Below are 226,949 nucleotides of genomic sequence, written 5' to 3'. Positions count from 1 at the left end.
ATAGCCAAGATCTTGAAGTCTACTATTAACACTAGAGGCTTTATTTGGATTAGATTCTGAAACGAGTTGAGAGGTAGTAACTTTTTTGCGTTTATCAAAGGGTGGCACCAACCAAGGTACATTGACTAGTTCTGGTGTGTAAATTCCAGTTGGGTGGCCCCATTCTCTAACTGGAATAGGAGAGCTCCGTTCACCCAGCATATTACCGTGGTCGGAGGTGATTACTGTCTTCCCGACTAGTTCGTCTAGTAAGTCTTTGACTTGGTTTAAACATATTCTCAAATTCTGCTCATAAGATTTATAAACAGAATGAGTATCAACTGAGATCTCCCCCAAATATATCTGTGTCCATGACCCGGCTTCTCCCGGTTTCAAAAACGCTTGAGAATTATCAAAGTCGCTAGGCTTGTCGCCAATAAATGGATAATGTGGTTGAATGTAATGTACTATAAATCTCTTTTCAGGAAACTCTTTACTCAACTTCATTGCTTCATTTGTAACGGTAGTCGGTAAAACCGTTTTTTTCTCACTATCCCAATTGTTCTCCCAGACATTTTCTACATGGAATATTTTGGAATTAATTTCATCACGGTGTCGATGGAGTTGTGGATTAGAATTTACATAAACAGTGTCAAGTAATTTTTTATTTTTGAAATTTCCACGCAGGAACTCTACAGTACTCGAACCTCGTGAAATTCTTGATTCAAGTTTTCCCGTAATTATATCTTTATTATTCTTTAACAGATTAAACCTACACGCGTCAAGTAAAATGAGATTATCCCAATCTTCCTCAAATATATCAATACCCTTATTATTGTATTCTCGTCGTCGAAATTGAGTATAATATGCCCTGTTGGCTTTTCTTGCCAGTAATTTTGGGTGGTGAGCTGTACGGGATAGTTCACTAACTAGGCTCATAGTAGCTCGATCTGATTTAGGATATTTTCAACATTTATACTTTTTCCACTAAGGGGTGTAGTTGATGGATAAAATGGTGTTCTGTGGTGTGAATCTCCGGAATCTGTCCGAGATGGTACACCGTACTCTGAGAGGATGATTGTTTCATCGAATCCATTAGAGCTAGCACTCTTAATTAGTTCATTACAATAACTTCCAATCCGATCATAAGCTTTTCTCACTTTTTCCATATCCCAGTTATTTTCGTAGTATACGTGTTGTATCGAGTCTATGTATTGGAAATGGATCATGAGTAAATCGTAGTCTCTCTTGAGTTCTTTTTCAAGTACTTTTTTTCTCCACTGAAAATTCTTCTCTATGAGCTTTTCGGATTCTTTTTCACCTAGTCCAGGATATTCGTTTGCCCTAATTGTATTACGAAAAATAAGCCATTGGATTTCTGGATTGTACGAAGGTAAAAATAAGGGCCTGGCACAAATATTTTGATCGAAGACAGTCGATGTTTCAATTTCACTTTCTATATACCTTCTTCGCCGGCAGAAGTCCCACCCTTTATTAGTATATATCTTTCTCCGGTACATCTCTCCCCACTCTGGAAGGATTTCTTCCACTTTTCGCACAAGTGGATTTGTATAGTGCATCGAACCTAGAATTCCGTGTTCTTGCGGTGGTTTACCTGTTATCATCGATGCTATAATTTCATCGGGTTCTGTCTTTTCACAAACACTAATGTCAATTGAGCCATGATAGTCCGTGGTTAGATCTTCCTCCAAACTGAATAGTTTAGAAAGACGATAATCTATTCCCCCAAATATTGGTATAAAATATTTTTTACTCATCGCCCACCAACATTTTGTACTCCGAAACGTATTCTGACACCATTCGTTCAGCATTAAACCTTTTTTTTGCCATCTCAAGACCTCTTTGTCCCATCGTGTAAGCCTCGTCGCTCTGGATAATATCAATCATTCTTTCACTCAGTATTGACACATTTGTACGAGGGATTAAATAACCTGTCTTACCGTCCTTTACTACATCATTATTTCCAGGTACATCTGATGCTATAATTGGTAAGCCCCCAGACATCGCTTCAAGTAATGAGATTGGTAACCCCTCATTACGAGAATACGACACATAGGTGTCTGCTAATCTCAGATACGGATTAATAGACTCAACAAACCCAAGAATTGAGACATTTGATGAAAGATTACATTCCTTAACACAACTTCGAAGTTTGTTCTCCAAGGGCCCACCACCAACAAGAATAAGATGTGCCTTAGGTTCAGATTTCACAACAGTTTCCATAGCTTTTATAATATCGATCTGTGATTTTTGTTTTACATATCTGCCAATATTCAAGAATACAAATTTATCTTCAAAATCCAATTTTTCCTTAACTTTTTTCATTGAAGATGATTTTATTAATTTATTTAGCTCTTCAATATCTATTCCATTGTTTATTGTTTTTATTTTTTTCATACTATATACGTGAGAATCCACCATCTCATTTTTAACACCCCTAGATACAGATACCGTCCGATTATCGGCGAATACTGTTGCTTTGTCAGCTGCCCTAATCACCGGATGGAATTGAGAAGGAATATTATGATACGTACTAATAATTCTGGAGTTAGATATGGTACCAGCAATCCGTCCAATCGAACGAGCATGTGGGAGATGCAGATGAATCAGATCATACTCATTTTGATTAAAATGTGAGATTACCCTAGGTATTACTCTAACATCTAATAACGAATTAGCATCAAATGACGTTACTTCAATTCCAAGTTCTTCAAGATCCTCTCTACGGTCATGATCTACCCCAAAGTAGCAAACATCATATTTGATGTTATCATTATTAGTCTTATTTATTATATCATAGACAATTCTTTCTGCTCCCGCATGAGCTAACGTATTTATAAAGTGGCAGACATCCATTTGTGATAAAAACTACTTATCCCGACATCGTATTAATATTTTGGCTCTGTGGTTTCGGTACACAGAGGCGGATTTCACGGATATCGGACGCTCCGACGGAGGTTGTAGACGGTGGCTTTCAGCAGCATCGCTCTTCTGTAGGAGATTGTTGATACTGCTGAGCTGCTGCTGTCGAGTCGAAGAGGACAAGGACACCGCGTCAGCGGTGTCCGACACGAATGATTCCGCTGGATGTGTTTGGGTCGGAATCGGTCGCAGCGGACCTGTTACAGCAGGTTCGCTGGCGTGACGGTGTTTCCTGTCCTCGCTGCCGTTCTGACCGAACGGTCAGAAACGGCAGCTATGGGCAGTTTCAGCGGTATCTGTGTAAGGATTGCGACCGCACGTTCAATGATAAGACCGGCACAATCTTCGCTCACTCGAAGATCGCACTCCGCAAATGGTTGTTCTCGATCTACGCGTTCTTGCGGTTTAACACCAGTCACTGGCAGTTACAGTGCGAAATAGAAGTCACCTACAAAACGATCCACAGGCGTGTCGAGCGCTTCGCCGAAGCGCTCGACGCGCCGTCACTCGATTTCCGTGGCCCAGTCGAAATTGATGAGTCTACGTCTCTGCCGGCTTGAAAGGCCGCGAGCGCGACCGCTGGTTGCGCTCTCGCGGCCTCTCTCGATGCGGACGCGGAACGTATGAGCAAGACAAACCGCCCGTGTTCGTCCTCGTGGATCGTGGCACTGAGCAACGGTACGTTGTGCCGGCGAAATCCGCAGACGAATCGACGATCCGGCTCCTGCTGGCTGACCGCCAGCAGGAGCCTCTCACGGTCTATACCGAGGGATTTTGCGCGTACGATCCGCTTGAAGAAGATGAGCAATTCGACCGCGAATACGTCGTTCACGGAGACGGTGAATCCGCCGACGACACGGTCCACGTGAACACCTGCGAGAGCCACGCGTCGCTGGCGCGACGGTGGCTCTCGCCGCATCGAGGCATCTCAAAAGATCGCCTCACACAGTATCTCCGAGCGTTTCAACTCAGACGAGAACTCTACCGCAAACCCGGACGACAAGCGCTCAAACACGCCGTCAAAGCGTCTCTCTGAAATCAACAATGTGCTAAACAAGAGCGTTCGGTGTTTAATCAGCGGTCTGATGCCGTTTTCGCGGAGTTCATCGTGGAAGGCTTTGGCGTCGTAGCCGCGATCAGCAGCGAGGCTCCGCAGGTCACCGGCGTTACGCCGGGCGACCTGCGGGCCAATCTTCGCATCGTGTTTCTTTGAGGTCGTCGAGTGGATGTCGGTGATGTACAGCGTCTCGACATCCACGAGAGCCGTGACTTTCAGCGCTCGAACGCGGTAGTTCGTGCGGTTAGCGTAGTGGCGGCTGGGCTGATCACGATCAAAGCCAGTCGAATCGATAGCAGCGTGGCCGGTGCGTTTCTCGGCTGACGCGCCGAGAAACGCACGCCACGTCCTGGTCGGAATCCGCTCAAACCACGTGCGAAGCACCGTGTAGTGTGGAAGTCTAGTGAGTCCGATCTCTTCAAGGACGCCGGGCATTTCTGAGAGCAAATCCACCGCAACGCGGTAGGATTTGCCCAACTCAATGCGGAGTGCATACACGGTGAGCATCGCCCACTCGGCCAACCCGCCTCCCCCGCTGGGGTCGGCGGGTTCGTCCGGATTAGCGACAACTGATTTAGCCTTAGCCACCGTAACACGCGTGAAGAGACGGATTTCGGATGTCACACCGATCTGTCTGTTCGCTTTCTACAGCAATAACGGAGTCGTAGCCCTCGCGTCTAGCGAAACTACAGAGCCAAGAAATTATAATATTATCTATGAAAGATAGTTATTAGCTGTCGATTGTTCCTTGATGGGAGTCTCCCATCAGATACTTGTTTTGAATCGATCGACCAAACTCCCACCCTGGCCGACCAAATAACGAAAGCACTAATGCAGCGATATATTCTAATTGAATGCCCTGTGCAAGTCGGTTAACTGAAAGAAGATGTCGAATAGAGTCTCCCGACCACATTTGTCGGTTATACTTGGTACTTGCTGCAAGGAGATGGGCGCGTATCATTGCTTCTTGTCGGGTTTTCTCATCGTATAATTCTTCATAATAATCGATCATCTCAAATCTTTCTTTGACGAGTACCTCTGACCCTCCAAGCGAGTTATCGCTATCTCCACGAAGTGTAAGGGGTTCTTCGATGAATTCAAACTCCGTTCTACGTGCCAATTCAATTTTCATTGCACCGTCGTCATTTGGGAGTTCAGCCGTTGGGATCACCTCTTTGAGTATGTCCCCGCGGATCAACATCGTTGAGGGGATACATGGTGCCATCGCGAAGCTTAGTGCCGTCTGGAGAACATCTCCGTGGACTTCATCGTCAGGAAGTACTGAATGACCGTTGTGCCATTCTAATCCCGAATACACGACACCAGCCTCAGATTCTCGTGCTTTATTAAGTTTAGCTTCAACCGCTCGCTTTTTGAGAGAGTCATCGTCATCAAGGAAATGGACATACTCAGATAAACAGGCGGAAACACCATCATCACGAGCTGAGGCAACGCCACGGTCGTGGTCCTGAGGAAGATACTTCACTTGGGGATACTCCTTTACCACAGGTTCGGCATATTCATTACCACTACCATCAACAACGATCACTTCTGCAGGTTTGTGCGATTGGTTGAGTGCACTTTCGATAGCCTCCCGAAGTGGACCATTTCGCTTGTACGTTGTTATAACTATGCTAACATCCATTTTTCAGATATACCGAAGATTCTCTGCGAAAGTACTTAATAGAACGGGTCTAGCCTCATTTTGAATCATTTCAATTCGGTACTGTCTAGTTTAGCACCTCCTCAGCTGGCGTTCGATCGTCGAGTGATTGATGCGGACGTTGATGGTTATAATAGTGTACGAACTACTCAAGCCATTCGCGGACGCTTGCCTGACTGCCCACCCACGAGTTATGGAAACGGTCAACTCGCATCTTGAGGGTGTGAAACCACTTTTCGATCAGGTTTCGGTCGGTGTAGTCAACCTGACCGTTCAATTTTAATCGAGAGAGGGCAGTCCGGTAGCCGAACTGATCGACGAGAAACGTGGCGTCAGAGAGATCGTGTTTCTCACGGAGACCAGCGAGGAACGCAGCCGCTGGATCGGTGCCATGTCGTCCGAATAGCTGGACATCGAGAATTAATTTTGTCTCGATGTCTATTGCAGCATATAGCCAAGACAGCTCACCGTTAATTTTGATAGCAGTTTCGTCAACAGCGACCCTTGACAGCTTCGCCGTCGGCGGGTCGCCAATGCTATCAGCAACTCGATGTACCCACTGAAAGATCGCTTGATGAGAGCGTTCAACACCAAAGAGTCGAAGAATCTCTTGTGTTTCTCTGAGAGAACAACCGGTCGCGTGGAGCCGGACGGCAAACGCCCTGACGGGCGTCGCCGTCCGCTCACGCTCCCAACATTCAAGATTCGTCGTCTCTAGCGTCTCAGTGAGCAGTTCTTGGTTGAGCATGAACACCTAAACTAAGAACTGCTCACTTCTCAAACTGTCTTAACTTGACAGTGCCACCCTTCCTATAATTCTATCCTGTCGACACATTTAGCCACAACCGGAGCGACCGATATGGCTTCCCGGATATTGATCCACCTTTATAGAGTAACAACCGTAGTTTCTGCCGACCAGATTCCCTAGTGGTAAACGACACATTCTCTTCCCAAGTCTCACCGTTGTTGATCCGGACCTGCTGTTGGTCAATCGTGTTATTGTCTAGCTCTGTCACTACTGTGTACGTCATGTCCTGTTGCTCGTGGTTCGTTACACCCACAATTACTGTTCCGGTCGTGTTAACCGACAGATTTCTTGGGTAATTGTCGGCGTCCCCTTCGGTACTAAGCACATAGAACTCCGAGTACGGATCGGCCGCAGACGGTGGATATGTCGAAATATACCCTATTCCCAGGATAGAAATCAATAAAGCGACGACTAATATCCAGGTCACTACGGTTTTTTTGGTGTCCATCCGATAACGGAACACAGTCGCCAGTTCCGAAACACTTTGCGATCGCTACGATGCAACGGTTACTTGTCTCATCCGTAGAGAACTGCTAATTGGACTTTCTTTTCAAAAAATCGAGTATTAGATGACATTTCGAGCTAATCACGACACATAATTATTCACTATAGGTAATATATCACCAATATATGTTTGATATTTGGATTAAAATTCTTGCGGATATTCCCATCGAAACAGTATTACTATCACAAACTGAGGGATGACACGATGCGTATTGCGTGTGTAACTAATGTTGTTTATCCATATATAACAGGCGGCGCCGAAAAGCGCATCCACGAGATCGGCACCCGCCTCGCCGATCGGGGCCACGAGGTCACCGTGTACGGCCGGCACTTCTGGGACGGGCCCACGGAGATCACTCACAAGGGGATGACACTCCGCGCGGTCGCGCCCGAAGCGGACCTCTACGCCGAGGACCGGCGCTCCATCACCGAGGCGATCGACTTCGCGGCCCGGGCGCTCCCGCCCCTCCGCAGGCGTCTCCGGAACGACGAACACGACGTGGTCGTCGCCAGCGTCTTCCCGTACTTCCCGGTCCTCTCGACGAAGCTCGCGAGCCTGCGGACGGACACGCCCCTCGTCACGACCTGGCACGAGGTGTGGGGCGACTACTGGGCGGAGTACCTCGGACGCCTCGCGCCCTTTGGAAAGGTCACCGAGCGCGTCACCGCGCTCACTCCCCAACACCCGACCGCGATCTCGGCGATCACGGCCGACCGCCTCGCCGCAATCGGGCCCGACCGCGAGGACATCGACATCGTCCCGAACGGGATCGACGTGGAGCAGGTCCGCGCCGCGCCGCTTCCCGATCGGGGCTACGACGTGCTCTTTGCGGGCCGGCTGATCGAGCACAAGAACGTCGACGTGCTCTTGGAAGCGTTCGACGCGGTCGCCGCCGAGCACGACGCCACGCTCGGGATCATCGGCGACGGCCCCGAGCGCGACCGGCTCAAAGCGAAGCGCGACGCGCTCGCTCACCCGGACCGCGTCGAGTTCCTTGGCTTCCTCGACGACTACGAGGATGTGCTCGGCCACATGCGCGCCGCTGACGTGTTCGCCTCGCCGAGCACCCGCGAGGGGTTCGGGATCACCTTCCTGGAGGCGATGGCCGCGGACTGTACCGTCATCGCGGCCGATCACCCGGAGTCGGCTGCCGACGAGGTCATCGCCGACGCGGGCTTTCTCGTTGAGCCCACGGTCGACGCGCTCACGGAGCGACTCGACGCCGCATTGGATGGTACACGTCCACCGACATCACCGGTGGAACACGCCCGCCAGTACGACTGGGACGCGATTGCCGAGCAAGCAGAAACAGCCTATCAGCGCGCCATCGACGGCGAGTGGTAAGCGAAGAGAGTCTCGGAAAACATCACAACTGCTCGTACTAAAATGGGGTCGGTATCCCCCGAAAGACTAAGCCGATATCACCCGTACGCCCCGGTATGCCCTCGATCGTGCGAGACAAGGCGATTCGCTCCAGTGAGCCGCGTCTGGAGGGAACGCGGATCACCGTCCGCGATCTCAAGCGGCGCGTGATCGATGCCGAGGAGGATCCACACGTCGTCGCCGGCGAGTACGGAATCTCGATGGGCGACCTCTTCGGCGCGCTCGCGCACTACTCCGAACACCGCGACGCGTTCGAGGACGATGAGCGGGAGGCCGAACGGATGCGTCGCGACGGCGGGCGACAGACGCGCAAACTCGTCGACGAACTCCGCGGCGAGAACGCGGGATCGACTGAGGACGCAGCGTAGTCGTGAGCCGAATTCTCGCCGACGTGAATGTGCCCGAAGAGTACGTCTCCTCACTCCGTGGTGACGTTCACGATGTCGTATACCCCCGGTAGATCTCTGTACTCGGTCCGGAAGTGACCGATGACGCGATCGTGGAGTACGCCGCATCTGAAGGGACAGCCATCAGATAGAAATACTTCAAAATAATGACAGAGGTGAGATTTCTTTTAAATAGGTTAGATCCTCACCAAGCTGTCGTTCTAGAGATATTGGTGTAGATCGACTGAATTTTGCGACACTATTATACACTAGTATCAGATGCCTCAAAGATGGCGTTAGAGTAGCTCTACAGAGACACCATCAGATTTTGTGAATAAAATTTCCAGATTTATCACTCTCACACTAATTTGTGTATCCAGCGAAACACCAGACGGGATTGGGCGTATCGTGCTGCGTCACGATATCAACAGGGGAAACGGGGGGTTGTTTTATAAGCAATCCGCCGCCGTATGGCGTACGCGGACTTACATGCGCAGTGTCAATCTCTGTAGGCTTGGCTGAATAAGGTATACGCGCGAATATAGTCGGCGACCGCCAACCCACCCGGCTGCTCTCACTCATGGACGACCACGTCGACGTCGCCGACAAGCGGGTCGCAGTGCTCGGCCTCGCGTTCAAACCGGGCACGGACGACATCCGCAACAGCCGCACAATCCCCGTCATCGAGGGACTCCAGGCACGCGGGGCTGAGATTGTCGCCTACGATCCGGTCGCGATCGAGACCCTGCGTGGGCGGTTCCCCGAGGTCGAGTACGTTGATACCCCCGAAGTAGCACTATCCGAGGCAGCTGCCGCCCTCGTCGTGACTGACTGGGCGGAGATAACGGTCCTCGACGACGAATTTGATGCCATGCGGACGCCCGTAGTCGTTGATGGCCGTCGGGCAATCGACCGCCGCGACGGGATCGTGTATGAGGGACTCACGTGGTGTCCGACCCACCGAACAAATCCGACGACGTACACGATCGATGGATCCCCGACGACGAGTGGCAGACCATCGTCGCGAACGTCCCGCTCGTCTCGGTCGATCTCCTGATTGAACACGATGAGGGCGTGCTCTTAGGGAAACGGGAGTATGAACCCGCGAAAGGCGAGTGGTTCGTGCCCGAAGGCACAGTATTCAAAAACGAACCACGCACTGACGCCGTCCACCGCGTTGCCGAGGTAGAACTCGGCCAACCCGTCTCATTGACGAGTGTCTCGACACGTACGAACACGTCTATGAGACAGCTGACGTTGACGGTGTCGACTCGAAACACTATCTCGCGACCGGCTACCGGTGTCATTTCGAATCCGACAATCCAGAGATGATGGCGACGACCAGCACAGCGGCTTCCAAGTCTTTCGACCGCCGTTCGAGAATCTCCACCTATACATCACACAGTATCTCGACGATCGCTAGCTCAAATTTTGTGATCAGTCTACGACATCTGGTTTCACAAGAACCCTCCTGAATCGATTTTTCGACCCACGCCAAATTTCCAGCCACTAGCCTCCGCGTGCCAACTCACAATCACGCAGCGACACCCCTACCGCTTCCGCTGTTTGTACCGCCATGTTCCGGTAATCACTTCGCGCTCTGTATAACTTCATCACCGATGAATCGATCGCGTCAACGCGAACACGAACACGGCGATCAGAAACGCTCCCAGAAAGCCTTCCACCGCACTCATGATTTGTGGCCCGAAGCCAGCATCAACCGGGCTCGCTCCCAAAATGAACGTGATGAACGACTGGAGACTCAAGAGGAGGTATCCAACCCCAAGCCGTCCTTCCACGGGCGGTGTCACCCCCAAGAGTCGATAACCACCGGCAAACAGGAAGATTGTCCCCACCGATGCGAGAATTGGACGCTGGGGACGCTCACCGTACCCGGTGATGAGTCCAAGCGTGCCGTTACTCACCCATCGATATCCGGCGAGCCATGCTGGCGTCGTCGACGTCGGCTGCCGTGTCCGAGTCGGCGAGAGCTGCCGAACAAGATCACCGATACTTCGAGCAGTACCGACGACCGGGGCGTACACAACCCATGGAACGATCTCGGCTTCTGTACGGAGCGCCGCCCAGCGCTGTCGGACAGTCGCTGCGTGCTGCTTGCGTCGTGAGCGCATTTCGTGAACAAAGAACTCGGATGCTGCCTTGTTGTGGCCTGCATCAGTCGCCCCACTTTTCGCTCGGAGATACGTCTCTTCTCGTTGAGCGTACTGCTCCACGCGATCGAGATCGGCTCCAGCTACCGTCCCCGGCCACTCCTCTGTAAGTCCGTCAAGCTGCCATGTCGGCTTCAGAACGTGGCTGTGGGCACTGAAGTCAAATCCGTCAAAAGCCGTTCGGTTGATATGAAGATACGCGAGTGGGTTTTCTGGTAACGACACCCCATCCGCGACAGTGAGTTCGACTGCACCAACAGTTGCATTGGCCAAATCAAAGTAGGCAGGTGGCGTTGACTGTTCGACAACCCCCGCTGTAAGGGTTGCCTTGCGCAGATCGATCACAGTTGTGGGTGCCTGTAGCCGGCGAAACCGTACTATCTCATCGAAAGTAGCCGATCGAAGTGTAACTGGCTCGTGGCATGTTGTCTCACAGAAGCGCACGACCCCCTGAAAAGATGGATGGGCAGCATCAACAGGCCCGCAAAATTCGGTCGCGAGACACTCCACCTTCCCACCGAATGTACTGTTCCACAGAATTACATCGCTCTCGAAGGTTGTATAATTGAAGATTGCCGCTGTTTTGTAGGTTCCCCGGAGCTGTGCGGTCCCCTGGATGGTCGCCCGCGTGAAGTCAGCTTTTCCTTCGACAGTCGCCCAGAGTTCAACCTGATCAGCGAAGACGGCACTATTGAACATCGCAATATCACGGAATTTGGCACCGTTGAATGTGACTGAGCTGTCGAACTGTACGTACTTACAGTCGACACTATTTTTGAATGTGGTACCTGAGAAATCAATATCCCCGTCGACGCTCACATAGCGATTCGCCGCCTCACCAGTCGTCGTGTCTGTTGACTCCTCAGAACAAAGCTCGGCTCCGAGCAGCGTCAGTGGCGGTCCAATCGTCGCATCAGCACACGTGACCGAGTTTTCGATTGTTGCCAGCCGAAAGTCGATTGGTCGAGTATCCGATTGAGAGATGAATACACCGCTGAGGTCTAGCACCGCGAGTTGAGCTCCGACGAAACAGGATTCACGTCCGGTATCAGGATCAAGAGCGTCTACCATTGCGTCAGTCACATCGCGCCGTGTGATTCCTGCCGCCGCAGTCTCTTCTGGCGAAAGGTGGAAACAACAGCGATCTTCCTGCTGAACGGCGTCGTGTGGACACGTCGACGGCAACCACGAGTGCTCGTCACGCCAGACAGTTGCGAGCTGAGATAGCGACAATTCGAGTTGATCAGCGCCACCCATCGTCAGTACCTCACCCACAGGAGTCACCGCAAGAGATTCCGGATCGGTATCAAGTCGCGCAGCAATCGTGTCGATCCGCTGGGTGATATCGCCGGTGATCGTTTTTCGGAGTGCAGTTTCGAGATCCCAGACTCGGCCAACGTGGCGTTCGATTCGCTCGTCCCACGTGGTGGACTCAAAAAATGTACATCGAGCGTCAGAGCCACCAGACCGAGAGTCCATTGCCCGTATCCAGACCGGATCGCCGCAAAAAGGTACCGCAGATCGGATGGTCGTGTGAAGCGTATGGTTTCAAGACCGTTTGGGATAGAATCCGACCATGGCATGCGGCCAAGTGAGGTTCCTCAGCGAACGGGAAGCATACGGATTCATCGAGCGAGACGGGTACGGCCAAGATGTGTTCCTCCATCGTGCTGACGTGGTTTCCGGATCGGTTTCACAAGGAGTTCGTGTCGAATTCGAAATCTCCTCGGCCGGGCGTGGTCCGCGTGCTCGTGAGGTACGCGTTCTTAACCAAGATTCAGCATAATACAAGGTAGAGCCGCCGACCTCAAGGAGCGAGCGAGTAGGTCGGAGAGGAACCCGACACAGCACTACACCAGCCACGTTCGACGGCGTTTGGATCGGGACGGCCGCCAGCTGGGTCCTCGAGGAGCTGATCGCACAGGACGACGGCTGAGACTAGCGGGACAGTCCCATCTCCCCTTGATGTGTAAGCTCTGTACAAACACCGACACGGTTCTCTCTCTCTATGTACAAAACGCACACATAGAATGAGCACGAGCGACGATCCGCGACGGGTCCATTTCCAGTCGCCGGCGTATCTCGTCGACCAGCTGGATGCGTACGGATCACCCTGATACGTGAGACGCACTCCCGGTCTCCCTTCATGCTGATCGGCCCAGGTCCTACTTGGCGACTCCAGACATATCGGCAATACTTTCTGACTTGTGTGGGCGGATTTCGGAGAGTTCGCTGATTTCCCCTGTTCACCCCGGCATTGATCATCATTCTAAATTCTATGTAGCGGCAAAATTTGGTTTCGCCAGCAACCCTCCCGAAATGTAGCCGACATGCCTCGGGTTTTGGGGCCGGGTGATCTGGTGTCGGGTAGTGAACAAGACACCCACTCGCCGAAACGCATTACAGCTACTCGGTGTCGGTTCCGTTGCGTCGCTCGCCGGCTGCTCCGCCGTTCTCGGTGGCAGCGACAGCGAGGACTCGATCCGTATCTCGGGCGGCGTCGGCCCGCTGCCCATGGTCCAGGTGTGGGCGGAGGAGTACCGACAGAGCAACGACGTCGCCATCGACATCTCGGGCGGCGGCACCGGCGTCGGCGTCTCCGACGTATTGAACGATCAGGTGGACGTCGCAATGATGGGCCGTGCGCCGACGCCGGAGGAGCGCGACCAAGGCCTCTTCGCGGTCCCGATGCTCCGCGACACCGTCGTCGGCACGGTCAACCCCGAGAACCCTGTTCTCGACGCGATCCAAGAACAGGGTCTCTCTCAGGCCGACCTAGAGGCCATCTTCACCCGTGAGGTCACGACGTGGGGGAAGTCGTCGACGCCGACTCCGACGCAGAAATTACTGTGTACGGGCGCTCTGACGCTTCTGCGGCGTACAAGAAGTGGGCGACGTTCATCGGGGAGTACACCCAAAGCGAGCTCGCCGACCAGACCGACGGGAACTTCGACGGCGACCAGCAGGTCGCACAGGCCATCGGCCAAGAGCCCACGGCCATCGCGTTCAACAACGTCAACTACATCTGGGATTTCGAGACGGGCGAGCTCTCGGGGAACGTCCGGCCGATCCCCCTCGACCTGAACGACAACGACACCCTCGACGAGAACGAGTCCTTCTACGGCTCTCGTGACGAGTTCCTCTCTGCGGTCGAGGACGGCACGTATCCGGCGCCGCCGGCCCGCGAGATGTTCCTCGCGTCGAAGAACGGGTTCGACGCCACCTCGAAGTCGTTCGTCGAGTGGGTTCTCACCGACGGCCAGTCGATGGTCCGGGACAACGGCTACGTGCCGTTGGAGCAGAGCCGCCTCGAAGAGGCTAACCAGAAGCTCGAAGACGGGGCCTGAGGGGGCCAGATGAGCAACGAGAGCAGCCGGCTGCGCCGACGGTTGGCCGTCGAGGGGGCGAGCAGCGTCTGGTTCCGCACCGCGGGCTATTTCGCGCTCCTCGTCTTCGTCCTCATCGGGGCGACGCTCGTCTGGAAGTCGCTGCCCGTCCTCTCGCAGTACTCCCTCGTCGAGCTGCTTACGTCTTCGACGTGGGACCCGGCGCAGAACCGCTTCGGCTTCATGCCCGCCATCGTCGGGACGCTCGCCGTCTCGGCCATCTCGATGGCCATTGGGGCGCCGATCGCGATCCTCACCGCCATCTACCTCGCCGAGTACGCCACCGATCCGTGGAAGACGATTATCTCCTCGTTCGTCGACGCGCTGGCGGCGATTCCGGGCGTCGTCTTCGGGTTGGTCGGCCTCATCGTCGTGGTGCCGTTCGTTCGGAACTACCTCGCGCCCGCGGTCGGTGCGGACAGTGCCGGTCAGGGGATCCTCACCGCGAGTCTGGTGATGGGTATCATCGTGACGCCGTTCATCGTTTCGCTGACCGTCGAGTCGCTCGAAGCGCTCCCGCGTGAACTCCGTGAGGCGACGCTCTCGCTGGGGGCGACGGAGTGGGAAGTGACGAAACACGTCCTCCTCCGGGCGGCAGGGCCGGGGATCCTCTCGGCGCTCCTGCTCGGCTTCGGACGCGTCTTCGGCGCGACGATCGTTCCAGCGATGCTCATCGGGGGCCAGACCGTCCTCCCGGAGAGCGTCTTTTCGCCCGGACAGACGCTCACGACGCTCATCGTTAACGACTTCGGCGAGCTGATGTCGCTCCCGCTGACTCAGTCCGCACTCATCTTCGTCGGCCTGCTGTTGCTCGTCGTCGTCTGGCTCTTCAACTTCGCCGCGATGCTGTTGCGGCGGCGACTCGAACAGAGGTGGCAGTACTAATGGACCGCTACACTGAACAACGCGTCGTCGACGGCCTCGTGCGTGCCGCGACGGCGATCGTGCTCGCCGTGCTGGCGCTGGTCGTCGGCGTGACGCTCGTCCGGGGCGGGAGCGCGCTGCTCGCCAATCCCGGGATCGTCGTCACGCCGCCCGGATCGACGTACATGCTCGACGGGACGGGCGGGTTCCTCCACGCAATTCTGGGGAGCGTGCTCATCGTTGGTCCCGCGACGGTCATCTCGACGGTGCTCGCGATTTCGACCGCGATATACCTCCAGTCGGACTACTCCAGCGAACGCTTCGCGGAGTACGCCAACCTCTTTTTGAACGTCCTCTGGGGGACACCGCCCATCGTCTACGGCGTGTTCGTGTTGACGATCATGATCGCGGCGGGCACGCGGGCGAGCCTGCTCGCTGGTATCCTTTCGATTACCATCTTCCAGTACCCCATCATCACCCGCTACACCGACGAAGCGCTGCGCTCGGTCTCGACCGAACTGAAAGAGACCACCTACGGGCTCGGGGCGACGCGATTCGAGACGGTCCGCGTCGCGATACGCGCGGCGTTTCCCGGCGTCGTCGCCGGCGTTATCATGGGCTTCGCCCGCGGAATCGGTGACGCCGCGACGGTCCTGTTTACCGCCGGCGGGAGCACCTCGATGCCCGGTGGCCTGCTCGAACCGGCGACGACGCTGCCGATCCTCATCTTCCAGCAGGCGACTTCCTTCAACGCGGAGGTCCGCTCGCATGCCTACGCGGCCTCGTTCGTGCTCATCGTGACCGTGTTAGCGCTCATCGGAATGTCGAAGCTGCTCGCCGGGCGGTTCGCCCGGTACACACCCGGAGGCCAAAGCGAATGACTGAGATAGACACCGCCATCGAAACCGACGACCTGCGCGTAACGTACACCGGCGACCAACCCGTCGAGGCGCTGAAGGGCGTCTCCGTCGGGTTTGCGGAGAACGAACTGACGACCATCATCGGTCCGTCGGGCTGTGGGAAGACGACGCTGTTGAAGTCACTCAACCGCCTTCACGACATCGAACCGAACGCCGAGGTGTCCGGTGACGTGTCCGTCGAGGGTGAGTCCATGTACAACACGGACCAACCCGTCCCCGAGATCCGGCGGAAAGTGGGGTACGTTCCCCAGACGCCGACGCCGCTGCCGATGTCGATCTACGACAACGTGGCCTACGGGGCGAAACTCCACGACGACTACTCGAAGGCGGAGCTGGACGAACTCGTCGAGACGAGCCTCCGAAAGGCGAATCTCTGGGATGAGGTCCACGACCGCCTCGACGCGCCGGGCGCGGGGCTCTCGGCCGGACAGATACAGCGGCTCTGCTTGGCTCGCTCGCTCGCCGTGGACCCGGATGTGCTGCTCTGTGATGAGGTCACCTCGGCGCTCGACCCGATTTCCGCGAAGGAGGTCGAGGACACGCTTGAAACGCTTAAATCGGAGTACAGTATTGTGATGGTAACTCACAGCATGGAGCAGTCGCAACGCATCGCAGACACCGTGGTGTTCCTCTACTTGGGGGAGCTCGTCGAGAAAGCCAGTATGGAGGCGTTCTTCGAGGACCCCGACGACGAGCGTACCGAGCGGTTCGTCGCCGGCGAGACGATCGTCGACACGCAGTAGTCGGCTCATCGACCGTGACCGGCGTCTCAGCTTCCGGCGCTGGAAACCCCTCCTCGCGGCGGGCGATTAGATGGGGGTGAAGAACGGTTTGTCCGCGACAGACTCCACAAGGTGTCTCAGCATATCGTGGAGTGGAGTCAGCAATTCGAGAAGCCGTGTATCGTCTTTTAAGACCTCAAAGAGATGCGCGACAGTATCGACTACGGTACGCGGATGAACCGACGCTTGTACCACCTCCCGTTCCGCGCCCTTCAGTTCAACTTCCTGTTGTACCTCGTGTACGCTCATCTGAAAGCGCTCTGGGTACTTGAGCAGCGTTTCACGGAACTCGGTGAGCGTTTCCACCGAACCGACGATCTGATACTCGCGTTCGAACCCCATGACGAGACGTTTGTGTGGCACACCGGTTGCGATGACATCCGAGATGACAGAGGGTTGTACCACTCAAGCGCTAGCCGGAAGACAATCGACCGGCGACGACTAGGATCAAATACTGATACAGAGCCCCCCGAGACGGGTCTTTATCCGTCCGATGGACCAAACTAAGGTATGAGCGACTCGGCGTCTCCAAGCGCCTCAGTCTCGCTGTCTAATCCGACTGACATTCCTACAGTCCTGAATCGGGCCGGCATCGATTACGTCGGTGTGCATGACCAGCGACTACTGGCTATCTATCACACCGGCATCTTCAATGTGGTAACCGAGCCGGAGCCGGTATCGAATGCGCACACACTCCAGATCGAATGCTGGGAAACACCACTCCGGTCTCGTGACGATGAGCGGTCACCCCAGGAGCTTCTTGAGGACTTTATCACCGTGTTTGATCCTGGGGATACACCGTGAATGGAGCGATGATGGTTGTCGGTGAGTATTGATTCCCAACATCGTTCTAGATGACAACACAGGGCCGGCTCTTTCCTTGCTGCTCACTCCCTTTCGTGGGATTCAGTTCAACGATGACAATGTCGCCGCGGCGTACCTGGACACTTGACTCCGGAATTCACTCGCTCCAGCCGGGTGCGTCACCGAGATGCCCGGTTGCTTCTGCGGATGCTTCTTCCATTTCTTCAGCCAACTCACGAGACCGCTCGGCTCTCTTTCGATATCCTTCAGCAAGCCGTTCTTCATCTGTCGGCGGTTTGAGTATGCTCTCGTCATCCACTTCGACGAATTCAATTTCGTCACCGCCTTTGATGCCACGACGGTCCCGCAGTTTCTTCGGAATCGGCACTGTCCCCGATCTCCGACTTTCCGTTTATGTTCGGACATACCTATTCATACTTTTTCATACTGCTGTAGATGTCTGTGGGTCCGCTCAGATACCAAGATCGCGGAACGTCCAGTCGTTCGGCAGGGTGGCGTCGAAGCCGGTCTCTGCGACGAGGTCACGGATGCGCTGTTCGACCGTGTTGTCCAGCTCGAACGTGTCGTCGAACTCCTCGTGCCAGTCGTAGTACCGTGGCATCCCCGGCCAGTAATCGTCCGTCTGTAGCCCGTAGACGCAGTCAAGCAGATAGCGACGATACGGCAGATCGTCACGGGCGGGACGCGAGAACGTCCCGTCGATCGATTCGTCTCTCACTAACGCTTCGAGCAGATCGACCGCCGCGTACTGGTCGGCGTGAAGTACCCCGCGCACGGTGGCGCGGGGCATCCGTGTTTAGTCCTGCACTGCTGACGCAACGGACTTTAATTCCTCTCGCGCTCCCTGTGACAGTTGCGCCGACGTTCCGTGTCGGTCAACACCCGAACCCAAAGCGAGTCCGTGAGAGTCGGTCGCTCCACCACGACCCGATGCCGTCCGTCTCACCTTCTTCACTCGTGGAAGGGTTTCGAGAGACGGCACATTCTCATTCTTCTGCTTGCTAAACCACTTCTGCACGACACACACCGCCGCCTTCCTATCAGCGTGGTCTTGGAACCCACACCGACGACATTTGAATCGCTTCTTCTGACGATTTGCTCGCTTCGTGTGCTGACACTCTGTTCTTGGACACTGTTGGCTCGTGTACTCGGGGTTAACATCGTCAGACGGAATCCCATCCCACGCAGCCTTGTACGACACCATCTCTTGGAGTGCAGCGAACGGCAGCGAGTGTAGGCGACGGTTCATCCGCGTTCCGTAGTCGATGGAGTCTCGCATGTCTTTGAGGTCTTCAAAGACGATAAGCGGGTTCGTGAACTGCGAGATCCATTCAACTACTCGGCGAGACACCTTGTGCAGGGAATCGTGAACGTAGTCGCGTTCTTCGGTCTGCACAACTGTCTCAAACGCGGTTTGCTTGGCTTTCTGCATCCGCTTGCGCTTAGTGAAGAACTCGTGACGCTGTTCTTTCACTGACGGATACTCAAACACCACGGAGTCTTTCACCGATCCACTCCGACTCATCGCAGCGAGCGCGATGCAGTCTTCGTTTACGTCCACACCGACAATTGTGTCTGCATCGTGCTTGTTGGCGACTCTGTGGTTCCCGTGTGTGACCGTGACGTGGAGTCGCCACTCATTGTGTTTGTGAACAACTTGAGCAGTACCAACTCGCCACTCTGCGTCGATAAACGCGGTTTGGAGTCGGTCAAAGTGAAGGGGGCTGCCACGAAGTTCGCCTTTGACGTGCGTCCCTCTTGTCGCAGTGATACGGAATCGAACCGTACCGTCGTCTTCGGGGAACAGACGGTAGCCTTCCCCGTGGTTCATCACGATCGGATACAACGTATCAATGTACGGATAGGGGCGACCCCACCCGTCATCTTTGTTGTCGTGATAGCGTTCGATTTCACCGAGTGCCTTGTCAACGATGAGTTGGCTGGTATTCTTGACGTGGTCGGCGTTGTCAACAACAGTCGATTTAATCTCGTCCCAATCCCAGCTGTGTCGATCGAGACGATTAGCTTCGTTGCGGAGGCGTCGGGCTTCGAGACAACCGGTTTGCAAGTCATCGCCACTCCCCGTGTGGATGTCTAGTCCGAACGACAAAGTTTGGGTGAGTTTGGACGACTGCACTGTATTTTGGTATGGTTTGATTCTTGTCAATAGTTCGTATTGTGGCGCGCTTCACCCACGGGCACGGTGGCCCGTGGTACTCGCGCTGCTCTCTTTATAGAACGCGTGTTCGAGCGTCGGAGTAACCGAGAAGATGTCCTCCGAGGCGCGAGCGTGGAGACGGTCGGCCACCGAGTGGTCGGGATGCCCGATTCCCCACCCGTACGCGTGGACCTCCTCCTGTGTGGTATCGGCTGTATCGCCGGCAGTGACTGCCCACGGTATCGAGGTATTCGAGCGCCGCAACTGGAATCGCCGACACGCCATCGGTCAACCGCGTGCGGATCAGATTCCGGCCCACAGCATTCGCGATCGTGGGCGTCACGAGCGGCAGTTCGTCGTCCGCGGTCGGGTCGTACGCATCGATGACCTCCTTGAGGAATTTCCAGCCCGCTGACCGCGCCGCCCCGTCAAGGGCGTCATTAACGCGCTCGTGGTACCGCCAGAACACGTCTCGGTATGTCTCGCCACCGTCGTCTTCCTCGAGCGTAGCTGAGAGCCCGGACTCGAACTCGACGAGTGTCTCGTGGACGGCGGCTCTGTCACCACCAGAAAAGCGGTTGAGTAGGGTGTCGAGCTCGGCGACGGATGCGTTTCGTTCGTCGGCCGGCGACGAACCTGCGGATTGAGACTGGTCGAGATCAGCCGAGGCGACGGGTGTCTTTGATTGGCCATCCTCACAGTCGTGGAGACGGAGACGGGTGAGTGTCTCGAACGACGCTCCGCAATCGTCGCACTCGTGAGGCATAGTCCTACTACAGGGATGTAGGCAAAATGCGTTCTTCTTTGGTCACGAATCCCAGCAGGGCCTCGCTAGCGACGATGCGGCTGGCCGCTGTCTTTTCGAAGCAGTGGTGTCTCTATTGGTAGATGAACTATTATAGTTTAGACTATTGTGCTCTGTTGAATCCGATGATGGCACGGGAATCACGATCTCTGAAGGCGGATTTATCGCTCTCTTCGTCGGCGATGAATTGGATTGTTCTATCCTGTAATCTCGATCTACTCGCTGTCTGCCAAGATTCCATCTTCAAATTCTCTCAGCAGCAGCTCTGAACCGAGTATAGAATACCCCGGTCCTGACGCCTTCTGCGGATTCAACAGAGCAGACTATTGTAGTCTGATTTCTAACTTACACGCGAGAAGCGCCAGTCGCTCGCTACCCGATCCTTAGCCGCCATCCAGCTGTTGAACTCACAACCAGATTATCGATATTTCTAGGCTGGAAAAGATATATATCGGTATCACTCGAACAACACCGTATGGCTGAAGACGAATCGAAGGCGGGATCATCACCACGCGACACGGAGGCCGCGGAACGGCAGTGGCGCGAGAATCGGACGACGTTCCAGCGGGTGTACGACATAATCTCCGGTGTGACCGAATACGAACGGGTCGATACGATCGCGGAGCGCGCAGCGTGCTCGGTGGACGGTGCCCGCAACGCACTCACGCAACTGACTGAGATGGGCATCGCGACACGGCGTGGCAACCGCCCGGTGGAGTTCCGACGGAACGACTCGTACTTCCGGTGGAAGCGGATCGAAACGCTTGCGGATGACCACTCACGTTCTGAACTCCGAGAGCGACTCAACGAGTTGATCGACGAAGACGCCGAGTTCCAAGACCGGTTTGCGGTGCCGGATCCAAACGCGGTTCCGTCCACACGACTCGCTGACGGCGATCACACAGCAGTCCACGAGTCGCTTGAGTCACTGTCGCGCTGGCGGACGGTTCGGTACGATATCGAACTCCTCCAAGACGCCATCACGCGAGTTGAGCGTCACCAGCATGGCGACGATCAGGCTGGAATCTCCGCGTGAGCGCGCCCCGTAGATGAGCGACGAACACGAGGACGCGCCGGAGAGTGGCCGACTCGATCGAACGACGCTGGAAACACTCGCACGACGGTCCGAAACGCATCCCTTAGTCGCGTCGTGGGCGTTCACCCCGGATCGGCTGTCTCCGCGCGCGCTCGAACTTACGCTCGATCCCTCGGCGTATCCCCCGTCTGTTGAGGCTGTCCGTCTCGATATCCACTGGTTCGTGACTGGCGATTATTATCTCCACTACGTAGAGACGCGCACGGAGACTCGCTACCAGTGTCGGTGGGATCGACACCCGAAAACGAATGCCCCACGAACGCATATTCATCCGCCGCCGGACGCTGGCGAGGCTGAACCCTCATCGGTTGGAACACACCACCTTGACGTGTTGTTCGAGGTGCTTGATTGGGTTTCTGAGCGTGTCTCGACGCTTCACGACGCCTCACGGCAGTCCAAGTGAAAGAGCAGACGTCGCCGTCCAAAAACAAGCGCAAGACCGTTCAGGAGTTGTTCGAGAACGCTCTCACAGTTGCTCGTCAGTGACCCACGACTGGAGTCGTGGGTCACTGACAGTTTCTCAGACTCATCTTCCAAGTTCACCACGTCGTCAGAGTCGCTGAGCGACAACCGACCCGACTGCGGATCGCAGCGTCTCTACGTCGATGCCACTCTGGTCAAGACGGACGTACTCCTCTCGGACGATCCTCTCGAAGACACGTGTCTGTACTTTGCCAGTCGTCACTGTGTTTCCTGCCGCTTCAACAGCTTCGACGGCTCGGTTGACCCGTGTGTCGGTCACGAGTTCGCTGGCAACCGCTGACGGCTCATCGTGAGCGAGTTGCTCAGTCGGTTGTTCACCAACAGTGAGTTCGGTCAAGAGTGCGCTCCCACTACTGCGGTTCTCAATACGGACCCCTGCGGCGGGTCCGTCATACCACGCAGAGTCAGGTATCTCGAACTGCTCGGGAGAAAAATCACGGACGTTCACCTCTTTTTGAAACGTGTTCACTGGCGTGAGACTGAGGCGCTCAAACACCTTGTCGGCCCTATCACTGGAGACGAATTGATCGTTGGGTTCGTTCCAGATGGCAAGGCCAAGAAACGACGGCAGTCGCTCCCACTCGTAGTCAACACCCACGTGACACGGCGCCACACCGAAGAAGACGTACGCTGATGGATTTTCGACAGCGCTGTGAAACGCGTCGCGGTCGAACTCGTCTCGAATGTGTCGAACAGCATGTTCGTATTCCGGTGGGATGTCATCGAGGACCCGCTCGCGGTCTCCGAAGATCAAAAGCCCAGACGACTCCATTGTGAACCGCACCCGCGGCCCAACAACGTGCTCACGAAGCCAGAGGTGTCCGCGCGACAGCAACGCTTCGGGGGCGTCTTCGAGCTGCGGTGGTGGCGGATGCGATTTCATGAAGGGATGTTAGTTCTTCTCACCGCGGAAGTAATATAGGTCCTTGCTGTCCTCCCGCGACCGCAGCGCCACTCAAGATAAGATCTCTGACCTCGATAGTTGCCCTTGCTGAGACGGACTGTCGCAAGTTTTCTGCGCAACAGCGGCGGGCCGGTTTTACACACCCTGTCAGGCGGCTCACCGTGAGTGGCTCCGGTGAGGGGCCCGCGGGGGCGTGAAGCGCTCGTTTACAATTCTTCACATCAACCCACTAACCTTCGATCGCGACACGACACACCCACCCCACCGGTTCCGCTGTTAGCACGGGGCGGACGCCGCTATCTCAGCACCACAGGAGAATCCTCACTCACGCCGACTCCAACAACGTCGACAACCCACTTCGAACCGCCGACACGGACTGTTCGAGTTGATGTTCGTTGTATTTCCCGCCGTCTTTTCCTCGATTATGTTCTGTCACACCCGTGATCCCTAACTGTGCCAACTCCCCCAGATAGTCACGGACTGACCGCTCCGAGACCGGACTCACCCCTTCTGAGCGAGCCACGGACCGGTACGTCTCGACGACTTCGCGTGTCCGAACCGGCGTGTCGCCACGTTCGTGGAGCCGTGTGAGCGCGTACAATACGAGCTTTCCATGTTGCGAGTAGTTCTGTATTCCCTCGATCACCTGGTCCGTTTGAACGCGCTCGCGGGCTTCTTGGACGTGGGTCTCGGTTACGACGTTGGACCCACTCTCGCGGGCGACATCGCCCGCCTCTAAGAGGAGATCCAAAGCCTTCCGTGCGTCACCAGAGTCTTTCGCTCCATATCGCAGCACACATCGCAATCACCCCGTCTTCGAGAACATTGTCTTGAAAGGCGACGCGTTCGCGTTGTTCGAGGACGAGGCGGAGCTCATCAGCATCGTACGCACTGAATGAAACCTCTTTTTCACAGAGCGACGATTGGACCTTCGAGGACAGCTGGGTCCGGAAGTCTAGGTCATTCGAGATCCCGATGACACCGAGCTTCGCCTCGCTAATGTCGCCGTTCGAGCGAGCCCGCGAGAGCTTGTACAGGAGCGAATCATCACCAATGTGATCGACTTCGTCGAGGACGATGAGTACTGTCCCCCCGTACGCATCGAGTTCGTCGAAGAGGAACTCGTACACGCTCGCTTGTGGATAACCTGTATTGGATATCTGTCGGCCCGGTTCACGGAGTTCGTTGACCAGCTTCACGGCGACCTGGTAGGACGTGTTCAGCCCGTCGCAGTTGACTTCAATCGTCGTGAGCTCCAACTCTGGGACGTCGGTCGCGTCCCGCTCAAGCGTACGAAGGAGATAGCGCGTGGCCGCAGTCTTGCCCACGCCACTCTTCCCATACAGAAAGACGTTCGACGGAGTCTCGTTGTTAATGACCGGCTGGAGGGCAGCGTGGTATCGAGTCAGTTCTTTATCACGCCCAACGAGACTGTCAGGGGTCCACTCTTCGAGGAGTGCTTCCCGATTCTCGAAGATTGCGTCGTTTGGTGTGAACGAGAAGTTTCCCATACTGGTGGGCCTCTCTAAGAAAATGTAAAACCACCACTTCTGTTGTTTCCGTTGTAACCACTTATTTATATACTATCCATCCCCGCTGCTTCCGCTGTTCGTATCAGGATGCCTCGCACATCTCACGTCTTGGGGCGCATCCAATTGAGCCACCGCTAGGGCACTGCTCCGTTCTAACAGCGGAAGCGATGGGGTGTGCGGGTGAACGCACCTCACTACCAGAAGGCTACTAACAGCGGAAGCAGTGGGGTGGGAGTCCAATCGGTATCAGAGACCATCATCTTGAGAGGCTCTCCCTGCTCGTTTTATTGGAAACCATTACACTCAGGCCAGCTATTGACCCGGTCGACCTTTGCCCGCGTGAACAGCGGAAGCGGTGGGGTGGGAGTGCTCTCTGGCGTCTTCGAGGTGCGCTCAACTGCGGGACGGTGAACATTCAGGTTTGGGCAGGCTATCGTGCTATTATTGTGTAAACGCTAGAATCAAGTTGTCTGCTCCGAGTCAAACTACTACGTAATTATGGAACCTTCTGAGACGCTCCAGACACTCTATACGGCACCTGTCGAGCAAGCTGACGGCACCTACCAGATTACAGTCCCAGACCGCGAGATCGCTAGCCGAACGCTGGCTGAAGGTGAAACGTACCGTATTGCGCTCATTTCGACAGCAACGTCACATACGGAGACTACAGCGCCTGATTCTGACCATGGAGTCGACCAGGATGAGCAACAGCAGAAAGCGGATAGCCCGCCTGTCACAGAAGGCGAACACCGAGACGTTGAAATCGAGCACCTTGGCGACCAGGGTGATGGGATCGCGAAGGTCGAACACGGCTATGTCGTGATCGTGCCCGACACAACGGTTGGAGACCGCGTCACCGTCGAGATCCAACAGGTACGCGAAAACGTGGCGTTTGCGGAGGTTGTGGATCGTCACCCGCCTAGCAGATAGCATCACCGGCTAGCAAACCGATGCGAGGCCAGCCAGAAAGCTTTCACAGGGGCACCCAAGATAGTACCTGTGTCGCTGGCCATCACTCACTTCGCGGTTGGAGGCATCTGTACGGCGCTCGTTGCGCTGTACCTCCTCCCACCAACGCGGTACGCGCGTACCCTTGTCCTCCTTGGCGGTGGCTGGGGTATGCTGCCGGACGTCCACTGGGTCGCTCCGCTGTATGCTGCCGAACTCAAAGCTCTCCATTCCTCAGTTTTCACGAATATCTTCTGGTTTCACCAGACGCTCGATGTCGTCGATCCAACCGATTCATACACGGTTGCGGCGCTCGCGCTCGGCGCGTTCATCCTCATCGTGAGCCTTGGCGACCATTGGGCGTATCGGACCGCTGAGCGCATCACGGCCCCCTCTGACTCCGGGCCCCTCACGACAGTCCGCTCGCTGAATACACTTGTGCGGACCGCCGGCCTCCTTGGGCTCATCTGTGGGGCCGGGATCCTCGTAGTGGGTACTCTCCACCCCGGCGTCGACGAGCTCCAAGGGTTGTATCTCGGTCTCGGAACGTCTCTGGCGAGCACCGGGGGATTCGCTCTTGCCGGTCAGCTCACCCTCGCGCCATGGGTGACCAATTGGTTCTCACCGACGGTGATGCGTGTCCTTGCCGGGATAGGCAGTCTTGTGCTCGCGGTCAGTGGCGGCACACTCGCTGCCAGCCCACTTCGATACGGCCTGACAGCACACTCTGTCGTCGTGAGCGGTATCGGCGCGCTACTACTGGTGCTGGCCGTCGTGTGTGCTCGCCTCCGGCTTCAGAGCTAATTAGTCGGAGGTGGCTCTGTTGAAATCTATTCCCATCTGAAACAGCCGGTCGATGAGAGTTACGTATTCAGCGCTTCTCCATCGTCACTCGTCTTCGTCGGTTCCAGACAACCACTTGAGCGCCCCCAACCCAAGGGCACCTATCCCATGAACCGCGGTGAACCCAGGTGTCTCCTCATTTGTCGACGTTTGTGACTCGGATTCATTCGTTGTATCCGAGGGAGCCTCTGTGGGTTCGCCAACGGATGAGCCGAGATCGATCGCACTATTGAAAGATCCCTCCTCGAACGCACGTTTGGCCTGTACAAGGCGACCAGATTCCTCGTCGTCGATTCGGGCTTGCGCCTCGATGATCGCAGTTAACGCGTCCTCCCGGTCAGAGTTCGACGGAGCAGTCACGACGATTTCTACGCTTGCAGGTGAGACGGCCAACGGCACGGTACCGTTCTCGTCCTCCTCGATCCGTTGGTACTCCCCGTCGACGAGCCGATACACAAGCCCGTCGGATGGAATCTCGAACTGCTGATTTGTCAGGTTAAGGTCAGTCTCCTCTACCTGCTCCGTCGGATTCGCCAAAACGACCGCAACCTCGTCATCGTCACTTCGAAACGCCTGTCCACGCGTTCGGGCGGTTACTGGTTCGCCACGCGGCGATGGGACCTCGACGCGTTCACTCTCGATCGATGGAGGTCGAAGCATCGTTCCTGAGACGAGGAACCTCTCGGCGTAGGTCGTCCTCGCTCGCCCAATTTCGCCGAGGAAGTCGACCAGATCCTCAAATAGCTCCGGTCTCCCAGGCTGACCCTCAAGTGTGAACTCCGGAACGCCACTCCAAAGCAGCATACGAGTGAGAATAAGTCGAATGTATGGTTCTTTTGCGGTTTGTCCCTGAATCGGGCCCTCTCCGTTCTGATGGTGAACGAGAAAGCGGTCACCGAGGCCGTACTGGAGCATAGGAACGGGCTCGGCTATCCCAGCTCCGGCGGAGCCACCATCTAATTCGGCCCGACAATCACGGGAGTTCACCATCGCCTGGTAGGGAAGCATGTAGTCGGAAGCGCCTTCACCGCCGAGGACCGCTCCTTCGTCGACGTCCGTAATCTCTTCGTGGACCCGCCGGAAGAGGGTTCTTACTGCGTTCGGGTACCACCGCCCCGGCCCGACCGGATGATCGTGGTCAGCACGGTGACATGCTAGCGTCGCCGACCACGGGAGTCCGTCGAGTTGTATTCCTCGAACCCCTAGTTGTGCTAACGTCGACGCGACATCAACAACACGGTCCTGAAGGGATGAAACGCTCAGATCGAGTTGATACAGTTTCTCACCTCGTTCCTCGTAGAATCGTTGGTTCCCATCCCCTCCAGCCATAATCCATGACTCGACCGTGTCTTGGTCCCGTCCAAAGGTATCGGACCCCTCCCAGAGGAAGGTCGGGTTGAAGAACGCAGTCGTCGGCACCCCGTTGTCCTCCAGGTTTCTAATCATCGCCGAGAGAGATTCAGATCCCTCATGCGGTGGGAGCCAGTCTCCGCCCCCGGGATATCCGTTCTTCTGCCAGCCGGTTTCGTGGTGGATGAGGGGGGCGTCGAGGTACTCGCGGTAGGCTACAGTGTGTTCGGCTGAGCTCTCAAACGAGGACGAGCCGGACTGCCCCCACTGCGGGCGCTGGTGGGTACGACTCCGATACATCAACTGGTGCTCGCGTAACCACTCGGGATTCCTGAATGGTTGTTCGGAGAGCCACCCATCACGATTCAGCCAGTCCACGTATCGATCGACAGCGTCGTACCAGTTACCTCTGAGGACACCGAAAGTCGTCTCGTACTCTGGTTCGATAGTTGATGCCTCCTGTGAGAACGTGTGAGCCGTACTGTACGAGAGTGTGCTTCCATCTGAACCCCACTCGAAGCGTTTCATCCGCCCTCCCGTATCGCGGGCATCGCAGTAGATACCAACTGTCGGACCGGTGTACGCAGAGAACTGCATTGTCGCGCTCCCGCTTGGGTATTCGGCCCCGACTGTCCCATCGACCTCCGTGACTGGGTCCCGATACAGCCGGCCGAGCCTCGTTGGGACGGCGAGCGCGTCTCTGCCGTCCCCAGAGAGTGGTGCGATTCCATCGACGAAAGGATAGTGGAACTCCCTTACCGACCACTCGCTCTCGTTTTCGATGCGTCCGTTCCACCTCGCAAACGGCTCGCCCTCGTTGAGTTCGACACGGATCGTGACGGTCGCATCCATCGTATCGACGATATCGTCGCCATCTTCACCCTGCGCTTTCACCTCCGGGGACTCCCACGTCAGTTCGACACCGACTCTGCCAGAAGACATGGTAGTAGAGATATCGGTGAGGGTCGCACGTCCAGTGTAGATCTCCGCATAGTCGTACTCATCCGTGTACAAGACCCCCTTCCAGACGTTTTCACTCCCCCCGTCGACGAGGAGGTCAGTTCCGCTTGGTGGATGGCGCATGTTGGTGATTCCACCTGTCTCTCGATCGAATTCGAGTTCAAATGATTCGTTGGCAAGTAGTGGATTCTCGTCTACCTGCCGAACCGTAGGCGGTGATCGGTCGACGCTAGCACCCCGGACCGTGTTGCCGAGCACTGTCACACCTATCCCGGCGAGAACGGAACGGCGCAGAAACGACGGATACCGAGAGTCTTCCATAGCAAATAGGTACAGCGATCTGTCATAAAACCACTTACCACACCACTCGTGAACGGATTCATAATCGTCTTACCGCGGGGAGGATGTCAATGGATTCACTCATGTTGGTTGAGTTTCACACTAGAGGTTCACTAATTCAACTACTACCTCATGGAATGGACTGCCCCAAGTTCTTCCGCTTAATTGTTGAGTAGCATATCTCGATCGTTACAGCTTTTAGGGGAATGAGGGTGAGCGTGTGACACCGCTCGGAACTGGAGCCTCTCTGCGAAGCCTGCTCCGCCCCTCCTATAGCAAATAACAGCCATCCATCTTATACTTCAGGCAGACTCTGGACTGAACTGGAATCAACGCTAGCAACCAGTAGTGGTATTTGTTGGCTACGCTCTCGTCTAGCGATCCGCACTAAGTCGCACTCCCATGCGGGAGCCGATAAGATAGTATCCGGAGCCGGTGGTCGACGGCAGCGACGCCAGCAAGATATGGCTGTCGTTCGTCTCACCCGGCCATGCGCCCGCTCAAATGTTGCGTTCCTCAAGAAGGGTATCGATAATTTCGACGAGATGGATCACTCCAGGATCAATGTCGTGATCCCCAGCAGTCGCGTAGTCCAGAAATGCGTCAATATCGTCGTGATCAAGCTTGCCGCTCGAGACAGCATCTACGATTGTCGTCTCCTCTGCCGTTACAATGGCGAGTACATCACGACACGGCTCTGGGCAATCACGTGTCCGATAGGAGCCGGAACCCATGTGATCCAAATTATAGCTAATCATCCATATAGATTCACCTATATTTCTGATATCTTACTGGAATCGTCGTGGAGAGAGGATGCTTCGTTGATCGCCTCTTACCTCTGAAGGGGTGCGATTACCTGAAGGTATATGGAAGGTTGTGCGTTTCCGTTCCCCTAGCGGTGTGTGATTTTTTCTCATCGTCGGCTTGGCTTAGCGTATTGGCTCGTCCAGCAGTGACCGGTCGGAGCTAGATACGCCATCCTAACGGACTGATGAGCTGGCCGCCGAGTTCACCGACCCGTCTCTCACACCGGTCCTTTGACGACCGTTCTGTTTCCAAATCTACATGCCGGTCGCTACTGTTGCTCACATATGGATCTGACAGATGCTACTGTACTCGTCACGGGCGGCGCAGGGTTAGTTGGCAGCCACCTCGCAGCAACACTTGACGACGCGGGTGCGACAGTCCGCGTTGTTGATGATCTATCGAAAGGCGAACGTGAGCGTGTCCCAGCCGACGTGGCGTTCACGCAAGGCGATATGACTGACTCCGATGATGTCGATGAGGTCATCACGTCCGATCTCGATATGGTGTTTCATCTCGCCGCGTACACCGACACAAACTTCGACGACGATCGGAAGCTGTTCGAGGAAAATACCGAGATGACGTACAACCTTCTCGAAGCGATGCGTGATGCGGATGTCGACCACTTCGCGTTTACGTCATCGTCGACGGTGTACGGTGAGGCGCCACGGCCAACTCCTGAAGATTACGCCCCACTCGAGCCAATCTCAATTTACGGGTCCTCAAAGCTCGCTGATGAAGCGCTCATCTCGACATATGCGCACTCGTATGGCATCCAGTCGTGGGTGTTCCGCTTTGCGAATATTGTCGGGCCGTACCAACGTGGAAACGTCGTCCCCGACTTCATCGAGAAACTCATCGACGATCCCACTGAACTCGAAATTCTCGGCGATGGCCGTCAAGAGAAGTCCTACATGTACGTTTCCGAGTGCGTTTCGGCCATAAAATACGTCGTTGAACATGCCGATGAGCCGTTCAACATCTACAACTTGGGGACAAAAACGACTACGTCTGTCACCGATATCGCGGATATCGTCAGCGATGAACTTGGTGTCGATCCTGACTACACCTACACGGGTGGGGATCGCGGCTGGACGGGTGACGTGCCGAAGATGCGACTCTCAATTGAGAAGCTCGCGGCACTCGGATGGGAACCGACACGATCGAGTGATGAGGCTGTACGACAGGGTGCTCGCGATCTGATCGGCGAAATCGTCAACTGACATCACCTGGGACTGAGCTAAAATGTATGACTATAAATAATGTAAATACTGAGAAAGAACTATACTGTATCATCTCTATCACTAACCCATGTCAGAGACCCCAGATGGGCCACGCTGTAAATGCGGACGACGGATCCCACGCGGACTCACGGCAGCAGCCCAGTGCGACCGGTGTCGAGACCAGCAGGGTAACCGCTAGCTACCGACATCGGATCTGAGAGCGTCGATCAGAGTGGCGTGCTCTCTTGGTGCGACACGTCTGGAGAGCGACGGCGCGACGACTGTGCGATCCTTTCACTATCGCAACCCTTTCACCGAACCGTTGAGCAACGATACGTATGGACGACAAACGTGTGCTCGTCACGGGCGGAGCTGGCTTTATCGGCTCGAATCTCGCGAACCACCTCGCTGACCACAACGACGTGATCGCCGTCGACGATTGCTACCTTGGAGACCCCGACAATCTTTCTGACGACGTCGAGTTCCTCAACGCCTCTGTCGTCGACGATGACTTCCCTACCGACGTCGATGTCGTGTACCACCTCGCGGCCCTCTCATCATACAAAATGCACGAAGACGACCCCGCACAGGGCGCTCGGGTCAATGTCGAGGGGTTCGTGAACACGATCGAACAGGCCCGACAGGATGGCTGTGACACCGTCGTCTACGCGACCACCTCGTCGATCTACGGCGATCGCACCGAACCATCACCGGAAACCATGCCAGTGAAAGCCCGCACCGGGTATGAAGCCTCCAAACTCGCCCGTGAGCGGTACGCAGAATACTACCACAACTTCCACGACATGACGCTGGCGGGCATGCGGTTTTTCTCGGTGTACCAGGGCTTTGGTGGGGCCGAGGAACACAAAGGCGAGTTCGCGAACACGGTCGCACAGTTCACCGATAAGATTGCGAACGGGGACCGCCCAGAGCTGTTCGGCGATGGCAGCCAGACGCGCGATTTTACCCACGTCGACGACGTCGTCCGCGCGTGTGAACTCGCCGCCGACCACGAACTTCAGGGAATCTACAACGTGGGCACCGAAGAGAGCTACTCGTTCAACGAGATGATTGAGTTGATCAACGACGAGCTTGGGACCAACGTCGAACCCAAATATATCGAAAACCCCCTGGACGAGTACGTCCACGACACGATGGCTGACTACTCAAAACTCCACAAAGCCACTGGCTGGGAGCCCAAAATTGCGTTCGAAGAAGGCGTGTCGCGGGTGTGTGAGCCGTATCAGTAACCACCTCGGGGTGGATTAGTTCTCCCGATCAGCTACCCTTATCCACGTCACTCACTATCCTACTCCCGTGCTTCCATTAGGCCACCTCGCTTTTGCGTATCTCTGGTACGCACTGTATGCGGCCAGCAGCACCCATCGGCTCCCCGCTCGTCTTGCGCTTCTTCCGCTTGCGTTCGGAAGCCAGTTTCCAGATCTGATTGATAAACCACTCGCCTACATTGGGGTCCTCACGTACGGTCGCTCACTCGCCCACTCGCTGTTCACGTTCGCTCTCTGTTCACTTGCCCTCTGGTGGATCACAACCCGGCTTCGTGGGCGTTGGAGTGCCGAGACGCTCGCTGAACGACTCCGAATCGTCACCCCCGCAGCGTTCGCGATCGGCTACGCCAGTCACCTCCTTGGCGACACCTACCGGTTCTTGCTCGCAGGCGATTTGTGGGCAGCACGTTTTCTGGTGTATCCGCTGTTTCCCGTCCCGGAGTCTCCAAGTGACGATATCGCGCCGTGGGTTCGGCTCTTCGAGATCTACCAAGAGATGGGAACACATCCTCAGATCTCTCTCATCGTTCTTGCGGTCATTGTGTTTGTGGGACTTCGCGTGCGTCAGTACCTGGCTTCCTCGCCGCGCTAATCCGGTGGAATCGCTGACTGATCGGAGTCTCCGCGAAATCACCGTTCAGCATTCTTTGGTCGGTGCGTAGTCGGCCGCTGCGCGCGTCGCTATCCGAGGCTATATCTAAACATATCGTGTCCATTTAACTAATGCTCGACAGTACTGAACTCAAAACATCGGGTATGGAGGCCAACTTGAGTTACTGCGGCGTGGATGCCACACCACGACCGCTCGGTTCTTGCTGCCCACGAGATCTCTGTTGTTCTCGTCACAAATACTATCATTACGGGTGTAGTGTGCCACGGTATGCCGAGCGATGTGTCTGTAGTACACGTTGACGACGATCCTGGGATTGTGGATCTGGCGGCGACGTATCTCGAGCGGCAGGATGACCGGATTACGGTGACCACAGCAACAACGGTCTCGGATGCGCTAGACCAGATAACAGCAACCACAGACTGCGTAGTGTCTGATTATGAGATGCCGGGGATGGACGGTATTGAACTCCTCAGTACAGTGCGCGCGGAGTATCCAGACCTCCCATTTATTCTGTTTACCGGCAAGGGAAGCGAAGAGATTGCGAGTGAAGCCATTTCTGCGGGCGTCACTGACTATCTCCAAAAAGGGCCCAACGTCGAACAGTACACACTACTGGCAAACCGGGTCCTGAACGCGGTGACACAACGTGAAGCAGAACAGCGGGTCGACACAGAGCGGCAGCGATTTCAATCGCTCTTCCATGAGCTGACACAGCCGGCGGTAGAGGTAGAATATGACCGTCAAGAGCCAATTGTTCAGGCAGTCAACGTCGCGTTCGAGAACGTGTTTGGGTATCCTGCCTCAGAGATTGTTGGCCACTCACTTGACGCAGCTATTGTTCCCAAGCATGACGGAGACACTGACTCACAACTCAACCACCTATTCCGCAACAGCGAGCAGCTTGACTCACAGGAAGTCACACGGCAAACGGATCGTGGTCCACGAGAGTTTCTTATCCAGATTGCCCCGCTTGATGACCAGTCGGGTGGGTTCGTCATTTACACGGATATCACTGAGCGGAAACAGCGTGAACAAAAACTCAGCGCGCTCCATGATGTTGCCGAAAAGTTGGCACAGAGTGAGACGAGTGATGCGGTCTGTGATCGGACAATAACCGCAAGCAAAGAGATTCTCTCGTTTGATCTGAGCGTGATTTCTCTCAAGGATGGTGACATGCTCAAACCAAAAGCGATCTCTGAAGAGGTTGCTCCAGACGGGTTGGCGGCAATGTCAATCTCGGAAGGAATCGTGGGGAAAACCTACCGCACAGACGAGTCGTATGTATTTGATGATCTCACGAGCGTTCCAGAGGCCAACCCGCAAGGGCCGTACAAATCAGCGATTAGTGTGCCTATCGGTGACCATGGCACGTTTCAAGCGGTGGCGACGACGCGCAACGCCTTTACCGAAAGTGACCTTGAACTCACAAAACTACTTATTCGGCACACGGAAAATGCGTTAGATCGGTTACACCGAGAACAGCAACTACACCAAAAGACAGAGCGGCTCAACCAGTTTACTAGTATGCTTAGCCACGATTTGCGGAATCCACTTAACGTCGCAACGGGGCATACTGAGCTTCTCCGCGACGAGTGTGACAGCGAGCATGTCGATAATATCGCACAGGCACAACACCGCATGGAAGAACTGATCGAGAATGTCCTCACACTTGCCCGGAATAGTGAGAAAGATCCTGGATTCGAGGATGTATCGATCGCCAGTGTCGCCGAACGGGGATGGCAAAGCGTGGAAACTACCGACGCAACATTGTCTGTTGAGTGTGAGGGTGTTGTTTCCGCAGACCCGAGTCAACTCCAGCAGCTGTTTGAGAACGTGTTCCGGAATGCGATTGAACACAGTAGTGGGTCGGTCACCGTAACTGTTGGAGCGCTCGATACTGGGTTTTATATCTCAGATACGGGACCAGGTATTCCAGAAGATGAGCGCAATGAGATTTTCACGACTGGATATTCGACGATAGCGAGTGGAACCGGACTTGGACTGGCAATCGTCTCTGAAATTGTCCAGACGCACGGTTGGAAAATTGAGGTCTGTGATAGCGAACACGGCGGCACACGATTTGAGATTACTGATGTTAATACTGTTATAGACCGATGAACTATACGTTGTAGCGGCTCAGTTGAACTCTCATTCTTCAGACTCATTATTGTCTGAAACACCCGATCGCTGAAGAGTGCGAATTCAGCAATAGGCCATACTAACAGGACCTGGCGGCTGGCCATCATCCAAGTGTACTATCCCCTGCTTCACTACAACGAATCCCGTCTGAAACTGCTGTAATTGTAACGAATCCCGTGTCAATACACTACTGACCAGAGTGCGAAATATGTACCCTGTATTGACCGCACCCGGATCAGAATGTATCATCTGTTGAGGATTTCAACAGAGCCGTTGTAGCAGTTCTACGGGGATGTTAAAAATACGAGCGCATACCCCCGTCTGTAGACCTGTCTCTTACCCATAAGTTCACGGAGCCCCCAAACAGACGTTTCAGACGCTGTCGGACCCAATCTACAATCGGAAGATCGAGGTGAGGAGTGATCCGGGCGATGATCTCGGCGGTGGGAGGGTTACTGAATGTGGTAAACGATATCAGCAAATTCGGTCCATAGGAGTGTTACATCTACAGATTTTCGAGGTTTCGGTCGGATTTATTGACTCGACTGCGACTTGATTTGTGGGTAAGAGACAGGTCTTCAGGCGCGGGAGGAGGTCAATGAGGGTAGCATCCCAATTACCGTTTGAGCAGTTTCAACGGATACCGAGTCAGGAGCGAACGTCGCTTGCTCGTACGCGGTGGTGAGCTGATACACTTGGTTGGATTCGGAGTGATCCGTAGTCTGCCACTGCTCATACAACTCCCAATGCGTCTGTGGTACGTCTGAGGCATCCCGTGTTGCGTGTGCTCTGAACGCGGCGTACGCAAGCTGGACGGCCGCATCTGGATCATCAGCATCAAGAGCAATCTGCGCACGATCGATGAGTGACATGTCACCCGTCGCTTCTCCGTCGTCACTTACCACGGTGGGTGACGGCTCCCCAATTTGTGTCTCTGCCGTTGTCGCGGTTGCTGACTGTGTCGCAGTCCCCGCTCCCCCGAGACGGCTGCGGAGTTGGGCCCAAACCGTCCCGTCTCGCCACCGACTCACGAGCAAGCTACCTCCAACTACCAGGATAAGTGTCCCTCCCACGAGTGCCGGGCGACGAAACGGACTTGTCGACGATACAGGCAGCGTCTGCTCTGCTGTACTGCCTTCGAGACTACTCCCGGTGGCAGCAAACTGAACGGTAAGTGTTTGGGCCTCTTCAGAGATGGCAGCCCGATCGATGGTCGTTTGGTACCGTCCAGTCGCGTCTGTCTCGACAGTTCCAACGGTAGTGTCCGCAAGTCTAAGCTGTAGTGACCGCTCCGCAAGCGGTTCGCCCTCGTCGGTTGTGAGTGTGCCAGCAACCGAAACGTTCTGCGCATCATTCTCGTTGTCAACCGTCTCAACTGAGAGTGTCGTTGGTCTCGAGGAGACGGTTAGTGGCACCGTTGTGTTCGATGGTGTAAGAATCAGGTCCTCGGTGGCAAGCCCAACGCGGAGTGTCGTCTCACCGGCCGGGATCCGCTCGGGCAATACTGTTTGGAGCGTAAAGCTGCCATTGGCTGTTGTCTCAGTTTGCGCCAGTTGCTCTCCGGCAACCTGGAGTGTGACCGGCAGTCCTGCGCGTGATTGTGTGTCCCCCTCAGTGATATTGGCATACCCAGAGACATTGACCGGATCTTCAAACCGAGCCTCTGTGGTCGCATTCGTCACCGTAACCGATGTAGCTGGTTGCCCATGGACAGAAATGTTCGTTGTGGCCGTACTCGATAAATACGGCGCTGCCGGATCCGGCGTGTATGTTGCTGTGAGCGCTGACGCATTTGGCGCCACGACAAGTGGCTGATACCTCGCTGTATACGTGCCATTTGCCTCAGTGCGAGTCGTGACTGTATCCTCACCAATCCCAACCTGGATCGTGGCATTTGCGATCGCCGTTCCATTAGCAGCCGTCAGCCGACCACTCACTGCTGTTGGCTCTGTGGCCGATAGGTTTGACTGCGCTGGCTGGACAGTCAGATTTGTTTCCGTAAATTCACGAGTTGCAACGGCGCCAGCTGCTTGAGTGAGACGTCGTTGACTCGTGTTGAGTGAGTCTTGTGCGGGATCAAAATTTAGATTGGATTGTGTTTCGAGTGTCTCGTACTGTTGGTTGAGTGTCGTCGAACTCTGATTCAGTTCGCTCGCATTCTCGACGATATTACGGGCGAGTGCCCGTGCCTCCGTATCATTGCCGTTCGCAACAGCCTGCTCATAGGCGGCGGCTGTTTGGTTGAGCTGCTGGGCCGACGCAATGATCTCACGCTGCTGTTCGCGCGTGAGATTAAATTGTGCCGCCGTCTCTTCTAGGTCAGTATCGTCTGCGACAGCGGAATACTGCTCTAATAAGACATCATACTCGTCGCCAAGGAGGGCCTGTCCAGTCTCATACTCCTCATCGCTGGTGGCGACGGCACTCGCGTTGAGCCGAGAGCTAAGCTGTCGAGCAAGGTACGCCCCAACTTGCTGGCTGTCGCCGCCTTCAGACACTTCTGTTGGGTTCTGATGTGACGGCGTAGTGTTTGCGTCCGTCGAATTGAGTGGCTCGGGAGCAGATGTCGTCGCACTCGCAGTAACCGCCAGTCCACTCACGAGAATGATCGTAGCCACGACGAGTGCGAAACGACGCATACGAGCCGACACAGTTGCCATTTAATGGCGACCATATTAAAAAGCGCGACGACAGTCGCTCAAAGAGAGAAAGAACACCAGCCATCCGGACCGATTCCAATTTTATCATACGCCACGTAGGTCACGGGGCCTGCCGTGAGCAAATCCCGCCACAGCTGAGAAGCCAAGTTTCAATTTCCTCCGCGCTGAGACAGAGATAATGGAGGTCACTGAGCAGTGGTGGACGCTTGCGAGCGCCGGCCTGCTGCTAGTCGGCCTTGGAGTCCTCGCAGACCAACTTGTGTTTCTCGCCGCCGCAGCGGGCCTTGGTGCGTGGCTACTTGGCGGGGCCATCACTGCCAGCCAGTCATTTAGCACACAGCAGCGACAGCTCTCTGTTGAGTACACACTTGACACCACGACGGTATTTGTCGATACAAAGACCGAACTCACGCTTCGTGTCTCCCGTCCTCCAGAGACGGCACAGGAACCACTCGTCATCGACGCCGAACTCCCTCCTGGCATCGCTGCTGAGACTGACTATCCTTCTGTCGCGCTCAAGGCCGGAGAGACAACTGGGACAACAACCTGTACGATTTCCCCTTCCGTTGTTGGCCAGTTCGAGTTCTCGCCCGTAGCAATCACGATCGGTGACCGATACCAGCTGTATACGGTGACACTTTCGCACACGGAGACACCTACGTTAACGGTCCAACCTCACACGCCAGAGCTCCATATCGGTCAAGGCGGGACCGGCGTCCAAAGTGCGTATGGGCAACATCGCTCAGATCGTCCCGGTCCTGGCGTGACAACCCGGGAGCTGCGTGAGTACGTTCCGGGCGATGACGTCCAACAGATCGACTGGAACGCAACGGCTCGTCTTGGGGAGACATACGTGCGTGAAACAGAGGGCGAAACAGACCGCCAAACGCTTCTCATCGTGGACCACCGCCACCGCATGGCTGCCGGGACCGACGGCGGGACAATGCTCGAGTACGCACGTGAGGTTGCTGGTGGGATCGCACAGACAGCCGCGGACTACGGCGACCCACTGGGTCTTCGTGCGGTCGGTCCAGCAAGGAATCACAGCCCAAATCGTCGCGGGAACAACGCCACAGACGTACACTCGGATTGAGTCCACACTATATAATCTCCAACTGACGGCCGAGACGAGCACAACAGGCACTCGGTCGGCACCCCAAGCACGCCGGCTTGCCACCCGGCTGGGAGGTGACACAAGCCCCTTTGGGACCGTCCTTGGCGCATACGTTGGAGATCAAAAACAGTACGTTCACCGTTTTCAGGATGACCCGCTTGTGAGTACCATCCGCCAAGCGCACTCAACCGGTGGGGGCGAAGGAATCATTGTGATCGTCACCAGCGATAAAGACCCAGTGAAGCTCCGTGAAGCAGTCAAGACAGCGATCCAGGGCGACAGCCGGATCTTAGTGTTTCTAACACCACACTGTCTGTTCGAGCCACCAGCACTCGCTGATCTTACCGAGCTGTATGATCGCTATCGCGAGTTCGAAGAGTTCCGGCGCGACCTCGAGCGGCACCCCCGAGTCAGTGCGTTCGAGGTGGCACCCGAATCACGCATCCAGCGTGTCCTTGCCCACCGCCGAACAGCAGGAGTGAGAACGCAATGACACAACAGGCATCGAAGCTACCGTACCCAAAAGAACCACCCTTCATCGATGTACGCGCTCGCGATTGGGGAAGCATCTTCGGGCTTGGGCTTGTTGCGGTCACGCTGGTGAGTCTGTCACCGTCGCTCCCGATTGCCTCACTAGTAGTTCTCGGCGTTGCGGGGGTCGTTACCTCGGCACCGCTTGCGTTCGTTCTCGGACAGCTCGCACTCATCCCCGTTTTGAGTGGACTCTCACCAGCTGTCGGCGTCGCACAACTTGGCCTCCTCGCTGTGTTAACAGAGCGAGCCCGGTCGTCACGTGATACGACCACCCTCATGGTGACCAGTCTCGGGTGGGTCGCTCTGATCGCCCTTGTAGTAGGAACAAGCGAGCAGGGGATGCTCATCACAGGGGGGCTGTTGGCTCTCGCTGTCGCGGGTAGCGTATACCTCACGTATCGGGTTACGCTCGTCCGTCTCGACCTTGTCACCCCTGCTGAGCCAGCAGATAACCCAGACTCGGAAACAAAAGGATGATTGGGAGTGGCATGAATCAGAGGATATCATAATGGCGCACTCTGGCGGTACTGAGTCCGCACACTCACCGGCATCTGATGAGTCTTCCTCCACAGCCGACACACCAGAAGCACTCCAGACCCGCGTGGCGGTGCTTGAAGCTGAAAACAGACAGCTCCGCGAGGAGTACGCCCGCGCCCGCCAGACGACGTACCGCCGGACTGCGGTGAGCCTGTTGGTCGTGGGCTTGCTCGGGATCGCTGGAGGCGTTGTGTTTCCCGATGCTCGTACTGTCCTGTTTGCGCTTGGTGGGACAGGAATCTTTGCCGGGGTGCTCACCTACTTTATCACGCCTGAACGCTTCATTTCTGCGGAGATTGGCGGGCGCATCTTTGAGGCAGCTCGTGCCGACCGTGAGGCGACGATTGATGAGTTAGGGCTCCGGGGCGAGCCAGTGTACGTCCCGGGAGATGCGGTCCGGCTATTTGTCCCACGAGACGTAGACGCGCCACTCCCCGAGTCAGTAACCGATCTTGATCTATTTGTCGTGCCTGAGGATCCAACCACAGGTGGCGTTGCGTTTCATCCGACCGGTGTGCCGCTATTCGAAGAGTTTTCCGACACCATGGACCAATCGCTCGGAACACGTCCACAGTCGGCTGCGCCAGTCATCGCTGATGCGCTAGTTGACGTGTTTGAACTCGCAGATAGCGTTGAGTCGGCGGTCGATACCGACACACAGCGTGTCACGTTTGAGATTAGTGGTGCCGGCTTAGGTGATCCGACAGCCATTGATCATCCGATTTCCTCATTTCTTGGCGTGAGCCTCGTTGAGACACTCGGCGAACCTGTTGAGGTCACGGTCACAGAAGATGACCCGCTTACCGTGACGTGTCGGTATGGTCACCGCGAGTGAGCAGGGGCCCGTCTCAAAACGCACCAACAACCCACGTTAGCTGATGTCGGCTGTTCTCTCTGTGAGTCCTCAGAGAGTTACTCACTCGGTACCGCTTGTTCGTCTGTCTCAGCAAACGTTGTGTCGGCGCTGGGGGGCGTCACATCAGCAAGCACCCCATCGATAATTTCGGAGACAGATTCGTCAGCGAGTTCGGCGTCAGTCGTCCGGATCACACGATGCTTGAGTACGGGTGCTGCGAGCGATTTGATATCATCTGGAATCACGTAGTCACGCCCCTGAATCGCAGCACGTGCCTTGCCAGCACTCAAGAAGGCAAGTGTGGCCCGTGGGGAGCCGCCGTGTTGTAACATCGGTGACGCTCGTGTTGCCGCCACGAGATCCAGAATGTACTCTTTGACCGGATCAGCAACGTAGACTTCGGTGACAGCGTCGCTTGCGCGCTGGAGTTCGTCCGGCTCGATGACCTGTTCAACCGCTGACGGACCAAGACCGGGTGCTGTATCAAAGCGGTCAAGCACTTTGCGTTCACCAGCCCGGTCGGGAATCTCAACGGTGTATTTCAGCTGGAAGCGGTCGCGCTGAGCTTCTGGGAGTTCGAACACGCCTTCCATTTCGATTGGGTTCTGTGTCGCAATGACCATGAACGGCGCTGGCAGCTCAAGGGTTTCACCGTCAATCGTAACCGTCGATTCCTCCATCGCTTCCAGCAGCGCACTCTGTGTTTTTGGTGTGGCCCGATTGATCTCGTCGGCCACAACCAGATTTGCGAACACAGGCCCCTTTTTCAGCTGGAATTCACCAGTTGCCTGTTGGTAGACGTTTGTCCCGACGACGTCAGCGGGCACCATATCGGGTGTCATCTGAATCCGACTATACGAAAGCCCAGATGCCCGCGCAAAGGCGTTAGCAATCGTCGTTTTTGCGACGCCGGGTACTCCCTCAAGCAAGAGGTGCCCATCAGTCAGTAGTGCGATCGTTAGCCCTTCAAGCACCTCCTCGTTGCCAACAATGACATCGCCAACTGCCTCACGGAGCGTCTCGTATAGCGCCTCGGGACTACTCATCTTGTTCGTCTCGTGACCGCTCAGATAAAACAGCTGTCATCACCTGCTGAAGCTGTGCCTCGTCAAGATCAAGTTCAGGATACTCTTCGTGAACTGTCGTCCGAAGTGTCTCTGTATCGAGATCGATTGTTTGTGTTCCTCCGGAGCGGTCCCATACCCAATGGGGAAGTCGCGACAGCACGCGCGCTGGGAGGAGTGTCTCGACAGCGCCATTCACTGTACCCTCACGGATGCGGCGCCACCCAAGCAGCCACAGACCGAGCGTGGCGACCCCCCCACTAACTTGTAGGAGTGGCGATGACCGAAGCAGCACCACCGCGCGCGCCAGCGGCGGCTGTGTGCCCGCGTGTGAGTAATCGAGAATCACTTGCCCGTGGGTGTCGACGAGTTGCGTCGCAAAGACGCGATTATCCGGCTGTGTCAGCATCGAATTGATAAAGATGCTGGGGTCGCTGATTGTGATGATCTGGCCTTCTTCGATGGGCTCGACAGCGACGACGGGATACGCACCAAGTTCATCGCCAGCCGAGAGATTCCCAGTCGCATTCCGATCAAGATAGGAGAGATCAGAACTCGTCACGATTGGGGTGGCATTCCCTGGTTCGACCGCAGTGGCTCCGTTGAGCGTGAGCTGTGAGACACCTCGGGTGTACGGCGTCGTCGTCACATTTGGGGCGAGCGGGAGCGACGGTCCGCGATAATATTCCTGTTCATCACGCAGTTGGGCTTGGTTGAACCGTGCGTCAGCCCCAATTGCCGCAAGGAGCGGATTGCTGTGTGGACCGAAGTCATCGGCGATGACAACGGTCCCACCCCGCTCGACGAACTCTCGGATGCGTTGTGATTCGTTGGCTGAATACGACTCTGTGGGCGCCAGAATAATCGCCACGGCGTCTGTCGCGTTCTCTGTCTCGTATGAAGTCGTGTCAAAGACGATCCGGCTGTCTAGACGCTCATCAATGAGCGTTCGGAACTCACTCGTTCCGTCCCACTGGGGATTATACGCTCCAAACGAGGCCGTAGAGGTGCCTGCGGCAAAAATAAGCGCGCCTGCGAGGAGCCCGATGAGGACGTACAGTACGAGTCGTGGAAGTGGTGGCGTTCGCATTTAGAACGTCCCCTCTGGTAGAATTTCGATAATACGCCGAATGACGATGTAGCTGAACCCCGCAAGTCCGGCAAGGATCACTGGCAGCAGTCGTTGCCGCCACCGCGGTGTGACATTGAATGGGGCCGTAAGCTCAACAACCACGAGTAGACCAATGAGTGACACGACAAAAAACAACTCGAGTTCTAACGCGTCGAGCGCAGTCAGTAGAAGAATCACGCTCACCATCCACGCAACGAGTGCATATACGAATCGTCGCCGTTTGTCGAGTGCCATTGAGTCGGGTATTCCAATACGCGTAGTGGAACGCTTTTAATATCCTTGTCTCGGCAGATCTCAGTTGGCTCGTCTGAATCGGTGGAACGCACTCCCAAGTACAACGGTCACTAGAATCAGTTGGACCGCGTACAGCGGCGTACTATCCTCTGTTCCATCTGCTAAATCTGTATCGTTGTTCGGTGAAATGGTCCCGTCACTATCATTTCCGGTCGCGTCCGAGCTATTATTGGTCGCAGAATCGTCTGTTCCGTTGTCTGTACCGTTTGTGGACGTCCCGGTCGAATCTCCACCTGTGTTGTCGGAGTCATCTGTACTGTTTGAGTCATCCGTACTGTCGGTGGTATCTGTGCTGTTCGATCCATCAGATGTGTTGGTAGAGTCGTCCGTACTGTTGGTGTCATCTGATGTGTTGTTCCCATCATCTGTGGACCCAGAAGAATCATCACCATCTTCACCATCGTCGTCCGACGATCCATTATCTGTATTGTCGTCTTCAGAGTCCTGTGTCTCAGCCACTGTAAGCGAGTGTGCGTCGCTCAATCCGATTAGTGACGGTCGACCATTCACCGTCTCTCCACCACGCACACGCACTTGGGCCTGATACTCACCCTCGTCAAGTGAGGGAAGTGTGCCCTCGTATTCGTTTGTCGCCGTCTTTTCGAGGGTAGTTGATAGCTCCTCGTTGTCATTCCACACAGTCAGGTTGACCTTCTCAACTGTCGTTGCTTCGAGTGTTGTCAGCGAAACATCTACGGGGGGGGTTTCAGACGGTGCCACATCGGCATTCGATGGGGAAGAACTGTTGATCTGTACTGAGGAGACATCGTGGGAAGCAATAACGACCGGCAACACTGATTTGACGAGTTGTTCGTTCGGGTCCCAGATATTAACCGCATAGCTGCCGGGCGATTCTGAAGAGACATGATGTTTAAATGGCGTCTCAGCCTCATCAGTCCTATTTAATATCTTAGCGTCCAGCGGCGAATCTGAATCTCGAAACTGAATTACGTATTGTTCGTCTGTATTCGGAACCGTGGCTGTCCCCGTGAGTACTTCATCGGGTTCAACTACCGCGGTCTGGCGTACTGTGAGTTCACCGTCGGTAAATTCATTTGAAACTGTTTGGGTAGGGGTAGTAACGGTTGAATCTGACTCAAGTGAGAACTCAGCAGGTGACTGACCAGCAACACCAATGGCCCCGACAGCGATACCAACGCACAAAAAAACAGCGAGGAGGGCATAACTGGTTTCCATGTCGTAGTTGGGTGGATAGAGCAGTATCAGTTTTGTGATCACACTGGTAGCAAGGCGAAAACTCACCCATTCCCGGATGAGCGGATCTCAGTGCCCCGGGAAACGGGAGTTCACGCTGTTCAGTATGGCGTACCTAATCCACGGAGGACCGACAGGTAGGAAAGATATAAACCGAATGCCAAAAATTATGACCTATGACACGTTCAGCTAGACAGATCATACTCGCCATTTTATTCAGCCTCATCATGATTAGTTCAGTGATGGGGCCGTTCGTCGGAGGAGCGTTCGCCGCATCGGCCGGAGACACGCAGACAACACCGGCCGCAGTTCAGGCCGGCGAACCAGTTACCACGCACGACGCTGAAACCGTAAATGTCACCGATGAACTCGCGGTCTGGGAACGGGCGCCACTCCGGCCCGCGGTTGTTGATCGGAGCAATGCGGTCACAGCAGTCAATAGCCAGAGGGTATTCTTACAGAAACAAGGCAATCCAGTTAGGATCGACACTACACAAGAGGGAGTATTCCAGAAAGGAAGTCAGGTTGATTTCGAGTTAGCGACCAAGACTTTGGCGGATACGTCCCAATTCTATGAAGATGAGTTCAAGGTACTCGTCACCCGAATTGATGCGGAGCGGGATACAACAGAGGTGTTCCTTGACGCTCAAAACGTCACCGTTGAAGAAGTCGAACGAGCCCTTGAGGACGTTGACGGCTACGATGACTTTAACCAAAGCGTTCAGGATCAGGACGAGGTACGGTTTGGGACGGTCCGTGACTTCTTTGAGGGAAGTGAGGAGTTTGAGCAGTTTGCCGATTCATTTGAAGCGAACCAGACGGTAACCACAGAGCGGTTTGAGGAAGCGCTCACCTCAGATGAGTTCTTGAATCTCACTGAGTTCAGCACGGCGTCTGGAGGCGAAATCTCTGCTAGCGGGGAGTCGACCGCGACCATTGATCTCGACGAGGCAGGGACATATCTCTTGATCGGGCACGTTGGCGGGGAAGTGTATGAAGACGGTGATGACCGGCCGTACTTCAACGACACAACTGCGCTCTCTGTCGATGCCGTTACTGCTCAAGAGTCGGCATCGACAATCGATGTTGCCACGACAGATGGAGAGGTTGAAGCAGGGAATAACGTCTCTGTAGATGCGACAGCCAACCTTGATGCTGAGGGGAACGTGTCACACACAGCCATTGTCATGGATGAGGACACGTTTAGTCAAAGTGAAAGTCGGATCGTCGTTGACGATGAATTCTCACGTGACCTCCGGGCGGAAGACGTTACTGTTAATTCTCAAATCGGGGAGATTCAGGGAGTTACAAATGTGGCGCCAAACGTAAGAATTTCTGGCACCAATATAGCGGCTGACCGCTTCTCAGGCACAGTGAGTACTGAAGACCAAGCGAACAGCTTCTTTGATATTCGCAACGCGCTTGTTGACGGGTTCGATATCCGCGATCAGGCTGGTGACGCAGCCGAGTTCAACGCAATTGAGGACAAAACGCTGAACGCCTCGATGACCGCCGTTGGAAACGCCACTGGCGACGAAACGATCGAGGTTGAGACGCTCGAAGGATGGGAGACTGGTGAGTACACGGTTCTCCATATCGCATCCGATCAGGAAGACGGCAACATCAGCACGAGTCGTACCACCATCGACATCGTCGATAGTATCGATACGGGTACCGGTCCAGGTCCCGGTCCCGGGCCATCGGACCCCAGCGATGACGATGATGACGATGATGGCGATGATGATCCCGAAGACGAGCCTGATGATGACGAGCCACCGGAGGTCGTTGAACCGGCACCCGAGGATCTCACGATTGTCGAGCGCGACGGCGGTGCGTCAGTCTCGGTTCGGAACATTCGGGCGAACACGCCGACCCGGTTCGGCGTCGGCCGGAGCGTGTCACGGAACGGCGCGTCGGTCCGGAACTTCACAGTGAACCTCAAACAGGATCGCGACGAATTCTCTGTGGATGTCTCAACGAGCGATGACCCGCCGGAGACCGCCCCGCCGGTTGAGACAGGGACCTCGTTCACGTATGTCGACGTGGACGCAGGGAACCTCACCGATGATGACTACAACAGTGTCGAGTGGGACTTCAGCGTCGACGTTGACCGGCTCGACGAAAACGACGTCGACCCGGAAGATGTCCAACTCCAACGGTACAACGAGACACAGGGTGCGTGGGAGCGCTTCGACACGACGCATCGCGGCAACGGTGAGTTCGTGGCTGAGGTGCCTGGCTTCTCCACGTTCGCCATTACGGCAGTTGAGCCCGCCTCGCTTTCGGTCACGGACGCCAGTCTCAGCGCAGACGAAGTCGAGGTCGATGAGACCTTTGACGTGGCAGCAACAGTCGAGAACACCGGTGACGAGAGTGGCGAAACCGAACTCGAAGTGCTCGTTGATGGAGATGTCGTTGAGACGCGGACCGTAACACTCGACGGGAACGAAACGGCAGAGGAAACCTTCGAAGTGAGTGTGGCCGAAGCAGGTGACTTTGAGGTCACCGTCAACGCTGTCAGCGCCGGTGATATCTCTGTTGTGAGTACTGATACAGGTGATGGAGACGGCACCGGCGACGGCACTGGCGACGGCACCGGCGACGGTGACGATGGTGGGAACCTCGGAATTGCCCTTGTGATCGTCCTGTTAGGCCTCCTGATTGCCGGCGGCTTCATCTACTATCGCAACGTTCAGGAGTAGCTGACACACTACTCTTTGACTGCCCTCCAGATGGCCACTCATCACAGTTTACCTCCGATCGTCTGCTCCGACGTGACGCGTCGGTATACAGGTTCCACAGAACGGTTCGGAACGAGTGGGACCACCGTGACGGCGCTTGATACTGTCTCGTGTGAAATCACACCTGGGTCGGTCGTCGGGGTTGCTGGGCCAAGCGGCAGCGGAAAATCCACACTGCTCCACTTACTCGCAGGACTCGATACGCCAACGGCTGGTGACATTCAGATCTACGGGACCGCACTCCAAGAGCTTTCTTCGCGAGAGCGTACGGCATTTCGCCGATCGAATATTGGGATGGTGTTCCAGCGATTTCATCTGTTACCCGCCCTCACTGCTGTCGAAAACGTCGCAGTGCCACTTGTCCAAGCCGGTGAGAGCCGTTCCAAACGTCGCAGCCGCGCCACAGAGCTGCTTGATGCGGTTGGACTCGAAGGCCGTCACAAACACCGTCCCGGCTCGTTAAGCGGCGGCGAACAACAGCGCGTCGCCATCGCGCGGGCGCTCGCTGCGGACCCAGCGGTTGTGATTGCCGATGAGCCAACCGGTGAACTCGATCGCGAAACCGGCGAACAGGTGCTTGATGTGTTGACTGACATTGCTGCGGATCGGGCTGTGGTGATTGCGTCACACGACGAGTATACCCTCTCTCGAACAGACCGCGTGATCAAACTGCGTGATGGACGCCGAGAGACGTGAGTAGCCGGCTCCGCCAACTGGCAGGGATTAGTGGCCTCGGTGTGCGACGCGTTGTTGGGCGCCTCCGAACAGGCGCACGCGGCCGCACAATTGTCTCAATCACCGGTGTCGCCCTTGCGGTCGCGCTGTTGGTCGTTGTCACGAGTTTGTCAGCGGGGCTCGCTGGTGGCGCAACCGTCCAGAGTGAGGATATCGACTATTGGATCGTCCCTGATGAATCGGGCGCAGGGAGCGTCCCACTCAACGCAGAGGGTGCCCAACTGAGCGAGGTCCATCGCATTACGGCCCAGTTACGCGCGGACTCGCGGATCGACTACGCGACTCCCGTTGCGATCACCCCAATTCAGCTCCGGCACCCAGCGACGGACGAGCGGACGTATGTCCTCGCCTTGGGCGTGATCCCCGAATCAGGGCGGCATGTTGCCGGACTTAATACGACACAACTAGCGGGCTCATACGTTCACCATGAAAACGGGTCGTACGATGGCCCGTGGACAGGACAGATGGTCATCTCACCAGCGGTCGCCACTGACCTCAACGTTACACCGACAGATGAGATCGCATTTGGTGGAAGCTCCCGGACTGGCACCGTCACCCACGTGACTGACACCAATCTTGACGCTGGAGTCGGTGAGGTTCCAGCAGTTGTTATGCCGCTTGCTGAACTCCAAACCCTCACCGGACAGACCAGTAGTGATACCGCCGATCAGATTCTGGTGAGCACGACAGATCCTAGCGTTCAATCACTGCTTACCGACATCTATCCGGGGACAAGCGTGGTCTCTCGCGCAGGGCTGACAGGCGCAGAGACGTCAACCACGAGCTTGCCGCTTGCGATGGCGTTGGCAGCAACAGTTGTTGCTGGTGGGATTGGGGTCGCGTTTGTCGCAACGATGATGGGCTTAGAGCTCACCGCGAGCCGCCAAGAGTTAGCCATTCTCGGCGCTGTCGGCTTCTCGACACGGGCTCGAGTCTTGGTTGTCATTACGGAGACGGTAACTGTCGCCGTGCTTGGCGGGCTGCTCGGCGTTGGCCTTGGGACTGTTGGGGTTGTTGGCTTAAACATCGTCATCGCAGAGTTCGTGGGTGTCACGACGCTGGCAACACTCTCACCCGGCATCATCCTCTATGCGCTGGCCGCAGCCGTTGCGGTGGGCGTGCTTGCTGTCCCGTATCCGCTGTACCTGGCTACACAGACAGACGTACTGGCAGCACTCACACGATAATGAAAACGCGACTCAGACAGATCTACGGGCAGATGTGGATTGCGTTTCGACAGCTCCGCTGGGATAAAACCCGAACTGTCCTCGCAGTTATTGGCATTGCGCTTGCTGTGCTCTCTGTCACGCTGCTCGCTGGTGTTGGGACCGGCGTCACGGAAACCGGGAATGAGTTATTCAACGAAGCTGACCGTGACCTGTGGGTCACCGGTGGTCCCATCAATCTCGCGCCCGGCTCAGTTGGTGGCTTCCAAAATCCAGTTCCAAACGCACACACAGTCGCCACACAGATCCAGCAACACGAAGACGTCCAAACAGCAGTCCCACTCGCATTCCAAGTGGTCTACGTCAGCACCGATGGCGAAGAGTTCGAGACGATTGTTGGCAGCGGGACACCGGGAGCGGGTGGTTCCGTACGCATTACCGCTGGCGAGGGGTTTACCGGTCCAAATACACACTACGCTGATGGCAATTACAGCGGAAATTTCACGCATCAAGCGCTTATCTCGCCTGAACTCGCCGCTCAGCAGAACTTGACTGTTGGGGATACTATCCACGTCGGTGGGACCATTGCGAGTGCTCGCGCCAACGAGTTCACAGTCGTCGGGATTTCCCCTACCTTCTCGAACTTCTTAGGGACATCTACAGTCACGTTACGGTTGAGCGAACTCCAGACGCTTACTGGCAATGCGTATGATGATAGCGCCACGCTGATCACCATCAGTACCGTCGACGGGGCCGATCGCGAGGCCGTCCGGGAAGACTTGGCCACTGCGTATCCCGAGTACACCTTCCGCACCAATCAAGAGCAGTTCGTCGAGGTGCTCCAACAGCAGGCGGTTGTGCTTGCTGCCGGCACGAGCCTTGTGGTGTTAGGCGTTGTTGCTGGCGGGATGCTCGCGTTGAATCTGCTCTTATCGTTAGTGTATATCCAGCGCGAACCGTTTGCTGTCCTTCGCGCCACCGGAGCAACCCGGGGTGGCATTGCTGGGATTGCGATCGTCCAGGCAGTCAGCATCGCCGTCGGTGGGTATCTACTGGGCGCCCTTTTGACTCCGCCACTTGCGGCTGGTCTCGACCAGCTTGCGTTTGCTGTGACCGGATTCGAGGGGCTCGTACAGGTGCCACGTTACGCCTACCTTGCCGGTGGGATTGTTGCTGGTGGGTTCGCACTGATTGGTGGACTTTTGGGTGTGTGGCGTGTTACTCGAGTGACGTCCGCTCGCGGCTTGATTAATTGATTTTGGTAGCATCCGGCATTTTGGGGTAGCAAGGACGAAGCAGGATGTCTCGCGGCTCCCATATAGAACCCAACAACAATGAGCCATCCGAGACCTTCCATTTCCGTAATTCAAATTTCCAGCAGGGGAACCTCACAGGTTCACTTGTAAATGGCATTCCAGTCCCAACGAGTATATAAACACTAATTTGATTAGGACAGTAATAGGAAGGTGAATGGACGATCTAACCGCGTTTCAACGAGATATCCTGTTCGTTATTGCGGGTCAGGAGAAGCCACATGGACTCAAAATAAAGGACGTGCTTGAAGACTACTACGAACGTGAAGTCAATCACGGACGCCTCTATCCGAACCTCGATGACCTTGTTGCGCAGGGGCTACTAAACAAGGGAGAAAAAGACAAACGAACCAACTGGTACACGCTATCATCACAGGGTGTCGACGTACTCAGGGACCGCCGCAACTGGGAAAATCAATTCGTCGAGCAACTCTTCTGAGGTGTCACATTGCCGGCTACTGAGGTACTCGTTTTGTCGTCTAGAGGCTCACGATGCGGAGTCGTCAAGTAAATACCTTAATTAACACACGTGTTGAATCATACTCACAAATAATGTTTGAGCGGGCGAAACAGTGGCTTCGCGATGTATATGTCGGCGAGATCAAGCAGTCACTTGATTTGACACCGGATCACGTCGCTGTGATCCAAGACGGAAACCGACGGTACGCCCGTGAAAATGGTCTTGATCCATCAGATGGGCATGCCCGTGGTGCAGAGACAACTGAAGACATGCTACATTGGTGTTCTGAGTTTGACATTTCTGAAGTCACCTTGTACACCTTCTCGACGGAGAATTTCGCACGACCAGATGAAGAGCTTATTGACCTCTTTGATCTCATTGAGGACCGACTATACTCGTTTGCGGATGCGGATCTCGTTCACGATAACGGAGTCTCAATACATGGGTTGGGTGAAATTCAACGACTTCCTGACCGCGTGGTTGATGCAGTTGCGTACGCTGAAGAACGTACCCAACAGTACGAGACACTCAAACTAAACATCGCCTTAGCGTACGGCGGTCGAAATGAGCTTTTGCGGACAGCACAGCGGCTCACACGAGAGGTTGCTGACGGCGAGTTGGAGCCAGACGCAATCACGGCAGAGACGATCGGCGAGCGGTTGTATCGGCAGCCCGTACAGGATGTCGATTTGGTAATACGGACTGGTGGAGACGAACGCACCTCGAATTTTCTCCCGTGGCACGCGAGCGGGAATGAGGCTGCCGTCTACTTCTGTACACCATACTGGCCAGAGTTCAGTAAAGTAGAATTTGCGCGGGCCATTCGGACATATGAAGCACGCGAACAGTCTTGGCAGGAGACCCAACTCCGCCGTGCTCTCTCGCTCGTTCGTGCGGTCAGACAAACGGAATACCAGCGACGAACGCAACTAATCCAGCGGCTTCGTGACCAGCTCTCACGAGAGACAGCAACACGATTTGTGAACACAGTTCGTACTGACACCGATACAACGACCGAAGATACGGAAGCACAACAAGCCCAATCTGTCCCGAACGATTGATCCGCATTGACCTCTGTTCGAATAATCTACAAAAGATCAGTCAGCGTTTTCGAGGTGGAGCCTCCGGCCTCAAGGAGCGAACGGAGTGAACGAGTCGGCCGGGGAGGAAACTGACCTGGGACGACACACCCACCAAACGGCAACTGAGACCCGGCGAACGAGCTATACGTTCGGCCTACGTACTGACCGAAACGACAGGGCGCGATTTACGAATGAACCTTCGATCGCTGGCCGGATCCAGTGTGACTGCGATTCTGGTCGTTCTCGTCGTGGCCATGCTCGTCGGCCAACAGCTCGGCCAGCCGATCGTCCTTGGGTTTGTACTGACCGGGAGCATGAACGCCCAACCAGCGGAAATGGCGCCTGGCGACGGTTTCATTGCGGTTCCGCCGGCGATCGCCGGAGATGTCGGCGAGGGCGATGTCGTGACCTTCGAGGCCCAAGAGCTCCAAGGAGGCGGGCTGACCACTCACCGGATCGTCGACGAGACCGACCAGGGGTATATCACGCGCGGGGACGCGAACCCCTTCACCGATCAGGATGGTCCTGAGCCCCCGGTTCAGGAGTCACAGATCGTCGCGGTTGGGCTTGAGTTCGGCGGTGAGGTGATCGTGATCCCGCGGATCGGACAGGTCGTCTTGGCCCTTCAGGCCGGATTTTCCGCTGCCGCGTCGGCACTTTCCGGGATCCCCGGGCTGGGTGGACTCGCTGAGGGGAACGTCGGCTCATCGATGGTTCTCGTCGGACTGCTGCTGCTCGCGTACAGTCTCGTCGCCGAGGGCGTCGGCGGGTCGAGCCGCCGGTCCGATCGCGGCGATCGCTCGCGTGACCGACGCAGCGAGATGAGTTCGGTCCTGGTTCTCGCGGTGATCCTCCTCCTCATTACCGTCCCGGCGACCGCAAGTATGGTCGTTCCGTCGGGAACGGACGACATCTCTATCGTGAGCTCGCAGACGCCGAGTTCGAGCTCGACCGTCATCGAGCGCGGCGGCTCGGTCGAGTACAGCTACAACTTTACCAACGACGGGCTCATCCCGCGGATCGCGACTGTCAACGCGGCCAGTACCGGCGTCGATGTCGCGAACAGCTCGCTCATCGCGAATCGGGGTGAGACTGCCTCAACGACAGTTACCATCCACGCGCCCGAAGAGACCGGCGCGTACGTCAGGTCGGTCTCCGAGTGGCAGTACATCCAGTTTCTCCCGGCGCCGGTCATCTTTTCGCTTCACGCGGTCCACCCGTTTGTCGCTGTTGCCGCCATCAATGCGGTGATCGTCGCGGTGGTTACTGCGGTGTACGTGTCCGCCGTCGGACTCAACCCGTTTCGGTTCCGCGATCGGGGACGTGAGCTATCGCTTTCTGACCGCGTCCGACGGGTGATACGGCGGTGGCGGTGACCGTCTCGTCCACGCGCACCGATCACGCGCCGATCGCCAGGCGGACGTTCCATCCGGTGAGTAGTAGTCCAATTGCGGTCGCGACCACCGGGGGCCAGTAGTACGAGAACCGTTCGCGCTGTCGCGCGCCCTGGACGCTGACTGAGATCAACACGAACAACACGAGCAGCTTCAACAGGAGGAACCCGGCTATCCCCCCGATTTCGAGCACTCCGTCGACGACCGGATTCGCCTCGACGAATCCAGGAACCGCCAACGTCGCGTACAGCGTGGAGACGACATCGCCGACCCCGTACGTGAGCGAGGCGAGAAACCAGAGTCCGTAGAACTCGCGGGACCGGGTCCGGTACAGCGGTCCGTCCGCGTCGAGGTCCGGCGAATCGCCAGCCGCTGTTCGCGACGCGATGTCCGCCTCGCTCCCGCCGTCTCCCTGGCCCGCATCCGGGTCGTCGATCGCCGCGAGCAGCGTGTCGATCTGCCGACGCCGGGCGGCGATCTCGCCGGTCAGCTCTCGGTAGCGCTCGTCGTCTGCCAACTTTGCGTCGTCTCGCCGCCGCTCCATTCCTCTTCGCCGCGCCACGAGCGAGAGGTACGTTTCGACCGCGCTCGACACGGCGCCGCGGTCGACGAGACGTACGACCGTCTCGCGGAGTTCAGTGCGTCCGAGCGGCCGTGGAACGTACTCGTCGATGTCGAGGTGGAACACATCGTTCCCGACGTGAACCCCCGAGAGAAGCCCGACCTGACAGTCGAGGTTGCGGGCGCGCAGCCGACCGAGAAGCTCCTCCGCCGACGGATCGGAAAGCTCGCCGTCGAGGAGGACCACGTCGATGTCGCCGTCCAGCGCGTCGAGCGCGCGTTCGCCGTCGGTAGAGGTTCGAACCGCGTACCCCTCCAGCCAGTCGGCGTACTCCTCCGCTTGCTCCCGGTCATCCTCGATTATCAGGACTGTCGCGTCGGTGTCGCGGGGCATTCGGTTCGTCTCCTGCCTTGCGTCGTTGTCGTCATAAGCGCGGGGGAACCGGCCGTGGAGCGGCACATCCCTACGAATTTCTGGCCGACTCGAACCCGACCTGCGGGAGCGAAAACTGCCAGTCGGCGTGATCAGCGTGAGAGACAGCACCCCGTTCCGAACGGGCCGCAGCTGAACGTCTCGATCGTGTCTGCCGCCGTCGAACCACCGGGGATCACGTAGTCCGGGTGTTCGACCTCCTCGCCAGTCTCAAGGATGGTGTCGGTATCCCTCTCGTCTCTTCTCCCGCCGCTCTGGCTGACGTACTCGTCGTCGATGATCTCGAACGCGAGGAGGGTGTCAGAATCGTCCGCGGTCTCCAGCGACACCGACCACTGCGCTTCTACAAAGATAGCAGGCAGAGTGCCCCGGGCCACCGTGCCTGGGGGTGAATACCGTCGGCTTACTGAGCAAATATGGATCTGCGACGCACGCGTCCCGCCGAAAAGGCGCGCTCTGACGGATGTCGTATAGTTAGCTACCGGCGTCAGTTATCCGAAGCCGCTTCTGCCGTGATGGTGAGGGTGTAATCCTCGTTATCGGGGAGATCGTTCTCGCTCGTCCCGCCGTCTATCAGGTCGATCTCGAGACCGAAACTGACCGCGCGTCCCGGCGGAAGCTCCGATGGAATATTGTTCTGATCCGTCAGGATGTTCGCCGCGCCGTTGTTGTCTCCCGGGTGGGCAACCATGTCTTCGCCGTCGTCGTCCGAATAGTCGACTGTGAACGAGAACGTGTCGGACACGGTGATTTCATCTGGTGCGTCGCTGAACTCGAGGCCGAGCGTGTCCACCGTTTGTGTCCCCTGGTTCGTCACCTGAACGAGGTTTCTAAGTGTCGTACGGGCGTTCCGGTTGAGCCCACTGGCGTCGTCGCTGTCGGTGAGGTCGATGGATATCGTTTCGTCCTCCTGTGTCACGTACTCGTTGTCCCCGTCGTCTCCACGGGTTGCTGGCGTGAGCCCCAAGAGCGCGTCCGCGTCGCCGGTCGTCTCGACGGAGACTGTCCGCTGTGCTTCCACCGTGTCGAACGCGCCGGTACCCAAGATGGCGCCGCCGCCCGCAACCAATCCGCCCAGTCCGATCAGGACGCTGCGTCTACTTGCCATATCTGTTCCTCTGTGGCTCTATCCACTTTGTATTGAGCCGCTTGAACCGTCGCAGGCCGATCCGAATCCCGGTATCGGAGTGCTTGAACCGCGTATCGCGGGGGCTGAACGGTCGGGTGACTTCCGGGATTTCGCGGTCGCCGCGGAAAGCCCGTCAATACAAAGCCGTCGAGCGACGAAGGGAGGATACGGGCGCGTTCCCGCGCCGAATCACAAGATGCCCACGCGACGACAGACTGCGCTCGGCCTCGGATCGATGGCGCTCGGCAGCGCCGTCGTCAGCTCTGCGTCCTTTCTCTCCAGCACGACCGCGGCGGCAGACCTCCGGGTCGTCGTCTCTTCGGAACTCTCGCTCACGCCCGGCCGCACGGGCGAGGAGTACGTCCAGACTGACGACGACGGCGAAGTCGAGGCGATCGTGATCGAGCAGCTGAACCAGCGGGCGATCTCGCAGTTCGAGGAGCTGGTCGAGGTGACGAACAACGGCGACGTGCCGTACGACCGGCTCGCCTTCTCGTTTTCCGCGGCAGGCGATGACCCCGACGCGTCGAGCGTTGCGGTCGCGGAGACGCTCCGGGTGGTCTCCGCCGACGAGCCGACGGAGACGGACGCGCAGGGATGGACGACGGTGCTCGCGGACTCCGGCGAGACGTTCGACGCCGGCGACGTAGTCACGTTCGGACTGGTCGTGAACCTAATCCCCGACGACGCGCCCGGCAACCTCGAAGAAATTCCCGAGCAGTCGAGCGTCACGCTGGAGATCGCCGCGATCGACGAAGAATAATCGGAGACTGATATTCCCGAATAGCGCCGGACGATCTATATGTGGTACCGTGGCCCGTGAACTCTCGTCATTTAGCACCATCCGGCCGCAGTCCGTCGATCAGATATGATCCTCACGACCTCTCAAGCCTGGCTTGAAGCCGAGGTTAGCTTCGCTTCGGGATTCAAGACTGCGCTTCGATCGTTTCAAGTAACCTAATACTAAGTGGGTTTCCTCTCATGTGACGTGTAGGTGGAAGCCATATGGTTAAACGACGCAGCATGGTAGTCGGCCTCGGAGCACTAGCAACTGGGAGCGGCGCGGTCTTCTCGTCGGCGTCGTTCTCGAACAGCGTGGCCTCGTCCTCGGACATGCGGGTCGTCGTTGAGGAACAACTCGCGGTCGAGCCGGGAATCATCTTCCGCGACGGGTCGAACGCCACCGACAGCTTCGATCCGGATAGCTCAACCCCTCCCGGCAGCACCAGCGTTTACGACAAGAGTAGTGACGACCTGTTCGGAGGCAACGACAGTGATGGGCTATCGGCCATTTCCCCCGATGACGTCCCAGCGGCGGCAGCGAACAATAGCGAGAACGGCAATTTAGAGCTACAAGTCGCCGTGCTCCTTGATGTGAACGGCGAGATCGGCGAAGATACGGTAGGACTCATCCAGGTTAACAACGAGACCAATGAGAGTCACGACGTCGCGATCCGGTTCTCCGAGTTCGGCAATGACGTTGACTCGTCAAGTGGGGAACCCGCAGCCGACGCACTTAGTGAAAAACAGGTCGTTGAAACGTACAAATTCTATGATTCGTCCGGTAATCAGATCTCCCCAGACGGAAGTTCAGCTGACGCCACCTCCGGAGTGCTGGACTCTCCAGATGGAACATCTCCATCGCAGACAGTAGCGAATACCGTGAATGTCTCTGCGGGTGCTACCGAGCAGATACACCTCGATTATGACACGGTGACGCACTCGGACGACATCGCGGCTGCGGCGGACATTTCCGGCAATCCGTTCAATGGGTCCAAGGATACCGTCAATCTGGTCGACAAGCTCAAGGTCGGTGTCGAGGACGGAAACGACGTCGCCTAACGAACACACCCCCTTCGGCGGTCTTCGACGGCGTCTCCGGACGCCGTCCACGCTCTCGAGAAGCGGCGCTGTCGCGGACCACCGGCCCCCATGAGATGAAATGACGGAAGGCGCTCATCGGTCTCGGCTCGCTTGCCGTTGAGAGCGGTGCGACCCTCTCCGCCGGAGCGTTCAGCAACTCCACCTCCTCGTCGGCGGACATGCGGGTCGTCGCGGCCGAAAACTTGGAGGTTCGGGCGGGCCAGGCGTTCAACGATGACGGAACGGTCCGAACCAGCGGCAACCCGAACTTCGACGGGGATCCGAGCAACTACGTCGAATACGACTCGAACTCGGCCTTCTTCGACCCCGGTCTTGGTATAGCCGACTTGCGGATATTGACATCAACAACCCTCCGCCCGCGACAGTCAGCCGTCGCGATCAAAACGTCAAAAGACGTCGAGATCCAAGTCGCGACGTACGTCGACACCACCGTGACATTCACCGACATTGTCCAGATCGAGAACGATGGTACCGATCCGGTGTAAGTGGATATCTGCTCTGTCAGGTTACCTTTGACACCGAAAGTCATTTCAGTTACATATCCGACCGGATAAAAGACTAAATATACACGTCAAGAATTAAGCGTGTGGTCAACCGACGTACAGCTCTTTCAACGACCTCAGTCTGCGTAACAAGCCTACTTACGGGGTGTCTAGACACGATAACGAGCGACGTCGACAGGAATGATGACGACAGCGGGGGAAACGGCGGTGAATCCAGACAAATTGTCAATATGTACGACGACGCGCTCATCGCCCGCAACGACGCCACGACGACTCGTGACACCGGCGTCAATCAGTTTAACGAACGAAACTTCTCCGACGCCACCGAGCCACTAGAGACCGCCCTTTCCGGCTACGAGGACGCCGAAGACGGCTTCGCTGAGGCCGCCGACCTCGCGACCGAAATCGAAGAAGAGACGGCGGCCGGAATCTGCGAAACCGCCGTCGATGAGGTCGCGCTTCAGGCGGACGCGACCGACGCCGCGCTCTCGGCCGCTCAAGCCGCCCAAGACAATGCCGACGCGGAGACGATCAACGGTCACATCGAGCGATTCCGATCGCTCCGTGAGGACGCCGCGGCGATCGATGTTGCGGACGCCGACACGGTCGCGAGCGCCCTCGGCTTGGAGTAGCTCTCACAGGAGAGTGCGCGGAATATCCGAATGATTATACTGGTTCGAACTAGTCACTCTGAAAGCATGTGTGGGAGCATGAGCCAACAGCCGGTGCGGGGACTACGTTCTGGAATCTGGCGTCCCGTCAATCCCCGAAGTGTCCGGGCGGAGGAGCGGTAATGTCGCAGCCGACACCAACCGCCGGAGTTCTTAGGCCGACGCGCACGCTACCGGAGGTGCCGTGACGTGCCTCTCAACGATCACCGGAAGTACACTCCCCCCGAAAAAGACGAGCTCTACGACCTGTTGAGCAACCACCGCCGGCGGTACGTGATCCACTTCTGTAAGCAGGCCGACGAGCCGCTTACCCTGTCGGATCTCGCCGAAATGGTAGCCGCGCGCGAGCAGGACAAATCCGTTGCCGAGCTCACCTCCGCCGAGCGCAAGCGGGTGTACACCTCGCTCCAGCAGACCCACCTCGACCGGCTGGCTGACGCTGGGATGATCGACTACGACAGAGACAAAATCAAACTCACTGAGGAGGCCAAGACGCTCGACGTCTATCTCGACGTTGTCCCCGAGGGATCGATCCCGTGGGGGATCTACTACTTGGGGGTCTCGCTCCTCTCCGTCGTCGTCCTCGGTGGCGTTTGGATTGGGTTCGTCCCCACGGAGACAGTTCCGGATATCGGGTGGGCGGCCATCGTCGTCGCGGTGTTCCTAGCCTCCTCTGTCGCACAAGTGATCCAGAACCGGCGATACCGCCTCGGCGACATCGACGAGCCGCCGTGAGCGCTCCACGGCCGCGGCACTGATATTCCCCAAATTGAGCCTGCTTCGCCGCCCATCGCCCGCGAAAGTACAGCAATACTATACGTCTACGGGACTAAGTATATATCCGAGAAACACCTGCCTGTCACAGACCTGTCCGCGAACGACGAGGCGATAGTGCTACTGTGTGGCCGGTAACATCGCGCAAACGGACGCGAAAGACAAGGGGAAAACATGGGACGAAAACGCCAACGCAGTCGGGGGGACGAGGCCGGCCGCGTGAGCCGCCGGGCTGTCCTCGGCGTGTTGGTAGTCGGCGCGGGCGGCGCTGCCGGCGTCCAGAGCACCGGCGCGTTCTCGTCGCTCACCGGTGACCGCCAGTTCAGCGTTGCCACCGCTGACGACGAAAACGCCCTGATTGGGATCGAGCCGGCCGCCCCTGCTGGCAAAGCGGACGAAACGGTACGGCTGTTCACGGTCACGAATCGGTTCGACGAAACGCTCGTCCTCGACCGCGTCGGCGTGCGCTCGTCCGGATCGCTCGGAATCGGACGGAGTGACCTCAATATCGACCAACGAACGCTCCCACCGGGCGAGGCGACGGACATCGCCGCGGAGCTTTCGTGTTCGGCGGACACCACCGACGATGTCGAGATCGCGATCCGCGCGGCGACGAGCGACCGCGATGAGTCGGTGGAACTGGTCCGGTCGACGTCGGTCACGTGTGAAGCCGCCGCGTCCTGTCTCACCGGCCCGGAGATCGAACTCGAAGCGGAAACGGTACCCTGTATCGATATCGACCTTCGGGGCGGCGGAGAAGTCGAGATTGAGGCCGAGGGAAGTACCGTCGACGGCGACGCCACGATCACGCTCGGCGGCGGCGGAGAGGTCTCTGTCGGCCTCGAAGGGAGCCGGATCCGCGGCGACCTCCGGATCGAGATCCGCGGTGGCGGGTCGGTCGACCTCTCGCTGGCGGACAGCGAGATCGACGGCGCGGTCCGGATCGACACGCCGGGTGGTGCCGAAGTCGAAGTCGAGATGGAGAATTCGACGATCGGCGGCGGCGTCTCCATGAACCTCGGTGGCGGGGGCACGGTCGGTCTCTCGCTGGAGGACAGCGAGATCGGCGACGACACCGAGATCACCACGGGCGGCGGCAGCGAAGTCGGCGTCGAGATGGAAGAGAGTGCGATCCGCGGCGACCTCGCCGTCGACTCCGGCGGCGGCAGTGAGGTTGAGGTCGAAACGGAAGACAGCGTGATCGAAGGGGACCATCCCTGAGTCCGACCCGGCGTGAGGCGTGGCCGTCCGTCGGGCGCGGCGTCCTCAGAAGTCGAACTCCTGGAACTCGTCCATAGTCATGTCGGCGTAGTTGACGAGCCAGTCGCTCGCGGGCGAGTCCGGTCGAACGTAGAGGTACGCGAAGTCGCCGTCGAGGACCGTGCTCACCCCGAGCTGCTCGTCTTTGATAACGCGCTTGTTGGTATCTATCGCGACGTCGACTAACCCCTCCAGATCGTCGACGAGGATCGTCGCCTCGTAGTCGCGTTCCGACGGGAACGTGCCGCGAGTTATCCACTCGGAGAACTCCTGTTCCTGCTGTCGGATCTCCATGATTTCGCGCTCTTCGGGCGATACGGTGGCGTACCCGCTCCGCTTAGCGAGGAACAGTCCGGCGGCGCCGCCGATCCCGAGCAAGGCGAGCAGGATCGACCCGATCCCCTCAGCCGTCCCCGGGTCCGCCGTTCGCTCGACTGTCTCCGTCTGCTGGCCCGATTCGTCGACAGTGTTCATCTCCAGCACGCGGAACGTCTGCGGGTTGACCGTCATCGGCATCGTGCTCTCGTAGGTCTCGCTCACCGACTGCCCCCCCAGCGTCCCCTCGACGGACGACGCCGCGACGATCCGGATCTCTATCGTTCCGGCGGCGCCGAGCTGCCGTTCGATCGTCCGGATCGTCTCGAACACGGATTCAATCTCTACGGCCGCATCGACGGTGTGATTGTCCTCGTTTGTGACCGCCTCGTCTCGGCCACTCGCCAGCGGCTCGGCGTACTGCCAGAGTACCGTGTCCCCCTCAACGCCGCGATACTGAAGCCGGACATCCGTGGTGGCGTTCACCGAACCGGTCTCGGCCGTGTGTTCGTACACGTACGTCACGTCGAGCTGTCTGGAGAGGTTCACGTAGTACACCGGTCGATCCCGGACGCGTTCTCCCTCCTCGAACACGAGGGAGTCGTTCGTGATCACCGCGCTGTGCTCGTAGGCCGTCGACTCGCTCCACTGCTCGACGACAACCTGGTCGCGCTCGATGTCCTGCGTTGTGTGGACCTGATAGCCCCACCACCCACCGACCGCGGCGAGGATGAGGAGCAAGGCGAGGAGGACGCCGGACCACTTTTCGAGGAATGCGCGGATCCGGAGTGACCGATCGATGTCGCTCACGGTGGTGTCTCAACCGGCGGTTCCCGCGGTATCTCTGGTCTTTCCAAAGTCATCTATTCCACGTACGTTCCGGTCGAGTCCATCGAGACGACTTCGTCGAACAGCGGTTTGAGCGTATTGATCGCCTGCGGATCGCCTTCGAGCGGGTCGGCGTGAAAGTGTGCCACTGCGTCCGTCTTGGTGAACGTACTGAGAAACACGTGGAGGAACCGGAACGCGTTTTTGACGTCTCTGTAGTTCAACAGAACGTTCAGGGAGTCGTAGCAGACGCGGATCTCGCGGTCGTCGGTCGACCATTCCTGCGTGGCCCTTGAGACGACGATTCCCAGCCGAGTGATGTCGTTCGGGTTGTTGACCTGCGTGACCTCGACCGCTCCGTCGGCGGCGGGGGGAACCGACTGCGCGTACCCGACGGCAATCACGTGGGTCCGGTGCCCCTCCGTCGCGATATCTTTCAGCCGCTCGCCGTCCATCGGCTGGTAGCGGACGAGCAGCACGTACGGGTCGAGATCGCCCTCGTGCCCGAACAACAGCTCGTGACAGCCGTCGCGAGTCTGCTCTGACCGGGATTCCGACTGGATCAGCACGTTCGTTCCGGGACCAAGTCGTCTCCCGTCGAGGGGCGACGCGTCCAGTTCTTCCGTGGCACCGGTCGGTGAAGGCTTGGATGATACAGTCCCATCCGATGGAGAACGAGCCGTCTCTGTTGTTGTGGAGTGCCCCCCCGTAGCCGAACTCTCGTTCCAGATTCGACCGCTGGTCTCGCCCGCTTGGTCGTCTAAGCTCGGTTCCGGCCCCACTTCGGCTGTGTCGGTTCTGATTTGATCCGTATCGTCCCACGGCGGGTCGCCGTCGGTCGGTGTGTCGTCCGTCTGTCTGTGGTCTGTCGGTTCGCCGTCCGCCGGTTCATCGTCCGTCAGTTTGTCGTCCGCCGGTTCATCGTCCGTCAGTTTGTCGTCCGCCGGTCCGTCGTCCGTCAGTTTGTCGTCCGCCGGTCCGTCGTCCGTCAGTTTATCGTCCGCCGGTCCGTCGTTCCACAGCCGACCGCCCCCATTCGGCCGTTCCGGGGGGTCGCTCGCGCGCGGCTCAGACGGATTTCGACCGGTCGCGTCCCCGGACTCGTCGTCGCCGATCCACTCCCAGCAGTCCGCATCGGTGTCCGGCTCGCTTATCCGACTGCTTGCGTCGTCGCCGGTGTCGGGCGACCCGCTCTCGTGACGTGAATCGGAGCTAGCCTCCGATCGTACGCCGAACTCGTCGGCGAACTCGGAGGCGATGTCGCTGAACCCGGTGGCGCGATCGGACCGTCTCTCGGAGCGTTCCCCGTCGGAACCGTCGGCTCCGGTCATTGTCGCTGGGACGTCCGGGGGCGAAGCCCGCTGCCTGTCGCGGGCGTGTATCGGCGGTCGTCTTCAGACGCAAACCGCCGCCGAAATCGACGAGAGAGCTGCGGCCATCGGTTCGCCTTGGTTAACGCAGAGAGACGGCCGTGGCGCTCTGACATCCTGATACTATTTGTCAGACTGGTTGTTTCATATTATAAAACTATCGCAACGGATGGGGTCGAAGTCGGGTGCCCTGGGTCTCTGTGACCGCGGACGCTTCCAACCGACATTCGGCGGTACTTTGTTCGCAACGGTCCTCGGTTCGCACGAGCCAAGCTCAACACCCAAGTATTAAACGGACAAATTCCGTAGTGTACGGGTGTAATGGGCACTCGGGACAGCGAAAACGACACCGCGGTCGACGCCGACACCTTCCAGCAGTGGGTGAGACACACCGCGGAGTCCCGAGGAATGACAGAACACGAGCTCTTGAATCAACTCGTCTCCGCGTTCTGGGCCCTTGACGAGATGGGTGACATCGGTCTCAATTCTGTGTCTGACTCTGATAACGCTGAGCCGGGCAACGAGTGGGGCCGAGAGACGTTCCGAGACAGAATCGGATGGCGACGAAGCGCCATCCGGGCCAGAGCCCGCTGCCGGAGATGAGACGCCGCCGCCGGACTCACCGGAGTCGCAGACGTCGGAACAGCTCGATCCGGACGACCTTGACCCCAGAGACGATCTCAGCCCAACCGAGGTCGAACTCACCAGGCGGGTCGCGGAGCTGCGACGGCAGATCGCCGACCTCTCGCTCGATGTCGAACAGCAGCGGTCCAGACAAGAGGAGTTCACCGACCGCCTCTCGGACGACGTGACCCGGCTCCACAGCGAGATCCAGTCGCTGGAATCTCGCGTAGACCAAGAGAACACCGAGGTGGCGGACCGAATCGACGCCGTCGAAGCGAACCTCGAAGATGTCGAGGAGACGCAGACCGAGTTCGAGGCGTGGATAGACGAGGAATTCGATCAGATCGAGGCCCTCTTCGAGCAGGTCCTCGGCACAGTCCGCGAGTTCGACAACCGGATCGAAGAGCTTTCGACTGCCGTCAACACCGTTTCCGACGCCGAGCGGAATCGCGAGGCGCTCAATACGCTCCGAAAACAGGCGATCCGGAAGGGGATCGACACCGGACGGTGCGGGAACTGCGGCATGACCGTCGACCTGTCGATGCTGTCGGAGCCGTTGTGTCCCTCGTGCGATGAACAGTTCTGGAACGTCGAAGACGCAGCCCAGTGGAACCCGTTTTCGAAACCGACACTCCGGACCGACGGTCGGCCGTCCAGGTCGCCCAACCGCGAGTGACCCTCCGCTGCCGGCGTGATATTTCGCCGTAAGAGACTGTCAAAACAGCTTTGCGGTCTCGATACCGGCCAGTAGCTTGGTGACGTTGTACATCGACACGGCCGCGAACAGCGCGGACGGAACGCCGTATCCCACCAGCCGGACCACCGATGCGAGGTGGGCGTCCGATCGGCGCGCACACACGGTGATGGAGGCGACTTCGGTGACCAGCGCGATCACGGCGATGACCGCGAAGGACGTAACCAGGAGTCCGTTGGCGACCCCCATTCGGTGGAACAGGTGCGCGGCCACGGCGTTCGCCTCGTAGATCCCGGGAACGTACACGAGTCCGACCCCCGTTGTGGCCGCGTCGGCCGTCTTCGTCGCGGTCAGTAGCGCGATCCCCGACACGGAGAGGAGGCTCCGTCTCGCGTTTCCGCTCTGCCGGGGACCCGCGGTCCGTCGCGACCGCCCGTGTAGCCGTCGTTCCCGCTCCTCAGGTCGATATTCTCGATGTTCGCGCTGTCTCTGATCACGGACGGGCCTCTGTTCGTCTCGGGTCCGGCCTGACCGATCCGCACGCCGCGACATAGTGACGTTCTATCAATAGTTTCAAAATATATAAACATGTGTGGTAGCCAGACTCACATCGGTTGCGGGACTCGCGAGTTTGACTCCGGGATGTCCGGCTCGGGCCGGAACGGGATTCACCTACTGTCCGCGACCCCCTCGCGCCACGAGTACGTCGGCTCCCAGCCGAGCAGCCGCTCCGCCTTCGAGCAGTCGAAGACCGACTCGTCGCCGTCGAGGTCGCACTCGGCGGGGAGGTCGCCGTGGACCGCCTCGATCGTCGCGGCGGTGTCGCGGCCGAGGAAGTTCTCCGCGGCGACGATCAACACCGCCTCGTGGCCCTCGACCGAGGCGTCGGGGTCCATCGCGGCCTCGATCGCCGCGACCACGTCGCGCACGTCGACGGACGACCAGCAGTTGCCGCTCGGGTCGGCAGTCGCGGGGTCGAACGTCTCGCGCGCCTCGCGGCGCCGCTCGTCGCCGGGGTACGTGACCCACGAGAGGCGCAGCGAGACGGCGGCGACCCCGTGTCGGCGGGCGGCGGCGGCCGCGGTCTCCTCGCCGACTACCTTCGAGAGACCGTAGGGGTCCTCGGGTTCCGTCGGCGTCTCCTCGTCGATCGGGAGCCGGTCTGGCAGCCAGTCGTCGTCGGCGAAGACGGTGCCGTAGAGGCTCTCGCTCGACGCCCAGACGATCCGTGCGCCCGCGGCGCCGGCGGCGTCGAAGACGTTGTACGCGCTCTCGACGTTGTTCGCGAACACCCGCGAGCCGGCGTGGTCCTCGGGGTGCGGTATCGCGGCGAGGTGGACGACCGCGTCGGGCGCAGCCGCCTCGACCACCTGCCGCGTCTCGCCGTAGTCGGTGAGGTCTGCCGCCACGTAGTCGATGTCGTCGCGCCGCTCGCCGGTCGAGGGCGTTCGGCGGTCGACGGCGACCACCTCCCGACCCGCGTCGGCGAGCGCGTCGACCGTCCACGCGCCGACGCCGCCGGCGCTCCCGGTGACCAGTACGGTGTCCATGTCTCTGCGAGCGCGTTCGGGTGAAAAAGCCCCGGCGATCCGGTTGCGACGATCCGCGCGCCTGCGACGATCCGCGCCTCCGTCCGTGCGTTTCGATGCCTACGCCGAGGCCTCGTAGCCGGCGTCCTCGATGGCGGCCACGACGGCGTCGACGTCCACGTCGCCCTCGACGGTCGCGGTGCCCGCCTCGTGGTCGGCGCTGGCCGACTCGACGCCCGGAAGCTCCCCGAGCGCGTCGGTCACGTTGTCCTCACAGCCCGTACACGACATGCCGTCAACGTCTATCGTCGTCATGCGTACTCGTTGGCGTCGCGGATACAACTGCCTTTCCGTCGCCCCCGCGGGCGACCGGTTTCTTGGACGCGCTCGGTTTCGCCGTCCTCGGGTCGGAGTCCTTCCGCCCGGACGCCTTTTTGCCGCGCCGACCGAACGCCCGCCCATGCGCACCCTCGACGAGACGGACCGGGAGATCATTCGGCTGCTGTTGGCCGACGCGCGGCGCCCGTACAGCGACATCGCCGAGCGCGTGGACCTGTCGGCGCCCGCGGTGTCGGACCGGGTCGACCGCCTCCGCGAGGTGGGCGTGATAGAGGGGTTCACGCTCCGGATCGACGGCGATGCGCTCTCCGACGGGCTGCGGGTCCTCGCGACGCTCGCCGTCGCGCCCGCGGACGCCGAGCGCGTCCACGAGGCGGTTGCGGGCCACGAGCGCGTCGAGCACGCGTTCCTCACCGCCGACGGCGAGGTGACGGTCGTCGCGCGCGTCGAGGAGGGGACCGCCCGCGACCTCGTCGACGACGCGGTCGGGTTAGACGCCGTGCGCGACCTGTCGGTGCGACCGCTCGACGCTCACGAGTGGTCGCCCGCGGTCGGCGACGCGGACCTCGCTATCGAGTGCGTCGAGTGCGGGAACACCGTCACCGCCGAGGGGGAGTCGGCTCGCATCGACGGGACGCTGTACCACTTCTGTTGCGGCTCCTGCCGGGAGAACTTCGAGGCGCGGTTCGACCGGATCGAGGAAGGGGCGTAGCCGGGGGTGCCGGGTCTCGTCGCGGAGAGTAACGTACTTGAGTGCCCGCCGGTTAGCCGAACTCGCAGTCCCGTGGTGTAGTGGCCAATCATAATGGCCTTTGGAGCCATTGACGGCGGTTCGAATCCGCCCGGGACTATCCGCTGACCGAACCGACGGCCGCTCGTTCCACGGGTGGTTCCGCGAGCCTCTCCACTCTCCGACAGTCGGCGCCTCCACCGTCGAGTCCGAGCTACCTATGTCATTTTTTACCATGCGGATCGTGGACATCTCATGGACATCTCCGAATACCGGGAGTCGATCGCCACGAAGCGGCGCAAACACGGCTTCGAGGCGGTCGACGAGCGGACGGACGCGTTCGACCGCCTGTGGGCGACCCGCGAGACGGACGACACGCTGGGCGACGTGGCGGTGTTGGCGACGCTGGTCGAGGGCGAAGCGGTCGGTCCGGAGGCGCTCGCCGAGACCGCGGCCTCGTTCCGCGACGTGCTCGCCGACAGGGTCGATCCCCGACCGGGGCGCGCCGACGGCGGCGAGGCGCCGACGCCGATCGGCTACGTGACGTTCGCGACCCCGGACCCCGACCCGTCGCTGCTCGACGCGATGTCCGGGTTCACGGTCGCGAAGCGCCGGACGAACGTGTTCCCACTCGTCTACGACGCCGAGACGGAGCGCCTCCACCGCCACGAGATACCGCGGCTGAAGGGCCGCGGCATCTACCGCCGACAGGCGAACGACGCCGAACGCCTCTTTGACGTATAAATAGTTGATTGCGGATCGGGAGTGAGTGCCGCCAACGTGGCGGCCGCTTGTTTATAAATGATCGACGATGGATCGGCGGTGAACACCGCCAAAGCCCCAGCCGCTCGGCTGTACGTGATCCGTAACTCCGCGGTGAACGCCTCCAAAGCCCCAGCCGCGAGGACTCGATGCGCTCGCTGCGGTCCTCAGTCGCTCGCTTCGCTCGCTCCCTGCGGTCCTTGTGTCGCGCGTCTTCGTCCTCGCGGCAGCGAGGCGCTACGCGCCTCTGGCAGCCGGCGGCGAAGCCGTCGGCGACTGCCCCTTTGAGTCCCGCCCGACCGCGACCGCACAGCACCTCACACCTCCCCAGCTTCGTCGCGGCCGCTTAAAAGCGGCCGCGACTCCCTCGCGCCCGGTGGGCGCTCGAAGGCACGCGCCACCGCATCGGTTTCACTCTCTATTGCGTGGATCGCTCGCTACAGGCTTTAAAAGTAGAAGAACGAACCGCTCGCGCGCCGCTCAGACGAGCCGCGCCGCTCAGACGAGCCGCGCCGCGATGCGCGCCGCGCCGTCCGCGGCCGCGGTCGCGGGCTCGTCGGGCGAGACCACCTCGACGTCGCGGTCGAGTTCGTCGCTGAGCCGCTTCTCGAACTCCTCGGTCAGTCCGGGGATCCACGCCATGCCGCCGGTGATGGCGAGGGGGCGCCCGAGCGCCAGCTGGTAGGGCTTCATGTGGTCGTTCGCGAGCTCGGGGAGGAACTCGTTCGCGACGACGTCGACCGCCTCGTCGATGTAGCGGTCGATCGGCTCCTGAACGCCGCGGTCGACGGTGAACTCGTGGCTCCCGCCGCCCGGCTGCTGGACCACGTCGGTGAACGGCTCGAAGTCGTACACGTCGCCGTGCTGCTCTTTGTACTCTCGGGCCGTCGTCCGGTCGATGTGGACCCGTCCCTGGGTCTCCTCCTCGACGGCGGCGACGATCCGGCGGTCGACCTCGTTGCCCGTCACCGAGCCGGTCGAGAACGGCGAGAGCTGCTCGCCGCGCCGGTAGGCGCACGCCTCCATCGTCGTCGAGCCGAGGTTCACCGAGACGAACACCTCGTCGATCGCGTCGAGGTCGTCGCCGTAGGCGGGGATCGCCCCGCACAGCGACTCGGGGTAGCTCCGCGTCTCGACCTCGCCGATGGAGGAGCCTTCGATCACCGACTTGAGGTTCTCGACGCCCGCCTCGTTGTCGATGGTCGGCACCGCGTAGACGACCGCGCTGTCCTCGGGCACGTCGTGGGCGTCCACGACTGCCTCGAAGAAGCGCTCCGCGTCCGCGACGCTGTCGTCGTCCTCGGGGAGTCCCGAGCGCAGCATGAAGCGCACGCGGTCGGGGTACTCGACCGCGGCCTCCTCGCCGAACAGCACCTTCTCCTCGCCGGTGATGGCGTCCTCGTAGGTCGCCAGGCAGGTCAGCACCGAGTGGCGCTCGCGGCCGCCCCGTCCGTCGGGGACGTCGAGCACCGTCCGGGTGCTGCCCAGTTTCACGCCGACCGCTGCCGATTCGTCCGATTCGTTGATGTCCGTGGATTCGTCGTCGCTCATTGGTCACTCGCACACGAAGCGATCCGGACGATGGAGACGAGGCTGATCCGGTGGTCCGCGGGCGTGAACGGTCGGTCGCGCGTCGGGGCGTCGAACCCCTCCAGGCGGCGCGTCAGCGCCGCGACCGCGTCGTCGTCGACCCAGTCGAGTTCGGCGTAGTAGGACAGCGCGTCCCGGCTCCGCACGTGGCCACCGACGTCGACGAGGTAGCCGAGCCACTCGCCGATCTCGCGTTCCGCCGCGGGCGACGCCGGGATCGCCGTCAGATACGGTCGATCCGCGCTGTCGCCCCCGTTCAACCGCTCACCACGCTGACGCTGGAGCAGCTCCGTGAACGCCGCCGAGCGCGCCGCCTGCTCGGCTCGGTTCCGGTTCGGCTGCCGGAGCGCCCGCTCCCGAGGCGCCCCGTCCGCGCCGTCTCGCGGCGCGTCCGCGATCCGGCGCAGCTCCCGTACGTCGTATCGTCGTGGATTCAGACTCATGTTCCGTCCGTCGTTCGCGTCCGTACCCGAACCTCACGGCGGGGTCATATGATAGTTGGCCTTCAATTATCAGCGGTGAGAAACAACCGGTGGGGGACCGTCCGCGTTACCGATCGTCCGCCTCCGCCCACGGGAGCGGCTCGGTACACCAGTGACAGAAGTCGAGGTCGGCGTCGGTCTCCTGGCCGCAGTTGGGACACGTCACTTCGAGCGTCTCGCCGTCCTTCCCGCTGATGGCCGCGCTCGGGGGAATTTGGTCGCCTCCCGGGGCGTCGTCACCGTCCGCGCTCGCGGCGCGGCGCCGCATCGCCTCGGCGGCGGCGTCGGCCCGCTCGCGCTCCGCGATGTCCGCCCGCCCGACGAGGAACGCGTCGAGCGCCGACAGCGCGAACAGAAGTGCGACGGGGAGCGCCACGTCGGTCGGGATCGCCGCCGACACCGCCGCGGGGTCGGCGAACGGGTTGACCGGCTCGACGTCGTACAGCGCGAACAGCGCGACGCCGCCGCCGACGATCGTCAGGTGCCACAGCAGCGCCCGTCCCCACCGGCGCAGCGTGAGGTGGCCCAGCCCCGGGAGCACCAGCGCGAGCACGGCGGCGAGGACGGGACGCAACTGGCTTCGCATACGGCCCGAGTTCGGTCGGCCGGTATTTAGGCCTGCGGTGTCGTCCCGAGCGCGCGGGACCGCCCCACCGCGACGACGACCGCGCCCGCTTCCCGCCCGTTCCGTCCGGGATAACAACCGTTAATCGCGGCCCGCTCGTCGGCCACCCCATGAGCAGCCAGCGGGCGACCGCGTTCGTCCCGGGTCACGTCACCGCCTTCTTCAGCGCGCACCCCGCCGACGACCCGGTCGTCGCCGGATTGCGCGGCGCTGGCGTGACCCTCACCGACGGCATGACCGTCCGGGTGTCGGCGGGCGACGATCCCGGAAGTCCGGGGACCGGGTCCCGTACGATCGACGGGGAGACCGGATCGATCGGCGCGGTCGACGACGTGCTTGACGAACTGGGCGCCGCCGCGGCCGACGTCGCGGTCGAGACCGACCTCCCGATCGGCGCTGGCTTCGGCGTCTCCGGCGCGGCGGCGCTGGGGACCGCCCTCGCCGCGAACGCCGCGTTCGACCGCCGCCGCTCCGAGAACGAGCTGATTCGGATCGCCCACGCCGCGGAGGTCGCCCGCGGGACCGGTCTCGGCGACGTCGTCGCGCAGGCGCGCGGCGGGGTCCCCGTCCGACTCGAACCCGGCGCGCCGGGCGTCGGCGAACTCGACGGCGTTCCGGCGACCGCGCGCGTCGAGTACGTCACGTTCGGCGAACTGTCGACCGAGGAGGTGTTAGGCGGGGACACGGCGGCCCTCTCCGCGGCCGGGGAGGCGGCGCTCGATCAGCTCCGGGCGGACCCGCGGCTCCCGACGCTGATGGACGCGGCCCGCGAGTTCGCCAGCGAGGCTGACCTCCTCGTCCCCGAGGTCGCCGAGGCGGTCGACGCGGTCGACGCGGCCGGCGGCGAGGCCGCGATGGCGATGCTCGGCCGCACCGTCTTCGCGCTCGGGACCGGGCTCTCCGACGCGGGCTACGATCCCGAGAGTTGTCGGATCGACGCCGCCGGCGCGCGGCTCGTCGCCGAGCGCGGTCGGGAGTAAGGACTTTGCGCGTTCGGCCGGAGTGACGCGTATGGCCGAATCGCTCCGCTCGTTCTTCGACGAGCTCGAGGCGCCGGACCGGCACCTCGTCCTGTTGAACCGGTCGTCGCCGGACCCGGTCCGGAACCTGCTCGACTCGCTGCTCGACGGTCAGCCCGTCTCGGTCAGCGAGGGAGGCTCCGACTTTGCGGCGGACGACGACGTGGTCGCGCTCGTCGAGAACGGGTCGGTCGTCGCGCGCTCGCCCCTCGACGAACTACTCGAATCGGTGCTGCTCATCAACTCCGACCTGTACAAGACCGGCGGGATCGAACTCGACGAGGTCGCGCTCCCCGACGTGTTCGAAGGGCTGAACGAGGTCCCGTTTCGGGTCCGCGGATATCCCGCCTCGAACAAGGAGAAGCTCCTCCTCATCATCATCTCGCGCGTGATAGAGCGGATCGCGGCCGAACACGGGACGGGAACGCTTCGCGCCTCCTTCCAGCGGCTCTCGCGGATCGACGACGAGCGCGGCACCCGGTCGGTGTACGAGCGCGTCGCCGGGACCGGCGTCGACGTCCACGTGTACGGCGTCGGGGACGCGGATTCGCTCTCGGGGCTTCCGCTCACCGTCCACACCGGGACCTCCTACCCGTATCAGCGGTCGTGGTTCGTCGTGTTCACGCCGCCCGACGGCGGCGACGGCGACCACGTCGCGCTGCTCGCGCTCGAAGACGAGCCGAACGTCTGGGACGGCTTCTGGACGTTCCGCCCCAATCTCGTGACGCGGATCGAGCGGTACATCGCCGAGGAGGTCTGAGGTGGACGACAGTCTCCGACTCGTCTGTCCGCTCTCGACCGGTGTTTTCTTGGGTAATACTTATTTAGTATTACGGTAAAAGTAGAACTGGCGCATGCCTAGAGTTACCACGAAGGGGCAAGTCACTATCCCGAAAGAGATCCGTGACGCCCTCGGGATCGAACCCGGAGACGAGGTCGACTTCGAGCGCGTCGGGTCCGAGTATCGACTCCAGAAGCGGGCACCGACCACCGAGGACGGCGACGACCCGTTCGAGAAGCATCGTGGAAGCGCCGACAGCGACGAGACGATGCTGGAGCGGATGCGTCGACTTCGCGGCGAGTACCCGCGAGAGGCCGACGAAATGCCCGAAATTGCCGACCGTTCCGACGACGAAAAGACGGGTGCCGACTCGTGACGACGGCGGTCGACACGAACGCGTTCCTCGCGCTGCTGTACGACGACGAACACGCCGACGCCAGCGAGACGGCGCTCAGACGCGCGTATCGAGACGGGGCGATCGTCGCCGCGCCGGTCGTCTACGCCGAACTCGCGGCCGACGGCCGCTTCGATTCGGCCGCCGACCTCGATCACTTCCTCGCGGACTTCAGCGTCGACGTGGTCGATCCCTCGCGCGAAGCGCGCTTCGCCGCGGGCGATCGGTTCCGCGAATACGTTGACCGTCGCCCGGACGGGATCCAGTGTCCCGCGTGTGGCGAGAAACGGTCAATCGACTGCGAGGCGTGCGGTGAGTCGCTCTCGCCGCGCCAGCACGTCGCGGCCGACTTCCTCATCGGCGCGCACGCCGCCGTCGACTGCGACGGACTGGTCAGCTTCGACGAGGGATTTTACTCGACGTACTTCCCGTCGCTACGCGTGTTTCCGGACTGAGCCGTTCGGTCGCTCGGCTCGCCCGCGCCGAACGGGTTGCTGCCGGTCCCGACGAACAAAGCTTTACCGCGTCGCCCGCCTAGCTCCGGCAAATGGTACTCGACGACCTCGGCACGTCCCTGCGGAGCAGCCTCGACAAGCTCCAGGGGAAGTCCCGACTCTCCGAGAGCGACGTCGAGGAGATCGTCAAGGAGATCCAGCGCTCCCTCCTCTCCGCCGACGTCGACGTCTCCCTCGTGATGGAGCTGTCGGACTCGATCAAGTCCCGCGCGCTCGAAGAGGAGCCGCCGGGCGGCACGACCGCGAAAGACCACGTCCTCCGGATCGTCTACGAGGAGATGGTCGAACTGGTCGGCGACTCCACCGAACTCCCCCTCGAAAACCAAACGATCCTGCTCGCCGGGCTTCAGGGGTCCGGGAAGACCACCTCCGCGGCGAAGATGGCGTGGTGGTTCTCGAAGAAGGGACTCCGCCCCGCGGTGATCCAGACCGACACGTTCCGGCCGGGCGCGTACGACCAGGCCAAACAGATGTGCGAGCGCGCGGAGGTCGACTTCTACGGCAACCCCGACAACGACGACCCGGTCGACATCGCCCGGACGGGGCTGGAAGAGACCGAAGACGCCGACGTTCACATCGTCGACACGGCCGGACGCCACGCACTCGAAGACGACCTCATCGCCGAGATCGAGGAGATCGAGGGCGTCGTCGACCCCGACCGCTCGCTGCTCGTGCTCGACGCCGCGATCGGGCAGGGCGCGAAAGAGCAGGCCCGCCAGTTCGAGGAGTCGATCGGCATCGAGGGCGTGATGATCACCAAGCTCGACGGGACCGCGAAGGGTGGGGGCGCGCTGACCGCGGTCAACGAGACCGACTCCTCTATCGCCTTCCTCGGCACCGGCGAGACCGTTCAGGACATCGAGCGGTTCGAGCCGTCGGGGTTCATCTCCCGGCTGCTCGGGATGGGCGACCTGAAACAGCTCTCCGAGCGCGTCGAGCGCGCGATGGAGGAGACCCAAGAGGAAGACGAGGACTGGGACCCCGAGGACATGCTTCAGGGGGAGTTCACCCTGAAGGATATGAAACGCCAGATGGACGCGATGAACAAGATGGGCCCGCTCGATCAGGTGATGGACATGATCCCCGGGCTGGGCGGCGGGATGATGGACGAGCTGCCCGACGACGCGATGGACGTCACCCAAGACCGGATGCGCCGGTTCGAGCGCATCATGGACTCGATGACGGAAGAGGAGTTAGAGAATCCCCGCGTCGTCGGCCAGTCCCGCGTCGAGCGCATCGCCCGCGGCTCCGGAACCGACGAGGAGACGGTCCAGCAGCTCTTAGAGCAGCACTCGATGATGGAGGAGACGATCGGCCAGTTCCAGGGGATGGGCGAAGGCGACATCGCAGCGCATGATGAAGAAGATGGGCGGCGAGGGCGGCGGCGGTCTCGGCGACATGATGGGCGGCGGCAAGGGGCCGTTTTAAATGGTAGGCGCTGTCGAAACCCTCTCCCTCAGCCGGATTCCTGTCTGAACTAGTCGGTCGATGAGAACTGCGGACCGAGTGCCGCAGAAGCTGCCATGTGAATGTGATACTTTTGTTGGTCTATATCTGAAACGTGAGTAAGAACTTATTCTCAGAAAAACACCCGGGAATCCTCGCGCTTCAGCGCGGGGTGTATATCAATTCCGTCGGTTACGGCATCGCGGCGACGACACTAACGACGGCCACGGTGGTGAGTCCGACCAACACCACGATCGGATGATCTTCCATCCATCGACGGGTGGTTTCGGAACGGAGATTCGCGACACATAGTGCTGTGAACACGAACATCGACCCGGCCGTCACGAGATTGCCGGCGACGAGTTTCCATACCCCTACTACTAGTGTGCCGACCCCGACTATGAGGATCGACCTCATACGTTCCGAGTCCGATCCGATCTCGGTGCCGTCGTTGGACGCCTGTGATGATTTGGTCATGAGTCAAAACCGGCTCTCGGTCGGTTACTCGCAGGGCATCGCGATTAACCAGTTTTCGGTGTCACCGGTGATATCTTTTTCCTCGAAAACGTATGCGTATCTGAAACTACAACTTGAGTCAGCTTTAAATGTATTGATGAAATCCAACAGGGTACAACCACCAATAGTTGCGGCTATGCCTCCGCCGAGAGCCACGAGCGTCCCGCCTCCTGCGCCAACACCCGTCATGGTAACTGATACTGCGTTGCCCAGGGTTAGCGTGAGGCCGATGGTGTAGCAGGCACGGTCGAGATCGATCGTCTCGACGTAAGTGGCACCCAACTCGTTTGCACTGTCGACGAGATCCTGTGGCGGTTCCTTGTCGGGGGTCGGTGTGAACTCTACCGCATCGAACAGCGGCTCCGTCTGTTCGTAGGCTTCGTCCACGGTGTCGTTGAGCTCATCTTCGAGGAAATCGGCCGTTTCAGTAAATGTCTCTGCAGCGCCATCGATGATCTCTTGGCCACTATCGATAACTGATTGTGCGGCGTCACGAATATCGTCCCATCCGGGGAGAATTCCCTGAGGTGATAACTCACCGCCATCTTTTTCGCTCGGAGCGTAACTCCGGTACCCGTTCGGCTCGCTCTCGATAGTCTCGGCGTCGACGTATAGTGCCGCTAAATCGCGACCATTTTTACTCGCCGTGACGCGAACCTCAAGACCTCCCGTGTCAACGGAGGGAGCGTATGCTCCGATTCTCACAGAAATGTCATCGTCGGCTTTGTTCTCCGTCGGAACGCGTGCTACGAAACCGTCTCGGTCGACGCTGTCGTGTGTCGTTACCAACTCGAATACCTCTGCCTCTCCAAATTGAGGGGAAAAGTCACCGTCCGTGATCATTCCCTCGACTACGCCGTACTCCTTGGAATCCCGAAGCCGGTCTAAAAATTGTTTCTCGGCTTCACTATCGGTCTTCTTGACGGGTTCTTCATCTGTTTCCTCCGCTGCGACCGTGGTTGATCCGGCTACTGTAGCCGCCGTCCCTATTCCAAGACCACCGATCGTCTTGAGTATTTCTCGCTTCGTTGCGACACCGTTCCTACTCGGGGTCTACCCGTTATTAGAAGGCATAAATTCGAGAAAGAAACACAACAACTTAATTCTATGTGTGGTATTGAATGTTAATTGTTTAGACAATATCTATTAATACTATTCTAACCAAATAGTAAATAGGGCCTAAAAGAGTCTACTATGGACCATCGCGTCCCGGACGCTACTCGGACAGGCAACGAGCACCGAGTCCAGTCCCTACCGGCAGCCCCCGAGCGCTTCAGGCCCTTTATACGGGTGACCGGGCTACGCTCCGCCGATGAACCGCGACCGGATCGGCGAGTACGACGCCTTGATCCTCGTCTCGCTGATCTGGTTCCTCGGGAAGTTCGTCCGCTACCTCTTCCCGCCGCTGTTCGAGTCGATTCAGGGCGCCTACGGCGTGAGCAACGCCACCGTCGGGACCGCGTTCACCGGATTCATGGTCGTGTACGCCCTCCTCCAGTTCCCGAGCGGTGCGGTCGCGGACCGCCTCGGCCCGGTACGGGTGATCGTCGCGGGCGCGCTCGTCGCCGGCGCGGGGTCGCTCGCTATCGTCTTCGACGCCCCCTTCGCCGCCCTCGTCGCGGCGATGCTCGTCGTCGGCGCGGGGACGGGCGTCCACAAGACCGTCTCGGTGCGGCTGATCGCCCGCGTCTACCCCGCCCGCACCGGGCGGATGCTCGGCGCGCACGACACGCTCGGCGCGATGGGCGGGGTCGCTGCGCCCGCGGTCGTCGTCGCCGTCCTCTCGGCGCCGCCCGCGCTCGCGGCCATCCTCGCCCGCCTCCCCGGCGCCGACTGGCGCGCGCCGTTCCTCCTCACCGGCGCCCTCGCCGTCGGCCTCGCGGTCGCGACCGCGGTCCGGCTCTCCGGGTCGCCCGCGGCGACCGGGGGAGCGACGCCGACGGCGACGACTCGCCGGAGACGCGCGAGTACCTCCGGCTGTTCCGGAACCCGCGCTTCTCGGCGTTCGTGCTGGTGACCGTGGGGTTTTCGTTCGCGCACAACGGCCTGGTGGCGTTCCTCCCGCTGTACCTCTCGGAGGCCGCCGGGCTGGCGACGTCGACCGCCAACCTCCTCTACTCGCTCGTGTTCGCGGTGACGTTCGTCCAGCTCGCGACCGGCGACCTCTCCGACCGCATCGGGCGGTTCCCCGTGATGGTCGGCACGCTCGGGCTGGCGGCGGCGGCGCTCGCCGCGCTCGTCTCGCTCCCCGGTCTCGGCGGCGGCGCCGTCGCGGCCGCGGTCGTCGTCGCCGCGTTCGGTCTCGGCTCGCACGGCTTCCAGCCCGTGCGCAGCGCCTACCTGATGGAACTGCTCCCGGAGCGGCTCGCCGGTGGGGGGTTGGGCGTCGTCCGGACGCTGCTCATGGGCGCCGGCGCGCTCGCGCCGAGCGCGGTCGGGATCATCGCGGACGCGGTCGGGTTCCGGCCCGCGTTCGCGCTGCTCGCCGGGTCGATGGGACTTGCGGCGCTCGTCGCGGCCGGACTCTGGGTGACGGAGGGTTCCGCTCGCGGGGGAAGTTCCCCGTCGACCTAAGTGGGGCGCCGACGAACGGTGACCGATGAGCCGGAACGACGAGGTCGCGACGCGGCTGGAGGAGTTCGCCGACCTCCTCGAGGCGACGGGCGTCGAGTACAAGCCGACCGCCTATCGACGGGCGGCCGAGAACGTCCGCGAGCACCCCGCGCCGATCGAGGGGCTCGCGGCCGAGGGCGAGGACGCGGTCGCCGAAATCGACCGCGTCGGCGACGCCATCGCCGCGAAGATCGTCGAGTACGTCGAGACCGGCGGGATCGAGGAGCTCGACGACCTGCGCGAGGAGCTACCGGTTGACATGGCGGGGCTGACCGCGGTCGAGGGCGTCGGCCCGAAGACGGTCGGCTCGCTGTACGACGCGCTCGGAATCACCGACCTCGACGAGTTGGAGGCCGCCGCGGAGGCGGGCGAGATTCAGGAGGTCTCCGGATTCGGGGCCAAGACGGAACAGAACATCCTCGACAACGTCCCGTTCGCGCGGGAGGCTCGCGAGCGCACTCGCCTCGGAGACGCCCGCCCCGTCGCGGACGACGCGCTCGCGTACCTCGCGGACCTCGATTCGGTCAAATCGGCCGAGGTGTGCGGGTCGATCCGCCGGTGGAAACCGACGATCGGCGACGTCGACCTGCTCGTCGCCAGCGAGGAGCGCGACCCGATCGTCGAGGCGTTCACCGACTGGGACGCCGCGGACGCGACGATCGAGGCGGGCACCGGGAAGGCGAGCGTGCGCGCCGACGGCACCCGCGTCGACCTCCGGATCGTCGACCCCGACGAGTTCGGCGCCGCGCTCCAGTACTTCACCGGCTCGCGCGCGCACAACGTCGCGGTCCGCAACCGCGCGATCGACCGCGGGCTCAAGCTGAACGAGTACGGTCTCTTCGACGTGAGCGACATCGACGAGGAACCCTCCGGTGACGCCGCGGCCGACGACGACGCGGCCGACGCCGATTCGACGCGCGCCGGCGACCGGATCGCCGGCGAGGACGAGGACGAGGTCTACCGCGCGCTCGACATGGACCCGGTCCCGCCCGAGCTGCGCGAGGACCGCGGCGAGGTCGAGGCGGCCGCCGAGGGGCGACTCCCGTTCCTCGTCGAGCCGGGTGATCTCCGCGGGGATCTCCACACCCACTCCGACTGGTCCGACGGCGGCTTCTCGATCACCGAGATGGCCGCGGCCGCCGACGAGCGCGGGTACGACTACCACGTCGTCACCGACCACGCGACCGGGCCGGGGATGGTCGGCGGGGTCGGTCTCGACGAGTCCGACATCGAGGAGCAGGCCGCGGCGATCGCGGAGGCGGCCGACGAGGTCGACATCCCGATCTTCCACGGGATCGAGGCGAACATCGACGCCGACGGCGGCCTCTCGACCGACGACGAGACGCTCGCCGCCCTCGACCTGGTCGTCGCGTCGCCCCACGCCGCGCTCGGGCAGGACCGGGAGGAGGCCACCGAGCGCCTGATCCGGGCGGTCGAACACCCGCACGTCGATATCCTCGGCCACCCGACCGGCCGCCTCATCAACGAGCGCCCGGGACTCGACCCGGATATCGAAGCGATCGCGGCGGCCGCGTCGTCGTCCGGCACCGCCATCGAGGTGAACGCGAACCCCGCCCGGCTCGACGCCGACGGCGAGTTCGTCCGGGCCGCGGTAAAGGCGGGCGCGCCGATCGCCGTCAACACCGACGCGCACGCCCCCCGCGAACTCGACAACGCTCGATACGGGGTCCACACCGCGCGGCGGGGCTGGGCCGAGTCGTCGAACGTGCTCAACGCGCGCTCGCTCAACGGGCTTCGGTCGTTCGTCCTGTGACGGCGGGCCGACCTCGGACGCCGACCGCCCGAGCGTAACCGGTTTGCCCGCCCGCCGTCTACTCCCCGTCAATGGAACGCGAACGGGCCGTCGATTCGATTGGAGTCGCTCGTCGACCGCGTCGCGAGCGAGCCGATGCCGGTGCCCGTCCGCGAGGTGTGGGCGTTCGGCGACGTCGCGCTCGGACTCGACCCGGTCGACCGGCTCGACGTCTACCTCACGAAGGACGTGATCATGGGCGGCGACAGCGAGGCGGCCGCCGAGTTCGAGTCCGAGTACGGCGTGAAGGGCGTGGGGACCACGGTCGACGCCGCGTGGGCCGAGTCGAACCCGGACCGCGTGCGGACGAGCGACAACGGGTACGCGGCGCCCGAGAAGTGTCTCGCGGCCGAGTTGGTTGAGGACAGCGAGCCGATCCACCTCGAAGTGTGTAACGCGGGCTTCGAGGACAACGTCCGCCAGCGGCTGAAGGGGGCGCTCGCCCGCGACGCCTACGAGGAGGTGCTCGACCCCCGCGGGGTCTGTCTGTGGGTCGACGGCGAGCGCGACGAGGAGGCGTTCGACCGCCTCCGCGAGGCCTCCCTCGCGATGCCGACGCTGCCCGCCGCGCTCGGGATGCTCGGTGCCGACGAGGACGCCGCGAACGAGGCCGCCGACGTGCTCAAGCAGCGGCGCGCCGAGCAGGAGGGGGCGTCGGTGCGCGGCGACATGATCTGACTCGACTTCCGGTGGAGGGCGGCCGCGAGCGATTCAGTCGCTCCCGCTCCCGTCCCCGCCCCCGATCAGGAACTCCCCGTCCCGGTAGACTGTCTCTCCGTCGAACGCGATCCGGGCGTCCTCGCCCGCGCCACGGATTAGGTCCGCGTGGACCGCGCTCTCGTTTTCGTCCCGGTCCTCGGGCACGCACTCGGAGAGGGCGTCGCCGAGCGCGACGTGGACGGTGCCGGCCGCCTTCTCGTCGAAGAGAACGTTCCCGGTGACGCGGTCGACCCCCCTGTTGGTGCCGATTCCGAGTTCGCCGACGCGGCGGGCGCCGGCGTCCGTCTCGATCAGGTCTTCGACCACGTCCTCGCCGCGCTCGGCCGCGTAGTCGACGACTCGGCCCGCCTCGAACGCGAGGCGCACGCCCTCTGCCTCCCGGCCGCCGCGACGCAGCGGATGGTCGAACCGAATCTCCCCCTCCACGCCGTCGACCGCGGGGACGGTTGCCACCTCGCCGCCGGGCATGTTCTCCCGGCCGGCGTCGTTGTAGGTCCCCATCCCCGCCACGTCGAACCGGAGGTCGGCGTCGTCGCCGATGACCACCCGGACCTCGTCGGCCGCGGCCAGCCGGTCGGCGACCTGTTCCTGTCGCTCCCGGACCGCGGCCCAGTCGCGGTCGACGGCGTCGTACACGAGCGAGCGCCACGCCGCCGTGCTCAGGCCGGCGCGCTGCGCGTCCGCGGCCGTCGGATGCTGCGTGATAACCCACCGCGTGTCGAGCCGCTCGCGGAGCAGGGGTTCCTTGGCTCGGCTCGCGGCCTGCCTCGCCTCGCCGTCGACGTCGCTCGTCTCGCTGGCGTTGCGCGCGCCCTTTATCAGGATCACGACGTCCGTCGCCGCGAGCGCGGCGACGCGGTGCTCCTTCGGCCGGTAGTCGTCCGGGTCCATCTCGCGGGCGTACGCCCGGGTCGCGCGGGGGTTCCGCCAGACGGTCGTCGGGCGTGCGCCGCGCCGCCCGAGCGCCTCGTACAGCGCGACGACGAGGTCCTCGGCGGCGGTCGGCGCGCGGATCTCCACGTCGTCCTCGGAGGCGACGTCCGTACAGTGATCGACCAGTACGCGGGCGTGGCGACGGATTCGGTCGTCCATGTTCTTTGGGAGGCCCGCCCGGAACAAAACCGCGAGCCACGCCCCCGCGTCGGAAGTGGAACTGGAGCGGCGGGGCGACGACCGGAGCGAGACCGGGGGCGCACGCGCCGGCGCTTTCAGTCGTCGCCCGCGACCCGTCCGACGGTCACGTCGAACGGGACGTACTCGACGCGCTCGTACTCCTCGGCGCCCATCGCGTCGACGACCTTCCGTCCCATCTCGCGCCAGCGCCCGCGGAGGTCGTCGTAGGCGTCCTCGGAGGTCGCGGCCACCAGTTCGTCGCGGTGGTCGGCCAACCCCGCGCCGGAGGCCTTCCGCGCTGCTGACCGCAGCGCCGGCTCCGCGTACGGCGGCTCGGTCCGCTTCTCGTGGACGTACCGCCGCGTCCGTACGTCGACCAGCCCCGCCGCGTCGAACGCCTCGCGCACCCGGTCGCCGAGCGCCACGTCGGTGTCCACCCCGTCGACGTACGCCTCCCGGGCCTCGCGCTCCAGCCGCTCCTCGTCGTCGACCGTCGAACTCACCCGCACGTCGGCGTTGTCCGGCTCGACCGCGGCGACGAGGTCCCCGGAGACCCGGGCGAGTTCACGGACCGCCGCGGTCGGATCGGGGAGGTTGATAAGCAGGGCCTGACAGACCGCCAGGTCGACCGCGTCGTCGCGGAACGGGAGCCGGGTCGCGTCGCCCGCGAGGTAGCCGATCCGCGCGTCGGCGTCCGACTCCCGTTCCGCTTCGCGGGCGACCGAGAGGAGGTCCGGGTCGGCGTCGACGCCGATCACGGTCGCGTCCGCGTCTTCCCCGTCCGTTTCGGTCGCGTCGGTCTCCGCGGCCAACACCCTCGTCAGCTCACCGGTGCCGCAGCCGACGTCGAGGACGCGCTCGCGGCTCGACAGCTCGAGGTCCGCGAGCGCGTCGCGGCCGTCGTCCCACATCCCGCGGCGGGTGTGTTCGAGGTACTCGGCGGAGAAGCGTCGCACGCCCTCGCTTCGGCGCGGGTGGAAATAAACGTCCGGAGATCGGTCGTCGCGCTCGTGCCGGGTCGCGTTCCTCAGTCGCCGTCGTCGATATCCTCGTCAGCCTCGTCGCCGTCGTCGATATCCCCGTCCTCATTGTCGGATCCGAACCCCAGCAGGTCGGCGCCGAGGACGGCGGTCACGCCGGCGCAGTAGCCGACGAACGCGCTGCTCACGCCGATCGCGGCGAAACTCACCGTCACGTCGCCGATCGCCGGACTCCCCCCGTTGACGCCGGGGACGCCGACGACCGTCCCGAGGAGGACGAACCCGCCGAGGACGACCGCCGGCACGACGCCGACGGCCAGACACGCCGGTCCCCCGCAGCGCGCGTACGCCCCGGCGGCCGCCAACGGCCCGGGCGCGTAAAACACCAACAGCGGCAGGAGCCGGTCGGCCAGGGCGCTCGCCGTCGTCACGTCCGCCGACTCGGCGGCGAAGGCGGCGACGAGCGCGAGCGTCACGACCCCGGCGAACCCGACCACCAGCCCGACCGCCCGGTCGCGGCGGCGTCCGAACAGTAACGCCTTCGTGGTGGGCATATCCGTGGATCGATCACGGGGTTACTTAAATCCGCGTCGGACGGGTGGCGTCCTCGGGGAGAACAGAGACGGCGCCGCCGGGAATAAGAAGGCCTCAGTCCTGACGGAGCTCGCGAACCCGGTCGATGTTCCACGCGAAGCTCTTCCCGTCCTCGGTCGGCGTCTCCAAGGCGAGCGGCACGTCGGTCAGGTCGGGGTGGTTGAGGAACCGCTCCATCCCCGCCTCGCCGATGTGCCCCTCGCCGATGTGGGCGTGTTCGTCCTTGTTGGTGCCGCACTCGTGTTTCGAGTCGTTGAGGTGGACGTACTCCAGGTGTTCTAACCCGACCACGTCGTCGAACTCCCCGATCGTCTGATCGACCGCCTCGGGCGTCGAGAGGTCGTAGCCCGCCGCGAACGCGTGGGCGGTGTCGACGCAGACGTCGATGTCGGTCTCCGTGCGGTCGATGACCCCCGCGAGGTGTTCGAACTCGCCGCCGAGCTTCGTCCCCGCGCCCGCGTCGCTCTCGATCAGGATCGTCACGCCGTCGGGCACATCGAGTTCGTCGATCACCGACGCGGCGTTGTCGAGGCCGCCCTCGACGCCGGCGCCCGTGTGCGCGCCGAGATGGACGTTGACGTACGGGATTCCGAGCTTGTCGGCCGCGTCGACCTCCTTTTCGCATCGAGTCGAGCGACTTCTCGCGTAACCCCTCCTTCGGCGTACAGAGGTTCACGAGGTAGGAGGTGTGGATCACCCACGGTCCCTCCAGGTCGCGCTCAGTCCCCTCGCGGAACCGCTCGGCCTCGTCGTCGTCGATGTTCGGATCCTGCCACACCTGCGGCGAGTGGGTGAAGATCTGTCCGCAGTTACCGCCGACCTCGACCTGATTTCCCACGGCGTTGTCCACGCCGCCGGCGATGGAGACGTGCGCGCCGACCTTGAGACTCATACCGGACACTGGGGGGCGGCCGAAAAAGCCCCTTCGGAACCGGGCGAACTCCCGATCGCGCTTCCCGAAGTCCCCCTACGCCCCGTCGCGCCCGGGCCGCGTCCGGATCCACTCCTCGTCCCGGTACTTCTCCTCGACGAGCTCCGCGGCCCGCTCCAGCTCCGCGTCCGTCCACGACCCGTCCACCTCGACGGTCGCTTCGGGGGCCTCGCTCGCCCAGTCGGCAAGCGCCGACTCGACGGCCGCGACCGCGTCCGCGCGGTCGACGTCGACCAACTCGTCCATCCCGACGACGCGCTCGCCGAACGCCTCGGGTGTCACCGGCGGGTCGGCGAAGACGCCGAGGTGTCGCGCCGCGTCGACCGAAAACGACAGCGACCCGTGCTGGATCACCGCCTCGCGCTTCCGGTACTGCGCGTTGCCGGCGATCTTGCGGGACTGACCGCCGTCTGGTTCCGCCACCACGTCGTGTGCCGGGTGAAGCCCCCGGAGGTAGCAGGCGGGGCGGTACAGCTCCGGCACTGCCTCGTCGACGTAGTCGGCATCGATTCCGCGCCGGTCGAACGCGTCGAGGACGGGTTCACAGAGGAGGTGGTAGCAGTCGAGCAGTTCGCCCGGCACCGTCTCCGCGGGGACCGCGATCGAGTAGGCGATGTCGCCGCGCGCGTCGTGGTAGATCCCGCCGCCGCCGGTCTGCCGCCGGGTCACGTCGATCCCCTCGCGCTCGCAGAACGCCCAGCCGACCGTCTCGGGGTCCTGATGGCGGCCGAGCGTGAGACAGCTCGGCTCCCAGCGGTACGCCCGGAGTGTGGCGGGACCGCCCGCCGCGGCGGTCTCGGCGGCGACCTCGTCGAGCGCCATCTGTAGCGGACCGGGGCGGGTCTCCTCGCGGATCAGCCGCCAGTCGACGGCGGGCGCGGTCATACCGTCACCCTCGGCTCACCGGTTTATCCCGTCCTCGCCCTCGATGACGCTCCGGACCTCCTCGCGGGTCGTCACCGCGAGGTCGCCGTCGGTGGTGCGTTTCAGCGCCGCGGTCGCCGACCCCCACCGGAGGGCGGCGGGGAGGTCGCCGCCGCGGAGACGCTCCGCGATGAAGCCGGCGACGAACGCGTCGCCGGTGCCGATCGCGTCGAACGTCTCCGCCTCGAAGACTTCCTGCTCGTACACCGACCCGTCGTGGAGCGCGACCGACCCGTCGAGTCCGCGGGTGACGACGACCGTGTCGAACCCGAACTCCGTGGCCAGCCCGTGCGCGATCTCGACGGCGTTGCCCTCGCGGTCGAGCACCTCGCGCGCGTCACGCCGGGGGACGAACAGCGTGTCGACGTGCTCGAACAGGTCCTCGTACGCCGCCCGCGCCGTCTCCGGGTCCCAGAGCTTCGACCGGTAGTTCAGGTCGAACGAGCGGGTGGTCCCCGCGTCGCCGGCGGTTCGCAACAGCGAGGTCGTCGTCTCCGCGGCCGCCTCCGAGAGGGCGGGCGTGATCCCCGTCGTGTGGAACCACTTGGCCTCCTCGACCGCCCCCGCCGGGAGTTCCTCCGGCTGGACGGTCGTGATCGCCGCGTCGGCGCGGTCGTAGATCACGTTCGTCCCCCGCGGCGAGCCGCCGTGTTCGAGGTAGTAGGTCCCGACCCGGCTCGCGTCCGGGTCGGCCCACGCGACGGCCGGTCGAACGCCGTGGCTCCGCAGCTCGTTCACGATCCGGCGCCCGGGCGACGAGTCGGGGAGCTTCGAGAGCCAGCGGGTGTCGGCGCCGAGCCGCGCGGCCCCGACGGCGACGTTGCTCTCCGCACCGCCGGCCTGAACGGTCAGGTCGCGGGTCGTCTCCAGCCGCTCGCCGCGCGGCGGCGACAGCCGGAGCATCGTCTCGCCGAACGTGACGAGGTCTGTCATCGGGACCACCCCGCGGCGCGCGCGTCGAAGGGATTCATACCGGGTGCTACGGTCGGCCGACTATAAGAGGGGGTGATCCGGCGCCAAGCCTCACTCGCGATCGAGCGAGAACGTCACCGTCTCCGGCTACTCCGCGTCCTCGCGCGCTCGGTAGTCCGGGAGCGCGTCGTCTTCCGATCACCGCGCCGCGACCGCCGTCGACGAGCAGCGCGGCCCCCGTGACGAAGGCGGCGTCCTCGCTCGCGAGGAAGGAGACGGCGCCGGCGACGTCGGCCGGGGTGCCGATCCGCCCGGTCGGGTGGATCGACTCGACCTCCTCGAACCGCCCCGCCGGCAGCTCCTCGCGGGTCCGATCGATCTCCACCCAGCCGGGGACGACCGTGTTCACCCGGACGCGGGGACCGAAGTCGACCGCGAGCGACCGCGTCATCCCGTTGATACCCGCCTTCACCGCGTTGTACGGGAAGTGCGCGGGCATCGTCGCGTACGCGTGGTTCGACGAGACGTTCACGATCGCCCCGCGGTCCATGTGTTCGAGGGCGGCCCGCGCGGCGAGCCAGTACGCCCGGAAGTCCGTCTCGACGACGAACTTCCAGTCGTCCAGCGTCGCCTCGTCGGCGGCTGTCTCCGTCTGGACGCCGGCGTTATTCACGAGCACGTCGACCGAGCCGTAGCGCTCGGCGGCCGCCTCCGCCAGCGCGGCCACGTCGTCCGGGTCGCGCATGTCGGCGCGGACGAACGTCGCGTCGCCGGTCGGCGAGCCGTCGGTCGACTCGCCCTCGCCGTCCGACTCCGCGATCCGGTCGGCGACGGCCCTCCCCACCTCCTCGGAGCGCCCGCTGACCACGACGTTCGCCCCCTCGGCGGCCAACCGCTCCGCGACGCCGGCGCCGATCCCGCGGGTCGACCCCGTGACGATGGCGGTCTCGCCGGCGAACCGTCCGGGGACCGCGCCCTCGGTCGGCGACTCGGGACGGCGGGTCATCGGTTTCCCCCACGTCGTCCGGGCTGGCTCGGCATCCGGGTCACCACTCCGCGACGGAGCCGTCGTCGTGGCGCCAGACGGGGTTGTGCCAGTCGACGTTGCCGCGCTGTTCGCGGACGTGCTCCTCGTCGATCTCGATCCCCAGCCCGTCGCCGTCGGGGATGTCGACGAACCCGTCGCGGTACTCGAACACCGACGGGTCGGCGAGGTAGTCCAACACGTCGCTCGTCTCGTTGTAGTGGATGTCGAGCGACTGCTCCTGGATCAGCGCGTTCGGCGTACAGGCGTCGACTTGGAGACACGAGGCGAGCGCGATCGGCCCGAGCGGGCAGTGTGGCGCCACCGACACGTCGTACGCCTCGGCCATCGACGCGATCTTCTTCAGCTCGGTGATCCCGCCCGCGTGCGACACGTCCGGCTGGATCAGGTCGACGGCGTCGGTCTCGAACACCTCCTTGAAGTCCCACCGCGAGTACATCCGCTCGCCGGTCGCGATCGGGATCGTCGTCGACTCGCGGATCGCCGAGAGCGCGTCGTTGTGCTCCGGCAACACCGGCTCCTCGATGAACATCGGGTCGTACGGCTCCAGCGCCGCCGCGAGCCGCCGGACCATCGGCTTCGACACGCGCCCGTGGAAGTCGACGCCGATGTCGACCTCGTCGCCGACCGCCTCCCGCACGGCCGCGATCCGGTCGGCCGCGTCGGACACCGCGGACGGGTTGTCGATCGGTCGCAGCTCCGCGGTGGCGTTCATCTTCAGCGCCGAGAAGCCCGCGTCGACCTTCTCGCTCGCGGCCTCGCCGACGTCCGCCGGCCGGTCCCCGCCGATCCACTGGTACACGCGGATCCGGTCGCGCGCGCGACCGCCGAGCAGCTCGTGGACAGGCGCGCCGAACTGCTTCCCCTTGAGGTCCCACAGCGCCTGGTCGACGCCGGCGATGGCGCTCATCAGCACGGGACCGCCGCGGTAGAAGCCGCCGCGGTACATCGCCTGCCAGTGGTCTTCGATCCGCGTCGGGTCCTCGCCGAGGAGGTAGTTGTCGAGCAGCTCCTCGACGGCCGCGACGACCGTGTGGGAGCGTCCCTCCACGATCGGCTCCCCCAGCCGACGGTGCCGTCGCTCGTCGTCAGCTTCAGGAATAGCCAGCGCGGCGGTACTTCGAACAGCTCGTAGTCAGTTATGTACACCGTCTGTCACCTCGCGATCAGCGTGACGGTCGCGGACTCAACGGCTCTGGGACGGCTCACGCGGTTCTCTGGCCGCCGCCGGGAACCGGCCGGATCTAATTCGGTCGCCATACCCGTACTTACCCGTCCTTCTCTTAAATAGCGGGTGTACGAGCCGCCGCGTCGCCGCCCGCGACACGGGCCGATTTAATACCCCTCCGGGGGAGGTATCACCCATGCGAATCCACCGACTCGACCGGATCACGGACGGCGGCGTGATCGCGATCCTCCGCGGCGTGGAGCGGGACGACGCCGTGGCGGTCGCGGACGCCGTCGTCGACGCCGGCGTGACGGCGCTGGAGGTAACGGCGGACACGCCGGACGCGACCTCGTCGATCGAGGCGATATCGGACCGAGTCGACGACGCGCTGGTCGGCGCCGGGACCGTGCTCGACTCGGAGACGGCGCGCGCGGCGCAGCGCGCGGGCGCGGAGTTCCTCGTGACGCCAACGGTGAACCCCGACGTCGTCCGGACGGCGAACCGCTACGGCACGCCGATCGCGGTCGGCGCGTACACGCCGACCGAGGCGATCGAGGCCTATCAGGCCGGCGCCGACCTCGTCAAGGTGTTCCCCGCCAAGACCGGCGGTCCGGACCACGTCGCCGCGATCGGCGGCCCGCTCCCGCAGGTCCCGCTCGTCCCGACCGGCGGCGTCGGCCCGGCGAACGCCGGCGACTACATCCGGGCGGGCGCGGCCGCGGTCGGCGTCGGCAGCGGGATCGTCGACCGCGAGGCGATCGCCGACGGCGCGTTCGACGCGATCGAGTCGAACGCGCGGGCGGTCGTCGAAGCCGTCTCGGCGGCCCGGGAGTAACCGGTCGACCACGCCTCGCCGGGCGGGTAACGCTCTCCTGACCGATCTCCTCACCAGTGCGGCCTTGTACTCTGACGGTTCGAAGTTCCGTTCTCACTGTTACCGACGGATCCCGTCCCGAAGCCGGCGTCCGCCTCGAAACCGATCTCCGCTCCGAAACCGCGGCCGTACGCGGTTCATGATAATTTCCTATCGCGGTATACACTATATTCTCCGCTCCGGCGGACGCGCGTCCCTTTTACGAATCGCCGGAGTAGGGGCGCGTATGGTGCGAAACGTCGCCGGCGACATGGCGGGACTCGATCCCGAGGACTTCTATCTCCTCTCGGGCGTCGAGCAGGGGATGCGCTTCTCGGAGTGGGTCCGCCGCGACAAGCTCCCGGACTACGCCGACCTGACTCGCGAGGAGGTCGACTACCGGATCGACCGCTGCCTCGACCGCGAGCTGATCGAGCGGAAGACGATCCAGTACGAGGGGTACCAGCTCACCTTCGAGGGGTACGACGCTCTGGCGCTCCGGACGTTCGCGGAGCGCGAGACGATAGACGGCGTGGGGTCGCCGCTCGGACTCGGCAAGGAGGGCGACGTGTACGAGGCGCAGTCGTTCCGGCCGCTCGCCTTGAAGTACCACCGCGAGGGGTACACCAACTTCCGCGAGGTCAACCGCGACCGCGAGTACACCGCCGACCGCGACCACGTCTCGTGGCTGTACACCGCGCGCAAGGCCGCCGAACGCGAGTACGAGGCAATGGAGGAGCTGTACCCCGACGTGAGCGTGCCGCGACCGGTGGATCACAACCGCCACGCCATCGTGATGGAGAAGTTCGCGGGCGTCGAACTGTCGCGCGCGACGCTCGACCCCGAGCAGGCGGTCGGCGTTCTCGATCTGATTCTCCGCGAGCTCGCCACCGCCCACGAGATGGGCTGGGTCCACGCCGACGCCTCCGAACACAACGTCGCGGTCGCCGAAAGCGGGATCACGATCTTCGACTGGCCGCAGGCGGTGTCGGTTGACCACGAGAACGCCAGGGAGTTCCTCGAACGAGACGTCGAGAACCTCATGCGGTACTTCGCCCGGAAATACCCCCACGAGGTGCCCCGAGACGCCGATACCGACGGAATCGCGGCTGCTATCGCCCATGGCTCGTTCGAGAGCGTTCGGGCGTTCGGCGCCGAGTAAACCGAATATCGCGATACAAAATCTGATTTCGCCGGTGGTTCAGCGATCGATCTCCGATCGCCTCTTCAGGACCTTTCAACCGTCCTCGCGGTGTCTCGCTCACCTCGTCCGTTCGGTCCGATCTCTCCTCACCGCGGTTCGCGCGAGATCGTCGACACGCTACGAGTCTTTAGGTTCGCCTAACATTCGAAACCGCTTTAATCCTTTAGGGAAGCCTAAACCATATGGAACGAGACGCGGACCGACCCGCCGGGACGCGGCGCGACGCGATCAGGTACTGCGGCGCCGTCGCCGGTGCGGGGCTGCTCGCCGGGTGTAGCGGGACCGAGTCGACGCCGAGCGGGTCCGGATCGGGTGACGGAAACGGCTCGGCGGACGGCGGCGCCGGCGGGGACGACTCGTCAGGCGAGTCCGGGGGGGCGGACTCGTACGCGGCCGAGATGGCGCCGGTCGGCGAGGTGACGTTCGACGCGGTCCCGGAGAACGTCATGGCCTACAGCCTGTTGTACGCCGACCTCGCGGTGGCGCTCGGCCACGGCGACGCGGTCAACTCGCTCGGCTTCGACGCCGACGCGGGCGGCAACACGCTGGACGCCTACTACGCGGCCCTCGACGGCGTCTCATTCGACCGCGAGGGGCTCGAACAGCTCAACACGGGGTCGGGCGGCGGCATCTCCGTCGACCGCGAGCTCCTCTACGAGCTCGACTCCGACCTCCACCTCGCCGACCCCTGCCTGTTCGTCTCCTTCGACGGCTGGGACGAGGGCGACGTGGACGAGATCCGCGACAACGTCGGGCCGTGGTTCGGGAATATCTACAGCCGCCGACACTCCGAGCCGCCCGAGCCGTGTCGCGACCGCTACGAGTACTACACCCTCCCGGAGATCGGCGAGCGCGTCGCCGCCGCGTTCCGAGAGGAGGAGCGCTTCGCCGCGCTCGATTCGGTCCGGGAGGACTTGGTCGAGACGATCCGGAGCGACCTCCCGCCCGCCGAGGAGCGCCCGACGGTCGCGACGCTCCTCTACATGGACGGGACCTACTACCCGTCGCGGACCGACCAGCCCGGCTTCGCGAACGCGCACGTGCGCCCCTTCGATGTTCCCGACGCGTTCGCTGCTGAGGAGGTTACCTACGAGACGGCCTACGACCACGAGCAGCTGCTGGAGATCGACCCCGATGTCATCCTCCACCAGTACGGGATCGCCTCCTACTACGACGTCGGCGCCACCCGCGAGGAGCTGTCGGAGCATCAGGTCGCCGGCGAGCTCTCCGCGATAGCGAACGACCGCTTCTACCCCTCCGGCGACCCGGTTCAGGGACCGATCATGAACCTGTTCCAGCTGGAGATGACCGCGAAACAGCTGTTCCCGGAGCGGTTCGGGGAGTGGCCGGGCTACGAACACGGCGACGACTACCCCGATATCCCCGCCGACGAGCGGCTGTTCGACCGCGACGAGGTCGCCTCGATCGTCGTGGGAGGGGCGGAATGAGCGCCGCCGCCGACCGCGCTGCCGCCGACCGCGATGTCGCCGTGGTGGGTGGCGGCCCGGCCGGCTGCGCCGCCGCGGTGTTCGCGGCGCGCGCCGGACTCGACGTTGTCGTCTTCGACCGCGGGCGGTCGTCGCTCGTGCGCTGCGCGCACTTGGAGAACTACCCCGGCTTCCCGGCCGGGATCGACGTCGGAACGCTCTCGGACCTCATGCGCGCACAGGCGGAGCGGGCGGGCTGTGCGGTCGTTGAGGACCTCGTCGAGTCCGTCGAGCGCTCGGAGGCCGACGCGGACGAGCCTGAAACCGAGCGGTTCGTCGTCGGCCTACAGGAGGGCGAGTCGGTCACCGCTCGTCGGGTGATCGCGGCGACGCGCTACGACGGCGAGTACCTCCGCGGACTCGACGACGACGACGCGATGTTCGAGGTCCACGACCACGGCGGCGAGACGCACGAGCACTTCGACCGCGAGTACGCGGATCGCGACGGGACGACCCCCGTCGACGGGCTGTACGTCGCGTCCCCCTCGGAGGCCGACCGGCAGGCGATCACGGCCGCGGGCCGCGGCGCCCGGGTCGGCAAGCAGGTCGTCGCCGACGCCCGGGTCGACGACGGCTGGTGGCCGGCGGCGGCGGAGGGGGTCGACTGGGTCCGTCGCGAGGCGGAACTCGACGACGAGTGGGCCGACCGCGACCGGTGGGTCGAGTGGTTCGACGCGGAGCACGCGGACGGCCCGGTCGACCCCGACTCGGAGCGGTTCGCGCGCATCCGCGAGGCCGCGGTCGACGAGGCGCTGTCGGCGTACGTCGACGCGGACGAGGAGGCGGCCCGCGCCGCGGCCGGCCACCGCGCGCTCGCCGAGCGCCTCGACCCCGAGGCGGTCGTCGACGCCCACGGGACCGACGCGCTGCTCGACGCGATGGACGACGAGGCGATCGTCGCGTACGCGGCCGGTGACGGGTCGAACGCTGGAGGCGACACCGACGCCACCGACGACACCGACGCCGAGCCGGTCGACGGAGGGCGGCGATGAGCGGCGGGGAATCGACGACCGGCGGGGAGGGACGGACCGTCGGCGGCGGCTCTCCGGCTCGACGCCCGGCCGAAGGCGGTCGGCTCGGGTGGCTGTTCGACCCCCGGCTCGTGACGGTCGCGGTGGGAAGCCTCGTCCTGGTCGCCGTCGCGGGACTCGTCCAGGTGAGCTTCGGGGCGTACTCGATGACGGTCGGGCAGGCGTGGCGGGCCGTCCTCGACCCCGCCGTCCTGTTCGACCCGCGGTGGTTCCTCAACTTCCTCCTCGGCGAGGAGCTGATGCGAACGGTCACGGGGTTCCAGGGCGAGCTGCCGCAGCTCGCGCGCGAGACGCTCATCGTTTGGAACATCCGGCTGCCGCGGGTGCTCGTCGGCGTCGTCGTCGGGATGAACCTCGCCGTCTCGGGCGCCATCTTCCAGGCGGTGACGCGGAACGAGCTCGCCAGCCCGTTCATCCTCGGCGTCTCCTCCGGCGCGGGACTGATGATCCTGCTCACGCTCGTCGTGTTCGGGAGCCTCTCGGCGTTCCTGCCGCTGATCGCGGCGCTGGGGGGGTCGGTCGCGTTCCTGATCGTGTACGCCATCGCGTGGAAGAACGGGACCAGCCCCGTCCGGCTCGTGCTTGCGGGCGTCATCGTCGGGACCGTCTTCACCAGCCTCCAGACGGGGCTGTTCTTCTTCGCTGACGACATCAGCGTCGTCCAGTCGGCGATCCAGTGGACCACCGGCTCGCTGACGGGGACCGACTGGGAGCAGGTCCGGATGGCGCTCCCGTGGACGGTCGTGGCGGTGGTGCTCTCGCTCGCGGGGTCGCGGCAGCTGAACCTCCTCCTCCTCGGCGAGCAGACGGCGAAGTCGCTAGGGATGTCGATAGAGCGGGTGCGGTTCGCGCTCTCCGGCGTCGCCGTGCTGGCGGCGGCCGCCAGCATCGCGGTGGCGGGCATCGTCAGCTTCGTGGGACTCATCGTCCCCCACGTGGTCCGAAACCTCGTCGGCAGCGACTACAAGCGGGTGATCGTCGGCTGCCTGTTCGTCGGCCCGGCGCTGATGGTCGGCGCCGACGTGGGCGCGCGCCTCGGGATGAGCGTGCTGACCGGCGCGGACTCGCAGATACCGGTGGGGATCGTCACCGGGCTGGTCGGCGGACCGTACTTCCTGTACCTGATGCGGCGACAGCAGAACATGGGTGACCTCTGAATGTCCACAGAACACGCGGACGCGACGGAGTCGGGCGAATCGAGCGGCGCGAACGAGATGAACGGCGCGACCGAAGCGGACGGCCCGCAGGGAACGGCCGGCGCGGGCGGGCAACACGGAACGGGCGGCGCGGGAGCCGCGAGCGACCTCGACGGCGAGGACCTCGTGTTGGGCTACCCGACGGCCCCGGAGCCGGTGATCGACGGCGAGTCGATCGCGGCCGAGCCGGGCGCGGTCACCGCCCTCGTCGGCCCGAACGGCTCCGGGAAGAGCACCCTGCTGAAGGGACTGGCGAACCAGCTCGCGCCCGAGGGCGGCTCGGTGCTTCTGGACGGGCGCGACGTTCACTCGATGGACACGAAGGCGCTCGCGAAGAAGCTCGGCCTGCTTTCACAGGAGAGCACGTCGCCGGACAGCATCACCGTCGAGGATCTCGTGTACCACGGTCGCTACCCGCACCGCGGGTTCTTCGAACGGACGACCGCCGAGGACGCCCGCGCGGTCGAGCGCGCCATCGACCTGGCGGGCTGCGGCCACCTGCGCGACCGCGAGGTCGGCAGCTTAAGCGGCGGGCAAAAGCAGCTGGCGTGGATCGCGATGGTGCTGGCGCAGGACACCGACGTGCTCCTCCTCGACGAGCCGACGACGTTCCTCGATTTACACCACCAGATGGAGGTGATGGAGATCATCGAGGCGCTCCGCGACGAGAGCGAGGTCACCGTCGTCGTCGTCCTCCACGACATCGAACAGGCCGCGCGGCTCGCCGACCGGGTGGTCGCGCTCAAGGACGGCGAGATCCGGGCGCGCGGGCCGCCCGAGGAGGTCGTCACCGAGGACCTGCTCACCGACGTGTTCCGCGTCGACGCCGAGGTCGTCGACACCGACCGCGGCCCGCGGGTGACGCCGCTCCGGGCGCGACACGAGGAGTAGCCCGCACCGGCGCATCCGCGCGCCGACAGACCGGCGCGCTCGACTCATTTTAGGCTGGCCTAAAGATCGGAACGGTTATATTGTTTTAGGTCTGCCTAAAAGTATGCCCAACGGCGACGAGACACCCGACGGCCCGACTCGCAGAGCCTTCGCGAAGTACGGCGGTACGGTCGCGCTCGGCGGCCTGTTCGCCGGCTGTGCCGGGGGTGGTGGAAGCGGGGGTGTTTCAGGGAGCGGTAACGGCACAGGGAACGGTGACGGCGACGCGGAAGCCAACTCAACCGAATCGGGGACGGAGAGCGAAGAATCCGACGGACTCCCGTACACCGCTGCCATGGAACCCGTCGGTGAGGTGACCTTCGAGGCGGTCCCGGAACAGTGGGTCGCGTACGACGGCGGCTTCGCGGACATGGTTGTCGCGCTGGGGAAGGGTGACGGATTAGTCGGAATTGGCAACGCTGATCGGTACTACACGTACGTCTATGACGAGCTTCCCGGAGTCGACATCGATCGAAGCCCCATCGAAGCGCACCCGGATGTCAGAACGAAAGAGCAGTTCTACGAGCTCGATGCTGACATCCACCTGTACGATCCCCAGATGCTCATCAACTGGTTCGACTGGGGGGAAGACGACGTCGCGGAGATCCGCGATAACGTCGCCCCGTTCTTTGGTAACCTAATCTTCCGACGATCGGACGAATGGCACGATTACCGGTACTACACGCTGTACGAGGCGTTCGAACAGGTCGCGGCGGCGTTTGACGAGCGCGAGCGCTACGAGGCGTTCGCCGAGCTCCACGAGTCGTTCATCGCGGACGTACAATCTCGCCTTCCGGCGGCAGACGACCGGCCGAGCGTATTCCTGACGTTCGAGGGAACAAACGAGCCGGAGACGTTCTCGCCGTACCGACTGGTCGACAAGGGGACGAGCAAAAAGCAGTGGCTCGATCTGGGCGTGACCGACGCGCTCACCGGAACGAACATTGAGAACCTCAGCAGCACGAACCGCGGCGAACTCGACTACGAGAACATGCTCGAAGTGGATCCCGACGTCATCCTCGTCCGCGGGCACGAACGGAAATCGCCGACGGAGTTCCGCGACACCGTGCTCGCGTACATGGAGGATCACCCCGTCGGGAGCGAGCTCACGGCGGTCCAGAACGGACGCGTGTATCGCGGCGGCTACCTGAATCAGGGACCGATCCACAACCTCTTCTTGACCGAACGGGCCGCAAAGCAGCTGTATCCGGACGAGTTCGGCCCCGTCACCGGCGACGAGGAACTGTTCGACCGCCAGCGCGTCGCGGATATCATCAACGGAGAACTCTGACCATGGACACCAACGACACAGTTCGACACGAGATGCCGACACGGAGAGAGACGATCAAGTACGGCGGCGCGGTCACGCTCGGCGGCCTGCTCGCCGGCTGTACCGGGGGCGGCGACACCGGCTCGTCCGGCAACTCGACCGACGACGGCTCGACCGACGACGGCTCGACCGGCGGCGGCGACTCGGAGGAGTCCGCGGACGACGCCGGCGACGGGAGCTACACCGCGTCCATCTCGCCGGTGGGCGAGGTAACGTTCGAGTCGCCGCCGGAGACGGTGTTCACGCGGCTCACCCACCACGCGGACATGGCGTTCGCGCTCGGCCGGAGCGACGGGATCGCCGCGATCCAGCGCGCCGGACTACTACGACGCGCTCTGGAACCAGTACGTCGAGCGCCTGCCGGGCGTCTCGCTCGACTGGTCGGGACTCTACTCCTCGTGGGAGCCGGACAAGGAGAAGCTGTACGAGCTGGACAGCGACATCCACCTCGCGGACCCGGCGTGGGTGACGCAAGTCGAGGGGTGGGACCGGTCCGACATCGACGAGATCGCCGAGAACGTCTCGCCGTGGTTCGGGAACTCCCTCAGCGACCGACATCAGGAGCCCGCCGAAGAGTGGGCCGACGGCTACGAGTACTACGGGCTGTGGGAGCAGTTCGAGCGCGTCGCCGAGGCCTTCCAGGAGCGCGAGCGCTACGAGGCGCTCGCCGAGGTCCACCAGGGGCTCTTATCGACGATCGAAGCCGACCTGCCGCCGCAGGAAGAGCGCCCCAGCGCCATCATGGTCGCGGCCGCCGACATCGAGCAGATCTACGCGTACACCCTGAGCAACCCCGGGTTCCTCACGGCGCACACGCGCCCGCTCGGCCCACGCGACGCCTTCGAGGGAAGCATCGACTCCGGGACCGTCGTCGACTTCGAGACGATACTCGAAGCCGACCCCGACGTCATCCTCTACCTCGGCGGCATGGAGCCGGCGACGGACATGGCCGGGCGGCGGACCGCCTTCGAGGAGGACCCCGTCGGCTCGCAGGTCTCCGCGGTTCAGAACGACCGCATCCACCCGCAGGGCGCCCGGTATCAGGGACCGATCCTCAACCTCTTCCAGCTCGAGATGACCGCGAAGCAGCTCTACCCCGACGCCTTCGGCGAGTGGCCGCGCTACGAGGAGGGACCGTACCCGGAAATCCCGGACGGCGAGCGGCTGTTCGACCGGCAGCGGGTCGCGGACGTGATCAACGGGGACCTGTAGATGCGCGCCCGCGAGTGGGCCGTCGCGGCGACCTACGGCGACCCGACCGACTACGACGTGCCGGCGCTGCCGACGTGGCGCGTCGAGCGCGGCGAGGGCGGCGACATCGCGTTCGCGTCGGCCGACGGCGACGAGCCGTTCATCGCGGCCGCCAACCCGGTCCGAGTGCGCCGATGAGCGGAGCGTTCACAATTCCACGAATTCGCCCCATTTCGGGGTCGTAACCCCGCCAAACGCGGTTCTCCCGCCCGTGAGGACATCACCGTGATCGGAACCACGCTACTCGACATCGCGGACCACATCGAATCGCTCGCGGTCGCGGACGGCGAGTTCTCGCTCGTCTGCGCGCGGTACGGCGATCGACCGGTCCCCGCCGCGGGACTGCGGTTCGACAGCCGCGAGACGGCCCGCGCGGCGGCCCGTGCGACCGAACAGTACCGCGACGCGCTCCGCCGGTACGACCCCCAGCTCCCCTTCTACGACGTCGTCGTCAGACAGGAGTTCGTCGAGTCAGAGCCGGCGGGCGATCGGACCGCCGACGCGCCGCGTTTCGCCCCGGACAGCGCAGACCGACCGACGGACGAACTCGCCGACCGCGTCGTAGACGACGCCGCCGGACGTCCGCGAGACGGTTGTTCGCGGGACAGTCCCTCGCGAGGCGGTCGTTCGAGAGACGATGATCCCGGTGACGACGCGGGGTCGGCAATCCCTCGGCTTCCCGGCCGCCCGCCGGAACGCGGCCGGCGCCGCGCCCGCGTCGAGTTCTGCCACGCCGCGGCGGCGGCGACGTTCGAGGCGCTCTCCGCCGGTGGCCACGATCGCGCGGAGTCGGCCGTGATGGACGCGTACTTCGCGTTCGCGGAGCGGCTCGCCGACCCCGACGACCTCTGTCTGTGCCTGCTCGAAGCGATGGCGACGGCGCTCGAACGCCACCTCGACCCGGAGACGCAGGCGGCGGTGCTGTCCGCGGCCGCCGAGCGGCTCTCCGAGCCTCCCGAGTCTCCCGCCGCGGACCCGGTGACCGCCGCGTTCGACCGCCTCGCGTCGGTCGGTCTCGTCGACGGCTACGAGCGCGTCGACGGCGCTGGACCGGTCTCGGCGTCGAGGGCCTCGGCCGCGGACGGCGCGGCGGTCCGCGTCTCCGGCTACGCGCTGTCCCCGACCGACGGGCGGGTCCCGACGCTTCCGGTGGCGCTGGAGGTGTGTCGCCGCGACCCCCGCGGGCGGATCGCCGGGGTCGCGCTCCTCGCGGACGGCGACGATCCGACCGGTCCGGACTGGTGGTTCCGGGTCACCCCGGACGCCCCCGTTCGCGACGGCGGTCCGGTGAGCGCGCCGGTTCCGCCCGAGAACTGACGGCCGTCGGGGGAAGGCGCCACCGTCGCCGTCTCGGCTTCCCGCGTCGCCGCTCTTACTCGGCGTCCGGCTCGATCCGGACGAGGTCGGCCTCGATGTCCTCGACGAACGCGCCCTGCCCGCCGACGATGACCTCGCCGTCGTCGGTCTCGACGACGAGCGAGTGCTCGACCGGGAACTCGTTGTTCGTCGGCTCCACCATCCCCTGTCTCGTCTCGACGACGCGGCCGACGATTTCGGCCGGTTCGTCGTCGTCGGTCCACCGACCGCCGACGGTTACCCGGGGCGGGTCGCCGGCGCGGAGCTGGAGGGTCGCCTGGAGGACGGTGTGTCTGAAGTTCGTGTACTCGGCCGGGAGCGGCGCCGAATCGGCGACGAGAACCTCCGTCGCGGCGGGCCAGTAGTTCCCGAGGAACGAGCCGACGATCACCGGCGCGAGCTGCTCTTGGGCGAAGGCGATGGCCTGCCGGTCGGTCGTCGACCGGCGGAGGAGTTCGGGCGGGGCGACGACGCCGGCCGCGGAGTCGACGGTGAGGAGCGTCGGCATCGCCTCGCCCCAGCTCCGGACGACGTTGGCGACTCCCGACAGCGCGGGGTCATCCGCGTCGAGGTCCGCGTCGGCGTCGGAGACGACGAGTAAGACGAGCACGCCGCGGTCGACCGCGTCCGCGAGCGCGTCCCTGACCTCCGGGACCTGTCCGGCGGTGAGCGACAGCGTCACCTCCGACTCGGCGTCCGAGAGCAGCGAGCGAATTCGCTTGAGGACGGTGACCCGCGATTTGATCACCTCGAACTGCTCGGCCTGGCGCTCCACGCGGGAGTACCGCTCCGCCAGCCCGGGCCGCATCGCGTCCACGTCGGACCGGAGCCGCTCTATCACCTCGTCCGGCGGGTTCGCGCGGATCGTCGTCGGCACGACGTGGTCGTTCACCTCGACGAAGCCGCGCTCCGCCAGCGACTCGCTCACGCTGTAGACGTACCGCTTCGAGACGCCCGCCGCGTCGGCGACGGTGCTCGCCTTCGCCTCGCCGTGTTCGAGCAGACTGAGATAGGTGTCGACCTCCTTGTCGGAGAGTCCGAAGCGACGGAGGAGGTCGGTCAGCGTCCGGTCGTCCATACGAACGCCTCTTCCGAGCGACACTTATAAGGGTCGGTCCGCGAGCGTCCGCGGAGACGGCGCCCACTCGACCCCCTCGCCGCGCTCCCGGCCCGCGGTCACCGGAGGACGGCCACCGAATCGACCGCGACGCGGAGTTCGTCGCGCTCGGTGTCGCTGGCGGCGGCGCTCACGTCGTCGCCCTCACCCGCGTCGTCGCGGACGCGACCGTCTCCGAACGAATCCTCCCCGACCGCGCCGGGAACGGCGACGGTCGCCGGCGCCTCGCCGAAGTTGACGACGACGAGGAGCGGGTCGCTGGCTCCGCTCCCCGCCGACTCCGGCGGCGTCCGCTCGTAGGCGGTCACGCGCTCGGCGTCGCCCTCGACGACGTGGGCGTCGGCCGCGCGGCCGTCGAACGCGACGCCCCCTTCCCGGAGGAGCGGTTCGGTCTCGCGCAGCGCGGCCAACTCGCGGTGGAACTCGGTGAGTCCGTTGTCGCCGTCGTGCCACCGGATCGGACCGCGGTACGTCTCGTTGCCCCGTTCCTGTCCCGCGTAGATCATCGGCGCGCCCGGCAGCGTGAACGTCACGGCCGCGGCCGCGCGGAGGGCGTCTCGGCCGTACTCCGCGAGGTACCGGTCCTCGTCGTGGTTCTCGACGTAGCGCATCTGCGCGCCCGGGTCGTCGAAGCCGAGCCACTCGCCGCGGGCGAGCGCGGTCTCGACCGCGTCGGCCGGCTCCTCACCCGCGCCGACCGCGCGGAGCGTCCCGTACAGCGAGGTATCGTAGTGGCGGTGGAACTCCCCCTCGCTGTAGAACGGGTCGTGGGGCAGCGTCTCGTCGAGGAGGAGCACGTCGTCGGGGACGCGGTCGGCGACCTCCTTCCAGAAGCCGTGCGGGACGCCCCACGCCACGTCGGCGCGGAACCCGTCGACGACGCCGGCCCACTCGTCGACCACGTCGAGCAGCCACTCGCGGACCGCCGGGCTGTCGTAGTTGAGGTTCGGGATGCGCCCCCACTCGAAGTAGTAGTCCGGCATATCGCCGTCCCCGAGCTCGGCCCAGTCGATGCCGGTCACGTCGGCCGCGGAGTCGGTCCGTCGGTAGTGGTCGGCGTACGCGTCGACCCCGGCGGAGTGGAGCTGGAAGGCGGGATGGTCGCGGGAGGTGTGGTTGATCACCAGATCGAAGACGACGCGGATGCCGGCGTCGTGACACGCGTCGACGAGCGACTCGAACGACTCGCGAGAGCCGAGGTCCGCGGCGGTGTCGTAGTAGTCGGTGACGTGGTAGCCGTGGTCCGTCGGCGAGGCGAGGACGGGGGTGAGCCAGAGCGCGTCAACGCCGAGGTGGTCGAGGTACTCGACCCGGCGCTCGATCTCCCGGAACGTCGTCGGCAGCGTGTCGCCCGCGAACGAGCGGACGAAGACCTCGTAGATCGTCGGCGATTCGGCCCAGTCGGGCGTCGGGTTCGGGTCGCTCACCGCAACTGAGTCACTCGGTTTACTCCCGTCCGTTTCGATCCGCACCGTCTCCGCGGCCCCGTACCGCTCGCCGTGCGGAACCGCATGGATTCGGACAGAGTCGGGGAGGTCGTCGAGCGGGACAGAGAGGGTCCGCCCGTCCGCCCGCGACTCGATCGCCGCGACCGTCTCCGGGTCGGCGTCGCGGTCGTCGACGAGGAACGTCGCGTCGAGCGCGTCCGGGTCGCCGCCGCGCTCCACGTCGTCGACTGCGGGCGCGGCCTCGACCGCGGCGGTCAGGCGGAGCCGGTCGCTCGCGTCTGGGTCGTCGGTCTCGACGACCGTCGCGTCGAGCGAGAGGCGCGGTCGGCCGGGGCCGGGGACCTCGCAGTCGCCGTGGTACGCGACCGATCGGTCGTCGTTCGGAACGAAGCCGAAGCCGTGGCTACCCGGCGGCACGCGCACCGAAGCGACCCACTCGTCGCCGTCGCGCTCGGGGCGGTCGAGCGCGAGCCGGTTCTGGCCGAGCGGCCACAAAAGCGACACGCGGTCGACGTCCCCGTCGTCGACCGGGAGGTCGGCGGCCGGGACCCGGATCTCCGTCTCGCGGCGCTCGTCGGGGAAGACGCACACGCGCTGGCGGTGGACGCCGTCGGGCGCGTCGAGCGCGAGGACGTAGGTCCCGGGAGCGTCCGGGTCGAGATGGACCACCGGGTCGTCGTCGCGGCTCGTCTCGCCCGCGCGGAGCACAGCTGTCGGGGGAGCCGAACCGACCGCGGTCGCCGAACTCGGCGGCCCGGTCGCTTCGGGATCCGGACCGTCTCCGGCGGCGAGGTCGCTGTCGGCCGGCGCGTCGCGGACGGTCCACCGGTAGATCCCGTCCGGGTCGGGGGAGCGCGGCGCCAGCTCGACGGACTCGCCGACGCTCGTCGTTCGCGGGGGGCCGGGTTCGTACACGCTCGGTCCCTCGTCGCGGCGGGATTTGAGGGTTTCCGTTCGCGAAACACGTGAACAACAATTACACCAAAACTTCATATCGCACCGCGGCGTACGATCTCGCAATGCAACTCCGCGACGCGCTCGACGATTACAAGCGCCACGCCGGGGACGGGACGCACTTCCCCGGCGAGCGGCGCACCGTTTCCGGCCGGTTTTCGGGGGAGACGGCCGGCTCGTCCACGTCGGCGACGACGGCGAACTCCGCGATTTCGGCTACCCCCTCACCGGTCGGACCGGTCTCGTCCGATCCCGGATCGGTCTCGCCGTCGGCGACGAGGTCACCTGGCTCGACGAGGCGGACACGACGCAGCGGTACGTCGACGACACCGCGATGGTCGAAACCGTCCACGAGACGCCGCGCGCGACGGTGACCCGCCACGACGTCACGCTCGGCGACGCGCACCTCACCCGGGCGTCGGTCGAGTTCGGCGACGCAGACGCGGGCGAGGCGGACCCTGCCGACGGGGCGGACGCCGACCCCGCGGGCGCCTCGCTCGTCGTTTACGCCCGGTTCGCGCCCGACGGCCGCGACGACCGGGTGGGACAGCTCCGGTACGACGACGCCGTCGAGGTGTACCACGCCGACGAACACGACTTCCTCGCGAGCGCGACCGGCTTCGCGGACCTCCGCGGCCAGCTCCCGGCGACGTTCCCGGAACTGCTCGACGACGACCCGACGGACCTCCCGCGCGACCGCGACGGCGACCGGTACGAGGAGGAGCGGCTCTCCGGGGAGGTGATCGCCGACGTGCCGCTCTCGGACGGGGTCGCGACGGTCGCCACGCTCCTGACGGACCGAGCGGAGACCGACCGCGAGGCGGCCCGCGAGCGCCTCGACGCGCTCTTCTCCGACCTCGACGGCGTCGACGCGCTCGCGGACGCGGCCGCGGACGCGCTCCCGACCGTCCCCGAGTCGGCGCCCGCTCGCGAGTCCGTCGTCGCCGACCTGCGCGTCCTCTCCCTGCTCTCCGCCCCCTCCGGGCTTCGGATTGCGGGGCCGGACTTCGACCCGTACTACGAGCACTCCGGCGGCTACGGCTACACGTGGTTCCGCGACGACGCGGAGATATCCGGGTTCCTGCTCGGCGCGGCCGACGCGGTCGGCGTCGACCTCGACGACTGGCACGCCCGGTCCGCGCGGATGTACGTCGCCACGCAGCGCCCCGACGGCTCGTGGCCCCACCGGGTGTGGCCCCGCGACGGCGCGCTCGCGCCCGGGTGGGCGAACGCCCGCATCGAGGACGGGCCGGACGTGGACTACCAGGCCGACCAGACCGGCAGCGTCGTCGCGTACCTCGCGCAGGCTCGGGCCGCCGGCGTCGACGCGGACGGTCTCGACGGCACGCTGGTCGCCGCGCTCGCGGGCCTGGACCGGACGCTCGAACCCGACGGCCGCCCCGTCGTCTGTCAGAACGCGTGGGAGGACTCCGCCGGCCGGTTCACGCACACCGCCGCGACGTTCTTAGAAGCGTACAGCGAACTCGGCCGGCACGGCGAGGGGCTCGCCGTCGACGCGCTCGACGACTCCGACGCCGTGCCCGGCGCCGCTTCGCTCCCGGACGACCTCGCCGCGCACGCCCGCGACCGGGCCCGTGAGGTGTACGCGGCGCTCGACGACCTGTGGGTGCCCGAGCGTGGCTGTTACGCGCTCCGCGAGACGGTCGACGGCGGGATAGACGACCGGCTCGACTCCGCGACGCTGGCGCTCGCGGCCGCGCACCGCTCGTTCGACGCGGTCGGCGCAGTCGACGACGAGCGCCTCGACCGACTGGTCTCGCACGTCGAGACGGTCGTCGACGGGCTCTATCACGAGACCGACGAGATCACCGGGCTGACTCGCTACGAGGGCGACGGCTGGCGGCGGGCGGGACAGGTCTCCGAGAAGGTGTGGACGGTCTCGACCGCGTGGGGCGCGCATGCCTGCGCGGAGCTGGCGGCCCTGCTCGCGGCGCACGACGACCCGCGCGCGGGCGAGATGACGGCACGCGCCCGCGACCTGCTCGCGCACGTCTCGCCCGGCGGCTCCCTCTGCGAGCCGACGACGTACCTCCCCGAGCAGTTCTTCGACGACGGGACGCCCGACAGCGCGACCCCGCTCGGGTGGCCGCACGCCATCCGGCTGGCGACGGTCGCGCTGCTCGACGACGAACTGCCGCAGTTCGCCGACCGCGCTCCCGCGGACGACTGATTCCCCTGCGGTCGGCGCGTGCCGACGAGCGCCCAGCGGGCGCGAAGTCGCACGCGCGAGGGAGTCGGTGGTCCGGAGCAACGCGGAGGACCACCGACGAGGCTGGGGAGGTGTGAGGTGCTGTGCGGACGCGGTCGGGCGGGACTCAAAGGGGCAGTCGGCTCCGGGAAGACGGCCGATGGAAGCACCGCAGCGAACGGAGTGAGCGAGGAGCGCAGCGAGGCCCTCGACCGGAGCCGACTGGGGCTTTGGAAGCGTCCACCGTCGATCCGGTATCTTCTATTTATAAACAAACCGCTGAGGATCCGGAGGAGATCCCTGCGGCTCCGCTAGCAACGATCGATAAATAGCCACCAAATCCACAGCAAAATGCCTCTTACCGCCACTCCTCGCGGGGAATACAGTCCTCCTCCCGGACCGTGACCCACCGGGTGGTCCGCTCGTCCGGGTCGACGTCCGGCTCGAAGAACGTCACCTCGCCGCCGTCGTCGCCGTCGGTCCGTTTACAGACGAGCCCCGGCGACTCGTCGCGAACACGTGCCGATGACGTGGACGTGGACATACGTCACGGTTCGCGCCCGATCGGATAATAACTGTTGGTTTCGGGTGCGGAAAAATACACACTACAACTGTAGTTAGCGTCTCACCGGGACGCCGCGCTCAGCGCCGCACCGGGACGCCGCGCTCGTCGAGGTACGCCTTCGTCTCCTCGATGGAGTAGTCGCCGAAGTGGAAGATGGAGGCCGCGAGACCGGCGTCCGCGTTCGCCTCGGTGAACACCTCGTACATGTCCTCGGGAGAGCCGCAGCCGGAGGAGGCGATGAGCGGCGTCGAGACGGCCTCGCCGACCGCCTTCATCAGGGGAACGTCGTAGCCGTCCTTCGTCCCGTCCTTGTCGATGGAGTTGACGAACAGCTCGCCTGCGCCGCGCTCCTCGGCCTCCTTCGCCCACGAGACGGCGTCGATTCCGGTGCCCTCGCGGCCGCCCTTCTTCGTGCACTCGAACCACACCGTCTCGCCGTCCTCGTCCTCGTAGAAGTGGTCGCCCGCGTCGTCGTACCGCCGCCGCGCGTCCACGGAGATGACGATGCGACTGGCTGCCGAACGCGGCCGCGCCCTCCTCGATCAGCTCCGGACGCTCCAAGGCGCCGGTCGTGATCGACACCTTGTCCGCGCCGGCCCGGAGCGTCTCCTTGATGTCGGCCTTGGTGCGGATGCCGCCGCCGACGGTGAGGGGGATGAAACACTCGTCGGCGACCGCGTTGACCACGTCGAGCATCGTCTCGCGGCCGTCGGCGCTGGCGGTGATGTCGAGGAAGACGAACTCGTCGGCGCCGGCCGCGTTGTACTTCTTGGCCAGCTCGACCGGGTCGCCCGTGTACTCCAGGTTCTCGAAGTTGACGCCGGTGTACACCGCGGCGTCGCCCTCCTCGTCGAGGTCGACGTCGATACAGGGAATGATGCGCTTCGTGAGTCCCATTCGTTGTCGGAGCGTTGGCCGCGCCCTCGGTTAAAATGCGCGGGGCGCGCTCGTCGCGGTCCGCGGACGAACCCCTACTCGGCGTCGTCGACCTCGGTCAGCCCGTCGTCGCCTCCCTCACCTCTCCCGCCTCCCTCGGCTCCCTCGGCTCCGGTCCGCCGGTCGTACTTCGCGACGGCGCGGTCCGCGCGCGTCGAGATGCCGTTGGGGTTCCGCGCGGGGCTTCGGTCCCGCCGCCGCGCGACGAGTCCGTCGGAGGTCCCGCCGGTGAGACCCAAGAGCACGTCGCGGCCCGTCGCCGCCCACCGCGTCGGCGTCGACTCGCCGCGGACCACGTCCTCGGCCGCGCCGATGGCGTCGCCGAGCGCGTGCGACCCCGTCCGGAGGAGGACGCCGGGGCGCACGCCGTAGTTCTTCAGCAGCCGGTAGGCGAGTCCCCGGTACTTCCAGCCCCACTCGTGCGCGCACCGGCCGCCGTCGGCGGCGGTCGGGGTCGGAAGCTCCTTCCGCGCGGCGAGTTCCGGCCGCCACGTCACCTCGCGGTCCATGCGCGCGAGCCGGTGGGCGGCGTCGCGCGCGCCGCCGACCCGGAGGTACTCGTCGAAACCGTCGAGATCCCGGAGGGCGTCCCGTCTGAAGGCGACGTTGCCGCCCTCGAAGTAGGTGACGTCCCGACCCGCGATCCGATTGCGCTCCGGTTCGCTCGGACTGCGCTCCGGTTCGCTCGGATCGTCGCGCTCCGCGTCGTCCGTCGCGGTCGAATTACCGTCGGCCGTCCCGCTCGGCGGGATCGGCGTCACCGGTCCCGAGACCACGGGCGCCGCGTCGAGACCGGCCGCGACCGCCTCGCGCCACCCCGACTCGATCCGGTTGTCGTAGTCGACCAGCGCGACCGCGTCGCCCGTCGCCACCTCGATCCCGGCGTTGCGGGCGACGTTCACCGTGCGGTCGGAGATCTCGACCAGCACGTCCACGTCGTCGCGGTCGCGAACCATGCCGGTCGTGCCGTCGGCCGAGGGACCGTTGACCACGATCACCTCGGCGTCGGGCGCGTCGGCCGCCAGCGCGTCGAGGCAGGCGGCCAACCGGTCCCGACCGTTGAGCGTCGGGACGACGACCGAGAGATCCATACGACCCGCTATCGGGGCGAGGAGGTAAAAAGGACTGCGTGTGCGTCCGACCGGCCCGAATCGACGACGGCCCGAGTCGGCGCCGAGTCGACCGTGGCCGGCGACGACGGTGCGTGAGTCGCTCAGACCGTCAAGTAGTACACCTGTTTGCGCGCGTCCTTGAAGCTGTACCGCGAGTCGACGAGGCCCTCCTCTTCGAGGCGGTTGAGCGCGTAGCGGACGGTGCGGTCCGGCAGCAGCGACTCCTCGGCGAGACCGCCCTGCGAGAGGGGCGCGTCGCCCTCCAGCACTTTCGCGACGAGCTTGGCGCTCGGGGGTAGCTCGCGCAGGCGGTCGCGGTACTCGGTCTCCGACAGGCGGTCCTGGTCAGCGGTCTCCGCGGGACTGGTACTCATGTCTCACACGAATCCCACGGGTAGTGGTAAAGGTTGGCTACATATAGGGGAATCTGCCTGTGATAATATAATGTGTTAATATCACTCTTCGCCCGGCTCGTCGTCGACGATCCGTCCGGGACGTTTTCCGGCGGGCGTTCGTATCTCGCCGCGTGATACCCGAGTCCCACGTCGACATCCTCGAGGCCGAGTCGTACGCGCACTTCGCCACCGTCGGACCGGACGGCCTCCCCCACGTCACGCCGGTGTGGGTCGACCACGAGGACCGAGAGTACGTCCTCGTGAACACGCTCCGCGGGCGGCGCAAGGAGCGGAACGTCCGCGAGAACCCCAAGGTCGGCGTCAGCGTGCTCGACCCCGACGACGCGTACCGGTACGTCTCCGTCCGCGGCGAGGCCGAACTGACCGAGGAGGGCGCGCGCGAGCACATCGACGAACTCGCCCGCCGGTACTTCGGCGTCGACGAGTACCCCCACCACGACGAGGAGGAGGGAGCGCGGGTGATCGTCAAGATTCCGGCCGAGAACGTCGCCACGAGCGGGTGACCGTGGCGACGGTCGGCGTCGCTTCCAGCCGACCGCGTCGGGTCCGACGCCGGACCGCATCCAGTACGGTTTTGTCGGTCCGGCTTCCATCACGGACAACGTGAAGGGACAGGACTGGTACCAGGCCGACGAGGTCGCCGAAGAGTACGACGACGTCCGCTTTTCCGGCGGCGGACAGCTCATCGACCGCCGGGAGAAAGAGGCCGTCCTCTCTGCGTTGGGACCGATCGATCCGGGCCACCGCGTGCTGGAGGTCGCCTGCGGCACCGGTCGGTTCACGACGATGCTCGCCGATCAGGGCGCGGACGTCGTCGGACTCGACGTCTCCCGCGAAATGCTCGAACAGGCCCGCGAGAAGGTCGCCGCCGCCGGCTACGCGGACACGGTCGAGTTCCTCCGCGGCGACGCCTCGCGGCTCCCGTTCCCCGACGACCACTTCGACACGGTGGTCGCGATGCGCTTCTTCCACCTGATGGACGACCCGGTCCCGTTCGCGAAGGAGCTCCGCCGGGTCAGCCGCGATCAGGTGTTCTTCGACACGTTCAACAGCCGCAGCCTGCGGACGCTGTACACCTGGCTGCTCCCGATGGGGTCGCGGCTCTACTCCGAGCGCCAGGTCGCCGCCATGCTCGGCGAGGCGGGGCTCGCGCTCGCGAACGAGGAGCACGACTTCGTGTTACCGTACGGCTTCTACCGCGAACTCCCGGGGGCCGTCGCGAAGCCGTTCCGGGTCCTCGACGAGCTCGCGGGCGACACGATCCCGGGCGACTACGTCGCCTCGGTGTCGTACTGGGACACTCGGGTGGCGGACGAGGAGTGAACGCGGAGCGGCGCGTTCGCCGCTTTCAGACCGCTGCCCGCAGTTCGTCCCGTCGCTCTCAGACCGCCTCTTCGACGACTTCGCCGACGGCGAAGTTGGACTTCACTTCTGTCACTTCGATCTTCACGCGCTCTCCCACCTCGGTGTCCGGGACGATGATCACGTAGCCGCGCTCGACGCGAGCGATTCCGTCGCCCTGCTTGCCGAGGTCCTCGATCTCGACGTACCGCATCTCGCCCGGCTCGACCGGCGGCTGCGGGCCGTCGTCGCTCCGCGAGGCGGCGGTGTCGGGGTCGCCGGCCGCTTCCGGCGACCCGTCGCGGGCGACGAGCGCGACGCGGTACGTCTCGCCCGGCTCCAGCGATCCGGTGTCGATCTCTCGGCTGGGCACGTCGACGACGTACTCGCCGTCGTCGGTCTCGCGAACTTCCGCGCTGAACAGACAGAGGAGCTTCTCGGAGATTTCCATAGTAGACTCCATCGGATGCTGGTGGCCGGTTAGTATAGTTGTACCGCCGACGCAGTCAGGCGTCGCGTCGACCCGAGTCGCGGCGACTCTCCCCGTCACCCGAGGAACGCGTCGACCAGCGCCGCCTCGGCCTTGCGGAGGTGCGCGCCCGCGGTCGATGACGAGCAGCCGATCGACGCTGCGACGTCGTCCACCGATCCGGTCCGGGGGACCTCGTAGTAGCCGACGCGGTGCGCGGCCCGCAGCGCCTCCCGCTGGCGTTCCGTAAGCCGGACTCCGGCCAGCCGCCGACCGCCCCCGTACGACCCGATGCGGTCGATCTCGACGGCGATCGGGTTCGGTACCGCCGCGAGCGCGTCGCGAAGTTGGTCCGGCGGCCCGATCAGTCCGAACGACAGCCGGCCCGCCGGCCGGAACACGACCGGCGGGACCGAGAGGTACTCGGTGTCGACGAACGCGTCGAGGAACCGCTCCGTCGGCCCGCCCAACCGCTCGTACGCCTTGAGGTAGAACGGCGCCTCCCCGGGGACCGTCTCGAACCGATCGATCGCCTCGACCTCCCGCAGTCGGTCGAGGTACGGCTCGCGCGGGGCCGCGACCCGGAACAGCGTCGCGAGCGTCCCGTCGGGCAACCGCCGCCACGTCAGCAGCTCGCTCCGCCGGCCGTCGCCGCCGTCGAGGAAGTCGTGCGATCGGATGCCGGACCGCCGGCGGGAACTCGAACTCGACGTGGACGTAGCGCATAGGTCTCTCACGCGGTGCCGCACACTTTAATTTAAAATACACGGACCAGTCCGTGCCAAGGCTCAGTCCGTCGCGGTGCCGATCGATCCGTATGGGTGAGACGACGACTCGATCCGACGACGACTCCGATCCGTCGACGGAGCGCACCGCAGACGACCCCGACCCGCCGCGACCGCCGGCGCCCGGGGGTCTTCCCCTGCTCGGGAACGTTCACGAGCTGGCGAGCGACGCGCTCGGGTTCTACGAGCGCCGCGCCGCGACGCACGGCGGCGTCGTCCGGTACGACGTGTTCGGCACGGAGAGCTACCTCGTCACCGACCCCGAGGCGATCCGCCGGATCCTCGTCGACGACCACGACCGGTACGAGAAGGGCGCGATGCCGCGAGACCAGCTCGGCGGGCTCCTCGGAGACGGGCTGTTCCTCGCCGAAGGGGACGACTGGCGGGAGCAGCGGACGGCGATCCGCTCCGCGTTCTTCCGCGAGCAGGTGGCCGAGTACGGCGACCCGATGGTCGATCACGCGCGCCGCGCGGCGGCGTCGTGGGACGACGGCGATGTCGTCGACGTCCACGCCGCGGCGACGGACTACGCGTTCGACGTTCTCGCCGAGAGCCTGCTCGGGAGCGATGTCGAACGGGAGCGTGAGACAGTCCGCGCGGCCGCCGAGAGCGTCACCGAGCGGTTCGACACGCGGCGGTTGACCTCCTTCCTCCCGGAGTGGGTGCCGACCCCGACGAACCGGCGGTACCGGCGGCGGCTGGCGGCGCTTCGGTCGACGATCCGCGACCTCGTTGCGGAGCGCCGCGCGGCCGGCGCGCCGGCGAACCCCGGCGCCGCAGACGACCTCCTTGGGACGCTCGTCGCGGCCGCCGACCTGGGGGCGATGGACGACGACCGGCTCGTCGACAACGCGGTGACGTTCCTGTTCGCCGGCCACGAGACGAGCGCGCTCGGGCTCACGTACACGCTCTACTGCCTCGCTGACCGCCCCGCGTTCCAGCGGCGGGTCCGACGCGAAATCGCGGCGCTGGACGGTGATCCCGCCCCCGCTGACCTCCGGGAGTGCCCCGCGCTGACCGCGGCCGTCGACGAGGCGCTCCGCTTGTACCCGCCCGTTCACTCCTTCTTCCGCGAGCCGACCGAGCCGGTGACGCTCGGCGGCCACCGCGTCCCCGCGGGCGTCGTGTTGACGCTCTCGCCGTGGGCGGTCCACCGCGACGACCGGTGGTGGGACGATCCGACGACGTACCGCCCCGAGCGCTGGCTCCGCGACGGGGCGGCGGGGCCCGTCCACGGCGACGACGCTCCCGGACCGGCGGTCGGCGAGCGCCCGGAGTACGCGTACTTCCCGTTCGGGGGTGGGCCGCGCCACTGTATTGGGATGCGCTTCGCGAGACAGGAGCTTCGCCTCGCGACCGCGACGCTGCTCCGACGGCTGCGGCTGGAGCCGGTGACGGCCGACCTGTCCGTGCGGGCGAGCGCGAATACGCGGCCGGCCGGTCCCGTCCGGGTCCGGATCCGCGACCGGCCGGCCGACGCCGACGACGGTCCCCCCGCCGCTCGGTCGCCGGTCGGAGGCGAATAGCGGTTCGTCGCCCTCGATGACGCCGCCCGCCGCACTCGGAAATTCCCGCCTCCGGATCAAGGTCTTTGTCACGCCCGGTCGAATCGGCCCCTATGATCGCTCCGGAGTTCCGACGCGGCGCCGTCTTGCCACCGATCGTCACGCCGTTCGACGCCGACGGCGACGTGGACACCGACACGCTCGCGGACCACGTCGCGACGCTCGTCGAGGTCGGCCTCGACGGGATGGTCCCGTGCGGGACCACGGGCGAGTTCGCGAGCCTCACCGACGAGGAGCGTCGGACCGTGGTCGAGACCGTCGTCGACGCGGCCGACGGGCGGGTACCGGTGATCGTTGGGGCGGCCGACACCTCGGTCGCGGGGGTCCGCGGGCGCCTCGAAGCGGCCGACGCGGCCGGTGCGGACGCGGCGCTGGTCACCCTCCCATACTACCACAACTCGACGGCGCCGGCGGGGCAGCGGGCCTTCCTCGACGCGGTCGCCGACGACGCGCCGCTCCCGATCTACCTCTACGACATCCCGTCGACGGTCGGCGAGCCGATCGATCCCGACGTCCTCGCGGCCGTCGCCGAGCGCGACTCGGTCGTCGGGTTGAAGGACACCAGCGGCGACGTCTCGGCGGTCGACACCGCCGTCGACCGGACCCCCGACGAGTTCACCGTCTTCCAGGGCGTCGACGCGCTGTTATACCCGAGCGCGAGCCTCGGCGTCGACGGCGGGATCAACGCGCTCTCGCAGGTCATCCCGGAGGTCTTCGTCGCGCTCGGCGAGGCGATCCGCGACGGCGACGACGAGCGGGCGCTGGCGCTCCACCGCCGTGCGGTCGGCCCGCTGTTCGAACGCTGCGCCGACCACGGCTTCGCGCCCGCGACGAAGGTCGCGGCCGTCCACCGCGGGTTCATCCCGGACCCGGCCGTGCGCCCGCCGCTCACGCTCCCGGACGAGGACGCCCGCGAGGCGATCCGCGCCGACGTGGACGCGGCGCTGGACGCCGTCTGAGAAGGGCGGACAGTCGGACGCTCCCGGCTACTCCCCGCCGATCGGGGTTCCGTCGGCCTCCTTCGGACCCTCGGAGTCGAAGACGACGACGTCGCCGTCGGCCCGCTCGCGCGCGCCGGGATCGTAGCCGTCGCGGACGCCGATAGCCTCCTCCAGTTCCCGCACCGCGCGCTCCTTCAGCGCCTCCGCCAGCTCCTCGGCGTCATCGCGGGAGACCTCGCGGCCGAGCCCCTCGCACTCGTGGGCGCGGACGACGCCCGCCTCGTCGACCGCCTCGCCCATCGGCTGGCTCGTCCCCTCCAAGGCGACGCTGAACGGGTAGGTCTGACAGATGAGCGGCCGCGCGTCGTGGACCGTACACGCGCCCTGTCCGTCCGACTCCTCGTAGAAAGTGCAGTCGCCGCAGCCGTCGGTCGCGAGCGCCCACTCGAACGTCTCGCCGGTCGGATTGCCGTCCGCGTCGGCGTCGAGTCCGAACGGCATCGGTCTGGCGACGTCGCGCCAGTCGTACGCCTCGCCGAACGTCTCCTCGGCGGCGTCGGCGACGCGGCGGACCTCGTCCGGAAAGACAGTCGCGGTGTGTGGCTCGCGGTCGGCGTCGTCGTTCGCGCCGTCGCCGTGGCATCCGGAACCGCTCTCGTCGCTCTCGTCGCGTTCTCCGCCGTCGTCGTCCCTTCCGCTTCCCTCCTCCGCCGGCGCGCCGCCCGGTTCGTCCGGGGCGTAGCCCGTACAGCAGCCGCCACAGCGCGTGCCGACTCGAAGCCGATTGACTCGATGGCGTCCGCGAGTTCCGCGACGTCGAGGTCGCGGGCCGCGGTGAGTTCGGTTTCGAGCGACTCCATGCGATCCGATCGCGGCGCGGCGCGGTTAACGTCGTCCCTTCCGGGGTCGCGACGCGTTCGACCGGAGTCGACGCCACGCTCGGCCGTGAGCGGGCGAAGGAGCGAAGTACGCCCGTCACCTACCGAGCGGGCGTGAAGGAGTACGAGCGGAAACAGCTCTTAGAGCGGGTCAATCGAGAGTCCTCGACCGTCGGGGTCGAGATCCCGGAGTCGATCGAGATCCAGGGCGAGGCGATCGACCTGCGCTCGTTCGTCTTCGAGATCAAGCGGCGCGACTCGGTCCCGCCCGGCGAGCGCGACCGCGTCGAGCGCGCCAAGCGAAACCTCCGGCGCGAGCGGCTCGACCGGCTCGAACCCATCGAGGAGAACGAGGTGAGCCGCGAGGAGGGCGAGCGGCTGGCGGCGTCGATAATCGGCATCGACCGCGCGCTGGAGGCGCTGGAGGGACTCGACGCGCCCGACCCGGAGACGGAGGCGAAGCGGCAGGAGGCGGCCGACCAGAAGCGCTGGATGAACTTCTTACAGAAGGCGCTCGGGCGCGAGGACGCCGGCGGCGGGAGCGGCCGAACGCGGTTCTGACCGGTCCGCTCACGGGCAGCGTCCCCGCTACCATCGCTCGCGGTTGCGAGCGTCCGCGCGACTCAGTTCCCGGTGAAGTCGATCCGCGAGCCGCCGCCGTCGCCCTTCCCGGAGGAGGGACCGAGCCGGACGAACTCGTAGGCCTCGTCGTCGAGGTACACCGCGCCGTCCGCCACCGTCACGGCGACCGATTCGAGGACGGCGCCCTCGCAGGGACCGAAGTTACAGTAGCCGCCGTCGGCCTCGAACGTCGCGCCGTGCTTCTGACAGAACACCTCCCCGTTGCGGACGAACGCCCCGTCGTCCTTGTCGAGTCGGACGTCAGTCCAGTGCTGGCAGTAGTTCCGGAACGCGCGCACCTCGCCGGCGGCCCGCGTGAGGACCGCCTCGACCTCGGGGCTGCCGTCGTCGCTTTCCCCGAGGTCGCCCTCGCCCTCGTCGACCGTCTCGGGGTCGACCGGGCGCAGCGTCGCGAGCAGCGTGCTCTCTTCCGGCACCTCCTCGACGCCGGCGATCCGGCGGTGCTCGTCCATGTCCGAGGGAGACCGGCGACCGGCTTGAACGTTGTGCGTTCGCGCGTCGGGGACCGCCCTCGGCGCGGTATCGCCCGCCGATCCGGGTCAGACTCCGAGCCACTCGTCGTCGCGGACCTCGTAGCCGTGCTTCCGGCAGTACTTCGCTCCCTGCCGGCGCACGTCTCGCGACCCGGGGACCGACTCCGTCTCGCGGATCCGGTCGACGACCCAGTCGGCGACGGCGCGGACGCCCTCCTCGTCGTCGAGCTCGTCGGCGTCGCTCAGCGCGCGGAAGGTGCGCTCGAACGCCTCGTGTTGCGACCGCCCGAAGTCGACGTTTTCGAGCGCGGCCGCCGCCTCGACGACCCGCTTCATCGCGGCCGCGACCGCTGGCCGGCGGACCCGCTCGCGAACCGTCGCCGGCGCGTCGAACGCCTCCAGGTCCGCGTCGGGGACCAGGTCGGCGACGGTGTAGACCCGAGCCGCCGATTCGAGCTCGCGGTCACCGACGGCGGCGACGACCTCCCGCCCCGTCGCCGGGAACGTCAGCGGTTCGAGCGCCGCTTCGAGGGCCTCGGTCGCCGCGTCGTCGAACGCTGGCTCCGCCTCGTCACCGCGCTCCAACTCGGTCTCGACGTCGCGCTCGCGCTGCCGTCGGTCCTCGTCTGCGGCCTGTTTCTCTCGTCCGTCCTTGTCGTCTGCCATCCGTCGTTTAGGATCTCCTGATGGGATAACGCTGTGGGGGACCCCGATCCGAAGAATTGCTTTAGCGGCCCGCTTCCCCGGTCAAAGCCGCTCGCCGTCGTAGTGCGCCTCCTCGATCCGCCGGTCGAACAGCCGCGAGAGGAGCGTCGTGAGCGGGCCGGCGACACCCTCGCCGTCGCCGTCGGCCGCGATGCCGTCGACGGTCGCCACGGGTCGGAGCTCCCACGTCGAGTTCGTGAGGAACACCTCGTCGGCCTCGCGGACCGCGTCCGGCGCGAACGTCCCCTCCTTGACCGGGATCCCCTCCGACTCCGCGATGTCGATCACGGTCGCCCTGGTGACGCCCGGGAGGATCGGGCCGTCGAGCGACGGCGTCTTGAGGGCCGTCCCGTCGACGAAGAAGAGGTTCGAGGTCGCGCCCTCCGCGACGTGCCCGTCCGGGTCGAGCATCAGGGCCTCGTCGGCGCCGGTGACTCGGAGTTCGAGCCGGGCGAGGATTCCGTTGAGGTAGTTGTGCGTCTTCGCGGCGGCGGGGATCGCGCGGTCCGCGGGCTTGCGCGTCTTCGTCGTCTGGAGCGCGGCCGGGCCGTCGTGGATTGGATCGCTCCCGACGCCGCCGCGCGGGAGCGGCTTCGCGATCACGACGACGGTCGGGTTGACCTCGGGCTGCGGGTCGAGTGTGCCCGGCTGGACCCCCCGAGAGATTGAGAGCTTGACGTAGGCGTCCGCGAGGTCGTTCGCGGCGAGCGTCTCGTCGACCCGCCGTTTCAGCTCCGCGTCGGCGATCCCGTGGTCGAGTCCGAGCGTCTCGCAGGTGTCCGCGAGTCGGTCCGCGTGGGTCTTCCATCGGAAGAGGTCGCCGCCGTACGCGCGCATCGTCTCGAAGGCGGCGTCGCCGTAGGCGAACCCGCGGTCCTCGACGGAGACGGTCGCCTCCGCGGCGGGGACGAGGTCGCCGTCGACGTGGTACTGTAGCGGGTCGTCGCTGTCGGTCGACTCGGGCCCTTCGCCGGCGTCACTCACGGTCCTCACACACCTCCACGAAGTTCCTCACCAGCCGCTTCCCGCGGGGCGTGAGGATGCTCTCGGGGTGGAACTGGACGCCGACGTGGGGCTTCTCGCGGTGGCGCACGCCCATCACGACCTCGCGCTCCTCGGCGGTGCGGGCGGTCTCGACCAGCTCGTCGGGGAGGTCCTCGCGCTCGACGCAAAGCGAGTGGTACCGCCCGACGCGGAGCCGGTCGGGGAGGCCGGCGAAGACGCCCTCGCCGTCGTGGGTGATCGTCGAGGGCTTCCCATGGACGACCTCGGGCGCGTGGCCGACGCGGCTCCCGCGGCTCGCGCACAGCGCCTGGTGGCCGAGACAGACGCCGAACACGGGCCGATCGAGTTCGAAGACCGCGGTCGAGACCCCGGCGTCCGCCGGGGTTCCCGGCCCGGGCGAGACGACGACGCCGTCGGGGTCGAGCGCACGGATCCCCGCGAGGTCGACCGCGTCGTTCCGCCGGACCGTCACCGCGCCCGCGACCTCGCCGACGTACTGGACGAGGTTGTACGCGAACGAGTCGTAGTTGTCGACGACGAGGACCCGCGCGTCGGACTCGCCCGCGCCGGGACGCCAGCCCTCCTCCGCGGTCGCTTCCGCGTCGCCCGCCTCCTCGCCGGTCTCGGCCGAGCCGCCCGTCATCGCTCGACCGCCTCCTCGGTCGGCTCGTCGAGCGCGTCCTCGACCGGTTCGTCGACGGTCATCCCGCCGGCTGCGAGCGCCTCGTCGACCGCGCTTACCAGCGCGCGCGCCTTCGCGAGCGTCTCCTCGTACTCCGCGTCCGGGTCGGAGTCGTGGACGATTCCGGCCCCGACCCGGAGGTGGTACTCGGCGGCGTGGCGGACGAGCGTCCGGATGACGATGTTCAGGGTCGCGCGCCCGTCGAAGCCGGCCGCGAGCATCGACCCGGTGTACGGTCCCCGGCGCGTCGGCTCCAACTCGTCGATGATCTCCATCGTCCGCGGCTTCGGTGCGCCCGTGATCGTTCCGCCGGGGAAGCAGGCCGCGACCGCGTCCGCGAGGCCCACGTCCCGCCGCGCCTCGCCTTCGATCAGGCTCACGAGGCTGCATCACCTCGCTGTAGCGGTCGACGCGGCGGTACTCGCTCACCTCCACCGTGCCGAACCGCGACACCTTCCCGAGGTCGTTGCGCTCCAGATCGACCAGCATCGCGTGCTCGGCGCGCTCCTTCGCGTCGCCGGTCAACTCGGTCTCGAGATCCGCATCGCCGTCCGGCGTCTCCCCCCGGGGCGCGTCCCCGCGATGGGTTCCGTGACGAGGCGCGCGCCGCGCTCGGGGTCGTTGGTCGGCTCGCGCTCCAAGAGTAGTTCCGGACTCGCGCTCACGAGGTCGACGCCGCTCGGACGGTCGGTCTCGCCGGAGCCGCCGAACTCGATCAGCCCGGAGTACGGCGCCGGGTTCACCTCGCGGAGCGCGTCGTACGCGTCGACCGGGTGGACCGCGGCGGGCGCGGTCAGGCGCTGGGAGACGTTCGCCTGAAAGGTGTCGCCCTCGCGGACGTACTCCTTGGCCCGCCGGACCGCGTCGGCGTACCCCTCGCGGCCCACGTCGCTCTCGAAGGTCGCACTCTCGGCGGTCGGATCGGACGCCGCCTCGGCGTCCGGGCCGCCGCTCTCGATCCGACCTATCAGCGCCGCCGCGCGCGACCGTCCCTCGTCGAACAGCGCGTCGAGCGCGTCGCGGTCGGCGTCGGGGTCGTCGAGTCCGTCCGGCACGCGGGGGCAGGCGGTCACTCGGAGCGTGACGGTCTGGTCACCGGCGTCGGCGGCGCCGTCGGACGACCCGCCCGCGTCCACCGGACACTCCCAGGCCGCGATCCGGTCGAACAGGGCGACCTGAAGCCGCGGGAGTCCTCGGTCGTCGACCGCCCCCGGACCCTCGGGCGCCGCGGGCGGGAACTCCTCCAGTTCGCGGGCGGCGTCGTAGGAGAGCCAGCCGAACGCGCCGCACGGGTACGGCACGTCGCAGTCGCCGCGCGCCAGCCGTTCGCCGTCGAGGACGCCCTCCAGCGCCGAAAGCGAGGCGGAGGGGCGCCGGTAGTCGCCCGCGGTTTTCGATTCCGACTCGCCTTCGGCTCCCGATCTCCCCCGCTCACCGCCCGCGCCGGCGACCACCGCGTCGCCGGAGACGGTCAGTCGCTCGACCGGGTCGACGCCGAAGTACCCCCACCCGGACTGGCCGCCGGTCGTCTCGTAGAAGACGCCGCCGGGACCGTCCCGCGCCCGGCGGTAGGCCGCGAAGGGGTCGTCGACGGCGACCCGGAGCTCGACCGGGACCCGCGCGCCGTCCGGCGCCGCGGCGGCGACCGCGCGGAACCGGTCCCGGTCGGTGTGTACCGTTCGCCTCATGGAACCCTGTTCGGCGGGGGCGGTGAAACAGTTGCGGTCGTCGAAACCGGTCCGCCGATTCAGAACTCGCTCGCGCGGTCGATCCACGTCGCGGCGCGCTCCTCGCCGACGCTCGTCCCCTCGGCGATCGCGGCGGCGTCCGCGCCGGCGAGGTCGTCTATCGTCTCGATGCCGATCTCTGCGAGGCGCTCGGCGTACGCCGGTCCGATGCCCTTGATCTCCTCGACGCTCGGGCCGCGGTCGTCGTCGTCGACCGCGACGTTGTCCGCCTCGCTCCCCGCGGCCTCCGCCGGCTCCGCCGCATCGTCGGCTTCGGTCCCGGCGTCGTCGGCCGCGGCGGCCTCCTCGTCGACGAGCGACTCGGTCGAGGCGGCGGCCTCCGTCTCCGCGGCGACCGGATCGTCGTCCCCGTCCGCGAGGTCGTCGACGTCGGTCTCGCTCTCGTCCGATTCGCCCGCGATCGGCTCGCCGGCCTCGCTCTCGTCGGTCGGCTCGGCCTCGTCCGCTTCGGTCGTGGACGCCTCCGCGGCCGGTTCCGACTCGCGCTCGACGGTCACTTCCGTCTCGCCGGGCTCGCGTTCGGCCGAGCCGCTCCCGAATCCAAGCTTCTCTTTGAGCTTCTGGAGTAGAGCCATTGCCCGCGGCTACACGTGCGAGATATTTAAAAACCCTCTCCGCCGCAACGCCCGTCGATCCGTCTCGCCGGTTTATAAGTGGCACCGGACCGTTCCAAGGGTATGGACGTTCTCAACCCCGTCATGTGGTCGGTCCACGTCGGCTTCGCCGTCCTCTGGGTCGGTAGCGTGCTGTTCGTCACCCTCGCGGTCCTTCCGCCCGCGCTCCGCGGCGACATCGGCGGCGACGCGCTCGGCTCGGTCGTCGGCCGCCTGCGCTGGATCACCCGGATCGGCGCGGTCGCGTTCGTCGCGTCCGGCGGCCACATGGCCGGGACGCAGTACACGTTCGAGGCGCTGACGAGCACGCCCCGCGGCCACCTCGTGGTGACGATGCTGGGGCTGTGGTTCGTCGGGACCGGCCTCGTCGAGGTCGCCGGCTCGAAGCTGGCCGACGGACTCGACGCCGGCAAGCTCAGGGAGCCGGCCCGCGACGCCAAGCCGTTCCTCTACGGCGCGTCGGCCGTTTCTGTGGGGCTTATCGTCACGGCGGGACTGCTCGCCAGCCCGACGCTGTTTTAAAAGTAGTCGCCGCTGTTGGTGGTCTCTTTAAACGGCGTCGTAGAACTATTCGCAAGGGATTGATTTCTCCCGGATTTGGGTGAATCATCCGTTAAAACGAGCTTGCGTATTGTTAGACTCAGTACAGCCGCCTACTTGAACAACTGGGACAAAGCATATACTTAGCACCCGCCGTGTCTCATATATGAGACGCCGAGGGTTTCTCGCCGGTACCGGAATTACACTGGCTACCGTCGGTAGTGGGTGTCTCGGTGACACTTTTCCCGAGGCCTCGGCTACTGTTGAGATTGAATCAGTGACGGCCAATGACGATCCGGAGGATAAGGCGACGGTCACGGTAAACGACGACCACGCTACTGTGGAGGGTGCCTTTGGGGCGGACATTGACTGCGTCACGCTTGAGACTGCGGCGTTCGCCAGCAATGAGGGCGAGGTGATCGTTGAACTCACCACAGAGGCGACTGGTGACGATTGTGACGGCCCGGCGACGGTGGCATACACCGGCGAGATCACGGCGAACTTCACTATTAACGATTTGCTGTTGAACCACGTCTACGAGGAGGACGACCGTACGACGGTATTCTCGTATGAGCGGGGAGATTAATCGGGTCGGGTCGAAATAAACAACCGAAAAAGGGCTGGACAAACCTCGACCTACCTGTACTGAGCGATTCGTGAGTCCTCTGTACTGAGCGATTCACGGGTTGGTCAACGAGGTATGAGAATCGTTCTATGATATCCTCTCTTTTAGGGTATCGTTGACCGCACGGCGAACACTTCCAAAGCCCCAGCCGCGAGGACTCCTGCGCCTCGCTGCGGTCCTCGTCGCTCGCTTCGCTCGCTCCTGCGGTCCTTACGTCGGCGGAGTTCGTCCTCGCGACTGCCCCTTTGAGTCCCACCCAGCACCGCTCCGCACAGCACCTCACGCCTCCCCAGCCTCGTCAGTCGCCCTCGCTCCGCTTCGGGCGACTGACTCCCTCGCGGGCGGTTCGCGGCCGCCGGTGGCGGCCGCTCACCGGCGCGCCGCCGCGTCGTCCACTTATAAATAACATTTCCCGCCGTGTCACTCCAACTCCGCCCGCAGCGCCGCGTTCATCGCCTCGACCGGCGCGTCCTCGCCGGTCCAGATCTCGAACGCCTCGACCCCCTGGTACAGCAGCATCCACGCGCCGTCGACCGTCGTCGCGCCCGCAGCGGCGGCCTCCCGAAGCAGGCGCGTCTCGATCGGTGCGTACACCGCGTCGAGGACCGCGAGGTCGCCGTGGAGGTGTTCCGCGGGCACCGGCGTCTCCTCGGGCGCCTCCATCCCCACGCTCGTCGCGTTGACGAGCAGGTCGGCGGCCGCGACGCGCTCGCCCAGATCGTCGAGACCGCCGCCGGTCGCGCCTGGGACCGCCTCGGCCAGCTCGACCGCGCGCTCCGCGGTTCGGTTCGCGACGCGGACCGTCGCGCCCGCGTCGGCCAGCGCGAACGCGGCCGCCCGCCCCGCGCCGCCGGCGCCCACCACCAGCGCGTCGCGGCCGTCGACCGCCACGTCGTGGTGCGCGAGCGCCCGCGTCACCCCGGCCGCGTCGGTGTTGTGCCCCCGCGGCCGGTCGGTCTCGCCTGCTCTGACCGGCCCGTAATCGACCGTGTTGACCGCGCCGATGCGCTCGGCGAGCGGGGCGGCGTCGACCGCGCGCAGCGCGTCCTGCTTGAACGGCACCGTCACGTTGAGTCCCGCGACGCCGAGGTCGGCCGCGCCCTCGATGGCCGCGGCCGCGGCGTCGGCGTCCGGCTCGAAGGTCACGTACCGGGCGTCGAGTCCGAGCGCCTCGTAGCCCGCCTCGTGCGATCGGCGGCGACAGCGAGTGGCCGACCGGGTTCCCGATCAGTCCGTACACGTCCATGCCCGCTCACGCGGCCGCGACCGACAAAAGGCGGTCGGTCGGGCGCGTTCTCTCTCGCCGGTTCCGCCCGGACTCACTCCCGCCGCCCCTCGGCGTCCCGCTCCGCGTCGATGACGTCTTCGAGGGTCTCGGTGCCGACATCGCTGGCGACCTTGACGCCGACGAGCGACACGACGATGCCGCCGACGATGAACGCCGCGAGCTGCTGGACCGGCGTCATCGTCATCCCGTAGGCGGACAGCGGCTCGTGGATCGCCTCCTGCGCGAGGAAGTAGCCCGCGAAGCCGCGGACGACCAAGGCGACCGCGGCGATGACGAACGGGAGGTTGAGGTACGGCGTCCGGATCCCCTCGTCGCGGATCAGCTCGTCGAGCAGCCGCCCCACCGCCGCGGTCACGCCGGCGACCGCGAACCACGGGACCGCCGCGTAGGTGAACTCCACGACCTCGACGAGCCGCGGCGACCCGGAGGCCAGTTCCGAGGCCGCGAGGAAGCCGAAGAAGCCGCCGACGAGGGCGAGTCCCCCGGCGACGACGTACGTCACGACCGACACCTGCCCGGCGTACAGCGCCTCGCGGACCCGCTCGGGCATCCCCGCCACGAGCCGGTCGATCGCCAGCCCCTTGTACAGCAGCGCGGCGCCGAGCAGGCCGGCGACGCCCGCGATCGCCTCGCCGGCGGAAAACTGGGAGAACAGCACGGGCAACAACAGCAGCGCGACGCCGATGGGGACGAGCACCGTCGACCGCAGCTGTTCGTCGGCGAGGAACTGCTTGAGCAGGTAGTAGGTGGACTCGATGTCGCGGGCCTGCCGGACGACGACACGGTCGACCGAGTCGACGGGGATCCGCGACTCGACGACCGGGAGGACGCGCTCGTCCTCAGCGGAGTCGACGACGACGATCGCGGCCCGCGGCTCGTACCGCTCCACGAGGTCGTCGAGCTGGGCCGCGATCGAGCGGTCGGCGCCGACAGCGGTGTCGCTCTCGGCGGAGACGACCGCCACCACCGACTCCTCGCGCTCGTCCCGGAGGTCGCGCGCGACGCGCAGCGACTCCAGCAGGCAGTTCACGCTGGCGTCCTCGGGGTCGTCCAGCCCGGCGTCCGTGACCAGCGACCGGACGGCCTCCCAGCCGGCGACCGGCATCGGGACGTTGGTGGCGCGACCGATCGCCCCCGAGCGGTCGACGCAGATGACCAGCGTCGTCACGTGTCGACTCACACCGCGGCCGGACAAAAATCCTCCCCGTCGGCCGCCGCGTGCGGTTCGGCTCCCTCCCGCGGCCGGCGGCGCGTTGCTCGCCCGCCTATCGGAACTCCACGTCGATGTCGCCGCCCTCGTCGACGAAGGCGTCCGAGACGCCGCTCCCGGCGGCGAACGCGACGCGCTCGGCGCCGATGCCGAGCCGCTCCGCCAGCCCGCGCTCGGGCGTGAACTCCTTGACCTCCGGCTCCGCTCCGAGCAGGTCGGCGAGACGCGCCTCCACGTCGTCTTCGGTGCCGAGTTCGTCGACGAGCCCGATCTCCGCGGCGTCGTCGCCGAGGTACACGCGCGCTTCCGTCTCCCGGATCTCCTCGGGGTCCATGTCGCGGCCCTCGCTCACGGTCTCGACGAACTGCTCGTAGTAGCCGTCGATGATCCCCTGGAGGTACTCGCGTTCGTCCTCCTCGATCTCCTTCAGCGGGACGCCAGCGTCCTTGTACTCGCCGGCGGTGAACTGCTCGTAGGAGATTCCGAGCTTGTCCGCCAACCCCTTCGCGTTCGGCCGGGAGCCGACGACGCCGATGGAGCCGACGAGGCTCGCGTCGCGCGCCCACAGCTCGTCGCAGCCGCTCGCGATCCAGTAGCCGCCGGACGCACAGAGGTCCGTCGCGTACGCCACCGTCGGCCCGTCGAACTCGGAGGCGGCCCGCCGGATGTCGTCGCTCGGCACGACCTCGCCGCCGGGCGTGTTGAGCTCGACGAGCAGCGCCGCGACGTCCTCGTCCTCGTCAGCCGCCTCGATCTGCTCGACCACGTCGTCCGCGGTCGCGCCGCCCGGTCCCGACAGCGGCGAGGGTCGGCCCTGGTTCCGCCGGATCGGTCCCGACACGGTCACCTTCGCGGTGTTGTACTCGTCGGCGTCACCGAACCGGCCGCCGGTGAGCCGCGCGAGGGCCGCGCGGCCCGCGATCGTCGTCGCCGCGCCCACCGCGGCCGCCGCGAGCAACCCCTTCCGTCCGTTCGTCGGCGCATCGTCCATACCGACGGTTGGCGTCGCACGCGCTTATAAGCGGTGGCCGGCGCGGACCGTCGCCGCCGGTCTCGACTCGCTCGTCGCGGCCGCGACGCTGCCCGTCACGCTACTCGTCGCGAAAAACCGCAGAAAACCGCGTCGGAACCGATGGGTCGCCGGCTTACAGGAGGCCGGTCTTCTGGAGCTTCATCAGGTCCTCGGTGTCGAGCGTCTCGCCCTCCTTGAACTTCTGATAGATCTCCTCGGCCTCTTCCTTCTCCTCTTCGCGCTTCTCGGCGCGCTCGTCCTCCCGCTCTTCCTCCTCCTTCTTGTCCAGCTCGCGCAGGCGCTTCTGGACGCGGACGAAGTCCTCGTGGTGGCGGTCGGCCGCCTCCTGGGCCTCGACGAACAGCTCGTGCATCTCGTCGGCCTCGTCGCGGATGTCGTCGGCCTCGCGGTAGGCCTCGATCATCTGGTTGTGGTGCTCCTGGGCCTTGTCCGCAAGCTCCGTCACCTTCTGGTGGTGCTGGGACGCCTCGGAGCGGACCTCCTCGGCCTCCTCGACGAGCTCGTCGAGTTCGCTCGTGTCGTCGACCTTCTCCTTCTTCTCGGCGAGCTTCTCGCGTTTGTCGTCGATCTTCTCGATCAGCTCGCGCTCGTCTTCCGCGTCGAGGACCTCCGTCTGCTGACGGAACTCCAGGTCCTCGATCTCCTCTTCGAGCTCCTCGATGGACTTGCCGGAGCCGAGTTCGAGGTCCTGTTCGATCTCCTCGACCTCGTCGAACAGCTCGTTGGCCTCGGCGTTGAGCTCGTTGCGCTTGTCCTTGTGCTCCTGGACCTGCTCGTTGAGCTCGTCGCGCTTCTCGCGGTGTTCCTGGGCCTCGTCGACCTTCTCGCGCGTCTTCGCGTTGAGGTCGTCGCGCTTGGAGGCGCGCTCGGAGGCCATCTGGTTCAGCTCGTTGCGTCGGTCTCGCAGCTGACCGGCGCGTTTGATGAGCTGCCCCTTGGAGCCGTTCTCCAAGTCGTCCTCAGAAAGGTCCACGTTGTCCGCCTCGTCCATCGCTTCCACGTCGTACTGCTCGATGACTTCTTCTTTCGTTACCATTTGTTATCTCTCCATCACCGCTCCGGCGATAGCGGACGCTCGCTGTGGTGCGTCGGGCCGTCTGCAAGAACTCCCGTTCATTTCAGCGTGCGATTCCACCAGCGCCAGAGGCGTTCTGGTACCAGCAACTACCCCCGGGCGATACATAAATACTTCGGTGATTTCCGTGTACACCGGTGTCACGGCCCGTGTACCCCTCGATTTCGTGGTTACCGTTCACACGGAGGCGGCGTCCGGCTCGGCTCACGGCTCCCCGTCCCCTTCGACCTCGTACGAGAGGACGACCCCGTCGTCGAGCCGTTCCGTCTCCGTGAGCGTCAGGTCGGGAAACGCCTCGGTAAAGCCCGTCCCGTCCGCCAGCGTGGGGGCGTCGCGGCCGCCGATGACGAGCGAGCCGACGTAGACGTGGAGCTCGTCGACGACGCCGGCGTCGAAACACGAGAAGATCACCTCACCTCCCCCCTCGACCATCAGGCGGTCGACGCCGCGGTTGGTGAGCTTGTCGAGTCCCTCGGCGACGTCGACGCGCTCCTCGCCGGCGACGATCACCTCCGCACCGGCGTCAGCGAGCGCCGCCCGCCGCTCCCGGTCGGCCGCGGTCGAGACCAGGAGATACGTCGCCGCCGCGTCGTCGAGGATCCGGGCGTCGGTCGGCGTCCGGCCGGTGGAGTCGACCACGACGCGGGCGGGGTCGCCCGACCGCCCGTTCCGCAGCCGCTCGACGCGGCGGTCCTCCTCGTCGAGCGTGAGGTGGGGGTCGTCCGCGAGGACGGTCCCGACCCCGACGAGCACCGCGTCCGCGGCCGCCCTGACGCGATCGACCCGGTCGAAGTCCTCCGGGCCGGAGATCCGGAGCTGTTCCCGGCGGCGGGTGGCAAGCTTCCCGTCGACGCTCTGGGCCGCGTTGACGACCACGTGCATACGCGAGGGTCGTCCGGACGCGGAATGGTCGTTTCGGTCCCCATTCTCGTTCCGGTCCCCAATCCCGTTCCGGTCCCCAATCCCGTTCCGGTCCCCAATCCCGTTCCGGTCCCTCATCCGTGCGCCTCCCGTGACGACACCGGCGGAGGGAAAGTGATTTAGGCCGACCTAAACAACGGGCGATAACCGATGACGATCGCAAACGAAGGAACGGTCACGGCGGCGGGAGACGACGCCTACCGTGCTGGCGACGCGATCGACGCGGTGGCCTTCCTCGCCCGCTCGAAACACCGCGTTCGGGTGCTCGAACTGCTCGACGACGGGCCGCGAACCCGGGAGGAGATCGCCGCAAGGACGGACGCGACGCGCGTGACGCTCAGCCGTATCCTCGGCGATCTGGAGGACCGCGGCTGGATCGACCACGACCACGCGAACCGGTCGTACGCGCTGACCCGGTTCGGCCGGCTCGTGTTCGGGGACTTCTCCCGGCTGCTCGGAACCGTTTCGGTCGGCCGGACGCACCCCGACCTGGTGAACCGCCTGCCGACGGAGTGGTTCGGGTTCGACCCGCGGTGTCTCACCGACGCGGAGCGCGTCGCCGCCGAAGCGGCCGACCCCCTGGCGGCGGCCCGCGTCGTCGCGAACGCGATCCGCGAGGCCTCGTCCTGCCGGTCGCTGCTCGGGACGTTCATCGCGCTCCCCATGTACTCGGCCGAGGCGGCCGTTCGCGCGGGGGACGCCCTCGACGGGGCCGTCGTCTTCGACTCTAACGTCACCGCGACGATGCTCGACGACCCCGACCTCCGGTCCCGGTGGAAGCAACTCGAAGCGGCCGCCGACGGCCACTTCTACTACGGTACCGACGGGACAGTCCCCTGTAGCATCGACCTGATCGACGGGACGGCGTTCCTGACGATCGACCGCGAGGACGAGCGCGGCTTCGATATTCTCCGGACCGACCAACCCGCCGTCGTCGAGTGGGCGGAGGAGACGATCGCGCGTTACCGCGCCCGGGCGACCCCGCTCGCGCGGCTGGCCGACGGCACGGACCCCGAGTAGCCTGCTGACCGCGGACGAGTTCCCTTCTAATTCCGTCGATCTCCGCACGTCGCCGACCGTGAGCGACGCGAACGCGCCGATCGACGCCCGCTCGAAGGATTTCCGTGACCCCCTGGCGCGAAGGTCCGTTCGATCGTTCACGGCGTGAACGCGACGCCACGCCGCATTACGGTGAACGCGAGGAATCACTATCACTATTTAGGCCAACCTAAATCCGTATGCCACGAAGGCGTCAGCTGTTGGCTGGAACCGCTGGATTTGTTGCTGCCGGGTTCGCCGGCTGCCTGAACGAGACCGACGGATCGACCGCCGGCGGGACGAACGACTCCGCGGGAGGAGACGGCTCCGCTACCGAGGCGACGGACGACGACTCCTCCGGGGCGGACTCGAGCGGGACCGACCCCTACACGGTGGAGATCCACCCGCACGGCGAGTTTACCTTCGAGGAGGTGCCCGAGACGTACTCCGTCATCCCCAGCGTCTTCCTCGACATCGGGATGGCGCTCGGCAAACAGCCCGTCGCGGCGACGGATATGGCCCGCGCGCCCCGGAAGCTCTACGACATCCTCCCTGACGTCACCCTCGACGAGGAGGCGATCATGGCCCTCGCCGCCGCCTCCGAGTCCGGCTACGACAAGGAGAACTTCTACGCGGCCGACCCCGACGTCAACCTCATCGACCCCCGGTCGCTGGGTCGGTTCACCGACTGGGACGACGCCGACATCCAGGAGATCGAGGACACGACGGGTCCGTTCATCGCCTCCGAGATCCGCTTCGGCCCGACGCACCCGTTCGGCTACGAACAGGACACCTACTACGAGCTGTACGACGTGTTCGAGAAGGTCGCGACGGTGTTCCAGCGGCAGGAGCGCTACCAGCAGTGGGTGTCGCTCCACGACGAGTTCATGTCGAACATCGAGTCCGAGCTGCCGCCGGAGGAGGAACGCCCCTCGGTCATCCCGCTGTGGCGCGGCATTGATCCGACCGGCGGACAGTTCTACCCCTCGCCGATCCACCAGTACCAGAATCAGACCCTCCCGCTCTATCGGCTCAGGCTGGAGGACGGCTACGACGCCGACATCCCCGGCGGCGGCACCATCGGCTACGAAGAGCTGCTCGAACACGACCCCGACTACATCGCCGCCGTCGGTTCGTTGATCTCCAACACGCACGAGGAGTTCGTCTCGAACATCGTCGAGCCGTTCGAGAACGATCCCAACGGACAGGACCTCACCGCCGTCCAGGAGGGGAACATCATCCGGATCGGCGGTCAGTACCAGGGCCCCATCGTCGACATGTTCGCCACGGAGGCAGTCGCCAAGCAGATTTGGCCCGATCGCTTCGGAGAGTGGCCCGGTCCGGTCGAGGACGTCCCCGAGGAGGAGCAGCTGTTCGACCGCCAGCGCGTCAGCGACATCATCAACGGGAACTTCTAGCGAGATGACACAGGTACTCGACCGGCTCGCAAAGCTGCGCTCGGCGGGCGCCGACTGGTACGCCACCTCGAAGCTCGCAGTGATCGTCGCCGGCAGCCTCGCCGTGTTGCTGGCGTCGACGATACTCCAGGTGAGCTTCGGCGCGTACCCGCTGTCGCTGGGCGAGGCGTGGCGGACCGTCTTCGACGCGGGGGTACTGTTCAGCGGCGATATCTGGCGGTGGGCGTTCCTCGGCGCGTCGGTCCCGGAGTGGCTGACTCGCCAGCAGATCGTCGTGTGGAACCTGCGGCTGCCGCGCATCCTCGTCGGCGCGCTCGTCGGCGCGAACCTCGCGGTCTCCGGCGCGCTGTTCCAGATCATCACGCGCAACGAGCTCGCCAGCCCCTACATCCTCGGCGTCAGCGACGGCGCCGGACTGGTCGTGTTGCTCACGCTCACGTTCTTCTACGGACTCATGCCGGTCCTCCCGCTGTTCGCGGCGGTCGGCGGCGGGCTAGCGTTCCTGCTCGTGTACGCCATCGCGTGGAAGAACGGGACCAGCCCGGTTCGGCTGGTCCTCGCCGGCGTCGTGGTCGGGACCGTCTTCGGCTCCGTCCAGCGCGCGCTGTTCTTCTTCGTCGACGACCTCGGCGTCGCGATGGCCGCGCAGGCGTGGCTCTCCGGGACGCTGCTGAACGCGGGCTGGCAGGAGGTGCGGATCGCGCTCCCGTTCACCGTCGTCTCGATGGTGCTCGCGTTCGCGGTCACGCAGGAGCTGGACGTGCTGGCGCTCGGCGAGGACCGCGCGGACTCGCTGGGGATGCCCGTCGAGAAGGTCCGGTTCGGTATCGCCGGGATCGGCGTGCTCTCGACGGCCGCCGCAATCGCGGTCGCGGGTCTCATCGGCTTCGTCGGGCTCATCGTCCCGCACATGGTCCGGAACATCGTCGGCAGCGACGCGAAGCTGCTGTTGGCGGGCTGTCTGTTCCTCGGCCCGGCGCTCCTCGTCAGCGCGGATGTCGGCGCGCGGCTCGCGTTGAGTCCGGTCCAGCTGCCGGTGGGCGTTATCACCGGCATCGTCGGCGGCCCGTACTTCCTCTACCTGATGCGGAAGAAGACCAACCTGGGTGAAGTCTGATGAGCGACGGACAGCAATCGGAGATCGATCGGGAGTCGACCGCCGAGATCGGGAGCGAACGAGATCCGGTCGACGGCGCGGCCGAGATCGGGAGCGAACGAGATCCGGTCGACGGCGCGGCCGAGATCGGGGACGACCGACGACCGACGGACGGGACCGCCGAACGCGACGGGGCACCCCCGATCGGTCTCCGCGGGAGGAGGCGGCCGACTTCAGCGGGAGCGACCTGGTCTTGGGCTACCCCGGCCTGGACGACCCCGTCATCGACGGCGAGTCGATCGCGGTCCCGCCGGACGAGGTGACCGCCCTCATCGGCCCGAACGGGAGCGGGAAGAGCACGCTCCTGAAGGGGCTCGCGGACAAGATATCGCCCGACCCCGGCACCGTCCTCGTCGACGGTCGGCCAATCGACGCGTTCGGGTCGAAGGAGCTGGCGCGCACGCTGGGCCTGCTTTCACAGGAGAACGTCGTCCCCACCGGCATCTCGGTCGAGGACCTCGTCGAGCGCGGGCGCTACCCGTACACGGGATTCTTCGACTCGCTGTCGGACGAGGACCGCGAGGCCGTCGACGAGGCGATCCGGCTCGCGGGGATCGACCACCTCCGCGACCGCGACGTCGACAGCTTAAGCGGCGGCCAGAAACAGCTCGTCTGGATCGCGATGGCGATCGCGCAGGACACGGATGTCCTCCTGCTCGACGAGCCGACGACGTTCCTCGACCCGCAACACCAGCTGGAGGTGATCCGAGATCGTCGAGACGCTCCGCGACGAGAGCCGGATCACCGTCGTGCTCGTCCTCCACGACATCGCGCAGGCCGCGCGGTACGCCGACCACGTCGTCGCGCTCAAGGACGGCTCGACGCGCGCCCGCGGCCCGCCAGAGGAGGTGATCACGGAGCGGCTGCTCGCCGACGTGTTCGAGATCGACGCGGCGGTGCTGGACACCGAGTACGGGATTCAGGTCGTCCCGCAGAACCCCCTCGCTGACGACGCGGTCCCTCCGACCGGCGACCCCCGGACGCCCGATTAACGCGGGGTCGACACCGTTTTCTCGGCCACCGGCGACTCACGGGCTGTGTCCGACCCAACCGCGCACCACGTCGGGATCACCGTTTCCGACCTCGACCGTGCCGTCGAGTTCTACGTCGAGACGTTCGACCTCGACGTCGTCAGCGAGTTCTCCGTCGGCGGCGACGCCTTCGCCGAGGCGGTCGACGTCGAGGACGCGTCGGCCGAGTTCGCGCACCTCGACGCCGACGGCGTCCGCGTCGAACTCGTCGCGTACGACCCCGCCGAGGAAGCGGGCGACGGTCCCACGGCAGACGCTCCCGCCCTGAACCGCCCCGGCGCGACGCACCTCGGCCTCACCGTCGACGACGTGGAGGCGTTCTACGCCGACCTCGCGGACGATGTCGAGACGCTCAGCCCGCCGCGCACGACCGAGAGCGGGACGACGATCCTGTTCGTTCGCGACCCGGAGGGGAACCTGATCGAAGTGCTCGACGCCTGATCCGGTCGAACCATCCGCGACTCCGCGGCGACTACCGCTGGTTCGCCTCGCGCATCACGAGCAGCGTCACCGGGACGCTCGCTGCGACGAGTCCGTACGCGCCGCCGAGGATCGGTTCGACGCCGAACTCGGGAGCGAGCAGGTAGCCGGCGGCGAAGCCGATCGGATCGAACACGACCGCGAAGAGGGCGATCTGTGCCTGAAACGAGAGTGCCTCGAACCAGCGGGGAAGGAGAGACATTGCGGTCGGGTATCCGATGGTCAGTCAAATAAAACTTCGAGAAACCCCTCCGCCGCAGTTCACTGCCGTCCTATTCACTTCACCTTCGTGCCCGGCGCGGCGTCCTCGTAGGTCGTGAGGAGGTCGGCCTCCTCGCCGGCCGCGAGGACCATGCCGTTCGACTCGACGCCGAACAGCTCCGCCTTCTCCATGTTCGCGAGCACGATCACCTTTGTGTCGGGGAGTTCGTCGACGTCGTGGAGCTGCTTGAGTCCCGCCACGATCGTCCGGGTCTCCGCGCCGAGGTCGACGGTGAGCTTCACGAGGTCGTCGGCGCCCTCGATCCCCTCTGCCTCGTCGATCCGGCCGACGCGGACGTCCAGTTCCTGGAACTCGTCGAAGCTGATGCGGTCGTCGCTGAGGGGTTCGATGTCGGTCATGTCGGTGTCGTCGGCTTCGTCAGCGTCCGTTTCGCTTTCCTCGTCGTCCTCGTCGTCGCCCTCCGACTCGGCGACGCGCGCTTCGAGCTTCTCGTTCAAGGCCTCGACGCGCTCGTCTTCGATCTGCTCGAACAGCTCGGTCGGCTCGCTCAGGTCGCCGGCGGGACCCTCGCGGGCCGCCTCGACCGTCGCGTCGTGGACCGACCCCGGCTCGCCGAGCTGCTCCCAGAGGCGCTCGCTCTTCTCGGGCGCCAGCGGCTCGAAGAGGACGGCGATCGCCTTCGCGAGCGCGACGCAGTCGTAGATGACCTGCTCGGCCGCCTCCGGGTCCTCGTCGACGAGCTTCCACGGCTCGTTGCGCTGGATGTACTCGTTGCCGAACCGCGCGAGGTCGGTGACGGCGTCGCCCAGCGCCCGGACCGAGTAGTCGTTGACGGCGGCCGCGACGTCGTCGATCGCCTCGTCGATCCGCGCCGCCACGTCGTCGCTCGGGGCGTCGGCGTCGGGACCGTCCTCGTAGTTGCGGTGGGCGAACAGCAGCGAGCGGTAGAGGAAGTTGCCGACGGTCCCCACCAGCTCGGTGTTGACGCGCTCGGCGAACTTCTCCCACGAGAAGTCCACGTCCTGCTGGAACCCGCCGTTGGTCGCGAGGTAGTAGCGCAGCGGGTCGGGGTGGAACCCCTCCTCGAGGTACTCGTCGGCCCAGACCGCGCGGTCGCGGCTGGTCGAGAACCCCTTGCCGTCGAGGGTGACGAAGCCGCTCGCCATCACCGCGCGCGGCTCCGCGTGGTCGGTTGCCTCCAGCATCGCGGGCCAGAAGATCGTGTGGTGCTGGATGATGTCGCGGCCGATCACGTGGACGATCTCGCCGCCCTCGGGGTGGTCGTCGCTGACGCCCTCCTTCCAGGCCGCCTCCCAGTCGAACGCGTCGCTTCCGACGCGCTCGGAGTACTGCTTCGTCGAGGCGATGTACTCGATCGGGGCGTCGACCCAGACGTAGAGGACCAAATCCTGTTCGGCGGTTTCACCGCCTTTCCGAGGCGACTCCGTCGCCTCGCCGCCGGGGTAGTCGATCCCCCAGTCCATGTCGCGGGTGATACACCAGTCCTGAAGCCCCTGTTCGATCCACTCGCGGGGCTGGTTCCGGGCGTTCGAGGTGCCTTCGAGGCGGTCGAGAAAGCCCGAGAGGTACTCCGAGAACTCCGAGACCGCGAAGAACTTGTGGGTGCGCTCGCGGTACTCCGCGGGGTTGCCGGTGATCGTCGACTCGGGCTCTTCGACCTCGCCGGGTTCGAGGTGGCGCTGGCACCCCTCGTCGCACTCGTCGCCGCGAGCGTGCGCGCCGCAGTACGGGCAGGTCCCCTCGACGTAGCGGTCCGGGAGGTACTGGTCGTCGACGGGGTCGTACGCCACCATGATCTCCTTCTCGTAGAGATGGCCGGCCTCGTCGAGGTCGCGGACGAGCTGCTGGGTCAGCTCCGTGTTCGTCTCGTCGTGGGTGTGGCCGTAGTTGTCGAACTCGACGTTGAACTTCGGGAACGTCTCGGCGTATTGCTCGTGCCAGTCGAGCGCGAATTTTTCGGGGGAGACGCCCTCCTGCTCGGCGTTGACCGCGACCGGGGTGCCGTGCATGTCGGAGCCGGAGACGAACGCGGTCTCCTGGCCGAGTCGTTCGAGCGCGCGGCTGTACACGTCGCCGCCGACGTAGGTGCGGAGGTGACCGATGTGGAGGTCGCCGTTGGCGTACGGCAGTCCACAGGTCACCACCGCGGGACGGTCGGTGGGGAAGTCGTCGTGGCTCATGTGGTGTGTGTATCGAGTTGTCGTGGATACGGGCCTAAAGCCCGCTGGTTCGGGACCGGCGAGCGTCGCGGATCCGCGAGGATCGCGCGTCGCCGCTATCGAGGTCCGCGAGAGGTTCGACGGTCCGGGCGCTGCCGAGAGGCGACGGAATTCGCCGCGGCGTCGGCGCCGGCCGCGCTACCGGCCGTCGGCGACGCGACGGGTCCGCCCGCCGCTAGGAGAGGCGCATCCGCATACCGAAGCGCCCGCATCGGGTCACGTCCGTCGATCCGAACGGTCAGTGCTAAAACCTGTCGGCGTCGGCGGGAACGACCGGGCGTTAAAGCGGCGATCGACGGTTCGAACACCGTTATCACAGGGCGTAACCACGGGCGCCACTTTAAATACCGAACCGCCGTCCGTTCGACCGAACACGAATGGACTGGCAGACGACTCCGTACGCGCTTCTGCTTTTCCTCACGTCGCTGACAACGCTCGCGTTGGGTCTGTACGGCGTCGTCTCCGTCGACGAGGAGAACCGGACACCGACGGTCCTCGCCTTCGTCGCGGTGTGCGTCTCGGCGTCGGTATGGGCCGGCGCCTACGGCGTCCAGCTGGCCGCGCCGACGCTCGACGCGAAGCTCGCGGCGTACGGAGTGTTACACGTCGGCTCGACCCTTGTCGGTCCGGCGTGGCTCGCGTTCGCGGTGAGCTACGCCGGTCGCTCCGATCTCCTCACCCGAGTCTCCGTCGCGGCGATGGTCGCGATCCCGACCGCGCTGCTCGTCGCCTTCCTGACGAACCCTGCTTCGCTGGTGTTGACCGACGTGTCGCTTGTCACACGGGGAACGACGGCGCTGCTCGAGACTGAAAAAGGGCCGCTGTACCAGCTGAACCTCGCGTACACGTACCTGATCATGACCGCCGGCGTGGCGCTCATCCTCTCCGAGTCGCTCCGCTCCGGGCGGCGCGTCCGCCGGCAGGCCGGGCTGATGGTGGCAGGGGTGATCGTCCCGCTCGCGATGTACGTGCTTCACATCCTCTCGGTCGGGCCGTTCGGCGCGGTCGGCGAGGTGAACCTCACGCCCGTCTCGCTGGGGGTCTCGACCGTGCTGTTCGGGGTCGCGCTGTTCCGGTACCGGCTGTTGGACCTGACGCCGATCGCGTCGCGCGTCGTCCTGTCGCAGATCGGCGACGGGGTCGTCGTCCTCGACCGAAGCGGCTCGATCACCGACGTGAACTCCGCGACCGAACGGCTCTTCGGCGAGCGCGAACGGCTGCTCGGCACCCCGCTCTCGGAACACGTCCCGGAGTACGGCGGCCTCGACGGTCTCGACGCCGACGAGTCGGTCCTCGTGACGGTCGAGACGGACGAGCGGGGGACGGAGGCGCACCTCCAGCTGACCCGGTCCCCGCTCGACCGCGGCGGGACCCGGTACGGCTGGGTCGTTCTCCTCCGAGACGTGACGGAGCTCGAACGACAGCGTCTGGAGCTCGAACGCAAGAACGAGCGGCTGGACTCGTTCGCGTCGGTGGTCTCGCACGATCTCCGGAACCCGCTCTCGGTCATCGACGGCTACGCCGAACTCGCGCAGGACACCGGCGACCCCGAGCACCTCACCGTGATCCGGGACACGGTTTCGCGGATGAACGACTTCCTCGAGGACCTGCTCCAGCTCTCCCAGCACGGCGACACCGTGACCGATCTCCGGACGGTGTCGCTCGCGGCGGTCGTCGGAGACGCGGCGGAGTCGATCGAGGACCCAGACCTGACCGTCTCGATCGTCGGCGACGCGCGGCTGACCGCGGACCGCGCGCGGCTCCGACAGGCCCTCGACAACCTCTTTCGAAACGCGCGAAATCACGTGGACGGCCCGGTCTCGGTGACGGTCGGCCCGCTTCCCGACGGGTTCTACGTCGAGGACGATGGCCCCGGCATCCCGGAGACGGACCGCGAGCAGGTCTTCGATGTCGGATTCACGACGCGGGAGGAGGGGACGGGACTCGGGCTCTCGATCGTCCGCGACATCTTCGAGGCGCACGGCTGGTCGATCGCGGTGACGGGAGGATCGACGGGCGGCGCCCGGTTCGAGGTCACGGGCGTCGAGGTCGAGAGGGATGGTGAAGCGGAGACGGACACCGAGGCGGAGGCGGGAATTGAGGCCGAGACGGGCGAGTAGAGCGAGCGGACAGAAAACGGCGCTTGCCGCTCAGATCAGCCCGCGGACGATCCGCGTCGCGTCGGCCGCGGTGGGCGCGAGGACGTAGACGATCGGCTCGACGCCGACCGCGCCGGTCTGGTACAGCACGAGCGTCTCCGCGTCCCCGCTCGCCGGGAGGTCGGCGGCCGCGACCGCGTCGGCGACCGCCTCGCGGGTCGGTCGCTCGGCGTCGAACTCGACCGTCGGGTGGTCGGCGCCGAGGGTGTCGACCGTTTCGGGTTCGTACCGGAGGTTGACCGCGCCCCGGACGTCCGCGCCCGCCTCGCGCGCCGCGAGCAACACCGTCGCGACGTGTTCGCTCACGCCGAACTCCGGCTCGCCGGGGACCATCGCCCGGCCCTTCACGTCGACGAGCCGACCCGGGACCGCGGCGACATCGTCGACGGTGGCCGCGTCCGCGAGGCACTCCGCGACGTTCGCGCCGACGTTCGGGATGAGTCCGGCGAACCCCGAGGCGTTCGTCAGGGTCCGCAGTCCCCGTCGGACCGAGGTGAGGACGCGCTCGCGCTCGCGGAGGCCGCTGTCGGGGTCGTGGACCGAGAACTCCACGTCGGCGTCGGCGAGTGCGGGCATCGCCTCCTCGTGGAGATCGGCGAGCAGGTCGCCCTCCTCCAGCTGGCGGATCAACACCTCGATCTCGACGAGTGCGGCCACCGGGGTGAGGTCGCCGCTCGCCAGCCCCTCGCCGACGCGCTCGACGAGTTCGCGCACGCGCTCGTCGGCGACAATTCGGTCGTGTCTGGCCACGTCGCCGGCGGCGTACTTCGAGACCGCCGACTGCGAGATGCCGAGCGCGTCGGCGACCTCCAGCTGGGTGAACCCCCGTTCCCTGAGGTCCTCCGCGAGCATCGAGCGGACGGTCGGCAGGAACTCGTCGACGACGACCTCCTCGATGAACCTCATCAGTCTTCACCCCCCGAACGTCCCGCACGCCCGCCGCCGCTCTCGCCCGCGAACTCGGGGTCGTCGCCGATCCGGGAGGCCTGCGGCCCGTCCTGCCCCTGGTACTTGGAGCCGCGCTCGGCCCCGTACGGGCGCTCGGCGGGGCGTTTCAGCTCCGTGAAGGTGAGCTGCGACACGCGCATGCCCGGGGAGAGCGCCACCGGGGCGGTCCCGAGGTTCGAGAGTTCGAGGGTGATCTGCCCCTCGTAGCCCGGGTCGCACAGGCCCGCGGTCGCGTGGACGACGATGGCGAGCCGGCCGAGCGAGGAGCGCCCCTCGACGTGCGCGACCAGGTCGTCCGGGATCGAGACGCGCTCGACGGTCGTCCCGAGGACGAAGTCCCCGGGGTGGAGGATGAACTCGTCGCCCTCGGGGACGGTCGTCTCCGTGACGTACTCGCTCACCTCGCCCGCGTCGGTCGGGTGGATACAGGGGATGTTGGTGCGCTGGAACTCCAGGAACCGCTCGCCGAGCCGCAGGTCGACGCTCGCGGGCTGGACCTGCTGATCGACGTCGTCGAGCGGCTCGATCGCGAGGTCGCCCTCGGCGAGCCGGTCGAGGATGTCGGCGTCCGACAGGATCATACCGAGAGGGGGAGCGCCGGCGGGTTAAAAACTCCCGAATCCGCGGTCGCGGGCAATCCGTCGGCGTTTAGACCGCCGCGAGCAACAGCGCGATCGCGGCGAAGAACGTCGCCACGCCCGCCGCCGCCCCGCGACTGAGGTCGTGTTCGGCCTCCAGCCCGCCGACGACAACGACCCACTGGATCGCGATCCCGACCGCGGACGCGACCAGCAGCGGTCCCGTTGCGCCCGTGATCGCGGCGACGATGTCGCTCGTGAGCGCGTCGAACGTCGACCCCGCGATCGCCGCGTTCGAGAGCGCGTACCAGATCGCGGCGAGCCCGACGGCGAGCCGGAGCAGCTCGACGCCGATCGCCCACCCCGCGATCACGAAGGAGTCGCCGACGGAGCCGGAGCCGCCGGCGACGAGCGCCCCGACGTGGAGCGCGAGCGCGAACATGATCCACCAGAGCGGCACGCCCAGCAGGCCGTAGTGGATGTAGCCGCTCGCGGCGTCGCGCAGCTCCTCCCCCGCGTCGACCTCTATTTGCTTCGGCTCGTCGCACTGGTCAGCGAGCACGGAATCGGAGTCGTCCCCGAACGTCTCGCACGTCGACTCCGGGGGCCGATCGGGGTTATCGACGGTGATCTGCTGGTCGACTGTCGCGTCGAAGACCGCTCCGAGCGCGAGGATCCCGACGGTGGTGCCGATCGTGACGACGACCAGCATCGCGACCGCGACGGCCCCGGATCGAGGGGAGCCGAAGGCGTCGCGAACGCGGTCGAGGACGCTACCGGGCAGACTCGCGAGCGCGGCGAGCGGGGAGGGCATGACCGGACGGTCTCGGCCGACGGACAAGTGTTTTTTCGCTCGCGGGGGGACCGGAACCGGCGTTCCGCTCAGACGGCGTCATTCCCGTTCGAGTTCGGTCTCCGGATCGGCGTCGCGGTCGCTCGCGTCGGCGTCGCGGTCGCCGCCGCCCTCCGCGGTCTCGGCCTCGCTCGCGGCGGCCTTCCGGGCGCGGTCGGCGGCCAGTTCGCGGTCGATGTCGTCCTCGACGTACCCCATCGACTCGACGGTGACGACGTTGCCGCCGCCGGGGTCGACGACCATCACCTCCTCGCCCTCGTCGATCTCGCCGTCTATCGACCGGGCGGAGTAGTGGGGATTGAAGCCGCCGCCGGCGAGTTTCACCTCGCCGCCGGTGGGTGTCACCCGCTCCGTGACGGTCCCCGTCTTCCCCTTCAGCGAGTCGCTGTCGGTGGTCTGTTGTTGGCCCTTCCCGCCGTAGAGGTCGAACTCGTGGTAGCCGTAGAAGGCGGCGGCGCCGAACACGAGCGTCAGCACCGCCATGAAAAGCGTGAGGAGGGCGCCGGCGACGCCGAACGCGGTCAGTAGTAGCCCCCCGAGTCCCGCGCCGATGAGCGCGATGCCGACGACGATGAAGTTCGCTCCCGGCGCGAGCGCCTCGGCCATCGAGAGCAACAGCCCCGCTGTCAGGAGCAAAAGCGGGAGAGTGTCCGGAGAGAGGAGCCCGGACTGTACGAGCGCGTCCATATCCTGTCCTACGGCCGCGGCCTGATAAGTGATGGTGAGCGCGGCCGCGGCGTCCCTTGAGTCGTCGACGCTCGCCGGCGTGGATCGCCCCGGCCGGCGGTGCCCGCGTTCAGAACCCAACCAGCAGCACGCCGACGGTGAGCGCCACCCCGAGGACGACGAACGCCGCGTGTTCGAGCTCGACGTCGCCCGGCTCTATCGGCTCGTCCGCCGGCGTGGCGGTGTCTTCGGTGACGCCGTCCGGGCCGACGTCGTCGACCGAGAAGCGCCACTCGCTCTCGTCGTCCGCGGTCTCGTTGCCGGCGTCGTTGGCCCGACTCCTCTCGCCGGAGACCGAGGCGTCGTCGCCGGGGCGCGCGGTCTCGTCGCCGGCGTCGGCGCTCGAACTCCCGTCGCGGGCACCGTCGCCGGATTCGTCGCTCATGGACGCCCGTACGCGGTTCCGCGATAAATGGCTGGCGGGCGCGGTCGCCGTCCGCCGGGTGCGGGCGCCGTCTGGCGGGTGCGATCTCCGGCCGACAGGGGGTCTACCGCTTCCGGGCGGCGGCGATCACGTCGCCGTCGTACACGACGCCGCGCTCGCCGTCGACGGTCACCGTGGTCCCGTCCGCGACCGAGTCGGGTAGTCGGGCGCCGGAGACCATCGGGACGCCGAGTTCGCGGGCGACTACGGCGGGGTAGCCGGTCATCCCCTCGCGGGCGTCGATGACCCCGGCGATCCGGTCGAGGTCGCCGGAGAACTCCTCGTCGAAGTCGGGACCGAGCGCGACGACGGAGCCGTCCGGCAGCGCGTCGATGTCGCCGTCTTCGGTGCGGTGGACCGGCGCAGAGACGTGGCCGGCGACGACCGCCTTGCCGGTCACGAGCGTCTCGGCGGCGATGTGAACCTTCAGGGTGTTCGTCGTGTTCGTCCCCTCGAACTCGGTGAGCATTCCGGAGAGGACGACGAGGGTGTCCCCCGACTCGGCCCCGCCGCGGTCGAGCGCGGCGTCGACCGCGTTGTCGAGGATCCCCTCCATGTCGTGCGCGTACTCCGTCAGCACGGGGCGGACGCCCCACGAGAGCGCGAGCTGGCGGCGGACGCGGTCGTTCGGCGTCGTCGCAACGACCGGGACGCCCGGGCGGAACATGGCGGTCTTGCGCGCGGTGAAGCCGGACTCGGAGACCGCGACCACCGTCGAGGCGCCGATGTCGCGCGCGAGGTAGCGCGCCGAGCGCGCCAGCGCCTCCGTACGCGACCCCTCGTCCGCGGTCGGGACGCGCTGTTCGCGCGTCTCCGCGTACTCGTCGCTGGACTCGACCTGGCGGACGATCCGGTCCATCGTCTCGACGACGTTGACGGGGTCCTCGCCGATGGCGGTCTCGCCCGAGAGCATCACGGCGTCGGTGCCGTCGAGGACGGCGTTGGCCACGTCGGAGGCCTCCGCGCGGGTCGGCCGCCGCGAGGAGACCATCGAGTCGAGCATCTCCGTCGCGGTGATGACGGGGACGCCCTCGTTGACGCAGGTCCGGATGATCCGCTTCTGGATCACCGGCACGTCCTCCAGCGGGCACTCGACGCCGAGGTCGCCGCGGGCGACCATCACGCCGTCGGCGGCGTCGACGATCTCCTCAAGGTTCTCGACCGCGCCGGCGCGTTCGATCTTCGCGACGATCGGGATGTCGCCGCCGCCGCGGGCCTCCAGCTCGTCGGCGATCTTGTACACGTCGTCGCCATCGCGCACGAAGGAGGCGGCCACGAAGTCCGCGTCGGTCCGGGCCGCGAGGTCGAGTTCGGCCTCGTCCTCGGGGGTGATCAGGTCGACGTCGATGGCGACGCCCGGGAGATTCACGCCCTTCCGCGAGCTGAGCTTCCCGCCGGAGAGGACGGTCGCAACCACGGACTCGCCGTCGACGCGCTCGACGCGGCACTCGATCCGGCCGTCGTCGAGCAGGATCGTGTCGCCCGGCCCGGCGGCCGCGATGGAGTGGGTGAGACCGACGCGCTCGGGAGTGGCGTCGTCGCCCTCGACGAAGGTCACCTCGGACCCGGTCGCGAGCTGGATCGGTTCCTCCAGCTCGGCGGTCCGGACCTCAGGTCCCTTCAGGTCGACCATCACCGCGAGCGGGTCGTCGATCTCGTCGTCGACGGCGCGGGCGCGCTCGATTACGGTCTCTCGGTGGTCGGTCGTTCCGTGGCTGGCGTTGAGTCGGACGACGGACATCCCCGCGTCCGCGAGGCCGCGGATCGTGTCCCGGTCGTCCGAGGCGGGACCGATCGTACAGACGATCTTGGCGTTTCGCATATCGGCGGCTTCGGCGCATGGCCGGAAAAAGGCATCCGGTTGCGTCGCTCCCGAGTCAACGTTCGTGAACGAACGGTCGCGCCGCGGGTTTCGGATCCGGTGTGCGGCGACTGTTTATAAACAGACGAAGCGGTCGGCGCGTGCCTCCGAGTGGCCGCCGAAGGCGGCCGCGAGGAGCACGCGCGAGGGACGCGGTGAGCGACGGGCGACCGAAGGGAGCCCGGAGCGAACCGCGAGGCTGGGGAGGCGTGAGGCGCGGTCGCGGTGCTGTGCGGGGTGGGACTCAAAGGGGCAGTCACGAGGCGGGCGCAGGCGTTCACGAGAGCGAAGCTCTCGTGAGCCAATCAGAACGCGAAGCGTTCTGATGACGACGTAAGCACCGCAGCGAAGGAGCGGCAGCGACTGAGCGAGGAGCGTGGTTCGAGAGAGCTTCGCTCTCTCGTCATCGCCGGAAATCGGAGATTTCCGGCTAGCAGTCAGAACGCGACGCGTTCTGACGACATCACGAAAGGCGCTCCGCGCCTTTCGAACGACAGCGAGCGTGCGCCCGCCTCGCGACTGGGGCTTTGGCGGTCTCCCGGCCAACAGCAATCACGTATCACCGGGGGACTGGAGCTTTGGAGGGGAGGTTGCCGGCGCGTCACCGGTGACCTATATACGAGCGACTGCGGTTTTGCCCGTCCGGTAGATTTGTTTATCAGTCGTCGGCGGGGGCGGGCGCGCTGCCGGTCGAGAGGCTCACCTCGGGCGCGTCCACCTCCAGCTCGTCGAGGGCGGACTGCGCGGCGCGCTTGCCGGAAACGAGCATCGCGCCGAACGTCGGTCCCATCCGCGGGAGACCGTGTGCGGTCGCGACCGCCATGCCCGAGGCGATCAGGCCGTCGTGGACGACGCCGGTGTGCTCGACCACGGCGTCCTCGCTCTCGCCGACCCACATCGAGTCGTGGCCGGGCGAGTCGTGGCCGGGCGCGCCGTACTCGCCGTCGCCGGTCTGGTCCATGCCGGTGTTGTGCTCCTTCGCGTGCTCGATGCCGGGCGCCGAGAGGACGCCGCGCTCGTCGAGCTTGCTGATCGCGACCGCGTCGTGGCCGGTCGCGTCGATGACGAGGTCGGACTCGACCGCGATGGGGTCGACGCAGGTGATCTCGCGCGGGAGCGCGTGGACCGGCGTCCAGTTCATCACGATGCCGCCGACCCGGTGGTCCTCGCGGACGACGAGGTCGGTGAACTCGGTCATGTTCTGGACGCGCGCGCCGGCGTCGCAGGCCGCCTTGATCAGCCCGGAGCAGGCCTCGGGGCCGGGGGCGGTGTAGAGCCCGTCGACGTCCTCGACCGGATCGTAGTCCACGTCGAGGTCGTCGAGGATCTCCTGTGCGGGGTCTCTGACGGTCACGGTGTTCATCAGAAACCCGCCGAGCCAGAACCCGCCGCCGAGGTAGTTGTTCTTCTCGACGATCATCACCTTCACGCCGCGCTCGGCCAGCTCCTTCGCGGCCATCAGGCCGGAGGGACCGCCGCCGAGGATGATCACTTCCGAGTCGGTGAACTCGAGGAACCCGTCGGTCCACTCGGTGCCGATCGCTCTCGTTACGTCGGTCTCGCTCACGTCCGCGAAGCCGTTGAATCCGTCCATACAACTTAGTAGTATTACTTGGTTGTGAAATGTGTTGCGGTCGATACGCGGCCGTGTTTATAAGACGTGACGGTGAGACGGCGACGAACACCGCCAAATCCCCAGCCGCTCGGCGATACGTGGCCGACTGCGGATCGGTGGAAAACGCCTCCAAAGCCCCAGCCGTGAGGCGGGCGCACGCTCGTTGCGGTCCTCAGTCGGTCGCTGACGCTCCCTCCTTGCGGTCCTTACATCGCCTGCGCCCGCCTCACGGCTGCCCCTTTGAGTCCCACCCCGCACAGCACAGCAACCGCGCCTCACGCCTCCCCAACCTCGTCAGCCGGCGCGTAGCGCCGGCGACCTCGCGCGTGCGACTCGCGCCCTGCGGGCGCTCGTCGGCACGCGCCACCACTTCCATCACCCGTGTTCCATCGTCGCCGCGGGTGTTTCCGACCGCCGCAACTCGCAGCCTTTTTACCTGCGCTGGCGGTAGAAGTGGCTACTATGGCTGAGGACAAGGCTCGAAGCACCGGCAGCGCGGGCCGATTCGGCGCCCGCTACGGCCGAGTCGCCCGCAAGCGGGTCCAGGACATCGAAGCGGAGATGCGCAACGCGACCGTCGACGGCGACGACGTCACGCGCAAGGGTACCGGCATCTGGGTCAACGAGGAGACCGGCGAGACGTTCACGGGCGGCGCGTACCGTCCCGAGACGCCCGGCGGTCGCACCGTCCGCCGCTCCATCCGCGCCGCGCTCGCCGACGAGGAATAGGTCATGAGCTACAAGTGCTCCCGCTGTAAGCGCGACGTCACCCTCGACGAGTACGGCGGCGTGCGCTGCCCGTACTGCGGCCACCGCGTCCTCCTGAAGGAGCGCGGCGGCGACATCAAGGAAGTCGACGTCGAGTAACGCCGTCTTTCCCCTCCACCGGACCGTGACGGCGACGCGCGCACACGAGACGGTCCTATCCTTCACCTACCCCTCCGAGCGACGCGCCCGCGTCGTAGCCGACGCCCTCGGTCCCGAGGTCGGCGAGATCGACGACGCCCGCTCGACCGCGACCGTCGACCGCGAGGGCGACGCGGTCCGGGTCCGCGTGCTCGCCGACGACCTCGTGGCCCTCCGCGCCGGCGTCAACAGCTGGTCGCGCCTGGTCGGCGTCGCCGAGCGCGTCGGTGCGGGAGGCGAATAATTCCACCGCGTCACCGTCGATAACACCCGTCTCCGGGGCTGTCCCGCCCGGACCGCTCGTCGTCGGAGAAGTCGGGGGTTTTTCCGTCCGGGCCGCCTCGTTCCGCCCATGCAAGGGAACATGCCGCCCGAGGCACAGGAGAAGATAGAGGAACTGCAGGAGCTTCAGGAGACCGCACAGCAGGTCGCCGAGCAGCGGGAGCAGGCCCAGAGCGCGCTCAACGAGTCGAAGACCGCCCTCGACGCCCTCGAAGACGTCGACGAGGACGCGGGCATGTACCGAGAGATCGGCGAGGTCCTCGTCGAGACGGACTACGAGTCCGCCTACGACGACCTCGAGAACAAGGTCGACTCGCTCGAAGTCCGCGCCGAGCAGCTCGAAAAGCAGGAGGAGCGCGTCGAAGAGCAGTTCGACGAACTCCAGAGCGAGCTCCAGCAGATGCTCCAGGGCGGCGCGGGCGGCGGCGGCCCGATGGGACCGGGCGGCCCGGGCGCCGGCGGCGCGTAAGGCCGTGACCGACGACGGAACCGACGGTTCCGAGGCGGCCGCGGCGGACGCGGAGCCGAGCGACGACGAGGTCGTTCGCACCGCGGCCGAGGCGGCCGAAGGGATCGTGTTCAAACACTACGACCAGTCGACGGTCACGGACTTGGACGTCACCGTCACGTTCGAGGAGGGCGTCCTCGACGTCGACGTCTACCTCAACGCGCCCGAGGACGCCGAACCGGACCGGGAGGCGGTCGCGCAGGAGGCGGTCGAGACCGCGGGCGAGGCCGTCGACGAACTGTTCGAAGCGTAGGCGCTCGCCGCTCGATGCTTTTTGCTCCCCGTCGCTTTCCCGACCGCGACCCGTAGGTGTGCGGTTCGCGTGCGTTAGCGACTCGCCTTCACGCCGACTCGCAGATCGCGACGAAGTTCTCGAAGACCTCCTCGCCGCGCTCCGTGTGCGCGACCTCCGGGTGCCACTGGACGCCGTACAGCCCCGCGTCCGGGTCGGCCATCGCCTCGATGCCGCAGACGTCGGAGGTGGCGGTGCGGGCGAACCCGTCGGGAAGCTCCGTCACCTCGTCGGCGTGGGAGGCCCAGACGCGCGTCTCCGGCGCGAGCGAACCGACGAGCGGGTCCTTGTCGTCGACGATCTCGACGTCGACGTCGGCGTAGCCGCCGTAGTCGCCCTCGCCGACCGCGCCGTCGAGTTCGCTGGCGATCAGCTGCGATCCCGAGGCAGATCCCGAGCACGGGCACGTCGCCGTCGAGGTAGTCCGGGGCGTTGCCGACGCGGTCCATGTCCGGGCCGCCCGAGAGGACGATCCCGTCCGCCTCGACCTCGTCGGCCGGCGTCTCCGCCGAGATTATCTCGGTATCGACGCCGAGGTCGCGGAGCGCCCGCCGTTCGAGGTGCGTGAACTGGCCGTGGAGGTCGATAACGACGATCCGGGTCATGGCCCCGATTGACGGTTCCCGCACAAAAGCGCCTCGGAACGGCTGGCAGTATCGTGGTGGTTTCGACCGCTGAATTCGTTCAGTAGTACACGGATGTGGATCGATCAGAGGTCGAGTGGGCCGCGCTTCGTGAACTCCCGGAGCAGCACGGTCGCGTACGAGCCGCTCGGGAGCGCGAACCCGAACCGGGGGTCCCCGCCCTCGAACGTCACGTCGAGGTCAGTACGGAGGAGAATCGCCCGCCGGGTGCCGCGGGAGTCGAACTCTCCGGGGAGCGCGAAGTCGCCCGGCTCGACCCCGACGTCGGCGAGGACCTCGCGCTCGATCTCTCCGGGTTCGCCGTCGCCGAGTTCCGTCTCGGTGCCGACGAGCGGCGCGGTGACGAACGCTCGCCCGCGCTCGCAGTGCCGCGAGACGACGTCGACCCGGTCGGCGTCGACCCGCTGAAGCCGGTCGGTGTCCGGCGCGTACAGCTCCTCGGGCGCGTCGCCGTCGGCGAAACAGACCACGTCGCCCGCGACCGGACGGTCGAACGGGAGTCCCCGTCGCAGCCGCTCGCTGACGAACCGGTTGAAGCAGAACGACTGCGCGGCGTTGACGAACAGCCGCTGGAGGTTCGAGGGGACGGCCTCCAGCGCGTGCCACCAGTCGTCGTGGTCCGCCGGCGCGTCGGGGGCGACGCCGCGGTCCGCGAGCCGGTGGACCATCGAGCGCTCGAACCGGAGCTTGCCGGGGATCGCGTCGAGGCAGGCAGCCCAGTCGCCGTCGCCCGTGCCGTCAGCGGCGGAGCGTTCGGCCCCTCCGGCCGCGTCCGAGTCGGCGACGCCGTCCGCGACTGCGTCGTCCACCCCGAACGCGGCGTCGACGCGGTCGCGCGCGGCTCTGGTGTCGTCCGGCTCCGTCTCCGACGGATTGCCGGCGTACAGCCGGACCGCCTCGCGGGGGTCGTTCCGGGCGATCGCGAGTCCGACGACGTGCGTGACCGGTCGCCGGCTGCCGAACCGCTGCTGGCCGAAGTAGTTCGGGACGCCGACGGTCGCGCCGATCGGGAACTCCCGCTCGGCGGCGGGGAGGTCTCCCACGTCGTCGCCGCCCGCGAACCACCGGAGGTCACGAACCGCGGCGGCGACGCGCTCGGGGGCGTCCTCGACCGCGTCCGCGACCCGGATCTCGAAGGCGTTGCCGGCGAGGTCGCCGAACGAGAGGCTCCGCCCCGCCCGGCCGAGCGCCTCGACCTCGGCGCCGCGGATCTCGGGGAGGTCCTCGGCGTCGACCCCGCGGACCGTGAACAGCTGCGTGGTCACGGCGCGCTTGTCCTTCGTCCCCGCCCACGAGACGCGCTCGCGGCTGACACCGAGCGCGTCCGAGAGCCGGCGCGCGAAGTCGTTCGTGTCCCAGTCGCGGAGCGTCGCCCGGATCACCAGCTCGGGGTAGCTTCCGGTGTCGGCGTCGAGCGGCTCCGCATCGAACGCCTCCAGCTCCCGGACCCGGAAGTCCTCTGGCGACTCGCGGAGTCGCCCGCCGATCCCGTCGGCGTCGCTGACGTAGTACTCGATGCCGACCGCGCGCTCGGTCGGATGCGCCTCGCGGAGGGTGTGCTCGGGAGCCATTCAGTACAGCGAGAGGTCGCCGGTGACGCGGTCGACGCTGTCGTCGCGGGCCGGCCCGACCGCGAGCGCGGTGACGGTGCCGGGCTCCAGTTGGGTGTGGCCGGCGTCGCGGACGATCGCGTACGGGAGCCCCTCCTTGTCCGCCTTGTCGGCGAGTTCGAACAGCTGGCTCTCGGAGTCACCCTTGAGGACGACCTTCTTCTGTCCCTCGCCCTGCCACTTCTTCCGCGCTCGCTTGCCCGCGTCCTGGTAGGCCGACAGCGACGCGTGCGCGACCTGCGCGGCGAGCTTCCCCTCGCCCATCCCGATGTCCGTCCGGGCGACGATGGCCTGTTTCATGTCTCGTCTCACCGCGGCCGCGGGTTTAGCGCTTTGCTCTCGGTGGCCGTGCCGGCGGCTTGCGGGCACGAAGCGGCGAAAAGGACCTCCGAGAGCGACGGCGACCGCGCCACGGTCGATCAGTCGTTGGCGGGCGCCGCGCCGGTCCAAGAGGCCGGACCGAGACCGGGCGCCACGTCGGCGACCGTGCGCTCGTTGTCGACGACCCACCGCAGCAGGAGGAACGCGAAGAGATATTTCTCGTCGCGGTCGGGGTTGTCGCGGTCGGGTCGCGACGGTTCGCCGTTCCCACGCGGCGGGGTCGACCGCGATATTAAAACCGTTCAGGTCCCCAGATGCGGTATGTATCGCAGACGGTTCCTCCGGGAGGTCGGTGCCGTCGGGAGCGCGGCTGCGACCATCGGTCTCGCTGGGTGCGCCCGCGTCGGCGGTGAACCGGACCACGGCGACGGCGACGAACCGGATCACGACGTCGGCATGCTCGCCACCGCGTACCGACCGCGAGAGATAACGGTCTCCGTCGGCGAGACCGTCGTCTGGGAGAACACGAGCGCGCGCAGCCACACGGTCACTGCCTACGAGAACGCGATCCCGGACGAAGCCGAGTACTTCGCCTCTGGCGGGTACGACGGCGAGGTGGCGGCCCGCGAGGCCTGGGCGGGGGAGTTCGGGGGGCGGTTGGAGACCGGCGACCGCTACTCGCACACCTTTGCGGTCCCCGGCCGCTACGAGTACGTGTGTCTCCCCCACGAAAACGGGGGGATGATCGGAACCGTCGTCGTGGAGGAGTGAGTCGCGCGTGACCCGGTCCGACGCCTGCGCCCGACAAACCGCGGCCCGCACCGCTGATTCCGGCCGACGAAACCCCTTCCCGCCTGCGCGCCGAACGGGAGGTGACTGAACTCCATGGCCCTCTCGCCGCTCCTCGGGACCGACGCCCTGCTGTTCGTCGCGATCGGGCTGCTCGGCGGCGCCCACTGTATCGGCATGTGCGGCCCGCTCGTCACCGTCTACGCGAGCCGGATGGACGCCGAGGGCGGTCGGACCGACGGCGGCGGAGCGGGCGCCGCGCGCGCCTCGGACGCGGCGACCGGTCGCGAGGGGCACCTAACCACCTACGAGGTCCGCCAGCACGCGCTGTTCAACCTCGGACGCGCGGCGAGCTACGCGACGATCGGCACGGCCCTCGGCGCGCTCGGCGGCGCGGTCCTCGTCACGGCCGCGACCCTGACCGGCGCCGCGGAGGCCGTCCGCGGCGGGGTCGGACTCCTCGTCGGCGCGGCCGTCGTCCTCGTCGGGGTCCGGTACCTCCTCGGCGGCGCGACCGGCGGGGTCCACCTCCCCGGACTCGAACGCGTCACGGGGTGGCTCACGGGGTACGTCGACCGGCTCGCGAACGGTCCGGGAATCGTCGCGCTCGGCGCGGTTCACGGGCTGCTCCCCTGCCCGATCCTCTACCCGGCGTACCTGTACGCGTTCGCCAGCGGTTCGGCGGTCGCGGGCGGGGTCGCGCTCGGCGCGCTCGGACTCGGGACGATCCCCGCCGTCTTCGCCTACGGGACGCTGATCGAGAGCGTCGACCCCGTCCACCGCCGCCGGGTCCACCGGCTGCTCGGCGTCGCGTTCGTCGCGCTCGGGTACGTGCTGTTCGCGCACGGGCTGATGTCGATCGGGATCCACGTGCCGCACCCGAGCCTCCCGTTCTGGAACCCGCTCGACGCCGGTATGGGGGCGATGTGAGATGAGCGGGGGAACCGACGCGTCCCCGGGCGCGGGCGGCGACGCGTCCGAGGACCCGGGCGTCTGTACGCTCTGCGAGCTCCCGACCGAGGGCGTCGACGTGACCGACGACGACGGCAACCGGTTCTGCTGTACGGGGTGCCGCGACGTGTACGGCGCGCTCGGCGATGTCGACGTGGACGCCGACGCGGTCCGCGAGCGCCGGAAGGAGCGGGGAGACGACGGGAGCGACGCCGACGCCCTCGGAGCGGACGCGACGACCGCCGCCGAGGCCGAGGCCGACGCCGACCGCGAGGTCCCCGAAGGCCACGAGGCGACGTTTCTGGAGGTCGACGGGATGCGACTGCGCGACCTGCGAGGCGTTCATCGAGACGGTGGCGACCGACGCGGAGGGCGTCAGCGGCGCGAGCGCGAGCTACGTCACCGACACCGTACGGATCGACCACGACCCCGACGCCGTCACGATCGACGACCTCACGGACACCGTGAGCGGGCTGGGGTACAGCGCGTACGCCCGCGACGACGCCTTCTCGCGGCGGCAGGCGAACAATATGGCGACCGCGCGGCTCGCGGCGGGCGTCCTCGTCGGGATGGCCGTCATGCTACAGTACATCGTCTTAATCTACCCGACGTACTTCGCGTTCCCGTTCTACGACGAGCGGACCCTCACGTACCTCAACGAGGCGATGGCCTCGACCTCCGGGACGTACTTTTTCATCGTCATCGGCGTCCTGACGACCATCGTCTTATTTTTCACCGGGAAGCCGATCCTGCGGGGCGCGTACGTCAGCGCGAGGACGCGCTCGCCGAACATGGACCTCCTCGTCGCAATCGCGGCGGTGAGCGCGTACCTCTACAGCACGCTCGCCGTGATCTTCGTCGAGTCGCCCTCCATCTACTACGACGTGACCGTCGCGATCATCGTCATCGTCACGGTCGGCAACCACTACGAGGACTCGGTGAAAGAGCGCGCGACGGAACTCCTCTCCGAGGTCACCGCGGTCCAGGTCGAGGACGCGCGGCGGCTGACCACGGACGGCGAGACCGAGTCCGTCGCCGTCGAGGCGCTCGAACCGGGAGACCGTCTCCTCGTGCGCGCCGGCGAGCGGGTCCCGGTCGACGGCGAGGTCGTCGACGGTGACGCCGCGGTCGACGAGTCGGTCGTCACCGGCGAGTCGCTCCCGGTCCGGAAGGTCGCGGGCGACGCGGTCGTCGGCGGCTCCGTCGTCGCGGACGGCTCGCTCACGGTCGCGGTCGGCCCGGACGCGACCTCCAGCCTCGACCGCGTCGCGGAGCTGGTGTACGACCTCCAGAGCGGGAACCACGGCGTCCAGAAGCTCGCGGACCGGCTCGCGACCGTCTTCGTCCCGGCGGTCCTCGTCATCGCGGCCGTCGCGGCCGGGGCGTCGCTCGCGCTCGGCTCCGCGCCGACCGACGCGATGCTCGTCGGGCTGACGGTGCTCATCGTCTCGTGTCCCTGCGCGCTCGGGCTGGCGACCCCGCTCGCGGTCGCCGCCGGGATCCGCGACGCTCTCGAACGCAACATCGTCGTGTTCGACGACACCGTCTTCGAGCGGATCCGCGAGGCCGACACGGTCGTCTTCGACAAGACTGGGACGCTGACGACCGGCGAGATGCGACTGATCGACCGCGAGGTCGACGACGACCTGCTTCGGCTCGCGGCCGCGCTCGAATCGCGGTCCGCGCATCCGGTGGGGCAGGCGATCGCCGCGGCGCGCTCGGCGGCGGACGCGCTCGACGCCAACGCCGACCCCGACGAGGCGACCGACGACGGCGCGACGCCGGCGGTCGCCGACGGCGGCGCGGAGGCGGTCGACGCGCCGACCGACGAGGGGGACGGTCCCGCGGTCGAGTCCTTCGAGGGCCACGCCCGCGGCGTCTCCGGCGTCGTTGACGGCGTCGAGGTCGTCGTCGGCCACCCCGACCTGTTCGACGAGCGCGGCTGGACCGTCCCCGACGGGATCCGCGAGGCGGTCGCCGACGCGCGCGACGTGGGGCGCGTCCCGGTCGCGGTCGGCCGCGACGGCGCGGCGGAGGGGTTCGTCGTGGTCGGCGACGAGCTGCGAGAGGGCTGGGAGGAGACGGTGACGGCGCTCGACCGCTCCGGCGTCGAGGTGATCGTCCTCACCGGCGACGACGAGCGCGCCGCGACCGTCTTCGCCGAGCACGACGCGATATCGTCGGTGTTCGCCGGCGTGCCGCCGGAGGGGAAGGCCGAGGCTGTCGGGCGGCTGAAGGTGCGGGGCGTCACCGTGATGGTCGGCGACGGTACCAACGACGCGCCGGCGCTCGCCGCCGCCGACCTCGGCATCGCGCTCGGCGGCGGCACCGCGATGGCCGCCGACGCCGCCGACGTCGCCATCGTCGACGACGATCTCGGCTCCGTGGCGACCGTCTTCGAGCTCGCCCGGGCGGCGGGCCGGCGCGTGAAGGGGAACATCGGCTGGGCGTTCTGCTACAACGCGGTCGCCATCCCGCTCGCGGCGACCGGCCTCCTCAACCCCCTCTTCGCCGCGGTCGCGATGGGCGCGTCGAGCCTGCTCGTGGTGACCAACTCCTCGCGGGCGCTGCTCTCCGGGGACTGAGCCGCGGCGCTCGCGGCCGCGAAGTGCTGGGCGGCGGTCGAACTCGCCCGGTTCCGAGCTAACGGGCTGGGGTTCACGGTGTTGTTCTTCGGGTTCGGCACGACGGTGTCGGCGGCCGAGCTGGTGTTCGCGGTCGGCTCAGGCGGCGACATCTGGCCGCCGATCGGCGCGCTCGCGCTCGACACCGTGGTGATCGGGTACCTGTTCGCGGTTGCCGACGCGTTCGACTGAGTCGCCGCGAAGCGGTCGCGCCCGCCCCTACCGCAAACGACTTTCGGCTCACCCGAGTAGATACAGACGATGACAGACCAACAGCAGCAGCCCGCGACGCCGACCCGAAACGGGATACCCGTCCTCGGACTCGGCACGTGGGAGAACGACGACCCGGCGCAGTGTACCGAGTCGGTCGCGAACGCGCTCGACGCCGGTTACCGCCACATCGACACCGCCCAGATCTACGGTAACGAGGCCGCCGTCGGCAAGGGGATCGCACAGAGCGACGTCGACCGCGAGGACATCTTCCTCGCGACGAAGGTGTGGATCGACAACCTTGCGCCCGCGGACGTGGCCGCCTCGACCCGCGAGAGCTTAGAGAAGCTCGGCGTCGACGCGGTCGACCTCCTCTACGTCCACTGGCCGGCCGGGGAGTACGAGCCGGCGGAGACGCTGCCGGCGTTCGCCGAGCTGCGCGACGACGGCCTGATCGACCGGATCGGCGTCTCGAACTTCGAGCCGCACCACCTCGACGCCGCGACCGACGCGCTCGGCGAGGCACCGTTCGCGAACCAGGTCGAGATCGCACCCGCTGCTCCGGCAGGAGGAGCTCCGCGAGTACGCCGACGCCAACGACGTGGAGCTCGTCGCCTACTCGCCGCTCGCCCGCGGCAAGATTCTCGACGACCCGGCGATCGTCGACATCGCGGAGAAACACGGCGTCAGCGCGGCACAGGTGAGCCTCGCGTGGCTCCGCGAGACGGGCGTCACCGCCATCCCGAAGGCGACCGGGGTCGACCATATCCGCGACAACCTCGAGAGCCTCGGCCTCGATCTCGACGACGAGGATGTCGAGGCGATCGACTCGCTCGGTCGGACCGACCGCCAGCTCAACCCCGACTTCGGGCCGGACTGGTAGGCGAACGACGCTTCTTTTAAATAATCTGCGGCGGCGCGTGCCTGCGAGCGGGCCGGAGGCCCGCGAGACAGCACGCGCGAGGGAGTCGCGGCCGTTTTTAAACGGCCGCGACGAGGCTGGGGAGGCGTGAGGTGCGGTTGCTGTGCGGTGCGGGGGCGGGACTCAAAGGGGCAGTCGCGAGGCGGGCGCAGGCGAAGTAAGCACCGCAGGGAGCGAACGGAGTGAGCGACCGAGGAGCGCAGCGAGCGTGCGCCCGCCTCGCGGCTGGGGCTTTGGCGGTGTTCGCCGCCGATCCGCAGTCAACTGTTTATAAACGAGCGACTGGAGCTTTGAAGATGTCTGCCGCCGCTCCGCGGTCGACCGGTTATAACCAAACAGCCGCAACCGCTCGGATCGATTCAAAAACCCGACCGAACTCTTCGCCTCAGACGTGTTCGGCGAGGAAGTCGACGATCTCGCGGTACGCCTCGATCCGGTTGTCGAGTTTCGCGAAGCCGTGCCCCTCGTCGTCGAAGATCAGCTTGCGGACCGGAACCCCCTGTTCGCGCGCCTTCTCGACGATCTGTTCGGCTTCACCCACTGGAACCCGCGGGTCGTTCTCGCCGTGGAGGACGAAGAGGGGGGCCTCGATCCGGTCGATGTTGTTGATCGGGGAGACGGACTCGAGGAACTCGCGATCCTCGTCGAGCGAGCCGTACTCGGCCTCGCGCAGCGAGCGCCGCCAGTCGCCGGTGTTCTCCAAGAACGTGACGAAGTTCGCGATGCCGACGATGTCGATGCCCGCGGCCCACAGCTCCGGGTACTCTGTCAGCGACGCGAGCACCATGAAGCCGCCGTAGGAGCCGCCCATCGCGACGACGCGGTCCGGGTCGACCTCGGGGTGATCGTGGAGCCACCCGACGCCCTCGCGAATGTCTCTCACCGAGTCCATCCGGTTCTCTACGTCGTCGAGTCCGGAGTACGCCTTGCCGTACCCCGAGGAGCCGCGGACGTTCGGCTCGAAGACGGCGTACCCGTGGTTCAGCAGGTACTGCGTGACCGAGGCGAAGGAGGGGCGCCGCTGCGACTCCGGCCCGCCGTGGATGTCGACGACGACCGGGTAGCCCGACTCCGGCGGCTCCGTCTCCGGCACGGAGAAGAACGCCGGGATTTCTCGCCCGTCGAAGGTCGGGTAGTGGACGAGTTCGCGCTCGACGAACGTGTCCGGCGGGACGCCCGCGGTCGAGGCGCGCGTCCAGCGCTCCGCCTCGCCCGTGGTCGCGTCGACGACGTAGACGTTCGCGTTGTGCGTGCTCCCCGTCGCCGTCACCGCGAACCGGTCGCCCTGGGGACCGAAGCTCACGCCGCCCGCGACGCCGTCCGGCAGGTCGGGCTCCGGGAACTCGTCGATCCGGTCGGGCGCGACGAGCTCGCCGACCGTGAGTTCGGTGTAGCCGTCGACGTTCCGGGAGTAGACCACCCGCCGGGAGTCCTCGTCTATCGCGACGCCGTCGACGTTCCACTCGCCGCCGTCCGCGACGACGGCGAACTCGTCGGTCCCCAGGTCGAGCCGCTCCAAGCGCAGCGTGTCCGTGTCGCGGTCGGTGACGAGGTAGACCCCCTCGCCATCGGGACCCCACTCCGGGCCGGAGTACCGCACGTCGCCCTCGTGGGGCGTGTGGTGGGTCAGGTCGCCGCTCGCGAGGTCGAGGGTGTACACGTCGTGGTCGAATGAGGAGTGCGCCTCGTGGACGATCAGCCGGTCGTCGCTCGGCGACCAGCCGGCGACCGAGAGCCAGCCGTCCCCCTCGTACACGAGTTCGGCGTCGTCGCCCGTCTCGTCGCGGCCCTGGACGTACACGTCGAAGACGGCCTCGTCGCGGCGGTTCGACGCGAACGCGAACCGGTCGCCGGTCGAGTTCCAGCCGCCCCACCGGTGTTTCGCCTCGGGCATGTCGGTGAGGTCCGTGATCGCGCCCGACTCGTAGTCGAGCCGGTACAGCTGCGCGCGCTCGTTGCCGCCCTCGTCCATGCCGAAGACGGCCTCCGACCGCTCCGGCGAGGAGTCGACGAAGGAGACGGACTCCTCGAAGAACGTGTGCTGTTCGGGCCACGACTCCGGCTCGCGGACCGACCACACCTGGCCCGTGCCGGTCGTGTCGAGGAGGAAGGAGAGCCGGCCGTCGGGACCGAGGTCGGCGCCGCCCGCGTTCCGCACGTTGAGGTAGCGCTCGATGTCGTACTGTCGCATGCCACTCGGTTCCGCGCGCGCCGTGAAACCGTTTCGGGTGGCGGACCCCCCGATCTGGGCCGACGCTCCGCCCGGATGCCGTGTCTTTTTACCGGCGCCCCCCGTGCGGTCGGCGTATGCGCGTCGCGTTCGTCTCGCTTTTCGCCCCCGGACACGGGGAGACCCCAGCGCGAACGCGAACGCTCCGAACCGCCCGCCGACTCGCCGACCGCGGGCACGACGTGGTCTGGCTCTGCGCCCGCTGGTGGGGCGGCGACCACGACGCCTTCGACGACAAGGGGATCGAGTACCGCTCGGTCACCGCCGAGCCGACGCCGGTCGCGTTCGCCGCGAAGCTCCCGGTCGCGCTCCGGCGCGTCGGACCGGACGTCGTCCACGCGGTCAACAGCCCGCCGACGCCCGCGCTCGCCGCCACGGTCGGAGGGACGCTCTCGCGGACCCCGGTCGTCGTCGACTGGTGGCGCGACCACCCGGCCGACGCCCGCCGCTGGTATCGGCCCCTCGCGAGGCGCGCGGACGCGGTGACGGCTCCCTCCCGGACCACCAAGACCCGCGTCCGCGAACACGGGGCGGACGGGGGCGACGTGCGGGTGCTCCCTGAGAGCATCGACTTCGACGCCGTCGAGTCCGCGGCCGTCGACGACCGCTTCGACGCGGTGTACTCGCGGCGGCTCGACCGCCACGCCAACGTCGAGACGTTCCTCCTCGGCCTCGCGGAGCTGCGCGGCCGCGACTGGACCGCGGCGGTGATCGGCGACGGTCCCGAGCGTGGGCGGATCGAGGCGACCGCGAGCGACCTCCGGATCGACGACCGGGTGGAGTTCCTCGGCGACCTCCCGACCGAGGAACGAATCCCGATATTCAAGGGCACGCACGTCGCGGTCGCCACCGCGACGTGGGAGACGTTCGCGACCGATCTGCTGTGGGCGGTCGCGTGCGGCTGCGTCGCCCTCGTCGAGTACCAGGCGGATTCGAGCGCACACGAGCTCGTCGAGGGGCGCGAGCGCGGGCGGCTCGTCACGAGCCCGGCGGAGCTGGCCGACGAGTTCGTCGCGGTCGGCGACCTCGAGCGCCGCGCGGTCGACCGCGAGTTCGCCTCGTTCGACCACGAGGCGGTCATCGATCGCTACGTGGCGCTGTACGAGGAGCTCATCGGGGACGAGTAGAAAGGGACAACAGTCCGCGCGTCAGGGAATTCAGCGGGGCGACGGCGGCTCGCCGTCCGCTACGCCTGCTCCTGCTGCCTGATCGCACCGCCGTATTTCATGAAGACGAACGCCAGCCCCAGCGTGCTCACCATCGCGATGAACGTCGCGATGCCGAGCGCTCGGGCGGCGTCCGGGACGAACACCGCGTTCGAACTCCCACCGCCGACCTCGACGGTTTCGATGTCCTCGCCGACGGCGATGCCGCCGTGCGATCCCGGTGTTGGTGTGGGGTACGCAGTGGTAGTGGGTGATGCCGGCGTCCTCGCTCGAGGTCTCGTACTCGTAGGTGTTCCCCTCCTCGCCGACCGGATCGCCGCTATCGAGGCTGGCCGGACCGCCATCCTCGACCGTCTGGACGTTGTGGTCGCCGCCGTTCCCCGTCCACTCCCAGATGATCGTCGTCCCTTCGTCGACCCACACCAGCGTCGGATCGAACGCGAGGCCCTGGTCGCCGGCGCCGACCGAGATGGTCACTTCGTCTTGGCCGCGGGCGTCGGTGTACGAGCCCACGTTCCCTTCGGCGCTGCTCGGCCAGTCGGGTTCCACTTCCTGTGCAGCCGCCGTCCCCGCCGTCGCCGTCGCCGCGCCGGCGGCGGCCGCCGCACCGCCGGCCGTCCGCATGAACGCGCGCCGAGAGACGTCGTCCGAACTCATACAGCCCGGTTCGTGGTGGCCCGTAGTGAATATGTTGATCCGAACGCGGCGACGACGACGATTCTCGGCCGACCGTGACTCCGGCCGGCTGTGCGGTTGTTTTTAAAACGAACGGAGATTCCGCTGTCGACTATTTATAAGCGCTCCGCGACGCGGCGGTGGCCGGTGCCAAAGTCCCGGCCGCTCGGCGATACGCGGGTCTCGTGGTGAACACCACCAAAGCCCCAGCCGCGAGGTGGGCGCACGCTCGCTGCGCGCTTCGGTCGCTCACTTCGTTCGCTCCCTCCAGTGCTTGCGTCGCCTGTGCCCACCTCGCGGCTGCCCCTTTGAGTCCCGCCCGACCGCAACCGCACGGCACCTCACGCCTCCCCAGCCTCGTCAGTCGCCGTCGCTCCGCTCCGGCGACTGACTCCCTCGCGGGCGGTTCGCGGCCGCCGGTGGCGGCCGCTCACCGGCGCGCCACCGCATCGTCTATTTATAAGGAACAGTCGCCACTGCGGTCGCGTATTTAACTGAGACTTACCGCCGAATCCCGTCGAGGTCGTCGAGGAACGCCCGCAGCGTCGACCGCGTCACGTGCGGCATACACACCACGCGGAGCTCTCCGCTTCCGGTCCGAGACACCTTCCAGCCCGCGTCGCGGAGCGCCGCGAACTCCGACTCGGGGACGTCGGCCGCGACCAGCGGGAGCTCGGGGTCGACGGCGTCGTATCCGCGGTCCGCAAGTTCGGCGGCGAGCCAGTCGGCGTTGTCGGCTGCGCGCTCGGCGGCCTCGCGGTAGCCGTCGGGCCACAGCGCGTCCATCGCCGCGACGGCGCCCGCGACGCCCGCACCGCTCCGCGTTCCGGTCAAGGTCGCCTGCGACCGGGACTCCAGGTACGGCGTGTCGACCGCGAGCGCGTCGAGTGCGGCGTCTTCGCGGGCCAACAGGCCGCCCGCCGGCACCGGCGCCTGCCCGAACTTGTGGGGGTCGATCGTCAGCGTGTCGACCGGCGCGTCGGCGAACGACCAGTCGCGGTCGGTAAAGGGGAGAATGAACCCGCCCCACGCGGCGTCGACGTGGAACCGCGCCCCGCGCTCCTCAGCTATCGCCGCCAGCTCCGGGATCGGGTCGACCCGGCCGTACTCCGTGCTGCCGGCGACGCCGACGACGAGCGCGGTCGCGTCGTCGACCGCGGCCGCGACCGCGTCGGGGTCGGCCCGGTAGTCGTCGTCGAGGGGGACCGTCCGCAGCTCCACCCCGAGCAGCTCCGCCGCCTTGGTGAACGAGAAGTGCGCGCTCGCCGGCGCGACGACGTTGACCGCGCTCCCGCCGTGCCTGACGCCGCTCCCGGCGCGCCCGTCGTCGCTCCTGCCGTGGCGGTTCCGGGCCGACCGCACCGCCTGAACGTTCGCCTCGGTGCCGCCGGAGGTGACGTATCCCGCGGCGCGCTCCGGATCCGGGTGGTCCGCGAGCGTCGCGAGCCGCTCGACCGCGCGCGCCTCCAGGTCCGCCACCGCCTCGTAGGTGGCGGGGTCGCCCGGGTTCGTCGCGAGGAACCGCTCGGCGGCCGCGCGGGCGTCCGGGTGCGGCTCGGTCCGACATCGAAGAGAGCACCCGGTCGAACGACTGCGGCTCCGGTTCCGGCTGACGCATCTGCCCCCCTGTTGCCGGGGGCGGCTCTTACCCGTTCCGTTCTCGGCTCCGGCGGAGATAATTCCCCTGAGACGGACTCAACGCACCGAGTCGAGCAGCAGGCGCTGTTCCGTCCGCTTCACCTCGTGTTGGACGTCGCGGACCGCGTCGATGTTCGCGGAGATGGAGGAGATCCCCTTCTCGACGAGGAACTCGACCATCTCGGGCTTCGAGCCGGCCTGCCCGCAGATGCTGGTGTCGACGCCGAGCTCGCGGCACGTCTCGATCGTGTCGCCGATGAGGCGCAACACGGCCGGGTGGAGCTCGTCGAAGCGATCGGCGACGTGCTCGTTGTTGCGGTCGACCGCGAGCGTGTACTGCGTGAGGTCGTTGGTGCCGAAGGAGGCGAAGTCGATCCCCGCCTCGGCGAGCTCCTCGATCTGGAGCGCGCTGGCGGGCGTCTCGACCATCACGCCCCAGCGGTGCGTCTCGGGGTCGATCCCGGCCTCGCGCATGTGCCCCGCGATCCCCTCGACGTCGGCCGCGTCGTTGACCAGGGGGAACATCACCTCCAGGTTGTCGTACCCCATCTCGTAGAGGCGCGCGAACGCGGCCAGCTCCTGGCGGAACGGCTCCGGCTTGTCGAGGCTCCGGCGGATCCCGCGCCAGCCCAGCATCGGATTGGGTTCGACCGGCTCGCCGTCGCCCCCCTCCAGTTCGCGGAACTCGTCCGTCGGCGCGTCGATGGTCCGCACCCGAACCGGTCGGGGGTAGAACTCGTCGGCGACGCGCCGGACGCCCTCGATGAGCTCCTCCTGATACGCGCGGGCGCTGTGGTCGGCGATGTACTTCTCGGGGGTCTTCCCGAGCGACAGCACCATGTGTTCGATCCGGAGCAGGCCGACGCCGTCGGCGCCCGTCGCCGCGGCGCGTTCGGCCGCCTCCGGGATCGAGACGTTCACCTTCACCTCCGTCGCCGTCATCGGCTTGACGGGGGTCTCGGGACGCGCGGCCTCCACCGGCTCGAACTCCTCGCCGGACTCGGCCGACTCGTCTTCGCCCGCCCGGATCGTCCCCTTGTCGCCGTCGAGGGTGACGTGCTGGCCGTCTTCGAGCACGCGGGTCCCCTTACCGGTCCCGACGACCGCGGGGACGCCGAGCTCGCGGGAGATGATCGCCGCGTGGCTCGTCATCCCGCCCTCGTCGGTGACGATGCCGGCGGCGCGTTTCATCGCGGGTACCATGTCCGGCATCGTCATCTCCGTCACCATCACGTCGCCCTCCTGGACCTGATCGAGGTGATCGAGCTTGTGGACGATCCGGACGGCCCCGGAGACGACGCCCGGACTCGCGCCGAGTCCGTCGACGAGGACGTCCGCGTCGTCGTCGCCGTTCGTCGCGCCGTTCGCCCCCGTTCTGCCGTTCGGTCCGGTCCCCGCCGCCGCGCCGTCGCCGTCGCCGGTCGCCGCGTCGGTGCCTGCTCCGCCCGCGGCGTCCTCGCTCGCGCCTCCCTCGCCGCCGGCGTCCTCCTGTATCGTGGTGATCGGGCGCGACTGAAGCATGTATATCTCGCCGTCGAAGATGGCCCACTCGACGTCCTGCGGGGCGCCGTAGTGGTCCTCGACGCGCTCGCCGAGTTCGACGAGGTCATCGATCTCGGCGTCCGAGAGGACCCGCTCTGTCCGACGGTTCTCGCCCACGTCGACTTCGACCGTCTCGCCGGTCTCGGGGTCTTTCACCATCTCCACCTTCTTGTCCGCGACGGTGACCTCGTCGACCTCGCCCCGCCCGCGGTCGTACACGTAGTTGTCGGGGGAGACGGTGCCGGAGACGACCGCCTCGCCGAGCCCCCACGCGGCCTCGATGGTGACCTGCGGCTCGCCCGTCGAGGGGTGGCTGGTGAACATCACGCCGGACTTCTCGGCGTCGACCATCCGCTGGACGACGACCGCGATGTCGACCTCGGAGTGCGGGAACCCTCGCTGCTGCCGGTAGTAGATCGCGCGCTGGGTGAAAAGCGAGGCCCAACACTCCTTGACGCGCCGGAGGAGGTCGTCCTCGCGGACGTTGAGGAACGTCTCCTGCTGGCCGGCGAACGAGGAGTCGGGCAGGTCCTCGGCGGTGGCGGACGAGCGCACCGCGACGAACGCCGCCTCGCCGTCCTCGCCCATCGACCGGTACTGCGCGAGGATCTCCTCCCGTACCGACTCCGGGAGCGGCGTGTCGAGGATGAGCTCCTCCGCGCGCTCCTCGGCCTCGCGGAGCGCGGCGGAGTCCTCGGGGTCGACGTCGACCGCCTCGAACAGCTCGTCGTCGATCCCGGCCTCCTCGATGAAGGTGCGGTACGTGTCCGCGGTGACGGCGAACCCCGGCGGCACCGGGAGTCCCGCACCGATGAGTTCGCCGAGCGACGCGGCCTTCCCGCCGACGGTCCCGACGTCGTCGGCGTCGACGTCCTCCAGCAAGAGTACTGCCATTCGTGTACTCGGAGGATCCGCAAGGCGACCTATGAAGCTTCCGGCAAACGCAACGATGAATAAAACACAACTCGGTACCGAGTTGTGTCCGCGCTCCGCGACAGTCGCGGTTCACGCACGCCGTCTCGACCGCGGCGCGCGCTCGATCTGACGGGTTCAGTAGGGACTGCGCCGAGAACCGAGGTAGGGATCGCGACGAGGGAACCGTGAACACGAGCGAAACGGGGGCCGAAGCGTCGGGGACAGCGAACCGAACCGCGGTTCGTACCCTTCCGTAATAGACGGGTTCGCCTATACTTACTCCCCGTTTCTCGATCGGGATCTGTAACCCGTTACAACACTTGTAACACGTTCGTCCGACGGAGCGGACGTGATCCGACTACCCGCGGAGCCGCTCTCAGTCGTCGCGAACCGCTCTCAGTCGTCGCGGAGCCGCCGCCGTTCGCCTCGCAGCAGGCGCTCCCAGAGGCCGAACAGTCGGCTGTCGAGACCGTACGCCTCGTCGACCCGCCGGACCCACCGGTCGTCGGCGAACAGGTGGCGCTGGAACCGCCGCACGTCGGGCGAGAGCCGGTCGCGCTCGCCGCCGTAGTACGACAGCGACTCCTCGCGGGTCCGCGCGACGAGGTCGGTGGGCACCTCGATCCCGTCGGCGGCGGCGACGTGGTCGAACCACTCCAGGTGGAGTAGCGAGTCGGCGAGGAGGAACCGCTCGCGGAAGCCGGAGACCCGAGACAACGCCGGCGCGCCGTCGATTCGGACGTCGGTCGGGCGCGAGAAGCGCGGCGCGGTCGCGGTCACGGACGCCCGGTCTGTGACCGCGCTGACGACCCGTCGCAGTCGCCAGTCGGCGTACCGGACCGGCGCGATCAGCGCGAGTTCGTACCAGGTCGGGAGCCACTCGCAGTACGGCTCCGAGAACGCGGCGTCCGCGAGCAGCGTGGCGGCGACCGACCGGGCTTCGTCCGGCGTCAGTTCGTCGGGCGCCGTCCGGAGGCGACGGACGACTCGGTCGGAATCGAGGGTGTCGACCCCGGCGAATCCCATCCCCTCGGCGACGCCGGTCGTGTACGCGCGGCCGGCGGCGTACCAGTCCGCGAAGTCGGCGGACGTCGTCAGTCGCAGGAGTCGGAGGACAGTGATACCGATCGGATGGACTGCGGCGAGATAACCGTTCGGGCCGCGCTCGGCGGCTCCGGCGGCTTCGGCGTCACCGAGCGCGTCGATCGGTCAGCCGTCGCGCTCACTGGTCGCGTCGCCCCCACCGGTCCTGCGGGAGCGCCGTCGTCGAGTCCTCCCGCTGCGCTCGGCTCGTCGCGTTCCTCCGTCTAGTTCGAATCGTCGAGCGCGTCGTCGAGTCCCCACTCCGCGGCGCGGTCGCGGGCCTCCGACCGCGCCTGCTCGCGGATCGCGTCGATCCGGTCGTCGTCGTCGAGAAAGGCCGCGACCGCGTCGTCATCGTCGTTGGCGTCTCGCAGGCGTCCCTCGGGTGCCGCCTCGCGCGTCAGCTCCGCGAGGTCGGCGTCGTCGGCCAGTTCCGTCGCGGCCGCGTCGGGCGCGACGCGCAGCGCGTCCTCCTCGTGGGCCGCCGCCAGCCCGCTCGCGTCGACGGCGTACAGCTCGACGCGGTAGGGACCCGGAACCGCCAGCTCCGCGAGCGCGTCCGGTCCGCCGCTGTCCGTCACCGTGTTGTACGCCAGCACGGGAACGCCGTCGTCGAACGTGATCACGCCGCGGGCCTCGCCCGACAGCAGTAGCGTCTCCTGGGGAACGAGCGTCGCGTAGCCGGTGAGTTCGCGGTCGAGGGCGCGCGACAGCGTCGTCCCCACGTCCGAGACCACGCGCGAGCGCAGGAGGGTCCCCCGCGGGATGGTGAGCGTGGCCGGTTCCGCGGGCGACCCCTCCGATTCTCCGCTCATGGCGTGTCGGGGACGACCGCGCTGCGGAACCGGTCGGCGACCGCGTCGCCGTCGCCGTCGCGCACGTCGAGCCGGTCGGCGGCCCGTCGGAAGCGCGCGGCGGCCTCGCTCTCCGGCGCGTGCGCGAGGAGGGGCTTCCCCGCCCGGCGCGCCGCCCGGACCGCGTCGCTCTCGGGGACGTTCGCGAGGACGGGACCGCCGAAGTGGCGCTCCGCCTGTGCCGCCACGTCGTCGGACTCGTCCCGGACCTTATTGAACAGGACGCCGGCGGTCTCCGTGCCGTACGAGCGCGCGTACTCCTGGACCTTCAGCCCGTCCGAGAGGGCAGGGATGGTCGGCTCGACGACGACCACGACGCGATCCGCGAGTACGACAGGCAGCACGGCGGACTTCGAACCCAGCGCTGCCGGCGAGTCGAGCAGGAGCACGTCGGTGTCGCGCGCCAGCTCCGCCACCACGTCGCGGAGGCGCTCCGGCTCCGCGGCCTCGAAGCCAGCCAGCGAGGTGCCGCAGGGGACGACCGACAGCCCGAACCGCTCGTAGGTGGCCTCGCTCACGTCCGTCGCGGTGCCCCCGACGAGCAGGTCGTGGAGGGTGACCGCCGCGTCGTCGAGTCCGGCGTGAAAGAGGAGGTTCGCCATCCCCGTGTCGGCGTCCACGACCGTCACGTCGTGGTCGGCCGCGAGCGCCATCCCGAGGGCGAGCGTGCTCGTCGTCTTCCCCGTGCCGCCCTTCCCGCTGGCGACCGCGAACGCCTCGACCATGCGCCGACGTGTCGGGTCGCCGGGCTAAAAGCTGTCCATCGCTGGCGGGCGGGAATCGGTAGTGAACCGATGCGAGAAGTCGCTGCGGTGCGACGGTCACACCGACAGGACTGCGCCGTCTACGCGAACGGGAACACCGACGAGAAGATGAGCGTTGTCACCAGCCCCGACACCGCGATGAGGGTGGTCAGGACGGTCCAGGTCTTCAGGGTCTCCTCCTGCGTGAGCCCGCCGATCTCCTTGACGAGCCAGAAGCCGGAGTCGTTGTACCACGAGCAGATGTTTCCGCCCGCCCCGATGACCATGACGAGGTACGCGGGGTGAACGGAGAGCTGGCCGACGAGAGGGGCCATGATCCCCGCCGCGGTCAACATCGCGGCGGTCGCGGACCCCTGCGCGATGCGGACGACCGCCGCGATGAGCCACGCCGTCACCAGTAGCGGGATCCCGACCTCCTGGAGCGATCCGGCGATGTAATCGCCGATCCCGGAGGCGGCGAGCAGCGCGCCGAACGCGCCACCGGCGGCGGTGATCGCGGCGATGTTCCCGCCGCTTTTCAGCGCCTCGGTGAGCTCGTCGCTCCACTCGCTTTGCATCAGATCGTCGTGGCGATAGAAGGAAATCGACGCGACGACGGCGGCGAACATCAGCGCGACGTTCTTGTCGCCGAGGAAGCCGACGATCGGTTCCAGTATCGCGAGTACCGGGAACCACTGCTGGAACGTGTCGACCGCGGTGGCCGACCCGATGAGCGCGACCGCGACGATGATCGGCGCGAGCGACTCGAGGATACCGGGAAGCTCGCTGGTCGGCCGCTCGGCGACCGCTTCGAGCTCTTCCGTCGTCGTCGACATGGTGTCCCGCAGCGGGATGTCGAGGCGCGCGTTGATCCAGCGGCCGTAGCCGAGACCGGCGATGAGCACTGCCGGGATGGCGGTGATGATGCCGATGAGAATGGTCATCCCGAGGTCGCTCTCGACCTCCGCGGCGACGGCGAGCGGCCCGGGGGTCGGGGGGACGAACACGTGCGCGGCGGCCGCGCCCGTGCCAACCGTGACGATGAACAGAGTGTAGTCGCGGCCGACGCGAGCGCGCATCGACCGGGCGAGCGGCGCCATCAGGTAGAACACACTGTCGAAGAAGACCGGGATCGCCAGCACGGAACTGCTCCCGAGCAGCGCGATATCGGAGTTCGACTCGCCGAGCACGTTCTGGAACCCGCGGACGACGCGCTGTGCGGCCCCGCTTTCGAGCATCGCCTTCCCGATGACCGCCGCCATCAGGATCGGGATGCCGATCCCCGCCATGTTGTCACCGAACGCACCGGCGACCTCGGTGGCGGCCATCGTCGACGTGAAGTCGGGAACGAACACGGCGTTGACGAGCCCCACCGTGAACCCCGCAATGACGAGGCCGATGAACGCCGGGAAGTCGAGCCACACGAGCAGCGCGACCACCACGAGCAACCCCACGCCGAACGTCAACAGCGGGCTATGCGCGAATTCGACAGCCTGTAACGGTATCGGTCCCATACAACTCGGGACTTGCTGACTCCGGGGTTAAAAAATTATATATGATAAATAATTAAAACCAACATCTTTCATGACAGATTAATTTTTGATCGAGCGGGCACCGAATCGCCGCCATCCGGTGGCACTAAACCGGCGGGACGACTCCCACCGCCTATGGAGCGTGCGCTCGTCGCAATCGAACCGACTGACGGAACGAAGGAGTTCGCGCGCGAGGCCGGGACCCTCGCCGCGGGCGTCGACGCCGAGGTGGTCGTCGTCCACGTCACGACCGAAGACGAGTACACCGCCCGCCGACAGGCGATGGCGTCGATGCCGAGCGGGGCGGAGACGTACACCACGGACGACGCCAGCGAGGGGGCAGCGAAGTTCGCCCGCGACTTCGCCGAGGACGCCCTCGCCGACATCGACGTGGCGTACGAGACGGCGGGCTACGTCGGCGAGAAGGGCACGGTGTTGCTGGACGCGGCCGAGGAACACGACTGCGATCACGTGTTTCTCGCGGGCCGCGACCGGTCTCCCACGGGCAAGGCGCTGTTCGGGGACCCCACTCAGCGCGTGCTCCTCGAGTTCGACGGCCCGGTCACGGTCGTGACTGCCTGATCGGAGCGGGGGCGATCACGGCCGATCGCCGGCCGATCGGTCGTCTTCCAACTCCGCGACGCGCTCGCGGCTCTCGTCTCGCTCTCGGGTGAGCCCGTTGACGGCCGCTTCCAGATCGGCGATACGACTCGTGGGATCGAGGTACGCGTCGCCGGCGAACAGGCCGACGGCGAGACCGACGACCCCGCCGATGAGAAAGCCGACGAGGGACGTGACCACCATGAAGAGCGCGTCGGCGACATCCTCGGCGCTGACTGGGAGGGCGATCGGCATACGCCCGCTGGCGTGCGACTCCCCGAAAGGGTCTCACCAGTCGGTCCGACTCGCCGTCGCTCGGCCCACTGCTCGTGGACGACTCAACTTACCACCGCCCGCCTCACTCGTCGTGGATGAAGACGAGCCGCTTCGACTCCGTGTTGACCAGACAGAGGTCGATCCCGTCCCGGGTCGCGCCGATCTGCTGCCAGCCGTGGTCGCTGACGAACAGCGTCTGGAAGACGCCGCGGTCGCAGTCGGGGTTCGGGCAGCCGACGCCCGCCGCGTTCTTGTAGACGGTCGTCCCGCCGCCCGAACTCTGGCGCACCAGCCCGTCGGTCAGCGACCGGAACTCCTCGGCGGACATCGGACTCTCCGCGTCGTCGTCTCCCATGTGATCGCGTTTACGGCCGATCGTCTAAAAACCGACTGCCCGTGGCAACTGCTGACACGGATTCGACGCCGCCCCGTCGCCCGGCGTCTCAGTTCGCGTCCCGTTTCACCGTATCGGCGTAGGCGTCCGCGAGCCGCGTCGGTTCCGGAAGCTTGTACCCCGCGCAAAGCGCCGCGACGAGGTCGACGGCGGTCTCCGCCGACATCCGATGGCCGGGGCTGACGTACAGCGGGTTCACCCGCCTGCTGTTCGGGTACTGGCGCGACTGGAACGCGTGGCCGATGACGGTGCCCGCCTCGGCGGTCGTCACCCCGTCGTCGGCGCGGATCGGTGTCCGCCAGCCTTCGGGGCGCTCGTCGGTCGACTCGTCCGGCTCGCCACAGAGGAGGCTCTTCGCGACGCCGACGCTCGGCACGTCGCGGAGGACGCCGACGTGCGTCGCCAGCCCCGCCTCCCGGAAGTGGATCCGACCGGAGCCGTCGCATAGCAGCAGGTCGGGTTCAGCGTCGAGCGCGTCGAGCGCGGCGAGGATCGGTTCCCCCTCCCGGAACGCGAGCAGGCCGGGAATATAGGGGATCGACAGCGGCGTCGTCGCGCTCGCGTACTCGACCACGCTCCCGCCCCGGAGCGCGACCGCGGCCGAAACGGCGGCGTCGGGACGGTCCTCGCCGCGGTCGGTGAGGAACGCCTGATCGACGCCGACGACGGTCGGCGCGTCGGGACTGGCCACCGACTCTCCGTCCTCGGCGGTCCCCAACCGCTCCTGCGCGCCGTCGCGCGCCGGCGGGAGTCCGTCCGCGAGCGAGGCGGCCTCGTCGACCGCGACCGCGGCCGGGTCGAGCGCGCCGTCGTCGTCGAACGTCGCGGCCGCCGCGATGTCGCGCTGGAGGGTCTCCATCTCTCCGTGCGACAGCGACGGATCCGGTCGGAGGTCGGGCCGCGCGAGGTCCATCAGAACCGTCCGCCGGGACCGCCCGGCCCGCCGGGACCGCGCGGGCCGCGCGCGCCGCCCATCGAGACGCCGCCCGCGCCGCCCGTGGAGCGCGCCAGCCCCTCGTTGCGCTTGCCGAACGCGAGACCGATGGCGAAGCCGATCAGGTGCGCGAGGTGCGCGATGCCGCCGGCGCTGGCGGTTCCGCCCGCGAGGACGCTCTGGACGACGAGTATCGCCGAAATGAGCGCGATCCCCCACGTGAGGTACTTGATCTTCATCGGGATGACGAAGAACAGCAGCACCTCCATGTTGGGCCGCCAGACCGTGAGGACGCCTAAGATCGCGAAGCCGGCGCCGCTGGCCCCGAGGACGGCGGCCGACCCGCCGAGAGCGAGCGCGAAGAGGACGTGACCGAGACCGGCGAGCATCCCCGAGATGATAAAGAAGCCGACGAACTGCTTCCGCCCCACGGCGCGCTCGACGAGGGGGCCGAAGAACAGGATGACGATGGTGTTCCCGATGATGTGATACAGGAATCTCGGGGAGTGCGAGAACACTGATGTCACCCACGTCCAGACGTTGGCGAGCTCGTTCGACTGGAGCACGAACAGCGTGTAGTGGAGCGAGTCGCCCCCGACGAACAGCGCGACCCACTGCGCGAGGAACGTGGCCCACATCGCCGCGATCAGCGCGTACGTCGCGTTGTTGCGGAAGAAGCTCACCAGCCCACCGGAGCCGGTCGCGCGGTCGATCCGACGCTTGACTCGGCCGCCGACCCCCGCGGACGCGCCGCCGGAGCGGCCGCCGTCGCCCGCCGACCCGCCCTCGACGCTCTCGTCGAAGCCGCTGTCGAAGACGCCGCCGGGGTCGTCCCACTCGGCGAGACCCGGGCAGTCGTGGTTCTCGGGCAGTCGGTGTTCGGCACAGAACGTCTGGCCGCACCGCTTACACTGGTACGGGAGGTTCTCGTACTCCCCGCACACGTCGCACGTCGCCATTGGCGCCACTTACGGGGGCGGTCGTAAAGCGGTTTGGCTCTATACGTGGTTTATCCTGAGTCAGTCGGCGGCCCTGATGAGGGCCTATAAATCGTGTCTGATGGTATCGCCGTGAACACCGTCAAATCCCCAGCCGCTTGCTTATAAATGGGTGCTGGCGGCTCCGCGGTGAACGCCTCCAAAGCCCCAGCCGCTCGGCTGTACATGGGTGCCTGCTGATCGACGACGAATACCTTCCAAAGCCCCAGCCGCTCGGCTGTACATGGGTGCCTGCTGATCGACGACGAATACCTTCCAAAGCCCCAGCCGCTCGGCTGTACATGGGTGCCTGCTGATCGACGACGAATACCTTCCAAAGCCCCAGCCGCTCGGCTGTACATGGGTGCCTGCTGATCGACGACGAATACCTTCCAAAGCCCCAGCCGCTCGGCTGTACATGGGTGCCTGCTGATCGACGACGAATACCTTCCAAAGCCCCAGCCGTGAGGCGGGCGCACGCTCGTTGCGCTCCTCGGTCGCTCACTTCGTTCGCTCCCTGCGGTGCTTGCTTCGCCTGCGCCCGCCTCACGGCTGCCCCTTTGAGTCCCACCCGCCCGCACAGCAACCGCGCCTCACACCTCCCCAGCCTCGCGGTTCGCGCTCTCCGAGCGCTCACCGCGTCCCTCGCGCGTGCTGTCTCGCGGCCGCCGAGGGCGGCCGCTCGCAGGCACGCGCCGCCGCACCGCGTCGTCGTTTATAAACAGCCGCCGCAGTCGCGGTCATTCACTTATAAATAGTCACTCGCCGGTTCCGCCCTCTCGCAGCCCGTCGACGAGCTCTCGAAGCGTCGCGAGCGGGTACTGGCCGGGCGCGGTCGCGTTCGCGGGATCGACGGGCGCGTAGCCGATCTTCGAGCCGTAAACCGGCGTGACGGCGCGGGTGTGCCGCCCCGGCTCGCCCATACACATCGTCGCGACGCGGTGGCCCGCCGCGGTCGCCTCGTGGGTCGCCTCGATCATCGCGAGCGCGTCGGCCGGCGCGGTCGCGGTCGTCGCCAGCTTCCCCACGTCGCCCTCGCTCGCGGCCTCGGCGAGCAGGTCGACGAGCGCGGCCGGCTCCGGAGTGGACTCGAAGTCGTGGACCGACGCGACCACCTCGACCCCCGCCTCGCGCGCGGCGTCGCGCAACGCGGTCGCGTGCGACTCCTCCGCGGAGTCCGGGTGCGTCCCGCGCAGGGCCGCGAGTTCGACGTCGACCGCGGCGACCGCGTCGCGACCGACCGCGTCCGAGAGCGCGTCGTACCGCCCGAGCCCCTCCGCCTCGCCGCCCTCCCACGACGCCCGGTTCGTGACGACGAGCGGGAGGTCGCCGTCGTAGCTCGCCAGCTGGTCGAGCGGGGAGTTTGCGAGGTCCATCCGGAACTCCACCGCGTCGGCGTGCTCGCGCGCGCGCGACTCCTCGGTGAGGTCGGCCGTGCTCGCGGCGAGGACGAACTCCTCGAACATACCCGGCCGTTCCGCGCCCGGAGACTTAGCTGGTCGGGTTAGGACGGATGCGGGGTCGAGACGGGTCGGGGAAAAGCGCGTCCGCTTACGCGACGAGACCGTCCTCGGCCTCGAGCAGCTCGTGGTAGCGGTTCCGGATGGTGACCTCGCTGATGTCGGCGACCTCCGAGACCGCGGCCTGCGTCGTCTTCTCGTTCGTGAGAAGCGCGGCGGCGTAGACGGCGGCCGCGGCGAGACCCACCGGCGACTTGCCCGAGTGGACGCCCTTCTCCTTGGCGTTGCGCAGGAGGCTTTTCGCGCGCATCTCGGACTCCTCGGAGAGCTCCAGGTCGGAGGCGAACCGGGGGACGTACTGCTCGGGGTCGGCCGGCTTCACTTCGAGCTTCAGCTCGCGGACGACGTACCGGTACGTCCGGGCGATCTCGGCCTTCTCGACGCGGGAGACGTCGGCGATCTCGTCGAGGCTGCGCGGGACGCCGGCCATCCGGGCGGCGGCGTACACGCAGGAGGTGGAGACTCCCTCGATGGAGCGGCCGGGCAGCAGGTCCTCGTCGAGCGCGCGGCGGTAGATGACCGAGGCGGTCTCGCGGACGTTGTCCGGAAGGCCCTGCGCGGAGGCCATGCGGTCGATCTCGCCGAGCGCCTGCTTGAGGTTGCGCTCCTTGGAGTCGCGGGTGCGGAACCGCTCGTTCCACTTGCGGAGCCGCTGCATCTTCTGGCGCTGGCGCGCGCCGAGCGACCGGCCGTACGCGTCCTTGTCGCGCCAGTCGATGTTCGTCGACAGCCCCTTGTCGTGCATCGTGTTCGTGGTCGGCGCGCCGACGCGGCTCTTCTCGTCCTTCTCGCGGGAGTCGAACGCGCGCCACTCCGGCCCGCGGTCGACCGAGTCGGCCTCGACGACCAGTCCGCAGTCGCTGCAGACCGTCTCGCCGTGCTCCTCGTCGTTGATGACGTGACCCCCGCACTCCGGGCAGCTCAGCGTCTCGTCGGTGTCTTCCGATTCTTCCTCGTTCGTCTCCGTTCGGGAGCGACTCCCCCGTGTGTGTAGTCGTTCACTCATAGCTCGGTTGCCCCCGGAAACTGAAACTGCCCGAGAGCGATCTTAGTTTACCGTCGACGGAACACAACTTAAAACGACCGGAACGTGTCGCTCGAAACCCGACGAAAGGACACGATCTATCACGCGTTTTTGCCGATCTCCCGATCGGCCGCGACGCGCGGTCGACCGCACTCGACCGCACTCGACCGCACTCGACCGCCCGGTCGATTCCGCACGACTCCGTCCGCCCCTCGCCGGCGCGCCGCCAAGACCGAAACCGTTGACAGGGCCGCGGCCGGATCGAAGGCCATGTCTGCGCCCCGCGTCGTCTCGCTCGCCCCGAGCGCGACCGCGACGGTCGCCGCGCTCGACGCGGCCGACCGCCTCGTCGGCGTCACCGCCCACTGCGACCTCCCGGAAGACGCGGCCGCCGGGTCCGCACACGGGGTCGATTCACCGACCGTCGTCGGCGGCTGGCTGAACCCCGACCTCGACCGCGTCGCCGCCCTCGAACCCGACGTCGTCCTCACCAGCGACGCGCTCCAGAGCGACCTCGCCGACGCCTGCCGCGAGCACGGCCTCGACGTCGCACACCGCGAGCCGTCGACCCTCGACGACGCCGTCGACGGGTTCGCCGCCCGCGGGAGCGACGTGGGCCGACCGGAGGCGGGAGAGCGACTCGCGGCCGACGCCCGCGACCGACTCGACCGGATCGCCGAGGCGGTAGCCGACCGCCAGCGACCGACGGTGTACTGCGAGGAGTGGTCCGACCCGCCGATGGCGGCCGGCAACTGGGTCCCCGACGCGGTGCGCGCCGCGGGCGGGCGCTACCCGTTCGTCGACCCGGGCGAGCGCTCCCGCGAGGTCGACCCCGCCGCCGTCGAGCGGGCCGACCCCGATCACGTCGTCGTTCACATCTGCGGGCACGGCGACCGCGTCGACCCCGAAACCGTCGCCGGACGCGACTGGGCCGTCGACGCCCCCGTGAGCGTGATCGACGACGACCTGCTCAACCAGCCGAGCCCCGCCCTCCTCGACGGCGTCGAGCGCCTGGCGCGCTTGCTCCATCCCGAGGCGTTTTCGGCCGGCGGCCACGACGCCCGAACATGACGATCCTGCGAGTCGGCGTTGGCAGCGGGAACCCGGTGAAGCGGCGCGCGGTCGAACTGGCGCTCGGATCGGCGGCAGACGCCGACCTCCCCGGCGATCCGACCGGCGTCGCGGTCGAATCGGTCCCCGTCGACTCCGGCGTGAGCGAGCAGCCGACGGGCCACGCGGAGACGGTCGCGGGCGCGGAAAATCGGGCCGCGGCCGTCCTCGAAGTCGGATCGGAAGCCGACCGCACCGCGGCGTACGACCTCGGCGTCGGAATCGAGGGCGGCGTCGCGGAGTTCGACGGCACCGACGACCGCTACCTGATCATGTGGGCGGCGGTGACGGACGGCGACCGCGTCGGCCGCGCCGCGGGACCGAGCCTCGCGCTCCCGGCGGACGTCGCCGCCCGTATCGACGACGGGGCGGAACTCGGTCCCGTGATGGACGACCTCCTCGGGACCGAGGGGGTTGCGACGCGCGGCGGCGCGGCGGGCGCGCTCACGAACGGCCGCGTCGACCGCGCCGAGGCGCTCGCGGCCGCCGTGAGCGGCGCACTCGGGCCGTTCGCCTCGGCGCTGTACTGATCCGCTCGCGCCGCCGCCCGGGTTCGAAGACCGTACCTAAACGCGACGGTGGGGCGCCGCTCTCTCTCCTCGTCATCGGGAAAACCGCCAGACTGCGCCGTGTTAACTCCGTCTACCAACCGCCTTATGCGGGGTGCCGACCTGATACGCGTATGAGCACTGCCCAGCCGGACGCGGTCGCGGCCGAATCGACCGGTCTCTCCGCGAAACAGGCGCGCATCCTGCGGTACCTCCGCGAGAACGCCGCCGACCGGACGTACTTCAAGTCGCGGCTGATCGCCGACGACCTCGACCTCTCGGCGAAGGAGGTCGGCGCGAACATGGGCGCGGTCGCCGACGCGGCGATCGAGGTCGACGTCGAGAAGTGGGGCTACTCGTCGGGTACGACGTGGATGGTCACGGCCTGAACTCCGCCTCAGCGCCTAAAATCCGCTTCAGCGCGCAGAATCAGGGGTCGTACGCGACCAGCGATGCGGCGTCGTCGGCGAGCGCGACCGCCTCGGCGTCGAAGGAGTCCGCGTACCGGACGACGAGCGTGAGCAGCCGCTCCGGTTCGGTCAGCGTGTAGCCGTCGGTCCGGTCCAGCAGGCCGGCGCTCTCCAAGTCGGCGGCCGCTGCGCTTATCGTCGGCCGGGAGACGTCGAGCGCGCTCGCCAAGTCCGCCCCCGTCGCGTCCGGGTCGCGCAACAGCGCGAGGATCATCCCCGGGGCGTCTCCCGGCGGAGGTAGCCGAGCGCCCGTTTGTCGGTCTCGTCGAACCGGCCAGCCGGGAAGAACCGCCGGTAGTCGGCGTCTTTCACCGACTCGACCGTTCCTTCCTCTTCGAGCTTCCGGAGGTGGTACTGCGCCTCACCGGTCCCGAGCCGGAGGTCGTCGCGGAGCTTCGAGAAGTGCGCGCCGGGGGTCGTCGGCACGTAGCCGCGGATCGCCTCTCGCGTCTCGTTCTCGTCGTCGGCACCGACGTCGCCGCTCGCGGTCCCGACGAACGGCGCGGCGGCTCCGACAGCGGCGAACCGCCGGAGCGTCTCGCGCTTTCGGCCGTCGAACCCCTCTGTCACGGCCGTATTAGTCGACGCCTCGACAAAAACACTTCGCTCGGGGACCGGTTCACAGAGGAGATTCCGCCGCCTCGACGACGTTTCGAACCGCTCTACTCCTCTTTCTCTACTTCCGTGGCCGCCTCCTCGTCGTCCATCTCCTGGATGACCTCGTCGGCGGACCTGATGCTCGCGCCGGCGTCGCCCGACTTCACGGCCTCGGCCTCCTTCTCCAGCTCCTCGACGTTCATCTCCGCGGACTCCTCGATCTGGCCGAGGATCTCGTCGATGTCGTCGAGTCCGAGCATCTTCCGCGTGTCGTCGTCGAACTCCTTCCCGTCGAGTCCCTCCATCTCCTGGACGTCGGAGCCGGAGAGTGCCTTGCCGTAGCGGCCGACGAGGCTCGTCAGCTCCTGCGGGAGGACGAACGTCGTCGATTCGCCCTTGCCGATCTCTTCGAGGGTCTCCATGCCGCGCTCGATGATGGCGCGCTCGCCCATCGATTCCGCGGAGCGCGCGCGGAGGACGGTCGAGATGGCGTCCCCCTGCGCTTCGAGGATCTGGGACTGCTTTTCACCCTGCGCGCGGATGATGTTGGACTGCTTGTCACCTTCCGCCTGCTCGACCGCGGAGCGGCGTTCACCCTGCGCTTCGAGGATCATCGCGCGCCGGCGGCGCTCGGCGGAGGTCTGCTGTTCCATCGCCTGCTGGACGTCCTTCGAGGGGTTGACCTCGCGGACCTCGACGCTCTCGACGCGGATTCCCCACTCGTCGGTGGGTTCGTCCAGCTCCTTGCGGATCTTCGCGTTGATCTCCCTGGCGCTTGTTCAGCGTGTCGTCGAGTTCCATGTCGCCGAGGACGGCGCGGAGAGTGGTCTGGGCGAGGTTCGAGACGGCCTTCTTGTAGTCGTCGACCTCCAAGAAGGCCTTCTTGGCGTCCATCACCTTGATGTAGACGACCGCGTCCGCGGTCACCGGGGAGTTGTCGCGGGTGATCGCTTCCTGCCGGGGCACGTCCAGCGTCTGGGTCCGCATGTCGAACGGGTACGTCCGCGAGACGAACGGCGGGATGAGGTTGATACCCGGTTCGAGCAGCTTGCGGTACTCGCCGAAGACGGTGAGCGTCTTCTTCTCGTAGGCGTCGACGATCTCGAACGACTGCCAGAGCGTGACGACCACGAGCAGGAGCGCGAGCAGTCCGACGCTCACGAGCCCGAAGCCGAGTCCGGATTGGAGGGTGATCGGATCCATGCCCTTCGTTTAGACCATCGTACGCTTAATAGTTCGCCCGCCGGACCCCGAATCGTCTCGCCGTCCCTCGGTCGGCGCATGACGGAGCCGGACTTCCCGCCGGTATCGCGCCGCCCGGAGCCGTCGCTCGTTGAACCGGCGGATCACTGGCGCGCCGACCCTCGTGAGCGTGTTCTCCGGCAGGCCGTCCGTTGCGGCGTACGTCAGCTCCCTCCCGCTGCGGAACGGACGGCCCCGCTCGCGGTCGACGAGATAACAAGCCCTAAAACCCGTCTCGTCGACCGATACGGTATGCCTCTGCGGTTCGCTCGGCGGCTCGGGCTCGCGGACGCGGTGACCGTGGCCAACGCCGCCGTCGGCTTCCTCGCCGTCGTCGCCGCGACGGTCGACGTCGCGCTCGCGGCCCGGCTGATCCTCCTCGCCGCCGTCGCGGACGGACTCGACGGCGTCGTCGCCCGGCATCGCGGGTCGACGCCCGCCGGGCCGTACCTCGACTCGCTGGCGGACGTGGCCTCCTTCGGGGTCGCGCCCGCCGCGCTCGTCGCCGCGGTCGTGGGCGACGGGCGCTCGTTCGCGACGGAACCCGTCCTCGTCGCCGCCGGCGTCGGCGCGGGAGCGCTGTTCGTCGCCGCCGCGGTCGCCCGGCTCGGACTCTACACCGCCGACGAGGACGGGTCCCGCGAGACGGTCGGCGTCCCGACCACGCTGGCGGCGACGGTGCTCGCGGCCGCCGTCATCGCCGGGTACACCGCCCCGCTCCTCCTCGTCGCGGCGACGGCGACGTTCGCGCTGCTCATGGGGTCGACGGTCACGTATCCGGACCTCCACGCGCAGGACGCGCTCGTTATGGGTGTCGTCCAGGCGGCGGTGATCCTCACCCCCGCCGGCCACATGGCGACGGGGGCGCTCCCCGCGTGGATCGGCGAGGGGTTCGCGTTCGCGCTGCTGTTCCTCTCGTGTGGTTACCTCCTGCTTGGCCCGCGCTTCTACTGGGGCGACGGGATCCGCGCGCCGCCGGGCCTGCGGCGGTGACGCCGGAGTAGTGCGGAGAACGGATTCCGCCGGTAACGGATCGTTCGAAAAATCGCGGTGAAAATCGATCGGCGGTGTCGCGTCGACGGCGGGAGGGACCTTACAGCAGGTCGTCGAACTCCTTGTACCGGGTGATGTCGACGCCGTCCTCGGTGACGACGGCGACGTTGATCCCGTTGCCGGACGCGAGGTCGCGCTCGACGGCGGACTGGATCGCCTTCGCGGCGATGTTCTTCGCCTCATCGATGGTGACGTCGTCGTCGTACTCCTGTTCGAGGACGCCGAGCGCGTACTGCGACCCGGAGCCGGTGACGGTGTACTCCTCCTCGGTCGTGCCGCCGAGGGCGTCGATGGAGTAGATGTGCGAGCCCTCGTCGTCGACGCCGCCCAGGATCGGCTGGACGATGTAGAACGCGCCGGAGCGGAGGAGGTTCCCCGTCAGGGTCGACAGCGCCTCCATCGACATGTCCTTGCCGCGGCGGGCCTCGTAGAGGCTCGTCTCGGCGCGGAGCGTCGAGATGAGGTTCTGCGCCGCCGAGACGGAGCCGGCGATGGTCAAGGCGCCGCGCGGGTGGATTTCCTCGACCTTCTGGACGTCCTTCGAGGAGACCATGCCGCCGAGGGAGGCGCGCATGTCGGTCGCCATCACGACGCCGTCCTCGGCCTTGATGCCGACGGTCGTGGTCCCGGTCTTCATCTCGCCGTCGCCCTCCGCCTTCGCGGCGCGGCGCTCGCTGTGTTCGAACTCGCCGAGCTCCGGTCCGAAGACGGGCTGGTCGCGGCCCAGGTCCGCCGCCGGCCCGTCTGAGAGGTCGCCAGTCGGTGTTCGCATTACACACTCGTTCGCCCGGCGCGCAGATAAAGGCAACCCTTCGGGGGCCGCCGACCGGTTCCGACGAGCCTATCCGTCGCCGGGCCGCGACCGGCCGACCGCGACGGGGCACGCGGTGTCGAAGGCGGGCAGCGACGGGGGGACCGCAGTCGCGGTAACGCCGTCGCTCCGGGTCGGTTCGGCGTTCGTTGGCCGCGCAAAACAGCTACGACAGTCGGTCGTTCACTCCTCGTCGCTCTCGAACGCCTCGGTAGTGGTCTCGACGAGTCGGCCGATCGGGACGTTGACACCGAGACGCTGACGCGCGAAGACGGCCACCGGGAACAGCGAGATGCCGACGGCGACGGTCGCTTGGTGCAGCCCGAAGAGGGCCGCCGTTCGGATGCGGTCGAACATTGGACTTCTGCCCGACCCGAACGCGGGGATATATAAATATCTTCCGTGGCCGGTGCCGTTTCGAAACCGCCGCTGTCTTGCGGTTCTCTGTCTTAAATTAACGATTCTGAAATATATCCCGCCTCGCTGCGATCGACGCGTATCCCAAGCCGGTTGGACCGAATTCGTTTGTATAACTTATGAGAATCCACGGCGGCTCATGCGCCTCGCATCGATCCCTCCGCGACTCTCCCCTGCCCTTGGTCGACCGCGACGGACCGAACAGGATATAACCGACTGTGCGCCTATCGTGTCGCGTCGGAGAACGTCACGGACCAGATCCGGAACCCCTTCGGGATGCGTCCCGACTGTCCCTCGTTCGTCCCGGGCTACGGCGACGCCAACGCCGACTTCCACGTCGTCGGCGATCGGCCGGGCGTCCACGGCGGGACCGCGGCGGGCGTCCCCTTCACCGGGGAGTCGTGGTCGCCCGCGTTCCTGTCGGCGCTCTCGGGGGCCGGACTGATCGCGGGGGTCGCCGAGGGCGTCGCCCCCGACGGCATCGCGCGCGACGGCGACCCGACCGCAGTCGACCCGATCCGAACCGACCGAACGTTCCTCTCGTACCTCCACATGTGCGCGAGCGAAGAGCCGCCTGACGAGGACGCCTACGACGACATGGAGCGATTCTTCGACGCGGAACTCCGCGCCATCGCGGCCCACGTACTCCTCCCGGTAGGCGCGCGAGCGACCGAACACGTCCTCGAAACCTACACGGCGCGGGCCTGGAAGACGGAAATCGACATGGACGCGCTCCACGGCGAGGAGCTGCTCGGCGCCGGCTGGCTCGTCGTGCCGATCAAAGACCCCGCCGACTGGACCGACGGCGACGCCGACCGGCTCGTCGCCTCGCTGGAGGAGCTTCGGTCGACCGACTTCCGCCGCGAGAGCGACCTCGGTCGGTTCGTCGCCGGCAGCGACCCGTATCTGGTCCGCTGACGCGGTGGCCACCCCGTGAGCACCCGGAATCCGCCGGTTTTGCTCGGATAGACGTGAACTTTCCCCGGCAAAGCACGCCTCCGATGCGGCGATTCGGCAGTAATCGGACAGTTCTGCGGACGATCGTTTTCTGTCCCGGCTTCAACGGTGTCATATTTGTCGCTACTGCCCGTATTTTATACCTGTCCCGCCGATCCCTGAGCAGACGCCCGGTCGATCGGGCGTCGGCCGCAGGACTGGTACTCCACGCGGCGACTTGGTCAGTTCCGGCCTTCTACGGCCGGTTTTTCCTCGCTACACAGCGCCTCGACGTACTTCCCGACGTGGTCGTCCATCCGCCGCTTGTAGCCCGCCCGCCGCGCGAGCCGGTCGAGTTCGCGGGAGACGTACGTGCCGTACTGGACCGCCTTCTTGTCCGCGGTGGAGACCGACTCCGGCACGCGCCCGGCCGCGACCCGGCGCAGCGCGACCTTCCGCTCGTCGCCGTCGACGAGCAGGTCGTCTGGAAGCGCTAGCGCGGCGGCGACGACTCGGTCGTCGAGCAGCGGCGTCGCCGGTTCGACCCCGGCGGCGCGGAGCGCGAGGACGTCGCGTTCCAATTGACGGGGCAGCGTGCGGACGGTCTCGGTCCGCGCCCCGCGGACGGTGTCGGCGTCGATCCGGGGATCCTCGGCGGGGTCGACGACCTTGCTGTAGCCGCCGAACAGCTCGTCGGCGCCTTGCCCGACCGCGAGGCGGTCGAACCCGTCGGCCGCGGCCGCCTCGCCGGTCAGGTACAGCGGCACCGCGATTGCGACGTCCATCGGGTTCCGGCGGCCGGTCGCGGCCGCGACCGAGCGAACCGCGCGCGTGAGATCGTCGTGCGTGATCTCGACGACCCGCAGGTCGCGGCCCATCGCGTCCGCCGCGTCGCGCGCGGCCGCGACGTCGTGGCTCCCCTCGAAGCCGGCGACGTAGCAGGGGGCCTCGGGGACCGCGGCCGCGACTAGCCCGGAGTCGACGCCGCCGGAGAAGGCGACCGCGAGGTCGCCGCCGCCCTGCCCGCCCCCGCCCGCGGACCGAACCGAGGACGTGGAGATCGTCGAGCGCCCCGGTCACCGCGTCGTCGACCGCCGACAGCGCGACCTCTCGGTCCGCCGTCGGCTCGGAGTCGGAGAGCCGCCAGACGCGTTCGGTTCCGGCCGCCGAGACGACGCTGCCGGCCGGGACCGATTTCGGGTCGTCGCACGCGCCGCGGTCGAAGTCCCACGCGCTGGGGTCCGTCGGTCGCCGGTCGGTCTCCGGGTCGAGCGCGTCGCGCTCGACGAACAGCGGTTGGCGGCCGAGGGCGTCGCGGACGAGGACCGGACTCTCCCGGTCAGGCGGGTCGGTCAGGAAACCGGCGAAGCCGCAGCCGCCGGGAAGGGGGTCGCCGTCGCGAAGCGCGGCGCGGACGCGGTTCGGGGCGGCGCCTCGGAGAGCGGAGTCCGCGTCGTCGGGAGGCGTAGCCGGCGACATCGCGGTCACCGGAGCGAGTCGAGCGCGCGGAGCGCGCGGCGCTTGGCGCCCCCGCCGAACTGCTTGAGCGAGATCCGCCACGGGGTGCGCTTGCCCACGACGCTCGTCCGCCCGTCGGCGATCCCGTCGAGGATCGCGGCGGCGGAGCGCTCGTCGGCCCCGACCTCCGTCACCGCTTGACCGACCATCTCGGAGATGTGGGCGTCGCTGCCGGCGGTCATCGGGACGCCGTTGCGCACGGCGAACTTCTCGGCCTGTCGGTTCGAGCGCCCGGTGAACAGCCGGGAGTTGTACACCTCGATGGCGTCGGCGCTCGCCAGCTGTTCGTCGCTGATGTGGGCGGCGACGCCGTGGCGAGACTTCTGGAAGGGGTGGGGAACGACCGCGATCCCGCCCTGGTCGCGGATGCGGTCGAGCGTCTCGTCGAACGGGAGCCCGCTCTCGATCTGCTCTTCGATGCCGAACGCGAGGACGTGGCCGACCGCCGAGGTCACTTCCATGCCGACGACGCCGACCAGCCCGTAGTCGGGGGCCTTCTCGGCCGCCTCGATGCTGGCGTCGATCTCGTCGTGGTCGGTGACGGCGAGCGCGTCGAGCCCGACCGCGGCCGCCTGCTCCAAGAGGAGCTCGACCGGGTCGCGCCCGTCGTACGACAGCGCGGAGTGCGCGTGTAGCTCGACCGATAGCACGCGCTTCGGTTCGTGCGTGGTCATAAAAAGCGCCCCGGTCCGCGCGCCGATCCGACCCGGTCGGTGGTCGGTTACCCACCGCGTCGCTCCGTTCACACCGTGAACGTTCGTAACGTCGGAAATCGTTAACTCCCCGTTCGCCCAATTCGACTCATGGTCGCATCTCGGAGACAGCCACACTCGGCGGCGACGAGGGACCGAACTGACGGACGAACCCGGCGGGCGGTGAGCGTATGACCGACTCCGAAGCGGACGTTCTCATCGTCGGCGGCGGCGTGAGCGGGCTCTCGGCGGGGCTGTTCACGGCGAGACACGACCGCGAGACGCTGATCGTCGACGCGGGGAACCCGATCCTCCGGCGGAACGCTCACCTGGAGAACTTCCCCGGGTTCCCGGCCGGCGTCAACCCGCGACAGTTGCTGGACCTGTTGGCGGAGCAGGCCGATGACGCCGGCTGTAGCCGCGTTTCGGGGCGAGTGACCCGCGTCGACGCGGTCGACGACGGCTTCCGCGTCGAAACGGCGGACGGCGACGGCTATCGGGCGGAGTACGTCGTCGTCGCGACGAAAGGCGAGGTGGACTTCCTCGACCCGCTCGACGGCGTCGGGATCGTCGAGCGCGGAAAGACGTACGTCGACGCCGACGAGCGCGGACGGACGGGCGTGGACGGGCTGTACGCCGCCGGACGGGTCGCCGGGAAGCCTCATCAGGCGATCGTCTGCGCGGGCCACGGCGCCGAGGTCGCGGTCACGCTCCTCGAAGACGACGACCAGCCGTTCTACCACGACTGGACGGCGCCCGAGGGGTACTTTACCGACCGCGGCAGGGAGGTGCCGCCGGGCTGTGAGGAGATCGATCCCGCCGAACGCCGCCGTCGCGAGGACCGGTCGATCGCGGCGACCCGGGACCGGTTCGCGGACGTTCATCCGGACGACCAGCTGACGCACCCGTCCCTTCGGGAGGACTGACGTTATGTGGTGGTATCGCGCGAAACGGGTGTCAGAATGCCGCTGAGATGAACCGCACCGGCCGGTACCTACTCGCCATCGACGCGCTCACGCGCCGCGGCACGTCGCCGATCCGGACGAAGGCGGTCGCCGAGGAACTCGATCGGTCGCAGGCGGCCGTCACCGAGAAGTTCAAGCGCCTCGACGACACCGGGCTGGTCGCCTACGAGCCGTACAGGGGGGGTAACGCTCACCGAGGCGGTCCCGCCCGGCGGTCGTGTTCGCGGTCAGAACGCGGTCTCGCCGACCGTCTTCCGGTAGGTCGCTCGCCCGGTGTGGGTCGCGTCGTCCCACGACTCCACGTCGACGATGACCCGAGTGTTCACCGCGTCCGCCGGCGCGCCCTCGATCCGCAGCGTCGAGTCGCCGATTCGGGCGACGTGGTCGCCGTCCCCCTCACCGGTCACCATCACTTCGAGGGCGTCGCCCGCCGCGTAGTCCGGCGTCGACCCTCGGAACGACCAGCCCGCGAGGAACTTGTCGAAGACGCTCATGCGCGCGACACCTCCTCAGAGACGCGGTCGGGAATGTACTCCCGCCCGAAGCCGGTGATCGCGGCGAGGACGAATATCGCCACGAGGAACCAGCCGTGGAAGACGTACGGGACGACCTCGATCGGGTTGACGACCATCTCGGAGCCGTACTGGGCGCCGAGACCGTCGGGACCGACCATCACCTGGTACCCCACCAGCACGCCGCCCGCCCACGGGAAGATGTAGCCGAGCGCGGAGGTGTTGGCGTCTAAGATGTTCGCGCGCCGGTAGCCGTTGATGTTGAACTTCTCACCGATGCGGGCGATGTACGGGGCGATCGCGATCTCCGCCGCGGTGTTTATCGTGATCATCCCGTTGATCGTCGCGGTGCCGAGGACCATCGTCAACTCCGCCCGGCGGACGGTCGTCGCGACGGAGTTCAGCAGGAACTCCAAGATTGCCTCGAAGCCGCCGCCGCGGATCATGATCTGCGCCATCGACACGATCAAAAGCGTCAACACGATGAGCGGGAAGAAGCCGGTCGCGCCCGTATAAAGGCTCCCGCCCACGCCCGTGGTCTCGCCGACCGCGACGAACGGCAGCGCGGTGAACGTCCCGGCCTCGCTCACGGTGAACACGAGGATGTCGCTCACCGACGAGAGCCCGAACAGGAGGTTGAACGCGACGGCGACGACGATCCCCCACGAGATCGCCTCGACGATGTGGCGACCCGCGACCGCGGTCACGATCACGACGCCCATCGATATCAGGTGAACCAGCCCCGCCGCGTTCGTGTCGAGTTCGGCCGCGCCCTCGAGACTCGCGCCCGGCAGCACCGAGCCCATGACCAGATAGGCGACGAACGCGGGCACCGCCGCGAGGATCGCGTACTTGAACCGCGAGGCGACCACGCCGCCGATGTCGGCGTCCTGCGTCACCGCGCTCACGATGGTCGTGTCGCTGACGGGCGCGAGGTTGTCGCCGAAGACGGCTCCCGACAGGATCGCGGCGAACAGCAGCACCGGGTTCGCGCCGAGGAGGACGCCAGCCGGGAAAAAGAGGGTGACGAACGCGATAGTCGCGCCGTACCCCGTCCCGATCCCGGTCGCGAGCAGGCCACAGAGGACGAACGCGGCCGCCGGGAACGTCGCCCCGCCGACGTTCAGCGCGTCGGCGGCGAAGATGAGCCCGTTGACGAACCCGCCGACGTCTAGCGTATCGGCGAACATCCCGGCCCACAGCCACGCGACGATCGCCGTGGCGGCGACGCGCTGAGTCATCCCCTCGAAGATGGTGTCCGCGTACGCCTTCCAGCTCCCGCGAACGAAGAACATCCCGAGGATCGTCCCGATCAGCGCCCCGATCACCAGTCCGTCCGTACCACCGACTCTGAGGATTCCGCTCTGGAAGATGGCCCAGAGGATGAAGAAGGCGAGCGGGACCGTACTCATCCACTTCCCGCCGTAGAAGCTGATCCGCGGCTCGGTGTCCGTCTCCGCCTCCGCCCCGGCGCTGAGCCCCCCGTCCGTCGCGAGTTCACCGTCGTTCGAACTCCCGTCGTCGGACGCCCCGGGGTCTCCTCGATCGCCCCGACCGCCGCCGAGCGGGGCGCCGTCGGGTGGTTCATCGCCGGTCCGATCGATCGGGTCGCCGTCGGATTCGTCGGTCATATGTCTTTCCCACGCATCCGGTAACCCACGACCTACGTAAACCCTCGTGTCCCGCACCCGTCGGTGCGTCCGCCTCTCTCCCCCACTCGCGTCACTTCGACTTCTGCCCCCGCGGTCGTCTGAGAGAACCACAAGAACACGCTTAAGAACCCCGACGACGACCCCTCACACGGGAACAGCACAGCTGCGAGATCCGACGTGCCCAGGGTCTTTTCGCCCTCGGCTTGGGAATGTAGCAGTGCGCCGACGCCTCCGGCGTCGCGGTCGGGCGGTCCGCTCGCGCGGGCCGTTCGGTCGGATCGCTCGGTCCGCGAGCGGTCCGTAGCCGCGCCGCGCGGAGTCGCGGTCACGTTGCGGTTGTGCCGTTCCAATTTCAGACAATGGCACGAATCGGACACGCGCCGTCGCGGTTCGTCCGGTTCGGACAAGCCGGCGACGGACGAGACCCCGGAGTGGAGCGACGTCGACGCCGAGGACATCGAGTCCCGCGTCGTCGAACTGGCGGAGCAGGGCCACGACCCCAGCGTCATCGGCCTCAAGCTGCGCGACGAGGGAGTCAAGGGCGTCCCGATCCCGGACGTGAAGCTGGCGACCGGCAAGAAGCTCACCGAGATCCTCGAAGAGAACGACGCCGACGCCGACATCCCCGAGGACCTCCGTAACCTCATGTCGCAGGCGATCCGCCTGCGCGAGCACATGGAGGAGAACGGGCAGGACCACCAGAACAAGCGCGCGCTCCAGAACACGGAGTCGAAGATCCGCCGCCTCGCGAACTACTACCGCGGCGACGAGATCGACGAGGAGTTCACGTACACCTACGAGAACGCCGTCGAGTACCTCGAGGAGTAACGCGGCTTAACGCGGCGACAGACTACACGTCCACCCACCCATGACCGAAGCGACGTCCGCCACGCCCGCCCCCGACGCGCTCGCCGGCGTCCTCGCAGACGCGCCGTTCGTCCGGCTCGTCGCGACCGACGACGGCGACGCGCTGGCAGCCGCGGGGCTGCTCGCGCGAGCGCTCCGAGCGGCCGGCACGCCGTTTCAGGCGCGGATCGACCCGGATCCGGTCCCCGACGACGTCGACGGCGGCGTCGCGGTGGCCGTCGGCGTCGACCGCGGGCCGCACGCGATTCCCGGGACGGGACAGCCAGCCAGCACGGCGGCCTTCGCGGTCGCCCGCGCGCTCGGCGTCGAACCCGATCCGGTGGTCGCGCTGGCCGGCGTCGTCGCGGCCGGGTCGATCCCCGGTTCCGACGGCTCCGGCGACGCGCTCGACGCAGCGGAACGGGCCGGCCGCGTCGAGCGGCGGCCCGGCGTCGCGCTTCCGGTCTCCGGTGGAAACGCGGACGGCGACGAGACCGACGGCGACGAGACCGACGGCGCGGACGCCGCGCCCTCGCGCGCCGAGGCCCTCGCGGCCTCGACGCTCGCGGCGACGCGGTACTCCGGCGACCCCGAGGCGGCGCGCGACGCGCTCGCCCCGCTGGGACTGCCGGCCGACCCCGACGCCGACGACCGCCGGCGCTTCGCGTCACTGGTCGCGGTCGACGCGGTCGACGGCGACGACGCGAGCGAGCGCGCGGCCTCGGCGGTCGAGTGCGCGCTCCGCCCGTACGCGACCGACGGCCCGTTCGAGACGGTCGGCGGCTACGCCGACGTGCTCGACGCGCTCGCCCGGGAAGCACCCGGGACGGGCATCTCGCTCGCGCTCGCGAGCGACCCGGGCGCGTCCCTCCGGATGGCCGCGCTCGACGCGTGGCGCCGCCACGGACTGGCGGCCCACCGCGCGCTCGACGCCGCGACGGTCGGCCGGTACGACGGCTGCGTCGTCGCCCGCGTCGACGCCACCCCGGCGGTCCTGCCGACGGTCGCCCGGCTCGTCCGGGACTTCCGGTCGCCGGAGCCGGTCGCGGTCGCGCTCGACGAGAGCGCGGGCCGGCTCGCGGCCGCCGCGACCGGTGGGGGCCGCGCAGCGGGCGACGCGGCCGCCGACCCGATCGGACTCGGCGACGCCTGCCGGACCGCCGCCGGCGAGGTCGGCGGCGACGGCTGGGGGACCCCCGAACGCGGCGGGATCGCCGTCGAATCGGACGCGAACGACGGGAGCGACGCCGACGTCACGGCGGCGCTGGCCGCGCTCAGGGAGGCGATCTCGAGATGACGGAAGACGCCGCGCCGGCCGCCGCCGCCGCTCCGTCGCCCGCGAACGACGCCGACCGGACCGCGACGGTCCGGACCGAACACGCCGACGCCGCGACGGTCGCGGCCGCGCTCGGGCCGGACGAAACCGACTCGATGCGCACGCGCGTCGACGGCGACGTCGTCGCCTGTACCGTCGCGCGACCGACGACCGGGGGACTCCAGTCGACGCTGGACGACCATCTCGTGAACCTGCGCGTCGCCGACCGCGTCATCGAGTGCGGTCGAGCGCACGCCGACCGAGATTCGCCGCGGACCGACGCCGCGGACGCCGACACCGCCGCGGACGCCGACTCCACCGACACTCTCGACTCCGCAGACGAACCGCAGACGACCGACACCGACACACAATCCGACACATGAGCGAACGATCCGTATCCAAGAGCAGAGAACAGAAGCGCTGGTACAACGTGCTGGCGCCCGAACAGTTCGACCGACAGGAGCTCGGCGAGACCCTCGCCGAGGAGCCCCAGCAGGTCGTCGGCCGCACGATCACGACGACCCTCGATCAGCTGACGGGCGACTCCAACGCGAACAACACGAAGCTGACCTTCAAGATCACCGACGTGGGCAGCGACTCGGCGTACACCGAGTTCATCAAGTACGAGCTGACGCGCGATTACCTGCGCTCGCTCGTCCGCCGCGGCGCCTCGAAGGTCGAGGCGTCGATCACGGTGCTGACGACGGACGACTACCGCGTCCGCGTCCAGCCCGTCGCCCTGACGACGAAGAAGGCCGATCGCTCGCAGGAGAAGGCGATCCGCCGCGTGATGATCGACAAGGTCCACGCCGCCGCCGAGGAGCGCACCTTCGAGGCGTTCGTCGACGCGATCGTCGACGGGAACCTCTCGTCGGCCATCTACGGCGACGCCAAGGAGATCTACCCGCTGCGCCGCGTCGAGGTCCAGAAGCTGACCCTCGAAGCGCGCCCGTCCGAGGTCGCCGCCGAGGAGGAGACCGCCGTCGACGTCGACGCCGACGAAGTCGCGGTCGACGCCGACGAGTAACGACTCGTCCGACCGACGCGACCCGTTTTGCGTTTATCGACCGCGTAGCGGCCGGGCCGTCAAGCCGCATCGCGCGGTCCCGCAATCACCCGCATCGCGCGGTCCCGCCGTCAGACATCCGAGACAGAGAGCGTCATCTGCCGGCGATACGGCTCGAACCCCCGCTTCTCGTAGAACGCTGTCGCTCGCCCGTTATCGACGTCGACGTCCAGTTGGAGTTCGCCGCAGTCGCGTTCGCGGGCGTCGGCGGCCGCCCGCTCCAGCAGGCGGTCCGCGAGTCCGGAGCCGCGGTACGGTCCCGTCACGTAGATGTCCCCAATCACGAGCCGGTCGGGGCGGTCGAACACCTCCGGGCACTCGTCGATGCTCGTCGAGAGGAACGCCGCGAGGTCGCGGTCCGGGTCGGGAACCCCGACCGGCGCGGGGTCCTCGGGGTCGAGGCGTTCGGGGTCGGCGTCGCTGGGGTCGGCCTCCGGATCGACCGCGACGACCCACGTCCGACAGTCGTCGTTCTCGCGGAGCAGGTCGAGCCGGAACGCGGTCTCCGCCGCGATCAGTTCCTCGTCGGACCGGTCGGCGAGCGGCATACTCTTTCGGGTCGCGTGCGACTTGTCTGCGTCCGTCGATATCCGGGAGACGAAAGCTTGAAACGCCGCTCGCCCGACCTCTCGGGTATGGAACTGCGGGTCATCGAGAAGACCGACACGGAGCTCAACATCGAGATCGCGGGCGAGGACCACACGTTCATGAACGTGCTGAAGGGCGCCCTGCTGGAGTCGGAGGACGTCGCGGCCGCGACCTACGACGTGAACCCCGAGCAGTCGGGCGGCCAGACCGAGCCGGTCCTCACCGTCAAGTCAGAGGAGGAGGACCCGCTCGACGTGCTCGCGGACGCCGCCGAGTCGATCACCGAGCGCACGGACGCGCTGCGCGACGCGGTCCGCGCGGCCTGAGGCGGTCCCTCTTTCGTCCCGACCGGTCCCCGTCGCTTCTGCCCGAGCGGCTACTCCCTCCCGAGCGGCCGCGTCCTCGCCGCGCACTCGCCTCCGTGAGGGGCATACCTAAGTGCCGACTCCCGAAACGGACGGGTATGCCGCCGAGCGTACTCATGCTGGGATGGGGGTTCCCGCCGAACATCACCGGCGGGCTGGATGTCCACGTCGGGGAACTGTTCACCGGGCTGCGAGACGACCTCGGCGTCGACGTCACGCTGGTGTTGCCCGCGGAGTTCGCCCCCGACGACGAGCCGGGACTCGAACCGGTCGAGACCGGCGAGGGCGACGTGGCGGCGCGCGTCGGCCAGCTCTCCGACCGGTTCGCCGAGCTCGCGCCGGGCCACGACGTGGTCCACACGCACGACTGGTTCGGGTACGGTCCCGGCCGCGCCGCCGCCCGCGAGTCCGACGCCACCTGGGTCTCCTCGTTCCACTCGCTGGCGAGCGACCGCAACATCGACCCGCCGAGCCGGGAGGTCGAGACCGAGCGTCGGCTCGCGAACGCCGCCGACACGAACATCGCGGTCAGCGAGATCGTCCGCGAGGACATCCGGGATCTGTACGACGCCGACTCGCGGGTCGTGTACAACGGCTTCTCGACGCCGAAGTTCTCCGGGAAGGACGTTCGCGGCGACCTCGGCATCGACGGCGAGATGCTGTTCTTCGTCGGCCGCCACACCGACCAGAAGGGGATCTCGCACCTCCTGTACGCGATGAAGAAGCTCCGCGGCCGCGACGCGACGCTCGTCGTCGGCGGGTCGGGCCACCAGACCGAGCAGCTGAAGCGGTTCGTCGAGCTGATCGGCATCGAAGAGCGCGTCGAGTTCGTCGGCTACGTTCCCGAGGCGGAGCTGGGCGACTACTACGCGGCGTCGGACGCGTTCGTCTCGCCCTCGTACGCGGAGCCGTTCGGCATCACCATCACGGAGGCGCTGGAGGCGGGGACGCAGGTCGTCGCGACCCGCTCCGGCGTCGCCGAGGTGCTCCCCGACAACTGCCTCGTGGAGGTTGAGACGGACTCGGAGTCGATCGTCGACGGGATGATCGAGGCGCTCGACCGCGAGGAGCCGCCGGCGTACGAGCGCCGCGAGTGGGGCGCCGTCGCCGAGGACACGCTCGCCGTGTACGAAGACGTCGCCTGATTCGCCCCGATTCCACCCCTTGACGCCCGCCGCTCAGTTCTCTCCGGCCCGGTACACGTCGAACTCTGTCACCGGCTCCGGGTGCGTGACCCGGAAGCCGTCGGTGGTCTCCATCACGCCGCGAGTGCTGCCGGTCGCCCCGCCGTACGGGCTCTCCTCGCCGCCCGCGCCGGCGCCCTGGTACGGCGAGGTGTACGGCGACCCGCCGACTGGGTCGTCGAACCCCTCGGGCGGGAGGTAGATCCGCTCGCCGTCGTCCGATCGCACGACGACGGCGACGTCCCGCGTGCCGGTCACGTCGATGACCGTGCGGTCCGCCGTGATCCGCGAGTCGACCTCGATGTCGGTGTCGTCCATGTGGCCCCCTGTGGCCGGGAGCGGTTTAGCTGTGCCGGCGGGGTGCCGGGGGTCGCGTGGCGCCGGGGTTCGCGGGGTGCCGGGGGTCGCGTGGCGCCGGGGTTCGCGGGGTGCCGGGGATCGCATGGCGCCGGACCCGCGGCGCCCCGGCGAGAGCGGACCCGGTGCGGGTCGCCCGAGCGGTGGTGAATCCTTTTGTGCGGCCGCGCCGAACCTCGCTTCGATGGACGTCAACAGCCATGCCGAGGAGCTCGCCTCCGACCTCGGCGTCGACAAAGAGGAGGTCAAAGCCGACCTACAGAACTTACTGGAGTACAGCGTCCCCATCGACGAGGCGAAACAGAGCGTCCGCCGGAAACACGGCGGCGGTGGCGGCGGGTCCTCCCCCACGCCCGACGCCGTCGACGTCGGCGAGATCACAACGGACAACGACGGCGTGACCGTGACGGTCCGGGTGCTCACGCAGGGGACGCGCACGATCCGGTACCAGGGCGACGACCTCACGATCCGCGAAGGCGAGATCGCCGATGAGACCGGCGTCATCTCCTACACCGCGTGGCAGGACTTCGGCTTCGAGCCGGGCGACTCGCTGACGATCGGCAACGCCGGCGTCCGCGAGTGGGAGGGTGAGCCGGAGCTAAACCTCAACGATTCGACGACCGTCGCCATCGCCGACGAGGAGGTCGCGGTCGACCGCGAGGTCGGCGGCGACCGCAGCCTCGTCGACATCTCGGCGGGCGACCGCGGGCGCAACGTGGAGGTCCGCGTGCTGGAGGTCGACGAGAAGACCATCTCCGGGCGCGACGGCGAGACGGAGATCCTCGAAGGGGTCATCGGCGACGAGACCGCGAAGCTCCCGTTCACCGACTGGCAGCCCCGCTCCGAGATCGAGGCCGGCGCCGACCTCCGGATCGAGGACGTGTACGTGCGGGAGTTCCGCGGCGTCCCCTCGATCAACCTCACCGAGTTCTCGACGGTGACGCCGCTCCCCGACCCGGTCGAGGTCGCCGAGGACGCCCCCCGGCTCTCGGTCGCGGACGCCGTCGCCTCCGGCGGGATGTTCGACGTCGAGGTCGTCGGCAACGTCCTCGAGATCCGGGATGGCTCCGGACTCATCGAGCGCTGTCCGGAGTGCGGCCGCGTCGTCCAGAACGGCCAGTGCCGGAGCCACGGCGACGTGGACGGCGAGGACGACCTCCGCGTGAAGGCCATCCTCGATGACGGCACCGACACGGTCACCGTCGTCCTCGACGACGAGCTGACCGCCGAGGTGTACGGCGGCGACCTCGACGACGCACTCGACGCCGCGAAGGACGCGATGGACAAGGAGGTCGTCGCCGACGACATCGCCGACTCGCTCGTCGGGCGCGCGTACCGCGTCCGCGGGAATCTCTCGGTGGACGACTACGGCGCCACCCTCGACGCGGACGAGTTCGAACTCGCGGACGACGACCCGGCCGAGCACGCCAGCGCCGCGCTCGCGGAGGTGGGCGAATGAGCGACGACGGGCCGGGCGCCCGGGAGGTCGCCTACCGGCTGTTCGCCGCCGAGTTCGACGACGCCTCGCTGTCGTACTCCGAGAGCGACGAGGAGCGCGCCCCCAACTACGTCGTGACGCCGACCGGCGCGCGGGTGAACCGCCTGTTCGTCGCGGGCGTGCTCACCGAGGTCGAGCGCGTGAACGACGAGACGCGCCGCGGGCGCGTCGTCGACCCCTCCGGCGCGTTCGTCACCTACGCGGGCCAGTACCAGCCGGAGGCGCAGACGTTCCTCGAACGCGCCGAGCCGCCGGCGTTCGTCGCGCTCACGGGGAAGGCGCGCACCTTCGAACCCGAGGACTCCGACCGCGTGTTCACCTCCGTGCGCCCGGAGAGCCTCAACGAGGTCGACGCCGACACCCGCGACCGCTGGGTCGTCTCCGCCGCGGAGGCCACCCTCGACCGCCTCGCGGTGTTCGCGAAGGCGCTTGACTCCGACCTGCGGGGCGACGACCTCCGCGCCGGGCTGGAGGCGGGCGGCGCCCCGGCTCCGCTGGCGGCCGGGATCCCGAAGGCGCTCGACCACTACGGCACCACGGCGGCCTACGCCGAGGCGGTCCGCCGGCTCGCGGTCGACGCCCTCGAGATGATCGCGGGCGACCGCGACGAGGTCCGCGCCCTCGACGTCGCCCCCGACGAGGGGGAGGCGACCGAAATCGGTCCGCTCCCGGACACCGACGTGACGATCGAGGAACCGGCCGCCACGACCGGAAGCGACGAGGTCTCGGAGGAGGACCCCGTCTCCGAGTCGGCCGCGGACGCCGAAGCCTCAGTCGACGACTCGGCTGAGCCGGCGACGGACGACTCGGCCGACGCGGAAATCGACGAATCGGCCGAGCCGGCGACCGACGCGGAGATCGACGAATCGACCGAGCCGGAACCCGGTTCGCCCGGCGAGTCAGAACCCCTCTCCGACGCGGACGATTCGGACGAGACGACCGACGTCGCTGACGCCGCCGATACTCCCGACGACGGCGGTCTCGGCGACTTCGACGCGAGCGGGGACGGTGCGGACGCAACCGCCGACGACGCGGCCGCGACCACGGAAGACGACGCGGACGCGACCGCAGACGACGACGCGACCGCGGACCTCGATCCGGACGCCGACGCCGACGACATGTACCAGCTCGACGACGAAGAGCGCGAGGAGATCGAGTCCGAGTTCGGGACCGACTTCTCGACCGGGACCGAGGTCGACGAGCCGGGCGAGGCCGACATCGACGTGCCCGACCCCGAGGACCTCGCCGAGGAGTCTGTCGACGATTCCGCGGCGGCGGCGGACGACGCGGATGCGCCCGGTGCCGAAAGCGACGAGACCGACGCCACCGACTCCACGACCGATGACGACGCCGAGACTGGGGCCGAGACCGACACCGACGCCGACACCGAGGACGTCGACCTCGAAGCCGCGGCGGTCGCGGCGATGGCCGACCTCGACGACGGCGACGGGGCGCCCCGCGAGGCGGTCGTCGAACGCGTCGCGGACGAGCGCGGCGTCGAGCCGGGCGCGGTCGAGGACGCCATCCAGGACGCGCTGATGAGTGGGCAGTGTTACGAGCCGGGCGACGGACTGCTCAAGCCGATCTGATGGCGCGGGTCGAGCCGGTCGTCGGCGAGCCGGCGGCCGTGGCCGACCTCGGTGGGGAGCGCGCGCTGCTCGTCGCGGACGTCCACGCCGGCATCGAGGTCGGCCTGCGCTACGAGCGCGGCGTCGAACTGGACTCCCGCGCCGACGCGCGCCGCGAAGCACTCTGTGACCTCGTCGCCGAGACCGACGCCGACCGGCTCGTCGTCCTCGGCGACCTCGCGCACCGGATCGGCGCGCCCGACGGCGACGAGCGCGAGGAGCTGGAAACCCTGATCCGTGCCGTCACGGACCGAGTTCCGATGACGCTCGTCGAGGGGAACCACGACGCGGGCGTCGCGGCGGCGTTCGCCGCCGACCTCGACGTGATCGGTGCGGGCGGCGGCGTGCTTGGGGATACCGTCGCGGTCTGTCACGGCCACACGTGGCCGGACCCGGCGCTCCTCGACGCCGACGTGGTGTGTATGGGCCACGAACACCCCCAAGTGCGACTGGAGGACGCGGTCGGCGGCTCGCGCGTCGAGCGCGCGTGGCTCCGCGGGGAACTCGATCCCGCGGCGTTCGTACAAGACGGCGGAAACGAGGGGGACGACTCCGACCCGCCCGAGCTCGTCGTCTTCCCCGCATTCAACGAGCGGTCCGGGGGGACGTGGGTGAACGTCGAGGGGCAGTCGTTCCTCGCGCCGTACCTCCCCGAGGCGCTCCCGTCCGGGGACGCGTACCTGCTCGACGGGACGCGGCTCGGGGGCTTCCGGCGGGTGTGAACCGACGAAAACGAGTCTAACTACTCTTCGACCTACTCCTCGACCGGCCGGAACCGGAACCCGTCCCACTCCTGGCTCTCGGGCTCGCGGATGCCGGCGCCCGGCTCGCGCAGCTCGGCGGCGTAGACCGGCTCGACGCGGTCGCCGATGTCGACGGTGAACTGCTCGTCGTCGTCGCCGCCGCCGCTCCCGGTCTCGGCTATCTGCCCGAGCGCGCGGACCGGCGGCCCGTCGTACTCGTCGCCCATCTCGAACTCGACGATCGCGAGGGTGTTCGGCTCGCGGACGCCCGGCGGCGTCGCGGTCGAGGTTGTCCAGGTGACGACCCGCCCCTCGTACTCGCGGAGGTCGACCGTCCCGACTCGCTCGGCGCCGTTCGGGCTCACGGTGTGGGGCGGGTGGGTGACCGTCCCGTCCGCGTACTCCGCCGCTTCGAAGGTCGGTTCCTCGTCGCTCGGCCCCTCGCCGTCGCTTCCGGTCGCGTCGTCGTGCTCGTTGTCGCTCATTGGCTGCCCTCCAGGATGGTGGTGGTCACGCAGTTCCCGAACCCGCCGACGTTGCAGGCGAGACCCGTGTCGGCCTCGACCTGTCGCGGGCCGGCGTCGCCCGTGACTTGTTTGAATATCTCGTACACCTGTGCGACGCCGCTGGCGCCGAGCGGGTGGCCCTTCGATTTGAGACCGCCGGAGGTGTTGATCGGGAGGTCGCCGTCGCGGTCCGTGACTCCCTCCTCGACAGCCTTCCACCCCTCGCCCTTCTCGAAGAAGCCGAGGTCCTCGCTCTGGAGGAACTCCAGGATGGTGAACATGTCGTGGAGTTCGGCCACGTCGACGTCGTCCGGGTCGATTCCGGCCATCTCGTAGGCGATATCGGAGGAGTCGACGACGCCGCCCATCGTCGTCGGGTCCGCGCGCTCGTGGACGACGTGCGTGTCGGTCGCGCCGCCGATCCCCGAAATCACGGCGTAGTTGCCCTCGGGCGCGTACTCCTCGGCGACGGACTCGGGACAGAACACGAGCGCCGCGGAGCCGTCGGTGATCGGACAGAAGTCGTACAGCCGGAGCGGATCCGCGACGATCGGCGAGTCGAGGACGGTGTCGAGGTCGACCTCCTTTTGAAACTGGGCGTGGGGGTTGTCCACGCCGTTCGCGTGGTTCTTCACCGCGACCTTCCCGAGGCTCTCGCGGGGCGCGTCGTACTCGTCGAGGTACAGGCGCGCGGTGAGACCCGCAAAGGAGGGGAGCGTCACGCCCTGTTTGTACTCGATCGGGTGGGTGAGCGACGCGATCACGTCGGTCGCCTCCGCGGTCGTCCGGTGGGTCATCTTCTCGCCGCCGACGAGCATCGTGAGGTCGCTCGCGCGGGAGGCGACCGACTGCCACGCCGCGTACACCCCGGCGCCGCCCGACGAGGAGGTCTGGTCGATCCGCGCGGTGTAGGCCGGCTGGGCCGCCAGGTCGTGGGCGAGCGCGTTCGGGACGCCGGTCTGGCCCTCGAACTCGCCGCTGGCCATGTTCGAGACGTACAGGTGATCGAGGTCGTCGCCGTCGACGCCGGCGTCGTCGAGCGCGGCCGCGCCCGCCTCCGCCAGCAGCTCCCGCACCCAGGCGTCGCGCTGCCCGAACCGGGTCATCGACGCGCCGACGATCGCTACGCGTTCCATACGCGTGGGTCGACCGGGGTCACCTAAAACGTACCTCTCCGCGGTCGCCGGGAGTCGGTCGGCGGGCAGCCTCCTCGCTCCCGGTCGGTCTCACGGCTCCCGATCTCACTCCGCGCGTCGTCCGCCGTGCCCGGGGTAGTCACGCTCGAACCGCGACCCGATCTCCTCGCGGTCGAGCCGGATCACGACCGGTCGGCCGTGCGGGCAGGCGTAGGGGTTCTCGCAGTCGTCGAGCCGGTCGAGGAGGTCGACGACCCGCCCCTCGGTCAGCGAGGTGTTGCCCGTGACCGAGGGGTAACACGCGAGATCGGCGAGCAGCTCGTCGACGGCGTCCGCGACCGGTTCGTCGCCCGCGGCGGCGTCGTCGACCAGCGCGGACAGGACGTCGCGCAGGAGGTCGGGGTCGAGCGCGGCGTCGAAGACGGCCGGGACCGCCGTCACCGCGACCTCGCGCTCGCCCGCCCGCTCGGCTCTGAATCCGATCTCGGACAGGCCGTCGACGAACTCCTCGAACAGCGCCGCCTCGCGCGCGGTCAGCTCGATGCGGACCGGCTCAGCGAGCGCCTGCGCGTCCGCGCCGTCCGCGAAGACAGCCTTGAGCCGCTCGTAGTTCACCCGCTCGTCGGCCGCGTGCTGGTCGATCAACACGAGACCATCCGGCGCCTCCGCGACGACGTACGTCTCGTGAAGCTGGCCGAGTATCCGCAGCGAGGGCAGCGAGTCGAACTCGCGCTCGCTCTCCGTCGCCTCGCCGTCGAGGGTCCGCTGTCGCGTCGCGGGGTTCGTTCGGGGGGTCGAGCGCGTCGCGTCCGACGGCGTCGTGCCCGACTGTGTCGTGTCCGATCGTGCCGTGTCCGATCGCGCCGTATCCGACCGTGCTTCCCGCGTCTCGCGTTCCGCTGCCGCGTCGTCGGTGGGTTCCGTCTCGGTCGTCCCGGCGATGTCTCGACTCTCGCTTCCGGCGACGTCGTCGTTCGACGGCGGTTCCGCGCCGCGATCCGCGGAATCGTCCTGCCAGCTTCGGGGAGAGGGTCGAGCGGCGTCGCTCGCACCGTCGGTCGCGTCGTCGGTCACGCCGCTACCCAGATCGTCGACCGCCCACGCCGCGTCGTCGTCGGGGTCCAGTTCGGTCGGACTCGCCGACTCTTCGGCGTCGGTTTCGGTCGACAGTCCGCGGTTTTCGGGACTTCCGCCGGGCGTTTGCTCGGAATCGGACGACCCGTCCGACTCGGTCGCCGTCGTCGGTTCGCGTCCCTCGCGCGCGGCGCGTTCGTGGTCCGTGTCCGCGCCCCCGACGGCTTCGTCGTCGGGCGTCTCCGGAGTGACGGCGGTCTCGTCGGGCGCCGACTGGCCGCGGGGCGCCGTCGACCGGATCAGGCCGTGGTCGAGCAGGGCGTCCTCGACGGCCGCCTCGACCGCCGACCGGACCACCGGCTCCTCGTCGAAGCGCACCTCCAGCTTCCGGGGATGGACGTTCACGTCGACGTCGCCGGCCGGGACTTCGACGAAGAGGACCGCGAACGGGTAGCGGTCGGGCGCCAGCTGGCCGCCGTAGGCGTCGAGGGTCGCCTCGCGGAGCGCGCTCGCCGTGACGTACCGGCCGTTGACGTACGTCAAGAGGTAATCGCGGGTCGAGCGGGCGGTCTCTGGGTGCGAGACGAGACCCGTGACTCGCTTGACGGGGGAATCGTCGGCGTCGGCCGCCGTTTCGTCGGCGTTCGCCCCGTCGTCGGGCGTCCAGTCGACGTCGATCATCGACTCGGCGACCTCGCGGCCGTAGACGGCGAGGACCGCCGACCGGAGGTCGCCGTTCCCCTCGGTCGCGAACGTCTCGCGGCCGTCGTGCTCTAGGGAGACCGCCACGTCCGGATTCGCCAGCGCGTAGCCGGTCACGACGGTGTTCACGTGGTCGAATTCGGTGGCGGTCCGCTTGAGGAACTTCTCGCGGGCGGGGGTGTTATAGAAGAGGTCGTCGACCTCGACGGTCGTCCCCGCGGGACAGCCGGCGGGGCGTACCTCGCCCACCTCGCCGCCCTCGACGGAGATCTCCGCGCCGGCCTCGGCGTCCGGGGGTCGCGACCGCACCGTCAGTCGGGAGACGGCGCCGACGGTGTACAGCGCCTCGCCGCGGAAGCCGAGGGTGCCGACGCCGCGGTCGAGGTCCTCGATGTCACCGATCTTCGAGGTGGCGTGTTCGGCGACGGCCGCCTCCAGCTGGTCCGCGGGGATGCCCACGCCGTCGTCGCGGACGCGGATCCCCTCGGTGCCGCCGGAGTCGACCGAGACGGCGACGCGGCTCGCGCCCGCGTCGAGGCTGTTCTCGACCAGCTCCTTCACGACGCTCGCGGGGCGTTCGACGACCTCGCCGGCCGCGATCCGCTGGACGGTCCGCTCGTCCAACCGCTCGATGTTTGGCGGCTCCATTCGTACGCTCCGTCTGACGAGCGCGCACTTCAAGGCGTTGTCGCCCGCGGCGACGCGAGGTGGACGGGTTCTCGGAGAAGCCGTCATTTACGAGTAAAACCACGGGCGCGTGCCGACGAGCGGCCGGAGGCCGCGAGTCGCACGCGCGAGGGAGTCGGTCGCCCGAGCGAAGCGACGGGCGACCGACGAGGTTGGGGAGGCGTGAGGTGCGGTTGCGGTGCTGTGCGGGGTGGGACTCAAAGGGGCAGTCGGCTCCGGGAAGACGGCCGATGTAAGCACCGCAGCGAACGGAGTGAGCGAGGAGCGCAGCGAGGCCTTCGACCGGAGCCGACTGGGGCTTTGGCGGTCTTCACTGGGATAGCAGCCGTTTCCGATCGAGCAACAGCACCCGCTCTGTCCGTCCCCGATTCAGCGAAAAAGTGCGAACGATCGGTTCACACGGAGTCGTCTACGAGAGAGTATCCTCCTTAAGCGACCGCGGCCGCGATCTCCTCGTCGGTGAGGAACACGTCCTCGCCGGTCTCGGCGTCGAACAGGTGGAGGTCCGTCTCCTCGAAGACGACGCCGACCTCGTCGCCCGCCTCGGGCTTGACGTTCGCGGGCGCCCGCGCGAGGAAGTCGTCGTTCACGCTGAGGTGAACGTAGTTGTCGGAGCCGATCGGCTCGACGACCTCGACGGTCGCGGCCAGCGTCTCGTCGCCGGTCGGATTCTCGACGATCCCCATGTTCTCGGGACGGATTCCGAGCGTGTACGGGCCGCTTTCGAGGTCGTGGCCCGCGACGTAGTCGCGGCTGAGCGTGAACGCGAGTCCCGAGTCCTCGTCGCGAATCGTCGCGGTCGTCCCGTCGGTCTCCACGTCGACGTCGAGGAAGTTCATCGACGGCGAGCCGATGAAGCCGGCGACGAACTTGTTCACGGGGTTCTGGTACACCTCTGTCGGCTCGCCGACCTGCTGGAGCTCGCCGTCGTTCAGGATGGCGAGGCGGTCGCCCATCGTCATCGCCTCCTCCTGGTCGTGGGTGACGTACATCGCGGTGACGCCGAACTCCTTCTGTAGCTTCTGGATCTCCGCGCGCATCTCGGTGCGGAGCTTCGCGTCGAGGTTCGAGAGCGGCTCGTCGAAGAGGAACACCTCCGGCTCGCGGGCGATGGCCCGGCCGAGCGCGACGCGCTGCTTCTGCCCGCCGGAGAGCTCGTCGGGCTTGTCGTCGAGGAGGTCCTCGATGCCCATCATCTCCGCCATCTCTCGGACGCGCTCGTGGCGCTCCTCCGTCGTCATCTCGGTGCTCATCTTCAGCCCGAACGCCATGTTCTCGCGGACCGTCTTGTGCGGGTACAGGGCGTAGTTCTGGAACACCATCGCGACCGGGCGCTCCTTCGCGTGGATGTCGGTGACGTCCTCGTCGTCGAAGCTGACGGTCCCGGAGGTCGGCTCTTCGAGTCCCGCCACCATCCGGAGGGTGGTCGTCTTCCCGCACCCGGACGGGCCGACCACGGTCACGAACTCCCCGTCGTCGATCTCCAGATCCAGGTCGTCGACGGCGACGATGGTCCCCCTGTCGAACTCCTTCCGGAGCGTATCGAGCGTGACGCGTGCCATTTCCCTGAAGACTGGTCCGCTGGCATATGAGTTCTTTGCTGTTTTTCTGATATATGGTGAACTATCTCTTCTCAAATATCGCGTTCATCGGCAGCGACCGAAGCGACTGCCGAGCGACTCGATCGGTGGAGAGTTGATCCGGGTCGATCCGTATCAATCCGGATCGATCGGGATGTACCCCAAACACTAAATGTATGAAAATATAATTCATCATTTGTTCTAGCCACATGAACGAGAAACGTAGAACGCTGCTCAAGGCGATGGGGGGATCGACTGCGCTCGCGGGACTCGCGGGCTGTATCAGCACTGGTGGCGACGGCGGCGACGGAGGTGACGGTTCCGACGGTTCCGACGGAAGCGATGGCGGCGACGGTTCCGATGGCGGCGACGGTTCCGATGGCGGCGCCGGGAACTCCGGCTCCGCGCGGCTGTGGGCCGACCTCACCGACGCCGAAGACGAGGACATGGACGCGTACATCTCCGACTTCGAGGAGGAGTCGGGCTACACCATCAACAAGGAGGCGCCCGGCGGCGAGCTCGACCAGCAGCTCGAAACGGCGATTCCAGCCGGTGACGGCCCGGATTCGTGGATCTGGGCGCACGACTGGGTCGGTCGGTTCGCGGTCCGCGAGGACCCGCCGTTCCTGTACGACGCGAGCGACGACGTCGACGTCTCACTCGACAGCTACACCGAGACCGCACAGCAGGCGGCCCAGTTCGACGGCGGGCTCTACGGCCTGCCGTTCGCGTCCGAGACCGCCGCGCTGTACTACAACGCGGACATGGTCGAGGAGCCGCCGGAGACGCTGGAGGAGATGGTTTCGGTCATGGAGGAGCACCACGATCCTGAAAACGGCCAGTACGGGCTATCCTTCCCGGGTGTCGACCCGTACCAGGCGAGCGGATTCATTCAGGCGTACGGCGGCGACCTCTTCGACGAGGAGAACCTGGAGGTCACCGTCGACAGCGACGCGTGTAAACGGGGGATGGACGCGCTCGAAACCCTCTACGAGTACATGCCTGCCGACCCGGGCTACGAGTCGCAGATCGTCGCGTTCTCAGACGGGCTCGCGCCGTTCGCGATCAACGGTCCGTGGGAGCTCGGCAACCTCCAGAGCGAGGTCGACAACCTCGGCGTCACGACGCTGCCGACCGTCGACGGCAACAACCCGCGCTCGTACTCCGGCGTCCAGCTGTTCTACTTCAGTTCGATGCTGGCCGACGCGGACCAGTCGACGGTCGACGCCGCGACCGGACTCGCCGAGTGGTACACGACGAACCCGGAGATCATCCGGAACAACGCCGAGTCGCAGGGGTACATTCCGGTCCTCGGCGAGGTCGTCGAAAGCGGCGACGTCGCGGACGAGGTCCAGGCGTTCGCCCAGCAGGTGGAACACGGCGTCCCGATGCCGAGCCACCCCGACATGGACAGCGTCTGGACGCCCGTGACGGACGCGTTGGAGCGCGTCTTCAACGGCGACCAAGAGAGCGACGCCGCGCTCGACCAGGCCGCCTCCGAGATCCGGGAGGCGCTGTAGGCACCCTCCGGAGCGATGGCCTCTTCGCAACCCGGAACCGGCGTGAGCGGACTGGGTCGCCTGCGCTCGGCGCTGCCCTTCTCCAGTCGCGACTGGGGACTGCTGTTGGTCGCGCCCGGCGTCATCCTCTTTTCGAGCTTCATGCTGTACCCCATCTTCTATCTCTTCTACATCTCGCTCACCGACGCGACGTTCGCCGGGTCGGTGATCGGGGGCGGCGCCGAGCTGATCGGGCTGGAGAACTACGTCCAGCTGATCGGCGACTCGCAGTTCAAGACGTCGATGATCACGACGTGGCTGTTCGTCGCCGTCTCGCTCGTGATCAAGGTGTTCCTCGCGGTGGGGATCGCCCTCCTCTTGAACCACGCCCGCGTCGCGGGCAAGCGATACATGCGCGCGGCGGTGATCGTCCCGCTGGGGTTCCCCGGCATCTTCACGATCACCGTCTGGCGCGGGATGTTCAGCGACGCGCGCTACGGCGTGTTCAACACGATACTGGGACGATACAACGAGTTCATGTCCTCGCTGTCGGCGCCCGAGATACTCCTGTTCGACGTACCGATCGGCTTCCTCAGCGGCCGCTGGGAGGCGTTCTTCGCGTACGTCACCACGGAGGTGTGGCTGGCGTACCCGTTCATGGTGATCATCATCGTGAGCGCCTTACAGGACGTACCCCGGTCGCTCCACGAGGCGGCGATGGTCGACGGCGCGGGCGCGCTCCAGCGGTTCCGCACCGTCACCCTGCCCGCCATCAAGGGACCGGTGCTGTTCGCGTCGATCCTCACCGCCGCGACCTCCTTCCAGCAGTTCCTGATCCCGTGGGTGTTCAACCAGGGTGGACCGTCGCGACAGAACGAGCTGATCATCGTGTACGGCTACCGCGAGGCGATCACGTTCAATCAGTTCGGCTTATCGGCCGCGATCCTGATCGTCGGCATCGCGTTCGTCGGGCTGTTCATGTTCGTCGCCGTGCGCTACGGCGGTCTCGCAGAGGGGGTGGGTGACGAATGAATCCCCTCGCCTCCGCGGCCGCGATGGTCGTCTCCGCAGCCGCGCTGGTCCGCGCGAAGCTCGTCGCGTTCGCGACCGCGCCAAAGCGGTTCTCCGTGATGATCCGGCGAGCGGTTTACGACGTTCGCACGGGGAAGCGCACGTCGTGGGACGTGACGAAGAGCGTCCTGATGACCCTGTTCGGGCTCGCGATGGTGCTCGTGCTGCTGTTCCCGCTGTTCTGGATCACGAGCGCGTCGCTCGCGGAGGGGTCGCGGCTGTTCAACACGAGCGGCATCTTCCCGGACCCGTCGACGTACAACCTCGGCGCGTACCGGTGGGTGATCTTCGAGTCCGACTTCTTCTTCGTCGACGGCGACTGGGGGTACCCCCAGCTCGTCCTCGGCGGGAGCGGCGGGCTGGTGGGCTTCCAGTGGGCCGGCACCGAGACCGGTCCCGGCGCGCTGTTCAACAGCCTCTACATCGTCAGCGTGACGCTCGCGGCCGGCTTCGGGATGATCGTCCCGGCCGCGTACGCGTTCTCGCGCCGGCAGTTTGTGGGCCGCAAGCGGATCCTCTACGGCTACGTCCTCTTCACCCAGATCGGCGCCGGGCTGTCGATCGCGACGCTCGTGGCGCTGTACTCGCTGTTCAGCACCTACGGCCTGACGAACAACCTGTTCGTCCTCGGGCTGTTCTACGCCGCGTCGGCGATCCCGTTCAACACGTGGCTGCTGAAGACGTATATGGACAACATCCCCGTCTCCTACGAGGAGGCGGCGATGGTCGACGGCGCGAGCTTCCTCGACACGATCCGGGAGGTGATCCTCCCGCTGACGAAGCCGGGACTCGCGGTCGTCCTGATCTTCGTCTGGCTCGCCGGCTGGAACGAGTTCATCATCGCGCAGACGCTGCTCCGCCCCGAGAACTACCCGCTCTCGGTGGAGCTGTACAACATCGCGACCGAGGGCCGGTTCTCGACGCCGTGGACCCGCTTCGCGGCGTTCGCGAACCTGTTCGCGCTGCCGGTCGCGATCGTCTACTTCGCGGCCCAGCGATCCGTTGAGGACGGTCTCTCGTTCGGCGGGATGGAGGGATAGGCGGACCGCTCGCGGTCCGTCGTTCGTCCGTCTGCGTTTCTCGTTTCTGGCTCTGTTGAAACCCTCAGCAAGTGATATGTTCTGCTCCGATTGCGGTCAATACAGGAGAAGCACGTATCATTCAGTACAGGCGGCATATTTAGGTCGGTATTACTCAATTAAACGACTAATGACTGATTGGGAGCGAGTAAGACAAGAACTCAAAGAGGCGGGATATTCTGGATTTGAGTTCGATAGCGGCGATACAGCCGTGCCGGGATTGTCCGGTGAGTGGGTCTCCGGTAATATCCCACGTGAGGGAGGATTGAAACACGAGAACCAACCACTTAGGATACGGATTCTCGACGCGCTACCCGGGGGTGATACTGTGGAAACCGACCCGGAAAATGCCCCGGAAAGCATACGCAACATCGCCACTGAACACGGGTTGGAAGTCGTGATATTCAGCGTCTCTGCCGACGAGGCACGTATCGCACTTTGTGACCCCTCAAAACATGATTTGTAACGGTATGTTCGCACTCTTCACCGACCAGACGTTTCATGCGATGATATTTCTGGAGAATAGAACTTCAACAGAGCCTCGTTTCTCGTCTTCGCGGTCCGTTTTCGCCTGACGACCCGATCCGGATCGCGATCGATCGTCGGCACCGCTCCGTACAGCGCCGCCCCGCACAGCGCCTCACGCCTCCCCAGCCTCGGCGGCCGGCCCGGCGCGGCTCCGCCGCCGGCGACGCCACCGCGGAAGCGTTCGTAAAATAGCCGCAGTCGCCCGAAGACGTTCCCGCTCAGTCGTCCGCGCTCGGGACGGGTGGCGCACCCGTGAGCCGGTCGCGGTCGTGGGGCGCCTCGAAGTCGAGGTCGGGGCCGCGCGCGATGATCCCGGAGGGGGTCACGTCGGGGTGCGTGGTGTAGTAGTGCTCCTTGATGTGTGCCATGTTCACCGTCTCGGCGACGCCGTCGGTCTGGTAGAGGTCGCGCAGGTACGGCCAGAGGTTCTCGTACTGGTGGATGAACTGCCGGTTGCACATGAAGTGGGTGTGGTACACCTGATCGAAGCGGATCAGGGTGGTGAACATGCAGATGTCCGCCTCGGTGAGCGAGTCGCCCACGAGGTAGCGCTGGTCTGCGAGCCGGTCGTCGTAGCGGTCGAGGGCGTCGAACAGGTCGTCGATCGCCTCGTCGTAGGCGCTCTGTGAGGTGGCAAACCCGGCGCGGTAGACGCCGTTGTTGATCGGCTCGTAGATGTCGGTGATCACCTCGTCGACGTCCGCGACGGTCGCGTCGTCGTCCGCGTCGGGCAGCAGCGAGACACCGTTCCCGAGGTCGGCGAACGCGGTCGAGAGGGTGCGGAGGATCTCGCGCGACTCGTTGTTGACGATGGTCTCCTCGTCTTTGTCCCACAGCACGGGCACCGTCACCCGGCAGGTGGCGTCGGGGTCGGCCGCGACGTACAGCTCGCGGAGGTAGTCGCTGTCGTGGAGGTGGTCGCGCGTGCAGCCCTCCTTCTCGGGGCTGAACTGCCAGCCGTCCTCGTCGCGGTACGGGTCGACGACCGAGACGCTGATCGCGTCTTCCAGCCCGAGCAGCGACCGCGCGAGCAGCGTCCGGTGCGCCCACGGACAGGCGTACGAGACGTACAGGTGATACCGGCCGGCCTCCGGCTGGAAGCGCTCGTCCGGCTCGGCGTCGACGTGGTCGGGCACGTCGCTGCCCGCGACCCAGTTCCGGAACGTCGTCTCGCCGCGCTGGAACGCCCCCTCCTCGTCGGTCGTTTCGTAGGTGTCCGTGCGCCACTCGCCGTCGACGAGCTGATTCATACGCAGTAGTTGGGCTTCGGTCCCTATAACGTGGGCGGGGACACGCGTGTCACCCGTTTACGTTACATATACTGAGAGTTCCCGATCTCCCCGGTTACGATCGGTCGCGGACGGATCGACCGTGGCTGCCTCTGAATCCTCAGTCGCTCGCTTATATATCGTTGCCAGTAGATCGGCGATCGACACCTCCAAAGCCCCAGTCGCGAGGACTCGCGCGGCTCGCTGCGGTCCTCGCTCAGTCGCTGACGCTCCTTCCCTGCGGTCCTTGCGTCGCCGTGCTTCGCCCTCGCGACTGCCCCTTTGAGTCCCGCCCCGCACCGCACAGCGCCTCACGCCTCCCCAGCCTCGTCGGTGGTCCTCCGCGTTGCTCCGGACCACCGACTCCAGCGAGGGACCGAAGGTCCCTCTGGCAGCCGGCGCGTAGCGCCGGCGACCTCGCGCGTGCTGCTCGGCCGCAAGGCGGCCTCACAGGCACGCGCCACCGCATCTGTTTATAAACAAAACGCCGTCGTCCCGATGGCTTTTCGTCGTCGCTCGCGTGTCCCGATCCATGACCGAGGAAGTCGAGTCGGCGCCGTCGGTCGCTGTCGTCGGCGGCGGCGCGGTCGGCGTCACGGCGGCCTACGACCTCGCGGTCCGCGGCGCCGACGTGACGCTGTACGAGCGTGGCGAGCTGGCGGCCGAGAGTTCGGGGCGCGCGGCGGGCGTCCTCTACGACGCCTACGCCGAGGACGTCGACGCCGCGGTCGGCGCCCGCGCACTAGAACGGTTCCGCGCGTTCGACCGGTCGCTGCCGGGGTTCTCGTTTTCGCCCTGCCCGTACGTGATCGCGGTCCGCGAGGGCGACGCCGACGCCGACGCCGTCCCAGCGATGGTCGAGCGCATGCGCGACCACGGCCGCGAGGTGTCCCTCGTCGACCCCGACGAGCTCGGCGAGCGCTTCCCGTCGCTCCGGACCGACGACCTCGCCGTCGCGGCGGTCGCCGAGGGCGCGGGGTGGACCGACCCGCCGAGCTACGTCCGTGCGCTCGGCGAGCGGGCCGCCCGGGAGGGCGTCGCGGTCGAGACGGGGGCACCGGTCGCGCTCGGCCCGCGGACCGACGCGGGCCGAGAGATACGGGTTCGCAACGCCGGCGACGACGGGAACTCGGAGACCGAGACCCGCGCCTTCGACGCCGTCGTCGTCGCCATCGGGGCGCACACCCGGTCGCTGCTCGCGGACGCCGGCGTCGCGGTCCCGGTCGTCCCCTATCGCGTCCAAGCCCTCGTGGCTCGGGACACCTACGACGGGCCGATGACCTACGACGCCACCGCGGACGCGTACCTCCGCCCGCACCCGGACGGCCTGCTCGCGGGCGACGGCACGGAGCCGGTCCCGGCCAACCCCGACGACTACCGACGCGAGGCCGACGACTGGTTCCGCGAGGACATCGCTGCCGTCCTCGACGAGCGACTCGCCCGCGGCGACTCCCCCGACCGCGCCGATTACACTGACCGCACTGACCCCGATTCGGATGTCTCGCGGGCGTGGGCCGGACTCTGTACGGCGACCCCCGACGGCGACCCGCTCGTCGGACCGGTCGACGCGACCGGCGAGACGGGTCCCACGCTGTTCGTCGCCGCCGGCTGGCAGGGGCACGGGTTCATGCGCTCGCCGGCGATCGGCGAGGCGGTCGCCGAGGGCATGTTGGCGTCGCTCTCCGGGATCGCGTTCGACGCGCCCGACTCGCCGTGGATCGGCGCGTTCGACCCGACCCGGTTTGACGGGGACGAGGAGTTCGAGATCGCGGAGGGGATGTCGCTGTCGAACCGGACGGAGGGGGCGTAGACCGACAGGGAGAAACGAGAGGGAAACGGCGTCAGTCGTCTTCCTCGACCACGTCGACGTCGCTCGACCCCCCGCGCTTGGGGATCTCGACGTGGAGCGTGCCGTTTCGCGTGAGCGTCGCGTTCGCGCCATCGGGCGTCACGTCGGCGTCGCGCGGGAGGTCGACGCTGCCGGACAGCGAGACGCCGCGGCCGGGGAACACGAGGTCGTGGCCGTCGTAGAAGTCGCGGAAGCGTTCTAAGTTTACCTCGACGGTGTGATCGAGGAAGGTGACGTCGACGTCCTCGCCGCGGACGCCGGGGGCGTCGAAGACGACGAGGTAGGCGTCGTCGCTCTCGAGGAGGTCGGTGGAGAGCGGGCGGCGCTCCTGGACGCGGCCCCACCCGCGGCCGACGCGTTCGAGGGCGCTGCGGAGCGCGGACCGACCGGTCTCGACGAGTCCGCCCACGGCTCACACCTCGATTTCGACGAGGTCGCTCCCGCCGCAGTACGGACAGGAGAGGTCCTCGACCGCGTGGTCGTCGGGCACGTCGTACGTGTAGTGGTTCTCGAACATGTCCAGATCGCAGTCGTCGCTGACGCACTTGACCTCCATCGTCGATGGCATGTCCGATCGTAGTGTCGGCGAGGGCTTAAACGGCGTGGCGGCGGCGACGCTGGGGCGCGAAACGCGCCGCGCGGCGGTCAGATCCCAGCGCCGCGAAGCCGCTCGGGAACGACCGTTCGCTCCGCGAGCAACGCGACGAGGATCCCGACCGCGACTCCCGCCAAGAACCCGGGACCGTACGGGAAAAGCGCCGGGGCGAACGCGAGCGCAACGCCGAGCCAGACCGACGCGAGGAGGATCGCGGCGCCCGCGGCGAGGTACGTCAGCGTCTCGCGGCGATCCTCTGGGACTCGGTCACGCGCCAGCCACGCGATCGGTCCGAAGACGAGGGCGGTCCCGGCCGCCCACGCGGCCGCGACGCCCCACGGCCGCGGCTCGGTGGCGTAGAACTGTGCCGCGGCGAAGAGGAAGACGCCGCCGAACACGACGTATCGCACGACGCGCAGTCGGGTCGAAACCGTCTCGGAGGGCATACGATTCGATCCCGAGCGAGCTGACATAAATAATTCCCCGCCGCGTTCCGTGCTGTGCGTTCCGCCGCCGCGTTCCGTGCTGTGCGTTCCGTCGCCGCGTTCCGTCCGCGTGTCCGGCCCCCGACGTTCCGCACGCTTTTCCCGTCTCGGCCGACTACGGAGGGTAACATGACCGATTCGCCCGCGTCGGCCCGGGGGTCGCTCCCGGCCGACCCGAACGACCTCTCCGTCACCGTCGTCGACGGGTACGTCGACGAGCCGGCCCACTTCGGCGTCCCGCCGTACCTCTCGACGTACCCCCGGTACACGGCGGGCGCGCTCGTCGACGCGGGCGTCCCCGAGTCGCAGATCACCTACCACACCATCGACGAGCTGCGCGAGGACCGGTCGAAACACGCCGATGTCGCGGACGCGGACCTCATGGTCTACGTCGGCGGGATGACGGTGCCCGGGAAGTACGTCGGCGGCACCCCCGCGGAGCCGGACGAGGTGCGCGAGCTCGGCTGGACCGCCGACGGCGTGACGCTGCTCGGCGGGCCCGTTCGATTCGGGGTCGGCGAGGAGAACGCGGGCGCACAGGAGACGCAGCGCGACGACCTCGACTACGACTTCGTCGCGATGGGCGACGTCGAGGCCGCGGCTCACGACCTCGTCCGCGAGGGGCTTGAGGGATACGGCAACCGGATGCGGACGAACGAGGAGGTCGACCGCTGGGCGCGACAGGGGGCGTTCGTGGTCGAGCAGCACCCCAACCACCCCGACTACCTCATCTGCGAGATGGAGACCTCCCGCGGCTGCGCGTACCGCTGCTCGTTCTGTACGGAGCCGCTGTACGGCGACCCGGCGTTCCGCACGCCCGGCTCGGTCGTCGGCGAGGTCGACGCGCTCTCGGACCGCGGGGTCAGGCACTTCCGGCTCGGCCGGCAGGCCGACATCCTCGCGTTCGGCGGCGACGGCGAGGCGCCGAACCCGGACGCCCTCCGCGAGCTGTACGGCGGGATCCGCGAGGTCGCGCCCGACCTCCGGACGCTCCACCTCGACAACATGAACCCTGTGACGATCACGGACTACCCCGAGGCATCCCGCGAGGCGATCCGCGTCATCGCCGAGCACAACACGCCCGGCGACACGGCCGCGTTCGGCCTCGAATCCGCCGACCCCGTGGTTCAAGAGGAGAACAATCTGCTCGTCACCGCCGAGGAGTGTTTAGAGGCCGTCCGCGTCGTCAACGAGGAGGGCGGCTGGCGCCCGGGCGACGGTCCCGAGACGACGCCGGGCGACCCGACCCGCGTCACCGGTCCCTCGACCGGCCCGGACGCCTCGCCGCGACTGCCGAAGCTGCTCCCCGGGATCAACCTCGTCCACGGGCTGACCGGCGAGCGCCCCGAGACGTACGAGCACAACAAGGAGTTCCTCCAGACGGTGTACGACGAGGGGCTGATGCTCCGTCGGATCAACATCCGGCAGGTGATGGCGTTCGCCGGCACGGAGATGGCCGAGACGGGCGCCGACATCGCGCAGGAACACAAAGAGCAGTTTCAGGCGTACAAGCGGGAGGTGCGCGAGACCATCGACAACCCGATGCTCGACCGCGTCGTCCCGCCGGGGACCGTGTTGCCGGACCTTCACCTCGAGTACCACCAGGACGGGAAGACGTTCGGCCGCCAGCTCGGAACCTACGCGCTCCTCGTCGCGGTCCCGGGCGAGCGCGAGCTTGGGACCACCATCGACGTGGCGATCACCGACCACGGCTACCGCTCCGTGACGGGCGTCCCGTACCCGCTCGACGTCAACGCGGCCTCGATGGACGAGCTGACCGCGATCCCGGGAATCAACCGGAACACGGCCGGTGATATCGTGGTCGGCCGCCCGTACGAGTCGGTCGACGCGGTCGACGCCGGGGTCGCCGACCTCGGGGCGTACGCGGTCGCCGGCGACACCGACGTGCCGATCCCCGGCCGCGACCGCCCCGGTTCCGGACCCGGACCGGCCGCGCGGTCGTCGCTCGGCCGCGGGGACTGAGCGATGTCGGGCGACGACCCGGAGACCGGCGGCGGTCCGATTTCGAGCGACGAGCCCGCCGTCACCCGGATCGAAGTCCCCGTCGACACCCGCGCTCCCGGCGGGACCACGAACGCGTACCTCCTCGACGGCCTGCTCGTCGACCCGGCGGCCCGGACCGACGCGCTCGACGCGGCGGTCGCGGAGCGCGGCTCGGACGACGCGGCCGCCCCCGCCGTCGAGGCGATCGCGGTCACCCACGCGCACCCTGACCACGTCGGCGGGGTCGCTGAGTACGCGGCCCTGACGGACGCGACCGTCGTCGCCCGCGAGGGCCACGCGGACCGATTCGCCGCGGCGGCCGGAGTCGACCCCGACGAGACGGTCGCTCCGGGCGAGACGGTCGGCGACACCGCGGTCCGCGCGGTCGACACGCCCGGACACGCTCCCGATCACCTCGCGTTCGCGGTCGGCGGTGCCGCGACGCACTCCGCCCGTTCCGCGCTGTGTTGCGGCGACCTCGCCGTCGCCGAGGGGAGCGTCGCGGTCGCCGCGCCCGAGGGCGATCTGTCCGCCTACGTCGCGAGCCTCGAACGCGTCCGCGACGCCGGTTACGACCGGCTCCTTCCGGGGCACGGTCCGCCGATAGACGACCCGGCGGCGACCTGCGACCGGCTGATCGACCATCGGCTGGCCCGCGAGCGCGACGTGATCGCCGCGATCGACGGCGGGGCCACGGACCTCGACGCGGTCGTCAACGCGGCCTACGAGAAGGACCTCTCCGGCGTGCGGGACCTCGCGCGGGCGACGGTCGCCGCGCACGTCGAGAAGCTGGTCGGCGAGGGGCGGATCGACGAGGCGTGGCGCGCGCGACTGGCGGACGCCGGCTTCGACTGACTCCGCTCGGCTGCCGCGCTCGTCGTCCGCCGAACCGACTACGGCTCCGCCTCCAACTCCCCGACGACCTCGGACAGCGGCGTCTCCGTCACGTCGACGAATCGCCCGCCGGCGGCGACGATCCCGCCGTCCGTTTCGGGGTCGTCGCCGACGTGGACGAGCGCGGGCGTGGAGGTCCCGAGCGCCTCGGCCGCGGCCTCGAACGCGGAGGGGTGGGGCTTGCGCCAGCCGCAGCCGACGCTCGTCGTGACCGCGTCGAACTCGCCGCGGAGTCCCGCGCGGATCAGCGTCCGCGGGACCAGCTCCGGGACGGCGCAGTTCGAGAGCAGGCCGACCGGGCCGCGCTCGCCCGCCCCCCGGATCGCGTCGAGCGCGCCGTCGCGCCGCGTCACGTCCGGGTCGAACGCCGCGATCACGGCGTGTCTGGCGACGTTCTGATCCGCGTCGACGCCGCGGGAGTCGAGCGCGCGGGCGACGTGTGCGGGGAGGGGGACCTCCGCGCCCGCCGGCGCCTCGACGTGTTGCTCGCCGTACGCGACGTGCCAGTCGTCGGGGACCGCCACGTCGCGGGACTCCAGTTCGCGCGCGACCGCTTCCGCCGGATCGGACGGGTACTCGACGTCGACGAGGGTCCCGAAGAGATCGAATGTGACTGCCACGATACCACCGCTTAGGGACAAACCCGGATTGAAGCTGTCGGTCGGGGAGGTGCCCCCCGGCAGCGGTCACGCGTAGCGCATCGCGGTTACACTCCGAAGTGGAGCGTGAAGAGCCGGTAGAGACCGGTCACCCACGCGCACAGCCACAGCAGCATGAAGCCGGCGACGCCCGCGCGGAGCCGCTTGCGCCAGTGGCCCATGTCCTCGTGGATCTCGTCGATGTCGACGTCGAGGTCCTCGTACGCGTCGGCGTTCCGCTTCGCTTGGAAGATCCGCACGATCCCGGTGAGCGCGAACGCCAGCAGGGCGTACGCCTGGACGCCGAAGAAGGCGTGGAGGATCGCCATCCCCGTCAGCTGATCGAGGACGCGCGGGATCATCCACCCGACGAGGGGGACGGTCGTGAGCAGGAGTCCGGCGACGATGTACCGCAGGTGCCGCATCAACACGTTCCACGACACCGTCTCCGCGTCGATCATGATCCAGGCGCCGTAGAGGAGGAACGGGAGGCTCGTCGTCACGGACACCCCGGCGAGCGCCGCGATGACCGACTCGTCGACCATACTGCCGGTACGTGCTCGGGCGCGTAAAGCCCCGCGATCCGCGTCCGGTGACGCGGTCCCGGTGGCCGGGCGCGGACGAAAACAGTTAGCGTCAGGAGCACGTATCGCCGAAGCGATGGAGGACACCTCGACGCGGTCGGAGTCGGAGTCGCCGCCGGAGGAGTCTGAGGGCCCGGCGGACGACGCCGAGGACGCTTCCCGAGACGAGACCGACATCGAAGCCCTCCGCGAGCGCGTCGAGGCGGAGTACGACTTCGACGACTTCGGACCGTCGGACATGGCCCAGATGAGCGCGGAAGAGTGGGACGCCGCCTTCGATCCCGACACGTGGATCACCGGCGACCGGCTCCTCGACCGCGTCGACGCCGAGTTGAAGTCGCGCATCGCGACCCGCGACGTGTTCGGCGTCTTGGAGCGCGTCCGCGAGGACGGCGAAGAGAGGATCCTCGTCTACTCCGACGAGGGGTACGCGATCATCCACCCCACCGGCGAGGTGCGCGGGGAGGGGACGGTGCTTCGGGACATCGAGCCGGTCGTCGCGCTCGCGGCGATGGAGTCGTACGAGGTGCCCGAGCCGCCCGAGGACTGGTCGCTCCCGCACCCCGACAGCGTCCCGGACGGGTCGGGCGAGTTCGGCAACCTCGTGATACAGGCCGTCGCCGCGGTCCAGGTGCTCGCCGGGGTCGTCCTCCTCGTCGCGAGCGCCGTGGCCGACCTCGGGACCATCGTCGCGCCGACGATGGGCATCGTCTTCCTGCTCGTCGGCGTCTTCCTGTTCGCGATGGTGGCGAACGCGCGGCTCTCGGACCGGTTCCGATCGGAGGAGTATCGGGACCGACTGCGCGCGCTCCGCGAGGCCAAGGAGCGCCCCGAGTTCGTCCCCGTCGAGGACGGCGTCGTGACCGACGAGGGCGCCGCCGCGAGCGACCGCAACCGCGACGAGTAATCCGCCGATTTCGGCGGTCTCAGACCCCGAAACCTCCTCCGTGTTGGCGGTTTCAGTCGGTGGGTTTAAGCGAACCCCGTCCTGAGTGAGCCTGTATGAAAAGGCGGGACTTCGTGCGGACGGCCGGCGGCGCGACCGCCGCCGTCGCGGCCTCCGCCGGGGCGACCGGAACGGCGGCTGCACAGGAGGTACAGCCCGACTGGCCGAGCGGCGCCGAAGGGAACGTCGGGTCGTACCAAGACGCCCGCGGCCAAGACGAGGTGACCATCTCGGTCGGCGCCGGCAGCAGCGGCCTCGCGTTCGACTCGACGCTGGTGTGGGTCGACGAGGGGACGACCATCGTCTGGGAGTGGACGGGGAACGGCGGCGACCACAACGTCCAGACGGTCGAGGACGGCGGCCCGGCCGCCCTCGACAGCGGTAATCCCGTCGGCGAGGAGGGGAACACCTACGAGTACGAGACCTCCGGTGAGGACGCCGGCATCACCCACTACCACTGCGTACCCCACACCAACACCGGGATGCACGGCGGCATCGCCGTCGGCGAGGACGTCGCCACCGTCGAAACCGGCGGCGCCAACACCGGATGGCCGGAGGACATCGCCAAGGTCGGCGTCCCGCTCCACGCCCACTGGGTCGGTATCTCCGCGATTCTCGGCATCGGGATGACGTTCGTGTTCACGTTCTACATGCTAAAGTACGGCGAGTCAGCCCACACCGGCCACGGGGGTGCCAGATGAGCTCCGGCGGCTCCTCGTACGGCGACATCCACCGATACGAGCCGGCCCGCGAGAGCACCGCCGCCGCGATCGCGATCGTCCTCCTCACGATCATCGAGGTCGTCTTCGTCGCGCTGTTCACCTACGGCCTGATGTCCGCATGGGCGTCGACGGAGGCCGGGAATATGTACGTCGGCGCGCTCCTGGCGCTCATCTTCATCGACCTCGCGTTCATTTTACTCCTGTACCGGAAGGAGTTCCTTCCGGACGTGATGATCGTGAAGAAACGCCGCCGCAAGTGGGAGGACCTGTACGTCCGCGAGGAGGACAAGGAGGGCGACGGCATCGACACCGGCAACCTCGCGGAGACGCTGAAGCGGGCGGTGTATCCGTACTACAAGAAGTGATTCGACAATGAGCCTGAAAAAGCAAGACGACATGGACCACAACGCGTGGCTCAAGAGTCAGGACCTCACGCCCATCGAGACGGCGTTCCTGACCACGCTCATCTGGCTGGACAAGCGGCTCCGCATCGTCGACTACCTCGAGCTGCTGGAGACGATGTACTACCGCGCGAACCTCCAGATGCCGAAGAGCCACACCGAGCAGTACGACCTCGACAACAAGTTCTGGTACTGGTACCCGCTGTACTCGCTCGGGTCTCTCTCCATCATCGCGTACCTGCTCGCGGCGGTGTCCGGCGCGCTGCTCGGGTTCTACTACGCGCCGTCGACCGCTGGCGCGGCGGCGCAGGGCGATCCGACCGCCGCGTACGACTCGATGGTGATGATCATGCAAGACGTCCAGTTCGGCTTCATGCTCCGGTCGATCCACCGCTGGGCGGCGCAGTTCATGGTGGCGGCGGTGTTCCTCCACATGCTGCGGGTCTACTTCACCGGCGCGTACAAGGAGCCGCGCGAGGTCAACTGGATCCTCGGCGTCGTGCTCATCGCCCTGACGCTTCTGTTCGGCTTCTCCGGGTACGTCCTCCCGTGGAAGCAGCTGTCCTTCTGGGCGGCGCAGATCGGCGTCGAGCTGGCGCTCGCGACCCCGCTCATCGGCGAGTGGGCGGCCCAGCTGCTGTTCGGCGGCTTCACCCTCAGCCAGGCGACGCTCGTGAGAATGTACATCCTGCACGTGTTCGTGTTGCCGTTCGTGGTCACCGCGCTCATCGCGATCCACGTCGGCATCGTCTGGGTGCAGGGCATTGCGGAGCCGCACTAATCCAATGACCGACGACACCACACCCATGACCGACGGAGGCACCGACGACGAGGCGCGCACCGACGGCGGCCCGCCGGCGACGGTCCCGCCGGACGACGAGACGCCGACCTGGTCCGAGCGCAAGGAGCGCAGCCAGGGGCTCGCGCAGCTCACCTACCAGTACTTCGAGCGCTCCCGGCGTGAGGACGAGGACCTGCGCGCGGAGTCGACGTACGTCGAGCGCGACGTGCTGGGCTTCCCGACGTGGCCCCACGAGACGATCCGCAACCTCGCTATCACCTCCTTTTTCCTCGGGATCATCCTGCTCGTGGCCTCGATCCTGCCGTCGCACTTCGGCGACCCGGCGAACGCCGGCTCCACGCCGGCGATCATCCTGCCCGACTGGTACCTCTACTGGTCGTTCGGTCTGCTGAAGCTCAGTCCGATCAACCCCGAACTCGCGGTGTTGGGCAGTAACATCATCGTGTCCAACGAGCTGTACGGGCTCATCGCCCACGGCGCCATCTTCGGCGTCATCACGCTCGTTCCCTTCCTCAACAAGGGGAACGCGCGGCGCCCCGTCGAGGAGCCGGGCTGGGCCGCGCTCGGCGTGGCCGGGGTCATCCTGGCGATCACGCTGGCGGCGCTCGCCATCCAGAACTTCTTCCCGGTCCCGCTCGAGCTGCTGTTCTCGCTCGTGTTCATGCTCCCGATCGTGGGCGGCGTCATCACCTACGCGGTGTTGAAGACGATGCGCGAGGGGTACATGTACGACCTCAATCGCCGGTACTACATGCTGCGGCCGCCGAAGTAACGGTCAGAACCGCCGACCCGTTTCCCCGACCGCGTCGCGCTCGCGGCTCTCACAATCCCGCCGTTCCGACGCTCCGTGTCACCCATGTCATCCTCAACAGACGGCGACTCCTCGCAGGCGTTCGACGAGACCGGCGACCCGATCGCTGGCGACGACGACGCCGACCCCCGAAACGAGCCGACCGGCCCGCGGAAGGGACCGGGCGGTCGGGAGATCGTCGTTCCCTTCAGGCTGTACAAGGCTGTGACCGTCTTCTCGACGCTCGCCGCGGTAGTGACCTACTTCGTCGGGTTCACGCTCATCGACGCCGCGACGCTTCAGATCAGCTTCGTCCGGACGACCATCGTTTACCTGCTCGATAGCGCCGGCGTCATGCCGCCGGAAGACGTGCTCGTGGCGATACTCGCGATCACCGGCGTCGGATTCATCCTCCTCGGAACCGCCGTGTACGTGCTCGGGACCCGGTTCCGCGGACAAGGGATGGGAAAGTCTCAAGACGACCCCAGCGAAACGTGAGATAATGGCAGACGAGTTTATCAAGGGCTTCGCCCTGTTCGTGATCGGCGGTCTCGGGTGGATCACCTTCGGCGGCTGGTACCGGACCCCGTCGTACTACGAGGTGGTACAGCTCGTGAACCCGCCGGAAGGTGTGAATACGGCGTACGGCGAGGTCGGTCTGCTCGCGGGCGACATGTTCTTCTGGCTGATGGTCCTCGGCGCGTTGACGTTCTGGGTGCTCATCCCGGCCAGTCGGCAGCTCCGCGACTCCCTCAACGACGACGACGCGGCAGCGAACTGAACGCACGACTCCTCGTCTCGCTTTTCCTCGTCGCGGCTTCGCTCCCAGCGGCGCGGCGACGAACCGGGAGCTTTTCACCTCCGCTCGCCCCACCCTCGCGCATGAGCGAGCCGACGCGCCGCCTCGCGGTTCTCGGCGACGGCGAGCCGGCGGCGGCGATCCGATCGGCGGCGACCGCCGCGGGCGCGCGCCTCGCCGACCTCTCCGAGACCGACGGGATCGTCGCCGTCGGAGACGCCGCGCTGCGGGACGCGATGCGCGCGGTCGCAAGCGGGGACGCTCGTTCGGTTCCGGTCCTTCCGATCGGAGACGGTCGTCACGCGGTCGACCTCGACCTCGCGACCGACCGGATCGGCGGCGTCCTCGACGGTCTCGGCGGATTCGAGACGTCGTTCGACCGCTTCTCTCGCGTCGCACATCCGGTCCTCGCGGTCGACGGAGCGGAGGACGGCCCACGTCAGTTCGCGGCGGCGGACGTCGCGTTCGTGACGGCGGCGCCCGCCCGGATCTCCGAGTACGAAATCGCGTTCTCCGACGGGGAGTCGGCATCGGTGCGTGCGGACGGCGCCGCGGTCGCCACGCCGCTCGGCAGCGACGGGTACGCGGCGGCGGCCGGCGGGCCGGTGGTGTCGCCGGGGGGCGGTCTCGCGGTCGTCCCCGTCTCGCCGTTCACGACTCGTCCGGACACGTGGGTCGCGAGCGGCGGCGTCAGCGTCACGGTCGAGCGCGAGGAGGAGCCGGTCGCGCTGGTCGTCGACGGGACGCGACGGGGGACCGTCGAGCCGCACCGGTCGGTCCGGATCGAGACCGCGACGACGGTCGATCTCCTCTCACCGACGGCCGAGGACGGCTGAGTGCGGGCGCGGTGGGTTCCACACTCGCGGCGTCGTGCTCGTCTCGCGGGCGCGCCGATCGGAAACACTCTAATACGTCGTGAACGGAAATGGTGGATATGGACCCACTGCAGTTCCTCGTTCCCCTCGGCTGGCTGTCGGCCGTCGGGCCGGTGCTGCCGTACGCGATCTTCGTGATGACCGTCGCGAACCTCGCGACGCGGCACCTCGCGCACAAGCGGCACGTCGAACAGGGACAGGACGCCGACAGCGTGGAGGCGTACACGCCGCACGTGTTCACCAACGTCGGACTCGTCCTCCTGAGCTTCCTGTTCATCCTCGACTCGCCGGTGAGCGGGACGATCCTGTCGATACTCGTGCTCGCGATGTTCATCGCCGACTTCTTCGAGCTTGAGGCGCGCAACGTCGAGGCGCGCAACGACATGGAGATCGAGGCGCCGAAAAGCTCGATCGCCGCCTCACTCATCGTGTTGGTGTGGTCGTCGTACTACGCGCTGTTCTTCGTCATCGAAGGGTTCTGGAACCAGTTCGTCGTCGCCTGACGGACGCCGACCGCGGCTCTCCTTCCGCTCTCCGCTCAGAACGTCCAGTCGCCGGTGAGCTTCATCCCCGTCGCCTTCCCCTCGGCTTCGAGCGCCGCGGCGATCTCGTCGGTGTCCCGGCGCGGGATCGACGCGTCCGCCTCGGCGAGGTCGACGACGAGTTCGGTGAGGAGGATCGCCTGCTCCCTGAGGTTCCGCGACTCCAGTTTGTCGAGCGTGTCGGCGTGGGTGTGGCCCCAGCCGCGACCGCGCCCCTCGGTCTCGCCGGAGACCATGTACCCCGGAATGCCCCGCTTCACGAACGGCCAGTGGTCGCTGTGGGGAACGAGCTCCCCGCCCGTTGATATCGGGTGATCGAAGTGGTCGCTCACGCGCTCGGCGGCCTCGGCGAGCGCGTCGAAGTCGTGGTGATCGAGCCGGAGCGTCCGGCCGAACACGTTGCTGTCGACGTTGACGACGGCGCGGACCGCCTCTCGGTCGGCCGCCTCCGCGGCCACCGACGACCCGACGAGTCCGACCTCCTCGGCGCCGAACGCGGCGAACCGCACTCCGATATCGAGCTCGTCCTCCCTGGCCGCGAGCGCCCGCGCGACCTCGACGATCGTCGCCGTCCCCGCCCCGTTGTCCATCGCGCCCTCCGCGAGGTCGTGGGCGTCGACGTGCGAGGAGACGATCAGGTGCTCGTCGGTGTCGGGACCGAGTTCGGCGACCGCGTTCCCGCTCGTCGCCGTCGGCGTCTCGCAGTCGACCGCGACGGTCACGTTGTCGCCCTCGTTCCGCCGTGCGAGCCGGGCGCCGGTCTCCTTCGAGACGCCGACCGCCGGAATCGCCCCGATCGGCGCGTCCGCGGTCCCCACGCTCCCCGTCGGTGGGAGCGTTCCCTCGACGTGGTTGGCGAAGACGAAGGCGGCGGCGCCCGCGTCGACCGCGCGGTAGTACTTCTCGCGGCGGTGGACGAACCGGTCGACGGACTCCGGTGTGTCCGACGAGACCATCACGACCTTACCGTCGAGGTCGGTCTCGAAGTCCTCCGGGACGCCGTGTGCGAGGTCGACGAACTCCCCGGTCGCCTCGCCGCTCGGGCTTCGCGGCAGCGCGATACAGGCGTTCGGGCCGACCGCGAGCGGGTCGTCGGTCGCTGCGTCGCGGACCGCGCTGTCGCCGCGCTCCCAGCCCTGGATCTCGAACGCCTCTATCGCGGCGTTGCGCGCGCCGGCGTCGGCGAACGCGTCGCGGGTCAGCTCCAGCGCCTCGCGCTCGCCCGGCGAGCCGGCCATCCGGTCGCCGACGTCGACGAGGTCGAGGAGGTGGTTCCAGCCCGCGTCGCTCGTGAACGTCTCGCCGATCCAGTCGGTCATGGGTAGGGGTGTCGCGGCCGCCGCTCAAGCGTTTCGGTGGCGGCGGGCGCGGCCGGGATTGGGGGAGGGAGGGAGGGACGGGTCGCCGGGAGCACTCAGACCGGAACGGCCGGCAGGAGGACCGCGGCGGCCTCGGCGGCCGCGAACGTCGAGTCGTACAGGTGGTTGAGGAGGAGGTAGGTGACGACCCCCAGCGCGAGCGAGAGGATCCACGCGCTCGCCGCGATCCGGCCGACGCGCCGGTGGGGCGTCTCGGTCCGCAGCTCCTGTTCCGTGTGCGTGAGTCCGAGGACGACCGCGTAGAGGACGACGGGGACCGAAATCACGGAGAGGACGATGTGAATCGCGAGCATGACCAGGTACGCCGGGTACACCGGGTCCCACAGCGGGACCCACGCGTACGCCGAGTCCAGCACGAACTCCTTGGTGCCGCCGCCCGCGACCTTCGGGAGGTACATCCCGAGGAACAGGAGGATGAGACCGAACGAGGTCGTCATCGCCGCGGCGTGTTTCTTCACCTCGTCGTTGCGGATCCAGTACCAGCCGAGCGAGAGGGAGATCACGGTGACCGTGTTGACGGCGGCGATGGCGTGTGCGAGCAGATTGACGGTCCCCTGCGTGAGCGTCGGGAACAGCGCCTGGAACTCCGGCACGAGGAACACGCCGCCGACGGCGCCGTAGCCGACGACGGTGAGGAGGACGGTTATCTCTGTGGTCCGCGCTTTGGCCCGCTCACGAACGCTGGCGGTGGACATATCGGGAGGAGGGAACGGAGCGATAAGTCGGCTTCGGGTGCTCCCGTCGGTCGGGAGGTTTCCCCGCCTTCGTCCCGACCCCGGCGGGACGACTACCGATCGATGACGCCGGTCGCGGTCGCGACCTCGATCGCTGCCTCCTCGTTGATCCCGCCCTGGAGGATCGTGTAGCGGTCGCGGATCTCGTGGGCGCTCGTGAGGGCGGCGAGCAGCTCCGCGTCGTCGATCCCCAGTTCGCCCGCGGTCGTCGGGGCGTCGAGTTCGTCGAGGGCGTCGCGGATGGCGCTCCACCGCCCGTTCTCGCCGCTGTGGAGGTACTCGGTCATGATCGACGCGACGCCCACCTGGTGGCCGTGGAGCGCCTTGCCGGGGGCGATCCGGTCGAGCTGGTGGGAGATGAGGTGTTCCGCCCCGGACGCGGGCCGCGAGGAGTCGGCGATAGACATCGCGACGCCGGAGGAGACGAGCGCCTTCACGACGACCCACGCCGACTCCTCTAAGCCCGGGCGGATCATGTCGGCGTTCTCGACGAGCAGCTCCGCGGTCATCTCCGAGAGCGCGCCCGCGTACTCGCTGTACTCGACGTTCCGCAGGCGGCGGGCGAGCCGCCAGTCCTTCACCGCGGTGTAGTTGGAGATGATGTCCGCACACCCCGCGGTGGTGAGCCGCCACGGCGCGTCCGCGATCAGCGTCGTGTCCGCGACGACCGCGAGCGGCGGGTGGGCGGCGACCGAGTGGCGCGTGTCGCCCTCGGGGATCGAGGAGCGCCCCGAGACGATCCCGTCGTGAGAGGCGACGGTCGGGACGGAGACGAAGCCGACGTCGAGGTGGTCGGCGGCCATCTTCGCGATGTCGATCGGCTTCCCGCCACCGAGGGCGATCAGGTAGCCGGGGTCGACCGCCTCCGCGGTCTCGGTCAGCTTCTCGACGGCCGCGAACGAGGCCTCCTCGACGACGGCGGTCGCGGGGTCGTCGAACTGCGCCCGGACGCGGTCGCCGGCGATCTCGTTGGGCGTGGGGCTGGTCACGATCAGCGGCCGTCCCGTGAGGTAGAGGTCGCCGACCGCCTCCCCGAGGTCGTCGATGACGCCGTGTCCCACGAGGACGTTCCGCGGGAGCTTGATCCACGTCGTCTTTTCGAACATACGGGGCGGTCGCGCCGACGGGTCAAAGCCGTTGTCCATGTCGGCCGCGACCGATCGGGGCGGCGCGGCGGCGGGCGCGGGAGGTCGATCGGTCTCCCGATCGTTCGCTCGCCCCGCTACGCCCCGAGCGCCGCCAGCGTCGTCGCCGCGTCGTAGAGGAAGTAAACGCCGAAGCCGGCGAGCACGACCGCGGAGCCGACGGCGACGAGCGGCGCGAACGTCTCGATCCGGCGCTCCGCGGCGACGAGTCCGGTCGGGAACCCCACGATCCACGTCAACACGCCGAGGAAGAACCCGCCGATGAGCGTCGGCGAGCCGGTGGCGACCACGAGCGTCCCGGCGAGGTCGCTCCCGATTACGGGTAGCTCGGCCAGCACGTCGAGTTCGCCGGGGCGGAGGAGTCCGACGCCGATCGTCAGCCAGAACAGCACCTGGTACGGGTTCGTTAAGGCGAGCACCAGCGCCTTGCGGAACCCCTTCCCCTCTTCGACGACGGGGTCGTCGCCCGAGGTCGGGCGGAACGACTCCCGTGCGCCTCGGGCCGCCCCGACGGCGAAGTACAGCATCAAGACGCCACCGACAGCAACCATGGCGCCCTGTAACAGCGGGAACGACTCCACGACCGCGACGACGCCGACGTACGCGAGGACGAAGAAGATCGCGTCGGCGGTCGCGGCGCCGAGACCGGCCCGGAACCCGGCGACGCGACCGCGGAGGACCGACTCCTCGGCGATCACGGCGTTCATCGGACCCGGCGGGGCCGCGAGCGCCAGCCCGAAGACGACGCCCGCACCGAGCGTAACGAGAGTACTCACACCGCTCGAAACGCCCGTTTTCGTGAAAAACCCCGCGACAGAGAGGCGGTCAGTAGCGGTCGGTTCCGGGTCGCGTGCCCGAGATCGACGCATTGACGGACGGATCCGAACACCGGGGTCGGGACCGGTCCGGGACCGTGGCCCGCGGCTACGCGTCCTGGAGTTCGGCGTCGCGGAGCGCCTCGTTGAGGTCCTCGCGGACGCGCTCGCCGGTCTCGCGGTCCATCGCCGTGGTGACGATCCGGTTCTCCTGGACGCTGGAGCCGTCCCGCAGGAGGAGCCGAACGTTGCCGTTCGTTCCCGCGCGCGTCGCCTTCGCGCGGAGGCCGGTCCGCGACCCCGTCCCCCCGGCGTCGATGGGACCGGGAACGATCTTCTTGACGTGCGGGTGTTCCGCGACGGTCTGGACGGCCTTTCGGCCCTTGCGGTCGCCGATGAGCGTCGAGTGTGACCCGCCGATCTTCTCGCGCGGCGGCGTCTCGACCACCGCCAGCGACCGGTCGCCTCGCCGGTCGAGGACCCACGCGACGACCGGACTCACGTCCTCGTCGTCGCCGTCGCGCTCGCCGGACGCACCACCGCGGCCGCTCCCGCCCGCGCCGCCGTCGGGGACGCGGTAGAACTCGTGGTGGAGCTGCGCGCGCGTCTCGCGGAGGGGTTCGCGCTCCCCGGCGGCGTAGACTGTCTCGGGGCGCTTCCGCCGGATCTCGTCGGCGACGCGGCCGGCGAAGTTCCGCAGTTGGACCTCGCTCAGTCGCTCTCCCTCCTCCGGGCGCGTGGTGACCGTCGTCTCGCCGACGACCGTGTCCTCGTACAACAGCGTCAGGTGGGCGCGGTCGGTCTCGAACTCGGCGACGACCGCGTCGGCGTTGGCGGTGTTGCAGGTCAGACAGTAGTCCCCGGGCTTCTCGATCGGGGTGCCACACCGCCGGCAGTTCATACCGGTCGAACGGACGTACCGGGTAAAAGGGCGTCCGTTTGCCGTCCGATCGAAGCCTCCGGGTCGCGGACGGGGTCGTCGTCGGCGTCTCGGAGCGACCTCTTATTACCCTCGCCGGACTCCGTACCGGACATGAACGGAGATCGACGCCGCGACGCCGACGACGGTGCGGAGGCGGATGTCGATGACGCGGAGACCGTCGAGGCGGAGACCGTCGAGGCGGAGACCGTCGAGGCGGATGCCGACGTGGCGGCTGTCGGTGATGAGGAGACCGTCGAGGCGGCCGAACCGGAAACCGTCGAGGACCGGCTGGCGCGGCTGGTCCGCGACGGTCGATTCAACGCGCTCGCGGCGTGGGCGATGATCGCGGTCCTCGCCGGCGTGCTCCTCGAAAGCGCGCTCGACTCCGACCTGCTGTCGGCGGCGATCGCGATCGGACTCGGCGCGGTGGTGCTCGCGCCCACCGTCGCGGCCCGCGACTGGCGGGCGATGCTGCCGGCGGAGCTGGTCGGTCTCGCACTGTTGCCGATCCTCGTGCGCGCCCTCTTCGGCGGCGAACTCGGGACGTTCGCGACGTACGTCGCCATCGCGGCGCTGGCGCTCGTGATCGCCGTCGACCTCCAGATGTTCACCACGCTGCGGCTCACCCACTGGTTCGCGGTCGTCTTCGTCGTGATGGCGACGCTGGCGACCGCGGCGGTGTGGACGGTGCTGCGCTGGAACCTCGACCAGCGCGTCGGCACCGAGTTCCTGACGACGAACGACGCGCTGATGATCGAGTGGATCTACGTCACGCTGGCCGGACTCGCTGCGGGGCTGCTCTTCGACGGTTACTTCCGGCGGCGCGGACGCCGCCTCCGGCGCGTCATCCGGCGGGTGGTGCGCCGATGACGCTGCTCCCCCGCCCCTCGCTCAGATCCCAGCGGCGGCTCACGGGCGCGATGCAGGTCCTCCTCGTCGGTATCGTCGCGTACGGCTTCCTCGCGGGCGAGCAGAAGGCGATAAGCAACGGGATCATGGCGTTCCTCGTCACGCTGATTCCGGCGGCGCTGGAGCGTCGGTACGACCTCCCCTTGGACCCCTGGCTCGCGCTGTGGATCACGATGGCGGTGTTCCTCCACACGATCGGGTCGGCCGGATTCTACGCCCGGGTCGAGTGGTGGGACCACCTGACGCACGCGCTGTCGTCCTCGCTCGTCGCCGCGGTCGGGTACACGACGATGCGCGCGGTCGACCTCCACAGCGACGGGATCCGGATCCCGCCGCGGTTCGCGTTCGTCTTCATCGTCGTGGTCGTCCTCGCGTTCGGCGTGCTCTGGGAGCTGTTCGAGTTCGGTCTCGACATCGTCGCGACCGAGACGGGCATCGACATGCCGCTCGCGCAACACGGACTCGACGACACGATCCTCGATCTCATGTACAACACCGTCGGCGCGGTCCTGGTGGGCCTGTTCGGACAGGCGCACCTCACCGGGGTCGCGGAGACGGTCCGCAACCGGCTGCTCGGGAGCGCGGCCGAGTAAGGGGAGCACGGCCGAGTAGTGGGAGCGCGGCCGAGTAGAGCGAACGCGCGGCGGCGGCACCCCGGGCCGCTCAGTTCAGGCAGGCGGCGACGACCCGCAGCGCGGCCTCGCCCCGCACCTCGTTCGCGAGCAGGGGCACCCGCTTCACGTCGCGGGCGCGGAACAGGTCGGTCGCCTCCCGGAGCGCGTTCTGCTGGACCTCCCAGCGGCGCGCGCAGAACTCGCAGGTGTCCGGGTTCGGTTCCACGATCCAGTCGGGGTCGATCGCGGTCTCGTTCCCGCTCGTCACGTCACCGACGCCCTCCATCACCCGGTTGACGACGAGGGTGTTCACCGGAATCCCGAACTCGTCGAGGCGGCCGACGAGCCGCTCGGACTCGACGACGCTCATCTCCTCGGGGATCATCACGACGCGGAAGTCGGTCTTCGCGGGGTCGCGCAGGACGGCCCGCAGTCGCTCGATGCGCTCGCGCAGTTCTTCGAGGTCGGCGGAGGGGTCCGGCTCGTCGTCGCCCCCGCCGAACATCCCCTTGATCCCGTCCATCATCCCGGAGAAGCGCTGGCGGAGCTTCATCACGCGGCCGAGCATCGAGTCCATGATCTCCGGCAGCTGGAGCAGCCGGAGGGTGTGACCGGTCGGCGCGGTGTCGACGACGACGCGGTCGAACCGCGGGTCGTCGAGGTACTCCAACAGCTGGCGCATCGCCGCGGCCTCGTCGGCGCCGGGCATCGTGCCGCCGAGGAGGCCGCCGAGCCCCTCGTCGCCTCCCTCGCCCGCAGCTCCGGCGTCCCCGCCGTCGGGACCGCCGGCGCCGCCCATCGGTCCCTCGCCGCCCATCCCGCCCATCGCGTCGCCCATCTCGCCCAGCCCGCCGAGGGGGTCGCCGTCGGCGCCGAACATCCCCTCGTCGACCGCGGCGTCGGGGTCGATCTCGGCGGCGTACAGGGGAATATCCTCGCGGATGCGCGATGGCTCGGCGGGGATCTCCGTCTCGTAGGTGTCCGAAAGCGAGTGCGCGGGGTCCGTGGAGACGACGAGCGTCCGGACGCCGCCCGCGGCCGAGGCCAGCCCCGTCGCGGCCGCCATTGTCGTCTTTCCGACGCCGCCCTTCCCGCCGTACAGCACGTAGTCGGGCGCGTCGACGCCCGCCGGGAGGTCGGCGAGGTCCTCGTCGACGGTGAGGGATTCGTCGCCGTCGGCCGGCTCGACGGCGCTCTCGTCTTCGGGCTCGTCGACGCGGTCGACGGGCTCGACGTCGATGTCGTCCATACCGAACTGTCGTTCCGGCGGGCTTGTGTACCCGTCGGTCCCGAGAAGACATCGGCGCGGTTCCTGCGACGAACTCCCTCGAATTCACAGTCTTCTATTTATAAATGGTTGAGTACGGACGGACACCGAACACTCCCAAAGGCTCAGTCGCCGGCTTATATATAATTGACCGGAGATCGGCGGCGAACGGCTCCAAAGCCCCAGCCGCGAGGACTCGGTGTGCTCGCTGCGCTCCTCGTTCGCTCGCTTCGCTCACTCACTGCGGTGCTTGCGTCGCGCGCCGTCGTCCTCACGGCTGCCCCTTTGAGTCCCACCCACCCGCGACCGCACAGCACCTCACGCCTCCCCAGCCTCGTCGCGGCCGCTTAAAAGCGGCCGCGACTCCCTCGCGTGTGCGACTCACGCCCTTCGGGCGTTCGTCGGCACGCGCCACCGCACCGCCGTCTATTTATAAAGGACTTATTCGATCGCGCCGTCGCGCTCAACGTCCATCCCGAGGTCGGCCATCGCGTCGAAGAAATTGGGGAACGAGACGTCGACGTGTTCGGCGCCGCGGACGGTTGTCGTCCCTTCGGCGGCGAGCGCGGCGACGGACAGCGCCATCACGATCCGGTGGTCGTGACGGCCGTCGACGGTCGCGCCGCGCAGTTCGCTCTCGTCGCCGTGGACCGTGAGTACGTCGGGTTCCTCGGTCGTCTCGGCGCCGAGTTTCTCCAGTTCCTCGGCCATCGCGGAGACGCGGTCCGTCTCCTTGTAGCGGACGTGCTCGCAGTTCTCGATCCGGGTCTTCCCGTCCGCGACCGCGCCGAGCGCGGCAATAGTGGGGAGGAGGTCGGGCGTGTCGCCTACATCGACGGTGACGCCAGAGAGGTCGGCGCGCTCGACCGCGATTCTCGCCGGCCTCGCGGTCCCAGTCGACGGGCGCGCCCATGCGCTCGACGACCTCGACGATCGCGGCGTCACCCTGTGCGCTGGGTCGCGCGCCCTCGATCCGGACCGTCTCGCCGGGCGCGGCCGCGACCGCGCCCGCGCCGAGCAGGTACGAGATGGAGGAGAAGTCGCCGGGGACCGCGTACGTCCCCTCGCTCGGCGCGTACGTCTGTCCGCCCGGAACGGAGAATCCCGCGGCGCCCGCGGCGCCGTCGAGGGGCTCGCCGGACTCGTCGACCGGGGTCGCCTCGACGCCGAAGTCGGCGAGCAGTTCGAGCGTGATGTCGACGTACGGCGCCGACTTGAGGTCGGTCGTGAGGTCGACTTCGACCCCCTCGTCGGTGACTGCGCCGGCCATCAGCAGCGCCGTGACGTACTGCGAGGAGACGTCGCCCGGGATCGCGACCTCGCCGCCCGCGAGCGGGCCGGTGACGACGAGCGGCGCCTGCCCGTTCCCCCGCGTCGACTCCGCACGGACGCCGAGGTTGGCGAGCGCGTCGAGGAGCGGTCCCTGCGGGCGCGACCGCAGCGAGTCGTCGCCGGTGAGGACCGTCGCGCCGTCAGCGAGCGCGGCCGCCGCGGTGACGAGCCGCATCGTCGTCCCGGAGTTCGCGCAGTCGATCACGTCGTCGGGGACCTCGGGGCGGCCGTCGAACCCCTCGACCGCGAGCGCGTCGGCGTCACCGAGATCGGGAGCGTCGAGGTTCGACCCGGAACCACCGCCCTCCGCGGGCGCGACCGAGCCGCCGAACGCGGCGACGGCGCGGGCGGTCGCCCGCGTGTCGGCGGAGATCAGCGGCGACTCGACGGTCGCGCCGTCGCTGTACCCGGCGGCGAGCAGCGCGCGGTGAGTGTAGCTCTTCGACGGCGGTGCGCGCGCGGTCCCGCGGAGGGTCGAGCGCGTGACGTGGGCGTCCATACCCCACTCTGCCGGCCGCGGCGACAAGTCGGTACCGACCGCGGCACGATTACGATCGGTGCGCGTCGAGACGCAGATGCGCTCGCCGCGGCGCCGCGGCACACCCTTTATACCATCGGGAGCGTTAGCGTCGCGTATGCCCCAGTGTGAGATGTGCGGCGCCGAGGAGGCCTCGCTGACGACGACGAAGGTCGAAGGCGCCGAGCTGGAGCTTTGTAGCTCGTGTACGGACTTCGGCACCGAAGTCCGCGACGAGTCGACCAGCTCCGGCGGCG

At 66.3% G+C, this 226,949-nt stretch carries 201 protein-coding genes, 1 tRNA gene and 37 pseudogenes (2 of these 239 only partly in view); 121 read left to right on the top strand and 118 right to left on the bottom strand.

Features of this window, described 5'->3' with window-relative positions; all coding sequences use genetic code 11:
• The 3 genes in view from ACODNG_RS05720 to ACODNG_RS05710 are tightly spaced (each overlapping or abutting the next) and all read right to left on the bottom strand, a layout consistent with a single transcriptional unit that may run on beyond the window.
• Positions 1-918, bottom strand: partial view of a hypothetical protein gene (locus ACODNG_RS05720; protein ID WP_434522784.1) — the 5' portion only. Its footprint begins 9 nt before the window's first position; 918 of the gene's 927 nt are visible here — the first part of the coding sequence; its start codon is at positions 916-918; its stop codon lies beyond the left edge, outside the window.
• Complete coding sequence (locus ACODNG_RS05715; RefSeq protein ID WP_434522783.1) at positions 915-1,757, bottom strand: alkaline phosphatase family protein; 843 nt, start codon at positions 1,755-1,757, stop codon at positions 915-917. The genes ACODNG_RS05720 and ACODNG_RS05715 overlap by 4 nt, the downstream gene beginning before the upstream one ends.
• Complete coding sequence (locus ACODNG_RS05710) at positions 1,750-2,856, bottom strand: glycosyltransferase (protein WP_434522782.1); 1,107 nt, start codon at positions 2,854-2,856, stop codon at positions 1,750-1,752. The genes ACODNG_RS05715 and ACODNG_RS05710 overlap by 8 nt, the downstream gene beginning before the upstream one ends.
• Positions 2,857-3,074: 218 nt before the next feature.
• Between ACODNG_RS05710 and ACODNG_RS05705 the strand changes: the two are divergent.
• Positions 3,075-3,958: pseudogene (locus tag ACODNG_RS05705) on the top strand (IS1595 family transposase).
• A gap of 21 nt (positions 3,959-3,979) precedes the next feature.
• On the opposite strand, the pseudogene ACODNG_RS05700 reads toward ACODNG_RS05705, so the two are convergent.
• The 4 genes and pseudogenes from ACODNG_RS05700 to ACODNG_RS05685 form a co-directional block, all read right to left on the bottom strand.
• Positions 3,980-4,603, bottom strand: a pseudogene (locus ACODNG_RS05700) (IS5 family transposase); the annotation flags it as partial.
• 106 nt (positions 4,604-4,709) lie between these two features.
• Positions 4,710-5,624 (bottom strand): glycosyltransferase family 2 protein, encoded by a 915-nt coding sequence (locus ACODNG_RS05695; RefSeq protein ID WP_434522781.1) that lies wholly within the window; start codon positions 5,622-5,624, stop codon positions 4,710-4,712.
• Positions 5,625-5,709: 85 nt separating this feature from the next.
• Positions 5,710-6,390: pseudogene (locus tag ACODNG_RS05690) on the bottom strand (IS6 family transposase).
• Positions 6,391-6,460: 70 nt separating this feature from the next.
• Positions 6,461-6,913, bottom strand: a complete 453-nt coding sequence (locus ACODNG_RS05685) for a DUF1616 domain-containing protein (protein WP_434522780.1) — start codon at positions 6,911-6,913, stop codon at positions 6,461-6,463.
• Between the two features lie 246 nt (positions 6,914-7,159).
• Here ACODNG_RS05685 and ACODNG_RS05680 point away from each other — a divergent pair, with 246 nt between their 5' ends.
• From ACODNG_RS05680 to ACODNG_RS05665, 4 genes and pseudogenes are all read left to right on the top strand, one after another.
• A complete protein-coding gene (locus tag ACODNG_RS05680; RefSeq protein ID WP_434522779.1) occupies positions 7,160-8,299 on the top strand; it encodes a glycosyltransferase family 4 protein in 1,140 nt (379 codons plus the stop codon).
• A gap of 95 nt (positions 8,300-8,394) precedes the next feature.
• Positions 8,395-8,706 (top strand): DUF433 domain-containing protein, encoded by a 312-nt coding sequence (locus ACODNG_RS05675; protein ID WP_434522778.1) that lies wholly within the window; start codon positions 8,395-8,397, stop codon positions 8,704-8,706.
• A 562-nt stretch (positions 8,707-9,268) separates the two neighbouring features.
• Positions 9,269-9,673: pseudogene (locus ACODNG_RS05670) on the top strand (UDP binding domain-containing protein); the annotation flags it as partial.
• A pseudogene (locus tag ACODNG_RS05665) lies at positions 9,673-10,147 on the top strand (NUDIX domain-containing protein). The pseudogenes ACODNG_RS05670 and ACODNG_RS05665, both read left to right, overlap by 1 nt.
• Before the next feature lie 190 nt (positions 10,148-10,337).
• On the opposite strand, the gene ACODNG_RS05660 reads toward ACODNG_RS05665, so the two are convergent.
• Positions 10,338-12,374, bottom strand: a complete 2,037-nt coding sequence (locus ACODNG_RS05660; protein WP_434522777.1) for a hypothetical protein — start codon at positions 12,372-12,374, stop codon at positions 10,338-10,340.
• 97 nt (positions 12,375-12,471) lie between these two features.
• Here ACODNG_RS05660 and ACODNG_RS05655 point away from each other — a divergent pair, with 97 nt between their 5' ends.
• The 7 genes and pseudogenes from ACODNG_RS05655 to ACODNG_RS05625 all read left to right on the top strand — a co-directional run bounded on the left by ACODNG_RS05655 (position 12,472) and on the right by ACODNG_RS05625 (position 17,651).
• Complete coding sequence (locus ACODNG_RS05655) at positions 12,472-12,681, top strand: cold-shock protein (RefSeq protein ID WP_434522776.1); 210 nt, start codon at positions 12,472-12,474, stop codon at positions 12,679-12,681.
• A 728-nt stretch (positions 12,682-13,409) separates the two neighbouring features.
• Positions 13,410-14,242: pseudogene (locus tag ACODNG_RS05650) on the top strand (PstS family phosphate ABC transporter substrate-binding protein).
• A 9-nt stretch (positions 14,243-14,251) separates the two neighbouring features.
• Positions 14,252-15,166, top strand: coding sequence for a phosphate ABC transporter permease subunit PstC (gene pstC / locus ACODNG_RS05645; RefSeq protein WP_434522775.1), 915 nt, complete (start codon positions 14,252-14,254; stop codon positions 15,164-15,166).
• Positions 15,166-16,026: a PstA family ABC transporter permease gene (locus ACODNG_RS05640; protein ID WP_434522774.1), complete on the top strand. Its 861-nt coding sequence runs from the start codon at positions 15,166-15,168 to the stop codon at positions 16,024-16,026. Before pstC ends, ACODNG_RS05640 begins: the two co-directional genes overlap by 1 nt.
• Positions 16,023-16,808 carry a phosphate ABC transporter ATP-binding protein gene (locus ACODNG_RS05635; protein ID WP_434522773.1) on the top strand — a complete coding sequence of 262 codons (786 nt, stop codon included), beginning with the start codon at positions 16,023-16,025 and terminating at the stop codon, positions 16,806-16,808. Before ACODNG_RS05640 ends, ACODNG_RS05635 begins: the two co-directional genes overlap by 4 nt.
• A 66-nt stretch (positions 16,809-16,874) precedes the next feature.
• A pseudogene (locus tag ACODNG_RS05630) lies at positions 16,875-17,114 on the top strand (IS200/IS605 family accessory protein TnpB-related protein); the annotation flags it as partial.
• 243 nt (positions 17,115-17,357) lie between these two features.
• Positions 17,358-17,651 carry a hypothetical protein gene (locus tag ACODNG_RS05625; protein WP_434522772.1) on the top strand — a complete coding sequence of 98 codons (294 nt, stop codon included), beginning with the start codon at positions 17,358-17,360 and terminating at the stop codon, positions 17,649-17,651.
• 49 nt (positions 17,652-17,700) lie between these two features.
• On the opposite strand, the pseudogene ACODNG_RS05620 reads toward ACODNG_RS05625, so the two are convergent.
• The 5 genes and pseudogenes from ACODNG_RS05620 to ACODNG_RS05600 form a co-directional block, all read right to left on the bottom strand.
• Positions 17,701-17,808: pseudogene (locus ACODNG_RS05620) on the bottom strand (type II toxin-antitoxin system PemK/MazF family toxin); the annotation flags it as partial.
• Positions 17,809-18,077, bottom strand: a pseudogene (locus tag ACODNG_RS05615) (AbrB/MazE/SpoVT family DNA-binding domain-containing protein).
• A gap of 46 nt (positions 18,078-18,123) precedes the next feature.
• Positions 18,124-18,432: pseudogene (locus tag ACODNG_RS05610) on the bottom strand (hypothetical protein); the annotation flags it as partial.
• A 36-nt stretch (positions 18,433-18,468) separates the two neighbouring features.
• Entirely contained in the window at positions 18,469-19,809 is a 1,341-nt protein-coding gene (locus ACODNG_RS05605) for an RNA-guided endonuclease TnpB family protein (protein ID WP_434522771.1), read from the bottom strand.
• A gap of 78 nt (positions 19,810-19,887) precedes the next feature.
• Positions 19,888-20,596: pseudogene (locus ACODNG_RS05600) on the bottom strand (hypothetical protein); the annotation flags it as partial.
• Between the two features lie 514 nt (positions 20,597-21,110).
• Here ACODNG_RS05600 and ACODNG_RS05595 point away from each other — a divergent pair.
• Together ACODNG_RS05595 and ACODNG_RS05590 are read left to right on the top strand one after the other, a co-directional pair.
• Positions 21,111-21,671, top strand: a complete 561-nt coding sequence (locus ACODNG_RS05595; RefSeq protein ID WP_434522770.1) for a DUF7342 family protein — start codon at positions 21,111-21,113, stop codon at positions 21,669-21,671.
• A gap of 13 nt (positions 21,672-21,684) precedes the next feature.
• Positions 21,685-22,134 (top strand): hypothetical protein, encoded by a 450-nt coding sequence (locus tag ACODNG_RS05590; RefSeq protein WP_434522769.1) that lies wholly within the window; start codon positions 21,685-21,687, stop codon positions 22,132-22,134.
• A 147-nt stretch (positions 22,135-22,281) separates the two neighbouring features.
• On the opposite strand, the gene ACODNG_RS05585 is transcribed toward ACODNG_RS05590, so the two are convergent.
• A complete protein-coding gene (locus ACODNG_RS05585; RefSeq protein WP_434523060.1) occupies positions 22,282-22,986 on the bottom strand; it encodes a hypothetical protein in 705 nt (234 codons plus the stop codon).
• Between the two features lie 457 nt (positions 22,987-23,443).
• Positions 23,444-24,629 (bottom strand): annotated as a pseudogene (locus tag ACODNG_RS05580) (orc1/cdc6 family replication initiation protein).
• A 519-nt stretch (positions 24,630-25,148) separates the two neighbouring features.
• Here ACODNG_RS05580 and ACODNG_RS05575 point away from each other — a divergent pair.
• The gene (locus ACODNG_RS05575) at positions 25,149-25,580 is read left to right on the top strand and encodes a TRAM domain-containing protein (protein ID WP_434522768.1); all 432 of its coding nucleotides are present in this window, start codon (positions 25,149-25,151) and stop codon (positions 25,578-25,580) included.
• Between the two features lie 69 nt (positions 25,581-25,649).
• The gene (locus ACODNG_RS05570) at positions 25,650-26,402 is read left to right on the top strand and encodes a hypothetical protein (protein ID WP_434522767.1); all 753 of its coding nucleotides are present in this window, start codon (positions 25,650-25,652) and stop codon (positions 26,400-26,402) included.
• 84 nt (positions 26,403-26,486) lie between these two features.
• Here the strand turns inward: ACODNG_RS05570 and ACODNG_RS05565 are convergent, their stop codons facing one another.
• A complete protein-coding gene (locus ACODNG_RS05565; RefSeq protein WP_434522766.1) occupies positions 26,487-29,072 on the bottom strand; it encodes a DUF6259 domain-containing protein in 2,586 nt (861 codons plus the stop codon).
• A gap of 518 nt (positions 29,073-29,590) precedes the next feature.
• Positions 29,591-29,824 carry a hypothetical protein gene (locus ACODNG_RS05560; protein ID WP_434522765.1) on the bottom strand — a complete coding sequence of 78 codons (234 nt, stop codon included), beginning with the start codon at positions 29,822-29,824 and terminating at the stop codon, positions 29,591-29,593.
• A gap of 357 nt (positions 29,825-30,181) precedes the next feature.
• Here ACODNG_RS05560 and ACODNG_RS05555 point away from each other — a divergent pair, with 357 nt between their 5' ends.
• The 4 genes from ACODNG_RS05555 to ACODNG_RS05540 all read left to right on the top strand — a co-directional run bounded on the left by ACODNG_RS05555 (position 30,182) and on the right by ACODNG_RS05540 (position 35,137).
• Entirely contained in the window at positions 30,182-31,117 is a 936-nt protein-coding gene (locus tag ACODNG_RS05555; RefSeq protein WP_434522764.1) for an NAD-dependent epimerase/dehydratase family protein, read from the top strand.
• A 338-nt stretch (positions 31,118-31,455) separates the two neighbouring features.
• Entirely contained in the window at positions 31,456-32,367 is a 912-nt protein-coding gene (locus ACODNG_RS05550; RefSeq protein ID WP_434522763.1) for an NAD-dependent epimerase/dehydratase family protein, read from the top strand.
• A gap of 67 nt (positions 32,368-32,434) precedes the next feature.
• Complete coding sequence (locus ACODNG_RS05545; RefSeq protein ID WP_434522762.1) at positions 32,435-32,998, top strand: metal-dependent hydrolase; 564 nt, start codon at positions 32,435-32,437, stop codon at positions 32,996-32,998.
• Positions 32,999-33,193: 195 nt separating this feature from the next.
• Positions 33,194-35,137: an ATP-binding protein gene (locus tag ACODNG_RS05540; RefSeq protein ID WP_434522761.1), complete on the top strand. Its 1,944-nt coding sequence runs from the start codon at positions 33,194-33,196 to the stop codon at positions 35,135-35,137.
• A gap of 599 nt (positions 35,138-35,736) precedes the next feature.
• On the opposite strand, the gene ACODNG_RS05535 is transcribed toward ACODNG_RS05540, so the two are convergent.
• A complete protein-coding gene (locus ACODNG_RS05535) occupies positions 35,737-37,656 on the bottom strand; it encodes a hypothetical protein (protein ID WP_434522760.1) in 1,920 nt (639 codons plus the stop codon).
• Between the two features lie 340 nt (positions 37,657-37,996).
• On the opposite strand from ACODNG_RS05535, the gene ACODNG_RS05530 reads away from it, so the two are divergent.
• From ACODNG_RS05530 to ACODNG_RS05515, 4 genes are all read left to right on the top strand, one after another.
• On the top strand, positions 37,997-38,911 hold the full coding sequence (locus ACODNG_RS05530) for a DUF58 domain-containing protein (RefSeq protein ID WP_434522759.1): 915 nt from the start codon (positions 37,997-37,999) through the stop codon (positions 38,909-38,911).
• Between the two features lie 232 nt (positions 38,912-39,143).
• Positions 39,144-39,425, top strand: coding sequence for a hypothetical protein (locus tag ACODNG_RS05525; protein ID WP_434522758.1), 282 nt, complete (start codon positions 39,144-39,146; stop codon positions 39,423-39,425).
• Entirely contained in the window at positions 39,422-39,943 is a 522-nt protein-coding gene (locus tag ACODNG_RS05520; RefSeq protein ID WP_434522757.1) for a hypothetical protein, read from the top strand. The genes ACODNG_RS05525 and ACODNG_RS05520 overlap by 4 nt, the downstream gene beginning before the upstream one ends.
• 124 nt (positions 39,944-40,067) lie before the next feature.
• Entirely contained in the window at positions 40,068-40,838 is a 771-nt protein-coding gene (locus ACODNG_RS05515) for a hypothetical protein (RefSeq protein ID WP_434522756.1), read from the top strand.
• A 77-nt stretch (positions 40,839-40,915) separates the two neighbouring features.
• Here the strand turns inward: ACODNG_RS05515 and ACODNG_RS05510 are convergent, their stop codons facing one another.
• Genes ACODNG_RS05510 through ACODNG_RS05495 form a run of 4 tightly spaced genes read right to left on the bottom strand, consistent with a single transcriptional unit; the run spans position 40,916 to position 44,588 of the window.
• Complete coding sequence (locus ACODNG_RS05510; protein WP_434522755.1) at positions 40,916-41,905, bottom strand: AAA family ATPase; 990 nt, start codon at positions 41,903-41,905, stop codon at positions 40,916-40,918.
• Positions 41,898-43,013: a DUF4350 domain-containing protein gene (locus tag ACODNG_RS05505; protein ID WP_434522754.1), complete on the bottom strand. Its 1,116-nt coding sequence runs from the start codon at positions 43,011-43,013 to the stop codon at positions 41,898-41,900. The genes ACODNG_RS05510 and ACODNG_RS05505 overlap by 8 nt, the downstream gene beginning before the upstream one ends.
• Complete coding sequence (locus tag ACODNG_RS05500) at positions 43,014-43,289, bottom strand: hypothetical protein (RefSeq protein WP_434522753.1); 276 nt, start codon at positions 43,287-43,289, stop codon at positions 43,014-43,016.
• Positions 43,290-43,349: 60 nt separating this feature from the next.
• On the bottom strand, positions 43,350-44,588 hold the full coding sequence (locus tag ACODNG_RS05495; RefSeq protein WP_434522752.1) for a hypothetical protein: 1,239 nt from the start codon (positions 44,586-44,588) through the stop codon (positions 43,350-43,352).
• A gap of 152 nt (positions 44,589-44,740) precedes the next feature.
• Between ACODNG_RS05495 and ACODNG_RS05490 the strand changes: the two genes are divergently transcribed.
• From ACODNG_RS05490 to ACODNG_RS05460, 7 genes are all read left to right on the top strand, one after another.
• The gene (locus ACODNG_RS05490) at positions 44,741-47,266 is read left to right on the top strand and encodes a PGF-pre-PGF domain-containing protein (RefSeq protein ID WP_434522751.1); all 2,526 of its coding nucleotides are present in this window, start codon (positions 44,741-44,743) and stop codon (positions 47,264-47,266) included.
• Between the two features lie 30 nt (positions 47,267-47,296).
• Positions 47,297-48,001: an ABC transporter ATP-binding protein gene (locus tag ACODNG_RS05485; protein ID WP_434522750.1), complete on the top strand. Its 705-nt coding sequence runs from the start codon at positions 47,297-47,299 to the stop codon at positions 47,999-48,001.
• A gap of 503 nt (positions 48,002-48,504) precedes the next feature.
• The gene (locus ACODNG_RS05480; protein ID WP_434522749.1) at positions 48,505-49,227 is read left to right on the top strand and encodes an FtsX-like permease family protein; all 723 of its coding nucleotides are present in this window, start codon (positions 48,505-48,507) and stop codon (positions 49,225-49,227) included.
• Positions 49,227-50,462, top strand: coding sequence for an ABC transporter permease (locus tag ACODNG_RS05475; protein WP_434522748.1), 1,236 nt, complete (start codon positions 49,227-49,229; stop codon positions 50,460-50,462). Before ACODNG_RS05480 ends, ACODNG_RS05475 begins: the two co-directional genes overlap by 1 nt.
• Before the next feature lie 214 nt (positions 50,463-50,676).
• A complete protein-coding gene (locus ACODNG_RS05470) occupies positions 50,677-50,958 on the top strand; it encodes a PadR family transcriptional regulator (RefSeq protein WP_434522747.1) in 282 nt (93 codons plus the stop codon).
• A 113-nt stretch (positions 50,959-51,071) separates the two neighbouring features.
• Positions 51,072-52,040, top strand: coding sequence for a polyprenyl diphosphate synthase (gene uppS, locus ACODNG_RS05465; RefSeq protein WP_434522746.1), 969 nt, complete (start codon positions 51,072-51,074; stop codon positions 52,038-52,040).
• 242 nt (positions 52,041-52,282) lie between these two features.
• On the top strand, positions 52,283-53,437 hold the full coding sequence (locus ACODNG_RS05460; protein WP_434522745.1) for a signal peptidase I: 1,155 nt from the start codon (positions 52,283-52,285) through the stop codon (positions 53,435-53,437).
• Between the two features lie 22 nt (positions 53,438-53,459).
• Here the strand turns inward: ACODNG_RS05460 and ACODNG_RS05455 are convergent, their stop codons facing one another.
• The 3 genes from ACODNG_RS05455 to ACODNG_RS05445 form a co-directional block, all read right to left on the bottom strand.
• Positions 53,460-54,410: a HalX domain-containing protein gene (locus ACODNG_RS05455; RefSeq protein WP_434522744.1), complete on the bottom strand. Its 951-nt coding sequence runs from the start codon at positions 54,408-54,410 to the stop codon at positions 53,460-53,462.
• 131 nt (positions 54,411-54,541) lie between these two features.
• On the bottom strand, positions 54,542-54,826 hold the full coding sequence (locus ACODNG_RS05450; protein WP_434522743.1) for a hypothetical protein: 285 nt from the start codon (positions 54,824-54,826) through the stop codon (positions 54,542-54,544).
• A gap of 110 nt (positions 54,827-54,936) precedes the next feature.
• Positions 54,937-55,557, bottom strand: a complete 621-nt coding sequence (locus ACODNG_RS05445) for a hypothetical protein (RefSeq protein ID WP_434522742.1) — start codon at positions 55,555-55,557, stop codon at positions 54,937-54,939.
• A gap of 217 nt (positions 55,558-55,774) precedes the next feature.
• Here ACODNG_RS05445 and ACODNG_RS05440 point away from each other — a divergent pair, with 217 nt between their 5' ends.
• The 6 genes from ACODNG_RS05440 to ACODNG_RS05415 all read left to right on the top strand — a co-directional run bounded on the left by ACODNG_RS05440 (position 55,775) and on the right by ACODNG_RS05415 (position 60,631).
• A complete protein-coding gene (locus ACODNG_RS05440; RefSeq protein WP_434522741.1) occupies positions 55,775-56,341 on the top strand; it encodes a hypothetical protein in 567 nt (188 codons plus the stop codon).
• Between the two features lie 242 nt (positions 56,342-56,583).
• Positions 56,584-57,420: a hypothetical protein gene (locus tag ACODNG_RS05435; RefSeq protein WP_434522740.1), complete on the top strand. Its 837-nt coding sequence runs from the start codon at positions 56,584-56,586 to the stop codon at positions 57,418-57,420.
• A gap of 200 nt (positions 57,421-57,620) precedes the next feature.
• Positions 57,621-57,947: a hypothetical protein gene (locus ACODNG_RS05430; RefSeq protein ID WP_434522739.1), complete on the top strand. Its 327-nt coding sequence runs from the start codon at positions 57,621-57,623 to the stop codon at positions 57,945-57,947.
• A 248-nt stretch (positions 57,948-58,195) separates the two neighbouring features.
• Positions 58,196-58,597, top strand: a complete 402-nt coding sequence (locus ACODNG_RS05425; RefSeq protein WP_434522738.1) for a hypothetical protein — start codon at positions 58,196-58,198, stop codon at positions 58,595-58,597.
• A gap of 228 nt (positions 58,598-58,825) precedes the next feature.
• Positions 58,826-59,371, top strand: a complete 546-nt coding sequence (locus tag ACODNG_RS05420) for a DUF7344 domain-containing protein (protein ID WP_434522737.1) — start codon at positions 58,826-58,828, stop codon at positions 59,369-59,371.
• Positions 59,372-59,629: 258 nt separating this feature from the next.
• Positions 59,630-60,631 carry a hypothetical protein gene (locus ACODNG_RS05415; protein WP_434522736.1) on the top strand — a complete coding sequence of 334 codons (1,002 nt, stop codon included), beginning with the start codon at positions 59,630-59,632 and terminating at the stop codon, positions 60,629-60,631.
• 45 nt (positions 60,632-60,676) lie between these two features.
• On the opposite strand, the gene ACODNG_RS05410 is transcribed toward ACODNG_RS05415, so the two are convergent.
• Both ACODNG_RS05410 and ACODNG_RS05405 read right to left on the bottom strand, forming a co-directional pair.
• Positions 60,677-61,795: a DUF5305 domain-containing protein gene (locus ACODNG_RS05410; RefSeq protein ID WP_434522735.1), complete on the bottom strand. Its 1,119-nt coding sequence runs from the start codon at positions 61,793-61,795 to the stop codon at positions 60,677-60,679.
• Between the two features lie 53 nt (positions 61,796-61,848).
• Complete coding sequence (locus tag ACODNG_RS05405; protein ID WP_434522734.1) at positions 61,849-63,144, bottom strand: DUF7504 family protein; 1,296 nt, start codon at positions 63,142-63,144, stop codon at positions 61,849-61,851.
• 360 nt (positions 63,145-63,504) lie between these two features.
• On the opposite strand from ACODNG_RS05405, the gene ACODNG_RS05400 reads away from it, so the two are divergent.
• Positions 63,505-63,786, top strand: a complete 282-nt coding sequence (locus ACODNG_RS05400) for a hypothetical protein (RefSeq protein WP_434522733.1) — start codon at positions 63,505-63,507, stop codon at positions 63,784-63,786.
• A 16-nt stretch (positions 63,787-63,802) separates the two neighbouring features.
• On the opposite strand, the gene ACODNG_RS05395 is transcribed toward ACODNG_RS05400, so the two are convergent.
• Positions 63,803-64,006, bottom strand: a complete 204-nt coding sequence (locus tag ACODNG_RS05395; RefSeq protein WP_434522732.1) for a hypothetical protein — start codon at positions 64,004-64,006, stop codon at positions 63,803-63,805.
• On the opposite strand from ACODNG_RS05395, the gene ACODNG_RS05390 reads away from it, so the two are divergent.
• Positions 63,992-64,483: a hypothetical protein gene (locus tag ACODNG_RS05390; protein WP_434522731.1), complete on the top strand. Its 492-nt coding sequence runs from the start codon at positions 63,992-63,994 to the stop codon at positions 64,481-64,483. The two genes, ACODNG_RS05395 and ACODNG_RS05390, sit on opposite strands and share 15 nt — an antisense overlap.
• 39 nt (positions 64,484-64,522) lie before the next feature.
• On the opposite strand, the gene ACODNG_RS05385 is transcribed toward ACODNG_RS05390, so the two are convergent.
• The 3 genes from ACODNG_RS05385 to ACODNG_RS05375 form a co-directional block, all read right to left on the bottom strand.
• Complete coding sequence (locus tag ACODNG_RS05385) at positions 64,523-64,873, bottom strand: hypothetical protein (protein WP_434522730.1); 351 nt, start codon at positions 64,871-64,873, stop codon at positions 64,523-64,525.
• Between the two features lie 296 nt (positions 64,874-65,169).
• Positions 65,170-66,051, bottom strand: coding sequence for an NAD-dependent epimerase/dehydratase family protein (locus tag ACODNG_RS05380; protein ID WP_434522729.1), 882 nt, complete (start codon positions 66,049-66,051; stop codon positions 65,170-65,172).
• 99 nt (positions 66,052-66,150) lie between these two features.
• Positions 66,151-66,345: a heavy-metal-associated domain-containing protein gene (locus ACODNG_RS05375; RefSeq protein ID WP_007344879.1), complete on the bottom strand. Its 195-nt coding sequence runs from the start codon at positions 66,343-66,345 to the stop codon at positions 66,151-66,153.
• A gap of 145 nt (positions 66,346-66,490) precedes the next feature.
• On the opposite strand from ACODNG_RS05375, the gene ACODNG_RS05370 reads away from it, so the two are divergent.
• The 3 genes from ACODNG_RS05370 (at position 66,491) to ACODNG_RS05360 (ending at position 67,843) form a co-directional block, all read left to right on the top strand.
• Positions 66,491-67,081 carry an AsnC family transcriptional regulator gene (locus ACODNG_RS05370; RefSeq protein WP_434522728.1) on the top strand — a complete coding sequence of 197 codons (591 nt, stop codon included), beginning with the start codon at positions 66,491-66,493 and terminating at the stop codon, positions 67,079-67,081.
• Positions 67,082-67,147: 66 nt separating this feature from the next.
• Positions 67,148-67,220, top strand: a tRNA-Gln gene (locus tag ACODNG_RS05365).
• 134 nt (positions 67,221-67,354) lie between these two features.
• Entirely contained in the window at positions 67,355-67,843 is a 489-nt protein-coding gene (locus tag ACODNG_RS05360; RefSeq protein ID WP_434522727.1) for a hypothetical protein, read from the top strand.
• Between the two features lie 516 nt (positions 67,844-68,359).
• On the opposite strand, the gene ACODNG_RS05355 is transcribed toward ACODNG_RS05360, so the two are convergent.
• From ACODNG_RS05355 to ACODNG_RS05345, 3 genes are all read right to left on the bottom strand, one after another.
• Positions 68,360-69,412, bottom strand: coding sequence for a hypothetical protein (locus ACODNG_RS05355; RefSeq protein ID WP_434522726.1), 1,053 nt, complete (start codon positions 69,410-69,412; stop codon positions 68,360-68,362).
• Entirely contained in the window at positions 69,409-69,894 is a 486-nt protein-coding gene (locus tag ACODNG_RS05350) for a FlaD/FlaE family flagellar protein (RefSeq protein ID WP_434522725.1), read from the bottom strand. Before ACODNG_RS05350 ends, ACODNG_RS05355 begins: the two co-directional genes overlap by 4 nt.
• A gap of 106 nt (positions 69,895-70,000) precedes the next feature.
• Positions 70,001-70,519 (bottom strand): DUF7575 domain-containing protein, encoded by a 519-nt coding sequence (locus tag ACODNG_RS05345; RefSeq protein WP_434522724.1) that lies wholly within the window; start codon positions 70,517-70,519, stop codon positions 70,001-70,003.
• A 149-nt stretch (positions 70,520-70,668) separates the two neighbouring features.
• Here ACODNG_RS05345 and ACODNG_RS05340 point away from each other — a divergent pair, with 149 nt between their 5' ends.
• The 5 genes and pseudogenes from ACODNG_RS05340 to ACODNG_RS05320 all read left to right on the top strand — a co-directional run bounded on the left by ACODNG_RS05340 (position 70,669) and on the right by ACODNG_RS05320 (position 74,695).
• A complete protein-coding gene (locus tag ACODNG_RS05340; RefSeq protein ID WP_434522723.1) occupies positions 70,669-71,538 on the top strand; it encodes a pantoate kinase in 870 nt (289 codons plus the stop codon).
• Positions 71,539-71,569: 31 nt separating this feature from the next.
• A complete protein-coding gene (locus ACODNG_RS05335) occupies positions 71,570-72,337 on the top strand; it encodes a DICT sensory domain-containing protein (protein WP_434522722.1) in 768 nt (255 codons plus the stop codon).
• Positions 72,338-72,431: 94 nt separating this feature from the next.
• Positions 72,432-72,734: an AbrB/MazE/SpoVT family DNA-binding domain-containing protein gene (locus tag ACODNG_RS05330; RefSeq protein ID WP_434522721.1), complete on the top strand. Its 303-nt coding sequence runs from the start codon at positions 72,432-72,434 to the stop codon at positions 72,732-72,734.
• The gene (locus ACODNG_RS05325) at positions 72,731-73,207 is read left to right on the top strand and encodes a PIN domain-containing protein (RefSeq protein WP_434522720.1); all 477 of its coding nucleotides are present in this window, start codon (positions 72,731-72,733) and stop codon (positions 73,205-73,207) included. The genes ACODNG_RS05330 and ACODNG_RS05325 overlap by 4 nt, the downstream gene beginning before the upstream one ends.
• Positions 73,208-73,299: 92 nt before the next feature.
• Positions 73,300-74,695, top strand: a pseudogene (locus ACODNG_RS05320) (signal recognition particle protein Srp54).
• A 210-nt stretch (positions 74,696-74,905) separates the two neighbouring features.
• Here ACODNG_RS05320 and ACODNG_RS05315 read toward each other — a convergent pair.
• Positions 74,906-75,130, bottom strand: coding sequence for a hypothetical protein (locus ACODNG_RS05315; protein ID WP_434522719.1), 225 nt, complete (start codon positions 75,128-75,130; stop codon positions 74,906-74,908).
• 84 nt (positions 75,131-75,214) lie between these two features.
• Positions 75,215-76,072 (bottom strand): hypothetical protein, encoded by an 858-nt coding sequence (locus tag ACODNG_RS05310; protein ID WP_434522718.1) that lies wholly within the window; start codon positions 76,070-76,072, stop codon positions 75,215-75,217.
• 469 nt (positions 76,073-76,541) lie between these two features.
• Between ACODNG_RS05310 and ACODNG_RS05305 the strand changes: the two are divergent.
• The 3 genes and pseudogenes from ACODNG_RS05305 to ACODNG_RS05295 all read left to right on the top strand — a co-directional run bounded on the left by ACODNG_RS05305 (position 76,542) and on the right by ACODNG_RS05295 (position 80,333).
• Positions 76,542-77,803 (top strand): annotated as a pseudogene (locus ACODNG_RS05305) (MFS transporter).
• Positions 77,804-77,828: 25 nt separating this feature from the next.
• Entirely contained in the window at positions 77,829-79,616 is a 1,788-nt protein-coding gene (locus ACODNG_RS05300) for a helix-hairpin-helix domain-containing protein (protein ID WP_434522717.1), read from the top strand.
• 71 nt (positions 79,617-79,687) lie between these two features.
• A pseudogene (locus ACODNG_RS05295) lies at positions 79,688-80,333 on the top strand (DUF7095 family protein).
• A gap of 33 nt (positions 80,334-80,366) precedes the next feature.
• Here ACODNG_RS05295 and ACODNG_RS05290 read toward each other — a convergent pair.
• The 8 genes and pseudogenes from ACODNG_RS05290 to dgoD form a co-directional block, all read right to left on the bottom strand.
• Complete coding sequence (locus tag ACODNG_RS05290) at positions 80,367-81,467, bottom strand: aminopeptidase (RefSeq protein ID WP_434522716.1); 1,101 nt, start codon at positions 81,465-81,467, stop codon at positions 80,367-80,369.
• A gap of 116 nt (positions 81,468-81,583) precedes the next feature.
• Positions 81,584-82,444 carry a class I SAM-dependent methyltransferase gene (locus ACODNG_RS05285; RefSeq protein WP_434522715.1) on the bottom strand — a complete coding sequence of 287 codons (861 nt, stop codon included), beginning with the start codon at positions 82,442-82,444 and terminating at the stop codon, positions 81,584-81,586.
• A 71-nt stretch (positions 82,445-82,515) separates the two neighbouring features.
• Positions 82,516-83,022, bottom strand: coding sequence for a hypothetical protein (locus tag ACODNG_RS05280; protein WP_434522714.1), 507 nt, complete (start codon positions 83,020-83,022; stop codon positions 82,516-82,518).
• Between the two features lie 94 nt (positions 83,023-83,116).
• Positions 83,117-83,954: pseudogene (locus ACODNG_RS05275) on the bottom strand (deoxyribonuclease IV).
• A gap of 75 nt (positions 83,955-84,029) precedes the next feature.
• On the bottom strand, positions 84,030-84,878 hold the full coding sequence (locus tag ACODNG_RS05270) for a lipoate--protein ligase family protein (RefSeq protein WP_434522713.1): 849 nt from the start codon (positions 84,876-84,878) through the stop codon (positions 84,030-84,032).
• 15 nt (positions 84,879-84,893) lie between these two features.
• Complete coding sequence (kdgK1, locus tag ACODNG_RS05265) at positions 84,894-85,850, bottom strand: bifunctional 2-dehydro-3-deoxygluconokinase/2-dehydro-3-deoxygalactonokinase (protein ID WP_434522712.1); 957 nt, start codon at positions 85,848-85,850, stop codon at positions 84,894-84,896.
• Positions 85,851-85,976: 126 nt separating this feature from the next.
• Positions 85,977-86,835: pseudogene (locus ACODNG_RS05260) on the bottom strand (SDR family NAD(P)-dependent oxidoreductase).
• Between the two features lie 40 nt (positions 86,836-86,875).
• Positions 86,876-88,023 (bottom strand): annotated as a pseudogene (dgoD, locus tag ACODNG_RS05255) (galactonate dehydratase).
• Between the two features lie 215 nt (positions 88,024-88,238).
• Here dgoD and ACODNG_RS05250 point away from each other — a divergent pair.
• From ACODNG_RS05250 to ACODNG_RS05205, 10 genes and pseudogenes are all read left to right on the top strand, one after another.
• Positions 88,239-88,877 (top strand): bifunctional 4-hydroxy-2-oxoglutarate aldolase/2-dehydro-3-deoxy-phosphogluconate aldolase, encoded by a 639-nt coding sequence (locus ACODNG_RS05250; protein ID WP_434522711.1) that lies wholly within the window; start codon positions 88,239-88,241, stop codon positions 88,875-88,877.
• 265 nt (positions 88,878-89,142) lie between these two features.
• Positions 89,143-90,057: a serine/threonine-protein kinase RIO2 gene (locus ACODNG_RS05245; RefSeq protein WP_434522710.1), complete on the top strand. Its 915-nt coding sequence runs from the start codon at positions 89,143-89,145 to the stop codon at positions 90,055-90,057.
• Positions 90,058-90,281: 224 nt separating this feature from the next.
• Positions 90,282-91,547: an ABC transporter substrate-binding protein gene (locus tag ACODNG_RS05240; RefSeq protein ID WP_434522709.1), complete on the top strand. Its 1,266-nt coding sequence runs from the start codon at positions 90,282-90,284 to the stop codon at positions 91,545-91,547.
• Positions 91,544-92,578 carry an FAD-dependent oxidoreductase gene (locus tag ACODNG_RS05235; protein WP_434522708.1) on the top strand — a complete coding sequence of 345 codons (1,035 nt, stop codon included), beginning with the start codon at positions 91,544-91,546 and terminating at the stop codon, positions 92,576-92,578. The genes ACODNG_RS05240 and ACODNG_RS05235 overlap by 4 nt, the downstream gene beginning before the upstream one ends.
• On the top strand, positions 92,575-93,774 hold the full coding sequence (locus tag ACODNG_RS05230) for a FecCD family ABC transporter permease (RefSeq protein WP_434522707.1): 1,200 nt from the start codon (positions 92,575-92,577) through the stop codon (positions 93,772-93,774). Before ACODNG_RS05235 ends, ACODNG_RS05230 begins: the two co-directional genes overlap by 4 nt.
• A complete protein-coding gene (locus tag ACODNG_RS05225; protein WP_434522706.1) occupies positions 93,775-94,704 on the top strand; it encodes an ABC transporter ATP-binding protein in 930 nt (309 codons plus the stop codon). It abuts the gene before it with no gap.
• Positions 94,705-94,807: 103 nt separating this feature from the next.
• Complete coding sequence (locus ACODNG_RS05220) at positions 94,808-96,034, top strand: ABC transporter substrate-binding protein (RefSeq protein ID WP_434522705.1); 1,227 nt, start codon at positions 94,808-94,810, stop codon at positions 96,032-96,034.
• Positions 96,035-96,036: 2 nt separating this feature from the next.
• A pseudogene (locus ACODNG_RS05215) lies at positions 96,037-97,285 on the top strand (ABC transporter substrate-binding protein).
• Positions 97,286-97,462 carry a hypothetical protein gene (locus tag ACODNG_RS05210; RefSeq protein ID WP_434522704.1) on the top strand — a complete coding sequence of 59 codons (177 nt, stop codon included), beginning with the start codon at positions 97,286-97,288 and terminating at the stop codon, positions 97,460-97,462.
• An 87-nt stretch (positions 97,463-97,549) separates the two neighbouring features.
• Positions 97,550-98,641, top strand: coding sequence for a DUF7551 domain-containing protein (locus tag ACODNG_RS05205; protein ID WP_434522703.1), 1,092 nt, complete (start codon positions 97,550-97,552; stop codon positions 98,639-98,641).
• Between the two features lie 55 nt (positions 98,642-98,696).
• Here ACODNG_RS05205 and ACODNG_RS05200 read toward each other — a convergent pair whose 3' ends face one another.
• Together ACODNG_RS05200 and ACODNG_RS05195 are read right to left on the bottom strand one after the other, a co-directional pair.
• Positions 98,697-99,758: a TrmB family transcriptional regulator gene (locus tag ACODNG_RS05200; RefSeq protein ID WP_434522702.1), complete on the bottom strand. Its 1,062-nt coding sequence runs from the start codon at positions 99,756-99,758 to the stop codon at positions 98,697-98,699.
• A 98-nt stretch (positions 99,759-99,856) separates the two neighbouring features.
• Positions 99,857-102,160, bottom strand: a complete 2,304-nt coding sequence (locus ACODNG_RS05195) for an alpha-amylase family glycosyl hydrolase (protein WP_434522701.1) — start codon at positions 102,158-102,160, stop codon at positions 99,857-99,859.
• Between the two features lie 104 nt (positions 102,161-102,264).
• On the opposite strand from ACODNG_RS05195, the pseudogene ACODNG_RS05190 reads away from it, so the two are divergent.
• Positions 102,265-104,390: pseudogene (locus ACODNG_RS05190) on the top strand (glucan 1,4-alpha-glucosidase).
• Between the two features lie 376 nt (positions 104,391-104,766).
• Here ACODNG_RS05190 and ACODNG_RS05185 read toward each other — a convergent pair.
• From ACODNG_RS05185 to ACODNG_RS05170, 4 genes and pseudogenes are all read right to left on the bottom strand, one after another.
• Positions 104,767-104,952 (bottom strand): DUF7511 domain-containing protein, encoded by a 186-nt coding sequence (locus ACODNG_RS05185; RefSeq protein ID WP_434522700.1) that lies wholly within the window; start codon positions 104,950-104,952, stop codon positions 104,767-104,769.
• A 98-nt stretch (positions 104,953-105,050) separates the two neighbouring features.
• Positions 105,051-105,870 (bottom strand): annotated as a pseudogene (gene hisF / locus ACODNG_RS05180) (imidazole glycerol phosphate synthase subunit HisF).
• A 74-nt stretch (positions 105,871-105,944) separates the two neighbouring features.
• Positions 105,945-107,000, bottom strand: a complete 1,056-nt coding sequence (locus ACODNG_RS05175; RefSeq protein WP_434522699.1) for a glycosyltransferase family 2 protein — start codon at positions 106,998-107,000, stop codon at positions 105,945-105,947.
• Between the two features lie 122 nt (positions 107,001-107,122).
• On the bottom strand, positions 107,123-107,395 hold the full coding sequence (locus ACODNG_RS05170; protein WP_137688989.1) for a helix-turn-helix domain-containing protein: 273 nt from the start codon (positions 107,393-107,395) through the stop codon (positions 107,123-107,125).
• A 152-nt stretch (positions 107,396-107,547) separates the two neighbouring features.
• Between ACODNG_RS05170 and ACODNG_RS05165 the strand changes: the two genes are divergently transcribed.
• Both ACODNG_RS05165 and ACODNG_RS05160 read left to right on the top strand, forming a co-directional pair.
• Positions 107,548-107,940: a PPOX class F420-dependent oxidoreductase gene (locus ACODNG_RS05165; RefSeq protein WP_434522698.1), complete on the top strand. Its 393-nt coding sequence runs from the start codon at positions 107,548-107,550 to the stop codon at positions 107,938-107,940.
• A gap of 100 nt (positions 107,941-108,040) precedes the next feature.
• Positions 108,041-108,760 (top strand): class I SAM-dependent methyltransferase, encoded by a 720-nt coding sequence (locus tag ACODNG_RS05160; protein WP_434522697.1) that lies wholly within the window; start codon positions 108,041-108,043, stop codon positions 108,758-108,760.
• Positions 108,761-108,818: 58 nt separating this feature from the next.
• Here the strand turns inward: ACODNG_RS05160 and ACODNG_RS05155 are convergent, their stop codons facing one another.
• Both ACODNG_RS05155 and ACODNG_RS05150 read right to left on the bottom strand, forming a co-directional pair.
• Entirely contained in the window at positions 108,819-109,229 is a 411-nt protein-coding gene (locus ACODNG_RS05155; protein WP_209546610.1) for a TRAM domain-containing protein, read from the bottom strand.
• Between the two features lie 95 nt (positions 109,230-109,324).
• Entirely contained in the window at positions 109,325-109,984 is a 660-nt protein-coding gene (locus ACODNG_RS05150) for a helix-turn-helix domain-containing protein (protein ID WP_434522696.1), read from the bottom strand.
• Between the two features lie 80 nt (positions 109,985-110,064).
• Here ACODNG_RS05150 and ACODNG_RS05145 point away from each other — a divergent pair, with 80 nt between their 5' ends.
• Both ACODNG_RS05145 and ACODNG_RS05140 read left to right on the top strand, forming a co-directional pair.
• Positions 110,065-111,558, top strand: coding sequence for a cytochrome P450 (locus ACODNG_RS05145; protein WP_434522695.1), 1,494 nt, complete (start codon positions 110,065-110,067; stop codon positions 111,556-111,558).
• 92 nt (positions 111,559-111,650) lie between these two features.
• Complete coding sequence (locus tag ACODNG_RS05140) at positions 111,651-112,556, top strand: dihydrodipicolinate synthase family protein (protein WP_434522694.1); 906 nt, start codon at positions 111,651-111,653, stop codon at positions 112,554-112,556.
• 27 nt (positions 112,557-112,583) lie between these two features.
• Here the strand turns inward: ACODNG_RS05140 and ACODNG_RS05135 are convergent.
• Positions 112,584-113,398 (bottom strand): annotated as a pseudogene (locus ACODNG_RS05135) (YkgJ family cysteine cluster protein).
• A gap of 132 nt (positions 113,399-113,530) precedes the next feature.
• On the opposite strand from ACODNG_RS05135, the gene ACODNG_RS05130 reads away from it, so the two are divergent.
• On the top strand, positions 113,531-113,977 hold the full coding sequence (locus ACODNG_RS05130; protein ID WP_434522693.1) for a DUF5788 family protein: 447 nt from the start codon (positions 113,531-113,533) through the stop codon (positions 113,975-113,977).
• A gap of 62 nt (positions 113,978-114,039) precedes the next feature.
• Here ACODNG_RS05130 and ACODNG_RS05125 read toward each other — a convergent pair whose 3' ends face one another.
• From ACODNG_RS05125 to ACODNG_RS05100, 6 genes and pseudogenes are all read right to left on the bottom strand, one after another.
• Complete coding sequence (locus ACODNG_RS05125; RefSeq protein ID WP_434522692.1) at positions 114,040-114,510, bottom strand: Rieske (2Fe-2S) protein; 471 nt, start codon at positions 114,508-114,510, stop codon at positions 114,040-114,042.
• Positions 114,511-114,597: 87 nt separating this feature from the next.
• The gene (locus tag ACODNG_RS05120; protein WP_434522691.1) at positions 114,598-115,197 is read right to left on the bottom strand and encodes a hypothetical protein; all 600 of its coding nucleotides are present in this window, start codon (positions 115,195-115,197) and stop codon (positions 114,598-114,600) included.
• An 81-nt stretch (positions 115,198-115,278) separates the two neighbouring features.
• Positions 115,279-116,220 (bottom strand): aminotransferase class IV, encoded by a 942-nt coding sequence (locus tag ACODNG_RS05115; RefSeq protein ID WP_434522690.1) that lies wholly within the window; start codon positions 116,218-116,220, stop codon positions 115,279-115,281.
• Positions 116,213-116,884, bottom strand: coding sequence for an anthranilate synthase component II (locus ACODNG_RS05110; RefSeq protein ID WP_434522689.1), 672 nt, complete (start codon positions 116,882-116,884; stop codon positions 116,213-116,215). The genes ACODNG_RS05115 and ACODNG_RS05110 overlap by 8 nt, the downstream gene beginning before the upstream one ends.
• Positions 116,881-118,611: pseudogene (locus ACODNG_RS05105) on the bottom strand (anthranilate synthase component I family protein). The gene ACODNG_RS05110 and the pseudogene ACODNG_RS05105 overlap by 4 nt, the downstream one beginning before the upstream one ends.
• Positions 118,612-118,670: 59 nt before the next feature.
• Positions 118,671-119,246, bottom strand: a complete 576-nt coding sequence (locus ACODNG_RS05100) for a helix-hairpin-helix domain-containing protein (RefSeq protein WP_434522688.1) — start codon at positions 119,244-119,246, stop codon at positions 118,671-118,673.
• 102 nt (positions 119,247-119,348) lie between these two features.
• Between ACODNG_RS05100 and ACODNG_RS05095 the strand changes: the two genes are divergently transcribed.
• Entirely contained in the window at positions 119,349-119,807 is a 459-nt protein-coding gene (locus tag ACODNG_RS05095; protein ID WP_434522687.1) for a transporter, read from the top strand.
• A 184-nt stretch (positions 119,808-119,991) separates the two neighbouring features.
• Entirely contained in the window at positions 119,992-120,411 is a 420-nt protein-coding gene (locus tag ACODNG_RS05090; RefSeq protein ID WP_423998275.1) for a hypothetical protein, read from the top strand.
• Positions 120,412-120,870: 459 nt separating this feature from the next.
• On the opposite strand, the pseudogene ACODNG_RS05085 reads toward ACODNG_RS05090, so the two are convergent.
• From ACODNG_RS05085 to ACODNG_RS05065, 5 genes and pseudogenes are all read right to left on the bottom strand, one after another.
• A pseudogene (locus ACODNG_RS05085) lies at positions 120,871-121,696 on the bottom strand (shikimate dehydrogenase).
• A gap of 73 nt (positions 121,697-121,769) precedes the next feature.
• Entirely contained in the window at positions 121,770-122,906 is a 1,137-nt protein-coding gene (locus ACODNG_RS05080) for a DUF373 family protein (RefSeq protein WP_434522686.1), read from the bottom strand.
• Between the two features lie 97 nt (positions 122,907-123,003).
• Positions 123,004-123,939, bottom strand: coding sequence for a signal peptide peptidase SppA (gene sppA, locus ACODNG_RS05075; RefSeq protein WP_434522685.1), 936 nt, complete (start codon positions 123,937-123,939; stop codon positions 123,004-123,006).
• Between the two features lie 154 nt (positions 123,940-124,093).
• On the bottom strand, positions 124,094-125,017 hold the full coding sequence (locus ACODNG_RS05070; protein WP_434522684.1) for a coiled-coil protein: 924 nt from the start codon (positions 125,015-125,017) through the stop codon (positions 124,094-124,096).
• Between the two features lie 243 nt (positions 125,018-125,260).
• On the bottom strand, positions 125,261-125,938 hold the full coding sequence (locus tag ACODNG_RS05065; protein ID WP_434522683.1) for a 2,5-diamino-6-(ribosylamino)-4(3H)-pyrimidinone 5'-phosphate reductase: 678 nt from the start codon (positions 125,936-125,938) through the stop codon (positions 125,261-125,263).
• Positions 125,939-126,127: 189 nt separating this feature from the next.
• Between ACODNG_RS05065 and ACODNG_RS05060 the strand changes: the two genes are divergently transcribed.
• The 5 genes and pseudogenes from ACODNG_RS05060 to ACODNG_RS05040 all read left to right on the top strand — a co-directional run bounded on the left by ACODNG_RS05060 (position 126,128) and on the right by ACODNG_RS05040 (position 131,061).
• Entirely contained in the window at positions 126,128-126,997 is an 870-nt protein-coding gene (locus ACODNG_RS05060) for a helix-turn-helix transcriptional regulator (protein ID WP_434522682.1), read from the top strand.
• Positions 126,998-127,215: 218 nt separating this feature from the next.
• Positions 127,216-128,433, top strand: a complete 1,218-nt coding sequence (locus tag ACODNG_RS05055) for an ABC transporter substrate-binding protein (protein ID WP_434522681.1) — start codon at positions 127,216-127,218, stop codon at positions 128,431-128,433.
• 4 nt (positions 128,434-128,437) lie between these two features.
• Entirely contained in the window at positions 128,438-129,550 is a 1,113-nt protein-coding gene (locus ACODNG_RS05050; RefSeq protein WP_434522680.1) for a FecCD family ABC transporter permease, read from the top strand.
• A 16-nt stretch (positions 129,551-129,566) separates the two neighbouring features.
• A pseudogene (locus ACODNG_RS05045) lies at positions 129,567-130,581 on the top strand (ABC transporter ATP-binding protein).
• Positions 130,582-130,626: 45 nt separating this feature from the next.
• Entirely contained in the window at positions 130,627-131,061 is a 435-nt protein-coding gene (locus ACODNG_RS05040; protein ID WP_434522679.1) for a VOC family protein, read from the top strand.
• Between the two features lie 31 nt (positions 131,062-131,092).
• On the opposite strand, the gene ACODNG_RS05035 is transcribed toward ACODNG_RS05040, so the two are convergent.
• Positions 131,093-131,302, bottom strand: coding sequence for a hypothetical protein (locus tag ACODNG_RS05035; RefSeq protein WP_434522678.1), 210 nt, complete (start codon positions 131,300-131,302; stop codon positions 131,093-131,095).
• 74 nt (positions 131,303-131,376) lie between these two features.
• Positions 131,377-133,524: a methionine--tRNA ligase gene (metG, locus tag ACODNG_RS05030; protein ID WP_434522677.1), complete on the bottom strand. Its 2,148-nt coding sequence runs from the start codon at positions 133,522-133,524 to the stop codon at positions 131,377-131,379.
• A gap of 416 nt (positions 133,525-133,940) precedes the next feature.
• Here metG and ACODNG_RS05025 point away from each other — a divergent pair, with 416 nt between their 5' ends.
• Positions 133,941-135,683, top strand: coding sequence for a histidine kinase N-terminal 7TM domain-containing protein (locus ACODNG_RS05025; RefSeq protein ID WP_434522676.1), 1,743 nt, complete (start codon positions 133,941-133,943; stop codon positions 135,681-135,683).
• Positions 135,684-135,713: 30 nt separating this feature from the next.
• Here the strand turns inward: ACODNG_RS05025 and ACODNG_RS05020 are convergent, their stop codons facing one another.
• From ACODNG_RS05020 to ACODNG_RS04990, 7 genes are all read right to left on the bottom strand, one after another.
• Entirely contained in the window at positions 135,714-136,628 is a 915-nt protein-coding gene (locus tag ACODNG_RS05020) for a thiamine-phosphate synthase family protein (RefSeq protein ID WP_434522675.1), read from the bottom strand.
• Positions 136,628-137,251 (bottom strand): dCTP deaminase, encoded by a 624-nt coding sequence (gene dcd, locus ACODNG_RS05015; protein ID WP_434522674.1) that lies wholly within the window; start codon positions 137,249-137,251, stop codon positions 136,628-136,630. The genes ACODNG_RS05020 and dcd overlap by 1 nt, the downstream gene beginning before the upstream one ends.
• A 67-nt stretch (positions 137,252-137,318) precedes the next feature.
• Positions 137,319-138,062 carry a YIP1 family protein gene (locus ACODNG_RS05010; RefSeq protein ID WP_434522673.1) on the bottom strand — a complete coding sequence of 248 codons (744 nt, stop codon included), beginning with the start codon at positions 138,060-138,062 and terminating at the stop codon, positions 137,319-137,321.
• A 78-nt stretch (positions 138,063-138,140) separates the two neighbouring features.
• Positions 138,141-138,788: an NfeD family protein gene (locus ACODNG_RS05005; protein ID WP_434522672.1), complete on the bottom strand. Its 648-nt coding sequence runs from the start codon at positions 138,786-138,788 to the stop codon at positions 138,141-138,143.
• 109 nt (positions 138,789-138,897) lie between these two features.
• Positions 138,898-139,212, bottom strand: a complete 315-nt coding sequence (locus ACODNG_RS05000) for a DUF7312 domain-containing protein (RefSeq protein WP_434522671.1) — start codon at positions 139,210-139,212, stop codon at positions 138,898-138,900.
• A gap of 103 nt (positions 139,213-139,315) precedes the next feature.
• On the bottom strand, positions 139,316-141,073 hold the full coding sequence (pyk, locus tag ACODNG_RS04995; protein WP_434522670.1) for a pyruvate kinase: 1,758 nt from the start codon (positions 141,071-141,073) through the stop codon (positions 139,316-139,318).
• A 697-nt stretch (positions 141,074-141,770) separates the two neighbouring features.
• The gene (locus tag ACODNG_RS04990; protein ID WP_434522669.1) at positions 141,771-142,706 is read right to left on the bottom strand and encodes a thiazole biosynthesis protein; all 936 of its coding nucleotides are present in this window, start codon (positions 142,704-142,706) and stop codon (positions 141,771-141,773) included.
• Between the two features lie 483 nt (positions 142,707-143,189).
• Between ACODNG_RS04990 and ACODNG_RS04985 the strand changes: the two genes are divergently transcribed.
• The 5 genes from ACODNG_RS04985 (at position 143,190) to ACODNG_RS04965 (ending at position 144,676) form a co-directional block, all read left to right on the top strand.
• Positions 143,190-143,456, top strand: a complete 267-nt coding sequence (locus tag ACODNG_RS04985; RefSeq protein WP_048078289.1) for a 50S ribosomal protein L37 — start codon at positions 143,190-143,192, stop codon at positions 143,454-143,456.
• A 3-nt stretch (positions 143,457-143,459) separates the two neighbouring features.
• Positions 143,460-143,594, top strand: coding sequence for a DNA-directed RNA polymerase subunit P (locus ACODNG_RS04980; protein ID WP_007994536.1), 135 nt, complete (start codon positions 143,460-143,462; stop codon positions 143,592-143,594).
• Between the two features lie 25 nt (positions 143,595-143,619).
• Positions 143,620-143,877 (top strand): KEOPS complex subunit Pcc1, encoded by a 258-nt coding sequence (locus ACODNG_RS04975; protein ID WP_434522668.1) that lies wholly within the window; start codon positions 143,620-143,622, stop codon positions 143,875-143,877.
• 120 nt (positions 143,878-143,997) lie between these two features.
• The gene (locus ACODNG_RS04970; RefSeq protein ID WP_434523059.1) at positions 143,998-144,384 is read left to right on the top strand and encodes a prefoldin subunit beta; all 387 of its coding nucleotides are present in this window, start codon (positions 143,998-144,000) and stop codon (positions 144,382-144,384) included.
• 4 nt (positions 144,385-144,388) lie between these two features.
• Entirely contained in the window at positions 144,389-144,676 is a 288-nt protein-coding gene (locus ACODNG_RS04965) for a DUF3194 domain-containing protein (protein WP_434522667.1), read from the top strand.
• 88 nt (positions 144,677-144,764) lie between these two features.
• Here ACODNG_RS04965 and ACODNG_RS04960 read toward each other — a convergent pair.
• From ACODNG_RS04960 to ACODNG_RS04945, 4 genes and pseudogenes are all read right to left on the bottom strand, one after another.
• Positions 144,765-145,320 (bottom strand): annotated as a pseudogene (locus tag ACODNG_RS04960) (GMP synthase subunit A).
• 104 nt (positions 145,321-145,424) lie between these two features.
• Positions 145,425-146,930 (bottom strand): tRNA pseudouridine(13) synthase TruD, encoded by a 1,506-nt coding sequence (truD, locus tag ACODNG_RS04955; protein ID WP_434522666.1) that lies wholly within the window; start codon positions 146,928-146,930, stop codon positions 145,425-145,427.
• A complete protein-coding gene (gene pth2, locus ACODNG_RS04950; RefSeq protein ID WP_017342511.1) occupies positions 146,931-147,269 on the bottom strand; it encodes a peptidyl-tRNA hydrolase Pth2 in 339 nt (112 codons plus the stop codon).
• 119 nt (positions 147,270-147,388) lie between these two features.
• Positions 147,389-147,508, bottom strand: a pseudogene (locus ACODNG_RS04945) (capsular biosynthesis protein CpsH); the annotation flags it as partial.
• 103 nt (positions 147,509-147,611) lie between these two features.
• On the opposite strand from ACODNG_RS04945, the gene ACODNG_RS04940 reads away from it, so the two are divergent.
• The 5 genes and pseudogenes from ACODNG_RS04940 (at position 147,612) to ACODNG_RS04920 (ending at position 152,747) form a co-directional block, all read left to right on the top strand.
• Complete coding sequence (locus ACODNG_RS04940) at positions 147,612-148,061, top strand: cupredoxin domain-containing protein (protein WP_434522665.1); 450 nt, start codon at positions 147,612-147,614, stop codon at positions 148,059-148,061.
• Between the two features lie 114 nt (positions 148,062-148,175).
• Positions 148,176-149,009 (top strand): sulfite exporter TauE/SafE family protein, encoded by an 834-nt coding sequence (locus ACODNG_RS04935; RefSeq protein ID WP_434522664.1) that lies wholly within the window; start codon positions 148,176-148,178, stop codon positions 149,007-149,009.
• A gap of 1 nt (position 149,010) precedes the next feature.
• Positions 149,011-151,615: pseudogene (locus ACODNG_RS04930) on the top strand (heavy metal translocating P-type ATPase).
• Positions 151,616-151,696: 81 nt separating this feature from the next.
• Positions 151,697-151,846 carry a hypothetical protein gene (locus ACODNG_RS04925; RefSeq protein WP_434522663.1) on the top strand — a complete coding sequence of 50 codons (150 nt, stop codon included), beginning with the start codon at positions 151,697-151,699 and terminating at the stop codon, positions 151,844-151,846.
• A 69-nt stretch (positions 151,847-151,915) separates the two neighbouring features.
• Positions 151,916-152,747: pseudogene (locus ACODNG_RS04920) on the top strand (aldo/keto reductase).
• A gap of 424 nt (positions 152,748-153,171) precedes the next feature.
• On the opposite strand, the gene ACODNG_RS04915 reads toward ACODNG_RS04920, so the two are convergent.
• Entirely contained in the window at positions 153,172-154,977 is a 1,806-nt protein-coding gene (locus ACODNG_RS04915; protein ID WP_434522662.1) for a S9 family peptidase, read from the bottom strand.
• A 116-nt stretch (positions 154,978-155,093) separates the two neighbouring features.
• On the opposite strand from ACODNG_RS04915, the gene ACODNG_RS04910 reads away from it, so the two are divergent.
• A complete protein-coding gene (locus ACODNG_RS04910) occupies positions 155,094-156,143 on the top strand; it encodes a glycosyltransferase (protein WP_434522661.1) in 1,050 nt (349 codons plus the stop codon).
• Positions 156,144-156,202: 59 nt separating this feature from the next.
• On the opposite strand, the pseudogene ACODNG_RS04905 reads toward ACODNG_RS04910, so the two are convergent.
• From ACODNG_RS04905 to ACODNG_RS04875, 7 genes and pseudogenes are all read right to left on the bottom strand, one after another.
• Positions 156,203-156,839, bottom strand: a pseudogene (locus ACODNG_RS04905) (halocyanin domain-containing protein).
• A gap of 519 nt (positions 156,840-157,358) precedes the next feature.
• Positions 157,359-158,475: pseudogene (mfnA, locus tag ACODNG_RS04900) on the bottom strand (tyrosine decarboxylase MfnA).
• Positions 158,476-158,552: 77 nt separating this feature from the next.
• Positions 158,553-160,931 (bottom strand): phosphoenolpyruvate synthase, encoded by a 2,379-nt coding sequence (ppsA, locus tag ACODNG_RS04895; RefSeq protein ID WP_434522660.1) that lies wholly within the window; start codon positions 160,929-160,931, stop codon positions 158,553-158,555.
• A 417-nt stretch (positions 160,932-161,348) separates the two neighbouring features.
• Entirely contained in the window at positions 161,349-161,978 is a 630-nt protein-coding gene (locus ACODNG_RS04890) for a hypothetical protein (RefSeq protein ID WP_434522659.1), read from the bottom strand.
• Between the two features lie 281 nt (positions 161,979-162,259).
• Positions 162,260-162,850: a hypothetical protein gene (locus ACODNG_RS04885; protein WP_434522658.1), complete on the bottom strand. Its 591-nt coding sequence runs from the start codon at positions 162,848-162,850 to the stop codon at positions 162,260-162,262.
• Entirely contained in the window at positions 162,847-163,614 is a 768-nt protein-coding gene (locus tag ACODNG_RS04880; RefSeq protein ID WP_434522657.1) for an AAA family ATPase, read from the bottom strand. Before ACODNG_RS04880 ends, ACODNG_RS04885 begins: the two co-directional genes overlap by 4 nt.
• Before the next feature lie 119 nt (positions 163,615-163,733).
• Positions 163,734-165,146: a GntP family permease gene (locus tag ACODNG_RS04875; RefSeq protein WP_434522656.1), complete on the bottom strand. Its 1,413-nt coding sequence runs from the start codon at positions 165,144-165,146 to the stop codon at positions 163,734-163,736.
• A gap of 153 nt (positions 165,147-165,299) precedes the next feature.
• Here ACODNG_RS04875 and ACODNG_RS04870 point away from each other — a divergent pair, with 153 nt between their 5' ends.
• Positions 165,300-165,746, top strand: coding sequence for a universal stress protein (locus ACODNG_RS04870; protein WP_434522655.1), 447 nt, complete (start codon positions 165,300-165,302; stop codon positions 165,744-165,746).
• Between the two features lie 15 nt (positions 165,747-165,761).
• Here the strand turns inward: ACODNG_RS04870 and ACODNG_RS04865 are convergent, their stop codons facing one another.
• From ACODNG_RS04865 to ACODNG_RS04840, 6 genes are all read right to left on the bottom strand, one after another.
• Positions 165,762-166,019 carry a hypothetical protein gene (locus ACODNG_RS04865; protein WP_434522654.1) on the bottom strand — a complete coding sequence of 86 codons (258 nt, stop codon included), beginning with the start codon at positions 166,017-166,019 and terminating at the stop codon, positions 165,762-165,764.
• 103 nt (positions 166,020-166,122) lie between these two features.
• Complete coding sequence (locus tag ACODNG_RS04860) at positions 166,123-166,395, bottom strand: DUF7385 family protein (RefSeq protein ID WP_004596496.1); 273 nt, start codon at positions 166,393-166,395, stop codon at positions 166,123-166,125.
• 88 nt (positions 166,396-166,483) lie between these two features.
• Positions 166,484-167,347 (bottom strand): endonuclease V, encoded by an 864-nt coding sequence (locus ACODNG_RS04855; RefSeq protein WP_434522653.1) that lies wholly within the window; start codon positions 167,345-167,347, stop codon positions 166,484-166,486.
• On the bottom strand, positions 167,347-168,327 hold the full coding sequence (locus tag ACODNG_RS04850) for a rhomboid family intramembrane serine protease (RefSeq protein WP_434522652.1): 981 nt from the start codon (positions 168,325-168,327) through the stop codon (positions 167,347-167,349). Before ACODNG_RS04850 ends, ACODNG_RS04855 begins: the two co-directional genes overlap by 1 nt.
• A gap of 776 nt (positions 168,328-169,103) precedes the next feature.
• Positions 169,104-169,811: a type I 3-dehydroquinate dehydratase gene (locus ACODNG_RS04845; protein ID WP_434522651.1), complete on the bottom strand. Its 708-nt coding sequence runs from the start codon at positions 169,809-169,811 to the stop codon at positions 169,104-169,106.
• An 85-nt stretch (positions 169,812-169,896) separates the two neighbouring features.
• Entirely contained in the window at positions 169,897-170,871 is a 975-nt protein-coding gene (locus ACODNG_RS04840; RefSeq protein WP_006629799.1) for a transcription initiation factor IIB, read from the bottom strand.
• 288 nt (positions 170,872-171,159) lie between these two features.
• Here ACODNG_RS04840 and ACODNG_RS04835 point away from each other — a divergent pair, with 288 nt between their 5' ends.
• From ACODNG_RS04835 to ACODNG_RS04825, 3 genes are all read left to right on the top strand, one after another.
• On the top strand, positions 171,160-171,960 hold the full coding sequence (locus ACODNG_RS04835; RefSeq protein WP_434522650.1) for a cobalamin-binding protein: 801 nt from the start codon (positions 171,160-171,162) through the stop codon (positions 171,958-171,960).
• Positions 171,957-172,529, top strand: a complete 573-nt coding sequence (locus ACODNG_RS04830; RefSeq protein ID WP_434522649.1) for a DUF84 family protein — start codon at positions 171,957-171,959, stop codon at positions 172,527-172,529. Before ACODNG_RS04835 ends, ACODNG_RS04830 begins: the two co-directional genes overlap by 4 nt.
• A 152-nt stretch (positions 172,530-172,681) precedes the next feature.
• The gene (locus ACODNG_RS04825) at positions 172,682-172,936 is read left to right on the top strand and encodes a DUF7123 family protein (RefSeq protein ID WP_434522648.1); all 255 of its coding nucleotides are present in this window, start codon (positions 172,682-172,684) and stop codon (positions 172,934-172,936) included.
• A gap of 40 nt (positions 172,937-172,976) precedes the next feature.
• On the opposite strand, the pseudogene ACODNG_RS04820 reads toward ACODNG_RS04825, so the two are convergent.
• Both ACODNG_RS04820 and ACODNG_RS04815 read right to left on the bottom strand, forming a co-directional pair.
• A pseudogene (locus tag ACODNG_RS04820) lies at positions 172,977-173,587 on the bottom strand (winged helix-turn-helix transcriptional regulator).
• 92 nt (positions 173,588-173,679) lie between these two features.
• A pseudogene (locus tag ACODNG_RS04815) lies at positions 173,680-174,817 on the bottom strand (SPFH domain-containing protein).
• 291 nt (positions 174,818-175,108) lie between these two features.
• On the opposite strand from ACODNG_RS04815, the gene ACODNG_RS04810 reads away from it, so the two are divergent.
• The gene (locus tag ACODNG_RS04810) at positions 175,109-175,849 is read left to right on the top strand and encodes a protein sorting system archaetidylserine synthase (RefSeq protein WP_434522647.1); all 741 of its coding nucleotides are present in this window, start codon (positions 175,109-175,111) and stop codon (positions 175,847-175,849) included.
• Between the two features lie 100 nt (positions 175,850-175,949).
• Here the strand turns inward: ACODNG_RS04810 and psmB are convergent, their stop codons facing one another.
• The gene (psmB, locus tag ACODNG_RS04805) at positions 175,950-176,681 is read right to left on the bottom strand and encodes an archaeal proteasome endopeptidase complex subunit beta (RefSeq protein WP_434522646.1); all 732 of its coding nucleotides are present in this window, start codon (positions 176,679-176,681) and stop codon (positions 175,950-175,952) included.
• Between the two features lie 222 nt (positions 176,682-176,903).
• Positions 176,904-177,077 carry a hypothetical protein gene (locus tag ACODNG_RS04800; RefSeq protein ID WP_434522645.1) on the bottom strand — a complete coding sequence of 58 codons (174 nt, stop codon included), beginning with the start codon at positions 177,075-177,077 and terminating at the stop codon, positions 176,904-176,906.
• 336 nt (positions 177,078-177,413) lie between these two features.
• Here ACODNG_RS04800 and ACODNG_RS04795 point away from each other — a divergent pair, with 336 nt between their 5' ends.
• Positions 177,414-178,055, top strand: coding sequence for a uracil-DNA glycosylase family protein (locus tag ACODNG_RS04795; RefSeq protein ID WP_434522644.1), 642 nt, complete (start codon positions 177,414-177,416; stop codon positions 178,053-178,055).
• A gap of 260 nt (positions 178,056-178,315) precedes the next feature.
• On the opposite strand, the pseudogene ACODNG_RS04790 reads toward ACODNG_RS04795, so the two are convergent.
• A pseudogene (locus ACODNG_RS04790) lies at positions 178,316-179,552 on the bottom strand (asparagine synthase C-terminal domain-containing protein).
• 5 nt (positions 179,553-179,557) lie between these two features.
• Complete coding sequence (locus tag ACODNG_RS04785; protein WP_434523058.1) at positions 179,558-180,241, bottom strand: PHP domain-containing protein; 684 nt, start codon at positions 180,239-180,241, stop codon at positions 179,558-179,560.
• 233 nt (positions 180,242-180,474) lie between these two features.
• On the opposite strand from ACODNG_RS04785, the gene ACODNG_RS04780 reads away from it, so the two are divergent.
• Both ACODNG_RS04780 and ACODNG_RS04775 read left to right on the top strand, forming a co-directional pair.
• On the top strand, positions 180,475-181,209 hold the full coding sequence (locus tag ACODNG_RS04780; protein ID WP_434522643.1) for an FAD-dependent oxidoreductase: 735 nt from the start codon (positions 180,475-180,477) through the stop codon (positions 181,207-181,209).
• Positions 181,210-181,256: 47 nt separating this feature from the next.
• A pseudogene (locus tag ACODNG_RS04775) lies at positions 181,257-181,418 on the top strand (metal-dependent transcriptional regulator); the annotation flags it as partial.
• A 57-nt stretch (positions 181,419-181,475) separates the two neighbouring features.
• On the opposite strand, the gene ACODNG_RS04770 reads toward ACODNG_RS04775, so the two are convergent.
• Both ACODNG_RS04770 and ACODNG_RS04765 read right to left on the bottom strand, forming a co-directional pair.
• A complete protein-coding gene (locus ACODNG_RS04770) occupies positions 181,476-181,742 on the bottom strand; it encodes a DUF7513 family protein (RefSeq protein WP_434522642.1) in 267 nt (88 codons plus the stop codon).
• Positions 181,739-183,391, bottom strand: a complete 1,653-nt coding sequence (locus ACODNG_RS04765; protein WP_434522641.1) for a Na+/H+ antiporter NhaC family protein — start codon at positions 183,389-183,391, stop codon at positions 181,739-181,741. Before ACODNG_RS04765 ends, ACODNG_RS04770 begins: the two co-directional genes overlap by 4 nt.
• 357 nt (positions 183,392-183,748) lie before the next feature.
• Here ACODNG_RS04765 and ACODNG_RS04760 point away from each other — a divergent pair, with 357 nt between their 5' ends.
• The 4 genes from ACODNG_RS04760 to ACODNG_RS04745 are packed head-to-tail and all read left to right on the top strand — an operon-like array spanning position 183,749 to position 186,600.
• Entirely contained in the window at positions 183,749-184,240 is a 492-nt protein-coding gene (locus tag ACODNG_RS04760; protein WP_434522640.1) for a 30S ribosomal protein S15, read from the top strand.
• Positions 184,241-184,280: 40 nt separating this feature from the next.
• Entirely contained in the window at positions 184,281-185,555 is a 1,275-nt protein-coding gene (locus ACODNG_RS04755) for an exonuclease RecJ (RefSeq protein WP_434522639.1), read from the top strand.
• Positions 185,552-185,956, top strand: a complete 405-nt coding sequence (locus tag ACODNG_RS04750; RefSeq protein WP_434522638.1) for a KEOPS complex subunit Pcc1 — start codon at positions 185,552-185,554, stop codon at positions 185,954-185,956. Before ACODNG_RS04755 ends, ACODNG_RS04750 begins: the two co-directional genes overlap by 4 nt.
• Positions 185,953-186,600, top strand: a complete 648-nt coding sequence (locus ACODNG_RS04745; protein WP_209546863.1) for a 30S ribosomal protein S3ae — start codon at positions 185,953-185,955, stop codon at positions 186,598-186,600. Before ACODNG_RS04750 ends, ACODNG_RS04745 begins: the two co-directional genes overlap by 4 nt.
• A gap of 110 nt (positions 186,601-186,710) precedes the next feature.
• Here the strand turns inward: ACODNG_RS04745 and ACODNG_RS04740 are convergent.
• Positions 186,711-187,190 (bottom strand): annotated as a pseudogene (locus tag ACODNG_RS04740) (GNAT family N-acetyltransferase); the annotation flags it as partial.
• 84 nt (positions 187,191-187,274) lie between these two features.
• Here ACODNG_RS04740 and ACODNG_RS04735 point away from each other — a divergent pair.
• Positions 187,275-187,553, top strand: a complete 279-nt coding sequence (locus ACODNG_RS04735; protein ID WP_209546865.1) for a DNA-directed RNA polymerase subunit L — start codon at positions 187,275-187,277, stop codon at positions 187,551-187,553.
• Positions 187,554-187,708: 155 nt separating this feature from the next.
• On the top strand, positions 187,709-188,737 hold the full coding sequence (locus tag ACODNG_RS04730; protein ID WP_434523057.1) for a glycosyltransferase family 4 protein: 1,029 nt from the start codon (positions 187,709-187,711) through the stop codon (positions 188,735-188,737).
• 33 nt (positions 188,738-188,770) lie between these two features.
• Here the strand turns inward: ACODNG_RS04730 and ACODNG_RS04725 are convergent, their stop codons facing one another.
• Positions 188,771-189,094, bottom strand: coding sequence for a DUF7510 family protein (locus tag ACODNG_RS04725; RefSeq protein WP_434522637.1), 324 nt, complete (start codon positions 189,092-189,094; stop codon positions 188,771-188,773).
• Positions 189,095-189,317: 223 nt separating this feature from the next.
• On the opposite strand from ACODNG_RS04725, the gene ACODNG_RS04720 reads away from it, so the two are divergent.
• From ACODNG_RS04720 to ACODNG_RS04710, 3 genes are read left to right on the top strand one after another with little or no spacing between them, the layout of a single operon-like run.
• On the top strand, positions 189,318-190,592 hold the full coding sequence (locus ACODNG_RS04720) for a Single-stranded DNA binding protein (RefSeq protein ID WP_434522636.1): 1,275 nt from the start codon (positions 189,318-189,320) through the stop codon (positions 190,590-190,592).
• Positions 190,589-192,220: a hypothetical protein gene (locus ACODNG_RS04715; RefSeq protein WP_434522635.1), complete on the top strand. Its 1,632-nt coding sequence runs from the start codon at positions 190,589-190,591 to the stop codon at positions 192,218-192,220. Before ACODNG_RS04720 ends, ACODNG_RS04715 begins: the two co-directional genes overlap by 4 nt.
• Positions 192,220-192,981 (top strand): metallophosphoesterase, encoded by a 762-nt coding sequence (locus tag ACODNG_RS04710; RefSeq protein ID WP_434522634.1) that lies wholly within the window; start codon positions 192,220-192,222, stop codon positions 192,979-192,981. Before ACODNG_RS04715 ends, ACODNG_RS04710 begins: the two co-directional genes overlap by 1 nt.
• A 32-nt stretch (positions 192,982-193,013) precedes the next feature.
• On the opposite strand, the gene ACODNG_RS04705 is transcribed toward ACODNG_RS04710, so the two are convergent.
• From ACODNG_RS04705 to ACODNG_RS04690, 4 genes are all read right to left on the bottom strand, one after another.
• Entirely contained in the window at positions 193,014-193,487 is a 474-nt protein-coding gene (locus ACODNG_RS04705; RefSeq protein ID WP_434522633.1) for a Zn-ribbon domain-containing OB-fold protein, read from the bottom strand.
• Complete coding sequence (locus tag ACODNG_RS04700; protein WP_434522632.1) at positions 193,484-194,644, bottom strand: thiolase C-terminal domain-containing protein; 1,161 nt, start codon at positions 194,642-194,644, stop codon at positions 193,484-193,486. The genes ACODNG_RS04705 and ACODNG_RS04700 overlap by 4 nt, the downstream gene beginning before the upstream one ends.
• 105 nt (positions 194,645-194,749) lie before the next feature.
• Positions 194,750-197,068: a DNA mismatch repair endonuclease MutL gene (gene mutL, locus ACODNG_RS04695; protein WP_434522631.1), complete on the bottom strand. Its 2,319-nt coding sequence runs from the start codon at positions 197,066-197,068 to the stop codon at positions 194,750-194,752.
• A gap of 467 nt (positions 197,069-197,535) precedes the next feature.
• Complete coding sequence (locus ACODNG_RS04690) at positions 197,536-198,669, bottom strand: ABC transporter ATP-binding protein (protein ID WP_434522630.1); 1,134 nt, start codon at positions 198,667-198,669, stop codon at positions 197,536-197,538.
• A gap of 227 nt (positions 198,670-198,896) precedes the next feature.
• Here ACODNG_RS04690 and ACODNG_RS04685 point away from each other — a divergent pair, with 227 nt between their 5' ends.
• From ACODNG_RS04685 to ACODNG_RS04670, 4 genes are all read left to right on the top strand, one after another.
• Positions 198,897-200,207, top strand: coding sequence for an extracellular solute-binding protein (locus tag ACODNG_RS04685; protein WP_434522629.1), 1,311 nt, complete (start codon positions 198,897-198,899; stop codon positions 200,205-200,207).
• A gap of 15 nt (positions 200,208-200,222) precedes the next feature.
• The gene (locus tag ACODNG_RS04680; protein WP_434522628.1) at positions 200,223-201,218 is read left to right on the top strand and encodes a carbohydrate ABC transporter permease; all 996 of its coding nucleotides are present in this window, start codon (positions 200,223-200,225) and stop codon (positions 201,216-201,218) included.
• Positions 201,219-201,241: 23 nt separating this feature from the next.
• Complete coding sequence (locus ACODNG_RS04675; protein ID WP_434523056.1) at positions 201,242-202,297, top strand: sugar ABC transporter permease; 1,056 nt, start codon at positions 201,242-201,244, stop codon at positions 202,295-202,297.
• Positions 202,298-202,466: 169 nt separating this feature from the next.
• Positions 202,467-202,802, top strand: coding sequence for a hypothetical protein (locus ACODNG_RS04670; RefSeq protein WP_434522627.1), 336 nt, complete (start codon positions 202,467-202,469; stop codon positions 202,800-202,802).
• A 280-nt stretch (positions 202,803-203,082) separates the two neighbouring features.
• Here ACODNG_RS04670 and ACODNG_RS04665 read toward each other — a convergent pair whose 3' ends face one another.
• Positions 203,083-204,114 (bottom strand): glutathione S-transferase family protein, encoded by a 1,032-nt coding sequence (locus tag ACODNG_RS04665; RefSeq protein ID WP_434522626.1) that lies wholly within the window; start codon positions 204,112-204,114, stop codon positions 203,083-203,085.
• Positions 204,115-204,664: 550 nt separating this feature from the next.
• On the opposite strand from ACODNG_RS04665, the gene ACODNG_RS04660 reads away from it, so the two are divergent.
• Entirely contained in the window at positions 204,665-205,942 is a 1,278-nt protein-coding gene (locus ACODNG_RS04660; protein ID WP_434522625.1) for an NAD(P)/FAD-dependent oxidoreductase, read from the top strand.
• Between the two features lie 31 nt (positions 205,943-205,973).
• Here the strand turns inward: ACODNG_RS04660 and ACODNG_RS04655 are convergent, their stop codons facing one another.
• The 3 genes from ACODNG_RS04655 to ACODNG_RS04645 form a co-directional block, all read right to left on the bottom strand.
• Positions 205,974-206,390: an Hsp20/alpha crystallin family protein gene (locus ACODNG_RS04655; RefSeq protein WP_434522624.1), complete on the bottom strand. Its 417-nt coding sequence runs from the start codon at positions 206,388-206,390 to the stop codon at positions 205,974-205,976.
• Between the two features lie 3 nt (positions 206,391-206,393).
• Positions 206,394-206,549 carry a DUF7559 family protein gene (locus ACODNG_RS04650; protein WP_434522623.1) on the bottom strand — a complete coding sequence of 52 codons (156 nt, stop codon included), beginning with the start codon at positions 206,547-206,549 and terminating at the stop codon, positions 206,394-206,396.
• A 77-nt stretch (positions 206,550-206,626) separates the two neighbouring features.
• Positions 206,627-207,022, bottom strand: coding sequence for a hypothetical protein (locus ACODNG_RS04645; RefSeq protein ID WP_434522622.1), 396 nt, complete (start codon positions 207,020-207,022; stop codon positions 206,627-206,629).
• A gap of 168 nt (positions 207,023-207,190) precedes the next feature.
• Between ACODNG_RS04645 and ACODNG_RS04640 the strand changes: the two genes are divergently transcribed.
• Both ACODNG_RS04640 and ACODNG_RS04635 read left to right on the top strand, forming a co-directional pair.
• The gene (locus ACODNG_RS04640) at positions 207,191-209,044 is read left to right on the top strand and encodes a radical SAM protein (RefSeq protein ID WP_434522621.1); all 1,854 of its coding nucleotides are present in this window, start codon (positions 207,191-207,193) and stop codon (positions 209,042-209,044) included.
• A 3-nt stretch (positions 209,045-209,047) separates the two neighbouring features.
• A complete protein-coding gene (locus tag ACODNG_RS04635) occupies positions 209,048-209,920 on the top strand; it encodes an MBL fold metallo-hydrolase (RefSeq protein ID WP_434522620.1) in 873 nt (290 codons plus the stop codon).
• A 38-nt stretch (positions 209,921-209,958) separates the two neighbouring features.
• Here ACODNG_RS04635 and ACODNG_RS04630 read toward each other — a convergent pair whose 3' ends face one another.
• Both ACODNG_RS04630 and ACODNG_RS04625 read right to left on the bottom strand, forming a co-directional pair.
• Positions 209,959-210,579 carry an HAD family hydrolase gene (locus ACODNG_RS04630; RefSeq protein ID WP_434522619.1) on the bottom strand — a complete coding sequence of 207 codons (621 nt, stop codon included), beginning with the start codon at positions 210,577-210,579 and terminating at the stop codon, positions 209,959-209,961.
• 86 nt (positions 210,580-210,665) lie between these two features.
• A complete protein-coding gene (locus ACODNG_RS04625; RefSeq protein WP_210113177.1) occupies positions 210,666-211,142 on the bottom strand; it encodes a DUF7321 family protein in 477 nt (158 codons plus the stop codon).
• A 115-nt stretch (positions 211,143-211,257) separates the two neighbouring features.
• Between ACODNG_RS04625 and ACODNG_RS04620 the strand changes: the two genes are divergently transcribed.
• The 9 genes from ACODNG_RS04620 to ACODNG_RS04580 all read left to right on the top strand — a co-directional run bounded on the left by ACODNG_RS04620 (position 211,258) and on the right by ACODNG_RS04580 (position 217,019).
• Positions 211,258-212,088 carry a DUF7319 domain-containing protein gene (locus ACODNG_RS04620; RefSeq protein WP_434522618.1) on the top strand — a complete coding sequence of 277 codons (831 nt, stop codon included), beginning with the start codon at positions 211,258-211,260 and terminating at the stop codon, positions 212,086-212,088.
• A gap of 95 nt (positions 212,089-212,183) precedes the next feature.
• Positions 212,184-212,828 carry a halocyanin domain-containing protein gene (locus ACODNG_RS04615; RefSeq protein WP_434522617.1) on the top strand — a complete coding sequence of 215 codons (645 nt, stop codon included), beginning with the start codon at positions 212,184-212,186 and terminating at the stop codon, positions 212,826-212,828.
• Entirely contained in the window at positions 212,825-213,214 is a 390-nt protein-coding gene (locus ACODNG_RS04610; protein WP_434522616.1) for a DUF7318 family protein, read from the top strand. Before ACODNG_RS04615 ends, ACODNG_RS04610 begins: the two co-directional genes overlap by 4 nt.
• A 7-nt stretch (positions 213,215-213,221) precedes the next feature.
• Positions 213,222-214,031 (top strand): cytochrome b, encoded by an 810-nt coding sequence (locus ACODNG_RS04605; RefSeq protein ID WP_434522615.1) that lies wholly within the window; start codon positions 213,222-213,224, stop codon positions 214,029-214,031.
• A gap of 4 nt (positions 214,032-214,035) precedes the next feature.
• Positions 214,036-214,824 (top strand): cytochrome bc complex cytochrome b subunit, encoded by a 789-nt coding sequence (locus tag ACODNG_RS04600; protein WP_434522614.1) that lies wholly within the window; start codon positions 214,036-214,038, stop codon positions 214,822-214,824.
• 84 nt (positions 214,825-214,908) lie between these two features.
• Positions 214,909-215,340: a DUF7315 family membrane protein gene (locus ACODNG_RS04595; protein WP_434522613.1), complete on the top strand. Its 432-nt coding sequence runs from the start codon at positions 214,909-214,911 to the stop codon at positions 215,338-215,340.
• Between the two features lie 4 nt (positions 215,341-215,344).
• Positions 215,345-215,623: a DUF7314 family protein gene (locus ACODNG_RS04590; protein WP_434522612.1), complete on the top strand. Its 279-nt coding sequence runs from the start codon at positions 215,345-215,347 to the stop codon at positions 215,621-215,623.
• A gap of 101 nt (positions 215,624-215,724) precedes the next feature.
• Entirely contained in the window at positions 215,725-216,477 is a 753-nt protein-coding gene (locus ACODNG_RS04585; RefSeq protein WP_434522611.1) for an ATP-NAD kinase, read from the top strand.
• 98 nt (positions 216,478-216,575) lie between these two features.
• The gene (locus ACODNG_RS04580) at positions 216,576-217,019 is read left to right on the top strand and encodes a DUF7313 family protein (RefSeq protein WP_434522610.1); all 444 of its coding nucleotides are present in this window, start codon (positions 216,576-216,578) and stop codon (positions 217,017-217,019) included.
• Positions 217,020-217,054: 35 nt separating this feature from the next.
• Here the strand turns inward: ACODNG_RS04580 and ACODNG_RS04575 are convergent, their stop codons facing one another.
• The 5 genes from ACODNG_RS04575 to ACODNG_RS04555 all read right to left on the bottom strand — a co-directional run bounded on the left by ACODNG_RS04575 (position 217,055) and on the right by ACODNG_RS04555 (position 222,032).
• Positions 217,055-218,377, bottom strand: coding sequence for a M28 family peptidase (locus ACODNG_RS04575; protein WP_434522609.1), 1,323 nt, complete (start codon positions 218,375-218,377; stop codon positions 217,055-217,057).
• A 95-nt stretch (positions 218,378-218,472) separates the two neighbouring features.
• Positions 218,473-219,132, bottom strand: coding sequence for a DUF420 domain-containing protein (locus ACODNG_RS04570; protein ID WP_434522608.1), 660 nt, complete (start codon positions 219,130-219,132; stop codon positions 218,473-218,475).
• A 92-nt stretch (positions 219,133-219,224) separates the two neighbouring features.
• Positions 219,225-220,277 (bottom strand): NAD(P)-dependent glycerol-1-phosphate dehydrogenase, encoded by a 1,053-nt coding sequence (locus tag ACODNG_RS04565; protein ID WP_434522607.1) that lies wholly within the window; start codon positions 220,275-220,277, stop codon positions 219,225-219,227.
• A 116-nt stretch (positions 220,278-220,393) separates the two neighbouring features.
• A complete protein-coding gene (locus ACODNG_RS04560) occupies positions 220,394-221,092 on the bottom strand; it encodes a LysE family translocator (protein WP_434522606.1) in 699 nt (232 codons plus the stop codon).
• A gap of 148 nt (positions 221,093-221,240) precedes the next feature.
• Complete coding sequence (locus ACODNG_RS04555) at positions 221,241-222,032, bottom strand: DUF2103 domain-containing protein (RefSeq protein WP_434522605.1); 792 nt, start codon at positions 222,030-222,032, stop codon at positions 221,241-221,243.
• A gap of 132 nt (positions 222,033-222,164) precedes the next feature.
• Here ACODNG_RS04555 and ACODNG_RS04550 point away from each other — a divergent pair, with 132 nt between their 5' ends.
• Both ACODNG_RS04550 and ACODNG_RS04545 read left to right on the top strand, forming a co-directional pair.
• On the top strand, positions 222,165-222,923 hold the full coding sequence (locus tag ACODNG_RS04550) for a hypothetical protein (RefSeq protein WP_434522604.1): 759 nt from the start codon (positions 222,165-222,167) through the stop codon (positions 222,921-222,923).
• A complete protein-coding gene (locus ACODNG_RS04545; protein WP_434522603.1) occupies positions 222,920-223,555 on the top strand; it encodes a hypothetical protein in 636 nt (211 codons plus the stop codon). The genes ACODNG_RS04550 and ACODNG_RS04545 overlap by 4 nt, the downstream gene beginning before the upstream one ends.
• Before the next feature lie 70 nt (positions 223,556-223,625).
• On the opposite strand, the gene ACODNG_RS04540 is transcribed toward ACODNG_RS04545, so the two are convergent.
• Together ACODNG_RS04540 and aroA are read right to left on the bottom strand one after the other, a co-directional pair.
• Positions 223,626-224,825 (bottom strand): ArsA family ATPase, encoded by a 1,200-nt coding sequence (locus ACODNG_RS04540; protein WP_434522602.1) that lies wholly within the window; start codon positions 224,823-224,825, stop codon positions 223,626-223,628.
• 459 nt (positions 224,826-225,284) lie between these two features.
• A pseudogene (aroA, locus tag ACODNG_RS04535) lies at positions 225,285-226,674 on the bottom strand (3-phosphoshikimate 1-carboxyvinyltransferase).
• 136 nt (positions 226,675-226,810) lie between these two features.
• Here aroA and ACODNG_RS04530 point away from each other — a divergent pair.
• Positions 226,811-226,949: the 5' end (the start) of a multiprotein bridging factor aMBF1 gene (locus ACODNG_RS04530; protein WP_434522601.1), read on the top strand. Its footprint extends 398 nt past the window's final position; the window shows 139 of its 537 coding nt (coding positions 1-139); it begins with the start codon at positions 226,811-226,813; its stop codon lies beyond the right edge, outside the window.

It is taken from the genome of Halorubrum sp. AS12 (assembly GCF_051122765.1).
GTDB lineage: Archaea > Halobacteriota > Halobacteria > Halobacteriales > Haloferacaceae > Halorubrum > Halorubrum trapanicum.
The sequence above is the reverse complement of the archived record's forward strand: the minus strand, read 5'-3'. Positions and strand labels throughout refer to the sequence as shown.

Coding starts and splice junctions, on each gene's coding strand:
- ACODNG_RS05715 (WP_434522783.1), bottom strand. CDS start 1,757: ATGAGTAAAAAATATTTTATACCAATATTTGGGGGAATAGATTATCGT.
- ACODNG_RS05710 (WP_434522782.1), bottom strand. CDS start 2,856: ATGGATGTCTGCCACTTTATAAATACGTTAGCTCATGCGGGAGCAGAA.
- ACODNG_RS05695 (WP_434522781.1), bottom strand. CDS start 5,624: ATGGATGTTAGCATAGTTATAACAACGTACAAGCGAAATGGTCCACTT.
- ACODNG_RS05680 (WP_434522779.1), top strand. CDS start 7,160: ATGCGTATTGCGTGTGTAACTAATGTTGTTTATCCATATATAACAGGC.
- ACODNG_RS05675 (WP_434522778.1), top strand. CDS start 8,395: ATGCCCTCGATCGTGCGAGACAAGGCGATTCGCTCCAGTGAGCCGCGT.
- ACODNG_RS05660 (WP_434522777.1), bottom strand. CDS start 12,374: ATGGACTCTCGGTCTGGTGGCTCTGACGCTCGATGTACATTTTTTGAG.
- ACODNG_RS05655 (WP_434522776.1), top strand. CDS start 12,472: ATGGCATGCGGCCAAGTGAGGTTCCTCAGCGAACGGGAAGCATACGGA.
- pstC (WP_434522775.1), top strand. CDS start 14,252: ATGAGCAACGAGAGCAGCCGGCTGCGCCGACGGTTGGCCGTCGAGGGG.
- ACODNG_RS05640 (WP_434522774.1), top strand. CDS start 15,166: ATGGACCGCTACACTGAACAACGCGTCGTCGACGGCCTCGTGCGTGCC.
- ACODNG_RS05635 (WP_434522773.1), top strand. CDS start 16,023: ATGACTGAGATAGACACCGCCATCGAAACCGACGACCTGCGCGTAACG.
- ACODNG_RS05625 (WP_434522772.1), top strand. CDS start 17,358: ATGAGCGACTCGGCGTCTCCAAGCGCCTCAGTCTCGCTGTCTAATCCG.
- ACODNG_RS05595 (WP_434522770.1), top strand. CDS start 21,111: ATGGCTGAAGACGAATCGAAGGCGGGATCATCACCACGCGACACGGAG.
- ACODNG_RS05590 (WP_434522769.1), top strand. CDS start 21,685: ATGAGCGACGAACACGAGGACGCGCCGGAGAGTGGCCGACTCGATCGA.
- ACODNG_RS05585 (WP_434523060.1), bottom strand. CDS start 22,986: ATGGAGTCGTCTGGGCTTTTGATCTTCGGAGACCGCGAGCGGGTCCTC.
- ACODNG_RS05575 (WP_434522768.1), top strand. CDS start 25,149: ATGGAACCTTCTGAGACGCTCCAGACACTCTATACGGCACCTGTCGAG.
- ACODNG_RS05565 (WP_434522766.1), bottom strand. CDS start 29,072: ATGGAAGACTCTCGGTATCCGTCGTTTCTGCGCCGTTCCGTTCTCGCC.
- ACODNG_RS05560 (WP_434522765.1), bottom strand. CDS start 29,824: ATGGGTTCCGGCTCCTATCGGACACGTGATTGCCCAGAGCCGTGTCGT.
- ACODNG_RS05555 (WP_434522764.1), top strand. CDS start 30,182: ATGGATCTGACAGATGCTACTGTACTCGTCACGGGCGGCGCAGGGTTA.
- ACODNG_RS05550 (WP_434522763.1), top strand. CDS start 31,456: ATGGACGACAAACGTGTGCTCGTCACGGGCGGAGCTGGCTTTATCGGC.
- ACODNG_RS05540 (WP_434522761.1), top strand. CDS start 33,194: ATGCCACACCACGACCGCTCGGTTCTTGCTGCCCACGAGATCTCTGTT.
- ACODNG_RS05530 (WP_434522759.1), top strand. CDS start 37,997: ATGGAGGTCACTGAGCAGTGGTGGACGCTTGCGAGCGCCGGCCTGCTG.
- ACODNG_RS05520 (WP_434522757.1), top strand. CDS start 39,422: ATGACACAACAGGCATCGAAGCTACCGTACCCAAAAGAACCACCCTTC.
- ACODNG_RS05510 (WP_434522755.1), bottom strand. CDS start 41,905: ATGAGTAGTCCCGAGGCGCTATACGAGACGCTCCGTGAGGCAGTTGGC.
- ACODNG_RS05505 (WP_434522754.1), bottom strand. CDS start 43,013: ATGCGAACGCCACCACTTCCACGACTCGTACTGTACGTCCTCATCGGG.
- ACODNG_RS05500 (WP_434522753.1), bottom strand. CDS start 43,289: ATGGCACTCGACAAACGGCGACGATTCGTATATGCACTCGTTGCGTGG.
- ACODNG_RS05490 (WP_434522751.1), top strand. CDS start 44,741: ATGACACGTTCAGCTAGACAGATCATACTCGCCATTTTATTCAGCCTC.
- ACODNG_RS05485 (WP_434522750.1), top strand. CDS start 47,297: ATGGCCACTCATCACAGTTTACCTCCGATCGTCTGCTCCGACGTGACG.
- ACODNG_RS05480 (WP_434522749.1), top strand. CDS start 48,505: ATGGTCATCTCACCAGCGGTCGCCACTGACCTCAACGTTACACCGACA.
- ACODNG_RS05475 (WP_434522748.1), top strand. CDS start 49,227: ATGAAAACGCGACTCAGACAGATCTACGGGCAGATGTGGATTGCGTTT.
- ACODNG_RS05470 (WP_434522747.1), top strand. CDS start 50,677: ATGGACGATCTAACCGCGTTTCAACGAGATATCCTGTTCGTTATTGCG.
- uppS (WP_434522746.1), top strand. CDS start 51,072: ATGTTTGAGCGGGCGAAACAGTGGCTTCGCGATGTATATGTCGGCGAG.
- ACODNG_RS05455 (WP_434522744.1), bottom strand. CDS start 54,410: ATGCCCCGCGACACCGACGCGACAGTCCTGATAATCGAGGATGACCGG.
- ACODNG_RS05445 (WP_434522742.1), bottom strand. CDS start 55,557: ATGGCAAGTAGACGCAGCGTCCTGATCGGACTGGGCGGATTGGTTGCG.
- ACODNG_RS05440 (WP_434522741.1), top strand. CDS start 55,775: ATGCCCACGCGACGACAGACTGCGCTCGGCCTCGGATCGATGGCGCTC.
- ACODNG_RS05435 (WP_434522740.1), top strand. CDS start 56,584: ATGGTTAAACGACGCAGCATGGTAGTCGGCCTCGGAGCACTAGCAACT.
- ACODNG_RS05430 (WP_434522739.1), top strand. CDS start 57,621: ATGCGGGTCGTCGCGGCCGAAAACTTGGAGGTTCGGGCGGGCCAGGCG.
- ACODNG_RS05425 (WP_434522738.1), top strand. CDS start 58,196: ATGTACGACGACGCGCTCATCGCCCGCAACGACGCCACGACGACTCGT.
- ACODNG_RS05405 (WP_434522734.1), bottom strand. CDS start 63,144: ATGACCGGAGCCGACGGTTCCGACGGGGAACGCTCCGAGAGACGGTCC.
- ACODNG_RS05400 (WP_434522733.1), top strand. CDS start 63,505: ATGGGCACTCGGGACAGCGAAAACGACACCGCGGTCGACGCCGACACC.
- ACODNG_RS05380 (WP_434522729.1), bottom strand. CDS start 66,051: ATGGACACCGTACTGGTCACCGGGAGCGCCGGCGGCGTCGGCGCGTGG.
- ACODNG_RS05375 (WP_007344879.1), bottom strand. CDS start 66,345: ATGACGACGATAGACGTTGACGGCATGTCGTGTACGGGCTGTGAGGAC.
- ACODNG_RS05370 (WP_434522728.1), top strand. CDS start 66,491: ATGCGCACCCTCGACGAGACGGACCGGGAGATCATTCGGCTGCTGTTG.
- ACODNG_RS05360 (WP_434522727.1), top strand. CDS start 67,355: ATGGACATCTCCGAATACCGGGAGTCGATCGCCACGAAGCGGCGCAAA.
- ACODNG_RS05355 (WP_434522726.1), bottom strand. CDS start 69,412: ATGAGCGACGACGAATCCACGGACATCAACGAATCGGACGAATCGGCA.
- ACODNG_RS05350 (WP_434522725.1), bottom strand. CDS start 69,894: ATGAGTCTGAATCCACGACGATACGACGTACGGGAGCTGCGCCGGATC.
- ACODNG_RS05345 (WP_434522724.1), bottom strand. CDS start 70,519: ATGCGAAGCCAGTTGCGTCCCGTCCTCGCCGCCGTGCTCGCGCTGGTG.
- ACODNG_RS05340 (WP_434522723.1), top strand. CDS start 70,669: ATGAGCAGCCAGCGGGCGACCGCGTTCGTCCCGGGTCACGTCACCGCC.
- ACODNG_RS05335 (WP_434522722.1), top strand. CDS start 71,570: ATGGCCGAATCGCTCCGCTCGTTCTTCGACGAGCTCGAGGCGCCGGAC.
- ACODNG_RS05330 (WP_434522721.1), top strand. CDS start 72,432: ATGCCTAGAGTTACCACGAAGGGGCAAGTCACTATCCCGAAAGAGATC.
- ACODNG_RS05315 (WP_434522719.1), bottom strand. CDS start 75,130: ATGAGGTCGATCCTCATAGTCGGGGTCGGCACACTAGTAGTAGGGGTA.
- ACODNG_RS05310 (WP_434522718.1), bottom strand. CDS start 76,072: ATGATCACGGACGGTGACTTTTCCCCTCAATTTGGAGAGGCAGAGGTA.
- ACODNG_RS05300 (WP_434522717.1), top strand. CDS start 77,829: ATGAGCCGGAACGACGAGGTCGCGACGCGGCTGGAGGAGTTCGCCGAC.
- ACODNG_RS05290 (WP_434522716.1), bottom strand. CDS start 81,467: ATGGACGACCGAATCCGTCGCCACGCCCGCGTACTGGTCGATCACTGT.
- ACODNG_RS05280 (WP_434522714.1), bottom strand. CDS start 83,022: ATGCCCACCACGAAGGCGTTACTGTTCGGACGCCGCCGCGACCGGGCG.
- ACODNG_RS05270 (WP_434522713.1), bottom strand. CDS start 84,878: ATGACCGCGCCCGCCGTCGACTGGCGGCTGATCCGCGAGGAGACCCGC.
- kdgK1 (WP_434522712.1), bottom strand. CDS start 85,850: ATGACAGACCTCGTCACGTTCGGCGAGACGATGCTCCGGCTGTCGCCG.
- ACODNG_RS05250 (WP_434522711.1), top strand. CDS start 88,239: ATGCGAATCCACCGACTCGACCGGATCACGGACGGCGGCGTGATCGCG.
- ACODNG_RS05245 (WP_434522710.1), top strand. CDS start 89,143: ATGGTGCGAAACGTCGCCGGCGACATGGCGGGACTCGATCCCGAGGAC.
- ACODNG_RS05240 (WP_434522709.1), top strand. CDS start 90,282: ATGGAACGAGACGCGGACCGACCCGCCGGGACGCGGCGCGACGCGATC.
- ACODNG_RS05235 (WP_434522708.1), top strand. CDS start 91,544: ATGAGCGCCGCCGCCGACCGCGCTGCCGCCGACCGCGATGTCGCCGTG.
- ACODNG_RS05230 (WP_434522707.1), top strand. CDS start 92,575: ATGAGCGGCGGGGAATCGACGACCGGCGGGGAGGGACGGACCGTCGGC.
- ACODNG_RS05225 (WP_434522706.1), top strand. CDS start 93,775: ATGTCCACAGAACACGCGGACGCGACGGAGTCGGGCGAATCGAGCGGC.
- ACODNG_RS05220 (WP_434522705.1), top strand. CDS start 94,808: ATGCCCAACGGCGACGAGACACCCGACGGCCCGACTCGCAGAGCCTTC.
- ACODNG_RS05210 (WP_434522704.1), top strand. CDS start 97,286: ATGCGCGCCCGCGAGTGGGCCGTCGCGGCGACCTACGGCGACCCGACC.
- ACODNG_RS05200 (WP_434522702.1), bottom strand. CDS start 99,758: ATGGACGACCGGACGCTGACCGACCTCCTCCGTCGCTTCGGACTCTCC.
- ACODNG_RS05185 (WP_434522700.1), bottom strand. CDS start 104,952: ATGTCCACGTCCACGTCATCGGCACGTGTTCGCGACGAGTCGCCGGGG.
- ACODNG_RS05175 (WP_434522699.1), bottom strand. CDS start 107,000: ATGGATCTCTCGGTCGTCGTCCCGACGCTCAACGGTCGGGACCGGTTG.
- ACODNG_RS05170 (WP_137688989.1), bottom strand. CDS start 107,395: ATGAGTACCAGTCCCGCGGAGACCGCTGACCAGGACCGCCTGTCGGAG.
- ACODNG_RS05155 (WP_209546610.1), bottom strand. CDS start 109,229: ATGGAAATCTCCGAGAAGCTCCTCTGTCTGTTCAGCGCGGAAGTTCGC.
- ACODNG_RS05145 (WP_434522695.1), top strand. CDS start 110,065: ATGGGTGAGACGACGACTCGATCCGACGACGACTCCGATCCGTCGACG.
- ACODNG_RS05140 (WP_434522694.1), top strand. CDS start 111,651: ATGATCGCTCCGGAGTTCCGACGCGGCGCCGTCTTGCCACCGATCGTC.
- ACODNG_RS05125 (WP_434522692.1), bottom strand. CDS start 114,510: ATGGACGAGCACCGCCGGATCGCCGGCGTCGAGGAGGTGCCGGAAGAG.
- ACODNG_RS05120 (WP_434522691.1), bottom strand. CDS start 115,197: ATGGCAGACGACAAGGACGGACGAGAGAAACAGGCCGCAGACGAGGAC.
- ACODNG_RS05110 (WP_434522689.1), bottom strand. CDS start 116,884: ATGACGGGCGGCTCGGCCGAGACCGGCGAGGAGGCGGGCGACGCGGAA.
- ACODNG_RS05100 (WP_434522688.1), bottom strand. CDS start 119,246: ATGGCTCTACTCCAGAAGCTCAAAGAGAAGCTTGGATTCGGGAGCGGC.
- ACODNG_RS05095 (WP_434522687.1), top strand. CDS start 119,349: ATGGACGTTCTCAACCCCGTCATGTGGTCGGTCCACGTCGGCTTCGCC.
- ACODNG_RS05090 (WP_423998275.1), top strand. CDS start 119,992: ATGAGACGCCGAGGGTTTCTCGCCGGTACCGGAATTACACTGGCTACC.
- sppA (WP_434522685.1), bottom strand. CDS start 123,939: ATGGACGATGCGCCGACGAACGGACGGAAGGGGTTGCTCGCGGCGGCC.
- ACODNG_RS05070 (WP_434522684.1), bottom strand. CDS start 125,017: ATGGTAACGAAAGAAGAAGTCATCGAGCAGTACGACGTGGAAGCGATG.
- ACODNG_RS05065 (WP_434522683.1), bottom strand. CDS start 125,938: ATGCACGTGGTCGTCAACGCGGCCCAGAGCGTCGACGGGAAGCTTGCC.
- ACODNG_RS05060 (WP_434522682.1), top strand. CDS start 126,128: ATGACGATCGCAAACGAAGGAACGGTCACGGCGGCGGGAGACGACGCC.
- ACODNG_RS05055 (WP_434522681.1), top strand. CDS start 127,216: ATGCCACGAAGGCGTCAGCTGTTGGCTGGAACCGCTGGATTTGTTGCT.
- ACODNG_RS05050 (WP_434522680.1), top strand. CDS start 128,438: ATGACACAGGTACTCGACCGGCTCGCAAAGCTGCGCTCGGCGGGCGCC.
- ACODNG_RS05035 (WP_434522678.1), bottom strand. CDS start 131,302: ATGTCTCTCCTTCCCCGCTGGTTCGAGGCACTCTCGTTTCAGGCACAG.
- metG (WP_434522677.1), bottom strand. CDS start 133,524: ATGAGCCACGACGACTTCCCCACCGACCGTCCCGCGGTGGTGACCTGT.
- ACODNG_RS05025 (WP_434522676.1), top strand. CDS start 133,941: ATGGACTGGCAGACGACTCCGTACGCGCTTCTGCTTTTCCTCACGTCG.
- ACODNG_RS05020 (WP_434522675.1), bottom strand. CDS start 136,628: ATGAGGTTCATCGAGGAGGTCGTCGTCGACGAGTTCCTGCCGACCGTC.
- dcd (WP_434522674.1), bottom strand. CDS start 137,251: ATGATCCTGTCGGACGCCGACATCCTCGACCGGCTCGCCGAGGGCGAC.
- ACODNG_RS05010 (WP_434522673.1), bottom strand. CDS start 138,062: ATGCCCTCCCCGCTCGCCGCGCTCGCGAGTCTGCCCGGTAGCGTCCTC.
- ACODNG_RS05005 (WP_434522672.1), bottom strand. CDS start 138,788: ATGGACGCGCTCGTACAGTCCGGGCTCCTCTCTCCGGACACTCTCCCG.
- ACODNG_RS05000 (WP_434522671.1), bottom strand. CDS start 139,212: ATGAGCGACGAATCCGGCGACGGTGCCCGCGACGGGAGTTCGAGCGCC.
- pyk (WP_434522670.1), bottom strand. CDS start 141,073: ATGCGAAACGCCAAGATCGTCTGTACGATCGGTCCCGCCTCGGACGAC.
- ACODNG_RS04990 (WP_434522669.1), bottom strand. CDS start 142,706: ATGGACGGATTCAACGGCTTCGCGGACGTGAGCGAGACCGACGTAACG.
- ACODNG_RS04985 (WP_048078289.1), top strand. CDS start 143,190: ATGGCTGAGGACAAGGCTCGAAGCACCGGCAGCGCGGGCCGATTCGGC.
- ACODNG_RS04980 (WP_007994536.1), top strand. CDS start 143,460: ATGAGCTACAAGTGCTCCCGCTGTAAGCGCGACGTCACCCTCGACGAG.
- ACODNG_RS04970 (WP_434523059.1), top strand. CDS start 143,998: ATGCCGCCCGAGGCACAGGAGAAGATAGAGGAACTGCAGGAGCTTCAG.
- truD (WP_434522666.1), bottom strand. CDS start 146,930: ATGGCTCCCGAGCACACCCTCCGCGAGGCGCATCCGACCGAGCGCGCG.
- pth2 (WP_017342511.1), bottom strand. CDS start 147,269: ATGAAACAGGCCATCGTCGCCCGGACGGACATCGGGATGGGCGAGGGG.
- ACODNG_RS04940 (WP_434522665.1), top strand. CDS start 147,612: ATGTATCGCAGACGGTTCCTCCGGGAGGTCGGTGCCGTCGGGAGCGCG.
- ACODNG_RS04935 (WP_434522664.1), top strand. CDS start 148,176: ATGGCCCTCTCGCCGCTCCTCGGGACCGACGCCCTGCTGTTCGTCGCG.
- ACODNG_RS04915 (WP_434522662.1), bottom strand. CDS start 154,977: ATGCGACAGTACGACATCGAGCGCTACCTCAACGTGCGGAACGCGGGC.
- ACODNG_RS04910 (WP_434522661.1), top strand. CDS start 155,094: ATGCGCGTCGCGTTCGTCTCGCTTTTCGCCCCCGGACACGGGGAGACC.
- ppsA (WP_434522660.1), bottom strand. CDS start 160,931: ATGGCAGTACTCTTGCTGGAGGACGTCGACGCCGACGACGTCGGGACC.
- ACODNG_RS04890 (WP_434522659.1), bottom strand. CDS start 161,978: ATGGGATTCGCCGGGGTCGACACCCTCGATTCCGACCGAGTCGTCCGT.
- ACODNG_RS04885 (WP_434522658.1), bottom strand. CDS start 162,850: ATGAGCGGAGAATCGGAGGGGTCGCCCGCGGAACCGGCCACGCTCACC.
- ACODNG_RS04880 (WP_434522657.1), bottom strand. CDS start 163,614: ATGGTCGAGGCGTTCGCGGTCGCCAGCGGGAAGGGCGGCACGGGGAAG.
- ACODNG_RS04875 (WP_434522656.1), bottom strand. CDS start 165,146: ATGGGACCGATACCGTTACAGGCTGTCGAATTCGCGCATAGCCCGCTG.
- ACODNG_RS04870 (WP_434522655.1), top strand. CDS start 165,300: ATGGAGCGTGCGCTCGTCGCAATCGAACCGACTGACGGAACGAAGGAG.
- ACODNG_RS04865 (WP_434522654.1), bottom strand. CDS start 166,019: ATGCCGATCGCCCTCCCAGTCAGCGCCGAGGATGTCGCCGACGCGCTC.
- ACODNG_RS04860 (WP_004596496.1), bottom strand. CDS start 166,395: ATGGGAGACGACGACGCGGAGAGTCCGATGTCCGCCGAGGAGTTCCGG.
- ACODNG_RS04855 (WP_434522653.1), bottom strand. CDS start 167,347: ATGGACCTCGCGCGGCCCGACCTCCGACCGGATCCGTCGCTGTCGCAC.
- ACODNG_RS04850 (WP_434522652.1), bottom strand. CDS start 168,327: ATGGCGACGTGCGACGTGTGCGGGGAGTACGAGAACCTCCCGTACCAG.
- ACODNG_RS04845 (WP_434522651.1), bottom strand. CDS start 169,811: ATGTTCGAGGAGTTCGTCCTCGCCGCGAGCACGGCCGACCTCACCGAG.
- ACODNG_RS04840 (WP_006629799.1), bottom strand. CDS start 170,871: ATGAGTGAACGACTACACACACGGGGGAGTCGCTCCCGAACGGAGACG.
- ACODNG_RS04835 (WP_434522650.1), top strand. CDS start 171,160: ATGTCTGCGCCCCGCGTCGTCTCGCTCGCCCCGAGCGCGACCGCGACG.
- ACODNG_RS04830 (WP_434522649.1), top strand. CDS start 171,957: ATGACGATCCTGCGAGTCGGCGTTGGCAGCGGGAACCCGGTGAAGCGG.
- ACODNG_RS04825 (WP_434522648.1), top strand. CDS start 172,682: ATGAGCACTGCCCAGCCGGACGCGGTCGCGGCCGAATCGACCGGTCTC.
- ACODNG_RS04810 (WP_434522647.1), top strand. CDS start 175,109: ATGCCTCTGCGGTTCGCTCGGCGGCTCGGGCTCGCGGACGCGGTGACC.
- psmB (WP_434522646.1), bottom strand. CDS start 176,681: ATGCGAACACCGACTGGCGACCTCTCAGACGGGCCGGCGGCGGACCTG.
- ACODNG_RS04800 (WP_434522645.1), bottom strand. CDS start 177,077: ATGTTCGACCGCATCCGAACGGCGGCCCTCTTCGGGCTGCACCAAGCG.
- ACODNG_RS04795 (WP_434522644.1), top strand. CDS start 177,414: ATGCGTCCCGACTGTCCCTCGTTCGTCCCGGGCTACGGCGACGCCAAC.
- ACODNG_RS04780 (WP_434522643.1), top strand. CDS start 180,475: ATGACCGACTCCGAAGCGGACGTTCTCATCGTCGGCGGCGGCGTGAGC.
- ACODNG_RS04770 (WP_434522642.1), bottom strand. CDS start 181,742: ATGAGCGTCTTCGACAAGTTCCTCGCGGGCTGGTCGTTCCGAGGGTCG.
- ACODNG_RS04765 (WP_434522641.1), bottom strand. CDS start 183,391: ATGACCGACGAATCCGACGGCGACCCGATCGATCGGACCGGCGATGAA.
- ACODNG_RS04755 (WP_434522639.1), top strand. CDS start 184,281: ATGACCGAAGCGACGTCCGCCACGCCCGCCCCCGACGCGCTCGCCGGC.
- ACODNG_RS04750 (WP_434522638.1), top strand. CDS start 185,552: ATGACGGAAGACGCCGCGCCGGCCGCCGCCGCCGCTCCGTCGCCCGCG.
- ACODNG_RS04745 (WP_209546863.1), top strand. CDS start 185,953: ATGAGCGAACGATCCGTATCCAAGAGCAGAGAACAGAAGCGCTGGTAC.
- ACODNG_RS04735 (WP_209546865.1), top strand. CDS start 187,275: ATGGAACTGCGGGTCATCGAGAAGACCGACACGGAGCTCAACATCGAG.
- ACODNG_RS04730 (WP_434523057.1), top strand. CDS start 187,709: ATGCTGGGATGGGGGTTCCCGCCGAACATCACCGGCGGGCTGGATGTC.
- ACODNG_RS04725 (WP_434522637.1), bottom strand. CDS start 189,094: ATGGACGACACCGACATCGAGGTCGACTCGCGGATCACGGCGGACCGC.
- ACODNG_RS04720 (WP_434522636.1), top strand. CDS start 189,318: ATGGACGTCAACAGCCATGCCGAGGAGCTCGCCTCCGACCTCGGCGTC.
- ACODNG_RS04715 (WP_434522635.1), top strand. CDS start 190,589: ATGAGCGACGACGGGCCGGGCGCCCGGGAGGTCGCCTACCGGCTGTTC.
- ACODNG_RS04710 (WP_434522634.1), top strand. CDS start 192,220: ATGGCGCGGGTCGAGCCGGTCGTCGGCGAGCCGGCGGCCGTGGCCGAC.
- ACODNG_RS04705 (WP_434522633.1), bottom strand. CDS start 193,487: ATGAGCGACAACGAGCACGACGACGCGACCGGAAGCGACGGCGAGGGG.
- ACODNG_RS04700 (WP_434522632.1), bottom strand. CDS start 194,644: ATGGAACGCGTAGCGATCGTCGGCGCGTCGATGACCCGGTTCGGGCAG.
- mutL (WP_434522631.1), bottom strand. CDS start 197,068: ATGGAGCCGCCAAACATCGAGCGGTTGGACGAGCGGACCGTCCAGCGG.
- ACODNG_RS04690 (WP_434522630.1), bottom strand. CDS start 198,669: ATGGCACGCGTCACGCTCGATACGCTCCGGAAGGAGTTCGACAGGGGG.
- ACODNG_RS04685 (WP_434522629.1), top strand. CDS start 198,897: ATGAACGAGAAACGTAGAACGCTGCTCAAGGCGATGGGGGGATCGACT.
- ACODNG_RS04680 (WP_434522628.1), top strand. CDS start 200,223: ATGGCCTCTTCGCAACCCGGAACCGGCGTGAGCGGACTGGGTCGCCTG.
- ACODNG_RS04675 (WP_434523056.1), top strand. CDS start 201,242: ATGGTCGTCTCCGCAGCCGCGCTGGTCCGCGCGAAGCTCGTCGCGTTC.
- ACODNG_RS04670 (WP_434522627.1), top strand. CDS start 202,467: ATGACTGATTGGGAGCGAGTAAGACAAGAACTCAAAGAGGCGGGATAT.
- ACODNG_RS04665 (WP_434522626.1), bottom strand. CDS start 204,114: ATGAATCAGCTCGTCGACGGCGAGTGGCGCACGGACACCTACGAAACG.
- ACODNG_RS04660 (WP_434522625.1), top strand. CDS start 204,665: ATGACCGAGGAAGTCGAGTCGGCGCCGTCGGTCGCTGTCGTCGGCGGC.
- ACODNG_RS04650 (WP_434522623.1), bottom strand. CDS start 206,549: ATGCCATCGACGATGGAGGTCAAGTGCGTCAGCGACGACTGCGATCTG.
- ACODNG_RS04645 (WP_434522622.1), bottom strand. CDS start 207,022: ATGCCCTCCGAGACGGTTTCGACCCGACTGCGCGTCGTGCGATACGTC.
- ACODNG_RS04640 (WP_434522621.1), top strand. CDS start 207,191: ATGACCGATTCGCCCGCGTCGGCCCGGGGGTCGCTCCCGGCCGACCCG.
- ACODNG_RS04635 (WP_434522620.1), top strand. CDS start 209,048: ATGTCGGGCGACGACCCGGAGACCGGCGGCGGTCCGATTTCGAGCGAC.
- ACODNG_RS04625 (WP_210113177.1), bottom strand. CDS start 211,142: ATGGTCGACGAGTCGGTCATCGCGGCGCTCGCCGGGGTGTCCGTGACG.
- ACODNG_RS04620 (WP_434522618.1), top strand. CDS start 211,258: ATGGAGGACACCTCGACGCGGTCGGAGTCGGAGTCGCCGCCGGAGGAG.
- ACODNG_RS04615 (WP_434522617.1), top strand. CDS start 212,184: ATGAAAAGGCGGGACTTCGTGCGGACGGCCGGCGGCGCGACCGCCGCC.
- ACODNG_RS04610 (WP_434522616.1), top strand. CDS start 212,825: ATGAGCTCCGGCGGCTCCTCGTACGGCGACATCCACCGATACGAGCCG.
- ACODNG_RS04605 (WP_434522615.1), top strand. CDS start 213,222: ATGAGCCTGAAAAAGCAAGACGACATGGACCACAACGCGTGGCTCAAG.
- ACODNG_RS04600 (WP_434522614.1), top strand. CDS start 214,036: ATGACCGACGACACCACACCCATGACCGACGGAGGCACCGACGACGAG.
- ACODNG_RS04595 (WP_434522613.1), top strand. CDS start 214,909: ATGTCATCCTCAACAGACGGCGACTCCTCGCAGGCGTTCGACGAGACC.
- ACODNG_RS04590 (WP_434522612.1), top strand. CDS start 215,345: ATGGCAGACGAGTTTATCAAGGGCTTCGCCCTGTTCGTGATCGGCGGT.
- ACODNG_RS04585 (WP_434522611.1), top strand. CDS start 215,725: ATGAGCGAGCCGACGCGCCGCCTCGCGGTTCTCGGCGACGGCGAGCCG.
- ACODNG_RS04580 (WP_434522610.1), top strand. CDS start 216,576: ATGGACCCACTGCAGTTCCTCGTTCCCCTCGGCTGGCTGTCGGCCGTC.
- ACODNG_RS04575 (WP_434522609.1), bottom strand. CDS start 218,377: ATGACCGACTGGATCGGCGAGACGTTCACGAGCGACGCGGGCTGGAAC.
- ACODNG_RS04570 (WP_434522608.1), bottom strand. CDS start 219,132: ATGTCCACCGCCAGCGTTCGTGAGCGGGCCAAAGCGCGGACCACAGAG.
- ACODNG_RS04565 (WP_434522607.1), bottom strand. CDS start 220,277: ATGTTCGAAAAGACGACGTGGATCAAGCTCCCGCGGAACGTCCTCGTG.
- ACODNG_RS04555 (WP_434522605.1), bottom strand. CDS start 222,032: ATGAACTGCCGGCGGTGTGGCACCCCGATCGAGAAGCCCGGGGACTAC.
- ACODNG_RS04550 (WP_434522604.1), top strand. CDS start 222,165: ATGAACGGAGATCGACGCCGCGACGCCGACGACGGTGCGGAGGCGGAT.
- ACODNG_RS04545 (WP_434522603.1), top strand. CDS start 222,920: ATGACGCTGCTCCCCCGCCCCTCGCTCAGATCCCAGCGGCGGCTCACG.
- ACODNG_RS04540 (WP_434522602.1), bottom strand. CDS start 224,825: ATGGACGACATCGACGTCGAGCCCGTCGACCGCGTCGACGAGCCCGAA.